The 230686-nt window shown below is 51.4% G+C and carries 219 protein-coding genes, 4 tRNA genes, 1 rRNA gene, 1 other RNA gene, 2 pseudogenes and 1 riboswitch (1 of these 228 cut by a window edge); of the genes and pseudogenes, 106 read left to right on the forward strand and 121 right to left on the reverse strand.

Annotation, left to right across the window (positions count from 1 at the left end):
- Positions 1-57: 57 nt before the first annotated feature.
- Positions 58-133: transfer RNA gene (locus D9741_RS00005), tRNA-Thr, on the forward strand.
- Positions 134-172: 39 nt separating this feature from the next.
- Positions 173-288, forward strand: a 5S ribosomal RNA gene (rrf, locus tag D9741_RS00010).
- 64 nt (positions 289-352) lie between these two features.
- Here rrf and D9741_RS00015 read toward each other — a convergent pair.
- From D9741_RS00015 to acrE, 7 genes are all read right to left on the reverse strand, one after another.
- A complete protein-coding gene (locus tag D9741_RS00015; RefSeq protein ID WP_130219134.1) occupies positions 353-1111 on the reverse strand; it encodes an amino acid ABC transporter ATP-binding protein in 759 nt (252 codons plus the stop codon).
- 7 nt (positions 1112-1118) lie between these two features.
- The gene (locus D9741_RS00020; protein ID WP_130219251.1) at positions 1119-2222 is read right to left on the reverse strand and encodes an amino acid ABC transporter permease; all 1104 of its coding nucleotides are present in this window, start codon (positions 2220-2222) and stop codon (positions 1119-1121) included.
- A gap of 9 nt (positions 2223-2231) precedes the next feature.
- On the reverse strand, positions 2232-3413 hold the full coding sequence (locus D9741_RS00025; RefSeq protein WP_130219136.1) for an amino acid ABC transporter permease: 1182 nt from the start codon (positions 3411-3413) through the stop codon (positions 2232-2234).
- Between the two features lie 67 nt (positions 3414-3480).
- On the reverse strand, positions 3481-4506 hold the full coding sequence (locus D9741_RS00030; protein WP_130219138.1) for an amino acid ABC transporter substrate-binding protein: 1026 nt from the start codon (positions 4504-4506) through the stop codon (positions 3481-3483).
- A 417-nt stretch (positions 4507-4923) separates the two neighbouring features.
- Positions 4924-5145, reverse strand: coding sequence for a membrane protein (locus D9741_RS00035; RefSeq protein ID WP_000825639.1), 222 nt, complete (start codon positions 5143-5145; stop codon positions 4924-4926).
- A 251-nt stretch (positions 5146-5396) separates the two neighbouring features.
- Positions 5397-8501, reverse strand: coding sequence for a multidrug efflux RND transporter permease subunit AcrF (gene acrF / locus D9741_RS00040; RefSeq protein WP_130204496.1), 3105 nt, complete (start codon positions 8499-8501; stop codon positions 5397-5399).
- An 11-nt stretch (positions 8502-8512) separates the two neighbouring features.
- Positions 8513-9670: a multidrug efflux RND transporter periplasmic adaptor subunit AcrE gene (acrE, locus tag D9741_RS00045; protein ID WP_130219140.1), complete on the reverse strand. Its 1158-nt coding sequence runs from the start codon at positions 9668-9670 to the stop codon at positions 8513-8515.
- Between the two features lie 395 nt (positions 9671-10065).
- On the opposite strand from acrE, the gene envR reads away from it, so the two are divergent.
- Positions 10066-10728, forward strand: coding sequence for an acrEF/envCD operon transcriptional regulator (gene envR / locus D9741_RS00050; RefSeq protein ID WP_130219142.1), 663 nt, complete (start codon positions 10066-10068; stop codon positions 10726-10728).
- Between the two features lie 2 nt (positions 10729-10730).
- Here the strand turns inward: envR and D9741_RS00055 are convergent, their stop codons facing one another.
- The 13 genes from D9741_RS00055 to D9741_RS00115 all read right to left on the reverse strand — a co-directional run bounded on the left by D9741_RS00055 (position 10731) and on the right by D9741_RS00115 (position 21978).
- The gene (locus D9741_RS00055; RefSeq protein ID WP_010345321.1) at positions 10731-10910 is read right to left on the reverse strand and encodes a DUF2556 family protein; all 180 of its coding nucleotides are present in this window, start codon (positions 10908-10910) and stop codon (positions 10731-10733) included.
- Positions 10911-10993: 83 nt separating this feature from the next.
- Entirely contained in the window at positions 10994-11878 is an 885-nt protein-coding gene (yhdJ, locus tag D9741_RS00060; protein WP_130219144.1) for an adenine-specific DNA-methyltransferase, read from the reverse strand.
- Between the two features lie 84 nt (positions 11879-11962).
- Positions 11963-12259: a DNA-binding transcriptional regulator Fis gene (gene fis, locus D9741_RS00065; RefSeq protein ID WP_000462905.1), complete on the reverse strand. Its 297-nt coding sequence runs from the start codon at positions 12257-12259 to the stop codon at positions 11963-11965.
- A 25-nt stretch (positions 12260-12284) separates the two neighbouring features.
- Positions 12285-13250, reverse strand: a complete 966-nt coding sequence (dusB, locus tag D9741_RS00070; RefSeq protein ID WP_001219652.1) for a tRNA dihydrouridine synthase DusB — start codon at positions 13248-13250, stop codon at positions 12285-12287.
- A 328-nt stretch (positions 13251-13578) separates the two neighbouring features.
- The gene (gene prmA, locus D9741_RS00075; protein WP_130219146.1) at positions 13579-14460 is read right to left on the reverse strand and encodes a 50S ribosomal protein L11 methyltransferase; all 882 of its coding nucleotides are present in this window, start codon (positions 14458-14460) and stop codon (positions 13579-13581) included.
- A gap of 11 nt (positions 14461-14471) precedes the next feature.
- Positions 14472-15923 (reverse strand): sodium/pantothenate symporter, encoded by a 1452-nt coding sequence (gene panF, locus D9741_RS00080; protein WP_130219148.1) that lies wholly within the window; start codon positions 15921-15923, stop codon positions 14472-14474.
- Entirely contained in the window at positions 15913-16155 is a 243-nt protein-coding gene (locus D9741_RS00085) for a YhdT family protein (protein ID WP_000381171.1), read from the reverse strand. The genes panF and D9741_RS00085 overlap by 11 nt, the downstream gene beginning before the upstream one ends.
- A 108-nt stretch (positions 16156-16263) precedes the next feature.
- Positions 16264-17613, reverse strand: a complete 1350-nt coding sequence (accC, locus tag D9741_RS00090) for an acetyl-CoA carboxylase biotin carboxylase subunit (RefSeq protein WP_000884639.1) — start codon at positions 17611-17613, stop codon at positions 16264-16266.
- Between the two features lie 10 nt (positions 17614-17623).
- Complete coding sequence (accB, locus tag D9741_RS00095) at positions 17624-18094, reverse strand: acetyl-CoA carboxylase biotin carboxyl carrier protein (RefSeq protein WP_000354618.1); 471 nt, start codon at positions 18092-18094, stop codon at positions 17624-17626.
- A 395-nt stretch (positions 18095-18489) separates the two neighbouring features.
- On the reverse strand, positions 18490-19089 hold the full coding sequence (gene msrQ / locus D9741_RS00100) for a protein-methionine-sulfoxide reductase heme-binding subunit MsrQ (RefSeq protein ID WP_130219150.1): 600 nt from the start codon (positions 19087-19089) through the stop codon (positions 18490-18492).
- On the reverse strand, positions 19090-20091 hold the full coding sequence (gene msrP / locus D9741_RS00105) for a protein-methionine-sulfoxide reductase catalytic subunit MsrP (protein WP_130219152.1): 1002 nt from the start codon (positions 20089-20091) through the stop codon (positions 19090-19092).
- Between the two features lie 44 nt (positions 20092-20135).
- Complete coding sequence (locus tag D9741_RS00110) at positions 20136-20966, reverse strand: hypothetical protein (protein WP_130219154.1); 831 nt, start codon at positions 20964-20966, stop codon at positions 20136-20138.
- Positions 20967-21000: 34 nt separating this feature from the next.
- Positions 21001-21978 (reverse strand): oxidoreductase, encoded by a 978-nt coding sequence (locus D9741_RS00115; RefSeq protein ID WP_130219156.1) that lies wholly within the window; start codon positions 21976-21978, stop codon positions 21001-21003.
- A gap of 151 nt (positions 21979-22129) precedes the next feature.
- On the opposite strand from D9741_RS00115, the gene csrD reads away from it, so the two are divergent.
- The 8 genes from csrD (at position 22130) to tldD (ending at position 34667) form a co-directional block, all read left to right on the forward strand.
- The gene (csrD, locus tag D9741_RS00120) at positions 22130-24070 is read left to right on the forward strand and encodes an RNase E specificity factor CsrD (RefSeq protein WP_130219158.1); all 1941 of its coding nucleotides are present in this window, start codon (positions 22130-22132) and stop codon (positions 24068-24070) included.
- Positions 24071-24375: 305 nt separating this feature from the next.
- Positions 24376-25419 carry a rod shape-determining protein MreB gene (gene mreB / locus D9741_RS00125; RefSeq protein WP_000913396.1) on the forward strand — a complete coding sequence of 348 codons (1044 nt, stop codon included), beginning with the start codon at positions 24376-24378 and terminating at the stop codon, positions 25417-25419.
- Between the two features lie 65 nt (positions 25420-25484).
- Positions 25485-26555 (forward strand): rod shape-determining protein MreC, encoded by a 1071-nt coding sequence (mreC, locus tag D9741_RS00130; protein ID WP_130219160.1) that lies wholly within the window; start codon positions 25485-25487, stop codon positions 26553-26555.
- Positions 26555-27043 (forward strand): rod shape-determining protein MreD, encoded by a 489-nt coding sequence (mreD, locus tag D9741_RS00135; RefSeq protein ID WP_130204518.1) that lies wholly within the window; start codon positions 26555-26557, stop codon positions 27041-27043. The genes mreC and mreD overlap by 1 nt, the downstream gene beginning before the upstream one ends.
- Before the next feature lie 11 nt (positions 27044-27054).
- Positions 27055-27648 carry a nucleoside triphosphate pyrophosphatase YhdE gene (yhdE, locus tag D9741_RS00140; protein ID WP_130219162.1) on the forward strand — a complete coding sequence of 198 codons (594 nt, stop codon included), beginning with the start codon at positions 27055-27057 and terminating at the stop codon, positions 27646-27648.
- On the forward strand, positions 27638-29107 hold the full coding sequence (gene rng, locus D9741_RS00145; RefSeq protein WP_064529486.1) for a ribonuclease G: 1470 nt from the start codon (positions 27638-27640) through the stop codon (positions 29105-29107). The genes yhdE and rng overlap by 11 nt, the downstream gene beginning before the upstream one ends.
- A gap of 66 nt (positions 29108-29173) precedes the next feature.
- Positions 29174-32974, forward strand: coding sequence for an AsmA2 domain-containing protein YhdP (yhdP, locus tag D9741_RS00150; protein ID WP_130219164.1), 3801 nt, complete (start codon positions 29174-29176; stop codon positions 32972-32974).
- A 247-nt stretch (positions 32975-33221) separates the two neighbouring features.
- A complete protein-coding gene (gene tldD, locus D9741_RS00155) occupies positions 33222-34667 on the forward strand; it encodes a metalloprotease TldD (RefSeq protein ID WP_130204524.1) in 1446 nt (481 codons plus the stop codon).
- A 79-nt stretch (positions 34668-34746) separates the two neighbouring features.
- Here the strand turns inward: tldD and aaeR are convergent, their stop codons facing one another.
- Positions 34747-35676, reverse strand: coding sequence for an HTH-type transcriptional activator AaeR (gene aaeR / locus D9741_RS00160; RefSeq protein ID WP_130204526.1), 930 nt, complete (start codon positions 35674-35676; stop codon positions 34747-34749).
- Between the two features lie 182 nt (positions 35677-35858).
- Between aaeR and aaeX the strand changes: the two genes are divergently transcribed.
- The 4 genes from aaeX to D9741_RS00180 all read left to right on the forward strand — a co-directional run bounded on the left by aaeX (position 35859) and on the right by D9741_RS00180 (position 39500).
- Positions 35859-36062 carry a p-hydroxybenzoic acid efflux pump operon protein AaeX gene (gene aaeX, locus D9741_RS00165; protein ID WP_000051841.1) on the forward strand — a complete coding sequence of 68 codons (204 nt, stop codon included), beginning with the start codon at positions 35859-35861 and terminating at the stop codon, positions 36060-36062.
- A gap of 7 nt (positions 36063-36069) precedes the next feature.
- Positions 36070-37002, forward strand: a complete 933-nt coding sequence (gene aaeA / locus D9741_RS00170) for a p-hydroxybenzoic acid efflux pump subunit AaeA (RefSeq protein ID WP_130219166.1) — start codon at positions 36070-36072, stop codon at positions 37000-37002.
- A gap of 5 nt (positions 37003-37007) precedes the next feature.
- Entirely contained in the window at positions 37008-38975 is a 1968-nt protein-coding gene (gene aaeB / locus D9741_RS00175) for a p-hydroxybenzoic acid efflux pump subunit AaeB (RefSeq protein ID WP_130204530.1), read from the forward strand.
- A 252-nt stretch (positions 38976-39227) separates the two neighbouring features.
- Complete coding sequence (locus D9741_RS00180; protein ID WP_001028998.1) at positions 39228-39500, forward strand: barstar family protein; 273 nt, start codon at positions 39228-39230, stop codon at positions 39498-39500.
- A gap of 55 nt (positions 39501-39555) precedes the next feature.
- Here D9741_RS00180 and yhcN read toward each other — a convergent pair whose 3' ends face one another.
- Positions 39556-39819, reverse strand: a complete 264-nt coding sequence (yhcN, locus tag D9741_RS00185; protein ID WP_000695690.1) for a peroxide/acid stress response protein YhcN — start codon at positions 39817-39819, stop codon at positions 39556-39558.
- 365 nt (positions 39820-40184) lie between these two features.
- Complete coding sequence (gene argR, locus D9741_RS00190) at positions 40185-40655, reverse strand: transcriptional regulator ArgR (RefSeq protein WP_064529494.1); 471 nt, start codon at positions 40653-40655, stop codon at positions 40185-40187.
- A gap of 434 nt (positions 40656-41089) precedes the next feature.
- On the opposite strand from argR, the gene mdh reads away from it, so the two are divergent.
- Complete coding sequence (mdh, locus tag D9741_RS00195) at positions 41090-42028, forward strand: malate dehydrogenase (protein ID WP_064529495.1); 939 nt, start codon at positions 41090-41092, stop codon at positions 42026-42028.
- Between the two features lie 62 nt (positions 42029-42090).
- Here mdh and degS read toward each other — a convergent pair whose 3' ends face one another.
- From degS to zapG, 3 genes are all read right to left on the reverse strand, one after another.
- Entirely contained in the window at positions 42091-43158 is a 1068-nt protein-coding gene (gene degS, locus D9741_RS00200) for an outer membrane-stress sensor serine endopeptidase DegS (RefSeq protein ID WP_064529496.1), read from the reverse strand.
- A gap of 89 nt (positions 43159-43247) precedes the next feature.
- A complete protein-coding gene (gene degQ, locus D9741_RS00205) occupies positions 43248-44615 on the reverse strand; it encodes a serine endoprotease DegQ (RefSeq protein WP_130219168.1) in 1368 nt (455 codons plus the stop codon).
- Between the two features lie 154 nt (positions 44616-44769).
- On the reverse strand, positions 44770-45168 hold the full coding sequence (gene zapG / locus D9741_RS00215) for a Z-ring associated protein ZapG (RefSeq protein WP_010345273.1): 399 nt from the start codon (positions 45166-45168) through the stop codon (positions 44770-44772).
- A 193-nt stretch (positions 45169-45361) separates the two neighbouring features.
- Here zapG and zapE point away from each other — a divergent pair, with 193 nt between their 5' ends.
- The 6 genes from zapE (at position 45362) to sspB (ending at position 49906) form a co-directional block, all read left to right on the forward strand.
- Positions 45362-46489 (forward strand): cell division protein ZapE, encoded by a 1128-nt coding sequence (zapE, locus tag D9741_RS00220; protein WP_130219170.1) that lies wholly within the window; start codon positions 45362-45364, stop codon positions 46487-46489.
- Between the two features lie 219 nt (positions 46490-46708).
- A complete protein-coding gene (rplM, locus tag D9741_RS00225; protein ID WP_000847559.1) occupies positions 46709-47137 on the forward strand; it encodes a 50S ribosomal protein L13 in 429 nt (142 codons plus the stop codon).
- A gap of 15 nt (positions 47138-47152) precedes the next feature.
- Entirely contained in the window at positions 47153-47545 is a 393-nt protein-coding gene (gene rpsI, locus D9741_RS00230) for a 30S ribosomal protein S9 (RefSeq protein ID WP_000829818.1), read from the forward strand.
- Positions 47546-47701: 156 nt separating this feature from the next.
- Positions 47702-48496 carry a DUF695 domain-containing protein gene (locus D9741_RS00235; protein WP_130219172.1) on the forward strand — a complete coding sequence of 265 codons (795 nt, stop codon included), beginning with the start codon at positions 47702-47704 and terminating at the stop codon, positions 48494-48496.
- A gap of 268 nt (positions 48497-48764) precedes the next feature.
- On the forward strand, positions 48765-49403 hold the full coding sequence (gene sspA, locus D9741_RS00240; protein ID WP_000257293.1) for a stringent starvation protein SspA: 639 nt from the start codon (positions 48765-48767) through the stop codon (positions 49401-49403).
- 5 nt (positions 49404-49408) lie between these two features.
- Positions 49409-49906: a ClpXP protease specificity-enhancing factor gene (sspB, locus tag D9741_RS00245; protein WP_064529500.1), complete on the forward strand. Its 498-nt coding sequence runs from the start codon at positions 49409-49411 to the stop codon at positions 49904-49906.
- 43 nt (positions 49907-49949) lie between these two features.
- On the opposite strand, the gene dcuC is transcribed toward sspB, so the two are convergent.
- Positions 49950-51317: an anaerobic C4-dicarboxylate transporter DcuC gene (gene dcuC / locus D9741_RS00250; RefSeq protein WP_130204538.1), complete on the reverse strand. Its 1368-nt coding sequence runs from the start codon at positions 51315-51317 to the stop codon at positions 49950-49952.
- Positions 51318-51698: 381 nt separating this feature from the next.
- Between dcuC and nanR the strand changes: the two genes are divergently transcribed.
- From nanR to nanQ, 6 genes are all read left to right on the forward strand, one after another.
- Complete coding sequence (gene nanR / locus D9741_RS00255) at positions 51699-52490, forward strand: transcriptional regulator NanR (protein WP_130219174.1); 792 nt, start codon at positions 51699-51701, stop codon at positions 52488-52490.
- 122 nt (positions 52491-52612) lie between these two features.
- Entirely contained in the window at positions 52613-53506 is an 894-nt protein-coding gene (nanA, locus tag D9741_RS00260; protein ID WP_130219177.1) for an N-acetylneuraminate lyase, read from the forward strand.
- Positions 53507-53614: 108 nt separating this feature from the next.
- On the forward strand, positions 53615-55105 hold the full coding sequence (gene nanT / locus D9741_RS00265) for a sialic acid transporter NanT (RefSeq protein ID WP_130219179.1): 1491 nt from the start codon (positions 53615-53617) through the stop codon (positions 55103-55105).
- A 46-nt stretch (positions 55106-55151) separates the two neighbouring features.
- Complete coding sequence (locus D9741_RS00270; RefSeq protein WP_130219181.1) at positions 55152-55841, forward strand: N-acetylmannosamine-6-phosphate 2-epimerase; 690 nt, start codon at positions 55152-55154, stop codon at positions 55839-55841.
- Positions 55838-56713 carry an N-acetylmannosamine kinase gene (gene nanK / locus D9741_RS00275; protein WP_130219183.1) on the forward strand — a complete coding sequence of 292 codons (876 nt, stop codon included), beginning with the start codon at positions 55838-55840 and terminating at the stop codon, positions 56711-56713. The genes D9741_RS00270 and nanK overlap by 4 nt, the downstream gene beginning before the upstream one ends.
- Positions 56710-57174, forward strand: coding sequence for an N-acetylneuraminate anomerase (gene nanQ, locus D9741_RS00280; RefSeq protein WP_130219185.1), 465 nt, complete (start codon positions 56710-56712; stop codon positions 57172-57174). The genes nanK and nanQ overlap by 4 nt, the downstream gene beginning before the upstream one ends.
- 67 nt (positions 57175-57241) lie before the next feature.
- Here nanQ and gltD read toward each other — a convergent pair whose 3' ends face one another.
- Both gltD and gltB read right to left on the reverse strand, forming a co-directional pair.
- Entirely contained in the window at positions 57242-58660 is a 1419-nt protein-coding gene (gene gltD, locus D9741_RS00285; protein WP_000081679.1) for a glutamate synthase subunit GltD, read from the reverse strand.
- A 12-nt stretch (positions 58661-58672) separates the two neighbouring features.
- Positions 58673-63133 carry a glutamate synthase large subunit gene (gene gltB, locus D9741_RS00290; protein ID WP_130219187.1) on the reverse strand — a complete coding sequence of 1487 codons (4461 nt, stop codon included), beginning with the start codon at positions 63131-63133 and terminating at the stop codon, positions 58673-58675.
- Between the two features lie 674 nt (positions 63134-63807).
- Here gltB and D9741_RS00295 point away from each other — a divergent pair.
- The 4 genes from D9741_RS00295 to mtgA all read left to right on the forward strand — a co-directional run bounded on the left by D9741_RS00295 (position 63808) and on the right by mtgA (position 68777).
- Positions 63808-64737, forward strand: coding sequence for a TIGR01212 family radical SAM protein (locus D9741_RS00295; protein WP_064529852.1), 930 nt, complete (start codon positions 63808-63810; stop codon positions 64735-64737).
- 95 nt (positions 64738-64832) lie between these two features.
- On the forward strand, positions 64833-67169 hold the full coding sequence (gene arcB, locus D9741_RS00300; RefSeq protein ID WP_130219189.1) for an aerobic respiration two-component sensor histidine kinase ArcB: 2337 nt from the start codon (positions 64833-64835) through the stop codon (positions 67167-67169).
- 229 nt (positions 67170-67398) lie between these two features.
- The gene (gene elbB / locus D9741_RS00305) at positions 67399-68052 is read left to right on the forward strand and encodes an isoprenoid biosynthesis glyoxalase ElbB (RefSeq protein WP_130219191.1); all 654 of its coding nucleotides are present in this window, start codon (positions 67399-67401) and stop codon (positions 68050-68052) included.
- The gene (mtgA, locus tag D9741_RS00310) at positions 68049-68777 is read left to right on the forward strand and encodes a monofunctional biosynthetic peptidoglycan transglycosylase (RefSeq protein ID WP_130219193.1); all 729 of its coding nucleotides are present in this window, start codon (positions 68049-68051) and stop codon (positions 68775-68777) included. The genes elbB and mtgA overlap by 4 nt, the downstream gene beginning before the upstream one ends.
- Here the strand turns inward: mtgA and yrbL are convergent.
- The 12 genes from yrbL to D9741_RS00370 all read right to left on the reverse strand — a co-directional run bounded on the left by yrbL (position 68774) and on the right by D9741_RS00370 (position 77592).
- Positions 68774-69406 carry a PhoP regulatory network protein YrbL gene (gene yrbL / locus D9741_RS00315; protein ID WP_130219195.1) on the reverse strand — a complete coding sequence of 211 codons (633 nt, stop codon included), beginning with the start codon at positions 69404-69406 and terminating at the stop codon, positions 68774-68776. The two genes, mtgA and yrbL, sit on opposite strands and share 4 nt — an antisense overlap.
- A 222-nt stretch (positions 69407-69628) precedes the next feature.
- Positions 69629-69901, reverse strand: a complete 273-nt coding sequence (gene npr / locus D9741_RS00320; RefSeq protein WP_000216792.1) for a PTS phosphocarrier protein NPr — start codon at positions 69899-69901, stop codon at positions 69629-69631.
- Entirely contained in the window at positions 69898-70752 is an 855-nt protein-coding gene (gene rapZ / locus D9741_RS00325; RefSeq protein ID WP_000243741.1) for an RNase adapter RapZ, read from the reverse strand. Before rapZ ends, npr begins: the two co-directional genes overlap by 4 nt.
- Before the next feature lie 45 nt (positions 70753-70797).
- On the reverse strand, positions 70798-71289 hold the full coding sequence (gene ptsN / locus D9741_RS00330; RefSeq protein ID WP_000183677.1) for a PTS IIA-like nitrogen regulatory protein PtsN: 492 nt from the start codon (positions 71287-71289) through the stop codon (positions 70798-70800).
- A gap of 117 nt (positions 71290-71406) precedes the next feature.
- Positions 71407-71694: a ribosome hibernation promoting factor gene (gene hpf / locus D9741_RS00335; protein ID WP_001176602.1), complete on the reverse strand. Its 288-nt coding sequence runs from the start codon at positions 71692-71694 to the stop codon at positions 71407-71409.
- A 22-nt stretch (positions 71695-71716) separates the two neighbouring features.
- Positions 71717-73150, reverse strand: a complete 1434-nt coding sequence (gene rpoN / locus D9741_RS00340; RefSeq protein ID WP_105281056.1) for an RNA polymerase factor sigma-54 — start codon at positions 73148-73150, stop codon at positions 71717-71719.
- Between the two features lie 47 nt (positions 73151-73197).
- Positions 73198-73923, reverse strand: a complete 726-nt coding sequence (gene lptB / locus D9741_RS00345; protein ID WP_000224099.1) for an LPS export ABC transporter ATP-binding protein — start codon at positions 73921-73923, stop codon at positions 73198-73200.
- Positions 73924-73929: 6 nt separating this feature from the next.
- Positions 73930-74487 carry a lipopolysaccharide ABC transporter substrate-binding protein LptA gene (gene lptA, locus D9741_RS00350; RefSeq protein ID WP_130219197.1) on the reverse strand — a complete coding sequence of 186 codons (558 nt, stop codon included), beginning with the start codon at positions 74485-74487 and terminating at the stop codon, positions 73930-73932.
- A complete protein-coding gene (gene lptC / locus D9741_RS00355) occupies positions 74456-75031 on the reverse strand; it encodes an LPS export ABC transporter periplasmic protein LptC (RefSeq protein WP_064529518.1) in 576 nt (191 codons plus the stop codon). Before lptC ends, lptA begins: the two co-directional genes overlap by 32 nt.
- A complete protein-coding gene (gene kdsC / locus D9741_RS00360) occupies positions 75028-75594 on the reverse strand; it encodes a 3-deoxy-manno-octulosonate-8-phosphatase KdsC (RefSeq protein WP_064529519.1) in 567 nt (188 codons plus the stop codon). Before kdsC ends, lptC begins: the two co-directional genes overlap by 4 nt.
- Positions 75595-75614: 20 nt before the next feature.
- The gene (gene kdsD, locus D9741_RS00365) at positions 75615-76601 is read right to left on the reverse strand and encodes an arabinose-5-phosphate isomerase KdsD (protein WP_130204572.1); all 987 of its coding nucleotides are present in this window, start codon (positions 76599-76601) and stop codon (positions 75615-75617) included.
- Between the two features lie 13 nt (positions 76602-76614).
- The gene (locus D9741_RS00370) at positions 76615-77592 is read right to left on the reverse strand and encodes a calcium/sodium antiporter (RefSeq protein WP_130219199.1); all 978 of its coding nucleotides are present in this window, start codon (positions 77590-77592) and stop codon (positions 76615-76617) included.
- Between the two features lie 209 nt (positions 77593-77801).
- Here D9741_RS00370 and mlaF point away from each other — a divergent pair, with 209 nt between their 5' ends.
- From mlaF to murA, 7 genes are all read left to right on the forward strand, one after another.
- Positions 77802-78611 (forward strand): phospholipid ABC transporter ATP-binding protein MlaF, encoded by an 810-nt coding sequence (mlaF, locus tag D9741_RS00375; protein ID WP_000438245.1) that lies wholly within the window; start codon positions 77802-77804, stop codon positions 78609-78611.
- 7 nt (positions 78612-78618) lie between these two features.
- Positions 78619-79401: a lipid asymmetry maintenance ABC transporter permease subunit MlaE gene (mlaE, locus tag D9741_RS00380; RefSeq protein ID WP_000925792.1), complete on the forward strand. Its 783-nt coding sequence runs from the start codon at positions 78619-78621 to the stop codon at positions 79399-79401.
- Between the two features lie 4 nt (positions 79402-79405).
- Complete coding sequence (gene mlaD, locus D9741_RS00385; protein WP_032185236.1) at positions 79406-79957, forward strand: outer membrane lipid asymmetry maintenance protein MlaD; 552 nt, start codon at positions 79406-79408, stop codon at positions 79955-79957.
- An 18-nt stretch (positions 79958-79975) separates the two neighbouring features.
- Positions 79976-80611, forward strand: a complete 636-nt coding sequence (gene mlaC, locus D9741_RS00390; protein ID WP_130204580.1) for a phospholipid-binding protein MlaC — start codon at positions 79976-79978, stop codon at positions 80609-80611.
- Entirely contained in the window at positions 80611-80904 is a 294-nt protein-coding gene (mlaB, locus tag D9741_RS00395; RefSeq protein WP_130204582.1) for a lipid asymmetry maintenance protein MlaB, read from the forward strand. The genes mlaC and mlaB overlap by 1 nt, the downstream gene beginning before the upstream one ends.
- Before the next feature lie 159 nt (positions 80905-81063).
- Positions 81064-81318 carry a BolA family iron metabolism protein IbaG gene (gene ibaG, locus D9741_RS00400; protein WP_010379217.1) on the forward strand — a complete coding sequence of 85 codons (255 nt, stop codon included), beginning with the start codon at positions 81064-81066 and terminating at the stop codon, positions 81316-81318.
- A 54-nt stretch (positions 81319-81372) separates the two neighbouring features.
- Positions 81373-82632, forward strand: coding sequence for a UDP-N-acetylglucosamine 1-carboxyvinyltransferase (gene murA, locus D9741_RS00405; protein WP_130219201.1), 1260 nt, complete (start codon positions 81373-81375; stop codon positions 82630-82632).
- 47 nt (positions 82633-82679) lie between these two features.
- On the opposite strand, the gene sfsB is transcribed toward murA, so the two are convergent.
- Positions 82680-82958: a DNA-binding transcriptional regulator SfsB gene (sfsB, locus tag D9741_RS00410; protein WP_064529526.1), complete on the reverse strand. Its 279-nt coding sequence runs from the start codon at positions 82956-82958 to the stop codon at positions 82680-82682.
- Positions 82959-83184: 226 nt separating this feature from the next.
- Positions 83185-84156, reverse strand: a complete 972-nt coding sequence (gene ispB / locus D9741_RS00415; RefSeq protein WP_130204586.1) for an octaprenyl diphosphate synthase — start codon at positions 84154-84156, stop codon at positions 83185-83187.
- Between the two features lie 258 nt (positions 84157-84414).
- On the opposite strand from ispB, the gene rplU reads away from it, so the two are divergent.
- The 4 genes from rplU to cgtA all read left to right on the forward strand — a co-directional run bounded on the left by rplU (position 84415) and on the right by cgtA (position 87284).
- Positions 84415-84726: a 50S ribosomal protein L21 gene (gene rplU, locus D9741_RS00420; protein ID WP_000271401.1), complete on the forward strand. Its 312-nt coding sequence runs from the start codon at positions 84415-84417 to the stop codon at positions 84724-84726.
- A gap of 20 nt (positions 84727-84746) precedes the next feature.
- Positions 84747-85004, forward strand: coding sequence for a 50S ribosomal protein L27 (gene rpmA / locus D9741_RS00425; RefSeq protein ID WP_000940595.1), 258 nt, complete (start codon positions 84747-84749; stop codon positions 85002-85004).
- A 126-nt stretch (positions 85005-85130) separates the two neighbouring features.
- Entirely contained in the window at positions 85131-86096 is a 966-nt protein-coding gene (locus D9741_RS00430) for a DMT family transporter (RefSeq protein WP_130219203.1), read from the forward strand.
- A gap of 15 nt (positions 86097-86111) precedes the next feature.
- Positions 86112-87284, forward strand: coding sequence for an Obg family GTPase CgtA (gene cgtA, locus D9741_RS00435; protein WP_000673561.1), 1173 nt, complete (start codon positions 86112-86114; stop codon positions 87282-87284).
- Positions 87285-87474: 190 nt separating this feature from the next.
- Here cgtA and dacB read toward each other — a convergent pair whose 3' ends face one another.
- Positions 87475-88908, reverse strand: a complete 1434-nt coding sequence (gene dacB / locus D9741_RS00440) for a serine-type D-Ala-D-Ala carboxypeptidase (protein WP_130219205.1) — start codon at positions 88906-88908, stop codon at positions 87475-87477.
- 247 nt (positions 88909-89155) lie between these two features.
- Here dacB and greA point away from each other — a divergent pair, with 247 nt between their 5' ends.
- Positions 89156-89632 carry a transcription elongation factor GreA gene (greA, locus tag D9741_RS00445; protein ID WP_064529530.1) on the forward strand — a complete coding sequence of 159 codons (477 nt, stop codon included), beginning with the start codon at positions 89156-89158 and terminating at the stop codon, positions 89630-89632.
- 155 nt (positions 89633-89787) lie between these two features.
- Here greA and yhbY read toward each other — a convergent pair whose 3' ends face one another.
- Positions 89788-90081: a ribosome assembly RNA-binding protein YhbY gene (gene yhbY / locus D9741_RS00450; RefSeq protein WP_001054420.1), complete on the reverse strand. Its 294-nt coding sequence runs from the start codon at positions 90079-90081 to the stop codon at positions 89788-89790.
- Positions 90082-90207: 126 nt separating this feature from the next.
- Between yhbY and rlmE the strand changes: the two genes are divergently transcribed.
- The 7 genes and pseudogenes from rlmE to D9741_RS00485 all read left to right on the forward strand — a co-directional run bounded on the left by rlmE (position 90208) and on the right by D9741_RS00485 (position 97891).
- Complete coding sequence (gene rlmE / locus D9741_RS00455) at positions 90208-90837, forward strand: 23S rRNA (uridine(2552)-2'-O)-methyltransferase RlmE (protein ID WP_000145975.1); 630 nt, start codon at positions 90208-90210, stop codon at positions 90835-90837.
- Positions 90838-90936: 99 nt separating this feature from the next.
- Positions 90937-92871: an ATP-dependent zinc metalloprotease FtsH gene (gene ftsH / locus D9741_RS00460; RefSeq protein ID WP_064529531.1), complete on the forward strand. Its 1935-nt coding sequence runs from the start codon at positions 90937-90939 to the stop codon at positions 92869-92871.
- Positions 92872-92960: 89 nt separating this feature from the next.
- The gene (gene folP / locus D9741_RS00465) at positions 92961-93809 is read left to right on the forward strand and encodes a dihydropteroate synthase (RefSeq protein ID WP_130219207.1); all 849 of its coding nucleotides are present in this window, start codon (positions 92961-92963) and stop codon (positions 93807-93809) included.
- Positions 93802-95139: a phosphoglucosamine mutase gene (glmM, locus tag D9741_RS00470; RefSeq protein ID WP_130219209.1), complete on the forward strand. Its 1338-nt coding sequence runs from the start codon at positions 93802-93804 to the stop codon at positions 95137-95139. The genes folP and glmM overlap by 8 nt, the downstream gene beginning before the upstream one ends.
- A gap of 227 nt (positions 95140-95366) precedes the next feature.
- Complete coding sequence (gene secG, locus D9741_RS00475) at positions 95367-95699, forward strand: preprotein translocase subunit SecG (protein WP_001295556.1); 333 nt, start codon at positions 95367-95369, stop codon at positions 95697-95699.
- Between the two features lie 14 nt (positions 95700-95713).
- Positions 95714-95800: transfer RNA gene (locus tag D9741_RS00480), tRNA-Leu, on the forward strand.
- 465 nt (positions 95801-96265) lie between these two features.
- A pseudogene (locus D9741_RS00485) lies at positions 96266-97891 on the forward strand (phosphoethanolamine transferase).
- 7 nt (positions 97892-97898) lie between these two features.
- On the opposite strand, the gene argG reads toward D9741_RS00485, so the two are convergent.
- Complete coding sequence (argG, locus tag D9741_RS00490) at positions 97899-99242, reverse strand: argininosuccinate synthase (RefSeq protein WP_130219211.1); 1344 nt, start codon at positions 99240-99242, stop codon at positions 97899-97901.
- Between the two features lie 347 nt (positions 99243-99589).
- Between argG and D9741_RS00495 the strand changes: the two genes are divergently transcribed.
- The 12 genes from D9741_RS00495 to mtr all read left to right on the forward strand — a co-directional run bounded on the left by D9741_RS00495 (position 99590) and on the right by mtr (position 113317).
- Positions 99590-99666: transfer RNA gene (locus D9741_RS00495), tRNA-Met, on the forward strand.
- 206 nt (positions 99667-99872) lie between these two features.
- The gene (rimP, locus tag D9741_RS00500) at positions 99873-100325 is read left to right on the forward strand and encodes a ribosome maturation factor RimP (protein ID WP_001300397.1); all 453 of its coding nucleotides are present in this window, start codon (positions 99873-99875) and stop codon (positions 100323-100325) included.
- A gap of 27 nt (positions 100326-100352) precedes the next feature.
- Positions 100353-101840 (forward strand): transcription termination factor NusA, encoded by a 1488-nt coding sequence (gene nusA, locus D9741_RS00505; protein WP_130204598.1) that lies wholly within the window; start codon positions 100353-100355, stop codon positions 101838-101840.
- A gap of 24 nt (positions 101841-101864) precedes the next feature.
- Positions 101865-104537 (forward strand): translation initiation factor IF-2, encoded by a 2673-nt coding sequence (infB, locus tag D9741_RS00510; RefSeq protein WP_130204600.1) that lies wholly within the window; start codon positions 101865-101867, stop codon positions 104535-104537.
- 164 nt (positions 104538-104701) lie between these two features.
- The gene (gene rbfA, locus D9741_RS00515) at positions 104702-105103 is read left to right on the forward strand and encodes a 30S ribosome-binding factor RbfA (protein WP_001040205.1); all 402 of its coding nucleotides are present in this window, start codon (positions 104702-104704) and stop codon (positions 105101-105103) included.
- Positions 105103-106047 (forward strand): tRNA pseudouridine(55) synthase TruB, encoded by a 945-nt coding sequence (gene truB / locus D9741_RS00520; protein WP_000089698.1) that lies wholly within the window; start codon positions 105103-105105, stop codon positions 106045-106047. The genes rbfA and truB overlap by 1 nt, the downstream gene beginning before the upstream one ends.
- Positions 106048-106195: 148 nt before the next feature.
- Positions 106196-106465: a 30S ribosomal protein S15 gene (gene rpsO / locus D9741_RS00525; RefSeq protein ID WP_000059470.1), complete on the forward strand. Its 270-nt coding sequence runs from the start codon at positions 106196-106198 to the stop codon at positions 106463-106465.
- Positions 106466-106709: 244 nt separating this feature from the next.
- The gene (gene pnp, locus D9741_RS00535; RefSeq protein ID WP_001298330.1) at positions 106710-108845 is read left to right on the forward strand and encodes a polyribonucleotide nucleotidyltransferase; all 2136 of its coding nucleotides are present in this window, start codon (positions 106710-106712) and stop codon (positions 108843-108845) included.
- A gap of 108 nt (positions 108846-108953) precedes the next feature.
- Positions 108954-109838, forward strand: coding sequence for a lipoprotein NlpI (gene nlpI, locus D9741_RS00540; protein WP_000802080.1), 885 nt, complete (start codon positions 108954-108956; stop codon positions 109836-109838).
- Positions 109839-109944: 106 nt separating this feature from the next.
- Positions 109945-110025, forward strand: a complete 81-nt coding sequence (gene yrbN, locus D9741_RS00545; RefSeq protein WP_010723222.1) for a protein YrbN — start codon at positions 109945-109947, stop codon at positions 110023-110025.
- Complete coding sequence (gene deaD, locus D9741_RS00550) at positions 110018-111919, forward strand: ATP-dependent RNA helicase DeaD (RefSeq protein WP_130204606.1); 1902 nt, start codon at positions 110018-110020, stop codon at positions 111917-111919. Before yrbN ends, deaD begins: the two co-directional genes overlap by 8 nt.
- Before the next feature lie 153 nt (positions 111920-112072).
- On the forward strand, positions 112073-113317 hold the full coding sequence (gene mtr, locus D9741_RS00555; protein WP_130204608.1) for a tryptophan permease: 1245 nt from the start codon (positions 112073-112075) through the stop codon (positions 113315-113317).
- A gap of 116 nt (positions 113318-113433) precedes the next feature.
- On the opposite strand, the gene D9741_RS00560 is transcribed toward mtr, so the two are convergent.
- The 3 genes from D9741_RS00560 to D9741_RS00570 all read right to left on the reverse strand — a co-directional run bounded on the left by D9741_RS00560 (position 113434) and on the right by D9741_RS00570 (position 116404).
- On the reverse strand, positions 113434-114441 hold the full coding sequence (locus D9741_RS00560; RefSeq protein WP_100007171.1) for a luciferase-like monooxygenase: 1008 nt from the start codon (positions 114439-114441) through the stop codon (positions 113434-113436).
- Positions 114442-114521: 80 nt separating this feature from the next.
- Positions 114522-115400 carry a U32 family peptidase gene (locus D9741_RS00565; protein ID WP_130219213.1) on the reverse strand — a complete coding sequence of 293 codons (879 nt, stop codon included), beginning with the start codon at positions 115398-115400 and terminating at the stop codon, positions 114522-114524.
- A gap of 8 nt (positions 115401-115408) precedes the next feature.
- A complete protein-coding gene (locus D9741_RS00570; RefSeq protein ID WP_130219215.1) occupies positions 115409-116404 on the reverse strand; it encodes a peptidase U32 family protein in 996 nt (331 codons plus the stop codon).
- Positions 116405-116612: 208 nt separating this feature from the next.
- Between D9741_RS00570 and D9741_RS00575 the strand changes: the two genes are divergently transcribed.
- Both D9741_RS00575 and D9741_RS00580 read left to right on the forward strand, forming a co-directional pair.
- A complete protein-coding gene (locus tag D9741_RS00575) occupies positions 116613-117137 on the forward strand; it encodes an SCP2 domain-containing protein (RefSeq protein ID WP_046081285.1) in 525 nt (174 codons plus the stop codon).
- Complete coding sequence (locus tag D9741_RS00580) at positions 117131-117634, forward strand: N-acetyltransferase (protein ID WP_000908554.1); 504 nt, start codon at positions 117131-117133, stop codon at positions 117632-117634. Before D9741_RS00575 ends, D9741_RS00580 begins: the two co-directional genes overlap by 7 nt.
- Here D9741_RS00580 and yhbQ read toward each other — a convergent pair.
- The gene (yhbQ, locus tag D9741_RS00585; RefSeq protein ID WP_000189315.1) at positions 117621-117923 is read right to left on the reverse strand and encodes a DNA damage response exodeoxyribonuclease YhbQ; all 303 of its coding nucleotides are present in this window, start codon (positions 117921-117923) and stop codon (positions 117621-117623) included. The genes D9741_RS00580 and yhbQ overlap by 14 nt on opposite strands.
- Before the next feature lie 50 nt (positions 117924-117973).
- On the opposite strand from yhbQ, the gene D9741_RS00590 reads away from it, so the two are divergent.
- On the forward strand, positions 117974-118417 hold the full coding sequence (locus D9741_RS00590; protein ID WP_130219217.1) for a YhbP family protein: 444 nt from the start codon (positions 117974-117976) through the stop codon (positions 118415-118417).
- On the opposite strand, the gene yhbO is transcribed toward D9741_RS00590, so the two are convergent.
- Positions 118397-118915: a protein/nucleic acid deglycase gene (gene yhbO, locus D9741_RS00595; RefSeq protein ID WP_130219219.1), complete on the reverse strand. Its 519-nt coding sequence runs from the start codon at positions 118913-118915 to the stop codon at positions 118397-118399. The genes D9741_RS00590 and yhbO overlap by 21 nt on opposite strands.
- A 127-nt stretch (positions 118916-119042) precedes the next feature.
- On the opposite strand from yhbO, the gene D9741_RS00600 reads away from it, so the two are divergent.
- Both D9741_RS00600 and D9741_RS00605 read left to right on the forward strand, forming a co-directional pair.
- On the forward strand, positions 119043-119678 hold the full coding sequence (locus D9741_RS00600) for an NAD(P)H-binding protein (protein WP_130219221.1): 636 nt from the start codon (positions 119043-119045) through the stop codon (positions 119676-119678).
- Positions 119679-119750: 72 nt separating this feature from the next.
- Complete coding sequence (locus tag D9741_RS00605; protein ID WP_130219223.1) at positions 119751-120791, forward strand: permease; 1041 nt, start codon at positions 119751-119753, stop codon at positions 120789-120791.
- A 386-nt stretch (positions 120792-121177) separates the two neighbouring features.
- Here the strand turns inward: D9741_RS00605 and dolP are convergent, their stop codons facing one another.
- Genes dolP through lpoA form a run of 4 tightly spaced genes read right to left on the reverse strand, consistent with a single transcriptional unit; the run spans position 121178 to position 124762 of the window.
- Positions 121178-121753: a division/outer membrane stress-associated lipid-binding lipoprotein gene (gene dolP / locus D9741_RS00610; RefSeq protein WP_000646037.1), complete on the reverse strand. Its 576-nt coding sequence runs from the start codon at positions 121751-121753 to the stop codon at positions 121178-121180.
- 9 nt (positions 121754-121762) lie between these two features.
- Positions 121763-122353: a DnaA initiator-associating protein DiaA gene (gene diaA / locus D9741_RS00615; protein ID WP_001158034.1), complete on the reverse strand. Its 591-nt coding sequence runs from the start codon at positions 122351-122353 to the stop codon at positions 121763-121765.
- Between the two features lie 19 nt (positions 122354-122372).
- Positions 122373-122768, reverse strand: a complete 396-nt coding sequence (locus tag D9741_RS00620) for a YraN family protein (protein ID WP_130219225.1) — start codon at positions 122766-122768, stop codon at positions 122373-122375.
- A complete protein-coding gene (gene lpoA / locus D9741_RS00625) occupies positions 122726-124762 on the reverse strand; it encodes a penicillin-binding protein activator LpoA (protein WP_130219227.1) in 2037 nt (678 codons plus the stop codon). The genes D9741_RS00620 and lpoA overlap by 43 nt, the downstream gene beginning before the upstream one ends.
- A 64-nt stretch (positions 124763-124826) precedes the next feature.
- Between lpoA and rsmI the strand changes: the two genes are divergently transcribed.
- Positions 124827-125690 (forward strand): 16S rRNA (cytidine(1402)-2'-O)-methyltransferase, encoded by an 864-nt coding sequence (gene rsmI, locus D9741_RS00630; protein ID WP_130219229.1) that lies wholly within the window; start codon positions 124827-124829, stop codon positions 125688-125690.
- 42 nt (positions 125691-125732) lie between these two features.
- Here the strand turns inward: rsmI and D9741_RS00635 are convergent, their stop codons facing one another.
- From D9741_RS00635 to kbaZ, 14 genes and pseudogenes are all read right to left on the reverse strand, one after another.
- Positions 125733-126035: a helix-turn-helix transcriptional regulator gene (locus tag D9741_RS00635; RefSeq protein WP_032281646.1), complete on the reverse strand. Its 303-nt coding sequence runs from the start codon at positions 126033-126035 to the stop codon at positions 125733-125735.
- Between the two features lie 2 nt (positions 126036-126037).
- Positions 126038-126505, reverse strand: coding sequence for a type II toxin-antitoxin system RelE/ParE family toxin (locus D9741_RS00640; protein WP_240725538.1), 468 nt, complete (start codon positions 126503-126505; stop codon positions 126038-126040).
- A 36-nt stretch (positions 126506-126541) separates the two neighbouring features.
- On the reverse strand, positions 126542-127309 hold the full coding sequence (locus tag D9741_RS00645) for a galactosamine-6-phosphate isomerase (RefSeq protein ID WP_130219255.1): 768 nt from the start codon (positions 127307-127309) through the stop codon (positions 126542-126544).
- Between the two features lie 174 nt (positions 127310-127483).
- Positions 127484-128275 (reverse strand): annotated as a pseudogene (gene agaD, locus D9741_RS00650) (PTS galactosamine transporter subunit IID).
- On the reverse strand, positions 128265-129068 hold the full coding sequence (gene agaC / locus D9741_RS00655; protein WP_130204632.1) for a PTS galactosamine transporter subunit IIC: 804 nt from the start codon (positions 129066-129068) through the stop codon (positions 128265-128267). Before agaC ends, agaD begins: the two are co-directional and overlap by 11 nt.
- A 38-nt stretch (positions 129069-129106) precedes the next feature.
- Positions 129107-129583, reverse strand: a complete 477-nt coding sequence (gene agaB, locus D9741_RS00660; RefSeq protein WP_130219231.1) for a PTS galactosamine transporter subunit IIB — start codon at positions 129581-129583, stop codon at positions 129107-129109.
- 166 nt (positions 129584-129749) lie between these two features.
- Entirely contained in the window at positions 129750-130610 is an 861-nt protein-coding gene (gene kbaY, locus D9741_RS00665) for a tagatose-bisphosphate aldolase subunit KbaY (protein ID WP_130219233.1), read from the reverse strand.
- A 12-nt stretch (positions 130611-130622) separates the two neighbouring features.
- Positions 130623-131777: an AgaS family sugar isomerase gene (locus D9741_RS00670; RefSeq protein ID WP_130219235.1), complete on the reverse strand. Its 1155-nt coding sequence runs from the start codon at positions 131775-131777 to the stop codon at positions 130623-130625.
- Positions 131778-132127: 350 nt separating this feature from the next.
- Positions 132128-133261 carry an N-acetylglucosamine-6-phosphate deacetylase gene (gene nagA / locus D9741_RS00675; protein WP_130219237.1) on the reverse strand — a complete coding sequence of 378 codons (1134 nt, stop codon included), beginning with the start codon at positions 133259-133261 and terminating at the stop codon, positions 132128-132130.
- The gene (agaF, locus tag D9741_RS00680) at positions 133258-133692 is read right to left on the reverse strand and encodes a PTS galactosamine/N-acetylgalactosamine transporter subunit IIA (RefSeq protein ID WP_000948824.1); all 435 of its coding nucleotides are present in this window, start codon (positions 133690-133692) and stop codon (positions 133258-133260) included. Before agaF ends, nagA begins: the two co-directional genes overlap by 4 nt.
- A 17-nt stretch (positions 133693-133709) precedes the next feature.
- Positions 133710-134588 carry a PTS N-acetylgalactosamine transporter subunit IID gene (agaE, locus tag D9741_RS00685; protein ID WP_001295548.1) on the reverse strand — a complete coding sequence of 293 codons (879 nt, stop codon included), beginning with the start codon at positions 134586-134588 and terminating at the stop codon, positions 133710-133712.
- Entirely contained in the window at positions 134578-135357 is a 780-nt protein-coding gene (gene agaW, locus D9741_RS00690; RefSeq protein ID WP_000406214.1) for a PTS N-acetylgalactosamine transporter subunit IIC, read from the reverse strand. The genes agaE and agaW overlap by 11 nt, the downstream gene beginning before the upstream one ends.
- 10 nt (positions 135358-135367) lie before the next feature.
- A complete protein-coding gene (gene agaV / locus D9741_RS00695; protein ID WP_001352914.1) occupies positions 135368-135841 on the reverse strand; it encodes a PTS N-acetylgalactosamine transporter subunit IIB in 474 nt (157 codons plus the stop codon).
- Positions 135842-135863: 22 nt separating this feature from the next.
- Positions 135864-137144, reverse strand: a complete 1281-nt coding sequence (kbaZ, locus tag D9741_RS00700; RefSeq protein ID WP_130219239.1) for a tagatose-bisphosphate aldolase subunit KbaZ — start codon at positions 137142-137144, stop codon at positions 135864-135866.
- Positions 137145-137392: 248 nt separating this feature from the next.
- Here kbaZ and agaR point away from each other — a divergent pair, with 248 nt between their 5' ends.
- Positions 137393-138202: an aga operon transcriptional regulator AgaR gene (agaR, locus tag D9741_RS00705; protein WP_130219241.1), complete on the forward strand. Its 810-nt coding sequence runs from the start codon at positions 137393-137395 to the stop codon at positions 138200-138202.
- Positions 138203-138256: 54 nt separating this feature from the next.
- Here the strand turns inward: agaR and yhaV are convergent, their stop codons facing one another.
- The 3 genes from yhaV to garD form a co-directional block, all read right to left on the reverse strand.
- A complete protein-coding gene (yhaV, locus tag D9741_RS00710; protein WP_130219243.1) occupies positions 138257-138721 on the reverse strand; it encodes a type II toxin-antitoxin system ribonuclease toxin YhaV in 465 nt (154 codons plus the stop codon).
- On the reverse strand, positions 138721-139056 hold the full coding sequence (gene prlF / locus D9741_RS00715) for a type II toxin-antitoxin system antitoxin PrlF (protein WP_001296435.1): 336 nt from the start codon (positions 139054-139056) through the stop codon (positions 138721-138723). Before prlF ends, yhaV begins: the two co-directional genes overlap by 1 nt.
- A 148-nt stretch (positions 139057-139204) precedes the next feature.
- Entirely contained in the window at positions 139205-140776 is a 1572-nt protein-coding gene (garD, locus tag D9741_RS00720) for a galactarate dehydratase (protein WP_130219245.1), read from the reverse strand.
- A 374-nt stretch (positions 140777-141150) separates the two neighbouring features.
- Here garD and garP point away from each other — a divergent pair, with 374 nt between their 5' ends.
- The 5 genes from garP (at position 141151) to rnpB (ending at position 145842) form a co-directional block, all read left to right on the forward strand.
- On the forward strand, positions 141151-142485 hold the full coding sequence (gene garP / locus D9741_RS00725; RefSeq protein WP_064529564.1) for a galactarate/glucarate/glycerate transporter GarP: 1335 nt from the start codon (positions 141151-141153) through the stop codon (positions 142483-142485).
- Positions 142486-142500: 15 nt separating this feature from the next.
- Entirely contained in the window at positions 142501-143271 is a 771-nt protein-coding gene (gene garL, locus D9741_RS00730) for a 2-dehydro-3-deoxyglucarate aldolase (protein ID WP_130204646.1), read from the forward strand.
- Between the two features lie 29 nt (positions 143272-143300).
- Complete coding sequence (garR, locus tag D9741_RS00735; RefSeq protein WP_130219247.1) at positions 143301-144191, forward strand: 2-hydroxy-3-oxopropionate reductase; 891 nt, start codon at positions 143301-143303, stop codon at positions 144189-144191.
- A gap of 96 nt (positions 144192-144287) precedes the next feature.
- On the forward strand, positions 144288-145433 hold the full coding sequence (gene garK, locus D9741_RS00740) for a glycerate 2-kinase (RefSeq protein ID WP_130219249.1): 1146 nt from the start codon (positions 144288-144290) through the stop codon (positions 145431-145433).
- A 32-nt stretch (positions 145434-145465) separates the two neighbouring features.
- An RNA gene (gene rnpB / locus D9741_RS00745) (RNase P RNA component class A) lies at positions 145466-145842 on the forward strand.
- A 365-nt stretch (positions 145843-146207) separates the two neighbouring features.
- Here rnpB and tdcR read toward each other — a convergent pair.
- Complete coding sequence (gene tdcR, locus D9741_RS00750) at positions 146208-146426, reverse strand: transcriptional activator TdcR (protein WP_217355970.1); 219 nt, start codon at positions 146424-146426, stop codon at positions 146208-146210.
- A 314-nt stretch (positions 146427-146740) separates the two neighbouring features.
- Here tdcR and tdcA point away from each other — a divergent pair, with 314 nt between their 5' ends.
- The 9 genes from tdcA (at position 146741) to cyuA (ending at position 158463) form a co-directional block, all read left to right on the forward strand.
- A complete protein-coding gene (tdcA, locus tag D9741_RS00755; RefSeq protein ID WP_130210820.1) occupies positions 146741-147679 on the forward strand; it encodes a transcriptional regulator TdcA in 939 nt (312 codons plus the stop codon).
- 95 nt (positions 147680-147774) lie between these two features.
- Positions 147775-148764: a bifunctional threonine ammonia-lyase/L-serine ammonia-lyase TdcB gene (gene tdcB / locus D9741_RS00760; RefSeq protein WP_130218297.1), complete on the forward strand. Its 990-nt coding sequence runs from the start codon at positions 147775-147777 to the stop codon at positions 148762-148764.
- 21 nt (positions 148765-148785) lie between these two features.
- Positions 148786-150117, forward strand: a complete 1332-nt coding sequence (tdcC, locus tag D9741_RS00765; protein WP_130210806.1) for a threonine/serine transporter TdcC — start codon at positions 148786-148788, stop codon at positions 150115-150117.
- Positions 150118-150142: 25 nt separating this feature from the next.
- Complete coding sequence (gene tdcD / locus D9741_RS00770) at positions 150143-151351, forward strand: propionate kinase (RefSeq protein ID WP_130218295.1); 1209 nt, start codon at positions 150143-150145, stop codon at positions 151349-151351.
- Positions 151352-151384: 33 nt separating this feature from the next.
- Positions 151385-153679, forward strand: a complete 2295-nt coding sequence (gene tdcE / locus D9741_RS00775; RefSeq protein WP_130218293.1) for a 2-ketobutyrate formate-lyase/pyruvate formate-lyase — start codon at positions 151385-151387, stop codon at positions 153677-153679.
- A gap of 13 nt (positions 153680-153692) precedes the next feature.
- The gene (locus D9741_RS00780) at positions 153693-154082 is read left to right on the forward strand and encodes an enamine/imine deaminase (RefSeq protein ID WP_064529572.1); all 390 of its coding nucleotides are present in this window, start codon (positions 153693-153695) and stop codon (positions 154080-154082) included.
- Between the two features lie 69 nt (positions 154083-154151).
- Positions 154152-155516, forward strand: coding sequence for an L-serine ammonia-lyase (tdcG, locus tag D9741_RS00785; protein WP_130218291.1), 1365 nt, complete (start codon positions 154152-154154; stop codon positions 155514-155516).
- 277 nt (positions 155517-155793) lie between these two features.
- A complete protein-coding gene (locus D9741_RS00790) occupies positions 155794-157125 on the forward strand; it encodes an amino acid permease (RefSeq protein WP_130218289.1) in 1332 nt (443 codons plus the stop codon).
- Positions 157126-157152: 27 nt separating this feature from the next.
- Positions 157153-158463 carry a cysteine desulfidase gene (gene cyuA, locus D9741_RS00795; RefSeq protein ID WP_130210816.1) on the forward strand — a complete coding sequence of 437 codons (1311 nt, stop codon included), beginning with the start codon at positions 157153-157155 and terminating at the stop codon, positions 158461-158463.
- 130 nt (positions 158464-158593) lie between these two features.
- Here the strand turns inward: cyuA and yhaL are convergent, their stop codons facing one another.
- Together yhaL and D9741_RS00805 are read right to left on the reverse strand one after the other, a co-directional pair.
- A complete protein-coding gene (gene yhaL / locus D9741_RS00800; RefSeq protein WP_130210466.1) occupies positions 158594-158758 on the reverse strand; it encodes a protein YhaL in 165 nt (54 codons plus the stop codon).
- 21 nt (positions 158759-158779) lie between these two features.
- A complete protein-coding gene (locus D9741_RS00805; protein WP_130218287.1) occupies positions 158780-159481 on the reverse strand; it encodes a pirin family protein in 702 nt (233 codons plus the stop codon).
- Between the two features lie 104 nt (positions 159482-159585).
- On the opposite strand from D9741_RS00805, the gene yhaJ reads away from it, so the two are divergent.
- Complete coding sequence (gene yhaJ / locus D9741_RS00810; protein WP_130218285.1) at positions 159586-160482, forward strand: DNA-binding transcriptional regulator YhaJ; 897 nt, start codon at positions 159586-159588, stop codon at positions 160480-160482.
- Between the two features lie 33 nt (positions 160483-160515).
- Here the strand turns inward: yhaJ and D9741_RS00815 are convergent, their stop codons facing one another.
- The 11 genes from D9741_RS00815 to exuT form a co-directional block, all read right to left on the reverse strand.
- The gene (locus D9741_RS00815) at positions 160516-160884 is read right to left on the reverse strand and encodes a DUF805 domain-containing protein (RefSeq protein ID WP_130218283.1); all 369 of its coding nucleotides are present in this window, start codon (positions 160882-160884) and stop codon (positions 160516-160518) included.
- Between the two features lie 282 nt (positions 160885-161166).
- Entirely contained in the window at positions 161167-162153 is a 987-nt protein-coding gene (gene yqjG / locus D9741_RS00820) for a glutathionyl-hydroquinone reductase YqjG (protein ID WP_130210378.1), read from the reverse strand.
- Positions 162154-162399: 246 nt separating this feature from the next.
- A complete protein-coding gene (locus tag D9741_RS00825) occupies positions 162400-162792 on the reverse strand; it encodes a DoxX family protein (RefSeq protein WP_135488730.1) in 393 nt (130 codons plus the stop codon).
- A gap of 186 nt (positions 162793-162978) precedes the next feature.
- Complete coding sequence (locus D9741_RS00830; protein WP_130218279.1) at positions 162979-163278, reverse strand: YqjK-like family protein; 300 nt, start codon at positions 163276-163278, stop codon at positions 162979-162981.
- Positions 163268-163672, reverse strand: a complete 405-nt coding sequence (locus D9741_RS00835; protein WP_130218277.1) for a phage holin family protein — start codon at positions 163670-163672, stop codon at positions 163268-163270. The genes D9741_RS00830 and D9741_RS00835 overlap by 11 nt, the downstream gene beginning before the upstream one ends.
- 2 nt (positions 163673-163674) lie before the next feature.
- Positions 163675-163980 carry a YqjD family protein gene (locus D9741_RS00840; protein ID WP_130210386.1) on the reverse strand — a complete coding sequence of 102 codons (306 nt, stop codon included), beginning with the start codon at positions 163978-163980 and terminating at the stop codon, positions 163675-163677.
- 37 nt (positions 163981-164017) lie between these two features.
- Complete coding sequence (yqjC, locus tag D9741_RS00845) at positions 164018-164386, reverse strand: DUF1090 family protein YqjC (protein ID WP_130218275.1); 369 nt, start codon at positions 164384-164386, stop codon at positions 164018-164020.
- Positions 164387-164532: 146 nt separating this feature from the next.
- Complete coding sequence (gene mzrA / locus D9741_RS00850; protein ID WP_130210390.1) at positions 164533-164916, reverse strand: EnvZ/OmpR regulon moderator MzrA; 384 nt, start codon at positions 164914-164916, stop codon at positions 164533-164535.
- 3 nt (positions 164917-164919) lie between these two features.
- Positions 164920-165582, reverse strand: a complete 663-nt coding sequence (yqjA, locus tag D9741_RS00855; RefSeq protein ID WP_064529586.1) for a DedA family general envelope maintenance protein YqjA — start codon at positions 165580-165582, stop codon at positions 164920-164922.
- Between the two features lie 344 nt (positions 165583-165926).
- Positions 165927-166703 (reverse strand): transcriptional regulator ExuR, encoded by a 777-nt coding sequence (gene exuR / locus D9741_RS00860; protein WP_064529587.1) that lies wholly within the window; start codon positions 166701-166703, stop codon positions 165927-165929.
- A gap of 129 nt (positions 166704-166832) precedes the next feature.
- Positions 166833-168131, reverse strand: coding sequence for a hexuronate transporter ExuT (gene exuT, locus D9741_RS00865; RefSeq protein WP_130218273.1), 1299 nt, complete (start codon positions 168129-168131; stop codon positions 166833-166835).
- Positions 168132-168614: 483 nt separating this feature from the next.
- Here exuT and uxaC point away from each other — a divergent pair, with 483 nt between their 5' ends.
- The 3 genes from uxaC (at position 168615) to D9741_RS00880 (ending at position 172163) form a co-directional block, all read left to right on the forward strand.
- Positions 168615-170027, forward strand: coding sequence for a glucuronate isomerase (uxaC, locus tag D9741_RS00870; RefSeq protein ID WP_053292087.1), 1413 nt, complete (start codon positions 168615-168617; stop codon positions 170025-170027).
- A gap of 14 nt (positions 170028-170041) precedes the next feature.
- Positions 170042-171529, forward strand: a complete 1488-nt coding sequence (uxaA, locus tag D9741_RS00875; RefSeq protein ID WP_130218271.1) for an altronate dehydratase — start codon at positions 170042-170044, stop codon at positions 171527-171529.
- Between the two features lie 82 nt (positions 171530-171611).
- Positions 171612-172163: a YgjV family protein gene (locus D9741_RS00880; protein ID WP_130210398.1), complete on the forward strand. Its 552-nt coding sequence runs from the start codon at positions 171612-171614 to the stop codon at positions 172161-172163.
- 3 nt (positions 172164-172166) lie between these two features.
- Here the strand turns inward: D9741_RS00880 and sstT are convergent, their stop codons facing one another.
- The 5 genes from sstT to D9741_RS00905 all read right to left on the reverse strand — a co-directional run bounded on the left by sstT (position 172167) and on the right by D9741_RS00905 (position 177441).
- Complete coding sequence (gene sstT, locus D9741_RS00885; protein WP_130218269.1) at positions 172167-173411, reverse strand: serine/threonine transporter SstT; 1245 nt, start codon at positions 173409-173411, stop codon at positions 172167-172169.
- A gap of 444 nt (positions 173412-173855) precedes the next feature.
- Complete coding sequence (gene alx, locus D9741_RS00890) at positions 173856-174821, reverse strand: TerC family membrane protein Alx (protein ID WP_130218267.1); 966 nt, start codon at positions 174819-174821, stop codon at positions 173856-173858.
- Positions 174822-175103: 282 nt separating this feature from the next.
- On the reverse strand, positions 175104-176090 hold the full coding sequence (locus D9741_RS00895; protein ID WP_130218265.1) for a Gfo/Idh/MocA family oxidoreductase: 987 nt from the start codon (positions 176088-176090) through the stop codon (positions 175104-175106).
- Between the two features lie 78 nt (positions 176091-176168).
- Entirely contained in the window at positions 176169-176861 is a 693-nt protein-coding gene (locus D9741_RS00900; RefSeq protein WP_130218263.1) for a vancomycin high temperature exclusion protein, read from the reverse strand.
- A 76-nt stretch (positions 176862-176937) separates the two neighbouring features.
- On the reverse strand, positions 176938-177441 hold the full coding sequence (locus D9741_RS00905) for a M48 family metallopeptidase (protein ID WP_130218261.1): 504 nt from the start codon (positions 177439-177441) through the stop codon (positions 176938-176940).
- 84 nt (positions 177442-177525) lie between these two features.
- On the opposite strand from D9741_RS00905, the gene rlmG reads away from it, so the two are divergent.
- From rlmG to higA, 3 genes are all read left to right on the forward strand, one after another.
- On the forward strand, positions 177526-178662 hold the full coding sequence (rlmG, locus tag D9741_RS00910; protein ID WP_130218259.1) for a 23S rRNA (guanine(1835)-N(2))-methyltransferase RlmG: 1137 nt from the start codon (positions 177526-177528) through the stop codon (positions 178660-178662).
- Positions 178663-178945: 283 nt separating this feature from the next.
- Positions 178946-179260, forward strand: coding sequence for a type II toxin-antitoxin system toxin HigB (higB, locus tag D9741_RS00915; RefSeq protein WP_000550189.1), 315 nt, complete (start codon positions 178946-178948; stop codon positions 179258-179260).
- Entirely contained in the window at positions 179257-179673 is a 417-nt protein-coding gene (higA, locus tag D9741_RS00920) for a type II toxin-antitoxin system antitoxin HigA (protein WP_130218257.1), read from the forward strand. The genes higB and higA overlap by 4 nt, the downstream gene beginning before the upstream one ends.
- A gap of 44 nt (positions 179674-179717) precedes the next feature.
- Here higA and fadH read toward each other — a convergent pair whose 3' ends face one another.
- The 7 genes from fadH to ebgR all read right to left on the reverse strand — a co-directional run bounded on the left by fadH (position 179718) and on the right by ebgR (position 192241).
- Complete coding sequence (gene fadH / locus D9741_RS00925; RefSeq protein WP_130218255.1) at positions 179718-181736, reverse strand: NADPH-dependent 2,4-dienoyl-CoA reductase; 2019 nt, start codon at positions 181734-181736, stop codon at positions 179718-179720.
- Positions 181737-182467: 731 nt separating this feature from the next.
- Positions 182468-184819, reverse strand: coding sequence for an alpha-glucosidase (ygjK, locus tag D9741_RS00930; RefSeq protein ID WP_130218253.1), 2352 nt, complete (start codon positions 184817-184819; stop codon positions 182468-182470).
- A 16-nt stretch (positions 184820-184835) separates the two neighbouring features.
- On the reverse strand, positions 184836-185906 hold the full coding sequence (gene ygjJ, locus D9741_RS00935) for a protein YgjJ (protein WP_130218251.1): 1071 nt from the start codon (positions 185904-185906) through the stop codon (positions 184836-184838).
- 133 nt (positions 185907-186039) lie between these two features.
- Positions 186040-187473 carry an amino acid permease gene (locus tag D9741_RS00940; RefSeq protein ID WP_130218249.1) on the reverse strand — a complete coding sequence of 478 codons (1434 nt, stop codon included), beginning with the start codon at positions 187471-187473 and terminating at the stop codon, positions 186040-186042.
- A gap of 62 nt (positions 187474-187535) precedes the next feature.
- Positions 187536-187985, reverse strand: coding sequence for a beta-galactosidase subunit beta (locus tag D9741_RS00945; RefSeq protein ID WP_001219954.1), 450 nt, complete (start codon positions 187983-187985; stop codon positions 187536-187538).
- Entirely contained in the window at positions 187982-191074 is a 3093-nt protein-coding gene (gene ebgA, locus D9741_RS00950; protein ID WP_130218247.1) for a beta-galactosidase subunit alpha, read from the reverse strand. Before ebgA ends, D9741_RS00945 begins: the two co-directional genes overlap by 4 nt.
- A gap of 183 nt (positions 191075-191257) precedes the next feature.
- On the reverse strand, positions 191258-192241 hold the full coding sequence (ebgR, locus tag D9741_RS00955) for a transcriptional regulator EbgR (RefSeq protein ID WP_130218245.1): 984 nt from the start codon (positions 192239-192241) through the stop codon (positions 191258-191260).
- A gap of 218 nt (positions 192242-192459) precedes the next feature.
- Here ebgR and D9741_RS00960 point away from each other — a divergent pair, with 218 nt between their 5' ends.
- Positions 192460-192792 (forward strand): tRNA-binding protein, encoded by a 333-nt coding sequence (locus D9741_RS00960; protein ID WP_000450588.1) that lies wholly within the window; start codon positions 192460-192462, stop codon positions 192790-192792.
- A 41-nt stretch (positions 192793-192833) separates the two neighbouring features.
- Here the strand turns inward: D9741_RS00960 and ygjG are convergent, their stop codons facing one another.
- Positions 192834-194213, reverse strand: a complete 1380-nt coding sequence (ygjG, locus tag D9741_RS00965) for a putrescine aminotransferase (RefSeq protein WP_130218243.1) — start codon at positions 194211-194213, stop codon at positions 192834-192836.
- A 417-nt stretch (positions 194214-194630) separates the two neighbouring features.
- On the opposite strand from ygjG, the gene aer reads away from it, so the two are divergent.
- On the forward strand, positions 194631-196151 hold the full coding sequence (gene aer / locus D9741_RS00970; protein ID WP_130218241.1) for an aerotaxis sensor receptor Aer: 1521 nt from the start codon (positions 194631-194633) through the stop codon (positions 196149-196151).
- A gap of 122 nt (positions 196152-196273) precedes the next feature.
- Here aer and nfeR read toward each other — a convergent pair whose 3' ends face one another.
- The gene (gene nfeR, locus D9741_RS00975) at positions 196274-196897 is read right to left on the reverse strand and encodes a DNA-binding transcriptional regulator NfeR (protein ID WP_130218239.1); all 624 of its coding nucleotides are present in this window, start codon (positions 196895-196897) and stop codon (positions 196274-196276) included.
- A gap of 287 nt (positions 196898-197184) precedes the next feature.
- Here nfeR and nfeF point away from each other — a divergent pair, with 287 nt between their 5' ends.
- Complete coding sequence (gene nfeF / locus D9741_RS00980; protein ID WP_130218237.1) at positions 197185-197949, forward strand: NADPH-dependent ferric chelate reductase NfeF; 765 nt, start codon at positions 197185-197187, stop codon at positions 197947-197949.
- 53 nt (positions 197950-198002) lie between these two features.
- Here nfeF and D9741_RS00985 read toward each other — a convergent pair.
- Positions 198003-198078 (reverse strand) — tRNA-Ile (locus D9741_RS00985).
- A gap of 125 nt (positions 198079-198203) precedes the next feature.
- Between D9741_RS00985 and mug the strand changes: the two genes are divergently transcribed.
- Entirely contained in the window at positions 198204-198710 is a 507-nt protein-coding gene (mug, locus tag D9741_RS00990; protein ID WP_130218235.1) for a G/U mismatch-specific DNA glycosylase, read from the forward strand.
- A 78-nt stretch (positions 198711-198788) separates the two neighbouring features.
- On the opposite strand, the gene rpoD is transcribed toward mug, so the two are convergent.
- From rpoD to rpsU, 3 genes are all read right to left on the reverse strand, one after another.
- Positions 198789-200630: an RNA polymerase sigma factor RpoD gene (rpoD, locus tag D9741_RS00995; protein ID WP_064529606.1), complete on the reverse strand. Its 1842-nt coding sequence runs from the start codon at positions 200628-200630 to the stop codon at positions 198789-198791.
- A gap of 194 nt (positions 200631-200824) precedes the next feature.
- Positions 200825-202570, reverse strand: coding sequence for a DNA primase (gene dnaG / locus D9741_RS01000; RefSeq protein ID WP_000918810.1), 1746 nt, complete (start codon positions 202568-202570; stop codon positions 200825-200827).
- A 110-nt stretch (positions 202571-202680) separates the two neighbouring features.
- Positions 202681-202896 (reverse strand): 30S ribosomal protein S21, encoded by a 216-nt coding sequence (gene rpsU / locus D9741_RS01005; RefSeq protein WP_001144069.1) that lies wholly within the window; start codon positions 202894-202896, stop codon positions 202681-202683.
- A gap of 237 nt (positions 202897-203133) precedes the next feature.
- Here rpsU and tsaD point away from each other — a divergent pair, with 237 nt between their 5' ends.
- Entirely contained in the window at positions 203134-204147 is a 1014-nt protein-coding gene (tsaD, locus tag D9741_RS01010) for a tRNA (adenosine(37)-N6)-threonylcarbamoyltransferase complex transferase subunit TsaD (protein WP_001264352.1), read from the forward strand.
- A gap of 42 nt (positions 204148-204189) precedes the next feature.
- Here tsaD and ttdT read toward each other — a convergent pair whose 3' ends face one another.
- Genes ttdT through ttdA form a run of 3 tightly spaced genes read right to left on the reverse strand, consistent with a single transcriptional unit; the run spans position 204190 to position 207215 of the window.
- Positions 204190-205653 carry an L-tartrate/succinate antiporter gene (gene ttdT / locus D9741_RS01015; protein ID WP_130218233.1) on the reverse strand — a complete coding sequence of 488 codons (1464 nt, stop codon included), beginning with the start codon at positions 205651-205653 and terminating at the stop codon, positions 204190-204192.
- A 48-nt stretch (positions 205654-205701) separates the two neighbouring features.
- Positions 205702-206307: a L(+)-tartrate dehydratase subunit beta gene (gene ttdB / locus D9741_RS01020; RefSeq protein ID WP_064529610.1), complete on the reverse strand. Its 606-nt coding sequence runs from the start codon at positions 206305-206307 to the stop codon at positions 205702-205704.
- On the reverse strand, positions 206304-207215 hold the full coding sequence (ttdA, locus tag D9741_RS01025) for a L(+)-tartrate dehydratase subunit alpha (RefSeq protein ID WP_130218231.1): 912 nt from the start codon (positions 207213-207215) through the stop codon (positions 206304-206306). Before ttdA ends, ttdB begins: the two co-directional genes overlap by 4 nt.
- A 206-nt stretch (positions 207216-207421) precedes the next feature.
- On the opposite strand from ttdA, the gene ttdR reads away from it, so the two are divergent.
- A complete protein-coding gene (gene ttdR / locus D9741_RS01030; RefSeq protein ID WP_130218229.1) occupies positions 207422-208354 on the forward strand; it encodes an L-tartrate utilization transcriptional activator TtdR in 933 nt (310 codons plus the stop codon).
- 12 nt (positions 208355-208366) lie between these two features.
- On the opposite strand, the gene plsY is transcribed toward ttdR, so the two are convergent.
- A complete protein-coding gene (gene plsY / locus D9741_RS01035; protein WP_130210442.1) occupies positions 208367-208984 on the reverse strand; it encodes a glycerol-3-phosphate 1-O-acyltransferase PlsY in 618 nt (205 codons plus the stop codon).
- 104 nt (positions 208985-209088) lie between these two features.
- Between plsY and folB the strand changes: the two genes are divergently transcribed.
- Both folB and bacA read left to right on the forward strand, forming a co-directional pair.
- The gene (folB, locus tag D9741_RS01040) at positions 209089-209457 is read left to right on the forward strand and encodes a bifunctional dihydroneopterin aldolase/7,8-dihydroneopterin epimerase (RefSeq protein WP_010347879.1); all 369 of its coding nucleotides are present in this window, start codon (positions 209089-209091) and stop codon (positions 209455-209457) included.
- A 90-nt stretch (positions 209458-209547) separates the two neighbouring features.
- Positions 209548-210369, forward strand: a complete 822-nt coding sequence (bacA, locus tag D9741_RS01045; protein WP_001305111.1) for an undecaprenyl-diphosphate phosphatase — start codon at positions 209548-209550, stop codon at positions 210367-210369.
- Positions 210370-210550: 181 nt separating this feature from the next.
- Here bacA and cca read toward each other — a convergent pair whose 3' ends face one another.
- The gene (gene cca / locus D9741_RS01050) at positions 210551-211789 is read right to left on the reverse strand and encodes a fused tRNA nucleotidyltransferase/2',3'-cyclic phosphodiesterase/2' nucleotidase/phosphatase Cca (RefSeq protein ID WP_130218226.1); all 1239 of its coding nucleotides are present in this window, start codon (positions 211787-211789) and stop codon (positions 210551-210553) included.
- 63 nt (positions 211790-211852) lie between these two features.
- Entirely contained in the window at positions 211853-212473 is a 621-nt protein-coding gene (locus tag D9741_RS01055; RefSeq protein ID WP_130210468.1) for a TIGR04211 family SH3 domain-containing protein, read from the reverse strand.
- 243 nt (positions 212474-212716) lie between these two features.
- Here D9741_RS01055 and ygiF point away from each other — a divergent pair, with 243 nt between their 5' ends.
- From ygiF to hldE, 3 genes are read left to right on the forward strand one after another with little or no spacing between them, the layout of a single operon-like run.
- Entirely contained in the window at positions 212717-214018 is a 1302-nt protein-coding gene (ygiF, locus tag D9741_RS01060; protein WP_130218224.1) for an inorganic triphosphatase, read from the forward strand.
- Positions 214019-214040: 22 nt separating this feature from the next.
- A complete protein-coding gene (gene glnE / locus D9741_RS01065) occupies positions 214041-216881 on the forward strand; it encodes a bifunctional [glutamate--ammonia ligase]-adenylyl-L-tyrosine phosphorylase/[glutamate--ammonia-ligase] adenylyltransferase (protein WP_130218222.1) in 2841 nt (946 codons plus the stop codon).
- Between the two features lie 47 nt (positions 216882-216928).
- Complete coding sequence (hldE, locus tag D9741_RS01070; RefSeq protein ID WP_130218220.1) at positions 216929-218362, forward strand: bifunctional D-glycero-beta-D-manno-heptose-7-phosphate kinase/D-glycero-beta-D-manno-heptose 1-phosphate adenylyltransferase HldE; 1434 nt, start codon at positions 216929-216931, stop codon at positions 218360-218362.
- A 119-nt stretch (positions 218363-218481) separates the two neighbouring features.
- Here hldE and ibsE read toward each other — a convergent pair whose 3' ends face one another.
- From ibsE to D9741_RS01095, 5 genes are all read right to left on the reverse strand, one after another.
- Positions 218482-218541, reverse strand: coding sequence for a type I toxin-antitoxin system Ibs family toxin (gene ibsE / locus D9741_RS01075; RefSeq protein ID WP_001387082.1), 60 nt, complete (start codon positions 218539-218541; stop codon positions 218482-218484).
- A gap of 315 nt (positions 218542-218856) precedes the next feature.
- Positions 218857-218916 carry a type I toxin-antitoxin system Ibs family toxin gene (locus D9741_RS01080; protein ID WP_100733770.1) on the reverse strand — a complete coding sequence of 20 codons (60 nt, stop codon included), beginning with the start codon at positions 218914-218916 and terminating at the stop codon, positions 218857-218859.
- Positions 218917-219232: 316 nt separating this feature from the next.
- The gene (locus tag D9741_RS01085; protein WP_001387081.1) at positions 219233-219292 is read right to left on the reverse strand and encodes a type I toxin-antitoxin system Ibs family toxin; all 60 of its coding nucleotides are present in this window, start codon (positions 219290-219292) and stop codon (positions 219233-219235) included.
- 238 nt (positions 219293-219530) lie between these two features.
- Positions 219531-221192: a flotillin family protein gene (locus D9741_RS01090; protein ID WP_130218218.1), complete on the reverse strand. Its 1662-nt coding sequence runs from the start codon at positions 221190-221192 to the stop codon at positions 219531-219533.
- A 26-nt stretch (positions 221193-221218) separates the two neighbouring features.
- Positions 221219-221848, reverse strand: coding sequence for an OB-fold-containig protein (locus D9741_RS01095; protein ID WP_130210458.1), 630 nt, complete (start codon positions 221846-221848; stop codon positions 221219-221221).
- Positions 221849-222114: 266 nt separating this feature from the next.
- Here D9741_RS01095 and glgS point away from each other — a divergent pair, with 266 nt between their 5' ends.
- Positions 222115-222315, forward strand: coding sequence for a cell surface composition regulator GlgS (glgS, locus tag D9741_RS01100; protein ID WP_130210460.1), 201 nt, complete (start codon positions 222115-222117; stop codon positions 222313-222315).
- A 34-nt stretch (positions 222316-222349) separates the two neighbouring features.
- Here the strand turns inward: glgS and ubiK are convergent, their stop codons facing one another.
- Positions 222350-222649 (reverse strand): ubiquinone biosynthesis accessory factor UbiK, encoded by a 300-nt coding sequence (gene ubiK / locus D9741_RS01105; protein WP_064529620.1) that lies wholly within the window; start codon positions 222647-222649, stop codon positions 222350-222352.
- Between the two features lie 121 nt (positions 222650-222770).
- A riboswitch (FMN riboswitch) is annotated at positions 222771-222919 on the forward strand.
- Between the two features lie 103 nt (positions 222920-223022).
- Between ubiK and ribB the strand changes: the two genes are divergently transcribed.
- Together ribB and yqiD are read left to right on the forward strand one after the other, a co-directional pair.
- The gene (gene ribB / locus D9741_RS01110; protein ID WP_113305203.1) at positions 223023-223676 is read left to right on the forward strand and encodes a 3,4-dihydroxy-2-butanone-4-phosphate synthase; all 654 of its coding nucleotides are present in this window, start codon (positions 223023-223025) and stop codon (positions 223674-223676) included.
- Between the two features lie 263 nt (positions 223677-223939).
- A complete protein-coding gene (gene yqiD / locus D9741_RS23315) occupies positions 223940-224110 on the forward strand; it encodes a protein YqiD (protein WP_165382779.1) in 171 nt (56 codons plus the stop codon).
- Positions 224111-224165: 55 nt separating this feature from the next.
- Here yqiD and zupT read toward each other — a convergent pair whose 3' ends face one another.
- Positions 224166-224939, reverse strand: a complete 774-nt coding sequence (gene zupT / locus D9741_RS01115) for a zinc transporter ZupT (RefSeq protein ID WP_014639308.1) — start codon at positions 224937-224939, stop codon at positions 224166-224168.
- Between the two features lie 142 nt (positions 224940-225081).
- On the opposite strand from zupT, the gene ygiD reads away from it, so the two are divergent.
- On the forward strand, positions 225082-225870 hold the full coding sequence (gene ygiD, locus D9741_RS01120; protein WP_167850750.1) for a 4,5-DOPA dioxygenase extradiol: 789 nt from the start codon (positions 225082-225084) through the stop codon (positions 225868-225870).
- Between the two features lie 47 nt (positions 225871-225917).
- Here the strand turns inward: ygiD and dsbI are convergent, their stop codons facing one another.
- The 4 genes from dsbI to D9741_RS01140 form a co-directional block, all read right to left on the reverse strand.
- Positions 225918-226589 carry a protein-disulfide oxidoreductase DsbI gene (gene dsbI / locus D9741_RS01125; protein WP_130218214.1) on the reverse strand — a complete coding sequence of 224 codons (672 nt, stop codon included), beginning with the start codon at positions 226587-226589 and terminating at the stop codon, positions 225918-225920.
- A 14-nt stretch (positions 226590-226603) separates the two neighbouring features.
- Complete coding sequence (locus tag D9741_RS01130; protein WP_000040018.1) at positions 226604-227272, reverse strand: thiol:disulfide interchange protein DsbA/DsbL; 669 nt, start codon at positions 227270-227272, stop codon at positions 226604-226606.
- A 17-nt stretch (positions 227273-227289) separates the two neighbouring features.
- Positions 227290-229086, reverse strand: a complete 1797-nt coding sequence (locus D9741_RS01135; RefSeq protein WP_130218212.1) for an aryl-sulfate sulfotransferase — start codon at positions 229084-229086, stop codon at positions 227290-227292.
- A 482-nt stretch (positions 229087-229568) separates the two neighbouring features.
- Positions 229569-230686: the 3' portion of a glutathionylspermidine synthase family protein gene (locus tag D9741_RS01140; RefSeq protein WP_130218210.1), read on the reverse strand. 43 nt of this gene lie beyond the right edge of the window; the window shows 1118 of its 1161 coding nt (coding positions 44-1161); the start codon falls outside the window, past its right edge — the gene reads right to left on this strand; it ends in the stop codon at positions 229569-229571.

The raw sequence follows: 230686 nt of genomic DNA on the forward strand, positions 1-230686 counted from the left end.
GTAGTGTGGGGTTTCCCCATGCGAGAGTAGGGAACTGCCAGGCATCAAATTTAGCGTGCTGATATGGCTCAGTTGGTAGAGCGCACCCTTGGTAAGGGTGAGGTCCCCAGTTCGACTCTGGGTATCAGCACCACTTTTTAGGTTAAAGTTCGGCAGATTAGAAAAGAATTTGTCTGGCGGCAGTAGCGCGGTGGTCCCACCTGACCCCATGCCGAACTCAGAAGTGAAACGCCGTAGCGCCGATGGTAGTGTGGGGTCTCCCCATGCGAGAGTAGGGAACTGCCAGACATCAAATAAAACAAAAGGCTCAGTCGGAAGACTGGGCCTTTTTGCTTTTCGAACTAACATTCAATTAATGGATAACCTGCGATAAAAATGCCCTCGTACGCTCCGATTTAGGATGCGCAAAAAATTCATCCGGTGCAGCTTGCTCCACGATTTCTCCGCGATCCATAAAAATCACTCGATCAGCGACAGTTCGCGCAAATCCCATTTCATGTGTTACACACAACATTGTCATACCCGACTGCGCCAGCCCAATCATCGTATCCAGCACTTCTTTCACCATCTCCGGATCGAGCGCTGACGTAGGTTCATCAAACAGCATGATCTTTGGTTTCATACAAAGTGAACGTGCTATGGCAACGCGTTGCTGCTGACCACCAGAAATCTGTCCGGGAAACTTCTGGGCATGTTCGGCAATTCTCACCCGCTCAAGGTAATGCATCGCCAGAGCTTCAGCCTCTTTCTTTGGCATCTTGCGTACCCAAATCGGTGCCAGGGTACAGTTCTGTAGAACGGTCAGATGAGGGAAGAGATTGAAATGCTGAAAGACCATTCCCACTTCCTGCCTGACGCGCTCAATATTGCGGATATCTTCATTAAGTTCGATGCCATCTACCACGATCCGTCCCTGTTGATGTTCTTCCAGATGATTAATACAACGAATGGTTGTCGATTTACCGGAACCTGAAGGGCCACACAGAACGATCCGTTCACCGGTTTGCACAGTCAGATTTATATCTTTTAAGACATGGAATTGCCCATACCATTTATTGACATTTTCCAGCGTAATCATCGCGTTAGCAGGTTGCAGTAAAATTTGGCTCATAGTGTCCTCAATGCTGTATACGCCCGGTGTTAAAACGTTTTTCCAGATGTTGGCTATAGCGCGACATGCTGAAACAGAAGATCCAGTAGATCAGTGCGGCGAAAACATACCCTTCTGTGGACATACCCAGCCAGGCGGGGTCAACGGTTGCCTGCTGAACGCTACTGAAAAGATCGAACAACCCGATGATGATCACCAGACTTGTGTCTTTGAATAGCGCGATGATGGTATTTACCAGTCCTGGAATCACCAGCTTCAGTGCCTGGGGCAGAATAACCAGCCCTTGAGTTTTCCAGTAACCCAACGCCAGCGACTCTGCCGCTTCGTATTGCCCTTTGGGCAGCGCCTGTAATCCGCCTCGCACGACTTCCGCAACGTATGCTGACTGAAACAGGATCACGCCGACCAACGCACGAATCAGTTTGTCGATGCTGGTGCCTTCCGCCATAAAGAGCGGCAGCATGACCGAAGACATAAACAGTACGGTAATCAGCGGTACGCCGCGCCAGAACTCGATAAAAACGACCGATAAGATACGCACAATCGGCATATGGGAGCGGCGACCTAACGCCAGTAAGATCCCCCACGGTAGCGCCCCCGCAATCCCAACTGATGCAATAATTAAAGTTAGCGTCAGCCCGCCCCATTGCCGGGTTTCAACCCGCTCAAGACCAAAAAAACCGCCATACATCAGCCACCAGACAATCAGTGGGTAGATAACCGCCCAGACCGCAATATAGCGACCGCGATGCGGGAGTATTTTCCAGAACATTGGTGCGATAGACACAAGGCCAATCAGTAATGCCAGGTTAATTCGCCAGCGTTGGTCGTGTGGGTAAAGCCCATACATAAACTGACCAAATCGTTCGTGGATGAAGACCCAACAGGCACCGGCTTTTGTGCAGTCGGCACGCGTTGAGCCAACCCAGTTAGCCTGCAAAAATGCCCAGTTCAGCAACGGTGGGATCAGTTCCCACATCAACCATATGCAGCCAATAGTCAGCAGGCTATTGCTCCAGCTGGAGAACAGATTTTTTCGCACCCACACCATAGCGCGGCTTGAGTTATGGCTCGCCGGGCGCGGGGGATGAGACAGCAATACTTTTGTCATCATGACTCCTTAGCGTTCAACGATCGCGATACGGCGGTTATAGATATTCATCAGCAGCGAGATAGTCAGGCTGATAATCAGATAGACCGACATCGTCATGGCTATCGTCTCGATGGCTTGCCCCGTTTGGTTCAGCACGGTGCCAGCAAACAGCGAAACCATATCGGGATAGCCAATAGCGGCGGCAAGAGAGGAGTTCTTGACGATGTTGAGATACTGGCTGGTTAACGGTGGAATAATCACCCGCAATGCCTGGGGAATAATGACCTGGCGTAGCGTAACCGGGTTGGGTAATCCCAGTGATCGAGCCGCTTCATGTTGACCATAAGGCACTGCCTGGATCCCGGCGCGGATAATCTCGGCGATAAATGCAGAGGTATAAACCGAAAGTGCTAGCGTTAAGGCTGCCAGTTCAGGAATTAAAACCATCCCGCCGCGGAAATTAAAGCCTCGAAGGGCTGGGACATCCCAGTGTAGTGCTGCGCCAAAAAGCCATTGCGCCAGTAAAGGTAAACCAATGATCAACACAACGGCGCAAGGCCAGGTACGGCGCAGTTGTCCGGTCTTTATCTGGTGCGTTTTATTAAAACGGAATAGTCCAACAGAAATGGCTATAGCAATAACAACAGTCAGGATAAACGCAATAAATCCATCTCCCAGCTGCGGCGACGGAATATAGAGCCCACGATTGCTCAAAAAGGCGAGATCAAACGCGCTCACTGCCTGGCGTGGTCCGGGCAAATTGCGCAACACGGCAAAGTACCAGAAGAAGATTTGCAGCAGCGGGGGAATATTACGGAAGATCTCAATATAAATTGTGGAAAGCTTTCGTAGCAGCCAGTTGTCCGAAAGTCTCGCCAGACCGATAAAGAAGCCCAGGACAGATGCGAATACGATACACAATGCTGAAACCAGTAGCGTATTGAGTAAGCCGACAATAAAAACGTGTCCGTAGGTATCGCCCTGCTGGTAATCGATCAAATGCTGGACGATCCCGAAGCCTGCGCCGCGATCCAGAAAGGCAAATCCTGATGTAATGCCGCGATTGTTTAGATTCGTCACGGTGTTGTGAAATAACCAACCAACAATGCCGACGACGGCAACAACGGCGAGGATCTGGAATAACCAGGCGCGAACCGTAGGGTTGGTAAAGGAGAGTGAGCCTTTAACGGTTGAGCGGCGATGGGGCATATAAACCTCGGAAACCATAACGCTGAAGAGAGCGCCGCCGTAGCGACGCCCGTTACCTCACACCGACTTAACGCACGGGCGGCGCGTACTGAATACCGCCGTTATTCCAGAGATTATTTTGCCCACGTTTAATTTTCAGCGGGCTTTCTGAACCTACATTACGCTCAAAAATTTCCGAGTAGTTACCCACCTGTTTGATGATGTTGTAAGCCCATTTATTATCCAGCTTCAGATCCTTGCCGTAATCGCCCTCTTTACCCAGCAGATGCGCCATATCAGGCGTAGCTGGATTAGCCGCTTTTTCATCAACGTTTTGCGAGTTAACGCCCATCTCTTCAGCATTCAGCATGGCGAAAAGCGTCCAGCGCACAATAGAGAACCATTCATCATCGCCACGACGGACTACCGGACCAAGCGGTTCTTTAGAGATAACTTCTGGCAGGACAATCCATTCGGCAGGATTACTTAATTTGATCCGCAGGGCATACAGTTGCGACTGATCCGAGGCCAGCGTATCGCAGCGGCCAGATTCCAGAGCCTTCGCTGATTCGTCTGAGCGATCGAAGGTTACTGGCGTGTACTTCATATTGTTTGCCTTGAAGTAATCGGCGACGTTGAGTTCGGTATCAGTCCCCGCCTGAATACAGACTGTTGCGCCATCCAGTTCTTTCGCGCTTTTTAATCCCGCTTTATCGTGCGTCAGGAAGCCAATGCCGTCGTAATAAGTGACGCCAGTAAATGCCATTCCCATTCCTGCGTCGCGGGATGAAGTCCAGGTCGTATTACGGGAAAGCAAATCCACTTCTCCTGACTGTAAAGCGGTGAAGCGTTCTTTTGCTGTGAGTGGGGTATATTTCACTTTCGTGTCGTCACCAAATACAGCAGCGGCAATACCACGACAAACATCTACATCAATACCTGAAAACTTACCGTCTGCATCGGCATAAGAGAACCCAGGTAATCCGTCACTGATCCCACATTGCACAAACCCTTTATTCTTTACGGCATCAAGTGTCGCGCCAGCATGCGCCTGATTTGCAACGGCAAGCAGCACGCTGGCGGCAGCCAGTGTGGCTATCATCATCTTTTTCATAATGCTTCCTGTGAGGCGAAAATTATCGTTATAGGACGTTTGGGAAACGTCTTTTACCTGTCTGTGGCCATCCTTTTATAAGCAAAAGTAGTGCCAGCTTTTGCGCACGATTCCACGTCGCAATAAGCTGAGTGTAGACAGGAAATAATAAAAACATCGCCTCGCAATGGTGCGAAAATGAAACATACGCCACATTTTAGCGCAAAATATTTATTCGCATTTTACTAAGCAGGATAATGATTGTTAGCGTGAGCATGTGTTTTAAATGAGGGTAAAAACTAATGGATGTGTTATTTCGATAGTTCGAAATAAAATGCTAAATTAAAAGGGAATAAGCTAGCAGAATATAGTTGTATTTTATCTTACGGTGAGATTCTGTACCGTTAAACAGAGCGCGGAACTCCGCGCCCTGTTCAGTTATTTCGACAGAGCGATGATCCCCATCGTCAGGCCAGCAACAGCCGCTGCCCCGCCAGCAATAGCCCCAGCCGTTTCCCAGTTATCCTGAGTCGTACCTTTCATACAGGTATTCGTGTGAACCAGACGGCCCTGATCGTCATAAACCGGAACGCAGGGTGAATCGTGAGCGCAGCCCGCCAGCAATGCGGTGAGCAATGCGACAGGAATTAATCTTTTCATGGTGTTACCTCAGTAATAACGCTACCGCTTAATAAGCTAACTTTCTTATTAACGTGCTGAATTCCATTTTATCACCGGGAGTTATAATTCTTGTGAGATGAATAATGACAAATTATGTGAATTGTAAAAATAATGAAGGGAGAAAGAATGAATGCACTCAATTTAAAAGCTAATGAATCATTAACTCATTAATTTTTATAGTTTTAACCGCAAATTAAAAAGGCGTCCGAAGACGCCTTTGTGTCTTAAATTTACCCTTTAAAGCAACGGCGGATCACCACAAAGAACACGGGGACAAAGAAGATTGCCAGCAATGTTGCGGAAATCATGCCACCCATGACTCCAATCCCTACCGCGTTCTGCGCGCCGCTTCCCGCACCATTACTGATAGCCAGCGGCAATACGCCGAGAATAAAGGCGAGTGATGTCATCAGAATAGGACGAAGACGCATACGTACAGCCATCAGCGTTGCTTCAATGACACCTTTCCCCTCTTTCTCCATAAGGTCTTTGGCGAACTCAACAATCAAAATAGCGTTTTTAGCCGATAAGCCAATTGTCGTTAACAAGCCCACCATAAAATAAACGTCATTTTTCTGATTAAAGAGTGTCGCCGCCAGCAGCACGCCGACAATCCCTAACGGCACGACCAACATAACCGAGACAGGAATTGACCAGCTTTCATAGAGCGCCGCAAGGCACAGGAAAACGACCACGAATGAAATGGCTACCAGAGCAGGGGCCTGGTTACCTGACAAGCGTTCCTGATACGACATCCCCGTCCAGTCATAACCGATTCCGTTAGGTAGTTGTGAGGCGAGGCTTTCCATTAGAGACATCGCATCGCCGGAACTGGTGCCTGGCGCAGCTTCCCCCTGAATCTCCATGGAGGGTAGACCGTTGTAGCGTTCCAGACGCGGAGAACCATATACCCAATGTGAAGTGGTAAAGGTGGAGAATGGCACCATTTCGCCGTTAGCGCTGCGGACATAAAGTTTATCGACATCTTCTGGCAGCATACGGAATTTGGCATCCGCCTGAACATATACTTTTTTCACGCGGCCACGGTCGATGAAGTCGTTGACATACGTCCCGCCTAACGCCGTAGAAATGGTCTGATTAATGTCAGAAAGCGAAACGCCTAATGCCTGTGCTTTTTCCTGGTCAACTTCAAGTTTGAACTGCGCAGTATCTTCCAGTCCATTGGGGCGCACACTGACTAAGCTTTCAGGATGTTGCGCCGCCATGCCAAGCAACTGGTTGCGGGCATGGGTTAAGGCATCGTGACCAAGACCCGCCTGATCGATTAACTCAAAGTCGAAACCTGTTGCCGTACCCAGTTCAACAATGGCTGGCATATTGAATGGAATGACAAAACCGTCGCGGATTTTACTCAGTTCCATTTTGGCACGTTGGATTACCGCTTCCGCGCTATTTTCTTCGCCACTGCGCTCTTCCCACGGTTTAAGGCTGACAAAGGCCATCCCGGCGTTTTGCGCCTGACCGCTGAAGCTAAATCCATTGACTGTAAAGACACTTTCAACGTTCGCCTTCTCGTTCTTCAGATAGTAATCCGTCACTTCATCCAGTACTTTTTGTGTCCGCTCTTGCGTCGCGCCAGCAGGCAATTGGATCATGGTCAGGAAGACACCCTGATCTTCTTCCGGCAAGAAAGAAGAAGGGAGGCGTAAAAACAGCACTACCATTCCGGCGACAATCAGCGCATAGATCAGTAAATATCGCCCTGTGGAACCGAGGATTTTGCCAACGCTATTGGTGTAGTGATTAACACTATGATCGAAAGTGGTGTTAAACCAGCCGAAGAACCCCCCCTTATTTTCGTGATGCTCGGCAGAGACTGGTTTCAGCAATGTTGCACATAACGCGGGGGTGAGAATCAGCGCAACTAGTACTGAAAGCGCCATTGCTGAAACAATAGTGATAGAGAACTGTCGATAAATTGCCCCTGTTGAGCCACCGAAGAATGCCATCGGAATAAATACCGCCGACAGTACCATCGCGATACCTACCAGCGCGCCCTGGATTTGCGACATCGATTTTTCCGTCGCTTCTCTGGGGGGGAGTTTATCCTCCATCATTACGCGCTCGACGTTCTCCACAACGACTATCGCATCATCAACAAGAAGTCCGATGGCAAGTACCATCCCGAACATCGTTAGCGTGTTGATGGAGTAACCAAAAGCGGCGAGTATGGCAAATGTCCCTAACAACACGACAGGTACAGCAATGGTGGGTATCAATGTTGCCCGCATGTTCTGCAAGAACAGATACATCACCAGGAATACCAGGATAATGGCTTCGAACAGCGTTTTCACCACTTCCTGGATAGAAAGCTGGACGAAAGGCGTGGTGTCATAAGGGTAAAGAACCTTCATTCCCTGTGGGAAGAACGGCTGTAATTCTGCCAGTTTGGCCTTGATAGCTTTTGCGGTATCAAGTGCGTTAGCTCCCGTTGCCAGTTTAATGCCGAGGCCAGCCGCGGGTTTGCCGTTGATACGGGCGATAACGTTATAGTTTTCACCACCGAGTTCAATCCGTGCGACATCTTTCAGCCGCACTACCGAACCGTCGCTGTTCACGCGCAGGGTGACTTTGCCGAACTCTTCCGGATCTTTTAACCGTGTCTGGGCAATAATCGACGCGTTTAACTGCTGTCCTGGTAATGCCGGCGTGCCGCCTAACTGACCGGCCGCAATCTGGTCGTTCTGTACTTTCAACTGGTTAATGACATCAACCGATGTGAGTTTATATTTGTTCAGCAGATCGGCATCGAGCCAGATACGCATAGCGTACTGAGCACCGAACAGTTGCACGTCGCCAACGCCGTTCAGACGGCTAATGGTATCTTTGACGTTAGAGGCGATGTAGTCGGAAATATCGTCTTGCGTGGTACTTGGGTTATCAGAAACAAAACCAGCCACCATCAAAAAGCTGCTACTTGATTTCTCGACACTTATCCCCTGTTGCTGGACTTCCTGCGGCAGCAACGGTGTGGCGAGTTGAAGTTTGTTTTGTACCTGCACTTGCGCGATGTCTGGATCGGTCCCGGACTGGAAGGTGAGAGTAATTGTCACGCTACCGGCAGAATCGCTGGTGGAGGACATATACATCAGATTATCGATGCCGTTCATATTCTGTTCGATAACCTGTGTCACCGTATCCTGCACGGTTTGCGCATCAGCGCCCGGATAGTTTGCCGACACAGAAACCGCAGGCGGGGCAATGGTTGGATACTGGGCTACGGGCAATTGTAGGATCGCCAGTACGCCCGCCATCATCAGAATAATGGCCAGCACCCATGCAAATATTGGTCGTCGAATAAAAAAGTTTGCCATATCAGATTGCCTTACTTCGACGCAGTATCTGCGGGGGTATCGGTAGTGGCCTTAACCTGCTCTCCCGGGCGTGCTTTTTGCAGGCCGCTGACAATGACCTGATCACCCGCTTTTAGTCCTTCGCTAATCAGCCATTTATCGCCAATGGCCTGGCTGGCGACAACAGGACGCGCCTCAACCTGGCTTTTATCATTAACAATCAGGACGGTAGCGTCACCACGCGGTGTACGGCTAACTCCCTGTTGCGGGATAAGAATGGCGTCAGGTTGTACACCTTCATCGATCCGTGCGCGCACAAACATACCTGGCAGAAGCGTGTGTTGCGGGTTAGGGAAAACTGCGCGCAGGGTAATGGAACCGGTGCTTTCATCAACGGTCACATCAGAGAATTGCAGCGTGCCTTTCAGGGGATAGGTTTGACCGTTTTCCATGACCAACTCTACGTTGCTGGTGGCGTTTTCCTTATGCAAATTCCCTTGCTCTACGGATTGCTTCAGTCTCATGAAGTCGTTGCTGGATTGGGTCACATCGACATAGATAGGATCGAGTTGCTGGACAGTCGCCAGTTCGGTCGTTTGCCCGTTAGTGACGAGAGCACCTTCGGTTACCGAAGATTTGCCGATACGCCCGCTAATTGGCGCAGTCACTTTGGTATAAGCGAGATTGATGCGGGCGCTTTCGACCGTGGCTTTTGCGGCTATGACGGTAGCATCGGCCTGACGAGCATCAGCAATCGCCTGATCGTACTCCTGCTGGCTGATGTATTTCGTACCCACAAGCGGAACATAACGTTTTACCGTCAAATGCGCGATGGACGCGGCAGCTTCGCTTTTCGCCAGTTCGCCTTTCGCGCTGTCATAACTTGCCTGATAAGTGGCTGGATCGATCTGGTACAGGGACTGGCCAGCTTGCACATCGCTGCCTTCAGTGAAATTACGATTCAGCACTATCCCGCTAACCTGCGGGCGAACCTCGGCAATACGGAAAGCATTAGTACGGCCTGGTAATTCAGTTTTAACTTCTAACGGGGCTGTATTCACAATATGAACGGTAACCTGCGGTTCACCGACGTGAGCTTTCTCTTCTCCCTTATCGTTACAACCCGCAATTAACGCTGCGGAGATCATGATAAAGGAGGGCAGGAGGAAAAACCTGGCATGTTTCGTCATTACTATTCCTCAAAAAACCAAAAGCGCGTTATTAGCCAGAAAAAGGCAACGCGTTAACTCGCAGAAATAAAAATACAGTTCGCTATCCTACAAATTATCGTCCGGCGATGTAAGGAATAGTTATGAATAGTCGCTATTCAAGGCACGTAAACACAAAAAGAGATTAATATTCTAATGTTCTCATTTGATGTGAGTTGAAAAGAATGGAAGCATTTTAACGCAAAGTGAAATATACATTTATTAAGTAAATATATTATCGGTAAACAATAGATTTGACTTATTTGACGATTGGTAGCAGATGGGATTTAGCTTCTCGTATAAATAAACATTAGGTGATACATTACTTCTCGCTGTTTCCCTTATATTGAATATATTTATTCCTTGAATGATTAATCATGGCAAAAAGAACCAAAGCTGAAGCCCTGAAGACCAGGCAAGAACTGATTGAAACCGCCATCGCCCAGTTTGCGCAGTATGGCGTAAGCAAGACGACGCTCAATGACATCGCCGACGCCGCCAACGTCACGCGTGGCGCAATCTACTGGCACTTCGAAAACAAGGCTCAACTGTTAAACGAGATGTGGCTGCAACAGCCTTCATTGCGTGAGTTAATCCAGGAACGTTTAACGGAAGGGTTAGAACATGATCCTTTCCTGCAATTGCGTGAAAAACTGATTGTTGGCTTGCAATATATTGCCGAAATTCCCCGCCAGCAGGCGTTACTGCAAATCTTATATCACAAGTGTGAATTTAGTGATGAAATGCTGGCCGAGGCAGTAATACGTGAAAAGATGGGCTTTAATCCACAGATTCTGCGTGAAGTATTACAAGCATGTCAGCAACAGGGGGATATAGCTAAAAGCCTCGACTTAGACGTCGTAATGATTATTATTGATGGTGCCTTCAGCGGTATTGTTCAAAACTGGTTAATGAATATAGCGGGTTACGATCTTTATAAACAAGCACCCGCATTAGTCGATAATGTATTAAGAATGTTTATGCCAGATGAAAACATAACGAAATTAATTCATAAAACAAATGAATTAGGTATCGTATAAAGTTACATTCTATTGTGAAAATCCAGTTCGTCACAGTTAACCAGTTTTAGCGGATTAACCGAGTTCATATTGCGACATTTGTCTGTTTCTGTTGCCAGTAGTTCGATCCACTGCATCAGTAAGGTATCAAACAGAAAAACGGAGACAGCGAAAACGACGAGCCACCAATACTTGCGAATCATTACCTGAGCCTGTGCATGTTTAACCAAGTCTGGCAGGAAATATACACGAAATGAATAATCTGAAAACCAGGCTTACACTTCCTTTACTTTGCAATGAGATCGGGGTCAACTTCGCTGATCCGGCTTCGTTTTGACAGGTTGCCGGTCTTTCTTTTTTTCACTTTCGCCAGCTCTTCCATGGAGTAATGTGACGCGACATCCAGCCGGCGTAGCCCCATCTTGATGTACTCGCTGTTAATCTCAATACCAATGAATTTTCGCCCGGTCGCGACGGCGACGGCACCGGTGGTGAAGCTACCAGCAAACGGATCGAGAACGACATCGCCAGGGTTAGAAGAGGCGAGAATAATGCGCTTCAGTAAAGCTTCAGGCTTTTGCGTCGGATGGTTTTCATATTCATCCATCAAATAACGTACGCGTGGAAAATCCCAGACGTTACCTGGCACTTTTTGATGATTGTAAGGTTGTGGGGGATTTTTGCGATAGTCGATTAATGCACGCTGTGCTCCGGTTTTGGCTTCTACCAGAATAGCATCGCTGTTAAAGGTGTAGTTCTTTGCGTCTTTCACCATCATCAGGATGGGTTCATACATGGAGCCGTAATATTTTTTGGCCTGAACGCCGGAGCTGTCATACGACCAGACGATGCGACTTTTGATGGTAAAAAGCTGGCGGCACTGGAGGTCAATAAAGGGCATGTTTTCCGTGCTGTTCATGATGTACATGCTGCCCTGTTTTTTCAGAACGCGGTGGCACTCTGTAATCACTTCAAATAGCCAGTTAATAAACAGATCTTCTTTCCACGCTTCGATCAGGCCATCGAAATTTTTACCGATGTTATAAGGCGGGTCAGCAAAGATTAGATCAACACTTTCTGCGGGTATCTTTTTAAGTTCAGCTAATGCATCACCGTGGATAATGGTCTTTGCATTGTCGCCAAACCTGGTGGGTTCACATCCTGTTCTCATGGTCACTCCCTTTGCGACACCTATAAAAAAGGCGCTTCCCCATGCCGAGTAGCGCCTTTTAATCAAGCAATTAGCTAACCTGAATTAGTTCATGCCGTACTTTTTCAATTTTTTACGCAGCGTACCACGGTTGATGCCCATCATCAGCGCAGCACGGGTCTGGTTACCACGGGTGTATTGCATCACCATGTCCAACAGGGGCTGTTCTACTTCAGCCAGTACCAGCTCATAGAGGTCATTAACATCCTGACCATTCAGTTGAGCAAAATAGTTCTTCAGTGCCTGTTTAACCGAGTCACGCAGGGGTTTTTGGGTTACCTGATCCTGAGAGTTAACGGTAGAAACGGTCAGTACGTCAGAATTTACGCGTTGTTCGAACATAGTTCTGTCAGCTCTTTATTTCTGTTTACGCAAAATTTTCGAAGTATGCCTCCAACGCCTCCAGCTGTTCGCTGGCATCCTCAATGGCGTTGAATGTGCGCCGAAACTGGTCATTTGGAGCGTGTTCCTGGAGATACCAGGAAACGTGTTTACGTGCAATTCGGTACCCTTTTGCCGGACCATAAAAGTCATGCAGTTCCCGAACGTGCGCGCAAAGCAAGCGCTTAACCTCTGCCAAAGGCAGCGGGGGCAGCAACTCCCCAGTGTCCAGATAATGCTGGATTTCCCGAAAGATCCAGGGTCTTCCCTGAGCTGCGCGGCCTATCATCAGAGCATCCGCCCCTGTATAGTCGAGCACAGCTCTGGCTTTAAGCGGGTCAGTAATGTCGCCATTCGCGATAACCGGAATGGAAACTTTCTGCTTAACTGCCCGAATACTGTCGTATTCAGCTTCTCCATTGAACAAACAGGCGCGTGTACGGCCATGAATGGTCAGAGCCTGAATGCCACAGTCTTCAGCCAGTTGGGCAATCTCTTCGCAGTTACGGTGTTCCGGCGCCCAGCCTGTGCGAATCTTCAGGGTAACAGGAACGTCCACTGCATTAACGACCTCGGTAAGGATCGATTTAACGACATCCGGGTACTGCAAGAGGGCTGAACCTGCAAGCTTGCGATTCACTTTTTTAGCCGGGCAACCCATATTGATATCAATAATCTGGGCACCGCTTTCCACGTTAATACGTGCTGCATCTGCCATTTCTTTCGGATCGCTACCGGCAATTTGCACGGTGCGAATACCGGGTTCATCAATGTGCACCATCCGTAAACGAGATTTATCGCTTTCCCAAACCTGAGGGTTAGAAGACATCATCTCGGATACTGTCAATCCGGCTCCCATCTCGTAGCACAACGTCCGAAAAGGTCTGTCTGTAATGCCAGCCATGGGCGCTGCGATCAGGCGATTTCTGAGCTGATATTGTCCGATGCGCATGAGTTAAGAAATGACCATACTGTGACTGCAAGGCGGCGTATATTACGCATTTTTTGCACGAGATGAAAGGCCAAACTTTGACCAATCCTCTGAGATGGATCAAAGAATTGCATTTAAAATGAACTCGGCGGAATAATTAATCATAAAAATCATCACATTAGAAATAAGTGATTAAAATTCGCACTCAAAGAAATTTGAGTAAGTTCTCAATTTTTCTTTATGAATGAAAATTTTGGCACGCAAATTTGCCTAAATAATCAGCAAAATTACGTGCCTTTTGTGACGTTGCTCGCACTTCTCTCTACATCACTATGCTGCATTCTGGCGGTTAATTCTTACGACCAGTAATGCGACACCACTCTTCTTTTTCCACGACCGGGTCCAGAACGAAGCTGTCGGCATAAGCTTCACAAACGCTCTCCGCCTGGCTTGCCAGAATACCGGAAAGGCCCAGCAAACCGCCTGAAACCGGCAGGACGCTGATTAACGGTGCCAGTTCACGTAACGGGCCTGCAAGGATGTTAGCGACCACCACGTCGGCTTTCATCGCTTCAGGCTGATCTTTGGGTAAGTAGAGTTCCAGACGGTCAGAAACGCCATTACGTTCGGCGTTGTCGCGGCTGGCCTGAATGGCCTGCGGATCGATATCAATACCAATGGCTTTTGCTGCGCCCAGTTTCAGTGCCGCGATTGCCAGAATGCCGGAGCCACAGCCAAAGTCGATGACTGTTTTACCGGTTAAATCGAGGCTGTCGAGCCATTGCAGGCACAGAGAGGTAGTTGGATGAGTTCCCGTACCAAACGCCAGGCCCGGGTCTAACATCACGTTGACGGCGTTTTCGTCTGGCACATCACGCCAGCTTGGGCAGATCCACAGACGTTCACCAAAGCGCATTGGGTGGAAATTGTCCATCCATTCGCGCTCCCAGTCTTTATCTTCCAGTTGTTCGATTTTATGCGCAAAGCCTGCGCCAAGTAGCGGATGGTTTTCCAGAATCGCCACCACGTCGTTCATATCGGTTTCAGCGTCGAACAGACCTATCACATCGGTGTCGCCCCAAAGGCGCGTTTCGCCCGGCAGCGGCTCAAATACTGGCGTATCGTGGGTATCCTGAAAAGTAATAGATACGGCACCTGCTTCCATCAGCGCATCGCTAAGATCTTCAGCGTTCGCGCCGGTGGTGTTCAGTTTCAGTTGGATCCAAGGCATGGCAAAACTCTTTATTTATCAGTAGTCAAAACGGTAGCTTGCGGGACGGATGTACCGAAACGGTTTCCGACCAGGAAAGCCAGCAAACTTAGTAGTAACGAGGGCACGATAGGGTGGAAGCCCAGGTACTGAATATTCAGCGTCGCGAGTACGGCATACAGCACGCCGCCAACGATCATCGCACTTAGAGCGCCTTTGGCATTGGCGCGTTCCCAATAAAGGCCCAGCACCAGCGGCCATAGGAAAACGGCTTCCAGCCCACCGAAGGCCAGCAAATTCAGCCAGATGATCATTTCTGGCGGCTTCCAGGCGGCAAGCAGCAGCAACGCACCGAGAACTAACGTAATTACCGCCGACATCCGCTTCAGACGCGTCTCGTTTTGCATTTGATCCGGACGGATATTCAGATAGAGATCTTTAATGATCGTAGCGGAACTTTGCAGCAATTGGGCGTTAATTGTCGACATGATCGCAGCCATCGGTGCAGCAAGGAAGATCCCGGCAGCAAACGGTGGCAGCACTTTTACCATCAACGTCGGGATCACCAGATCCGGTACGGTGAGATCGGGGATCACTGCACGACCTAACGCTCCGGCCAGGTGCATACCGAACATCAGGATTGCGACTACAATCGTCCCGATGATAATCCCCCGATGCACTGCTTTGCTGTCTTTATAAGAGATACAGCGCACCGCAGTATGCGGCAGGCCAATAACGCCAAAGCACACCAGTACCCAGAACGATGTCATAAAGGCAGGTGACAGAATATCGTCAGCGCCTTGTGGCGTAACCAGTTGCGGATCGATGGTTTGCAGCGTCTCTACCGCGTTGCTTAAACCACCTGCGGCATGTACCACGCCGACCAGCAGCACAATGGTGCCAACCAGCATCACCAGACCTTGCATGGTGTCGTTCAGCACACTGGCGCGAAAGCCGCCAAAGGCGGTATATAACGCAATACTGATACCGAAAATCAGCAGCCCGGTTTCATAAGGAATACCCGCCGCGGTTTCCAGCAGACGCGCACCGCCGATAAATTGCACGGTCATCGCACCAACGAACGCAACCAGTAAACTCAAACTCGCCAACCACACCAGAAGACGACTCTGGTAGCGGGCAAACAGCATATCGTTCAGCGTCACCGCATTGTAGCGGCGCGCAAGAATCGCGAACTTCTTGCCGAGTATACCGAGCGAAAGCCAGACTGCAGGAAGCTGAATCATCGCCAGCAATACCCAACCCAGGCCGTATTTATAAGCAGCGCCTGGCCCGCCGATAAACGAACTGGCACTGATATAGGTCGCGGTGAGCGTCATCGCCAGCACAATGCCGCCCATGGAGCGGCTGCCGAGGAAATACTCATTGAGGAAGGTGCCCGTGCTCCGTTTACGCATCGCGTAAACCGAAATTCCGAACACCACCACCAGATAGGCGACCAGCGGTAGAATCACTTCAAGCTGCATCGTCATCCTCCAGTGGGATATCGCGATAGATAAATTTCACCATCGCCCAGCACAGTCCAATAAATAGCAGCGGCGTCAGGATGCAGGCCATCTCAAACCAGCGCGGAAAGCCGGTAAAACCGGGGGTAACGCCTGGTAAGTAAGCGGCTACTAACCATACCGCCAGATACAAAAGGGTCAGCCCCAGCGCCCAGCGCGCCTCTTTATGGGCCTGAACAAAACGAGTGTCCATTTTTTGTCCCTGATGGGTGAAGAAAGCGGGGATTGTACCTTATGGGGGTTGTCGATCCCCAGAAATAAAAAAGGCCGGAAATTCCGGCCTTTTGACGCTTTTGCTGTCTTATTTTTCCTGAAGACCGAGTTTTTTCTCCAGATAGTGGATGTTAGTTCCACCATGCTGGAAGTTCTCGTCGTTCATGATACGGATCTGCAGATCAACGTTGGTTTTGATACCGTCGATGATCAGCTCCTGCAACGCATTCTTCATGCGTGCAATTGCCACGTCACGGTTTTCACCGTAGCAAATCAGCTTACCGATCATTGAGTCATAGTACGGCGGCACGGTGTAGCCCGCGTAGATATGAGACTCCCAACGCACGCCAAAACCGCCTGGCGCGTGGAAACGGGTGATTTTGCCCGGGCTTGGCAAGAAGGTATTCGGATCTTCGGCGTTGATACGGCATTCTACCGCATGACCGCGAACGTGAACTTCTTCTTGCTTGATAGACAGCGGCTGACCGGCAGCGATACGCAGCTGTTCTTTGATCAGGTCAACGCCGGTGATCATTTCGGTAACCGGATGTTCTACCTGAATACGGGTGTTCATTTCGATGAAATAGAACTCGCCGTTTTCGAACAGGAACTCGAATGTACCTGCACCGCGATAGCCGATATCAACACACGCTTTAGCGCAACGTTCGCCGATATAGCGACGCAGTTCCGGGGTAATGCCCGGTGCTGGTGCTTCTTCGACCACTTTCTGATGACGACGCTGCATGGAGCAGTCACGTTCCGCCAGATAGATAGCGTTGCCCTGACCGTCAGCCAGCACCTGAATCTCGACGTGGCGAGGATTTTCCAGGTATTTCTCCATGTAAACCATATCGTTGCTGAAAGCAGCTTTCGCTTCCGCACGGGTCATGGAGATGGATTGTGCCAGTTCAGCGTCGCCGCGCACTACACGCATACCGCGACCGCCGCCGCCGCCAGAGGCTTTGATAATTACCGGATAACCAATGCGTTTAGCAATGGCGCGGTTTTTATCCATATCATCGCCCAGCGGGCCGTCAGAACCTGGTACGCAAGGAACGCCCGCTTTTTTCATCGCGGCGATTGCGGATACTTTGTCGCCCATCAGGCGAATGGTTTCTGCTTTCGGGCCGATGAAGATAAAGCCGGAGCGTTCAACCTGCTCGGCAAAATTGGCGTTCTCGGAGAGGAAGCCGTAACCCGGATGGATTGCTACTGCGCCGGTGATTTCAGCGGCGCTGATGATTGCCGGGATGTTCAGATAACTTTTTACTGACGGAGCAGGGCCGATACAGACCGTTTCATCTGCCAGTAATACGTGTTTTAGATCGCGATCCGCGCTGGAGTGCACAGCGACAGTCTTGATGCCCAGTTCTTTACAGGCACGAAGAATACGCAATGCAATCTCGCCGCGGTTGGCAATAACAATTTTATCCAGCATGTTCGCCTCGTTACTCGATGACGACCAGCGGCTCGTCAAATTCTACCGGTTGTCCACTTTCGACCAGAATTGCTTTCACAGTACCGGATTTGTCTGCTTCGATCTGGTTCATCATTTTCATGGCTTCAACGATGCACAGGGTATCGCCCACGTTCACTTTCTGACCCACTTCGATGAACGCTTTCGCGTCCGGGCTTGGGGTGCGGTAGAAAGTACCAACCATCGGGGAACGTACGATGTGACCACTGATTTCCGCTGCTGCTGGCGCTTCCATAGAAGGAACGGTCGCCGGAGCGGCTGCGTTAGATTGAGCTGGCTGCTGCATCATTGGTGCAGCGTAAGCTTGTTGCATCATCGGGAAACTTGCGGCAGGTGCTGCACGGCTGATGCGTACTGACTCTTCGCCTTCAGAAATTTCCAGTTCAGAGATGCCTGATTCTTCAACCAGCTCGATCAGTTTTTTAATCTTACGAATATCCATGAGTGGGTTCCGTACTCTTTGTTTAGTGTGATTGTGACAGGCGTTTCACCGCCGTCTGTAAAGCGTATGCCCCGACAGCTGTATGCATAGCGGTAAATTCCAGCAGGCCGGGACGCCGGTCTATTTTGCCCCAGAGTGTCAATGTGAGACTTGACGGACATTGTGCAGCGATCTGCTGCTATCCTCCGGCAAAAAACAAAATATACCTTCGTTGCGCCATTGTCACCTTTTCAGCAGCTTAAAAGCTGCCTCAGGGAGAACGAGGTCGCACATTATAACGATTTCGTAGCAAATGGCAGCTAAATACTGGTCTTATCAGGGAAGATAATCAACAGCTAACATGTAAATAACTTTCAACGTCGCGTAATTTGCAATAAGCCGCACAGTTCACGAAATTAGCGCCACCATTGACGGAACTTCTTATAACGTAAGGCTAAAAGCAGTAATGCCAGCCCGGCGTAGATGATCGGCTGCGGTGAGATAACCTTCACTGACCACAGATAATGTATGGGGGCCAGGATCGCGACAAGATAGACGAAGTTATGTAACTGTTGCCAGTGTTTGCCTAGTTTTCGCTGCATCGCTCGTGTAGACGTGAATGCTAAAGCAAGCAAAATCAACCAACTGATAATACCCAGAGTTAAATAAGGTCGGGTGATTAATTCCTGACCGAATAACGCCAGGTTGTTCACGCCAAGTTCCAGCAATGCATAACTGGTTAAGTGCAGCGTCGCCCAGGCGAAACACCATAAACCTAACAGGCGGCGGGTGCGTATCAATAATGGCTGCTTAGCGTAGCGCGCCAGCGGGGTAATTAACAACGTCGCCAATAAAAATTTCAGCGCAGTCCGACCGGTAAAATGCTGAATATCTTTCACCGGGTCGGCACTTAGCCCGCCATGATTGATTGCCCAAACCAGCCAGACAAACGGCAAAAATCCGGCAAGATGCAGGCAAAATTTCAGCCAGGTAACCTGTTTTGCAGTCAAACGCACTTAGAAGTTCTCCCGTAGATCCAGTCCGCGATAAAGTGACGCGACTTCATCGGCGTAGCCGTTAAATAGTAGTGTCGGTTGGCGTTGCACATCCAGGATGCCGCCTGAACCGATAAATCGCTCAGTGGCCTGCGACCAGCGAGGGTGATCAACATGCGGATTAACGTTGGCGTAAAAGCCGTATTCGTTGGGGGCCGAAAGATTCCAGGTGGTTGGTGGGCGTTCTCGGGTCAGCTTAATGCTCACTATCGACTTGATGCCTTTAAAGCCATATTTCCATGGCACAATCAGGCGTATCGGCGCGCCATTTTGCGGCGGTAGCGCCTTGCCGTAGACGCCGACTGTCATCAGCGTGAGCGGATGCATTGCTTCGTCGAGACGTAATCCTTCTACATAGGGATATTTCAGACCGCCGCCGATAAACCTGTCCTGCTGGCCGGGCATTTGTTCCGGTGCATAAATTGTTTCGAAAGCGACGTACTTCGCGTTGCTGGTCGGCTCTGCCAGCGCCAGCAGTTTATGCAGCGGAAAACCAATCCACGGCACCACCATCGACCACGCTTCCACGCAGCGCATCCGGTAAATCCGCTCTTCTAACGGGAATCGACGGGTTAGCGCATCGTGGTCGAGGGTTAACGGTTTACTGACTTCACCACTGATTTTCAACGTCCACGGATCGGTTTTCAGGCTGCCAGCATTCGCGGCGGGATCGGCTTTATCCAGCCCAAATTCATAGAAATTGTTGTAGCCGGAAACTTTATCTTCCGGCGTCAGTGGCAGGTTATTTTGCCAGGCAGCAGGCTTGCTGAACTCCAGGGGTTTTCCGGCAGGCGCGGGCGGGCGATCGTTCCCTTTGAACCAGCCAAGCAAATCCGCGTGGGCGGCAATTGGTAAAGAGAGGGCGGCGGCGCTGATGCCTAATGCTTTCAGGATCTGGCGCCGTTGCATAAAAAAAGCCGATTCGGCAGTAATGTCTGCGTCGGTGTATTTGCGGTTTATGATTGCATCCTCCAGCTAGCTTTTTTTAAGCATGGTGGAGGCAGGCATTAATGCAAGGTTTCTTCCCAGCGAAAGAATTGACCGTTCCGACGAGTAAATATCTGCGTTGTCAGAGAATGCTCATCTTCGCGATAGAGTTGTTCAGTTATCTGACGCAATGCAGTGATATTCGACGACTCGTCTGCATGGGTAAAAAATAACTTCCCGCGGGAAGGAATCGTCACCAAAAGTTCGCCACATGCAGGATCGGGGTTTTGTGCCCAAAGATCATCAAGTAACAGCAGGCTGGATTCATAGGTTCCCCCAGCCGAGAGAGCCACAACCTTACCGCCAATAGCTTCCTCATCCAGCATTTCAGCACTAATTTCAGGCAGTATTTGCATGAGATTACTGATAGCTTCGCTGCGGTCAATTGTGACTTCATGACGCATCAGGAAGCGCATGGTTTCGCTACTATCTTCAGCAAAGAGGATAATTAACTCATCATTAAATGCTTCCCAGGCAAAATCCAGAGAGGCGTTGAGGATTTCTGGATCTGACTCATACTGGCTAAGCTGTTGGCGAACGGTATCCAGCCAGGCTTTTTCTTTGATAACCGGGATGACGCATGGTCCTGACGGTAATGTTTCTACAAGCTGTTTGAGCATATCCTCCGCCACCTTTTCGAGAGGATCGGGTGCTGCCAGATAGCGTTTATAGGCCTCGTCAAGCGTGATTTCCAGCGTTTGGTTGCCAGTATCAATACGCATCAATTTATGGTTAGTTGAAATCATGACTTTCCAGTGCGGATAGCGATTCAACACTTCATGACCAAGATGTTCAACGAATGCCGTCCTGCTAACGGCTTTTCCTGTTAACCGGTTGAAAAACGATTTCAAAATGAGTTCCCTCTCAAAGGATCCTGTGTTGATTTTATTTGCTGATTTTTACCAGCGTACGGCCCTGGATCTGATTGTTAATAATGGCCTCGGCAAATTTAGGTGCATCAGACAGTGAAATCTCTTTTGCTGCCTGGGTATAGAATAATTCCGGTAAATCGGCAACCAGACGCTGCCAGGCTTGCGCACGGCGTGCTGGTGGTGTCATCACTGAATCCACCCCTTGCAAACGGACATTACGCAAAATAAATGGCATGACCGTGGTTGGCAGAGTAAAACCACCCGCCAGACCACAGGCCGCCACGCAGCCGCCGTAATTCATTTGCGCCAGCACTTTCGCCAGCACTTTGTCGCCGACAGTGTCAATCGCCCCGGCCCAAAGCTGTTTTTCCAGTGGACGGGATTCAGCAAATTCATCACGTGGCAGAATTCGGCTGGCACCTAAACTTTTCAGATATTCATGGGTACTTTCGCGACCGGAAACAGCAACCACCTGATAACCTAACTTATGCAACAGCGCCACGGCAGCACTACCAACGCCGCCGCTGGCGCCCGTTACCACAATCTCGCCATCTTGTGGACGAATACCGGCATCTTCCAGGGCCAGCACGCACAGCATGGCGGTAAACCCAGCAGTACCAATAATCATCGCTTTACGCGCGTCCAGACCTTGCGGCATGGCAACCAACCAGTCACCTTTCACACGCGCTTGTTCTGCCAGTCCGCCCCAATGATTTTCACCAACTCCCCAGCCCGTGAGTAACACTTCTTGACCAGTATGAAAACGAGGATCTTCACTGGCGCGTACGGTTCCGGCGAAGTCGATACCAGGAATCATCGGAAAATTGCGGATTATTTTTCCTTTACCGGTTATTGCCAGCGCATCTTTATAATTCAGGCTCGACCAGTGGACATCGACCGTCACATCGCCTTCCGGCAGGCGACTTGCGTCCAGAGTCTGTACAGATGCGAGGGTTTTACCGTCCTGCTGTTCTAAAAGTAACGCCTGCATAAGAAGTCCTCATGTGCATGATGGATTGGAAAATAATTTCTGAAGACTATACTCGCTAATTGAAAAGCAAAGTCGATGAAGCGCAATAAATTGCGAGATAAATCTGATTTGCTAGTATGCCCGCTTCCTCACTATCGGAGTTAACACAAGGATGAGATTAACGACGAAATTTTCGGCCTTTGTCACGCTGCTCACCGGGTTAACGATCTTTGTGACTCTGATGGGCTGCTCGTTAAGTTTCTATAACGCGATTCAGTATAAGTTTAGCCATCGCGTTCAGGCGGTGGCGACGGCGATCGATACGCATCTGGTGTCGTCTGATTTCAGCTCGCTGAGGCCACAAATCAGTGAACTGATGATGTCAGCAGATATCGTTCGCGTGGACCTGTTACACAATAACAAACAGGTTTATACCCTTTCCCGCCAGGGGAGTTACCGCCCTGTTGGCACCAGCGATCTGTTTCGCGAACTGACCGTTCCGTTAGTTAAACATCCAGGAATGTCGCTACATCTGGTTTATCAGGACCCGATGGGAAACTATTTTCACTCGCTGATGACCACCGCGCCGCTCACTGGGGCAATTGGTTTTATCATTATTATGCTCTTCCTTGCAGTACGCTGGTTGCAACGGCAACTTGCCGGGCAAGAACTACTGGAAACTCGCTCGGCGCGTATCTTAAACGGGGAGCGTGGGCCGAATGTGCTTGGCTCCATCTATGAATGGCCGCCAGGGACCAGCAGTGCGCTGGATATGCTGCTTTCAGAAATTCAGAATGCGCGTGAACAGCACAGCCGTCTTGATACGCTGATTCGCTCTTACGCCGCGCAGGACATCAAAACCGGCCTCAATAACCGTCTCTTTTTCGACAACCAGTTGGCTACATTACTGGAAGATCAAGAGAAGGTAGGGACTCACGGGATCGTGATGATGATCCGTCTACCTGATTTCAATATGTTGAGCGACACGTGGGGACACAGCCAGGCCGAAGAACAGCTCTTCACTCTGACGAATCTGCTGTCGACATTTATGATGCGCTATCCAGGCGCACTGCTGGCGCGCTATCACCGTAGCGATTTTGCCGCGCTGTTGCCGCATCGGACTTTAAAAGAGGCGGAGAGCATTGCCGGGCAGTTGATCAAAGCGGTTGATACCTTACCGAGCAATAAAATGCTCGATCGTGAAGATATGATCCATATCGGCATCTGCGCCTGGCGTAGCGGCCAGGAAACAGAACAAGTGATGGACCATGCCGAATCCGCCACGCGTAATGCGGGATTACAGGGTGGTAATAGCTGGGCGATTTACGATGACTCATTACCAGAAAAAGGGCGCGGCAACGTTCGCTGGCGTACGCTAATCGAACAAATGTTGAGTCGTGGTGGGCCCAGGCTTTATCAAAAACCTGCGGTCACCCGGGAGGGGCAGGTTCATCATCGCGAAATTATGTGCCGCATCTATGATGGTAATGAAGAGGTAAGCTCGGCGGAATATATGCCGATGGTGTTGCAGTTTGGTTTATCGGAAGAGTATGACCGCCTGCAAATCAGTCGTCTCATCCCGCTGTTACGCTATTGGCCGCAAGAAAATCTGGCGATTCAGGTGACCGTTGAGTCGTTGATCCGCCCGCGTTTCCAGCGTTGGCTGCGCGATACGTTGATGCAGTGTGAAAAATCGCAACGAAAACGCATAATTATTGAACTTGCAGAGGCTGATGTTGGTCAACATATCGGTCGCTTGCAACCTGTCATTCGTTTGGTGAATGCTTTAGGGGTTCGAGTTGCCGTTAACCAGGCTGGATTGACGCTGGTAAGTACCAGTTGGATCAAAGAACTTAATGTCGAATTACTCAAGCTTCATCCGGGGCTGGTAAGAAATATTGAGAAGCGAACGGAAAACCAATTGTTGGTTCAGAGCATGGTAGAAGCCTGTTCCGGGACCAACACCCAGGTTTACGCGACTGGCGTACGTTCGCGAAGCGAGTGGCAGACCCTGATTCAGCGCGGGGTTTTGGGTGGCCAGGGGGATTTTTTCGCGTCCTCACAGCCACTTGATACTAACGTGAAAAAATATTCACAAAGATACTCGGTTTAACCTGCCGTTTGATCCGTTTTCACGTAGAATAACGCGCGCTGCGTTTCGTGGGAGTGTGCTTATCTGCTCGCCAGATTGTTGCAGCACATATGCAGATGAATGACCTTACGCAGTTGCAAACAGGCGAGGAATGCTGTTGACGCATTTAGCCTTATCTGGACTCAGGCAGAGATTTGTAACAAAGGAAACGAACTGCACTAATTTTCACCGTAGCAGATGATTTTTGCGCCTTGTCGCTGCTGCGTGTGGTTGGTAAAGTAAGCGGATTTTCTTTTCCGCCCCAGCTTTCAGGATTATCCCTTAGTATGTTGAAAAAATTTCGTGGCATGTTTTCCAATGACTTGTCCATTGACTTGGGTACTGCGAATACCCTCATTTATGTAAAAGGACAAGGCATCGTATTGAATGAGCCTTCCGTTGTGGCCATTCGTCAGGATCGTGCCGGTTCACCAAAAAGCGTGGCTGCAGTTGGTCATGACGCGAAGCAGATGCTGGGCCGTACGCCGGGCAATATTGCTGCTATTCGCCCAATGAAAGATGGCGTAATCGCTGACTTCTTCGTGACTGAAAAAATGCTCCAGCACTTCATTAAGCAAGTGCACAGCAACAGCTTTATGCGCCCAAGCCCGCGCGTTCTGGTCTGTGTGCCGGTTGGCGCAACCCAGGTTGAACGCCGCGCAATTCGTGAATCCGCGCAGGGCGCTGGCGCCCGTGAAGTGTTCCTGATTGAAGAGCCGATGGCCGCGGCAATTGGCGCCGGTCTGCCGGTTTCTGAAGCGACCGGTTCCATGGTGGTTGATATCGGCGGTGGTACTACTGAAGTTGCCGTAATCTCGCTGAATGGCGTGGTTTACTCCTCTTCTGTACGCATCGGCGGTGACCGCTTCGACGAAGCCATTATCAACTATGTTCGTCGTAACTACGGTTCCTTGATCGGTGAAGCGACAGCAGAGCGTATTAAACACGAAATCGGTTCGGCTTATCCGGGCGATGAAGTGCGTGAAATTGAAGTTCGTGGTCGTAACCTGGCTGAAGGCGTTCCACGCGGCTTTACGCTGAACTCCAACGAAATCCTCGAAGCGCTACAAGAGCCGCTGACCGGCATCGTTAGCGCAGTGATGGTTGCGCTGGAACAGTGTCCGCCGGAACTGGCTTCCGACATCTCTGAGCGCGGAATGGTGCTCACTGGCGGTGGCGCATTGCTGCGTAACCTTGACCGTTTATTAATGGAAGAAACCGGCATTCCAGTCGTTGTTGCTGAAGATCCGCTGACCTGTGTGGCGCGCGGTGGCGGCAAGGCGCTGGAAATGATCGACATGCACGGCGGCGACCTGTTCAGCGAAGAGTAATCGGATGCAGGCAGGGGAAGCGTTTGTTTATCCTGCCTGGTCTGATACGAGAATACGCATAACTTATGAAGCCAATTTTTAGCCGTGGCCCGTCGCTACAGATTCGCCTTATTCTGGCGGTGCTGGTGGCGCTCGGCATTATTATTGCCGACAGCCGCCTGGGGACTTTCAGTCAAATCCGTACCTATATGGATACCGCTGTCAGTCCTTTCTACTTTATTTCCAATGCTCCTCGTGAATTGCTGGATGGCGTATCGCAGACGCTGGCCTCGCGTGACCAACTAGAACTTGAAAACCGGGCGTTACGTCAGGAGTTGCTGCTGAAAAACAGCGATCTGCTGATGTTGGGACAATATAAACAGGAGAACGCGCGCTTGCGTGAGCTTCTGGGTTCTCCGCTGCGTCAGGACGAGCAGAAGATGGTGACCCAGGTTATCTCTACTGTTAACGATCCGTACAGCGATCAGGTTGTTATTGACAAAGGCAGTGTTAACGGAGTTTACGAAGGCCAGCCAGTCATTAGCGATAAAGGTGTGGTCGGCCAGGTGGTGGCGGTCGCGAAACTGACCAGCCGCGTACTGCTGATCTGCGACGCGACCCATGCGCTGCCGATTCAGGTGCTGCGTAATGATATCCGCGTTATCGCGGCGGGTAATGGCTGTACTGATGATTTACAGCTTGAGCACCTGCCAGCGAATACTGATATTCGTGTTGGTGATGTATTGGTGACTTCAGGTCTGGGCGGTCGTTTCCCGGAAGGTTATCCGGTGGCGGTTGTCTCTTCCGTGAAACTCGATACCCAGCGCGCATATACCGTGATTCAGGCGCGTCCGACTGCGGGACTGCAACGTTTACGTTATCTGCTTCTGTTGTGGGGGGCGGATCGTAACGGGGCCAACCCGATGACGCCGGAAGAGGTGCATCGCGTTGCTAATGAACGCCTGATGCAAATGATGCCGCAGGTGTTGCCTTCGCCAGATGCAATGGGGCCAAAACTGCCTGAACCGGCAACGGGAATTACCCAGCCAAGCCCGCAGCAACCTGCAACAGGTACTGCCGCTGACCGCTCTTCACAAAGGGCTACGCCGCCGCAGAGTGGTACTCAACCACCTGCGCGTACGCCAGGAGGGCAATAGTGGCGAGCTATCGTAGCCAGGGACGCTGGGTTATCTGGCTCTCTTTCCTCATTGCGTTATTACTGCAAATTATGCCCTGGCCGGATAATCTTATCGTTTTCCGGCCTAACTGGGTTTTGCTCATCTTATTGTATTGGAGCCTCGCCTTGCCCCATCGCGTAAATGTGGGCACAGGTTTTGTGATGGGTGCCATACTGGATCTGATCAGTGGCTCCACGCTCGGTGTACGGGCGTTGTCGATGAGTATCATTGCTTATCTGGTCGCGCTGAAATTCCAGCTTTTCCGTAATCTGGCATTGTGGCAGCAGGCGCTGGTCGTCATGTTGCTTTCGTTGGTTGTGGATATTATTGTTTTCTGGGCAGAGTTTTTAGTGATCAACGTCTCTTTCAGACCGGAAGTGTTCTGGAGTAGTGTTGTCAATGGCGTGCTCTGGCCGTGGATTTTCATGCTGATGCGCAAAATTCGTCAGCAGTTTGCGGTGCAATAATAAAGGTTTCTATGACTTCTCTGTATTTAGCTTCCGGTTCTCCGCGTCGGCAGGAGTTACTTGCGCAACTTGGCGTTTCCTTCGAACGTATCGTTACGGGCATTGAGGAGCAACGCTTTCCGCAGGAGAGCGCGCAGCAATACGTTGTGCGTCTGGCGCGCGAGAAGGCTCAGGCGGGCGTCGCGCAAACGGCGCAGGATCTCCCTGTGTTGGGTGCGGATACCATTGTGATTCTGAACGGCGAAGTACTGGAGAAACCGCGTGATGCAGATCATGCGGCGCAGATGTTGCGCAAATTATCGGGACAGACTCATCAGGTAATGACGGCAGTGGCGTTGGCCGACAGTCAGCACATTCTCGATTGCCTGGTGGTCACCGATGTGACTTTCAGAACGTTAACAGATGAAGATATCGCGGGCTATGTCGCCAGCGGTGAACCGTTAGATAAAGCAGGTGCATACGGTATTCAGGGGCTTGGTGGTTGTTTTGTCAGGAAGATAAATGGCAGCTATCACGCCGTAGTCGGCTTACCGCTGGTTGAAACGTGTGAATTATTGAGTAATTTTAACGCACTGCGTGAGAAAAGGGATAAACATGACGGCTGAATTGTTGGTAAACGTAACGCCTTCGGAAACACGAGTGGCGTATATTGATGGCGGTATTCTGCAGGAAATTCATATTGAACGTGAGGCGCGACGCGGAATAGTAGGCAATATCTACAAGGGTCGTGTAAGTCGCGTACTTCCGGGTATGCAGGCGGCTTTTGTAGATATTGGGCTGGATAAAGCTGCGTTTCTACACGCTTCTGACATCATGCCGCACACCGAATGTGTGGCGGGTGAAGAACAAAAGCAGTTCACGGTGCGCGACATTTCGGAACTGGTCCGTCAGGGGCAAGATCTGATGGTACAGGTAGTGAAAGATCCTCTGGGTACTAAAGGCGCGCGCCTGACCACAGACATCACGCTGCCTTCCCGTTATCTGGTATTTATGCCAGGGGCGTCCCACGTTGGTGTTTCCCAACGCATCGAAAGTGAATCCGAACGTGATCGCCTGAAAAAAGTGGTCGCCGAGTATTGCGACGAGCAGGGCGGATTTATCATCCGTACCGCGGCAGAAGGCGTAGGCGAAGCTGAATTAGCCTCCGATGCCGCTTATCTGAAGCGTGTCTGGACCAAAGTCATGGAGCGTAAAAAGCGCCCACAGACGCGTTATCAACTGTACGGTGAACTGGCGCTGGCGCAGCGTGTGCTGCGTGATTTTGCCGATGCCGAGCTGGACCGCATTCGCGTTGACTCACGGCTGACTTACGAAGCATTACTTGAGTTCACCTCGGAATACATCCCCGAGATGACCAGCAAGCTGGAGCATTACACGGGGCGCCAGCCGATTTTCGATCTCTTTGACGTCGAAAACGAGATTCAGCGGGCGCTGGAACGCAAAGTTGAGTTGAAGTCTGGCGGTTATCTGATTATCGACCAGACCGAAGCGATGACCACCGTGGACATCAATACCGGGGCGTTTGTCGGTCATCGCAATCTGGACGACACTATCTTCAATACCAATATTGAGGCGACGCAGGCTATTGCTCGCCAGTTACGGTTGCGTAACCTGGGCGGAATTATCATTATTGATTTCATCGACATGAATAATGAAGATCACCGTCGTCGGGTACTGCATTCGCTGGAGCAGGCGTTGAGCAAAGACCGGGTGAAAACCAGCGTTAACGGCTTCTCTGCGCTGGGGCTGGTGGAAATGACGCGTAAACGCACCCGCGAAAGCATTGAACATGTATTGTGTAACGAATGCCCAACTTGCCACGGTCGCGGAACGGTGAAAACCGTGGAAACCGTGTGCTATGAAATCATGCGCGAGATTGTTCGCGTGCACCATGCTTACGACTCCGACCGTTTCCTGGTCTATGCTTCTCCGGCAGTTGCCGAGGCCTTGAAAGGCGAGGAGTCGCACTCGCTGGCGGAAGTGGAAATTTTTGTGGGTAAGCAGGTTAAAGTACAAATCGAACCGCTCTACAACCAGGAGCAGTTTGACGTCGTCATGATGTAAACAAATGCTGGGCCGCCATCCGGCAATGTTTTTTGAGTCACATTTTTAGCAGACAAGGAGTGACGGGTGAGGCGATTGCCGGGGATTTTACTGCTTACTGGAGCCGCGCTCGTTGTGATCGCTGCGCTGCTGGTCAGCGGCCTGCGTATTGCTTTGCCGCATCTTGATGCCTGGCGTCCAGAAATCCTCAATAAAATTGAATCCGCTACCGGCATGCCGGTAGAAGCCAGCCAGCTTTCCGCCAGCTGGCAGAATTTTGGCCCCACGCTTGAAGCGCGCGACATTCGCGCGGAGCTGAAAGATGGCGGTGAGTTTTCTGTCAAACGCGTCACTCTGGCGCTGGATGTCTGGCAGAGCCTGCTGCATATGCGCTGGCAGTTTCGCGATCTGACTTTCTGGCAACTGCGTTTCCGCACCAATACGCCCATCACCAGCGGTGGTGGTAATGATGGTCTGGAAGCCAGCCACATCAGCGACCTGTTTCTTCGTCAGTTTGATCACTTCGATCTCCGCGACAGCGAAGTCAGTTTCCTCACGCCATCCGGTCAGCGCGCCGAACTGGCGATCCCGCAACTCACCTGGCTTAACAATCCGCGTCGACACCGTGCGGAAGGCCAGGTAAGTCTCTCCAGCCTCACCGGGCAGCACGGCGTGATGCAAGTTCGCATGGATTTGCGTGATGACGAAGGGCTGTTAAGCAACGGTCGCGTCTGGCTACAGGCTGATGATATTGACCTGAAGCCGTGGCTGGGTAAATGGATGCAGGACAACATTGCGCTGGAAACGGCGCAGTTCTCCCTTGAAGGCTGGATGACGATCGACAAAGGCGATGTAACCGGCGGTGACGTCTGGCTGAAACAGGGCGGTGCCAGCTGGTTGGGCGAGAAGCAAACGCATTCACTGGCGGTAGATAATCTCACCGCACACATTACGCGTGAACATCCCGGCTGGCAGTTTTCTATTCCTGATACCCGCATCACGATGGATGGCAAACGCTGGCCGAGTGGGGCATTGACGCTGGCCTGGATACCGGAACAGGATGTTGGCGGCAAAGACAATAAACGCAGTGACGAACTGCGGATTCGCGCCAGCAATCTGGAACTGGCGGGGCTGGAAGGTATTCGTCCGCTGGCAGCAAAACTTTCACCTGCGCTGGGCGACATCTGGCGGTCTACGCAACCGAGCGGCAAGATCAACACCCTGGCGCTGGATATCCCGCTTCAGGCAGCAGACAAGACTCGCTTTCAGGCATCGTGGAGCGATCTGGCCTGGAAGCAATGGAAATTACTGCCGGGCGCGGAACATTTCTCCGGGACGCTTTCCGGTAGTGTAGAAAATGGTTTACTGACCGCGTCCATGAAACAGGCGAAAATGCCTTACGAAACAGTTTTCCGCGCACCGCTGGAAATTGCTGACGGTAAGGCGACCCTAAGCTGGCTGAATAACGACAAAGGTTTCCAGCTTGATGGCCGCAACATAGATGTTAAAGCCAAAGCCGTCCATGCACGCGGCGGTTTCCGCTACCTGCAACCGACTAATGATGAACCCTGGCTGGGCATTCTGGCTGGTATCAGTACCGATGATGGTTCACAAGCGTGGCGCTATTTCCCGGAAAACTTGATGGGGAAAGAGCTAGTCGATTACTTAAGTGGCGCAATTCAGGGTGGTGAAGCGGATAACGCGACGCTGGTTTATGGCGGCAATCCGCAACTCTTCCCCTATAAACACAACGAAGGTCAGTTTGAGGTGCTGGTGCCGCTGCGTAACGCGAAGTTTGCCTTCCAGCCGGACTGGCCAGCATTAACTAATCTCGATATTGAACTGGACTTCATAAACGACGGTTTATGGATGAAAACCGATGGCGTCAATCTGGGCGGCGTGCGCGCGAGTAATCTCACCGCAGTGATCCCTGACTACTCGAAAGAAAAATTGCTGATTGATGCTAACATTAAAGGTCCGGGCAAAGCGGTTGGTCCTTACTTTGATGAGACGCCGCTGAAAGACTCTCTGGGAGCAACCCTGCAAGAACTCCAGCTCGACGGCGATGTGAATGCTCGCTTACATCTCGATATCCCATTGAACGGCGAACTGGTTACAGCGAAAGGCGAAGTGACGCTGCGTAATAACAGTCTGTTTATCAAACCACTTGATAGCACACTGAAAAATTTGAGCGGTAAATTCAGCTTTATCAATGGCGATCTGCAAAGCGAACCACTGACAGCAAGCTGGTTTAATCAGCCACTGAACGTGGATTTTTCCACCAAAGAAGGGGCGAAAGCCTACCAGGTCGCGGTGAATCTCAACGGTAACTGGCAGCCAGCGAAAACTGACGTTCTGCCTGAAGCGGTGAATGAAGCGTTAAGCGGCAGCGTGGCGTGGAATGGTAAAGTGGGCATTGAGCTGCCTTATCATGCTGGCGCAACGTATAACGTAGAACTGAACGGTGATCTGAAGAATGTGAGTAGTCACTTACCATCGCCGTTAGCCAAACCTGCTGGCGAACCGCTGCCGGTTAATATTAAGGTCGATGGTAGCCTCAATAGCTTTGAATTAACCGGACAGGCTGGCGCGGATAACCATTTCAACAGCCGCTGGTTGCTCGGTCAAAAGCTGACGCTCGATCGCGCTATTTGGGCGGCAGACAGTAAAACGCTTCCGCCGTTACCGGAACAAAGCGGTGTTGAGTTAAATATGCCACCGATGGATGGTGCCGAGTGGCTGGCGCTTTTCCAGAAAGGCGCGACGGATAAAGTCGGTAGTGCGGTGAGTTTTCCCCAGCACATTACGTTGCGTACGCCAGCGTTGTCGTTGGGAAATCAGCTATGGAATAACCTGAGTATTGTTTCGCAACCGATGGCAAATGGCACTCAGGTCGAGGCGCAAGGACGTGAAATCAACGCTACGCTGGCAATGCGCAATAACGCGCCGTGGCTGGCGACGATTAAATATCTCTATTACAACCCCAGCGTGGCGAAAACCAGTGGTGACTCCACGCCGTCGTCACCTTTCCCAACTACGGCGCGCATTAGCTTCCGTGGTTGGCCGGATGCGCAAATACGTTGCGCAGAATGCTGGTTCTGGGGGCAAAAATTCGGTCGCATCGACAGCGATATCACCATTTCTGGCGATACGTTAACGCTGGCTAATGGACTGATTGATACCGGTTTCTCGCGGCTTACTGCCGAGGGTGAATGGGTTAACAATCCGGGGAATGAACGTACCTCGCTGAAAGGAAAATTACGCGGGCAGAAAATTGATGCCGCTGCTGAATTTTTTGGTGTCACGACGCCAATACGCCAGTCGTCATTTAATGTGGATTACGATTTACACTGGCGGAAAGCGCCGTGGCAGCCGGATGAGGCAACGTTGAATGGCATCATCCATACTCAACTGGGCAAAGGTGAAATTACCGACATCAGCACCGGACATGCCGGGCAATTGCTGCGCTTATTGAGCGTCGATGCTCTGATGCGAAAGCTGCGCTTTGATTTCAGGGATACCTTTGGCGAAGGTTTCTATTTTGACTCCATTCGCAGCACGGCGTGGATTAAAGACGGTGTTATGCACACTGATGACACGCTGGTGGATGGCCTGGAAGCGGATATCGCCATGAAAGGGTCGGTAAATCTGGTACGCCGCGATCTGAATATGGAGGCGGTTGTCGCACCAGAAATTTCCGCGACGGTGGGTGTGGCTGCGGCCTTTGCGGTTAATCCCATTGTCGGTGCGGCGGTGTTTGCTGCCAGTAAAGTGCTGGGGCCGCTGTGGAGCAAAGTCTCCATTTTGCGCTACCACATTTCTGGTCCGCTGGACGCTCCGCAAATCAACGAAGTATTGCGCCAACCGCGTAAAGAAAAAGCGCAATGATTTGACGATGGCGCGTAATTGCCCCAATCTCATTAGATAATCGTTGCCAAAGGCCAACGAGCCGGAACATAACCGTAGGCCGGATAAGGCGTTCACGCCGCATCCGACAGCCGTTGCCTGATGCGACGCTGTGCGTCTTATCAGGCCTACAAACCGGAACATAACCGTAGGTCGGATAAGGCGTTTACGCCGCATCCGGCAGCCGTAAAAAATCCTCTACCGAAGTAACTAACGAGTAACAAAAACGATGAGTCTGAACCTGGTAAGTGAACAATTGCTAGCGGCGAACGGCCTGAAACATCAGGATTTGTTCGCGATTCTCGGTCAACTGGCCGAACGTCGCCTCGATTACGGCGATCTCTATTTTCAGTCGAGCTATCACGAATCCTGGGTTTTAGAAGATCGCATTATCAAAGATGGTTCTTACAACATCGATCAGGGCGTTGGCGTGCGTGCAGTCAGCGGTGAAAAAACCGGTTTTGCTTACGCCGACCAAATCAGCCTGCTGGCCCTGGAACAGAGCGCACAAGCGGCGCGTACCATTGTCCGTGACAGTGGCGATGGCAAAGTACAGACGTTGGGCGCGGTAGAGCATAGCCCGCTGTATACCTCGCTTGATCCGCTGCAAAGTATGAGTCGCGAGGAGAAACTGGATATTTTACGTCGCGTCGATAAAGTTGCCCGTGAGGCCGACAAACGCGTACAGGAAGTGACTGCCAGCCTCAGTGGCGTCTATGAATTAATTCTGGTTGCGGCCACCGACGGCACCCTGGCGGCAGATGTGCGTCCACTGGTGCGCCTCTCAGTAAGCGTTCTGGTCGAAGAAGATGGTAAACGCGAACGCGGTGCCAGCGGCGGCGGCGGTCGTTTTGGTTATGAATTTTTCCTTGCCGATCTCGACGGTGAAGTCCGTGCGGATGCATGGGCGAAAGAAGCAGTGCGTATGGCGCTGGTCAATCTTTCTGCCGTTGCCGCGCCTGCGGGCACCATGCCGGTAGTACTTGGCGCAGGTTGGCCGGGCGTGCTGTTACATGAAGCGGTAGGTCACGGTCTGGAAGGCGACTTCAACCGCCGTGGTACTTCGGTCTTTAGTGGCCAGGTCGGCGAACTGGTAGCATCTGAACTGTGTACGGTAGTGGATGATGGCACGATGGTTGATCGCCGTGGTTCGGTGGCGATTGATGACGAAGGTACGCCGGGTCAGTACAACGTGCTGATTGAAAATGGGATCCTGAAAGGTTACATGCAGGATAAACTCAACGCTCGCTTAATGGGTATGGCACCGACCGGTAATGGTCGTCGTGAATCCTATGCTCACCTGCCCATGCCGCGTATGACCAACACCTACATGCTGCCAGGTAAATCGACGCCGCAGGAAATCATTGAATCCGTCGAGTATGGCATCTATGCGCCGAACTTCGGCGGCGGTCAGGTGGATATCACCTCCGGCAAATTTGTCTTCTCCACCTCAGAAGCGTATCTGATTGAAAACGGCAAAGTGACGAAACCGGTGAAAGGCGCAACGCTGATTGGTTCCGGTATCGAAACCATGCAGCAAATTTCGATGGTGGGCAACGACCTGAAACTGGATAACGGCGTGGGTGTCTGTGGTAAAGAAGGGCAGAGCTTGCCAGTTGGCGTGGGCCAGCCGACGCTTAAAGTCGACAACCTGACCGTTGGCGGTACCGCGTAATCTATCCAGGCCGGTAAGCGTCGCATCAGGCATTGGTTGCCGGATGCGGCGTAAACGCCTTATCCGGCACGCACATGAATTACTTCTCTTTCCCGCGCCCGTGCATCTCCTGAAACAACTTACCGACCTCGACAAAATAATCCGTCAGTGAGTTGATCACGACCTGCACCTTCAGTGGCAGCTTATCTTTTTCGGTATACAGTGCATAAACCGGGCGTGGATCCGACTGATAACGCGGCAGCAGGATCTCCAGCTCCCCACGATTGATCTCATTGATCACCCACATCAGCGGGACATACGCGATCCCAGCGCCTGCCGTTAACCAGCGCACCAGCGTCATTGGATCGTTAGTGACAAACCGTCCTTGTGGGATGAGGCGAGTCGAGATCCCTTCTGGCGCGATCAGTTCAAATTCATTGTCCGGACGCACGCTGTACTCAAGCCATGAATGGCTACTTAGATCGGCGGGTTTTTCCGGTACGCCATACTGTGTGAGATAGCTTTTAGCGGCGCACACCACCATCGGCATCGCCCCCAGACGGCGGGAAAATAGGCTGGAATCCTGCAACGCGCCGACGCGGATCACGACATCCAGACCGTCGGCAATCAGGTCGGGTGCAGGAATTCCGGTAACCAGATTGACGCTTAAACCAGGGTACTCTTTCAACATTTTTGCCGTCAGCCCAGCGAGAACATTTTGAGCCATAGTTGAAGAACAGCCAATGCGCAGCGTCCCGATAGGCGTGTTATTGAAGGCATACAGTTGCTCATGGACATCCTGCACTTCATGGAGCATCCGACGGCAGCCCTGGTAGTAAATTCTACCTGCTTCGGTCAGGCCAATGCTGCGTGTACTGCGGTTTAACAACTTTACCTGCAACTCATCTTCCAGTTTAGACACCGTCTGACTGATGGACGAAACGCTCATCTGTAGCTGTCTGGCGGCGGCGGTAAAAGAGCCAAATTCAACTACTTTGGCAAACACCGACATGCGTTTTAGTCGTTCCATTATTCACTCTGACTTAAAAGTGATTTAGATCACATAATATAGATAACAGCATAACAGTTACGCTAATATATTAAATATCAATCTACAGCAATGTTGCTCTCGCCCGGCTTTCCATGCCCTTCTCTGCGGCGACAGATGCTGAAAATAATAACGCCTGCTCTCTCTATACAACCAAGGTCAACATGAGTCTGTTTCCCGTTATCGTGGTGTTTGGGCTGTCCTTCCCACCGATATTTTTCGAATTGCTTTTATCACTGGCGATTTTCTGGCTGGTGCGCCGGGTACTTGTGCCAACAGGTATCTACGACTTTGTCTGGCATCCGGCGTTGTTCAACACCGCGCTCTATTGCTGCTTGTTTTATTTGATATCGCGACTGTTCGTTTGAGGTTGAAGTGAAAACACTAATAAGAAAATTCTCCCGTACGGCCATCACGGTCGTATTAGTCATTCTGGCCTTCATCGCAATTTTTAATGCCTGGGTCTATTACACCGAATCCCCGTGGACGCGTGACGCACGCTTTAGCGCCGACGTCGTTGCGATCGCGCCGGACGTATCCGGACTCATTACTCAGGTAAATGTTCATGATAACCAGCTGGTGAAAAAAGGACAGGTACTGTTCACCATCGATCAGCCGCGCTATCAAAAGGCGCTCGAGGAAGCGCAAGCCGATGTTGCTTATTATCAGGTGCTGGCACAGGAGAAACGCCAGGAGGCCGGACGTCGTAACCGTCTCGGCATACAGGCGATGTCCCGCGAAGAGATAGACCAGGCCAACAACGTACTACAAACGGTTCTGCATCAGTTAGCGAAAGCGCAGGCGACCCGCGATCTGGCAATACTGGATCTTGAACGCACGGTGATCCGCGCACCGGCGGATGGCTGGGTGACCAACCTCAACGTCTATACCGGTGAGTTTATTACCCGTGGCTCAACGGCGGTTGCGCTGGTGAAACAGAACTCCTTCTATGTGCTGGCCTATATGGAAGAAACCAAGCTGGAAGGGGTGCGCCCTGGGTATCGCGCAGAGATCACGCCGCTTGGCAGTAACAAAGTGCTGAAAGGTACGGTTGATAGCGTCGCTGCCGGGGTCACCAACGCCAGCAGTACGCGTGACGACAAAGGGATGGCGACCATCGATTCCAACCTTGAATGGGTGCGTCTGGCGCAACGTGTCCCGGTACGTATTCGTCTCGACAACCAACAAGATAACATCTGGCCTGCGGGGACTACCGCTACTGTGGTGGTTACGGGTAAACAAGATCGCGATGAAAGCCAGGATTCGTTCTTCCGTAAAATGGCCCATCGCCTGCGTGAGTTTGGTTAATCACGATGGGTATTTTCTCCATTGCTAACCAACATATTCGCTTCGCGGTAAAACTGGCGACCGCCATTGTGCTGGCGCTGTTTGTTGGCTTTCATTTTCAGCTTGAAACACCACGCTGGGCTGTTCTGACCGCGGCGATTGTTGCCGCCGGTCCTGCCTTTGCCGCCGGTGGCGAACCGTACTCTGGCGCCATCCGCTATCGCGGTTTTTTGCGCATCATCGGTACATTTATCGGTTGTATTGCCGGGCTGGTGATCATTATTGCGATGATCCGTGCGCCATTGTTGATGATTCTGGTGTGCTGTATCTGGGCCGGTTTTTGTACCTGGCTCTCCTCGCTGGTACGAGTAGAGAACTCCTATGCGTGGGGGCTTGCCGGTTATACAGCGCTGATCATTGTGATTACCATTCAGCCAGAACCGCTGCTGACGCCGCAGTTTGCCGTTGAACGTTGTAGTGAAATCGTCATTGGTATTGTGTGTGCTATTGTGGCGGATCTGCTCTTTTCTCCACGATCGATCAAACAAGAAGTGGATCGAGAGCTGGAAAGTTTGCTGGTGGCGCAATATCAACTAATGCAATTATGCATCAAACATGGTGATGGCGAGATTGTTGATAAGGCCTGGGGCGACCTGGTTCGCCGCACCACGGCGCTGCAAGGGATGCGTAGCAATCTGAACATGGAATCTTCCCGCTGGGCGCGTGCCAATCGGCGTTTAAAAGCGATCAATACGTTGTCGCTGACGCTGATCACCCAGTCCTGCGAAACTTATCTCATTCAGAACTCGCGCCCGGAGTTGATCACTGATACCTTCCGCGAATTTTTTGACACGCCGGTAGAAACTGCGCAGGACGTCCATAAGCAGCTAAAACGCCTGCGGCGAGTGATTGCCTGGACCGGGGAACGTGAAACACCCATCACTATTTATAGCTGGGTTGCGGCGGCAACGCGTTATCAGTTGCTCAAGCGAGGCGTTATCAGTAACACCAAAATTAACGCTACTGAAGAAGAGATCCTGCAAGGCGAGCCGGAAGTAAAAGTAGAATCCGCCGAGCGTCATCATGCAATGGTCAACTTCTGGCGTACCACGCTGTCCTGCATGCTGGGGACTTTGTTCTGGCTGTGGACCGGATGGACCTCCGGCAGTGGCGCAATGGTGATGATTGCCGTCGTAACGTCGCTGGCAATGCGTTTACCTAATCCACGCATGGTGGCGATCGACTTTATCTACGGCACGGTAGCGGCGCTACCGTTAGGACTGCTCTATTTTTTGGTGATTATCCCCAATACCCAACAGAGTATGTTGCTGCTGTGCCTTAGCCTGGCGGTGCTGGGATTTTTCCTTGGTATTGAAGTGCAGAAACGGCGGTTGGGATCGATGGGCGCGCTGGCCAGTACGATTAATATTATCGTGTTGGATAACCCGATGACCTTTCAGTTCAGTCAGTTTCTCGATAGCGCGCTGGGGCAAATCGTGGGCTGTGTGCTGGCGTTCATCGTCATTCTACTGGTGCGGGATAAATCGCGCGACAGGACAGGACGCGTGCTGCTTAATCAGTTTGTTTCTGCCGCTGTTTCCGCGATGACCACCAATGTCGCCCGGCGTAAAGAGAACCATCTGCCAGCGCTTTATCAGCAGTTGTTTTTGCTGATGAATAAATTTCCCGGCGATTTGCCGAAGTTTCGCCTGGCGTTAACGATGATTATCGCTCACCAGCGATTGCGTGATGCGCCGATACCCGTGAACGATGATTTATCGGCATTTCACCGACAAATGCGCCGCACAGCGGACCACGTGATTTCTGCCCGCAGCGATGACAAACGCCGTCGTTACTTCGGTCAGTTGCTGGAAGAACTGGATATCTACCAGGAAAAACTACGCATCTGGCAAGCGCCGCCGCAGGTCACGGAACCGGTGCATCGGCTTACCGGTATGCTGCATAAATACCAGCACGCGCTAACCGATAATTAAGTCAAAGCCGACGCCAAAAGGTGTCGGTTGAGATTGCTGACATACTCCAAATTGTCTGATGCGCTACGCTTATCAGGCCTATATTGAATTTGCACCCCCTGGTAGGCCGAATAAGGCGTTCACGCCGCATCCGGCATGAACAAAGCGCACTTTGTCAGTAATCAGAAACCGATGCCAAAAGCGTCGGTTTTTTCATGTCTATACTTAGCGATGAACGGCAGAACTCGCCGCGAAACGTGACGGTGGCAACAGATGAATATCTATAGCTTTGATTTTGATGAGATTGAGAGTCAGGAGGACTTTTATCGCGACTTTCGCCAAACCTTTGGTCTGGCGAAAGATAAGGTGCGCGATCTCGACTCACTGTGGGATGTATTAATGAACGATGTTCTGCCGCTACCGCTGGAGATCGAATTTGTTCATCTGGGAGAAAAAACGCGTCGGCGTTTTGGCGCGTTAATATTGCTGTTTGATGAGGCGGAGGAAGAGCTGGAAGGGCATTTGCGTTTTAATGTTCGTCACTAGCGCAAAAAAAAGCCCCCAAACCGGGGGCAATGTCGTCGGACAAGACGATGAGGGTTTATTTGTACAGTTCAGCTGTGGCGTGCCAGGTATCGCCGCTACGCGCTTCGGTAATCTGGTAAGCAGTCGCGCCTTTCTCTTCCGCTTTTTTGTTCAGCATTTCACGCATATCCATTGGAGAAGATGCTACACCGCTGACGGACACGGTGCCGATGGCTTCACGATTTTGAGCTTGTGCAGCATCAATGGAATCGGCAGCGAAAGCACCGAAAGAGAGAACAGAGAGCACACTTAATGCAGCAACAGTGGTTTTGATTTTCATGATTTTTACCTCGACATAATCTTTTAGCTGGGCCTTTGTTTCGTGACCCATATCACAAAATTAAGTATACACTAATTATTGAGCTAATTAATACCACGCTAACTGTTTCTATTGAGGGAGAATTGTTAAAAAGATTAATTTTTATAACAAAAGTGAATTAAAAATACGGGCGTTTAGTAAAAATAACATTTATTTCAATAAGATATGTGTTTTTGCAAAATGTGCGTTTTTTTCTCTGTGTATTCGTTGTGTGAATGTTTTGTCGCTATAAAACGCACTATTCGTTAAATGAATGGCAGGGGAAAGCAGGGCGATGAATGGAGAATGCATTATTTTCCCCGCCGCCAGAAGCGACGGGGCAGAGATTAAAGCTCCTGGTCGAACAGCTCTAAAATCGCTTCGTACAGGTCTTTGACGGTGAAACCTTTAGCAGGGGTGGTAAAGATGGTGTCATCACCTGCGATGGTACCAAGAATACCTTCTGCTTTGCCCAGAGAGTCCAGCAGACGCGCAATCAACTGCGCCGCGCCAGGACTGGTATGTATTACAACAACAGCGTCGTTGTAGTCGATATCCAGCACCAGATTCTTCAACGGACTGGAGGTGGTTGGTACGCCCAGTTCAGCTGGCAGGCAGTAAACCATTTCCATCTTTGCATTGCGGGTACGTACAGCACCAAATTTGGTCAACATCCGCGAGACTTTAGACTGATTAATATTGTCAAAGCCTTGCTCCTGCAATGCGGCGACGATTTCGCCCTGGGAGCTAAATTTCTCTTCTTTAAGTAACGCTTTAAACGCTTTAACTAATTCTTCTTGCTTAGACGAGCTTCGCATAAGTCACCCGATATGGTGGTTGATACAACATTATTGTGCATACAGATGAATTTTTATGCAAACAGTCTGCCCTGGAGAAGGCTGAAATAATGTTATGAAAGAGCGGGATTTTATCAAATTTCGTGATTGAGAAACATGCCTGCGTCACGGCGCGCAAATTCTGCTTAAAAGTAAATTAATTGTTATCAAATTGATGTTGTTTTGGCTGAACGGTAGGGTATATTGTCACCACCTGTTGGAATGTTGCTCTGATGCATAAGCGGCTGTTAATTACGTAAGTTAGGTTCCTGATTACGTCAATTAAATGCATAAACGCCAAATTTGCGTGACTACACATTCTTGAGAAGTGGTCATTGTAAACTGTTAATTTGTGGATTAAGGTCGCGGCAGCGGAGCAACATATCTTAGTTTATCAATATAATAAGGAGTTTAGGATGAAAGTCGCAGTCCTCGGCGCTGCTGGCGGTATTGGCCAGGCGCTTGCATTACTGTTAAAAACCCAACTGCCTTCAGGTTCAGAACTCTCCCTGTATGATATCGCTCCAGTCACTCCCGGTGTGGCCGTCGACCTGAGCCATATCCCTACTGCTGTGAAAATCAAAGGTTTTTCTGGTGAAGATGCGACCCCTGCGCTGGAAGGCGCTGATGTGGTTCTAATCTCCGCAGGTGTAGCGCGTAAACCAGGGATGGATCGTTCCGACCTGTTTAACGTTAACGCCGGTATCGTGAAGAATCTGGTACAGCAAATTGCGACAACCTGCCCGAAAGCGTGCATCGGTATCATTACAAACCCGGTAAACACCACGGTAGCAATCGCTGCGGAAGTGCTGAAGAAAGCGGGTGTGTATGACAAGAACAAACTGTTTGGCGTCACCACGCTGGATATCATCCGTTCTAATACGTTTGTCGCTGAACTGAAAGGCAAACAGCCGGGTGAAGTTGAAGTTCCGGTTATTGGCGGTCACTCTGGCGTTACCATTCTGCCGCTGCTGTCTCAAGTTCCTGGCGTAAGCTTTACCGAGCAGGAAGTTGCTGATCTGACCAAACGTATCCAGAACGCGGGTACGGAAGTGGTTGAAGCGAAAGCCGGTGGCGGGTCTGCAACCCTGTCCATGGGCCAGGCAGCTGCACGCTTCGGCCTGTCTCTGGTTCGTGCGCTGCAAGGCGAAAAAGGTGTCGTTGAATGTGCCTACGTTGAAGGTGACGGCCAGTATGCTCGTTTCTTCTCTCAACCGCTTCTGCTGGGTAAAAATGGCGTAGAAGAGCGTAAATCCATCGGTACTCTGAGCGCATTTGAACAGAACGCGCTGGAAGGAATGCTGGATACGCTGAAGAAAGATATCGCCCTGGGCGAAGAGTTCGTTAATAAGTAATTGATTAACGAATAATAAAAAACCGGAGCAACGTCTCCGGTTTTTTGTTTTGAGCGCACGACTTAATTGGTTGCAGGATATTCCTGAATAGTGACCTGCAATGTCAGTTTTTTATCGTCACGCATCACCACCACCGGAATCACCGAACCTGGTCGAATTTCTGCCACTTGATCCATTGTCTCCAGAGCGGAGATTGCAGGTTTGTTGTCCACCGAGATAATCAGATCGTTGACCTGGATACCGGCATTAGCCGCCGGGCCATCAGGTGACACTTCATTAACCACAATCCCTTGCAGTTGATCGATACCACCACCTTGCGCGTGTAATGGTGCGATTTCGCGGCCGCCAATACCGATATAGCCACGAATAACACGTCCATCGCGGATTAGCTTATCCATAATTTTGGTTGCCAACTGGAAGGGAATGGCAAAACCGATGCCTTCTGGAGTTTCGCCATCGTTACTCTTATCAAACGACAGTGTGTTGATGCCCATCAGTTCGCCCAGCGAGTTCACCAGTGCACCGCCGGAGTTGCCGTGGTTAATGGATGCATCGGTTTGCAGAAAGTTTTGCCGCCCGGTCGGGTTCAGGCCGATGCGACCCGTGGCGCTGATAATCCCCTGGGTAATGGTTTGCCCGAGGTTGTACGGGTTGCCGATCGCCAGCACTACATCGCCAATGTGCGGTATGCGACGAGAATTGATTGGAATGGTGGGTAAACCGCCAGTGGCATTAATTTTGAGCACCGCCAGATCGGTCAGTGAATCAGAGCCAACCAGCAACGCTTCAAAAACACGACCATCCTGTAAGGCGACGATGATCTGATCGGCGTCGTTGATTACATGTTTATTGGTAATGATATAACCACGTTGATCCATGATCACACCTGACCCTAGCGTACGGATCTCAAGCTGGTTGTGTGAGGATGTGTTCAAACCACGGTTATAGACATTTACCACAGCTGGCGCGGCGCGGCGGACCGCCAGATTATAACTGGCAGGCGTCTCGTCGGCACTGTCGAATTGCGGTGTGGAAAGCGGGTTAATGCTGCGCAGCGAAGGCATGGCAACCAGCAAAATCGCACCGACAATTAATCCAATCGCAACGGATCGTAAGAGCTTCACAAACATGATGGAGGTGTCATTAAAAAAGGGAACGGCAGCAGCATATCACGAGTTAACCGGACATCACACGTCAGCCTGATGCCCGGTTTATGACATTAACGCATTAGCAGGTAAATGCTCTCATTACCGCGCATGATTTGCAGGGCAATAATAGCCGGTTTGGTTGCCAGTACTTTGCGCATCTCAGCAATCGAGTTCACCCGATTGCGGTTCACGCCAATAATTACATCATCTTTCTGTAAACCTGCCTGAGCGGCGGGGCTGTCTTTGACAACTTCGTCAATCTTAATGCCTTTTCCGCCATCTTTTAGCTGACTGTCACTCAACGTTGCGCCTTCCAGCGCCGGTGTAATCATCTCTGCACTGGCTGAAGAAGATGTGCTGGTATCAAGCGTCACTTCCACTTCCTGCGGCTTGCCGTTACGTAACAGACCAAGCTTCACTTTAGTACCAGGTTCAGTGGTGGCGATGCGGGAACGCAACTCGGCGAAGCTATTGAGCGGTTTGCCGTTGAGGCTGGTAATAATATCGCCTGCTTTCACGCCCGCTTTCGCCGAGCCAGAACCAGGCAGAACTTCACTGACAAACGCGCCACGTTGCACATCTAAATTAAACGCTTTGGCGATATCGGCACTCATCTCGGTACCTTTAATGCCTAACAGACCGCGTTTAATTTCACCAAAGTCGATAAGTTGCTGCGCCAGGGTACGCGCCATATTGCTGGGGATAGCAAAACCAATCCCGACGCTACCGCCGCCAGGGGCAAGAATTGCGGTGTTAATACCAATCAACTCGCCGTTAAGGTTTAACAGCGCACCGCCGGAGTTACCCCGGTTAATGGAAGCATCGGTCTGGATAAAGTTTTCCAGACCTTCGAGATTTAACCCGCTGCGACCTAATGCGGAAACAATGCCTGAAGTCGCGGTTTGCCCAAGGCCAAATGGGTTACCGACCGCGACGGCAAAATCACCGACGCGCAGTTTGTCGGAGTCGGCAATGGCGATTTGCGTTAATTTGCTCGGATTCTGAATTTGTAGCAGGGCGATATCGCTCTGGTCGTCGCTGCCAATCAACTTCGCATCAAACTCGCGTCCGTCATTGAGCTGAATACTGATTTTCTGCGCCTGATTGATGACGTGATTGTTGGTCAGCACATAACCTTTATTGGCATTGATGATGACACCGGAGCCTAAACCTTCAAAGGGTTGCGCAGGTTGATCCGGTAAATCATCGCCAAAAAATTTTTTGAATTCTTCCGGGATTTTCTGTTCCTGGCTGGCAGTCCCTTCAACTCGCACGCTTACCACCGCGGGAAGCACTTTTTCCAGCATCGGGGCCAGGCTGGGCAATGGCGCCTGACCGGCAACCTGGCCGGGAATCGACGCGACAGCCTGAAACGGCGCCGAGAGAGTTAACCCGACACTTAACGCTAATGCACTCAACAGCTGGGTTTGTTTTTTCATTATTCCTGCTCTCGTACCTGAATGATAAGAAAAAGAGATTCAAAACAGTTTGATGTTATTGAATTTTCAGACGGCTAACAATGAGACACCAGATTAAATGATAGTCGGGGAGGGAGAGAAGAGGAGGGCGCAATGGCTGCGCCCGCAAAATAAATTAGTCGCGCTTTGCGCCAGTGCGCAGCAGGCCAGATGCGCCTTCAGAATAGTCGCGTGGCATCTGCACCGGTGCCTGATCGTTGCTGGCTTCAGACTCAGCCAGACGATTACGGAACGGGTTTGCTTCTGCGGACAGTTCCGGCAGCAGGCTGCTGGAGCTTTTCGCCATGTGTTGATACAACTGGCGATAGTCATGCGCCATGGTATCCAGTAATTCCGCGCTGCGGGCAAAGTGGTTAACCAACTCTTCGCGATACTCGTCCAGTTCAGCTTTATTTTTTTCCAGTTCGTACTGCAACGCCTGTTGCTGGCGTAGTTTACGATTACCAAAACGCATGGCCACAGCACCAATAATGATGCCGACGACTAACCCAATTAGCGCATATTCCCAGGTCATGAACATCTCCCGTTGTCTTTTGTTTCCGTAGGGTGTTGGCTTCAGGCTCCATGCCTGCGGCTGATTATGCCACTATAACCGTTAATTCCACAGAAGTGGAATCCCGACTGCATATCGCGTAGTGTAGAACGGCCTTTTTTTCGTCAACCGTGAACAACGGCACACCGATTATTCAAGGAATAACAAGAACATCATGCAAAGCGTTACCCCGACATCGCAATACCTGAAGGCGCTCAATGAGGGCAGCCATCAACCTGACGACGTACAAAAAGAGGCCGTCAGTCGGCTGGAGATTATCTACCAGGAATTAATCAACAGCACGCCGCCCACTGCGAGGGCGAGTGGGTTAATGGCGCGAGTCGGTAAACTGTGGGGTAAGCGCGAAGAGGCAAGCAGTACGCCGGTGCGTGGCTTATATATGTGGGGCGGTGTAGGACGCGGGAAAACCTGGCTGATGGACCTTTTCTATCAAAGCTTGCCGGGTGAGCGGAAACAGCGCCTGCACTTTCACCGTTTTATGCTGCGCGTGCATGAAGAACTGACTGCATTACAGGGGCAGACTGACCCGCTGGAAATTATTGCCGATCGCTTCAAAGCAGAAACCGATGTCCTCTGTTTTGATGAATTTTTTGTTTCGGATATTACCGATGCCATGTTGCTTGGCGGTTTAATGAAAGCCCTGTTCGCTCGCGGAATAACGCTGGTCGCAACGTCAAATATTCCGCCTGATGAGCTTTATCGTAATGGCCTGCAACGAGCGCGTGTTCTACCGGCTATCGACGCCATTAAACAGTATTGCGATGTAATGAATGTCGATGCAGGCGTCGATTATCGACTACGAACGCTTACCCAGGCGCATTTATGGCTGTCGCCGCTCAACGATGACACCCGGGCGCAAATGGATAAACTTTGGTTGGTGCTGGCGGGGGCGAAACGCGAAAATTCACCGACGTTAGAAATCAACCATCGACCGCTGGCGACAATGGGCGTTGAGAATCAGACGCTTGCCGTCTCTTTTACCACCTTGTGTGTCGATGCCCGCAGCCAGCATGACTATATAGCGCTCTCACGCCTGTTTCACACAGTGATGTTGTTTGATGTGCCTGTCATGACGCGGTTGATGGAGAGCGAAGCACGACGTTTTATTGCGCTGGTGGATGAGTTTTACGAGCGCCATGTCAAATTAGTGGTGAGCGCAGAAGTGCCTTTGTATGAAATTTATCAGGGCGAGCGACTGAAGTTTGAGTTCCAGCGTTGCCTGTCACGTCTACAAGAGATGCAGAGCGAAGAGTATTTGAAGCGCGAGCATTTGGCGGGGTAAAACCTGCCATAAATCACAAAAAGGGGTCGATCTTTGACCCCGACTTCTCTATAATCCTGCGACCCCACGTTACAAGAAAGTTTTTTTTCCCGAAACTTTTTGTGTGCTGGCATAGGCTATTCGAAGGGGTAGGTTTGCCGGACTTTGTCGTGTGAACCTCAACAATTGAAGACGTTTGGGTGTTCACCAACGTGTAACTATTTATTGGGTAAGCTTTTAATGAAAACTTTTACAGCTAAACCAGAAACCGTAAAACGCGACTGGTATGTTGTTGACGCGACCGGTAAAACTCTGGGCCGTCTGGCTACTGAACTGGCTCGTCGCCTGCGCGGTAAGCACAAAGCGGAATACACTCCGCACGTAGATACCGGTGATTACATCATCGTTCTGAACGCTGACAAAGTTGCTGTAACCGGCAACAAGCGTACTGACAAAGTGTACTATCACCACACCGGTCACATCGGTGGTATCAAACAAGCGACCTTTGAAGAGATGATTGCTCGCCGTCCTGAGCGTGTGATTGAAATCGCGGTTAAAGGCATGTTGCCAAAAGGCCCGCTGGGTCGTGCTATGTTCCGTAAACTGAAAGTTTACGCGGGTAACGAGCACAACCACGCGGCACAGCAACCGCAAGTTCTTGACATCTAATCGGGATTATAGGCAATGGCTGAAAATCAATACTACGGCACTGGTCGCCGCAAAAGTTCCGCAGCTCGCGTTTTCATCAAACCGGGCAACGGTAAAATCGTTATCAACCAACGTTCTCTGGAACAGTACTTCGGTCGTGAAACTGCCCGCATGGTAGTTCGTCAGCCGCTGGAACTGGTCGACATGGTTGAGAAACTGGATCTGTACATCACTGTTAAAGGTGGTGGTATCTCTGGTCAGGCTGGTGCGATCCGTCACGGTATCACCCGCGCTCTGATGGAGTACGACGAATCCCTGCGTTCTGAACTGCGTAAAGCTGGCTTCGTTACTCGTGACGCTCGTCAGGTTGAACGTAAGAAAGTCGGTCTGCGTAAAGCACGTCGTCGTCCGCAGTTCTCCAAACGTTAATTGCTTTCTGCTTCGGCAGAATACAATTTGCGAAAAAAACCCGCTTCGGCGGGTTTTTTTATGGCTAAAGTCCGATTCCAGCCTCTTTTCCCTCTCTCTTCAGCATTATTCTCTTTTTAATAGTATTTTCCACGTACTGTAGAAAAGGATATCGCGATGGGATTATTTAATGCATTGTTTAACAAGAAAGAATCTTTAACGTTGTCGAATAAATGGGAGTTCTTTATTACAACAGTGGATGACCATGTCACGGGCATACGTGTTGATATCGGCGCCATTCAGGACGAAAGATTTGATCGACTTAACCACACCTGGTTCTTTCGTGTGCGTTATACCCATTGTTATGAAAACGGTTTACCGCAGCCTGATGAAACACAACGTTTAAATCGTATAGAGGACTGGCTTGAGGAGAGGGGCAAGGCCTTACCGATTTGGTTGGTGGGGGTGGTAACACAAGAAGGCTGGCGCGATTTTGTTTTCCAGTCGGAAAAAGAACTGGACTGGGAAAGAACGCTGGATAAATTGCTCGCGGGTGGCCCGGAAGTCTCTTGCAGCTATAGTATGAGTAAAAACGATAACGGAAATTACTATCGCCAGTTCCTGTACCCGTCGAAATATGACTGGAACTGGATACACGATTCCCGCGTATGCCGTGGGCTGCTGGAACATGGTGACGATTTGACTCTTCCACGCACCATTGATTACTACGCGACATTGCCGACAGAAGCTGCTGCACGCGCCTTTGCGGAGGACGTGACGAAATTGCCATATGGCATTACGCTGGTGAGCATTCGGATGAACGACCAACAACCAGGGTATATGGCGTCATTTACTAACACTGATGCTCCTGAACAATGGCATATGACCGAGATTACATGCCAGCTTTCCGATTTGGCTGAAAAGCATGGCGGTAGTTTTGATGGCTGGGGCGCACCGATAGCAACGGCGTAAAAGAGGTAGACAACATTTCTGGTGGGGATTAAGTCAAGCATTTCAGACTAAGGAACATCTCTTTTTCCCCATTTCCGGCATCGACTCACCACAAAGGTCGCAAAATCTGGTAAACTATCATCCAATTTTCTGCCCAAATGTCGGGTATTGCTCATTTTTTGTTTGTTTTTTGAACAAAGAGAGTCGTTCCTTACTGGGTAACACAACTTCTGACTGGCCACCTGGTGGCTGGTAGCAGTAAAAATTCTGACTATACCTGGAGGTTTTCATGGCTGTCGCTGCCAACAAACGTTCGGTAATGACGCTGTTTTCCGGTCCTACTGACATCTATAGCCATCAGGTCCGCATCGTGCTGGCTGAAAAAGGTGTAAGTTTCGAGATCGAACACGTGGAAAAGGACAATCCGCCTCAGGATCTGATTGACCTCAACCCGAATCAGAGCGTTCCGACCCTGGTGGATCGTGAGCTGACCCTGTGGGAATCTCGCATCATTATGGAATACCTGGATGAGCGTTTCCCGCATCCGCCACTGATGCCTGTTTACCCGGTAGCTCGCGGTGAAAGCCGCCTGTACATGCACCGCATCGAAAAAGACTGGTACACGCTGATGAACACCATCATCAACGGTTCAGCCTCTGAAGCGGATGCCGCACGTAAGCAACTGCGCGAAGAACTGCTGGCGATTGCGCCGGTCTTCGGTCAGAAGCCGTACTTCCTGAGCGATGAGTTCAGCCTGGTCGATTGCTACCTTGCTCCGCTGCTGTGGCGTCTGCCGCAACTGGGCATCGAGTTCAGCGGCCCGGGTGCGAAAGAGCTGAAAGGCTATATGACCCGCGTCTTTGAGCGTGACTCTTTCCTTGCTTCCTTAACCGAAGCTGAACGTGAAATGCGTCTGGGCCGGAGTTAATCTGTATGGATTTGTCACAGCTAACACCACGTCGTCCCTATCTGCTGCGTGCATTCTATGAGTGGTTGCTGGATAACCAGCTCACGCCGCACCTGGTGGTGGATGTGACGCTCCCTGGCGTGCAGGTTCCTATGGAATATGCACGTGACGGGCAAATCGTACTCAACATTGCTCCGCGTGCGGTCGGCAACCTGGAACTGGCGAATGATGAAGTGCGCTTTAACGCGCGCTTTGGCGGTATCCCGCGGCAAGTTTCAGTACCGCTGGCTGCTGTGCTGGCTATCTACGCCCGTGAAAATGGCGCAGGCACAATGTTCGAGCCTGAAGCTGCCTACGACGAAGATGCCAGCATCATGAATGATGAAGATGTATCGGCAGATAATGAAACCGTTATGTCGGTCATTGATGGCGATAAGCCAGATCGCGATGATGATAATCATCCTGATGATGAACCGCCGCAACCGCCACGTGGTGGTCGCCCGGCATTACGTGTTGTGAAGTAAAACAAAAACAGGCCCAGGTGGCCTGTTTTGTCGTTTTAAGGGCTTAATAAAATAGCGTAATTGTGGCGATCATATTCACCACGAATCCGACTGCCATTGGGATCGCAGTCCGCTTCACCACTTCAAAGGGCGAAACGCCTGCTATTCCTGAAGTTACTACCACTACCGCAGTAATCGGCGAAACTGCACGCGCCAGCGTTGTGGCAAAGTGCATCGGCATAATCATCACTACCGCGGGTACGTGCAGTCCAGCTGCGATATTCGGAATAAGGCTGGCAAATGACATAAATGGCGCATTGCCGGAGCCCATCACAATGGCACAAATGGCAATTACCAGCGCCATAATAATCATCACGCCAATGCCACCAAGGCCAGAATGCTCGGCGCCTTTGATAACCGCATCAACGGTGCCAATCGTCGTTAAGCCTTTCGCAAATATTTCACCCGCGACCACCAGCGTTACCACGTTGGCAAACTGCGTACCCATGCCGTCAAAAAACGCCTGCACATCGTCCATTGTTTCGCGCAAGTTATGCTTGCGGAAGAACTCAACAAACATCGTCACCGTCAAACTCAGTAACATCACCACCACCAGATGCAGTTCTGACTGCATCAGCCCGACGTGGGCGAGGAACAGCGAGCCGAGCATCAGGATTAACGGCATCACCGGTAAAATGGCGTAATAGAGCGGTGGGACATTGTTGAGATCCTTTTGCTCCGCCTGTTCGTGATTGATATTTTTATCTTTTTTGTCAAAAGCGCGTTGTACGAAAAAGTGGGAGATTGCCACTGAGAGAATGACACAAGAGGCGACCGGTAGCTGATAGTGGAAGAAGTAAGTGGCGATTTTCATTCCCGCTACCTGGGCGGCAAAAATGGAGTTCGTTTCCAGAATTCCCCATTCAATAGACATGGTGGTCGCTATAACCGCCACCGCAGAGAGGCGACTTACTCCCAGACTCACCAGCGTCGGAAATAACGTGACCATCAGCAACATACCCAGACCGGAGGCGCTGGTAATAAACTGCGCCATGATTTGACCGATGACGTAAGTTGCCGACAGTATGAGATACGGTGAGCGAATGAGCTTTAACGGGCGGCTTAACAAGCTCACCATCGCCCGACTGGCTCCTATGCGCTCCATGTAGCGGGCATAACCGCCCACCGCCATAATCGACAGCCCCAACCCGGCAATGCGGTTGGACAGCATGCGCAGGATTTCATTATAAATATCAACAATCAAATAGCCGCTGCTTTTGGCGGGGTCGAGTACACCCCCAAACCCTAACCAGGCACCACACATCATCAGGAAGATACCCGCTGTGGCCAGCACCACCTGTGGTTTGTAATTTTTAAGGATCAAATAGCCCATCGTTATTAACACGATGACAGAAATAATTATGCCGAACATTGTTCAACTCCGTGTCAAAAGAATATGGTCAATCCCAGTAACGGCAGATTGAAAACAATGATGTTATATTTTTTTACAAGGCTATTTATGGTGTTGGTGTCGAATTTTTTAATCGTAATAAAGAGGATTTTTCATTATAAAATATACATTTATGATTATTTCGCAAGAACACATTCATAATGTTCATAATGTCTATGAATATTCTTGTAAATAATTTGGCTGGGATGTTTTTATCTGCGTTATATTTATTTTTCGCAAAAGTTAATTATTAAATTAATTACGATAATGATGGTGTACGAAGAGTAAAACCCTTCGTTTCACCCTGCTTTCATTCCTGTGATAGGATGTCATTGATGATGTTAATCACACTGACCTTAAAGAATGGGCCTTATGAACGCATTTGATTCGCAAAACGAAGATTCTTCACCTGCAATTGGTCGCAACTTGCGTAGCCGTCCGCTGGCGCGTAAAAAACTCTCCGAAATGGTGGAAGAAGAGCTGGAGCAGATGATCCGCCGCCGCGAGTTTGGCGAAGGGGAGCAGTTGCCGTCTGAGCGCGAACTCATGGCGTTCTTTAACGTCGGGCGTCCTTCGGTGCGTGAAGCGCTGGCGGCGTTAAAGCGTAAAGGTCTGGTGCAAATAAATAACGGTGAGCGCGCTCGCGTCTCGCGTCCTTCTGCGGACACCATCATCGGCGAGCTGTCCGGTATGGCGAAAGATTTCCTTTCTCATCCAAGAGGGATAGCCCATTTCGAACAGTTACGTCTGTTCTTTGAGTCCAGCCTGGTGCGCTATGCGGCTGAACATGCCACCGATGAACAAATCGATTTGCTGGCAAAAGCCCTGGAAATCAACAGTCAGTCGCTGGATAACAATGCCGCGTTCATTCGTTCAGACGTTGATTTCCACCGCGTACTGGCGGAGATCCCGGGTAATCCGATCTTTAAGGCAATCCACGTTGCCTTGCTCGACTGGTTGATCGCCGCGCGCCCAACGGTCGCCGATCAGGCATTGCATGAGCATAACAACGTCAGCTATCAACAACATATTGCGATCGTTGACGCGATCCGCCGCCACGATCCCGACGAAGCCGATCGCGCGTTGCAATCGCATCTCAACAGCGTTTCTGCCACCTGGCACGCCTTCGGCCAAACCACTCACAAAAAGAAATAATGCCACTTTAGTGAAGCAGATCGCATTATAAGCGTTCTGTATGATGTGTTGCTTATTTGATCTGGTATAACAGGTATAAAGGTATATCGTTTCAACAGACAAGCATCACTTCAGAGGTATTTATGGCAACGAATTTACGTGGCGTGATGGCCGCACTCCTGACTCCTTTTGATCAACAACAAGCACTGGATAAAGCGAGTCTGCGCCGCCTGGTTCAGTTCAATATTCAGCAGGGCATCGACGGTTTGTACGTGGGTGGTTCGACAGGCGAAGCCTTTGTGCAGAGCCTTTCCGAGCGTGAACAGGTAATGGAAATCGTCGCCGAAGAGGCGAAAGGTAAGATTAAATTAATCGCTCACGTAGGTTGCGTCAGTACTGCTGAAAGCCAACAGCTTGCGGCTTCAGCCAAACGTTATGGCTTCGATGCCGTCTCCGCCGTTACGCCGTTCTACTATCCTTTCAGCTTTGAAGAACACTGCGATCACTATCGGTCAATCATTGACTCGGCGGATGGTTTGCCGATGGTGGTGTACAACATTCCGGCACTGAGCGGGGTAAAACTGACTCTGGATCAGATCAATACACTGGTTACGTTACCTGGCGTAGGTGCGCTGAAACAGACCTCTGGCGATCTCTATCAGATGGAACAGATCCGTCGCGAACACCCGGATCTGGTGCTCTATAACGGTTACGACGAAATCTTCGCTTCCGGCCTGCTGGCGGGCGCAGACGGCGGTATCGGCAGTACTTACAACATCATGGGTTGGCGTTATCAGGGTATCGTGAAGGCGCTGAAAGAAGGCGATATCCAGACCGCGCAGAAGCTGCAAACTGAGTGCAACAAAGTCATTGATTTGCTCATTAAAACCGGCGTATTCCGCGGCCTGAAAACCGTCCTGCACTATATGGATGTGGTGTCTGTTCCGCTGTGCCGTAAACCGTTTGGTCCGGTAGATGAAAAATATCTGCCAGAACTGAAGGCGCTTGCTCAGCAGTTGATGCAAGAGCGCGGGTGAGTTTTTTCCCCTCGCTCGCCCCTACCGGGTGAGGGGAACTAAGCGCATCTGTACCCTACAATTTTCATACCAAAGCGTGTGGGCATTGCCCACCGCGGGAGACTCACAATGAGTACTACAACCCAGAATATCCCGTGGTATCGCCATCTCAATCGTGCGCAATGGCGCGCATTTTCCGCTGCCTGGTTGGGATATCTGCTTGATGGTTTTGATTTCGTTTTAATTGCCCTGGTACTCACTGAAGTACAAGGTGAATTCGGGCTGACAACGGTACAGGCGGCAAGTCTGATTTCCGCAGCCTTCATCTCTCGTTGGTTCGGCGGCCTGATGCTTGGCGCTATGGGCGACCGCTACGGGCGTCGTCTGGCAATGGTCACCAGTATCGTTCTCTTCTCGGTCGGGACGCTGGCCTGCGGCTTTGCGCCTGGCTACATCACTATGTTTATCGCTCGTCTGGTGATAGGCATGGGGATGGCGGGTGAATACGGTTCCAGCGCCACCTATGTCATTGAAAGCTGGCCAAAACAGCTGCGTAACAAAGCCAGTGGTTTTCTGATTTCAGGCTTCTCTGTGGGGGCCGTCGTTGCCGCTCAGGTCTACAGCCTGGTGGTTCCGGTCTGGGGCTGGCGTGCGCTGTTCTTTATCGGCATTTTGCCGATCATCTTTGCTCTCTGGCTGCGGAAAAACATCCCGGAAGCGGAAGACTGGAAAGAGAAACACGGGGGCAAAGCACCGGTGCGCACGATGGTGGATATTCTCTACCGTGGTGAACATCGCATCGCCAATATCGTGATGACGCTGGCGGCGGCTACTGCGCTGTGGTTCTGCTTCGCCGGTAACCTGCAAAATGCCGCAATCGTCGCTGTTCTCGGGCTGTTATGCGCCGCAATCTTTATCAGCTTTATGGTACAGAGTACGGGCAAACGCTGGCCAACGGGCGTAATGCTGATGGTGGTTGTGTTATTTGCTTTCCTCTACTCGTGGCCGATTCAGGCACTGCTGCCAACGTATCTGAAAACCGATCTGGCTTATAACCCGCATACGGTTGCCAATGTGCTGTTCTTTAGCGGCTTTGGCGCGGCGGTGGGTTGCTGCGTCGGCGGCTTCCTCGGTGACTGGCTGGGAACGCGCAAAGCCTACGTTTGTAGCCTGTTAGCCTCGCAATTGCTGATTATTCCGGTATTTGCGATTGGCGGTGCAAACGTCTGGGTACTTGGTCTGTTGCTGTTCTTCCAGCAAATGCTCGGTCAGGGGATCTCCGGGATCTTACCGAAACTGATTGGTGGTTATTTCGATACCGATCAGCGTGCGGCGGGCCTGGGCTTTACCTACAACGTTGGTGCACTTGGCGGCGCACTGGCGCCGATCATTGGTGCGCTGATTGCTCAACGTCTGGATCTGGGTACGGCACTGGGATCGCTTTCGTTCAGTCTGACGTTCGTGGTGATCCTGCTGATTGGGCTGGATATGCCTTCTCGTGTTCAGCGTTGGCTGCGCCCGGAAGCATTGCGTACTCATGACGCTATCGACGGCAAACCATTTAGCGGTGCCGTGCCGTTTGGCAGCGCCAAAAACGATTTAGTCAAAACCAAAAGTTAATCCTGTTGCCCGGCCATGTGCCGGGCCTTTTGCTAAGGGAAGAAGTATGTCGTTACTTGCACAACTGGATCAAAAAATCGCCGCCAACGGTGGCCTGATTGTCTCCTGCCAGCCGGTGCCTGACAGCCCACTCGATAAACCGGAAATCGTCGCTGCTATGGCATTAGCGGCAGAGCAGGCGGGTGCGGTTGCCATTCGCATCGAAGGTGTGGCAAATCTGCAAGCCACGCGTGCGGTGGTGAGCGTGCCAATTATCGGGATTGTGAAGCGCGATCTGGAGGATTCTCCGGTACGCATCACGGCCTATATTGAAGATGTTGATGCGCTGGCGCAGGCGGGCGCGGACATTATCGCGATTGACGGCACTGACCGACCGCGTCCGGTGCCTGTTGAAGCATTGCTGGCACGTATTCACCATCATGGTTTACTGGCGATGACCGACTCCTCAACGCCGGAAGACGGCCTGGCATGCCAAAAGCTGGGCGCCGAGATTATTGGTACTACGCTTTCTGGCTATACCACGCCTGAAACGCCAGAAGAGCCGGATCTGGCGCTGGTGAAAACGTTGAGTGACGCCGGATGTCGGGTGATTGCCGAAGGGCGTTACAACACGCCTGCTCAGGCGGCGGATGCGATGCGCCACGGCGCGTGGGCGGTGACGGTCGGTTCTGCAATCACACGTCTTGAACACATTTGTCAGTGGTACAACACAGCGATGAAAAAGGCGGTGCTATGACCACACTGGCGATTGATATCGGCGGTACTAAACTTGCCGCCGCGCTGATTGGCGCTGATGGGCAGATCCGCGATCGCCGTGAACTACCTACGCCTGCCAGCCAGACTCCGCAGGCGCTGCGTGATGCCTTATCCGCATTAGTCTCCCCGTTACACGCTCATGCGCAACAAGTTGCCATCGCTTCAACCGGGATAATCCGCGATGGCAGCCTGCTGGCGCTGAATCCGCATAATCTCGGTGGATTGCTACACTTTCCGTTAGTCAAAACACTGGAACAACTTACCGATTTGCCGACCATTGCCATTAATGATGCGCAGGCCGCAGCATGGGCGGAGTATCAGGCGCTGGAAGGCGATATAACCGAGATGGTGTTTATCACCGTTTCCACTGGCGTCGGCGGCGGTGTAGTGAGCGGCGGCAAACTGCTTACCGGCCCTGGTGGTCTGGCGGGGCATATCGGGCATACGCTTGCCGATCCGCATGGTCCAGTCTGTGGCTGTGGACGCACAGGTTGCGTGGAAGCGATTGCTTCTGGTCGCGGCATTGCAGCGGCAGCTCAGGGGGAGTTGGCTGGCGCGGATGCGAAAACCATTTTCACGCGCGCCGGGCAGGGCGACGAGCAGGCGCAGCAACTGATTCATCGCTCCGCACGCGTGCTGGCAAGGCTGATCGCCGATATTAAAGCCACAACTGATTGCCAGTGCGTAGTGGTCGGTGGCAGCGTTGGTCTGGCAGAAGGGTATCTGGCGCTGGTGGAAACGTATCTGGCGCAGGAGCCAGCGGCATTTCATGTTGATTTACTGGCGGCGCACTACCGTCATGATGCAGGTTTACTTGGGGCTGCGCTGTTGGCCCAGGGAGAAAAATTATGATGATGGGTGAAGTACAGTCATTACCGTCTGCCGGATTACATCCAGCGTTACAGGACGCGTTAACGCTGGCATTAGCTGCCAGACCACAAGAAAAAGCACCGGGTCGTTACGAATTACAGGGCGACAATATTTTTATGAATGTCATGACGTTTAACACTCAATCGCCCGTCGAGAAAAAAGCGGAATTGCACGAACAATACATTGATATCCAGCTGTTATTAAACGGTGAGGAACGGATTCTGTTTGGTATGGCAGGCACTGCGCGCCAGTGTGAAGAGTTCCACCATGAAGATGATTACCAGCTTTGCAGTACCATTGAAAACGAGCAAGCCATCATCCTGCAACCGGGAATGTTCGCAGTGTTTATGCCAGGAGAACCGCATAAACCAGGATGCGTTGTTGGCGAGCCTGGAGAGATTAAAAAGGTTGTGGTGAAGGTTAAGGCTGATTTAATGGTTTAAAATTTAGTTGGATAGCTCGTTTTATAAATTCGCCAGACACTGTCTGGCGAATTCATTGTTACCTCGCTTAAACTTCCAGCCAGTTCATAATGCCGTCTGCCGCTTTGCGACCTTCGGCGATGGCGGTAACGACCAGATCGGAACCGCGGACGATATCGCCGCCAGCAAAGATTTTCGGGTTGCTGGTCTGGAAAGCGTTGTCGCTGCCTTCCGGGGCGATGATGCGGCCTTGTGAATCCAGCTCGACGCTGTGTTTTGCCAGCCATTCCATGTTGTGTGGACGGAAACCAAACGCCATGATCACCGCATCTGCCGGAACGATATGTTCGGAACCTGCAACGATCTCCGCGCGGCGACGGCCTTTGGCATCCGGTTCGCCCATTTCGGTACGCACCATTTTCACGCCGCTGACTTTACCGTTGCCATTCACTTCTATACCCAGTGGCTGGACGTTGAATTTGAACTCAACACCTTCTTCCCGCGCGTTTTTCACTTCGCGGCGGGAACCCGGCATGTTCTCTTCATCACGACGATAGGCACAGGTAACGTGCTTCGCCCCCTGGCGCACGGACGTGCGCACGCAGTCCATCGCGGTATCGCCACCGCCAAGGACCACCACGCGTTTACCTTCCATGCTGACGAACGGTTCTTCACGAGTTTCACCAAAGCCCATTAACTGTTTGGTGTTGGCGATAAGGAACGGCAGCGCTGCGTACACGCCATCGGCGTCTTCGTTTTCCAGCCCGCCGCGCATTGACTGATAAGTCCCGACGCCAAGGAACACGGCATCGTAATCACTCAGCAGATCGTCCAGCTGTACGTCGCGGCCCACTTCGGTATTGAGTTTGAATTCAATACCCATGCCGGTGAAGATTTCACGGCGGCGCGTCATTACCTCTTTTTCCAGCTTGAAGGCCGGAATACCGAAGGTCAGCAAGCCGCCAATTTCCGGGTGACGGTCGAAGACGACCGCTTTTACGCCGTTGCGCGTCAGGACATCCGCACACGCCAGACCTGCCGGGCCTGCGCCGATAATCGCCACTTTTTTACCGGTCTGTTTCACGCCGGACATATCCGGACGCCAGCCCATCTCGAACGCTTTATCGTTGATATAGCGCTCAATGTTGCCGATGGTCACTGCGCCAAACTCATCGTTCAGGGTGCAGGAACCTTCGCACAGACGGTCTTGCGGGCAGACTCGTCCGCAAACTTCCGGCAGGGTATTGGTCTGATGCGACAGTTCTGCCGCTTCAAAAATACGCCCCTCGTTGGCGAGCTTCAGCCAGTTCGGGATGTAGTTGTGTACCGGGCATTTCCACTCGCAGTATGGGTTGCCGCACGACAGGCAGCGGTCAGCCTGCGCTTTGGCCTGGCCTTCGGAAAACGGCTCGTAAATTTCAACAAACTCAATTTTGCGGATCTTCAGCGGTTTCTTTGGCGGATCAACGCGCTGCAGGTCGATAAATTGATAAACATTCTGACTCATTGTTGCTACCCCTTACTGCGCCTGCACGCGCAACTCTGCTGCGCTACGACTACGGTGACCCAGCAGTGCTTTTACATCACTGGACTTCGGTTTAACCAGCGCGAATTTAGTGGCGAAGGTTGACCAGTTTGCCAGAATCTCTTCACCACGCTGAGAACCGGTATGCTGCACATGCTCGGTGATAAGACCACGCAGATGCTCTTCATGGATAGCTAAATCGTCAACGCTTAATACTTCCACCAGTTCCGGGTTAACGCGTTTGCGGAAATCGCCGCTTTCATCGAGAACGTAAGCGAAGCCGCCGGTCATGCCTGCGCCGAAGTTAACGCCGGTTTTACCCAGAATACAGACGATACCACCCGTCATATATTCACAGCCGTTGTCGCCAATGCCTTCTACCACGGTAATTGCACCAGAGTTACGCACGCCGAAACGTTCACCCGCGCGGCCTGCGGCATACAGACGACCACCGGTCGCGCCATACAGGCAGGTGTTGCCGATAATGCTTGCTTCGTGGCTGCGGAAGGCTGACCCAACCGGAGGACGAATGGCGATTAAGCCGCCCGCCATGCCTTTACCAACATAGTCGTTGGCATCACCGGTCAGGTACAGCTCTACGCCGCCTGCGTTCCACACGCCGAAGCTCTGGCCTGCGGTGCCGTTGAAGTACGCTTTGATAGGATCGGCAGCCAGCCCCTGATCGCCGTGCGTCTGGGCGATATAGCCTGAGAGCGACGCGCCGACAGAACGGTCGGTGTTGCGGATATCGAACCAGAAGGTTTTGCTCTGGCGTTCATCGACAAACGGTTTCGCCTGTTGCAGCAACTGCGCGTTCAGCAGGCCGTTATCAAACGGCGGATTGTTTTCGGTGCAGTAGAGTGCCTTACCTGGATGCGGCTCGGCAGTCTCCAGCAGCTTCGACAGCGCCAGTTTCTGCTGTTTGGCGGTGAACCCGTCCAGCTCTTTCAGCAGGTCGGTGCGACCAATCAGATCCACCAGACGTGTTACGCCAAGCTGTGCCATCAGCTCGCGGGTTTCACGGGCGATAAACTCAAAGTAATTCGTCACCTTGAACGGCAGGCCGTGATAGTGATTCTTACGCAGTTTGTCATCCTGAGTTGCCACACCCGTTGCGCAGTTGTTCAGGTGGCAAATACGCAGATATTTACAGCCGAGCGCCACCATTGGGCCAGTGCCGAAGCCGAAGCTTTCTGCGCCGAGAATCGCCGCTTTGATTATATCAACGCCGGTTTTCAGGCCGCCATCGACCTGCAAACGGATTTTATGACGCAAGCCGTTGGCAACCAGTGCCTGTTGTGTTTCAACAAGTCCCAGCTCCCACGGACAGCCTGCGTATTTCACCGATGAAAGCGGACTTGCGCCGGTGCCGCCGTCATAGCCTGCGATGGTGATTAAATCGGCATAAGCTTTCGCCACACCGGTGGCGATGGTGCCAACGCCCGGTTCGGAAACCAGCTTCACGGAGATCATCGCTTTCGGGTTAACCTGCTTGAGGTCGAAAATGAGCTGCGCTAAGTCTTCGATAGAGTAGATATCGTGGTGCGGCGGCGGGGAGATCAGCGTCACGCCCGGCACCGAATAGCGCAGTTTGGCAATGTAAGGAGTGACTTTGTCGCCCGGCAACTGACCGCCTTCGCCCGGCTTCGCGCCCTGGGCGACTTTAATCTGAATGACGTCGGCATTGACCAGATACGCCGGAGTAACCCCAAAGCGACCGGAAGCCACCTGCTTGATGCGCGACACTTTGTTGGTGCCGTAGCGCGCCGGATCTTCACCACCTTCACCGGAGTTGGAGTTGCCGCCGATGCTGTTCATCGCTTCCGCCAGCGCCTCGTGGGCCTCCGGGCTTAACGCGCCAATAGACATCGCGGCGGTATCAAAGCGTTTAAACAGTTCGCTTGCCGGTTCAACATCAGCAATGTTGACCGCATTTTCACCCGGCGTAATCGCCAGCAGATCGCGCAGCGTGGTTGCCGGACGCTCATTAACCAGCTTCGCGTATTCCTGATAGTCGCTGTACTCGCCGCTTTGTACCGCCTGTTGCAGCGTGCGCACCACGTCCGGGTTGTAGGCGTGGTATTCGCCACCGTGCACGTATTTCAGCAGGCCGCCCTGGCTGATGGGCTTACGCGCCAGCCAGGCACGTTTCGAGAGATTCAGCAGATCCTGCTGGAAGTCTTCAAAGCTTGCTCCGCCAATGCGGCTGACCGCCCCCTGGAAGCACAGGCCCACTACATCATCGTGCAGACCGACCGCTTCAAACAGTTTCGAGCAGCGATAAGAGGCGATGGTGGAGATGCCCATTTTGGACATGATTTTGTACAAGCCTTTGTTGATGCCGTTACGGTAGTTCAGCATCACGGTACGATAATTTTTGGCAATCGCCTGAGTGTCTACCAGGCGGCCCAGCGTTTCATAGGCAAGGTACGGATAAATAGCCGTCGCGCCGAAGCCCAGCAACACGGCGAAGTGGTGCGGATCGCGGGCGCTGGCGGTTTCGACGATGATGTTGGCATCGCAACGCAGGCTTTGATCGACCAGACGAGTTTGGATCGCGCCAACCGCCATCGGGGCCGGAACCGGCAGGCGATCTTTAGCGATATTCCGGTCGGAGAGCACCAGCAGCACAGTGCCGCTACGTACCATTTTTTCGGCTTTGTCACACAGCTCTTTGACCGTCGCTTCGAGCGTGGTTTTGGTGACGTCAAAGGTGATATCCAGCGTATCTGCGCGGTAGTGCTCCTCTTTCATCGTCGTGAGCTGTTTGAAATCGGAGTAGAGCAGAATCGGCGATTTAAAGCTTAAACGGTGCGCCTGGCCTTCTGCTTCACAGAAGACGTTCATTTCACGACCGATGCTGGTGGCGAGTGACATAACATGCGCTTCGCGCAACGGGTCGATTGGCGGGTTGGTTACCTGGGCAAACTGCTGACGGAAGTAGTTGTAAATAATGCGCGGCTGACTGGAGAGCACGGCGAATGGAGTGTCGTCGCCCATCGAACCGACGGCTTCCTGACCGTTTTCGCCCAGCACACGGATTACAGAGTCCAGCTCTTCCGCGCTGTAGTTAAACTGTTTCTGGTAGCTGGCAAGCGTGTCGTCGTCCAGTTCGCGGCTACCCACTTCTTCATCGGGCAGATCTTCAAACGGTACCAGACGGCGGACGTTTTTCTCCATCCACTCTTTATATGGATGGCGGCTTTTCAGATCGTCATCGGTTTCTGCCGAGTGCAGAATACGCCCACTGCGAGTGTCGATTACCATCAGTTCGCCTGGCCCGACGCGGCCTTTTTCGACCACTTCGTCAGGCTGGTAATCCCAGATACCGACTTCAGAGGCGCAGGTGATGAGTTTGTCTTTGGTGATGACGTAGCGCGCCGGACGCAGACCGTTACGGTCGAGGTTGCAGGCGGCAAAACGACCATCAGACATCACGATGCCCGCCGGGCCATCCCACGGCTCCATATGCATGGAGTTAAAGTCAAAGAAGGCACGCAGTTCCGGGTCCATATCCGGGTTGTTCTGCCAGGCGGGTGGTACTAACAGACGCATAGCACGGATGATATCCATCCCGCCTGCCAGCAGGAGTTCCAGCATGTTATCCATCGAACTGGAGTCAGAGCCGGTTTCGTTGACGAACGGCGCGGCGTCGTGCAGGTCAGGGATCAGTGGCGTCTGGAATTTATAGGTACGCGCACGCGCCCATTGGCGGTTACCGGTGATGGTGTTGATTTCACCGTTATGCGCCAGATAGCGGAACGGCTGCGCCAGCGGCCAGCGCGGTACGGTGTTAGTGGAGAAGCGTTGGTGGAACAGGCAAATGGCCGATTCCAGACGCAGGTCCGCAAGATCCAGGTAGAAGCGCGGCAGATCCGCCGGCATACACAGACCTTTATAGATGTTCACCAGATTCGACAGGCTACAGACGTAGAAGTCTTTGTCGGCTTCGAGACGCTTTTCAATGCGGCGGCGGGCGATAAACAGACGGCGCTCCATATCACGCGGACGCCAGCCAGCCGGAGCGTTAACGAAAATTTGCTCAATGCGTGGCAGAGAAGAGAGGGCGATTTCACCCAGCACGCCTTCGTTAGTGGGGACATCACGCCAGCCCACAATCGACAAGGTTTCGCGTTGCAGTTCTTCTTCAACGATGCGGCGTGCGGCAGCGGCGAGTTCAGGATCTTTATTCAGAAAGAGCATCCCGACGGCGTAGTTTTTTGCTAAACGCCAGCCGCGCTCCTGCGCAACGATGCGAAAAAAGCGATCCGGTTTTTGTAATAGCAGGCCGCAACCGTCACCGGTTTTACCATCGGCGAGAATCGCACCACGGTGCTGCATTCGGGCCAGTGCGTGTATTGCAGTACGCACTACCTTGTGGCTAGGTTCGCCTTCTATGTGGGCGATCAGGCCGAAACCACAGTTATCCTTCTCAAGGGATTTATCGTACAACATATCAGTGAACCTCCCCAGGCTCTGCGGGAACCCCACTTCCGAACCGCTGCGCACGGGCACAGAAAGAGCGTGGCGACGGGGTTTGCGTTTCATACGCTTACCTCGCATTCGCCCCTTTTTTGTCCTTTTCGCATCGGTTAATACGGTGAAGAGGGGATCTCAATTACTGCATAAATATGATGAGCAGGCTGCTCATCCAGAAAGCTTCCAGCGGATTTCCAACTTATCGGGAAAGCTGATACAGGTCAAATGGCAAGCTTATTGGTCTGGAAATGTGCTTTGGCGCAAAATTCTTTGCTAATTAATTGAAATTAAAGAATATGTGTTCTTTGGGCTTAATGCGATGCTCATAAGGGAAACATTCAGTTCCTGACTGCCTTAGAGGCGTGATAGCCCTTATCCTGCCTTGAACAGGCAGAGAAGCCAGTATTTTATACTGCTTTAATCGGCAATGGCGTTTCATGCTACTGTTTTTGCCTAAAATCTATAAGGAGATAAAAAAATCCGATGCCAGATAAGCAAAAGTAATTCATGTTGTTCTGCATGGAATTTCATTAATTGTGATTGATTATGCAGTTGATAAAAGCAGGGCAGGGCGATTGATCCAGGTCATCGCCGAATTGAGCTAAAAATGGCAGGCTTTGGCCTCTTTTCAAGGCGCGGTCTATCAGATTATGCAGTTACAGAAATTAGTCAATATGTTTGGTGGTGATCTTACCCGTCGTTACGGGCAAAAGGTGCATAAACTGACGCTGCACGGCGGTTTTAGCTGCCCTAACCGTGACGGTACCATCGGGCGCGGCGGCTGCACGTTCTGTAATGTTGCCTCGTTTGCCGACGAAGCGCAGCAGCATCGTTCCATTGCCGAGCAACTGGCGCACCAGGCGAATTTAGTTAACCGCGCGAAACGCTATCTGGCCTACTTTCAGGCGTATACCAGCACCTTTGCTGAAGTTCAGGTGCTGCGTTCTATGTATCAACAGGCGGTAAGCCAGGCCAATATCGTTGGTTTGTGTGTTGGTACCCGCCCGGACTGCGTGCCAGATGCGGTGCTTGATTTGCTTTGTGAATATAAAGACCAGGGCTATGAAGTGTGGCTGGAGCTGGGGCTGCAAACCGCACACGACAAAACGCTGCATCGCATCAATCGCGGCCATGATTTTGCCTGTTATCAGCGTACAACCCAGCTGGCACGTCAGCGCGGTCTGAAGGTGTGTTCTCACTTAATTGTCGGGCTGCCTGGCGAAGGGCAGGCTGAATGTTTGCAAACGCTGGAGCGAGTGGTTGAAACCGGCGTGGACGGCATAAAGCTGCATCCGCTGCATATTGTGAAAGGCAGCATTATGGCGAAAGCCTGGGAAGCGGGGCGTTTGAACGGTATTGAACTGGAAGATTACACGCTCACTGCCGGAGAAATGATTCGCCATACGCCGCCGGAAGTTATCTACCACCGCATTTCCGCCAGCGCCCGTCGCCCGACGCTACTTGCACCGCTATGGTGTGAAAATCGCTGGACGGGTATGGTTGAGTTGGATCGCTATCTTACTGAACATGGCGTACAGGGATCGGCGCTGGGACGTCCGTGGCTACCTCCAACGGCGTAGGCCATTGAGGGGAATTCCGCATTTCTCACACAATTTATAACGTAACTGCCAGAATTGGGTATTATTGGGGCAGGTTGTCGTGAAGGAATCCCCTAATGAAGCAAATTCGTCTGCTGGCGCAGTACTATGTTGACCTGATGATGAAGTTAGGTCTGGTGCGCTTCTCAATGTTGCTGGCGCTGGCCCTCGTCGTTCTTGCCATTGTGGTACAAATGGCGGTAACCATGGTGCTGCATGGTCAGGTCGAAAGCATTGATGTTATCCGCTCTATTTTCTTTGGTTTGTTGATTACGCCATGGGCGGTCTACTTTCTTTCGGTAGTCGTTGAGCAACTCGAGGAGTCACGGCAACGCCTGTCACGGCTGGTGCAAAAACTGGAGGAGATGCGCGAGCGCGATCTAAGCCTCAACGTTCAGTTAAAAGATAATATTGCCCAGCTAAATCAGGAAATCGCCGTTCGTGAAAAAGCAGAAGCAGAACTGCAGGAAACCTTCGGTCAGCTGAAAATTGAAATCAAAGAGCGCGAAGAGACGCAAATTCAACTCGAACAACAATCTTCGTTCTTACGTTCCTTCCTTGATGCTTCACCCGATCTGGTTTTTTACCGTAACGAAGATAAAGAGTTTTCCGGCTGTAACCGTGCGATGGAACTGCTGACCGGGAAAAGCGAAAAACAGTTGGTGCATTTGAAACCTGCGGACGTTTACTCGCCGGAAGCCGCAGCGAAAGTCATTGAAACCGACGAGAAGGTGTTCCGTCATAATGTGTCACTGACCTATGAACAGTGGCTGGATTATCCGGATGGACGCAAAGCCTGCTTTGAAATCCGTAAAGTGCCGTACTACGACCGCGTGGGTAAACGCCACGGCTTGATGGGGTTCGGCCGCGACATTACCGAGCGTAAGCGTTATCAGGATGCGCTAGAACGCGCCAGCCGCGACAAAACAACCTTTATCTCCACCATCAGTCATGAGTTGCGTACGCCGCTGAACGGTATCGTCGGCTTAAGCCGAATTCTGCTGGATACAGAGCTCACCGCCGAGCAGGAAAAATATCTCAAAACTATCCATGTTTCCGCCATCACTTTGGGGAATATCTTCAACGATATTATTGATATGGATAAGATGGAGCGACGTAAAGTTCAGCTCGATAACCAGCCGGTTGATTTCACCAGCTTCCTGGCCGATCTGGAAAACCTCTCCGCACTGCAGGCGCAACAAAAAGGCTTGCGCTTTGTTCTTGAACCAACACTGCCGTTGCCGCATCAGGTGATTACCGACGGGACTCGCTTACGCCAGATCCTGTGGAACTTAATCAGTAACGCTGTGAAATTTACCCAGAAGGGCCAGGTGACAGTTCGCGTACGTTATGACGAAGGCGACATGCTGCATTTTGAAGTGGAAGACTCCGGCATCGGTATTCCACAGAATGAACTGGATAAAATTTTCGCCATGTATTACCAGGTGAAAGACAGCCACGGTGGCAAACCTGCAACCGGTACGGGTATTGGCCTGGCGGTTTCTCGTCGACTGGCGAAAAATATGGGTGGTGATATCACAGTCACCAGCGAACAAGGTAAAGGCTCGACCTTTACCCTGACGATCCACGCGCCGTCGGTGGCGGAAGAAGTGGATGACGCGTTTGATGAAGATGATATGCCTTTACCGGCGCTGAATGTGCTGTTGGTAGAAGACATTGAGCTGAACGTCATCGTTGCCCGTTCGGTGCTGGAAAAACTGGGCAACAGCGTTGATGTGGCGATGTCTGGTAAGGCAGCACTGGAGATGTTTAAGCCGGGCGAATACGACCTTGTATTGCTGGATATTCAGTTACCAGATATGACCGGGCTGGATATATCTCGCGAACTGACGAAGCGTTATCCGCGTGAAGATTTACCACCGCTGGTGGCCTTAACCGCTAACGTGCTGAAAGACAAACAAGAGTACCTCAATGCTGGAATGGATGATGTGCTGAGTAAGCCGCTTTCTGTTCCGGCGCTAACCGCGATGATCAAGAAATTCTGGGATACCCAGGATGATGAGGAGAGCACGGTGACGACAGAAGAGAGTGGTAAATCAGAAGCATTGCTCGATATTCCCATGCTGGAACAGTATCTCGAACTTGTAGGACCGAAGCTGATTACCGACGGGTTGGCCGTGTTTGAGAAGATGATGCCGGGCTATGTCAGCGTACTGGAGTCGAACCTGACGGCACAGGACAAAAAAGGCATCGTTGAGGAAGGACATAAAATTAAAGGCGCAGCGGGTTCAGTGGGGTTACGCCATCTACAACAGCTGGGTCAGCAAATTCAGTCTCCCGATCTTCCTGCGTGGGAAGATAATGTTGGTGAATGGATTGAAGAGATGAAAGAAGAGTGGCGTCACGACGTAGAAGTGCTGAAAGCGTGGGTGGCAAAAGCCGCTAAAAAATGACCCCGGCTAAACCGGGGTGCGCGAATACTGCGCCAACACCAGGGAAATCTTGGCTGCGCCGTAATTTTTTATGATAAGTAACAAAGGCACAGCACTGTTTTTCAGGCCGCATGCAGTTAAGATAGCAAATCTTAAATGATTTGTTACATGAATCAGTTAAATGTGTGATGCGTAGCGTTTTTATTAAAAAAATTAATGTGTTTCAGTCAATTGCGAAAGGATGATCACAATGAAGAAAATTGGCGTAGTTCTGAGCGGATGCGGCGTCTATGACGGTTCTGAAATTCATGAAGCGGTATTGACGTTATTAGCGATATCTCGCAGCGGCGCGCAGGCAGTTTGTTTTGCTCCAGATAAGCAGCAGGTTGATGTCATCAACCATTTAACCGGTGAAGCAATGGCGGAAACGCGCAATGTGTTGATTGAAGCGGCGCGTATTACGCGTGGTGAGATCCGTCCTCTGGCACAGGCTGATGTCGCCGAACTTGATGCGTTAATTGTGCCGGGTGGATTTGGCGCGGCAAAGAATTTAAGCAACTTTGCTAGTCTTGGCAGTGAATGCAGCGTAGACCGTGAGTTAAAGGCGCTGGCGCTGGCAATGCATCAGGCCGGAAAACCGCTTGGTTTTATGTGTATTGCACCGGCAATGTTGCCGAAAATCTTCAATTTCCCGCTGCGTTTGACTATCGGTACAGATATCGATACCGCAGAAGTGCTGGAAGAGATGGGCGCGGAGCATGTGCCATGTCCGGTAGATGATATTGTCGTTGATGAAGACAATAAGATTGTTACCACGCCTGCGTATATGTTGGCACAGAACATTGCGGAAGCAGCAAGTGGCATTGATAAGCTGGTTTCCCGCGTACTGGTTCTGGCGGAATGAGCAAACGCCGCATAACGGCGTTCGGTTTCGTTCGCCGTTTCATTCTGCGGTTACTGATTGTCCTCGTTGTGCTCTGGGGCGGGGGTATAGCGCTGTTTAGTATAGCGCCAGTCCCGTTCTCTGCGGTGATGGCCGAGCGTCAGCTAAGTGCCTGGCTGCACGGTAACTTTCGTTACATGGCGCATTCTGACTGGGTCAGTATGGATCAAATCTCGCCGTGGATGGGGCTGGCGGTGATTGCCGCAGAAGATCAGAAATTTCCCGAGCACTGGGGTTTTGATGTCGCTTCCATTGAGAAAGCCCTGGCGCACAACGAGCGCAATGAAAACCGCATTCGCGGCGCATCAACAATTTCGCAGCAGACAGCCAAAAATCTCTTTTTGTGGGATGGGCGAAGCTGGGTAAGAAAAGGGCTGGAAGCCGGATTAACACTGGGGATAGAAACGGTCTGGAGCAAAAAGCGCATCCTGACGGTTTACCTGAATGTCGCCGAATTTGGCGAAGGTGTGTTTGGCGTCGAGGCTGCGGCACAGCGTTATTTCCATAAATCTGCCAGCAAACTTACCCGTTCGGAAGCAGCGTTACTGGCGGCTGTATTACCCAATCCACTTCGTTTCAAAGTTACTGCACCTTCGGGCTACGTGCGTAGCCGTCAGGCGTGGATTTTGCAGCAAATGCATCAGTTAGGCGGTGAGTCGTTTATGCAACAACACCAGCTGTATTAGGCTTCGCGCGAGGAGAGGGCGAGCTTTTTGCTGTCACGCGGTTGCGCCTCTTTTTGCAGAGCAACAGCTAACGCTGGTTGAGTGATAAAACGTCGCCACAACCGCTTTTGCTTACGCAGACAACACCACTTCGACCAGGTCGCCAGTGGAATCAACGTGCTTTCACCAATGTTGTCACAGACGACAGGGATAATTTCTGACTCACTGATGCGGTGGCAGAGGATATTCTGCGGCTTCAGCGACATCGTCACGATGTGGTTATTCTGCAAATAACGCTTTAACTGTTTCAATAACTGACGCAGTTGCGCGATATCTTCTTCGTAATGGCATTGTTTAGCAAATTCGCTCAGTGTAATAGACGGTTTGCCATCAAAATCGGCAATGACATCGTAGACATAACCGGTTCCGCAATCAGTCTCAACCGTACCGTGATAGCGCGGAATACCGCTCCAGTCTTTCAAACGACGACCAAGATGCGCATAGTACTTTAACTCACGGCGGATCTCTTTATCACCACCGTCGCCACGGTGGTAGACAATTTTAATACAGCGTTGGGCATCTTCCGGATGCGCATAACATTTTCGATGTCTTCCGGTGCCCAGGGGACTTTGTTCAGATAAGCGAATCATGCCATCTCCTGGAGGTATTTTCTGACTGTCTCCAGTATGAGGGCTTAACTTAAACAAAACCTAAACAAGCTTTTTTAAGGTTTTCTTAAGGTTTTATACTTACAGAAAAGCGCACGAAATGTACAATTTGCGAGAAATGGGGATATTTGGGGGTTGTGCTTTTTTCATACGTTAGGGCGGAAGGGGCGTGTCTGGGGGAATTAAGTGTCGGAATGACGAAGATTAATCTTCGTCAAAACCTGAGTTAAAGAGGGCGATGACGGCGGCCAGCGCCTCAACTTCCTGCGGACCGGTCGCTTCGACTTCAATCTGTCGTCCTTTGGCAGAATCCAGCATCAACAGCGCAATAACGCTGTTGGCTTCAGCCTCGGTGCCTTCGTCATTACGTAAAAGCACTTCGGCGTCAAAACCCTGCATTAATTCAAACAGTTTCATAGCAGGCCGGGCATGCATGCCCAGCTTGTTAGTGATTTCGACAGTTTGTTTGACGGTCATGGTTTACGTTTTTCCAGCGTGCGATGGCGTGACTGGACGTTTTTACCGCGTGAGCGGAAGTAGTCAGCCAACTGTTCTGCAATATACACCGAACGGTGTTTCCCGCCAGTACAACCAATGGCGACCGTCAGGTAGCTACGGTTGTTGGTTTCCAGCATAGGTAACCATAGCTCAAGATAGCTACGCGTCTGGTAGATAAAATTGTGTACTTCTGTGTGCCTATCGAGGAATGCGGCGACAGGTTTATCAAGACCCGTCATCGGACGCAGTTTCGGATCCCAGTGTGGGTTCGGCAGGAAACGTACGTCAAAGACGTAATCCGCGTCGATAGGAATACCGTGCTTGAAGCCGAAGGATTCAAAGACCATTGTCAGTTCACGCTCGCGTTTACCCAGCAGGCGGGTACGCAGCATTTCTGCCAGTTCATGAACGGACATTTCAGATGTATCGACAATCAGATCCGCCCGTGAACGCAGCGGTTCCAGCAGATCGCTTTCTTTGTCGATAGCACTTTCCAGCGACAGGTTTTTGCTGGAAAGCGGATGCAGGCGGCGCGTATCGCTGTAACGACGAATCAGCGTGTTACGATCGGCATCGAGAAACAGGAGTTGCGGTGAGAAAGCATCAGGCAGATTGCTCATCGCCTGTTCGAATATTTCTGGCGACTCTGGCATATTGCGGACATCAATGCTGACGGCGGCAGAAATCTCGCGATCGGCCAGAGTCCGAGCCAGATCGGGTAACAGCACTACGGGAAGGTTATCCACGCAGTAAAAACCCATATCTTCCAGCGCCCGCAGGGCGACAGATTTGCCTGACCCTGAACGTCCGCTGACGATCATCAGTACCATGTACTGTTTCTCCTCACAACGTCTAAAAGAGACATTACAGAATAACTACGTTTCATCCGGAGTACCTTCGGTATCCGTAATGATTTGATACAGCTCTTCATCGCTCTGGGCTGCACGTAAACGGCGGCAGATAGTTTTGTCCGCCAGACGTTTCGCGACCAGCGAAAGAGTGTGCAGGTGCGTTTTGGTTTGGTCTGCGGGTACCAACAGGGCAAAAAGTAAGTCTACCGGCTGGTTATCGATGGCATCAAAAGCAATGGGTGTTTCTAGCTGAACGAAAACGCCAACCGCGCGTAGGGTATCTTCTTCCAGTTTGCCGTGCGGAATGGCAATGCCATTACCAATACCGGTACTGCCCATTTTTTCCCGCGTCAGAATAGCTTCAAAAACCACCTGCGGCGGCAGGCTAAGTTGTTTTGCCGCCAGTTCGCTGATGATTTCCAGGGCGCGTTTTTTGCTCTGACAGTGGACGCGGCTTCGCGTACATTCCCTGTTAAGAACACTGCTAAGCTGTAGAGTTGTATCATTATTTGTCATAATTTCACCTAAGAATCTGCCCACTCAAACAGTGGGGCAGATTCGGAGCATTAACCGTACAAATGGCCTGTTGTGCCATACAACAGGCCGCCATGCACTTGCTAATTGCCCGGACAATTAGTGTTGTTTCAATTTATCTTTATGCTTGGTTAGCTGACGTGCCAACTTATCAATTAAGCCATCAATGGCGGCGTACATGTCCTGACCTTCCGCGCTGGCATGAATTTCGCCACCGTTAACATGCAGTGTTGCATCTGAGGTGTGGGTGACTTTCTCCACTTTCAGAACAACATAAACCTGGTTGATTCGGTCAAAATATTGCTCAAGTTTGGCAAACTTTGAGGTGACAAATTCGCGCAGGGCCTCGGTGATCTCGACGTTATTTCCGGTAATGTTGAGCTGCATAGTGTCTTCCTTATCGGTTGGGTCAAACGAGCTGTTTACGCTGGTTTGACGGCGGAATGGATAAAGACTCTCGGTACTTCGCAACAGTGCGGCGTGCCACCATGATACCTTGTTCTGACAACAAAGAGGTTAACTTGCTGTCGCTCAACGGTTTCGCTGGGTTTTCCGCCGCGATTAATTTCTTCACCAGTGCACGAATCGCCGTGGAAGAGGCTTCGCCACCCCCTTCGGTATTGACGTGACTGGAAAAGAAATACTTCAGTTCAAAAATGCCTCGTGGACTATGCAGGTACTTTTGCGTGGTCACGCGAGATATCGTCGATTCATGCATCTCGACGGCCTGGGCGATATCAGCCAGCACCATCGGTTTCATATATTCTTCGCCTTGCTCAAAGAAGGCTTGCTGTTGTTCAACAATACAGCGACTGACGCGCAGCAGCGTATCGTTACGGCTTTCCAGGCTCTTAATCAACCATTTAGCATCCTGCAGATTGCTGCGGATAAACTGACTGTCGCCATCGTTACGTGCGTTATTGCACATTGAGGCGTAATGCTGGTTGATTTGCAGACGTGGAATACTGTCGCTGTTCAGTTCAACCGTCCACTGGCCGTTATGCTTACGCACCAGCACATCAGGGATGACATATTCCGGTTCACCGGTCTGGATCGACTGGCCAGGACGTGGATCGAGTGACTGGATCAGATTGACGGCTTCTTTCAGCACATCTTCTTTCAGACGCGTGACGCGCATTAATGAGCGAAAGTCGTGATTGGCCAGCAGATCGAGATGATCGCTAATGATCAGTCGAGCTTCTTCCAGCCACGGCGTGGTTTTATCGAATTGGGAAAGTTGGATCAGCAGACAGTCACGCAGATCTTTCGCCGCCACACCGACCGGATCAAAACGCTGGATGCGTTTCAGAACTGCTTCAACTTCATCGATGTCGATCTCTTCATCGCCCATACTTTCGAGAATATCTTCCAGCGGGACGGTCAGATAACCGGTGTCATCAACGGCATCGACGATGGAGGTGGCGATAGCGCGGTCAGTGTCGGAAAACGGTGTCAGCTCGACCTGCCACATCAGATAATCCTGCAAGGTCTGCGTCGTTTCGCCCTGATAGACCGGCAGCTCGTCGTCGATGTAGTCACCGCTGGTGCCTGATGGCGTACCGGCGGTGTAGATGGTATCCCAACTGGCATCGAGCGGCAGCTCTTCCGGCATCTCTTTTTGTTCGAGCGCGTCAGCGGTATCCAGCGTTTCGCTGTCTGGCGTTTCGTGAGTGTCGATTTCATCATGAGTGTCGATTTGCTCAAGCAATGGATTACTTTCCAGCGCCTGCTGTAGCTCCTGCTGAAGCTCCAGCGTGGACAACTGCAACAGACGAATCGCCTGTTGTAGCTGAGGCGTCATTGCCAGTTGTTGGCTAAGCCTGAGTTGCAAACCTTGCTTCATGTTCAGAATCGTACTCTCCTGCTAAAACGTCGCAAACTTCTACCCTATCAGAGTCTGAAGTCTTCCCCAAGGTATACACGCTTAACATGTTCATCTTGTAAGATTTCTGTCGGCGTGCCATGAGCGATTAAATGCCCCTGACTGACGATATAAGCGCGTTCACAAACAGCCAGCGTTTCACGCACGTTATGGTCGGTGATAAGCACGCCCAGCCCGCTGTCGCGCAGGTGTTCAATGATACGTTTGATGTCGATAACCGAGATCGGGTCAACCCCGGCAAATGGTTCATCGAGGAGGATAAATTTCGGATTCGCAGCCAGTGCGCGCGCAATTTCTACACGACGGCGTTCACCACCGGAGAGCGATTGCCCCATGCTGTCGCGTAAATGCTCAATGTGGAACTCTTCCATCAGCTCGTTCGCGCGATCTTCACGCTGTTCAGCGGATAAGTCGTCACGAATTTGCAGTACCGCCATCAGGTTATCGTAAACGCTGAGTCGACGGAAAATAGAGGCTTCCTGCGGCAAATAGCCGATACCGCGACGCGCACGCGCATGCAGCGGCAGCAGGCTGATATCGTCGTCATCAATAATAATGTTGCCCGCATCGCGCGGCACAATGCCAACGACCATATAGAAAGTGGTCGTCTTACCGGCACCGTTTGGCCCCAGCAGACCGACAATCTCCCCGGAGTTGACGGTCAGGCTGACGTCTTCCACCACGCGGCGGCCTTTATAGGCTTTTGCAAGGTTCTTTGCAGTTAAAGTTGCCATAACGAATTAATTACCCTTCTTCTGCGCCGGGGTCTGGCCTTTGTTGTTTTTGTCCTGCAATTGTGACGGCACCAGAACGGTGGTCACACGCTTACCTTTGTCACTGAAAGCCTGCATTTTCTGCTCTTTCACCAGGTAAGTGATCTTATCGCCCTTAATGTTGCTATCGACCTGCTGCAGATAAGCATTACCCGTCAGAACGACAAAATCTTTTGCCAGTTCGTAATGCATCTGGGAAGCGTGACCTTCAACGGGTTTACCGTTGTCCTGCATCTGGTAGAACGTTGCCGGTTTACCGTAGCCGTCAATCACCTCTTTACCTTGTTCGCCGCCCGGACGGGTAACGACCACTTTATCGGCATTAATTTTAATGGTGCCTTGAGTCACGACGACATTACCGGTAAAGGTAACCACGTTGCCTTGCATATCAAGAGATTGCTGGTCCGACTCAATGTGGATCGGTTGGTCAGTATCTCCGGTAACGGCAAATGCCGGAATGCTGGCGGCCAGAAGTGAGCTGGCAAGCACAAGATTAAGGCTGAGTTTGTTTGTTTTGAATTTCATAGGATGTTCTAACCTTTTCAATCAGCTCGGCATTCTTGCTGCGTAAGTTGCCGCGCATTTTCAGACCGCTGGAGTTAAATGTTGTTCCGTATAACGTGACGAGGTCTTCAGAGGTAACATCCTGCGTCACCAGATTGATCTGCGCGTTATCCGTCGTGATTCTGCGAAGTTGAGAGTCCGGCACGAGTGCGTTGACTTCAACGTGTCCATATAAATAGAGCATCCGGTCATTGGTTAGCTTGGCTTTATCTGCTTTAACCGACCATGTCGGGATTTTATCCTTATCAAACGTGGTAAGTACGGGTTGCGTAAACCACGAAACGGCCTGATCGGAATAATATTCAACGTGTTGAGCAATCAATCGATAGCTTAGGGCTCCTTCTGGGTTATAGACGAGCGTGTCCGTATGCTCGCTTTTATAGGTGGGATCATTGTTGTTGACGACCACCTGGGCGGTATCGTCTTTCTCGGTCATGTTAACGCCGATCATCACCAGAACCGCCAGTGATAGCACAATGATAACCCAACGTCTGGCTTTACTCATATCGATTGCCCTTTGGCTTCATCCAGTTTGCCCTGCGCCAGAAGTAATAAGTCGCAAACTTCACGAACCGCGCCACGACCGCCAGCAATGCGCGTCACGTAATCAGCGCGCGGAATCAATAGCGGATGCGCATCGGCTACGGCCACGCTTAAGCCCACTTTTTCCATCACTGGCCAGTCGATAAGATCATCACCAACGTAAGCCACGTTTTCTGGCGCAATCGCCAGTTTTTCCAGCAGATCGCCAAAGGCGATAAGCTTGTTTGATTGCCCCTGATACAGATGGGTGATCCCTAACGTTGCACACCGATCTTCTACCAGTTTAGCCTTTCGTCCAGTAATGATGGCGACTTCAATATCAGAGGTGAGCGCACAGCGGATACCGTAACCGTCACGAACATTGAACGCTTTCAGCTCTTCGCCATTGTTACCCATATAAATCAGACCATCTGACAATACGCCATCAACGTCGAGGATCAGCAGACGAATGTTCTCTGCTTTTGCCATCACATCGGCGCTAACAGGGCCGTAACAGGTCGCAAGCGACGCACCTGCTTTACTCATTGTTGTTTATCCTTGAATCTTTACACTACGCCAGCACGCAATAAATCGTGCATATGTAACACACCGAGTAAATGGTCGCCATCGGCAACCATTACGGAAGTGATATGGCGGGACTGCATTAAGTTCAGCGCCTCAACGGCCAGAATGCCAGGACGTACACGAATTCCCCCCGGCGTCATCACATCGGCAATACCTAACTGACGGACATCCACGCCCATATCGAAGACACGGCGTAAATCACCGTCGGTAAAGATGCCTTCAATCATCATATTGTCATCGCAAATGACGGTCATACCAAGATTTTTGCGGGTGACTTCCAGCAGCGCATCGCGCAGGCTGGCCGTTTTCTTGACATGCGGGATCTCGTCGCCCGTATGCATAATATCGCTGACGCGAAGCAGAAGTTTACGACCAAGTGCGCCGCCTGGATGCGAAAGTGCAAAATCTTCGGCGGTAAAGCCGCGCGCTTTCAACAAGGCGACGGCGAGCGCATCTCCCATGACCAGCGTCGCGGTAGTACTGCTGGTTGGCGCCAGCCCTAACGGACAAGCTTCTTTTGCTACTTTAACACACAGATGCACGTCTGCTGCGCGTGCCATGCTGCTCTCCGGACGACCGGTGATGCAAATTAACGGTACATGCAGGCGTTTGAGTACCGGGATTAAGGCCGTGATTTCGCTGGATTCACCTGAGTTAGAAATCGCAATGACCACGTCCTGCGGGGTGACCATGCCTAAATCGCCATGTGCGGCCTCACCGGGATGGACGAAAAATGACGGAGTACCGGTGCTGGCAAAGGTTGCTGCCATTTTGCGCCCAATGTGTCCCGATTTACCCATTCCCATGACCACGACTTTACCTTTACACCAGAACATCTTTTCACAGGCGAGCGTGAAATTCTGATTGATGTATTGATCAAGCTCTGCCAGGCATTCACGTTCAATCGCCAGGACTTCTTTACCTGCTTGCTGAAAGTCAAAACCCGGTTGCAACTCTACGTGCGACATAATGCGTTTCCAGTTATTCAACGAGTATTGGCGATAACCAGTACAACATCGCCAGCCATACGACAAATCCGCCTGTTAATAATACCCCAATGCCACGGCCAGATTGCCGGGAGCGTCGCCAGCATAGCAACGCAAAAATAATACTGACCAACAGCATCACGCTGCAGTCACGGCTGTACGCCAGTGGGTTAACCTCCCCGGGCGTTATCAGCGCGGGTAAACCCAGCACGATGACAATATTAAAAATGTTTGCGCCAATGATATTACCGACAGCAATGTCGTTTTCACCTTTGCGAAAACCTGCTATCGCGGTTGCCAGTTCCGGCAGACTAGTGCCGATAGCGATTGCCGTCAGACCAATAGTCAACTCGCTGATGGCAAAGTAATTCGCCAGTACGGTGGCGTTGTCAATCACCATCCGCGTTGCTACCGGCATGATAATCAATGCAATGCCGAGCCATAAAAACGCGACAGGTAAACCGCCTTCGCGCGGTAGCTCTGCAAGCTGTTCTCTGGTCAGGCTGTCAGTCCCCTGACGTTCTGCCTGACGTGCAAGTTTAACAATGAACAGCAGCCATAGCACAGCCAGAAAGAGGAGAAAGATACCATCGCTGCGACCAAGTTGTCCGTCATAGAGTACGGAACCGGCCACCACACTGACTAATAACATTAATGGTAATTCACGGCGCAGAACATCGGAATGTACGGTAAAAGGGCGCACCAGCGCAGCCAGACCGAGGATCAGTAAAATATTGATTATGTTTGAGCCGAGTGCTGTGCCGACGGCTAAATCTCGTTGTTCATGCAGCGACGCGGCAAGCGAAACGATTATTTCTGGAAGTGACGTACCAATACTGACCACCGTCATGCCGATGATCAGCGGTGGGATGCCAAAAGTGCGGCAAAGAATAGAGGCGGCAAATACCAGACGGTCGGCACTGTAAACGACCAAAAGTAAACCAACAATTAACAGTGCCGTAGCTAAAAGCATCTAACGTCCTTTCTTCAGGTATACTCGCCGGTCCGCTGAAGATTTTCAGAAAGCCGTAATGAATTCTTAATTTTGACTTTATGCGGCTAAAAAGTAAAACAAATGCCAGCTTTCGCTAACCGCGGCGGGTAATATTCTGTAAATATGTTGGGTTCAAGGTTAAATTGAGCGCCATGCTTAGAAAATCAACGCAAGACAAAGGGTGAATTATGGAGCAGTCTGTGGCGAATTTAGTCGATATGCGCGATGTCAGTTTTACGCGTGGCAATCGCTGCATCTTCGATAATATTTCCCTGACCGTGCCGCGAGGGAAGATCACGGCGATTATGGGGCCATCAGGCATCGGTAAAACGACGCTACTCCGTCTGATTGGTGGGCAAATCGCGCCAGATCACGGCGAGATCCTTTTTGATGGCGAAAATATTCCGGCGATGTCTCGTTCGCGCCTGTATACCGTGCGTAAACGGATGAGCATGTTGTTTCAGTCCGGCGCGCTGTTCACCGATATGAACGTTTTTGACAACGTCGCCTATCCACTGCGTGAACATACCCAACTTCCCGCACCGTTGCTGCATAGCACGGTGATGATGAAGCTGGAAGCCGTGGGGCTGCGCGGAGCGGCTAAACTTATGCCATCGGAGCTTTCAGGCGGGATGGCGCGTCGTGCGGCGCTGGCGCGTGCAATTGCGCTGGAGCCGGATCTCATCATGTTTGATGAGCCGTTTGTTGGGCAAGATCCCATCACTATGGGCGTCCTGGTGAAGCTGATTTCCGAGCTGAACAGCGCGCTGGGCGTAACCTGTGTGGTGGTTTCTCACGATGTGCCGGAAGTCTTAAGTATTGCTGATCACGCCTGGATCCTGGCAGACAAAAAGATTGTCGCTCACGGTAGCGCCCAGGCGTTGCAGGCGAATCCTGATCCTCGCGTACGTCAGTTTCTGGACGGGATTGCTGACGGACCAGTTCCGTTCCGCTATCCTGCCGGCGATTATCACGCTGATCTTTTACCAGGGAGTTAAGCCACTCATGCTGTTAAATGCGCTGGCGTCGCTCGGACATAAAGGGATTAAAACCCTGAGAACGTTCGGGCGGGCCGGGTTAATGTTATTCAATGCGCTGGTCGGCAAACCGGAATTTCGCAAACATGCGCCGCTGTTGGTGCGTCAGCTCTATAATGTCGGCGTCCTGTCGATGCTGATTATTGTGGTTTCTGGCGTGTTCATCGGAATGGTGCTGGGTCTGCAAGGTTATCTGGTACTGACCACTTATAGTGCGGAAACCAGTCTGGGGATGCTGGTAGCCTTATCGCTGCTGCGCGAACTGGGGCCGGTGGTCGCAGCACTGCTGTTTGCCGGACGTGCCGGTTCGGCGTTAACTGCGGAAATCGGTTTGATGCGCGCCACAGAGCAGCTCTCCAGCATGGAGATGATGGCCGTGGACCCACTGCGCCGCGTCATTTCCCCACGTTTCTGGGCTGGGGTAATTTCACTACCGCTGCTGACGATAATTTTCGTCGCCGTGGGGATCTGGGGCGGATCGCTGGTTGGCGTCAGTTGGAAAGGCATTGATAGTGGGTTCTTCTGGTCGGCAATGCAAAACGCCGTCGACTGGCGTATGGATCTGGTCAACTGTCTGATTAAGAGCGTGGTGTTCGCTATTACGGTGACGTGGATTTCGCTGTTTAACGGTTATGACGCCATCCCGACCTCTGCCGGGATTAGCCGGGCAACCACTCGTACCGTTGTCCACTCGTCTCTGGCCGTTCTGGGGCTGGATTTTGTGCTGACCGCATTGATGTTTGGGAATTGAGTTCATGCAAACGAAAAAAAATGAAATTTGGGTGGGTATCTTTTTATTAGCAGCACTGCTGGCGGCGCTGTTTGTTTGCCTGAAGGCGGCAAACGTGACGTCAATGCGAACTGAACCGACCTACACGCTTTATGCGACGTTCGATAATATCGGCGGCCTGAAAGCGCGCTCTCCAGTCAGTATTGGTGGTGTTGTCGTAGGCCGGGTGGCGGATATTACGCTGGACCCGAAAACCTATCTGCCACGCGTAACGCTGGAAATTGAACAACGTTATAACCACATTCCTGATACCAGTTCGTTGAGCATTCGTACTTCCGGTTTGCTTGGGGAACAATATCTGGCATTAAACGTCGGTTTTGAAGACCCGGAACTGGGGACTGCTATCCTGAAGGATGGCGATACAATTCAGGACACCAAGTCTGCGATGGTGCTGGAAGATCTCATTGGTCAGTTCCTTTACGGTAGTAAAGGCGATGACAATAAGAATAGTGGCGATGCGCCAGCTGCTGCGCCAGGTAATAATGAAACCACTGAACCTGTGGGTACAACGAAATAATTTCAGGAGAACCGACGCATGTTTAAACGTTTAATGATGGTCGCTTTGCTAATGATTGCACCGTTGAGTGCGGCAACCGCGGCAGATCAGACCAATCCGTATAAGCTGATGGACGAGGCGGCACAGAAAACGTTCGATCGCCTGAAGAATGAACAATCGCAAATTCGGGCTAATCCTGATTACCTGCGTACCATCGTCGATCAGGAACTGCTACCCTACGTACAGATAAAATACGCCGGTGCGCTGGTACTGGGTCAGTACTACAAAAGCGCGACCCCAGCCCAGCGTGAAGCCTACTTTGCCGCTTTCCATGAGTATCTGAAGCAGGCTTACGGTCAGGCGCTGGCGATGTATCACGGTCAGACCTATCAGATTGCGCCAGAACAGCCGTTGGGTGATAAAACCATTGTGCCTATCCGTGTCACCATTATTGACCCGAATGGCCGTCCACCGGTACGTCTCGATTTCCAGTGGCGTAAAAACTCTCAGACTGGCAAGTGGCAGGCTTATGACATGATTGCCGAAGGCGTCAGCATGATCACCACGAAACAAAATGAGTGGGGGACTTTACTGCGCACGAAAGGCATCGATGGTCTGACCGCACAACTGAAGTCTATTTCTCAACAGAAAATCACCCTGGAAGAGAAAAAATAATGAGCGAGTCACTGAGCTGGATGCAGACGGGTGACACCCTGGTATTGACCGGAGAGCTGGATCAGGACGTTCTGCTACCGCTGTGGGAAATGCGTGACGAAGCGGTGAGGGGGATTACCCGCATCGATCTTAGTCGAGTGTCCCGCGTTGATACGGGTGGACTGGCGTTGCTGCTCCATCTTATCGATCTGGCGAAAAAGCAAGGCAACAGCGTGACGCTTCAGGGGGTAAACGACAAGGTGTATACCCTGGCAAAATTGTATAATTTGCCGTCTGATGTCCTGCCTCGTTAATTTTTTTCAGGCTGAATAAGGCGTTACCCGCCAGTCCGGCAAACCTACCAGTAAGTCGAGCCTTGTCTGATTAATCAGCAAGGCTTTTTGCTTATTTATGACAGCGCAACTTTGCTCTAAGATGTTTCGCTGGTTTATTAACTGATGAATGAAGATCCCATGGAAAATAATGAAATTCAGAGCGTGCTGATGAACGCTCTTTCCCTCCAGGAAGTCCACGTTTCCGGCGATGGCAGCCACTTTCAGGTTATTGCCGTGGGTGAGATGTTTGATGGCATGAGCCGGGTTAAAAAACAGCAGACGGTTTACGGTCCGCTGATGGAATATATTGCGGATAACCGCATTCATGCTGTGTCGATCAAAGCGTATACCCCAGCGGAGTGGGCGCGTGATCGCAAACTGAACGGCTTTTGAGCTATGGGCGATACGCCGGTAGCGGATATGAATTGTTAACTGAGAACATACTAAATGGATAAATTTCGTGTTCAGGGGCCAACGAAGCTCCAGGGCGAAGTCACAATTTCCGGCGCTAAAAATGCTGCTCTGCCTATCCTTTTCGCTGCACTGCTGGCGGAAGACCCGGTGGAGATCCAGAACGTCCCGAAACTGAAAGACGTCGATACATCAATGAAGCTGCTTAGCCAGCTTGGCGCCAAAGTAGAACGTAATGGTTCTGTGCATATCGATGCCCGTGACGTTAATGTCTTCTGCGCGCCTTACGATCTGGTTAAAACCATGCGTGCCTCTATCTGGGCGCTTGGGCCGCTGGTGGCTCGTTTTGGTCAGGGGCAGGTTTCTTTGCCTGGTGGTTGTACGATTGGTGCTCGTCCGGTTGATTTACATATTTCCGGCCTTGAGCAATTAGGCGCGACCATCAAACTGGAAGAAGGTTACGTTAAAGCTTCCGTCGATGGCCGTCTGAAAGGCGCGCACATCGTAATGGATAAAGTCAGTGTTGGTGCAACCGTGACCATTATGTGTGCTGCAACCCTGGCGGAAGGCACCACAATTATTGAAAACGCGGCGCGTGAACCGGAAATCGTCGATACCGCGAACTTCCTGGTTACGCTGGGCGCGAAAATTAGCGGCCAGGGTACCGATCGTATTGTCATCGAAGGGGTAGAACGTTTAGGTGGCGGCGTTTACCGCGTCCTGCCGGATCGAATTGAAACCGGTACTTTCCTGGTTGCTGCGGCGATCTCTCGCGGCAAAATCGTCTGCCATAACGCCCAGCCAGATACCCTTGACGCTGTGCTGGCGAAACTGCGTGACGCCGGGGCGGACATTGAAGTGGGTGAAGACTGGATTAGCCTGGATATGCACGGCAAACGTCCGAAGGCCGTTAACGTACGTACTGCGCCGCATCCGGCGTTCCCGACCGATATGCAGGCCCAGTTCACGCTGCTGAACCTGGTGGCAGAAGGAACCGGATTTATCACCGAAACGGTCTTTGAAAACCGCTTTATGCACGTACCTGAGCTAAGCCGTATGGGCGCGCATGCCGAAATTGAAAGCAATACCGTTATTTGTCACGGTGTTGAAAAACTTTCCGGTGCACAGGTAATGGCAACCGATCTGCGTGCTTCAGCAAGTCTGGTGCTGGCTGGCTGCATTGCAGAAGGTACTACGGTTGTTGATCGTATTTATCACATCGATCGTGGCTACGAGCGCATTGAAGACAAACTTCGCGCGCTTGGTGCTAACATTGAGCGTGTGAAAGGCGAGTAATCGTCTGATAGCTGGCAGCCCCGTTCGCGGGGCTACCGCCAGGCTACTCATTTTTGCGGTTTGGTGTAGCTGCGCATCAACTGCGATCTGTCGATAAACTCATGGGTCAGCGGGTCATGATAGCGTGATGGCCAGATAACCCAGGGATCAGTTCCTAATGCTTTCGCAATAATCATCTCTCCTTTCGGCCAGGGACGCGATAATGCATTCGCCAGTGTCGAGGAACTCAAACCATTTCTGCGAGATTCCGCGGCCATTGACGTTCCTCTTTTCCGCAAACCCGCAATGATATCGGCGGGATGCCAGTCAATGAAATTATTCTCCATCTTTCCTCACTCCTTAAGTTGGTCGCTTTCATTCAGAACATGCGTTCTGCCAGGAATCACTATACTCCTGATGGCGCATTGTTCTAAAAAGTTCCTGTAAGGAGTGTGAATATTCAGAATATATTAAGATAAGTCATCTGTATTTCAGACAATTTTGCGATTGATTGAGGATTTTTTGGAGTTTATTAGAATTATCCCGCGCAGTACGCGGGATAACAGGAAGGGATTAACGATCGCGTTGAACAGCGATGTGTGCGAGGCCGATTAACGCCTCTCGCCATGGGGTATCCGGTAACACTTGCAATGCAGCAATGGCTTTGTCTGCTTCTTCTTCCGCACGCTGACGTGTCCATTCCAGAGAGCCGCAAGCGTTCATTGCTTCCAGAACCGGTTCCAGAAGATGTCGACCGTTCCCTTGTTCGATGGCGGAACGGATCATCTGTGCCTGTTCTGGTGTGCCATGATGCATCGCATGCAGCAGCGGCAGCGTCGGTTTACCTTCGTTCAGATCATCACCAACATTTTTGCCCAACTGTTCGCCATCGGCATTGTAATCGAGCAAATCGTCGATCAGCTGGAAAGCCGTGCCGAGGTAACGACCATAATCTTGCAGGCCTTTTTCCTCTTCCGGCGTACAGCCTGCCAGAATACCGGAACACTGAGCCGCAGCCTCGAACAGACGTGCGGTTTTGCTGTAAATAACGCGCATGTAGTTCTCTTCGGTGATGTCCGGATCATTAACGTTCATCAGTTGCAAAACTTCACCTTCCGCGATGACGTTTACAGCCTCTGACATCACTTCCAGCACTTTGAGCGAGCCGAGGCTGGTCATCATCTGGAACGCACGGGTATAAATAAAATCGCCTACCAGCACGCTGGCAGCGTTACCAAAAGCGGCGTTGGCGGTAGCTTTGCCTCGGCGCATATCTGATTCATCCACAACGTCGTCGTGTAGCAGGGTCGCCGTGTGGATAAACTCAATTAGGGCAGCAATGGTGACATGTGCATTCCCCTCATAGCCAACAGCTCGTGCAGCCAGTACAGCAATCATCGGACGAATACGTTTACCGCCGCCGCTGACGATGTAATAGCCTAACTGATTGATCAGTTGGACGTCGGAATTAAGCTGCTCGAGAATTGCTGCATTAACACCCGCCATATCTTGCGCGGTTAACTCATTGATTTTTTCTAAATTCATCGCAAAAGCCGGGCTTTTCGCCCCGATTACCTTACTGTGAACAGAGGCAACTTAGGGTTTATGGTTAGGAATATAGAGTGATTGTACTGAAAAAATGGCACAGATAAACGTTACCGTACAAGTTGTGTTTTTTTTCTTCGTGTATTGACTGTAGCACTTGTCAAAGGCGTGCGTTTTGCGTAATATTCGCGCCCTATTGTGAATATTTATAGCGCACTCTGAATCATTGAAAAGGTGTGCGCGGAAGCGGAGTTTTATATGTACGCGGTTTTCCAAAGTGGTGGTAAACAACACCGAGTAAGCGAAGGTCAGACCGTTCGCCTGGAAAAGCTGGACATCGCAACTGGCGAAACTGTTGAGTTCGCTGAAGTGCTGATGATCGCAAACGGTGAAGAAGTCAAAATCGGCGTTCCTTTCGTTGATGGCGGCGTAATCAAAGCTGAAGTTGTTGCTCACGGTCGTGGCGAGAAAGTTAAAATCGTTAAGTTTCGCCGTCGTAAACACTATCGTAAGCAGCAGGGCCATCGTCAGTGGTTCACTGATGTGAAAATTACTGGCATCAGCGCCTAAGACCTGAGGAGAGATTTCAAATGGCACATAAAAAGGCTGGCGGCTCCACACGTAACGGTCGCGATTCAGAAGCTAAACGCCTGGGCGTTAAGCGTTTCGGTGGCGAATCCGTTCTGGCGGGTAGCATCATCGTTCGTCAACGTGGTACCAAATTCCACGCTGGCGCTAACGTAGGTTGCGGTCGTGACCACACTCTGTTTGCTAAAGCAGACGGTAAAGTGAAATTCGAAGTTAAAGGCCCGAAAAACCGTAAATTTATCAGCATCGAAGCTGAATAAGTTTTTCGCGTCCCGGTAACGGATGAAAGCCCCGCAACACGTTGCGGGGCTTTTTACATTCGATAACCGGTAAAAATGCGCATGGTGCGACGTTAATCCGCAAATGCGCTTTGCAGGGAATACGGTATGAAGCAGCAGGCAGGCATTGGCATTCTTTTGGCGCTCACCACAGCAATTTGCTGGGGGGCGTTGCCAATTGCAATGAAGCAGGTGCTGGAGGTGATGGAACCTCCGACAATCGTGTTTTACCGTTTCTTGATGGCGAGTATTGGCCTTGGTGCCATTCTTGCGGTGAAGAAGAGGTTGCCGCCATTACGCGTGTTTCGTAAGCCACGCTGGTTGATTTTGTTGGCAGTGGCGACCGCCGGGCTGTTTGGGAACTTCATCCTGTTCAGCTCATCCTTGCAATACCTGAGTCCGACCGCTTCGCAGGTGATTGGGCAACTCTCGCCAGTTGGCATGATGGTTGCCAGCGTATTTATCCTGAAAGAGAAAATGCGCAGCACTCAGGTTGTAGGGGCATTGATGCTCCTGAGCGGCCTGGTGATGTTTTTTAATACCAGTCTGGTCGAGATATTTACAAAGCTCACCGATTATACCTGGGGAGTTATCTTTGGGGTCGGTGCGGCGACGGTCTGGGTGAGTTATGGCGTGGCGCAAAAGGTTTTATTGCGTCGGCTGGCCTCACCGCAGATCCTGTTTTTACTGTACACTTTATGTACAATTGCGCTCTTCCCTCTGGCAAATCCAGAGGTGATAGCGCAGCTTAGCCACTGGCAGCTCGCATGTTTAATTTTTTGCGGACTGAATACCTTGGTAGGATATGGCGCCCTGGCGGAAGCGATGGCTCGCTGGCAGGCAGCGCAGGTGAGTGCGATCATCACGCTCACCCCACTGTTTACGCTGTTTTTTTCAGATCTTTTATCACTGGCCTGGCCCGATTTCTTCGCCAGACCGATGTTAAACCTTTTAGGTTATCTCGGTGCGTTTGTCGTGGTTGCGGGCGCGATGTATTCCGCCATTGGTCATCGTATTTGGGGCGGATTACGTAAGCATACAACGGTGGTATCGCAACCCCGCGCAGGCGAATGATTTACGGAGAATAAAATGAAGTTTGTTGATGAAGCATCGATTCTGGTCGTTGCAGGTGATGGCGGTAATGGTTGCGTGAGCTTCCGCCGCGAAAAGTATATTCCGAAAGGCGGCCCGGATGGCGGCGACGGCGGTGACGGTGGTGACGTATGGATGGAAGCCGACGAGAACCTGAACACGCTTATCGATTATCGTTTTGAAAAATCTTTCCGTGCAGAGCGCGGTCAAAACGGCGCAAGCCGCGACTGTACCGGTAAGCGCGGTAAAGACGTGACGATTAAAGTGCCGGTAGGTACGCGTGTAATCGACCAGGGTACCGGTGAAACCATGGGCGATATGACCAAACACGGTCAGCGTCTGCTGGTTGCCAAGGGCGGCTGGCACGGTCTGGGCAATACCCGTTTCAAATCGTCCGTTAACCGTACACCACGGCAGAAAACCAACGGTACGCCGGGCGATAAGCGCGAGCTGCTGCTGGAGCTGATGCTGCTGGCTGATGTCGGTATGCTGGGGATGCCAAATGCCGGTAAATCGACATTTATCCGCGCTGTCTCGGCGGCTAAACCGAAAGTAGCGGACTATCCGTTTACTACGCTCGTACCAAGCCTTGGCGTGGTACGTATGGACAACGAGAAGAGCTTCGTTGTTGCTGATATCCCGGGGTTGATTGAAGGCGCTGCGGAAGGCGCAGGTCTGGGCATTCGCTTCCTGAAACACCTGGAACGTTGCCGCGTCCTGTTGCACCTCATCGATATCGATCCGATTGACGGCACCGATCCGGTTGAAAATGCGCGTATTATTATCAGCGAGCTGGAAAAATACAGCCAGGATCTGGCGGCGAAACCACGCTGGTTAGTCTTCAACAAGATTGACTTGCTGGATAAAGCAGAAGCTGAAGAGAAAGCGAAAGCGATCGCTGAGGCGCTGGGCTGGGAAGATAAATATTATCTGATCTCTGCGGCGAGCGGACTGGGCGTGAAAGATCTCTGCTGGGATGTGATGACCTTTATCATTGAAAACCCGGTCGTGCAGGCTGAAGAAGCGAAACAGCCAGAGAAAGTCGAATTCATGTGGGATGATTATCACCGTCAGCAGCTTGAAGAGATTGCTGAAGAGGATGATGAAGACTGGGATGACGACTGGGACGAAGACGACGAAGAAGGCGTTGAGTTCATTTACAAGCGTTAATCACTGATGACAAACGCCAAATAAGCCTGATGCGCTACACTTATCAGGTCAGGCCTACAAGATGATTGCAATATATTGAATTTGCACGATTTTGTAGGCCGGATAAGGCATTCACGCCGCATCCGGCATAAACAAAGCGCGCTTTGTCAATAATCTGAAACCCCGGCCATGTGCCGGGGTTTCTTTTTGACTAATTGTTCTGGTAAATATCTTTATACAAACGGCTTTCAAAACGTACCAACGGAATACGGCGATTACGCTGATCCGCGGGTTCTACTGCGTAACCAGAAAGATATTGTACGAACGCCATTCGTTGCCCACTTGCTGTGGTGATGAATCCTGCCAGGTTATACACGCCCTGCAACGAACCTGTTTTCGCTGAAACTTTACCATCTACTCCCGCTTGATGCAGACCTGCACGGTACTGCAACGAACCATCGTAGCCTGCCAAAGGTAGCATTGAGATAAAGTTAAGCTCATTGTCGTGTTGGGCAATGTATTGCAGCACCTGCATCATGGTGGCTGGTGCAATCAGGTTATGCCGTGAAAGCCCTGAACCATCTGCAATAATCGTGTTGCCAATATCCACACCCGCCTGCTTACGCAGGATCTGACGCACGGCGTCCGACCCGGCCCGCCATGTCCCAGGGACATTAAAGCGCGCATGACCAATCATGCGAAAGACGGTATCGGCGATCATGTTGTCGGACTTTTTCAGCATAATCTTAAGCAGATCGTGCAAAGGGGCCGACTGTTTACTGGCAACCACCGTTCCTGGGTCGTTAACCTGCGTTTGTCGCAGTAGCGTGCCGGAATAAGTAATGCCTGCCTGTTTTAACTCATCTTTCAGAATCGCTCCGGCGTAGCTGGCGCCATCCTGTACGGCAAAAGCCAACGGGAGCGGCTCAGAACGTTGTGGTAGGCATCCGGTTAACGTAAAGCGGTTAAGGTCGCCTGGCACCACATCCAGCTCGCAATATTGCGCTTCGGCTGAACCACGGGGGAGAGTGCGTACCTGGCTGAACATCGTTACAGGGTAATAAGAGGCCACGCGAACAAAGGCCATATCACCGGGTTTTTGGGCACTGTAGAGCGAGACGGAAAAGCAATTGCGGTCAACAATGGCGGCGGCAGGCGGGGCGCTAAAGCATTGTGTCATATCGTTCCAGGGCCAGCCGGGGGCTTTATCGTGACTGGCAAAAATGGACGTGTCTATGAACACATTGCCCTCGATTTGGGAGACGCCTGATTTTTTCAGGGTCGCCACCATATTACGAATATCCTGACGTTTTAGCGTCGGATCGGCACCAAATCGCGCCACTAAGTCACCCTTGAGTACGCCGTTTTCCACATTGCCTTTGGTTTCAAGCGTCGTGGTAAAACGAAAATCGGGGCCAAGTTGAATCAACGCCGCCAGCGCAGTGATCACCTTCTGCGTACTGGCGGGCAGCGCCATTTGCTGACTATGGTAATCAATAGCGGGGGCAGACGCGCCGACTTTTTGCACCATCAGGGCAAGGTTGGCGCCAGCGGGGAGTTGAGTAATGTACTCATCTACATTCGCGGCCTGAACACTGAACGCTATACAGCTGGTCAATCCGATGATAAATCTGGAAAATCGCATAATCTCGCGCTAACAACCTGGAATCGAGCCGTCATACTACGGCGCAACGCCCTATAAAGTAAACGATGACCCTTCGGGAACTTCAGGGTAAAATGACTATCAAAATGTGAATTATTGCTGGCCCGGGACCTGTTCCCGGGTCGGTATTTTTTTGCTTCTGGCCCCGACGAGGAGTTGTGCCGGGCATGCCGAACAGCCGGGGCGAGTGGAGACTCTCCCCATCAGGAATATTCAAGAGGTATAACAAATGCAAGCTATTCCGATGACCTTACGCGGCGCTGAAAAATTACGCGAAGAGCTGGATTTTCTGAAATCGGTGCGCCGTCCTGAAATCATTGCTGCTATCGCGGAAGCGCGTGAGCATGGCGACCTGAAAGAAAACGCCGAATACCACGCAGCGCGTGAACAGCAGGGCTTCTGCGAAGGCCGTATCAAAGATATCGAAGCTAAGCTGTCGAACGCGCAAGTGATTGATGTCACCAAAATGCCAAACAATGGTCGCGTGATTTTTGGCGCTACCGTGACGGTGCTGAATCTGGATTCTGATGAAGAACAGACCTATCGCATCGTAGGCGATGACGAAGCTGACTTTAAACAGAACCTGATTTCTGTTAACTCGCCTATCGCTCGTGGACTGATTGGCAAAGAAGAAGATGATGTCGTGGTCATCAAAACGCCGGGCGGCGATGTAGAATTTGAAGTAATTAAGGTGGAATACCTGTAAGAATTACCCAATACTCAAAATGTTGATGTATTGTAAAGAAAGGAAAAAGGCCGCTATGCGGCCTTTTATCAACGAACAGAGCGTGGCATTTTGCTCTCCTGCTTGCGGAAAATCCCTCGTTTTACACAGCAAATGTGTGTAACTTTAGGATAATCTTAGCGTGGCAGCGAGATTTTACGTTCTTTAGTTGGACGATAAAGCACCAGCGTTTTACCGATGACCTGTACATTACAGGCGCCGGTTTCGCGCACGATAGCTTCCACGATCAAGGTTTTAGTTTCGCGATCTTCAGTGGCGATTTTCACCTTGATGAGTTCATGGTGCTCTAACGCTTGTTCAATCTCGGCCAGCACCCCTTCGGTCAAACCATTACTGCCAAGCAGAACAACTGGCTTGAGCGGATGTGCCAGACCTTTCAGGTGCTGTTTTTGTTTAGTACTCAGATTCATCGTATTTTTTTGCTTACGTTGGGATTGAAAACGGGTCATTCTACCGCCATCTCCCATATATCGCCAAATAGGCGCGTAAAAATTTACGCAATTGGTTACGATGAGTTATCCCAATGGGAAAGTTAAATGACAGGTAAGAAGCGTTCTGCCAGCTCCAGTCGCTGGCTTCAGGAACACTTTAGCGATAAATATGTTCAACAGGCACAGAAAAAGGGGTTACGTTCCCGTGCCTGGTTTAAACTTGATGAAATACAGCAAAGTGACAAACTCTTTAAACCGGGAATGACGGTTGTCGACCTTGGTGCTGCGCCAGGTGGTTGGTCACAATATGTGGTCACCCAAATTGGCGGCAAAGGCCGTATCATCGCTTGCGATCTTTTACCTATGGATCCTATCGTTGGTGTGGACTTTCTTCAGGGCGATTTTCGTGATGAACTGGTGATGAAAGCACTGCTGGAGCGCGTAGGCGACAGCAAAGTCCAGGTTGTCATGTCCGATATGGCACCAAACATGAGCGGAACACCGGCGGTGGATATCCCCCGTGCCATGTATCTGGTGGAACTGGCGCTAGAAATGTGTCGTGATGTATTAGCGCCAGGTGGCAGTTTTGTAGTGAAGGTGTTCCAGGGCGAAGGTTTCGATGAGTATCTAAGGGAAATTCGCTCCCTGTTTACGAAGGTCAAAGTTCGTAAGCCGGACTCTTCTCGTGCACGTTCGCGGGAAGTGTATATTGTAGCGACCGGGCGTAAACCCTAACCGGGAGATTTCAGACGAAAGTTTGAAAGATGCTGGATATAGAGTATCCTGACGCTGTTTTTAACACAGTTGTAATAAGAGGTTAATCCCTTGAGTGACATGGCGAAAAACCTAATACTCTGGCTGGTCATTGCCGTTGTGCTGATGTCAGTATTCCAGAGCTTTGGGCCCAGCGAGTCTAATGGACGTAAGGTGGATTACTCTACCTTCCTACAAGAGGTCAATAACGACCAGGTTCGTGAAGCGCGTATCAACGGACGTGAAATCAACGTTACCAAGAAAGATAGTAACCGTTATACCACTTACATTCCGGTTCAGGATCCGAAGTTACTGGATAACCTGCTGACCAAGAACGTCAAGGTTGTCGGTGAACCGCCTGAAGAGCCAAGCCTGCTGGCTTCTATCTTCATCTCCTGGTTCCCGATGCTGTTGCTGATTGGTGTCTGGATCTTCTTCATGCGTCAAATGCAGGGCGGCGGTGGCAAAGGTGCCATGTCGTTCGGTAAGAGCAAAGCGCGCATGCTGACGGAAGATCAGATCAAAACGACCTTTGCTGACGTTGCGGGCTGCGACGAAGCAAAAGAAGAAGTTGCTGAACTGGTTGAGTATCTGCGCGAGCCAAGCCGCTTCCAGAAACTCGGCGGTAAGATCCCGAAAGGCGTCCTGATGGTCGGTCCTCCGGGTACCGGTAAAACGCTGCTGGCGAAAGCGATTGCAGGCGAAGCGAAAGTTCCGTTCTTTACTATCTCCGGTTCTGACTTCGTAGAAATGTTCGTCGGTGTGGGTGCATCCCGTGTTCGTGACATGTTCGAACAGGCGAAGAAAGCGGCACCGTGTATCATCTTTATCGATGAAATCGACGCCGTTGGCCGCCAACGTGGCGCAGGTCTTGGCGGTGGTCACGATGAACGTGAACAGACACTGAACCAGATGCTGGTTGAGATGGATGGCTTCGAAGGTAACGAAGGTATCATCGTTATCGCCGCGACTAACCGTCCGGACGTTCTGGACCCGGCACTGCTGCGTCCTGGCCGTTTCGACCGTCAGGTTGTGGTTGGTCTGCCAGATGTTCGCGGTCGTGAGCAGATCCTGAAAGTTCACATGCGTCGCGTACCATTGGCACCCGATATCGACGCGGCAATCATTGCCCGTGGTACTCCTGGTTTCTCCGGTGCTGACCTGGCGAACCTGGTGAACGAAGCGGCACTGTTCGCTGCTCGTGGCAACAAACGCGTTGTGTCGATGGTTGAGTTCGAGAAAGCGAAAGACAAAATCATGATGGGTGCGGAACGTCGCTCCATGGTGATGACGGAAGCGCAGAAAGAATCGACGGCATACCACGAAGCAGGCCATGCGATTATCGGTCGCCTGGTTCCAGAACACGATCCGGTGCACAAAGTGACGATTATCCCGCGCGGACGTGCGTTGGGTGTGACCTTCTTCCTGCCTGAAGGCGACGCAATCAGTGCCAGCCGTCAGAAACTGGAAAGCCAGATTTCTACGCTGTACGGTGGTCGTCTGGCAGAAGAGATCATCTACGGGCCGGAACATGTTTCTACCGGGGCGTCCAACGATATTAAAGTTGCGACCAACCTGGCGCGTAACATGGTGACCCAGTGGGGCTTCTCCGAAAAACTTGGTCCGCTGCTGTACGCGGAAGAAGAAGGTGAAGTGTTCCTCGGTCGTAGCGTGGCGAAAGCGAAACATATGTCCGATGAAACTGCGCGTATCATCGACCAGGAAGTGAAGTTACTGATTGAGCGTAACTACAATCGTGCGCGTCAGTTGTTGAACGACAACCTGGATATTCTGCATGCGATGAAAGATGCGCTCATGAAATATGAAACCATCGATGCACCGCAGATTGACGACCTGATGGCACGTCGCGATGTACGTCCGCCAGCGGGCTGGGAAGAACCAGGCGCTTCTAACAATTCTGGCGACAATGGTAGTCCAAAGGCTCCGCGTCCGGTTGATGAACCGCGTACGCCGAACCCGGGTAACACCATGTCAGAGCAGTTAGGCGACAAGTAAGTTCCCGCATCAGATGACTGTATTTGTACCGAAAACCCCGGGGCGTGCTCCGGGGTTTTTTCTTATCAATTCATACCAGGGATAACACCATGAAACTCTTTGCCCAGGGCACTTCACTGGACCTTAGCCATCCTCACGTAATGGGGATCCTCAACGTCACGCCTGATTCTTTCTCCGATGGCGGCACGCATAATTCGCTGATTGATGCGGTGAAACATGCGAATCTGATGATCAATGCTGGCGCAACGATCATTGACGTTGGCGGCGAGTCCACACGTCCAGGGGCTGCGGAAGTGAGCGTTGAAGAAGAGTTGCAACGTGTTATTCCTGTGGTTGAGGCAATTGCTCAACGCTTTGAAGTCTGGATCTCAGTGGATACATCCAAACCAGAAGTGATCCGTGAGTCAGCGAAAGCAGGCGCTCACATCATTAATGATATCCGCTCCCTTTCCGAACCCGGCGCCCTGGAAGCTGCCGCTGAAACTGGTTTGCCAGTTTGCCTGATGCATATGCAGGGAAACCCAAAGACCATGCAGGAAGCACCAAAGTATGACGATGTCTTTGCCGAGGTAAATCGCTACTTTATTGAGCAAATAGCACGTTGTGAACGGGCGGGTATCGCAAAAGAGAAATTGTTGCTCGACCCCGGATTCGGTTTCGGTAAAAATCTCTCCCATAACTATTCATTACTGGCGCGCCTGGCTGAATTTCACCATTTCAACCTGCCGCTATTGGTGGGCATGTCTCGAAAATCGATGATTGGGCAGCTGCTGAACGTTGGGCCATCTGAGCGTCTGAGCGGTAGTCTGGCCTGTGCGGTCATTGCCGCAATGCAAGGCGCGCACATTATTCGTGTTCATGACGTCAAAGAAACCGTAGAAGCGATGCGAGTGGTGGAAGCCACTCTGTCTGCAAAGGAAAACAAACGCTATGAGTAATCGTAAATATTTCGGTACCGATGGGATTCGTGGTCGTGTTGGGGATGCGCCGATCACGCCTGATTTTGTGCTTAAGCTGGGGTGGGCTGCGGGTAAAGTGCTGGCGCGCCACGGCTCCCGTAAGATCATTATTGGTAAAGACACGCGTATTTCTGGCTATATGCTGGAGTCGGCGCTGGAGGCGGGTCTGGCGGCTGCCGGTCTTTCCGCACTCTTCACTGGCCCGATGCCGACACCGGCCGTGGCTTATCTGACGCGGACTTTCCGCGCAGAGGCCGGAATTGTGATATCTGCATCGCATAACCCGTTCTACGATAATGGCATTAAATTCTTCTCTATCGACGGCACCAAACTACCGGATGCAGTTGAAGAAGCCATCGAAGCTGAAATGGAAAAAGAGATTAGCTGCGTTGATTCGGCAGAACTGGGTAAAGCCAGCCGTATCGTTGACGCAGCGGGGCGCTATATCGAATTTTGTAAAGCCACGTTCCCGAATGAACTTAGTTTGAGCGAACTGAAAATTGTGGTGGATTGCGCCAACGGCGCGACTTATCACATTGCACCGAACGTGCTGCGCGAGCTGGGCGCGAATGTTATCGCTATCGGTTGTGAGCCGAACGGCGTAAACATCAATGCCGAAGTGGGCGCAACTGATGTTCGTGCGTTACAGGCGCGCGTACTGGCTGAAAAAGCAGATCTCGGTATTGCCTTCGACGGCGACGGCGATCGTGTGATTATGGTTGACCATGAGGGCAATAAAGTCGATGGCGATCAGATCATGTATATCATCGCGCGTGAAGGTCTTCGTCAGGGCCAGCTGCGTGGTGGGGCTGTGGGTACATTGATGAGTAACATGGGGCTGGAACTGGCGCTGAAACAGTTAGGTATTCCATTTGCTCGTGCGAAAGTGGGCGACCGCTACGTACTGGAAAAAATGCAGGAGAAAGGCTGGCGCATCGGTGCCGAGAACTCCGGTCATGTGATCCTGCTGGATAAAACCACTACCGGTGACGGCATCGTTGCTGGTTTGCAGGTGCTGGCGGCGATGGCGCGTAACCATATGAGCCTGCACGACCTTTGCAGCGGCATGAAAATGTTCCCGCAGATTCTGGTTAATGTGCGTTACACCGCAGGTAGCGGCGATCCGCTTGAGCATGAGTCAGTTAAATCCGTGACCGCAGAGGTTGAAGCTGCGCTGGGCAACCGTGGACGCGTGTTGCTGCGTAAATCTGGCACCGAGCCGTTAATTCGCGTGATGGTAGAAGGTGAAGACGAAGCGCAGGTAACCGAATTTGCGCATCGCATCGCTGACGCGGTAAAAGCAGTTTGATTCGATAGCTAACTGGCTAAAAAGGCGGCGCTTGTCGCCTTTGTTCTTCTTAAGCACATCGGTTTTGCTGTTTTTTTCCGCAGTTGATACAATGCGATAAAATTGCCCTTGCGAAGGTCATTCGCTTTGGTTAGTATTCACACCCGCTTCAGTGGGAAAGATTAAAAACTCCCGCTTTATTGGTTGAAGCATTGGTACGCGGCAACTCCGCAAGGAACAGGTTGATTATGTACGAAGCTCTTTTAGTAGTTTTCCTTATTGTAGCAATTGGCCTTGTAGGTCTGATCATGCTGCAGCAAGGTAAAGGCGCTGATATGGGAGCCTCCTTCGGAGCAGGCGCTTCCGCTACGCTGTTTGGTTCAAGTGGTTCTGGTAACTTCATGACCCGCATGACGGCGCTGCTGGCAACGTTATTCTTCATCATCAGTCTGGTGCTGGGTAACATCAATAGCAACAAAACCAATAAAGGTAGCGAATGGGAAAACCTGAGTGCGCCGGCGAAAACCGAACAAACTCAGCCAGCTGCTCCGGCTAAGCCGACCAGCGATATCCCGAACTAAAAAGTAGTATCTGTGCTGAGGTGGTGGAATTGGTAGACACGCTACCTTGAGGTGGTAGTGCCCTAACGGGCTTGTGGGTTCGAGTCCCATCCTCAGTACCAATATTCCGAAAGAAAGACGCTGAAAAGCGTCTTTTTTCGTTTTGGTTCTGGCCTGAGGAATGGCTGCCAGATATCTGTATCTCGCCTGGTTGTTTTGATTTACTCGTAGCTTGCACCTTGAAACAGTGGTGCCGGTACGCGTTAGTTACCAATTTTTCCCCTTCTGCTGACATATTTGGCACTTTGTTGTGTCAACTCCATTCCCGGTACGGATACGGATATGTTTACTCCTCGATAAACTATCCCTCTCCTGTCAGTATAATTACTGATGACTACGTTCTGAGTATTGTTTAGAGACGCATTGATAATTTTATTTAATTGCTGAGAACGCAATGATCGCATCATTTATAACGAAAAAACTAACATTGTTTCGGTCTGATATGGTCCAGAGTTGAAGAACATGTCTGATATAAAATTGAACATTGTTGATGATTGTTTATATTGGTTGTGAACTTGGATTTCTGGATGACAGCATTCAACAAATTAGTTAGAAACTTGAAAGCTCATTGGCTGTTGTATCTTTGTGTTATCATTTTTGGTATTACGAACTTAGTCGCTTCTTCCGGGGCGCATATGGTTCAGCGGTTGCTGTCCTTTTTTCTGACCATCCTTATTGTTAAATGTATATCGTCTATTCCACTTCGCCTGATTTGTGCTGTACCATTTGTGTTGCTGACAGCGGCGGACATGAGTATTAGCCTCTACTCATGGTGTACCTTTGGTACAACTTTCAATGATGGATTTGCGATTAGCGTGCTGCAGAGTGATCCAGATGAAGTTGTCAAAATGCTGGGGATGTATATCCCTTATCTGTGTGCTTTTGTCTTTTTATCTCTTCTTTTTTTTACAGTAATAATAAAATATGATGTTTCCTTGCCGACAAAAAAAGTGACAGGAATATTATTGCTGATTGTCATTTCGGGCAGTTTATTTTCCGCTTGTCAATTTGCTTATAAAGATGCAAAAAATAAAAAAGCGTTCAGTCCATATATACTAGCATCGCGATTTGCTACCTATACGCCGTTTTTCAACCTCAATTATTTTGCTTTAGCGGCAAAAGAGCATCAAAGATTACTCTCAATTGAAAACACGGTGCCGCATTTTCAATTATCAGTCAGGGATACAGGTATTGATACCTACGTGTTGATTGTGGGGGAGTCTGTACGTGTCGACAATATGTCTTTGTATGGATATACACGCTCTACGACACCGCAAGTCGAAGCACAAAGAAAACAGATCAAACTGTTTAATCAAGCAATAAGCGGTGCACCTTACACTGCGCTGTCGGTTCCCCTTTCTTTAACTGCTGATTTCGTTTTGAATCATGACATTCATAATTACCCCGACAACATTATTAATATGGCGAATCAGGCAGGATTTCAGACTTTCTGGCTAAGCTCGCAATCCGCTTTTCGGCAGAATGGTACAGCAGTCACCAGTATCGCCATGCGCGCCATGGAAACAGTCTATGTCAGAGGATTTGATGAATTGTTGTTGCCGCATTTATCGCAAGCGTTACAGCAAAATACGCAGCAAAAGAAACTGATTGTTCTTCATTTAAATTGAAGCCATGAACCGGCTTGTAGCGCCTATCCGCAATCCAGCGCCGTGTTTCAACCGCAGGACGATCAGGATGCCTGCTATGACAACTCCATTTATTACACAGATAGTTTGCTAGGTCAGGTTTTTGAATGATTAAAAGATCGCCGCGCCTCGGTCATGTATTTTGCCGACCATGGCCTGGAACGTGACCCTACGAAGAAGAACGTCTATTTTCATGGAGGCAGGGAGGCTAGCCAGCAGGCATATCATGTCCCGATGTTTATCTGGTATAGCTCCATTCTTGGGGATGGCGTGGATCGCACAACGGAAAACGATATCTTTTCCACTGCTTACAATAATTTCCTTATTAATGCGTGGATGGGGGTAACAAAGCCGGAGCAACCGAAAACGCTGGAGGAAGTGATTGCACACTATAAAGGAGACTCACGGGTTGTGGATGCAAACCATGATGTTTTCGATTATGTGATGCTGAGAAAGGAGTTTACAGAGGATAAGCAGGGTAACCCCACCCCCGAAGGGCAGGGTTGATGTTGAATTACTGGCCTTTATTTTCCAGATTCTCCACCTGCGGCACGCCCGAAGAGGCAGAGGAGGAGAGTAGTCCAGTTTTGGCATAACCGAACAGCTTCTCGCGGGTATCGGTAATATCCAGGTTACGCATGGTCAGTTGACCAATACGATCTTCAGCCGTAAACATAGAGTCGCCTTTCTCCATGGTCAAACGCTCTGCTTTATAGGTCAGGTTGTCAGAGACGGTATTGAGGATCGAGTAGTCGTTCCCGCGACGCAGTTCCAGCGTCACTTCACCAGTGATCTGGCTGGCAACCCAGCGTTGCAGGGAGTCACGCAGCATCAGCGCCTGGGAATCAAACCAACGTCCCTGGTACAGCAGACGCCCCAACTGACGACCATGCGCGTGATACTGCTCAATGGTGTCTTCGTTGTGAATACCGGTCAGCAGACGTTCATACGCAATGTGCAGCAGTGCCATCCCCGGAGCTTCGTAAATACCCCGGCTTTTCGCTTCGATGATACGGTTTTCAATCTGGTCGCTCATGCCCAGACCGTGACGACCGCCGATGCGGTTAGCTTCCAGCATCATTTCTACGTCGTCGCTAAAGGTTTTACCGTTCAGCGCCACTGGATGACCTTGCTCAAAGCGTACTGTGACTTCTTCTGCCGGGATCTTCACGCTCTCATCCCAGAACTTCACGCCCATAATCGGGTTGACGATTTTGACGCTGGAGTTGAGGTATTCCAGATCCTTCGCTTCGTGCGTTGCACCAAGCATGTTGGAGTCTGTGGAGTAGGCTTTTTCGACAGACATTTTGTAGTCGAAACCGCAGGCAATCATAAATTCAGACATCTCATGACGGCCGCCCAGTTCATCAATAAAGTCAGTATCAAGCCACGGTTTGTAAATCTGCAGTTCAGCATTGGTCAGCAGACCGTAACGATAGAAACGTTCGATATCGTTTCCTTTATAGGTGCTGCCGTCACCCCAGATATTCACGCCATCTTCTTTCATGGCAGCAACCAGCATGGTGCCGGTCACGGCGCGGCCCAGCGGCGTCGTGTTGAAATAGGTCAGGCCGCCGGTGGTGTTATGAAATGCGCCACATTGAATAGCGGCAATACCTTCAGCCACCAGTTGTTTGCGGCAGTCGATCAGACGAGCGTTCTCCGCGCCGTATTCCATGGCACGACGAGGGATCGCATCGTAATCCTCTTCGTCTGGCTGGCCCAGGTTTGCAGTATATGCATAAGGAACCGCTCCCTTTTTTCGCATCCACAGCAGTGCGGCACTGGTGTCCAGACCGCCAGAAAAAGCGATACCAATACGTTGACCTACCGGGAGATGCTTGAGAATCGTCGTCATAAAATAACACCCTGCTTAATTAACTGATGATGAGCCTGGATTTCCGCTCTAACTGAATTTTTATGCAAAATAAATGAGTTTTCATTTAATCATCTTTTATCGGAGACAGGAAGAGTTTAGTGTGTTTTTTATAAAATAATGCGCTTAAGGGAGAGCAGGAGAAGACAAAAGTATTCAACAAATGAAAGTGAACTGGATATTCATTCACGTGATTAGCAATAAATGTTGACAAAATGTGGCGTGGATCACTATAATGCCTGCAGATTTTACGTCCCGTCTCGGTACACCAAATCCCAGCAGTATTTGCATTTTTTACCCAAAACGAGTAGAATTTGCCACGTTTCAGGCGCGGGGTGGAGCAGCCTGGTAGCTCGTCGGGCTCATAACCCGAAGGTCGTCGGTTCAAATCCGGCCCCCGCAACCACTTTCCCTTAGAGTTCTTTTTCAAATATACTGTGAAGACTTCGGCCTTCGTAGTGGGATTTGAAAAAATCCTTCTGGAAAGTGCTCCAGACCGCAGTTGCGGTTATAGGGTTCAGTTATATAAAGCCCCGATTTATCGGGGTTTTTTGTTATCTGACTACAGAATAACTGGGCTTTAGGCCCTTTTTTTATGTCTTGGGGGTGGGCTTGTCCACATTAGAGCAAAAATTAACAGAGATGATTACTGCGCCAGTTGAGGCCCTGGGTTTTGAGCTGGTTGGCATCGAGTTTATTCGCGGTCGCACATCCACACTGCGCATCTATATTGATAGTGAAGATGGCATCAATGTTGATGATTGTGCTGATGTGAGCCACCAGGTAAGTGCTGTGCTGGATGTTGAAGATCCCATCACCGTTGCTTATAACCTGGAAGTCTCCTCTCCGGGTCTCGATCGCCCACTGTTCACGGCTGAACACTACGCCCGTTTTGTCGGAGAAGAGGTGACTCTGGTTCTCCGTATGGCGGTACAAAACCGTCGTAAATGGCAGGGCGTTATCAAAGCGGTAGACGGTGAAATGATCACAGTTACCGTCGAAGGTAAAGATGAAGTGTTCGCGCTGAGTAATATCCAGAAGGCGAACCTGGTTCCCCACTTTTAATAGTCTGGATGAGGTGAAAAGCCCGCGATGAACAAAGAAATTTTGGCTGTAGTTGAAGCCGTATCCAATGAAAAGGCGCTACCTCGCGAGAAGATTTTCGAAGCATTGGAAAGCGCGCTGGCGACAGCAACAAAGAAAAAATATGAACAAGAGATCGACGTCCGCGTACAGATCGATCGCAAAAGCGGTGATTTTGACACCTTCCGTCGCTGGTTAGTTGTTGATGAAGTCACCCAGCCGACCAAGGAAATCACCCTTGAAGCCGCACGTTATGAAGATGAAAGCCTGAACCTGGGCGATTACGTTGAAGATCAGATTGAGTCTGTTACCTTTGACCGTATCACCACCCAGACGGCAAAACAGGTTATCGTGCAGAAAGTGCGTGAAGCCGAACGTGCGATGGTGGTTGATCAGTTCCGTGAACACGAAGGTGAAATCATCACCGGCGTGGTGAAAAAAGTAAACCGCGACAACATCTCTCTGGATCTGGGCAACAACGCTGAAGCCGTGATCCTGCGCGAAGATATGCTGCCGCGTGAAAACTTCCGCCCTGGCGACCGCGTTCGTGGCGTGCTTTATTCCGTTCGCCCGGAAGCGCGTGGCGCGCAGCTGTTCGTTACCCGTTCCAAGCCGGAAATGCTGATCGAACTGTTCCGCATTGAAGTGCCAGAAATCGGCGAAGAAGTGATTGAAATTAAAGCAGCGGCTCGCGACCCGGGTTCTCGTGCGAAAATCGCGGTGAAAACCAACGATAAACGTATCGATCCGGTAGGTGCTTGCGTAGGTATGCGTGGCGCGCGTGTTCAGGCGGTTTCTACTGAACTGGGCGGCGAGCGTATCGATATCGTCCTGTGGGATGATAACCCGGCGCAGTTCGTGATTAATGCGATGGCACCGGCAGACGTTGCTTCTATCGTGGTGGATGAAGATAAACACACCATGGATATCGCCGTTGAAGCCGGTAACCTGGCGCAGGCGATTGGCCGTAACGGTCAGAACGTGCGTCTGGCTTCGCAGCTCAGCGGTTGGGAACTCAACGTAATGACCGTTGACGACCTGCAGGCTAAGCATCAGGCGGAAGCGCATGCAGCGATTGACACCTTCACCCGTTATCTCGACATTGACGAAGACTTCGCGACTGTCCTGGTAGAAGAAGGTTTCTCGACGCTGGAAGAACTGGCCTATGTGCCGATGAAAGAGCTGTTGGAAATCGAAGGCCTTGATGAGCCGACCGTTGAAGCACTGCGTGAGCGTGCTAAAAATGCACTGGCCACCATTGCACAGGCCCAGGAAGAAAGCCTCGGTGATAACAAACCGGCTGACGATCTGCTGAACCTTGAAGGGATAGATCGTGATTTGGCATTCAAACTGGCCGCCCGTGGCGTTTGTACGCTGGAAGATCTCGCCGAACAGGGCATTGATGATCTGGCTGATATCGAAGGGTTGACCGACGAAAAAGCCGGAGCACTGATTATGGCTGCCCGTAATATTTGCTGGTTCGGTGACGAAGCGTAATAAACTGTAGCAGGAAGGAACAGCATGACAGATGTAACGATTAAAACGCTGGCCGCAGAGCGACAGACCTCCGTGGAACGCCTGGTACAGCAGTTTGCTGATGCAGGTATCCGGAAGTCTGCTGACGACTCTGTGTCCGCACAAGAGAAACAGGCTTTAATTGACCACCTGAATCAGAAAAATTCAGGTCCGGACAAATTAACGCTGCAGCGTAAAACACGCAGCACCCTTAACATTCCTGGTACCGGTGGAAAAAGCAAATCGGTACAAATCGAAGTCCGCAAGAAACGCACCTTTGTGAAACGTGACCCGCAAGAGGCCGAGCGCCTTGCGGCGGAAGAGCAAGCGCAGCGTGAAGCGGAAGAGCAAGCCCGTCGTGAGGCAGAAGAATCGGCCAAACGCGAGGCGCAACAAAAAGCTGAACGTGAGGCCGCAGAACAAGCTAAACGTGAAGCCGCTGAACAAGCGAAACGTGAAGCTGCGGAAAAAGACAAAGTGAGCAATCAACAAGACGATATGACTAAAACCGCCCAGGCTGAAAAAGCCCGCCGTGAGCAGGAAGCTGCAGAGCTCAAGCGTAAAGCTGAAGAAGAAGCGCGTCGTAAACTCGAAGAAGAAGCACGTCGCGTTGCTGAAGAAGCACGTCGTATGGCGGAAGAAAATAAATGGACTGATAACGCGGAACCAACTGAAGATTCCAGCGATTATCACGTTACTACCTCTCAACATGCCCGTCAGGCAGAAGACGAAAGCGATCGTGAAGTCGAAGGCGGCCGTGGCCGTGGTCGTAACGCGAAAGCAGCGCGTCCGAAGAAAGGCAACAAACACGCTGAATCAAAAGCTGATCGCGAAGAAGCGCGTGCAGCGGTACGTGGCGGTAAAGGCGGAAAACGTAAAGGTTCTTCGCTGCAGCAGGGCTTCCAGAAGCCAGCTCAGGCCGTTAACCGTGACGTTGTGATCGGCGAAACCATCACCGTTGGCGAACTGGCTAACAAGATGGCGGTTAAAGGCTCTCAGGTCATCAAAGCGATGATGAAACTGGGCGCAATGGCAACCATCAACCAGGTTATCGACCAGGAAACCGCACAGCTGGTAGCTGAAGAGATGGGCCACAAAGTTATCCTGCGTCGTGAAAACGAGCTGGAAGAAGCGGTAATGAGCGACCGTGACACGGGCGCTGCGGCTGAACCGCGCGCACCGGTTGTGACCATCATGGGTCACGTTGACCACGGTAAAACCTCTCTGCTGGACTACATTCGTTCAACGAAAGTGGCCTCTGGCGAAGCGGGCGGCATTACCCAGCACATTGGTGCATACCACGTTGAAACTGAAAACGGCATGATCACCTTCCTGGACACCCCGGGGCACGCCGCGTTTACTTCAATGCGTGCACGTGGTGCGCAGGCAACGGACATCGTAGTCCTGGTTGTTGCTGCAGACGACGGCGTAATGCCGCAGACCATCGAAGCTATCCAGCACGCGAAAGCGGCGGGTGTTCCGGTGGTGGTTGCTGTGAACAAAATCGATAAACCAGAAGCCGATCCGGATCGCGTTAAGAACGAACTCTCTCAGTACGGCATCCTGCCAGAAGAGTGGGGCGGCGAAAGCCAGTTCGTACACGTATCTGCAAAAGCGGGTACCGGTATTGATGAACTGCTGGATGCTATCCTGCTGCAGGCTGAAGTCCTTGAACTGAAAGCCGTGCGTAACGGGATGGCGAGCGGTGCGGTTATCGAATCCTTCCTCGATAAAGGTCGTGGTCCGGTTGCTACTGTACTGGTCCGCGAAGGTACTCTGCATAAGGGCGATATCGTTCTGTGTGGCTTCGAATACGGTCGTGTTCGTGCGATGCGTAACGAACTGGGTCAGGAAGTGCTGGAAGCGGGTCCGTCCATTCCGGTGGAAATCCTCGGCTTGTCCGGTGTTCCGGCTGCGGGTGATGAAGTTACCGTTGTACGTGACGAGAAGAAAGCACGTGAAGTTGCACTGTACCGTCAGGGCAAATTCCGCGAAGTTAAACTGGCTCGTCAGCAGAAATCTAAACTCGAGAACATGTTCGCCAACATGACCGAAGGCGAAGTTCACGAAGTGAATATCGTCCTGAAGGCAGACGTACAGGGTTCTGTGGAAGCGATCTCCGACTCCTTGCTGAAACTGTCTACTGACGAAGTTAAAGTGAAGATCATCGGTTCTGGTGTAGGTGGTATCACCGAAACCGACGCCACCCTGGCGGCAGCGTCCAACGCCATCCTGGTTGGCTTCAACGTACGTGCTGATGCCTCTGCACGTAAAGTGATTGAAGCGGAAAGCTTGGATCTGCGTTACTACTCCGTCATCTATAACCTGATCGACGAAGTGAAAGCGGCGATGAGCGGTATGCTGTCTCCGGAACTGAAACAGCAGATTATCGGTCTGGCGGAAGTTCGTGACGTGTTCAAATCGCCGAAATTTGGTGCCATCGCAGGCTGTATGGTTACTGAAGGTGTGGTTAAACGTCACAACCCGATCCGCGTCCTGCGCGACAACGTGGTTATCTACGAAGGTGAGCTGGAGTCCCTGCGCCGCTTCAAAGATGACGTTAACGAAGTCCGTAACGGTATGGAATGTGGTATCGGCGTTAAGAACTACAACGACGTCCGCACTGGCGATGTGATCGAAGTATTCGAAATCATCGAGATCCAACGTACCATCGCTTAAGGTTTTTAGGGTTCCATGCCGGATAAGGCGTTTATGCCGCATCCGGCATGGATTGCCTGATAAGACGCTGGCGCGTCTTATCAGGCCAACGTGAACAGCCCTTCCACCTGAAATTAATTTTTAAAAAGGGGCTAACAGCCCCTTTTTTGTCAGGAGAATTTATTATGGCGAAAGAATTTGGTCGCCCGCAGCGCGTAGCGCAGGAAATGCAAAAAGAGATCGCTCTCATCCTGCAGCGTGAAATTAAAGATCCTCGTCTGGGCATGATGACCACCGTTTCCGGTGTCGAAATGTCTCGTGACCTGGCGTATGCCAAAGTATATGTGACGTTCCTTAACGACAAAGATGAAGACGCGGTTAAAGCGGGCATCAAAGCGTTGCAGGAAGCTTCTGGTTTCATCCGCAGCCTGCTGGGTAAAGCGATGCGCCTGCGTATCGTGCCGGAACTGACCTTCTTCTACGACAACTCGCTGGTTGAAGGGATGCGCATGTCAAACCTGGTGACCAGCGTGGTCAAACATGACGAAGAACGTCGTGTTAATCCGGACGACAGCAAGGAGGACTAATGAGTCGTCCTCGTCGTCGCGGTCGCGACATTAACGGCGTTTTGTTGCTGGATAAACCGCAGGGTATGTCCAGCAACGATGCGCTGCAAAAAGTGAAACGTATATATAACGCCAACCGTGCCGGACACACCGGCGCGCTGGACCCGCTGGCGACCGGCATGTTGCCGATTTGCCTCGGGGAAGCGACGAAGTTTTCCCAGTATCTGCTGGACTCCGACAAACGCTATCGGGTGATTGCGCGTCTTGGACAGCGTACCGATACTTCCGATGCCGATGGACAAATCGTTGAAGAACGTCCGGTAACCTTTAGTGCAGAGCAACTGGCGGCGGCGCTGGATACCTTCCGTGGCGATATCGAACAGATCCCTTCAATGTATTCAGCACTGAAATATCAGGGCAAAAAACTGTACGAATACGCGCGTCAGGGCATTGAAGTTCCGCGTGAAGCGCGTCCGATTACCGTTTATGAATTGCTGTTTATTCGCCATGAAGGCAATGAGCTGGAGCTGGAAATTCACTGCTCAAAAGGCACTTATATCCGCACCATCATTGATGACCTGGGTGAAAAACTCGGCTGTGGCGCGCATGTTATTTACCTGCGCCGTCTGGCGGTAAGTAAATATCCGGTTGAACGGATGGTGACCCTGGAGCACCTGCGTGAACTTGTTGAGCAAGCTGAACAGCAGGATATTCCGGCTGCGGAGTTACTTGATCCATTACTGATGCCAATGGACAGTCCAGCTTCGGACTATCCGGTGGTGAATCTTCCGTTAACGTCTTCTGTTTACTTCAAAAATGGTAACCCAGTTCGTACATCTGGTGCGCCGCTGGAAGGACTGGTTCGTGTTACAGAAGGTGAGAATGGCAAGTTTATCGGTATGGGTGAAATTGACGATGAAGGCCGCGTTGCGCCTCGTCGCCTGGTGGTTGAATATCCGGCGTAATGTTAACCGTCTTGCGATAACAGGTCGCTACGAGTAGAATACTGCCGCTTAACGTCGCGTAAATTGTTTAACACTTTGCGTAACGTACACTGGGATCGCTGAATTAGAGATCGGCGTCCTTTCATTCTATATACTTTGGAGTTTTAAAATGTCTCTAAGTACTGAAGCAACAGCTAAAATCGTTTCTGAGTTTGGTCGTGGTGAAAACGACACCGGTTCTACCGAAGTTCAGGTAGCACTGCTGACTGCACAGATCAACCACCTGCAGGGTCACTTTGCAGAGCACAAAAAAGATCACCACAGCCGTCGTGGTCTGCTGCGCATGGTTTCTCAGCGTCGTAAACTGCTCGACTACCTGAAACGTAAAGACGTAGCACGTTACACCCAGCTCATCGAGCGCCTGGGTCTGCGTCGCTAATTCTTGCGAGTTTCAGAAAAGGGGCCTGAGTGGCCCCTTTTTTCAAACTGACGGCAGCAATTCACTGGAAACTAATGTATTGTTGCTATGAATGATCTTCCGTTGCAGAGGTTCGCGCGGCTAATGAGAGGCTTTACCCACATTTGGCTGGGTTAGGGTTGTCATTAGTCGCGAGGATGCGCAGAAGATCGGGTATTAACACCAGTACCGTAAGGTGCTGTCTAAGAAAGAAAAGGGTATTACATTGCTTAATCCGATCGTTCGTAAATTCCAGTACGGCCAACACACCGTGACTCTGGAAACCGGCATGATGGCGCGTCAAGCCACTGCCGCTGTTATGGTTAGCATGGATGACACCGCGGTATTTGTTACCGTTGTCGGCCAGAAAAAAGCCAAACCAGGTCAGGACTTCTTCCCTCTGACCGTTAACTATCAGGAGCGTACCTACGCAGCTGGTCGTATCCCGGGTAGCTTCTTCCGTCGTGAAGGCCGCCCAAGCGAAGGCGAAACCCTGATCGCGCGTCTGATTGACCGCCCGATTCGCCCGCTGTTCCCGGAAGGCTTCGTCAACGAAGTTCAGGTTATCGCCACCGTGGTTTCTGTTAACCCGCAGGTTAACCCGGATATCGTCGCGATGATTGGTGCTTCCGCAGCACTGTCTCTGTCTGGTATTCCGTTCAATGGCCCGATTGGTGCTGCCCGCGTAGGTTACATCAATGACCAGTACGTACTGAACCCGACTCAGGACGAGCTGAAAGAGAGCAAACTGGATCTGGTTGTTGCGGGTACTGAAGCCGCTGTACTGATGGTTGAATCTGAAGCTGAACTGCTGAGCGAAGACCAGATGCTGGGCGCAGTAGTGTTCGGTCATGAACAACAGCAGGTTGTTATTCAGAACATCAATGAACTGGTGAAAGAAGCCGGTAAACCGCGTTGGGACTGGCAGCCGGAGCCGGTAAACGAAGCGCTGAACGCGCGCGTTGCTGCACTGGCTGAAGCTCGTCTGAGCGATGCTTACCGCATCACCGACAAACAAGAGCGTTATGCGCAGGTTGATGTCATCAAATCTGAAACCATCGCGACGCTGCTTGCTGAAGACGAAACCCTGGACGAAAACGAACTGGGTGAAATTCTGCACGCTATCGAGAAAAACGTTGTTCGTAGCCGCGTACTGGCAGGCGAACCGCGTATCGACGGTCGTGAAAAAGATATGATCCGTGGTCTGGATGTGCGTACTGGCGTGCTGCCGCGTACTCACGGTTCTGCGCTGTTCACCCGTGGTGAAACGCAGGCACTGGTTACCGCAACGCTGGGTACTGCACGTGACGCGCAAGTTCTTGATGAACTGATGGGCGAACGTACTGACACCTTCCTGTTCCACTACAACTTCCCTCCGTACTCCGTAGGCGAAACCGGCATGGTCGGTTCTCCGAAGCGTCGTGAAATTGGCCACGGTCGTCTGGCGAAGCGCGGCGTGCTGGCAGTAATGCCGGATATGGACAAATTCCCGTACACCGTACGTGTTGTGTCTGAAATCACCGAATCCAACGGTTCCTCTTCTATGGCTTCCGTGTGCGGCGCGTCTCTGGCGCTGATGGACGCAGGTGTGCCGATCAAAGCCGCTGTTGCGGGTATCGCAATGGGTCTGGTGAAAGAAGGCGACAACTACGTTGTACTGTCTGACATTTTGGGTGACGAAGATCACCTGGGTGATATGGACTTCAAAGTTGCGGGTTCCCGCGACGGTATCTCTGCATTGCAGATGGATATCAAAATTGAAGGTATCACCAAAGAGATCATGCAGGTTGCGCTGAACCAGGCTAAAGGTGCGCGTCTGCACATCCTGGGTGTAATGGAACAAGCGATCAACGCGCCGCGTGGCGATATCTCTGAGTTCGCACCGCGTATCCATACCATCAAGATCAACCCGGACAAGATCAAAGATGTTATCGGTAAAGGCGGTTCTGTAATCCGTGCTCTGACCGAAGAAACCGGCACCACCATCGAAATTGAAGATGACGGTACTGTGAAGATCGCAGCGACCGACGGCGAGAAAGCGAAACACGCAATTCGTCGTATCGAAGAGATCACTGCAGAAATCGAAGTGGGCCGCGTCTACAATGGTAAAGTGACCCGTATCGTTGACTTTGGCGCATTTGTTGCCATCGGCGGCGGTAAAGAAGGTCTGGTACACATCTCTCAAATCGCTGACAAACGCGTTGAGAAAGTGACCGATTACCTGCAGATGGGTCAGGAAGTACCGGTGAAAGTTCTGGAAGTTGATCGCCAGGGCCGTATCCGTCTGAGCATTAAAGAAGCGACTGAGCAGTCTCAACCTGCTGCAGCACCGGAAGCTCCGGCTGCTGAACAGGGCGAGTAAGGTTGCCATTTGCCCTCCGCTGCGGCGGGGGGCTTTTAACCGGGCAGGACGCCTTGTTAGCAACCGGGAACAGGACGTTCATTCAACCGTGGTCTTCGGGAGTGGGAAATGAAGCCTTTTTTGCGCTGGTGTTTCGTTGCGACAGCACTTACGCTTGCAGGATGCAGTAATACTTCCTGGCGTAAAAGTGAAGTCCTCGCGGTACCATTGCAACCGACTTTACAGCAGGAAGTGATTCTGGCACGTATGGAACAAATCCTTGCCAGTCGGGCTTTAACCGATGACGAACGCGCACAGCTTTTATATGAGCGCGGAGTGTTGTATGATAGTCTCGGTCTGAGGGCATTAGCGCGTAACGATTTTTCGCAAGCGCTGGCAATCCGACCGGATATGCCTGAAGTATTCAATTACTTAGGCATATATTTAACGCAGGCAGGCAATTTTGATGCTGCCTATGAAGCGTTTGATTCTGTACTTGAGCTTGATCCAACTTACAACTACGCGCACTTGAATCGCGGGATCGCATTATATTACGGCGGTCGTGACAAGTTAGCGCAAGATGATCTGCTGGCGTTTTATCAAGACGATCCCAATGATCCTTTCCGTAGTCTGTGGCTTTATCTCGCCGAGCAGAAGCTCGATGAGAAGCAGGCTAAAGAAGTGTTGAAACAGCACTTCGAAAAATCGGATAAGGAACAGTGGGGATGGAACATTGTCGAGTTCTACCTGGGCAACATTAGCGAACAAACGTTAATGGAAAGGCTCAAGGCGGACGCAACGGATAACACCTCGCTCGCTGAGCATCTCAGTGAAACCAACTTCTATTTAGGTAAGTACTACCTAAGTCTGGGGGATTTGGACAGCGCCACGGCACTGTTCAAACTGGCGGTTGCCAACAACGTTCATAACTTTGTTGAGCACCGATACGCATTGTTGGAATTATCGCTCCTGGGCCAGGACCAAGATGACCTGGCAGAATCGGACCAGCAATAGCTGACGTACACATCAGCCCGTAATCTTTTTTGATTGCCATCACCTTAACGGGTGAGGGCGTTGTTGTTCGTTAATACACCTACTTTGAGCCGGTTCACACTTTTCAATGAAAATTGCTGATCAATTTCATGATGAGTTATGTAGACTGGCCGCCATTAATTTTGAGGCACACGTACTACATGGCTGAATTCGAAACCACTTTTGCAGATCTGGGCCTGAAGGCTCCTATCCTTGAAGCCCTTAACGATCTGGGTTACGAAAAACCATCTCCAATTCAGGCAGAGTGTATTCCACATCTGCTGAATGGCCGCGACGTTCTGGGTATGGCCCAGACGGGGAGCGGAAAAACTGCAGCATTCTCTTTACCTCTGCTGCAGAATCTTGATCCTGAGCTGAAAGCACCACAGATTCTGGTGCTGGCACCGACCCGCGAACTGGCGGTACAGGTTGCTGAAGCAATGACGGATTTCTCTAAACACATGCGCGGCGTAAACGTGGTTGCCCTGTACGGCGGCCAGCGTTATGACGTGCAATTACGCGCCCTGCGTCAGGGGCCGCAGATCGTTGTCGGTACTCCGGGCCGTCTGCTGGACCACCTGAAACGTGGCACTCTGGACCTCTCTAAACTGAGCGGTCTGGTTCTGGATGAAGCTGACGAAATGCTGCGCATGGGCTTCATCGAAGACGTTGAAACTATTATGGCGCAGATCCCGGAAGGTCATCAGACCGCTCTGTTCTCTGCAACCATGCCGGAAGCGATTCGCCGCATTACCCGCCGCTTTATGAAAGAGCCGCAGGAAGTGCGCATTCAGTCCAGCGTGACTACCCGTCCTGACATCAGCCAGAGCTACTGGACTGTCTGGGGTATGCGTAAAAACGAAGCACTGGTACGTTTCCTGGAAGCGGAAGATTTTGATGCGGCGATTATCTTCGTTCGTACCAAAAACGCGACTCTGGAAGTGGCTGAAGCTCTTGAGCGTAACGGCTACAACAGCGCCGCGCTGAATGGTGACATGAACCAGGCGCTGCGTGAGCAGACACTGGAACGTCTGAAAGATGGCCGTCTGGACATCCTGATTGCGACCGACGTTGCGGCCCGTGGCCTGGACGTTGAGCGTATCAGCCTGGTCGTTAACTACGATATCCCGATGGATTCTGAGTCTTACGTTCACCGTATCGGTCGTACCGGTCGTGCGGGTCGTGCTGGCCGCGCGCTGCTGTTCGTTGAGAACCGCGAGCGTCGTCTGCTGCGCAACATTGAACGTACTATGAAGCTGACTATTCCGGAAGTAGAACTGCCGAACGCAGAACTGCTGGGCAAACGCCGTCTGGAAAAATTTGCCGCTAAAGTACAGCAGCAGCTGGAAAGCAGCGATCTGGATCAATACCGCGCACTGCTGAGCAAAATTCAGCCGACTGCAGAAGGTGAAGAACTGGATCTCGAAACTCTGGCCGCCGCACTGCTGAAAATGGCACAGGGTGAACGTACTCTGATTGTTCCGCCAGATGCGCCGATGCGTCCGAAACGTGAATTCCGTGACCGTGATGACCGTGGTCCGCGCGATCGTAACGATCGTGGCCCGCGTGGCGACCGTGAAGATCGTCCGCGTCGTGAACGTCGTGACGTTGGCGATATGCAGCTGTACCGCATTGAAGTGGGCCGTGATGATGGTGTTGAAGTTCGTCATATCGTTGGCGCGATTGCTAACGAAGGCGACATCAGCAGCCGTTACATCGGTAACATCAAGCTGTTTGCTTCTCACTCCACCATCGAACTGCCGAAAGGTATGCCGGGTGAAGTGCTGCAACACTTTACGCGCACTCGCATTCTCAACAAGCCGATGAACATGCAGTTACTGGGCGATGCACAGCCGCATACTGGTGGTGAGCGTCGTGGCGGTGGTCGTGGTTTCAGTGGCGAGCGTCGTGAAGGTGGTCGTGAAGGCGGTCGTAACTTCAGCGGTGAACGCCGTGAAGGTGGTCGTGGTGATGGTCGTCGTTTTAGCGGCGAACGTCGTGAAGGCCGCGCACCGCGTCGTGATGACTCTACCGGTCGCCGTCGTTTCGGTGGTGATGCGTAATTCACGCTGACCTGCAGAACTCTGCCGTAAAGTAAAATATACAGCCCCGATTTTAACAATCGGGGCTTTTTTTCTGTCTTTTGTACTCGTGTACTGGTACAGTGCAATACATAACAACGCAGTCGCACTATTTTTCACTGGAGAGAAGCCCTCATGGCAACACTAACCACCACCCAAACGTCACCGTCGCTGCTTGGCGGCGTGGTGATTATCGGCGGCACCATTATTGGCGCAGGGATGTTTTCTCTGCCAGTGGTCATGTCCGGTGCGTGGTTCTTCTGGTCAATGGCGGCGCTGATCTTCACCTGGTTCTGCATGCTGCATTCCGGATTGATGATTCTGGAAGCTAACCTGAATTACCGGATCGGTTCGAGTTTTGACACCATCACCAAAGATTTGCTGGGCAAAGGCTGGAACGTGGTCAACGGCATTTCCATTGCCTTTGTGCTCTATATCCTGACCTATGCCTATATTTCTGCCAGTGGTTCGATTCTGCATCACACCTTCGCGGAGATGTCGCTGAACGTCCCGGCACGCGCGGCGGGTTTTGGTTTTGCACTGTTGGTGGCGTTTGTGGTGTGGTTGAGCACCAAAGCGGTCAGCCGGATGACGGCGATTGTGCTGGGGGCGAAAGTCATTACCTTCTTCCTCACCTTCGGTAGCCTGCTGGGGCATGTACAGCCTGCGACATTGTTCAACGTCGCCGAAAGCAATGCATCTTATGCGCCGTATTTGCTGATGACCCTGCCGTTCTGCCTGGCGTCGTTTGGTTATCACGGTAACGTGCCAAGCCTGATGAAGTATTACGGCAAAGATCCGAAAACCATCGTGAAATGCCTGGTGTACGGTACGCTGATGGCGCTGGCGCTGTATACCATCTGGTTGTTGGCGACAATGGGCAACATCCCTCGTCCGGAGTTTATCGGCATCGCCGAGAAGGGCGGCAATATTGATGTGCTGGTACAGGCGTTAAGCGGCGTGCTGAACAGCCGTAGTCTGGACCTTCTGCTGGTCGTGTTCTCAAACTTTGCGGTAGCGAGTTCGTTCCTTGGCGTAACGTTGGGTTTGTTTGACTATCTGGCAGATCTGTTTGGTTTCGACGACTCGGCTATGGGCCGTTTGAAAACAGCGTTGCTGACCTTTGCCCCGCCTGTTGTGGGTGGCCTGCTGTTCCCGAACGGATTCCTGTACGCCATTGGTTATGCTGGTTTAGCGGCTACCATCTGGGCGGCAATAGTTCCGGCGCTGTTGGCCCGCGCATCGCGTAAACGCTTTGGCAGCCCGAAATTCCGCGTCTGGGGCGGCAAACCGATGATCGTGCTGATTCTGGTGTTTGGCGTTGGTAACGCACTGATCCATATTTTATCGAGCTTTAATTTACTGCCGGTGTATCAGTAATCAGCGGTGCCTTATCCGACATGTCTCCTGCCTACGTAGGCCTGATGCGCTTCGCTTATCAGGCCTACGTAGGACAGCGTTGCCAGCTCGGATAAGGCTTCCCGCGTTAAAACACACTATCCCAACAACTCTTCCTTAACATCCATCGCCAGCTCAAACGAATGCAGCCGCGCCTGGTGATCGAAAATCTGCCCGTTAACCATAATCTCATCGGCGTCGGTTTCGCGCAGGATCGACTGCAAACCATGACGCACTTTCGTTTTATCGCCCACCAGCGACATACTCAGCGCCTGCTGCACGCCATACTGCTCGGATGGCGACCAGAACTGATCCATATTTTGAATCGGTGGCGGCAGTTGCCCGGTTTCGCCGCGGCGCAGCTTCACAAAGGCTTGCTGCATCGAGGTAAACAGAAATTCAGCGTCGCGGTTGCTGTCGGCAGCGATAATATTGATGCACACCATCGCGTACGGTTTTTCCAGCCGTGCCGATGGTTTGAAGTTGCTGCGATAAAGATGCAGCGCCTGGAACAGCATATCCGGCGCGAAGTGTGAGGCAAACGCGAACGGCAGACCAAGCTGCGCTGCCAGTTGCGCACTGTAAAGGCTGGAGCCTAGCAACCACACCGGGATTTTCTCACCATAGCCCGGTACCGGGCGCACATGCGGATTGGGATCGCGGGCGTCAAACCAGTCCACCAGTTCTGCGACATCGCGGGGGAAATTATCAATATCGCCGCTCATATGACGACGTAGCGCCATCATGGTTCGCTGGTCACTACCCGGCGCACGACCCAGCCCCAAATCGATTCGCCCCGGATAGAGCGTATTGAGCGTGCCGAACTGTTCGGCAATCACCAACGGTGAGTGGTTAGGCAACATCACGCCGCCGGAACCCAGATGCAGCGTGGTGGTATTCGCCGCCAGATAGCCAATCAACACCGACGTGGCAGCACTGGCAATGCCGGTCATATTGTGGTGTTCCGCCAGCCAGTAGCGATGATAGCCGCGCTTTTCAGCCAGACGGGCGAGATCGAGAGAGTGGGAGAACGCTTCTCGCGCTGAAGAACCTTCGGGAATGGGGGCCAAATCGAGTAGCGAAAACGCAATGGTTTTATCAGTCATAACAGCTCACTTTGTTACCGATTAATCTTTAATACTGCATTAAAGAGTAGTTAAAGTTGTTAACAAAGTGAGCTATTTACTTAGGCTTGCAGCTCCAGTCCTGCCAGCCGCCGCCAGTAGCCGTTACAGTCGCTGTTTGCCGTCAACGGCAGTGGCGCAGCGCCATTTTCATTGGCGCGGAAGGCGTCGAGCATAGCGAAAGTGTCAGTCCCCTGCGGTGACAGGCGGACCACATCGACCAGCCCCTGCATGGATGCCAGCTCGTTACCGAGGTTGTAAACGTAGCCGCTCATGGTCTGAATGCCATTGAGTACAAACACTTGTTGGTTTTCCTGCGACAGAACGTTGCGCCCGTTCGGATACTTAATGCAGCAGGTTTCACACTCATCTTTCGGGCGGTCTTCCGAACGCGCGGTAAAGCAGCGGGCGGAGTAGGCCAGCGGCAGATAACCGTAGCTCAAGACTTCCACTTCAAACTGGTTGCGAATGCCCAGCTCATCGCATTGATTAAGCAGATTCACCAGCCAGTCGCGGGAAAGTTCCACCGGCATACACCAGCGCATCATGCCCTGTTTGAGCAATATTTTCAGCGTCACCGCGTTGTAGCAGTTCAGCGCGTGCCCGGCGACGAACGGCAGTTTGCGCTCAGCGCACATATTCACCACGCCGAGATCGCTGGCTTCAATCAGAAACTCACCATTCTCAACATAGCGTTTCAGTTCGCCCAGTTCGGAGGATGCCTGCACCAGCGCCAGCGTGGAGAGCACAATCTGCTTGCCACTTCCGGCAAGCGATTTAGCCATCTCCAGCCAGTCGCCAACTTTAGTTGCCCGGCGCTTGCTGCATACCGCTTCACCAAGATAAATCACGTCGGCGCTGCTGGCGGCGGCCTGCTGATAAAATTCTTCCAGCGTCTCTTTTGGCCAGTACCACAGCACTGGCCCTAAGGAATATTTCATTGCTTTTCTCACTGCCATTTACGGTGATACGCGCCAAGGGTGGTCTGCGTGCCTTCGGACATCGACCCGAGCGTCTCCATCCACGCGCTTTGCGGTATGAAGTTTTGCGGATCGGCCTTACAACGGTCAATAGCCTGACGCCAGACTTTCGCCACCTGGCTGACATACGCCGGGCTACGCTGGCGGCCTTCAATTTTCACCGAAGCAATATTCGCCGCCATTAACTCCGGCAGCAGTTCCAGGGTATTGAGACTGGTTGGTTCTTCCAGCGCGTGATAACGCTCGCCGTCCACCAGATAACGCCCTTTACACAACGTCGGATAACCTGCGTTTTCGCCGTCCTGATAACGGTCGATCAGCACTTCGTTCAGGCGGGATTCCAGCCCCTGCGGCGTTTGTTGCCAGCGCACGAAGCGGGCCGGAGAACACGCGCCCACGGTGTTGGGCGATTCCCCCGTCAGATACGACGACAGATAGCAACGCCCTTCCGACATAATGCACAGGCTGCCGAAAGCGAACACTTCCAGCGGTACAGGGGTAACACGCGCCAGTTGTTTTACCTGATGAATCGACAACACGCGCGGCAGCACCACGCGGGCAACGTCAAAATGGCGATGATAAAAGTGAATCGCCTCTTCATTGGTCGCCGAAGCCTGCACCGATACGTGACGCTCAATATGCGGGTATCGCTCGGCGGCGTACTCCAGCATGGCGAGGTCGGCGAGGATCAGCGCGTCGGCACCCAGCTGCGCCGCCATATCCACGGCGCGCTGCCAACGGGCGTAACCGTCCGGATGCGCAAAAGTGTTAATTGCGATGTGAAGTTTGCGGTGATGTTGATGAACAAAACTCACCGCTTCCTGCAATTTTTTCTCGGTAAAGTTAAGGCCGGCGAAGTGGCGGGCATTAGTATCATCTTTTAGCCCGATATAAACAGCATCTGCGCCGTTTTCGATGGCCGCCTTAAGCGCCGGGAGATTTCCGGCAGGGCAGAGCAGCTCCATAATTTTTCCTGAAGGTTGCGCAGTCAAAGCGCAAAAATGTTAACGAACTGGGATTTTAGTTAACCCTGCTGCGACAATTTTTGATTTAAGGCAGTTAAAGTTGTATTGGTGGTAGCTGCAATTTCATATGGAATTGTTGATTTATACCGCTATGTTATTTTTCCAATATGGCAAAATAGGATGATTGTTGAAGCAGGGAGTAAAACTCGTGTTGGATAAACTGCGTTCCCGCATTGTGCATTTGGGGCCATCTCTGTTGAGTGTACCGGTAAAACTGACGCCATTTGCGCTTAAACGCCAGGTTCTTGAGCAGGTCTTAAGCTGGCAATTCCGTCAGGCGCTGGACGACGGCGAGCTGGAGTTCCTTGAAGGCCGCTGGTTAAGTATTCATGTGCGTGATATTGACCTGCAATGGTTTACCTCGGTGGTGAATGGCAAACTGGTGGTCAGCCAGAACGCGCAAGCTGATGTGAGTTTTAGTGCCGACGCCAGCGATCTGCTGATGATTGCGGCGCGTAAACAAGATCCAGACACGCTCTTCTTCCAGCGTCGGCTGATGATTGAAGGCGATACGGAGCTGGGGCTGTATGTGAAAAACCTGATGGACGCCATTGAACTGGAGCAGATGCCGAAAGCCTTACGTATGATGCTGCTGCAACTGGCGGATTTTGTTGAGGCGGGAATGAAAACCGCGCCTGAAACCAAACAGACATCGGTAGGTGAACCATGCTAATTCGAGTAGAAATTCCCATTGATGCGCCGGGTATTGATGCCCTGCTGCGTCGTTCATTCGAAAGCGATGCGGAAGCGAAGCTGGTTCACGATCTGCGTGAAGATGGCTTTCTGACGCTGGGGCTGGTGGCGACAGATGACGAAGGTCAGGTCATTGGCTATGTGGCATTTAGTCCGGTTGATGTGCAGGGCGAAGACCTGCAATGGGTCGGCATGGCTCCGTTGGCGGTTGATGAAAAATACCGTGGACAGGGGCTGGCACGCCAACTGGTCTATGAAGGACTCGATTCGCTTAATGAGTTTGGCTATGCCGCAGTGGTGACGCTGGGCGATCCGGCGCTGTACAGCCGTTTTGGCTTTGAACTGGCGGCGCATCACGATCTGCGTTGCCGCTGGCCGGGCACTGAAAGCGCCTTCCAGGTACATCGTTTAGCGGATGACGCGCTGAATGGCGTAACCGGTCTGGTTGAGTATCACGAGCATTTCAATCGCTTTTAATCTTTGGGGTTTGCAGGCTGCTCAACAGTTCTGCAAACCCTGCGCCTTCCGCTACCAGACGCTCTTTTTGCCGTTTTGTCAGTTGCTTAACGCGATATTCTGCCCGTAGCGCCAGCGAACGATCGCCCACTGGCGCGGAAAACGCCAGCGTTAGTTCACCTTTCCCGCGCAGTGCTTTCGCCCCTTTGCCGCTTTGGTGCTGCTGATAGCGGCGTTCGACATCCGTGGTGATCCCGGTATAAAGCTTATTGTCGGCGGTACGGATCAAGTAAAGAAACCAGGGTGTCATCGTCTGCGTCACATGTTAAGGTCTGGCCCACAGTATAAAAGAGAACAGCAATGGAAACACTCACCGCCATCAGCCGTTGGCTGGCAAAACAACATGTTGTCACCTGGTGTGTGCAGCAGGAAGGGGAACTGTGGTGCGCCAATGCCTTTTATCTTTTTGATGCGCAGAAAGTCGCCTTCTACATTTTGACGGAAGAAAAAACGCGTCATGTGCAGATGAGCGGGCCGCAGGCGGCGGTGGCCGGAACGGTAAACGGTCAGCCGAAAACGGTAGCGTTAATTCGCGGTGTGCAGTTTAAAGGCGAGATCCGCAGGCTGGAAGGTGAGGAAAGCGACCTTGCGCGCAAGGCGTACAATCGTCGCTTTCCGGTTGCCAGAATGCTGCCGGCCCCGGTGTGGGAAATCCGGCTCGATGAAATCAAATTCACCGACAACACGCTGGGCTTTGGTAAAAAACTGGTCTGGCTACGCGGCTCAGGCACCGAGCAGGCGTAACGCCTCGCGGTTAAACGCTGGCAGATCGTCCGGCGTCCGGCTGGTAACCAGCTGATCTTTATCGACCACTACTTCCTGATCGTAAAATTCCGCGCCCGCGTTTTTAACATCAATAATGATCGGTTTAACGGCGGTCAGTTTGCGTCCCCGAATCACATCGGCGCTGATCAGCTGCTGTGGGCCGTGACAGATGGCGAAAACCGGTTTGCCGCTATTCACAAAATCACGGGTGAAGGTGACAAAACGGTTGTCGCCACGCAGATAATCCGGTGAATGACCGCCTGGTAGCAGCAGGGCATCAAACTCTGCGGGTGTCACTTCATCGATGGATTTATCGATGGTCACGCTGGCTTCTCCTTTTTTGCCTTTCACCGTTTTACCCGCTTGTTTTTCAATGGTAATCACTTCGTGTCCGGCTTTACGGAACTCGTCTGCGGGTGAAGTGAATTCTGAATCCTCAAATTCATCAGTGATTAAAACGGCAATCTTCTTACTCATGTTTCCTCCGCGTTGTTGCATTGGATGAGGCGAATTTCTCACGATCGGGGATAATTACCTCGTAGACTATTAAGCCTGGTGCATGTACCAGGGAGCGCAAGGCGGACAATTCTGTAAAGGAGCGAAGATGAGTAAGGTACTGATTACAGGCGCAACGGGGCTGGTGGGCGGTCACCTGCTGCGGATGTTGATTAACGAACCGAAAGTTAACGCCATAGCCGCGCCGACGCGACGTCCGTTGGGAGATATGCCAGGAGTGTTCAATCCCCATGATCCGCAACTGACCGACGCGCTGGCGCAGGTCACCGATCCCATCGACATTGTGTTTTGTTGTCTCGGCACCACGCGGCGAGAAGCGGGGAGCAAAGAGGCGTTTATTCATGCCGATTACACGCTGGTAGTGGATACCGCATTAACCGGGCGGCGGCTGGGCGCGCAGCATATGCTGGTGGTCAGTGCTATGGGTGCCAATGCCCACTCGCCGTTTTTCTATAACCGCGTCAAAGGGGAGATGGAAGAAGCATTAATTGCCCAGAACTGGCCGAAATTGACCATTGCTCGCCCGTCGATGTTACTGGGCGATCGTAGCAAACAGCGGATGAACGAAACGCTTTTTGCGCCGCTGTTCCGTTTGTTACCAGGTAACTGGAAATCCATTGATGCGAGAGACGTGGCGCGGGTCATGCTGGCAGAGGCGATGCGGCCTGAGCATGAAGGCGTGACTATTTTAAGCTCTTCAGAATTACGCAAAAGAGCTGAATAATTATTCCCAAGAATTGATAGTGAGCGTAATATTCACGCACTCAATTATCATAACTTATTCCTGGGGAATGCTATGACTGGTCAGTCTTCATCTCAGGCGGCAACGCCCATTCAGTGGTGGAAACCCGCGCTTTTCTTTCTCGTTGTCATTGCCGGTCTCTGGTATGTGAAATGGCAACCTTACTACGGCAAAGCCTTTACTGCCGCTGAAACCCACAGTATCGGTAAATCTATCCTTGCGCAGGCGGATGCTAATCCGTGGCAGGCGGCGTGGGATTACGCGATGATCTATTTCCTCGCGGTATGGAAAGCGGCGGTGCTGGGGGTGATCCTCGGTTCGTTGATACAGGTGCTGATTCCGCGTGACTGGCTGCTGCGCACGCTTGGGCAATCACGCTTTCGCGGCACGCTGCTGGGAACGCTGTTTTCGCTGCCGGGTATGATGTGTACCTGCTGTGCGGCTCCGGTCGCGGCGGGAATGCGTCGTCAGCAGGTGTCGATGGGTGGTGCACTGGCATTCTGGATGGGGAATCCGTTGTTAAACCCGGCGACGCTGGTGTTTATGGGGTTTGTCCTTGGCTGGGGCTTTGCCGCGATTCGTCTGGTGGCGGGGCTGGTGATGGTGTTGCTGATTGCGACGCTGGTGCAAAAATGGGTGCGTGAAACACCGCAAACGCAGACACCGGTCGAAATTGACATACCGGAAGTGCAGGGCGGGTTTTTTAGCCGCTGGGGCAGGGCGCTATGGACGCTTTTCTGGAGTACGATCCCGGTTTATATCCTTGCTGTACTGGTGTTGGGTGCCGCTCGCGTCTGGTTATTCCCCCATGCCGATGGTGCTGTCGATAACAGCCTGATGTGGGTGGTGGCGATGGCGGTGGCAGGATGTTTGTTTGTCATTCCCACGGCAGCAGAAATTCCGATTGTACAAACGATGATGCTGGCAGGTATGGGAACCGCTCCGGCGCTGGCATTGTTGATGACGCTTCCAGCGGTAAGTTTGCCGTCGTTGATAATGCTGCGCAAAGCGTTCCCGGCGAAAGCCTTATGGCTGACGGGGGCGATGGTGGCAGTGTCTGGTGTGATTGTCGGCGGGCTGGCGCTGTTATTCTGATTGGAGGGAAAACATGTCGGATGCGGCGTAAACGCCTTATCCGACCTACGGTTTGCATCGTTGTAGGCCTGATAAGACGCGGCAAGCGTCGCATCAGGCAACAGCAGTCGGATGCGGCGTAAACGCCTTATCCGACCTACGGTTTGTATCGTTGTAGGCCTGATAAGACGCGGCAAGCGTCGCATCAGGCAACGGCAGTTGGATGCGGCGTAAACGCCTTATCTGACCTACGTTTTGTGTCGTTGTAGGCCTGATAAGACGCGGCAAGCGTCGCATCAGGCAACGGCAGTCGGATGCGGCGTAAACGCCTTATTCGACCTACGGTTTGCATCGTTGTAGGCCTGATAAGACGCGGCAAGCGTCGCATCAGGCATTACAAGGGGCTGCTATTTAATAAACGTAAACGCCGTGGTCACACGCTTCACGCCGCTCACCCGGCTGGCAATATCTGCCGCTGCTTTCGCTTCACGTTCAGTCACCAGCCCCATCAGGAACACTTCACCGTTTTCGGTAGTCACTTTCACGTTGGACGATTTCACCAGATCGCTGGTTAAGAGCTGCGAACGCACTTTGGTGGTGATCCACGTATCGTTAGACGCTTCGCCCAGACCAATCGGCTGGCCCTGACGAATCTCGTTATACACTTCATTTGCGCCATCTACGCCCATAGCAATCTGTTTGGCGCGAGCCGAAAGCTCAGAGTTTGGTGACTGCCCAACCAGCAGCACTTTGCCCTGATAGGCCGTTACATTAATGCGCGCTTCTTTCTTAATCTGTTCGTCTTTCGACAATGCGCTGTTCACGCGCACTTCCAGGGTACCATCGTCCACCTGGGTGCCGACACTGCGTGGGTCAGTTGCGGCTTTGGTACCCACAGCAGCGGTACCCACTACGGCAGCGGCAACACAACCTTGCAACAGCAGCGCGGAAATAAGGACTGCGATTGGCGATAATGCCTTCATGTATTCTCCTTAATCATCCTGGTGAGGGAAAAGCGTGTTATCGATCAGATCGCACAGGCAATTTACCGTCAGCATATGCATTTCCTGAATGCGAGCACTACGATGTGAAGGAATGCGGATCTCTACATCCTGTGGCCCTAACAAACCAGCAAGTTCACCGCCGTCATAGCCGGTTAATGCCACAATGGTCATATCACGCGTAACGGCGGCTTCAACCGCTTTTACGATATCGCGGCTGTTGCCACGGGTGGAAATGGCTAACAATACATCTCCCGCATGACCCAGCGCCCGCACCTGTTTTGCATACACTTCATCATGTAAGCGATCGTTGGCAATCGCCGTTAAGACAACATTATCAGTATTTAGTGCAATGGCAGGTAGGCTGGGCCGCTCCGTTTCGAAACGGTTGATCATGCTGGCAGCAAAATGCTGTGCGTTGGCAGCGGAGGTTCCATTACCACAACAGAGGATTTTGTTGCCATTGAGCAGAGACTGAACCAGCGTCATGGCTGCACGGGAGATGGCATCCGGAAGCGCCTCTGCCGCCGCAATTTGAGTTTGAATGCTTTCAGTGAAGCAAGCTTTAATTCTTTCTTGCACGCTAATCCTTAAACCTTAATTATGAGTGGTCATTAAAGGCATCCTTAATCCACTCAACCTCATTCCCGGTGAAGGCTACCACATCGAACCGGCAATCCACAGTATCAAAACTCCCATTATGACGCGCGAGCCACAAGCGGGCAGTCTGTAATAATTTGTGTTGTTTGCTGCGGGTCACACTGGCTACCGCGCCGCCGTAAAGGGCAGAGCGGCGGTAGCGCACTTCGACAAAAACGGTGGTCTGGCCTTCACGCATTATCAGATCGATCTCGCCGCCACGCTCGTTCACGTTAGCGGCGATAAACCGCAGTCCTTTGCCTTCCAGCCAGCGACGCGCTTGCGCTTCCCACGCATCGCCGGTCTGTTTAGTGGTTAACTGGCGGGGACTACCTGACCTTGTTGGTACTGTAGCCATGATAACTTCCTGTTAATCACGCAATCCGGGTTAGCCGTCAGACCTCCGGTATTACCGTTGATTTCAAAACCCTGAACCTGGCGCATTTGTGAGAAATGATTTGCCAGCGACCATGCATCAACACCCATTGCATACATGCGAGCCAGCGAATAATCGTTATTCACTGCGCTTAGTGCCTGCTGCATTAACGGTAGATTACCGCCTGCCAGCATCGGGATCTCGCTGTACTGTAATCCTTCCATCTCAAGTCGGAAATCAGGGCCAGCAGAGCCTTGTGCGCTGCGGGAACTGGCGTACAGCGTTGCGCCGCTATGGCTGCCGTTACGCATGGCGATCATCGGTTTGACGAAAGCGATTTCGCCCGGCGTTGCCACAATATAGACCGCGTCGACACGACCACCGTTATTAGTGAACTGGTCATCGGTTGGTGTGGTTTGCAGCGTCGGATTGTTTGTGGTCATGCCGGAATCAGTTGTCGCTCTGGGGGTAATCGGGCTACCCGTTAAAGCGATGCCGGAGCCGCCATTCACGCCCGCGCGTAATTCGCTGATGGAACCAAATTTTTGTTGCAGAACGGTACCGCCACCCAATTTCTGCCACTCTTGCGCGAAGGCGTTTGCTACGCGGTCGCCAAGCGAACTGCGCGGGATCAGCACCAGCGGCGCCTGTTTCCCCTGGTCACGAATATGACGTGCCGCATCGCGTGCTTCATCTTCCGGCGATAGCGCGAAGTAACAGATATTAGCGCGGTTTTCGATATTTTCCGGCTGATTCAGCGCCAGAACGTTCAGTGGAGTGTTGCTCTTCAGCAACTCCTCAACATTATTTTTCAGCAGCGGACCGACCACAATGCTCGCGCCGTCTTGCTGAACCTGGCTTAAGATCTGGCTAAGCGGTTGTGAAGAGGTATCGTAGATTTTCAGTTCTGCGGCTGGATTCGCTGGCGTGCTTACCGCCGCAGTACTTGCCGCAGGGGCGCTTACAGGCACCGGCTGCGCTGCGGTTTCTTCACCCGTTAGATCGCTAACCGAGGCTTGTGCCGGGCTGGCAACGCCATCCACGGTTTGTGGCTGGGGTTGTTCTGCCACGTCAGCGGCAGGCGCGGTAGCTACCTGGGCGGTCACTGGCTGAGTGCCAATGTTTTTCGCCGCTTCAAAGCCTTGTTGAATTGTGCGACCAAATACCGCAGCCTGACCATTCAACGGCAGCAGCAGGGCGATTTTATTGGTTGACGCTGGTTTGAAAGCTTTTACGTTTACCAACTGCGTTGGCAGCATTTTCGCGCCAGGGTTGTTCGGATAACGTTTTTGCCAGTCGGCGATCCCGGCTTTCATCATGTTGGGATCGTTACGGTTATCAAACCAGACGCGTTGCAGATCCAGCCAGCCTTGCAGGATATTTTCGTCGGCGCTAATCACCAGCGTATTCGCCTGCTGTTGGGTCATGGACGATAGCGCCTGCCAGGTAGCGTCAATATTCTGTTGCTTTTCCTTCGCGCCGAGCAGAGGTTCCTGGGCGACTAACGCACGCAGTAATTCAATGGAAGGACGTCCCTGGCTGGCATCGATTTTCGCCTGCCAGTAGCGCGCTTGCTGGTTTTGTTCTAAATCGGTCGGCGTGATTTTTGCCAACAAGGTCTGTGCACCAGTAAAATCTTTTTGCGCCAGCTTGATTTCTACCGCCAGCAGCGTTTTCTCGCGACGCTGGGTATCGTTTAGTTCTTGCGGTAGCTGATTAAACAATTCCACCGCTTGCCCGGTTTTGCCTTCTTTCACCAGTGCACGAATGGCGAGTAATTGCCAGTTGATCCTGGTATCATCAGAGCTTTGCTGCATCTGCTGTAGATAAAAGGCAGAATCGGCCTGCGCCGTCCCCTGCATGTAGGCAGTGGACTGATCGGGGGTATGGGTGCCACAACCGGCGAAAATCAGGGCTGCCAGAACAACAGGCAGACAACGCGCGGCTTTCAAACGAGAAAATGTTGAGGGTACCATAATGTATCCAGTGATATTTTTTTTACGCAATGCTCAATATTAAATCGGCAATACGGACGACACAATGAAACAACACCAATCGGCGGATAATTCTCAAGGCCAGCTCTATATTGTACCTACGCCAATCGGTAATCTGGCGGACATTACCCAGCGTGCGCTTGAGGTATTGCAGGCCGTTGATCTGATTGCTGCCGAGGATACCCGTCATACCGGTTTACTGCTGCAACATTTTGGCATAAACGCCCGGTTGTTCGCGCTTCATGACCATAATGAACAACAAAAAGCCGAAACGCTGCTGGCGAAGCTGCAAGAGGGGCAAAACATTGCGCTGGTTTCCGATGCTGGAACGCCGCTGATAAACGACCCGGGCTACCATCTGGTGCGAACCTGCCGTGAAGCGGGGATTCGCGTAGTGCCACTACCGGGGCCATGTGCTGCCATCACTGCGTTAAGCGCTGCGGGTTTACCATCCGATCGTTTTTGTTATGAAGGCTTCCTGCCTGCCAAATCAAAAGGTCGTCGCGATGCGTTGAAAGCCATTGAAGCGGAACCACGTACGCTGATTTTTTATGAATCGACCCACCGTCTGCTAGATAGCCTTGAAGATATCGTTGCGGTATTGGGCGAATCGCGCTACGTGGTGCTGGCACGTGAGCTCACCAAAACCTGGGAAACCATTCACGGCGCGCCCGTTGGCGAGCTGCTGGCGTGGGTAAAGGAAGATGAAAACCGCCGCAAAGGCGAAATGGTGCTGATTATCGAAGGCCATAAGGCGCAGGAAGACGACTTACCCGCCGATGCACTGCGCACGCTGGCGCTGTTACAGGCCGAGCTTCCGCTGAAGATAGCGGCGGCGCTGGCGGCAGAAATTCACGGCGTGAAGAAAAATGCGCTGTATAAGTATGCGCTGGAGCAACAGGGGGAGTGATATCTCTCCGTGGCCCCGTTTGAAGAACCTGGGGGCCACTTGCTAAACAATCAGTCTTTTTAGTGAGCCGAACAGATCGATGCCGATAGCATTTGCATAGCTAAAAACAACATCTAATGTTGGTGAACTTTCTCCTTTTTCAAATTTACTCACCGCTTGTCGGGTAACACCAAGTTGCTTCGCCACTGCGGTTTGGCTCAGATTGAGGGCTTTGCGTTTTTCCACGAGTTGGGAAAGAACCGCTTTGCGTTGTACAACAACATCAAGAGCATTAGCGGTTGCTTCGTCCTTAAGTAATTCTGTTTTCACGTCTTCCCAGTGATGTAACTCGTTATTTTTCTTCATTTCTATTTCTCCTGGAGGCTTGCTTTGTTTGTCGAAAGTAAGGCCTTATAACGTGCTAAACCTAACTCGATGTTGGCTTTAGGCGTTTTGTTCGTTTTTTTAGCAAAGATATGTGTGATGACCCATAGCCCTTGATGAAAGTGAAAATAAAAACCCCTTAACCAATGGCTCTGACTATGTGTTTTAATTTCATACATATCCCCTTGAACTTTTTCGGTATTCACTAGGGAAGAGCAGGGACCTAACTCTTCGAAATCGTCAATAGCAGCAATTAATTCCGCTCGATCGATCGCACTAAGATCAAACAATTCCTTTCTGGCCACACTTAACAGCATGACTGGAAAATTTTTATCACGTTTTTTGTTAGTCTGATTTTTCACCATCTTTTTGTCAACCTTTAGGTTTACATTGTGATGGCATAATAACGGAGGACGTTCATACTGAACCGGAACGAAGTGCTCAAAACTCATGAGCACTTTTCTTATTTTGCCGGGCAAAGGGGGATGTTAACGACGACACATCTCATCAATCACGCATGTGAAATGGTTATGCAGCCATAAAAACGAAGCTGGGATAGCGGTGGAGACTTTAGCCGTGAGAAAACGCGCTGTTGCATCCTGCTTTCCTTCGCCAGTCACCAGTAGCAAAACTTCGCGGGCATTGAGAATATCCTTCAGTCCTAAGGTGATCCCCCGGGTTACGGGGCGACCCGCGGTTATTAACATTTCATGTTGCTGCGTTCTGGCATCAAGTTGGCTGATATGGCAGGCCGGTTGCAGGCTTTCTCCCGGCTCGTTCAGCCCCAGATGACCGTTTTTCCCCAGCCCAAGCACGCACAAATCGATACCACCTTTAAGCGCAATCAGGTTTGTCACCCGCTCACACTCCGTCTCGTTAATATCTTCAGAGCGAAAGCTGATGAGCTGGTCTTCACGTAGCCCCAGCGGCTGCACGATATGTTGCTGAAGGAAAGTTTCGCAGGTGCCGGGCAGGGTTAATGGCAGATCCACCCATTCGTCGAGCTTGACGAAGGTCAGCTGGCTGACATCAACATGCTGCTGGTGGATTTTCTCCACCAGATAATAATACGTCAGTAATGGCGTGGCTCCGGTCGCCAGGCAGATCACGGCGTTCGGTTTACTACGAATTACACCCAATAAATATTCGCTGGCGCGTTCACTTAACGCCGTATAGTTTTCAACTTGCTGAAGGATTTGCACAGGATGAAATTCCTTAAGTAAAGAGGCTCCGTCAGGTGCGATGCTCAGACCGATGGCAAACGCAAAATTGCCTGATGCGCTACGCTTATCAGGCCTACATCGTTTCTGCAATATATTGAATTTGCATGATTTTGTAGGCCGGATAAGGCGGTAACGCCGCATCCGGCATGAACAAAGCGATTTTTGTTAACAATCTGAGGCACCGCCAGACGCAGTGCCTCGTTTTATTTATAAAATGCCGAAGGCGGAACAAACGATGGAAAGCACAAAAGTCACGCCGATTAACAGCACCGGATGCGCTTTTTTCACCCGCAGGAAGTAATACATCAGCAGGGTATAAGCCATCGGCAAAATATTCGGGAAGACTTTATCGAAGAAATCCTGCTGCAGCGCGACGCTGTGGGTACTGTCGATGGCAAACGATGTCACCACGTTAATATGCACATATGAAGCGATCAGCCCGCCAATTACCGTGATCCCGAGGATGGTTGCCGAACGGGCGATCATCTGCGAGTTCTCTCGCACTTTATCGATAGCCTTTACGCCGACCGAATAACCAACGTGGGTCCAGCCGACGCGGAGGAAAAAGATAAGCAGGTAAACGGCGAAGAACAGAATCGGCCCCAGCAGGTTTCCCTGGCTGGCAAATGATGAGCAAATTCCCGCCATAATCGGCAACAAAGTGAACCAGAAAATCGCATCGCCAATCCCGGCGATTGGGCCGAACAGCGCCACTTTGAGGCCTTTAATGGTGTCGCGGTTTTCCCCTTTCTCTTCCATCGAAATTAACAATCCCATCAGGAATCCGACCAGATTCGGGTGGGTATTAATAAATTCGAGGTTATCTTTCATCGCCGCGCTTAGGCCCGGTTTGTCGTCCTTATAAATTTTTTTCAGGAGCGGCAACATCGCCTAGGTAAAACCGCCCGCCTGCATCCTTTCGTAGTTAAAGCTCGCTTGCAGGAGTGACGAACGAAACCCCAGACGGGTGATATCTTTTTTACTGATTTCAGATCCCATTGCTGTAGTCCTCTTCTTCATTTTTACTGGCAACGGGCTGCGGTTGCGCTTGCTGCCGGGATTTCGCATTGAAAAACTCATACACCGCAAAGCCTGCGCCCAGCACGGCAACCGGCAACAGGTTGCTGACCTGGATGTAGCAAACAAACAGGAAACCAGCGATCAGGTAAGGGATATATTGCGCTTTGAACATCACGCGCAGCAGCAGACCAAAACCAACGGCAGGTAGAATGCCGCCAGCCACTTCAAAGCCGTGGGTCAGCCAGGCGGGCATCGCCTTCACCAGCGCCTGCATCGCGCCCTGCGCCAGGTAAGTACAGAGGAAAGCAATCACCGCATACGCTAAAGCGACAATCAGCATCGTTGTCCAGTTAAGTCGGGAAAACGCTGCTGTATCCGCCTCTTTCGCGCATTTATCGGCTTTGGTCATAAATAATGAGAAAGCGGAATAGAAGAACAGAATGACGTACTGCATTAACAAACTAAACGGCAGGCCAAGACCAATTGCCGTTTTGGCATCAACGCCCGTAGACCATGCAATGACAGTGGTCATCAGACCCGCCATAATCGGGTTGGGCGGCTGAACACCACCAGCAGGGGTTAATCCGGCGAAAGCCAGCTCTGTCAGACCACCGGTAATTAAGCCAGTCTGAATATCACCGAGAATAGCGCCAGTGAGGGTACAAACGATTATCGGGCGGAATAAAAATAAGGCTTCCAGCCAAAAATCAATCCCCAGAACGAAAACTAACGCCGCCAGGGATAGCCCCTGAATTAGGGTTATTTCATGCATTTTTATTACCTCAAACCAATATTAAGGCGATTTTAAATTTAGTCAGGAATTTGTTCTTTTTGATCGCCGGGGACGTCCTGGATAAAAACATTCACGCCGCGTTGTTTAATAAAATGTAAGTCTGTGAGATCTTGAGAATCGACATACACTTTACTGCTGATTTGCTTTTTCCCTTCCGAGAAATGCATATTACCGACGTTGACATCTTTCAGATCAATGCCACCTTCGACCAATTTACGTACCGTCTGCGGCGTCCGGCAAATCAGGAAGATTTTCTGATGCGGCGCAGCTTTGCCGATGACGTTAATGGTTTTTTCGATAGTAAAGAAACGAATGCCAAAGCCGTAGGTTTCCGCGGTAATCCCCATCAATTTCTGTTGAATATCATCGTTCGCGACGACATCATCCACGACCACCAGCAGATTCGCACCGATAGTGGATGTCCAGGTCACGCCAACCTGGCCATGAACCAGACGGTTATCAATACGGGTTAAGAGAATATTTGGACTGCTCATTGTGTCATCCTCACCATAAAAGTTGAATAATATAATTTTTTAAATATATTATTATTGAGACATTGTACTGATGTATTTATTAATGTTTGGTTATCTCCTTTGCCATTAAGGCACTACCCGATATTAATCGGGCAGTGCATTCTTAAAAATCGTATAAAATTAATGATTACGCGGAAATTCGATTCGCTGAACCACAGACATTAATTTTATTTCTGACAACTTCTTTCATCGCATCCATACCGACGCGCATATAATAACGAGGATCATTACCCTGCGGATTTTCTGCAAACCAGGTTTTTACTGCGCCTGCGAAGGCAATTTTTAATTCCGTGGCGACATTAACTTTCGTCACACCCAGTTTAATCGTCCAGCGAACAAATTCATCAGGGACATCGCTGGCGCCATGCAGTACCAGAGGGATGTCTACCATTTCACGAATTTCCGCCAGCCGTTGGAAATCAATTTTTGGTATTTTCCTGTACAAGCCATGCGCCGTACCGATCGCTACCGCCAGGCTGTCGACGCCAGTCAGTTCGACAAAGCGTTTAGCTTCTTGTGGATCGGTCAGGAATGCACTTTCGGCGTCAACGCTCATGTCATCTTCAACACCGCCCAGGCGGCCCAGTTCTGCTTCCACACTGCAATCCTGGGAGTGGCAGAAGTCGACAACCGATTTCACCAGCTTTACGTTCTCGGCAAACGGGAAGTGGCTGCCGTCGATCATCGCACTGCGTACGCCTGCGTGGACTTTTCGGCGAATATCATCGAGTGATTCGTGGTGGTCGAGATGCAGCGCCAGCGGCATGTTGTAGGTTGTGGAATAGGCGCTACACAGAGCGTAAATCTCTTCTAGCGCGATATGTTTAAAGGTCCCCGGCGTTCCGGCGAGGATCACTGGCGATCGCATTTCGCTACATACTTCGAGGATCGCCTGGATCGTCTCGGCGTTATGAATGTTAAAGGCTGGCACCGCGTAGCCATTGGCCTGGGCGTCCTGTAACAGATATTTGGTGGAGATAATGCTCATAATGCGATCCTCTTATGCCTGCCACGGATGAATGATTACGCCTTGCACCACGCGGTTAACGGTGCCACTGGCTGATGGAGTATCCGGCGTATTGCCCATGTGCAACGACTGCATCAGTGCAAACGTCTGGGCGTACATCAGGAAGCAAAATGCCTGTTCAACGTCGATAAAGTGACGGGATGGCGGCAGGATGATATGCGGGCCAGCGGCGATAACGTCGGTGCTTTCCGCGGCGATGGCGATTACGCGCATTGCCTGGTTGTCACGGCGGAGTTCTGCCAGCAGATCAAGATCATACTGACGGGTGTAAGGGTGGCTGGAGATAAACACCACCACCAACGTTTCGTTATCGACCAGCGATTTCGGGCCATGACGGAATCCGGTCGGGGAATCATAAAAGGCCGCCAGCTTACCCGCCGTCAGTTCCAGCACTTTCAGCGCCGACTCGCGTGCTGCGCCCTGTAAGCCACCGCTGCCGAGATAAACGATCCGTTTCCACGGTGCGTAACCAAACACACCTTCGCTGAAATCGCCCAGTGAGGTCAGGATCGCCTGGCAACGATCCGCCACATCGCGGAAGGTTTGGCTGTTGATCGTCTCAGGTGCGAAAACCGCGAGGCAGCTGGCCATCATGGTGGTAATGCTGCTGGTCATCGCAAAGCCGCGATCGTGTGTTTCTGCGGGCATCAGCAGGGCGAACGCGTTGTCGCTGTTGATCGCGTTTTGGTAAAGAGCGCCCGCTTCGTTGCAGGTGATCGGCAGGTGATAGCATTCCGGTACAAACTGATTCGCCAGCTCCACGGCGGCGACGCTTTCCGGGCTGTTGCCGGAACGCCCGAAGGAGATCAACAGCAGCGGATGGGCTGGATTCAGGTAGTCCATCGGATTGGTGACCAGATCGGTGGTTGGTACGGCGCTGAAGTTTTTACCGGTATGGCTGGCGAGCCACGGCGCGATGATGTCACCGATAAATGCCGAGGTTCCGGCTCCGGTCAGGATGATCCGCAGATTCTCTTTGCGCAGTAACGGTTCAAGGAAGTTATTGAGCGCGGAACGTAGCGCGTCGATGTTGGTGAGTGAATGGATCCATGCGCGAGGCTGATGGCGGATCTCTTCTTCAGTCCATGTACCGGTGGTCGCGGCAGCAGGGGTGTAATTTTCTGGCATAACTCAATCCTTAGTCTGATGAACTTGACGTCGGGCGTTGTCGCTTTCGCTTGCCTTTCGTTTCATTTCACTTGGTGATTTCTTTCGTTGGTTAAAATCTATATAAAAGAAACTGAAAGTTCAATGGAGAAAAAGGAAATAAAACGAAATCTGTGATCGTTGAAAGAAAAGATAAGGGAAGTAAAAGGGATTGCTGGATGCGGCGTAAACGCTTTATCCGGCCTTACGGTCACCAACTGTAGGTCGGATAAGACGCGTCAGCGTCGCATCCGACACCGCTGCTCAGCCTAAAAAGAAAGAAAAAGAAAGGCCTTACGGGGGAAGTGAAGGCCCAACAACGGAGCAAACAATTAAAACGAAGCTAATTGACCCTGAACCCAAATTTGTTGCACATGCAGCCCGCTATCCAGCGCAACGACGCTGGCGCGTTTGCCCGGTTTAAGCGATCCCAGAACACCATCAACACCCAGCATTCGCGCCGGATGCAGCGACGCCATATGGATCGCTTCTGCAGGCGTTACGCCCGTCAGCTCGACCATGTTGCGCACTGCCGCATCGACAGACAGCGTACTGCCCGCCAGCCCACCGGACGCGGTACGGACAACGCCACCGCGCATCTGCACATCTTCACCACATAACGTATAACGACCATCCGGCATCCCGGCTGCCTGCATCGCGTCGGTGATCAGTACGATTCTCTCTTTCGCACAGCAACAACACAGCGACATCGCCGCCGGATGCACATGATGCCCATCGGCTATCAGTTCCAGCCAGGCGCGCTTGTCCGTTAATCCCGCGCCAACCATTCCCGGTTCGCGGTGATGTAAACCTGTCATCCCGTTATAGCAATGCACCAGGCCGTCGGCACCAGCATCAAACGCAGCGCAGGTTTGTTGCCAGGTTGCTGCGCTATGCCCCAGCATCACCCGTACGTTTTGCTGTTTAAGATGACGAATGGCTTGTAACGCGCCCGCTTTTTCCGGTGCCAGCGCCACCACGCGTAAGGTGTGCTGAGAAACGGCAATCAATTGATCCAGCTCGGCAATTTCAAGCTCGCGGAACAGCTCCGGCGGATGCGCGCCTTTATTCTGCGGCGTGAAGTACGGTCCTTCGAGATAACTCCCCAGCACTTGCGCACCAGGTCCGCCGCGTTGGCAACGTTGAGCAATACGTTTCAGCGCCGCATGAATGGTATTAAGCGGCGCGGTTACGGTGGTCGGTAACCAACTGCCGACACCTTCGCGTGCCTTGTGCATTGCCAGCTTGTCGAGTACATCCGGCGCGTCATCCATCACATCAACGCCCGCACCACCATGTACATGGGTGTCGATGTAAGCGGGGCAGAGCAGTTCCGCATCGCGTTCAGTCACGCCCACTGGAATCGGTTCGATTGCTGCGATTACACCGTCAGCAATACGCAACTGATGGTCATCGAGCCATCCCTCTTCAGTCAGCAGCCTTCTGGCGCGCAGAACGTGTGTCATATCCCTTCCTCGACCGGACATTCCTCATGGCAGCGGCCTAACTCGTCCACCAGACTGGTCAGCCCACGATGTCCACACTCCAGCGCCTGCACACGGAACTCTTCACCGCTTAACCCTTCGCGCTCCAGCACCATCTCCAGTAGCAGTTGCAAATTGGTGCCGGTGATCACTTCACAGCCCGGTTTTTGCATCGCCAGCGTTGACGCTACGCGAAACGGCGTGCCGCCCAGCAAATCCGTCAGAAAAACAATGCCGTCTTCACAATCCAGTTGGGCAATGGCCTCTTCAAGCTGCGATGTAAGCAGCGCGGTGCTTGAGGTTTCGGGAAAATCGATGGCAATAAACTGTGATTGCTCGCCGAGGATTTGCTTCATTGCTTTTTCCATGCCGCTGGCAAATCCGCCATGCCCTGTCAAAATAATACTTAACATCTAATACCTCATTGTATTTAAAGGAAATGACAGAATTTACCGACGATGCCGAGAACCACGGTCACCGCAATCAGGCGCAGCGGACTCCAGCCGCGGCGTACCAGCCAGAACATGGTCAGGGTGTAGACCAGCGGTAAGAAGGCAGGCATCAATTTGTCGATAACATCAGCCTGTAACTTAACCACTGCGTCGCCCGCCGTGATTTCCAGCGTGGTACTTAAGCGAACATAGGTTGCCACCAGCGCACCGATTACCGTCATCCCAACGATAGACGCTGCATGGCCGACTTTTTTGGTATTCGCTTTAATGAGTGGAATCGCCGCCACGCCCATGCGGTAAGCATAATGCGCCAGACCAAAACGCAGCCCCAGGTGTACCACGTTGAACAGCACAATAAAGACGACTGCGCCAAGAATGGAGCCTTGCAATGCCAGACTGGCTCCAATCCCGCCACAAATTGGCAGTAGCGTTAGCCAGAACATCGCATCGCCAATCCCGCCGAGCGGCGCACCGACGGCAATTTTGGTGCTCTGAATACTGTTTACATCCTGCTTAGAACGCTCCATCGCAAGGATAATGCCGATAACAAACGTCACCAGAAACGGATGGGTATTGAAGAAACCCATATGCCCCTTCATGGCGCGCGCCAGGTCACGTTTATTAGTGTGGATCTTTTTCAGTGCTGGCAGCAGACCGTACAGCCAACCGGAAGCCTGCATACGTTCGTAGTTAAAAGAAGCCTGCAACAGCATGGAACGCCAGGCGACGCGGTTGATATCTTTTTTCGTCAGCTCCGCGCCAATGCTCTGATCTTCATACACGTTTTCATTGACGCCAGTCAGCAATGTTTCTTCGTTTTCACTGACGTTCGGCAGGGTGGTTTGATTAGATGCCATCTTCAAATTCCTCTTTCTGTGCCGCAGGTTGAGTCGGTTCAGGAGATTTACGCAGCAGGTCGATCAGCGCCATCGCCAGCGCGGCGGCAGCAATAGCCAGCACCGGCAGTTTGAGCCAGGCTGCGGCAACAAAGCCCAGGATGAAGTAGGGGATGTAGACGTTTTTCATCATGATTTTCAGCAGCACGGCAAAACCGATTGCTGGCATGATGCCGCCCGCGACGCCGAGGCCGTCGATTAATCGTTGCGGCAGGACATCAATGATGGTTTTTGCATGTTCCGCGCCGAAGTAGATAGGCAGGAAAGCGCAGAGAAAATAGAAAGTGCCGAGTGCCAGCAGTGCCAGATAGTTCACGCGTTCAATACCGCGTGTATCGGCGTTCTCTGCCATCCGGTCACAGCGGGACATTACGCCAGACATCACCGAGAACAGGAAGGTAATCCCCATCTGTACTGCGACAGCGAAAGGTACGGCGACACCGACCGCGACATCGGGTTTCACGCCAGTAGTAATGGCAAACGCCGTGCCGACGATAGTACCGATAATCACGTTAGGCGGCTGTGCGCCCGCCAGAGGGGCCAGCCCCATCCACACCAGTTCCAGCGTACCGCCGGTTAAAATACCGGTATGCAGATCGCCAAGTACCAGCCCGACCAACGGGCCGAGGACCACCGGGCGGTGCATATGGGTTAGGCCGTTAAACATATCCAGGCCAGCGATAAAGGCGATAATGCCCAACGCAAATGCCTGCAACAGACTGATTTCCATGATGAATCCCTCAAAGTAATTTAAAGAGGTCCACAGCAGGCTCTGTCGGGACGCCCTGAACGAAGCATTCCACCCCAGCGGCTTTCAGGTCGTTAAATGCTGCGATATCGCCCGCATCCACTGAAACCGTTTTGGCGATTTGCTGCTTGCCATTGGCGTAGTGCATATTGCCAACGTTAATGCGGCTAACCGGGACGCCACCTTTCACCAGCGTCAGGAAATCGGCGGGTGTTTTACAAACCAGCAGGATTTTCTGCCGATCGGCGGCGCGATGAATGTTGTCGATAACTTTTTGCAGCGTCCAGAAACGTACGGCGATCCCTTCTGCCAGCACCATTTCCATCAGGTTTTGTTGTACCGGATCTTCGGCAACCTCATCATTGGCTACCAGCACCAGATTTGCCCCCGCAAATCCGACCCACTGAACGCCGACCTGACCGTGAATCAAGCGTTCATCAATCCGGCTTAAAACAATATTTGGCATAGCGTCTTCCTCTTTGTTTTGCTTATTGGCCTTCACAGGCTGTGTGGTACTGCGCCAGGATGTCCTGAATGTGGTTGATAATGAGTTCCCGTGGCGTCGGTTGCAGCTCGCCGGAGCGAACTTTCACATACTGCAGCGGCAGATACTGGCTGATGAGCGGCAGCGGAATAGGCGCATCCGCTAGATTACGAACCAGATGGGCGAAAGCGTCATCAATCTGGCTGTCCGGCCAGTAGTAGCGCACGCGATCCGAGTAGCTATAACCACGCGCCAGACGACGCGCGTTGCCGTCACCGTGGTAGTGGCTTTGCCAGTATTCCGGGCGGTCGAGCATCACGTTTTCCAGTACCTGACGCAGACCGGAACAGGCTTTCGCTGGCACCAGTTCTTCTTCAATCGCTGCCAGAGAGAACAGGGCTTCACGCAGGGCGAAGGTCAGCGCCGGGCCGACTTTCAGAATGGCAAAGTGGTCAATAACCAACTGACGTAACGATTGCGACGTTTGATAATCCGTAGAGTGAGCTTCGAAAATCAGCGTTTCGTAGTTTTCGACCATCTGGCTTAAGGCGGTCGCTTTGGCGGGCTGATAATCAATAACGTTGGTGTGATCGAATTCGACGCCAGGCTGAACTACCAGCGCAATGATGCGCGGCCAGATGGCATTCAGACCTTGCTTTTCAAAAGCGTGACGATGGGCTTCCAGCGTGGCGCGGGCGGTATCCGGCGTGGTGACTGCCAGTTCGCTTAAGGTTTCATGTGCGCCGCCAGGCACCGGAACTTCGGTGCCAATGACATACACCAGATCGGCCTCGCCAAAATGTTCACGGCAGGTTTCTTCCGCCACTTTCGCCAGACGAGCGGCGCGTTCGGCAACGATGCCATCAGTTAAGGGAACCGGATCGTCCTGACAGGACATGCTGCAATCAAGGTGAATTTTTTTGAATCCTGCCGCGACGTAGCTTTTAATCAAATCATCGGCATTGGCCATCGCCTGAGCGGCAGGCAGGTTTTGCCAGCGGTTTGGCCCCAGATGGTCGCCACCCAGAATCAACGCGTCCTGTGGGAAATTCAGCGAGTCAGCAAGCTGGCAAACAAAGCCGCGAAAATCGGCGGGCGTCATTCCGGTATAACCGCCGAACTGGTCCACCTGATTGGAGGTTGCTTCAATCAGTAACGGCGTTTGGTTTGTACTGGCGTAGCGGATTGCAGCTTCCAGCACCAGCGGATGTGCGGAACAAACGGCATAAATCCCATTTGTTTTGCCCGCTTTGTGCTGTCTCACCATTTCTGTCAGATGTTTCACTTTCCTCTCCAGTTTAGATTGCTGCGATATTAATCTTTCGTTTTGTTTCAGTTGATACTGCTCCATGGTGAGATAAAAATAAAACGAAAGATAATGGTTTTCTGATCTGATTCACAAAAGAAACATAATGAAAGCAATTGAAACGAGAGAAGCTTGCGCCAATGGGCAAGGTGGGCTTGCATTTGCTTAATAGAAAGGCGTTAATAGGCAAAACGAAATGAAACGAAAGTTTTACGAAAGGACTTACTATGAGTAATACCGACGCTTCAGGTGAGAAGCGAGTGACAGGCACCAGCGAGCGACGAGAACAGATCATTCAGCGTCTACGCCAGCAAGGAAGTGTGCAAGTAAATGATCTATCGGCATTGTATGGCGTATCTACTGTGACGATTCGCAACGATCTGGCGTTTCTGGAAAAGCAGGGGATCGCTGTGCGTGCCTATGGTGGCGCGTTGATCTGCGATAGCACGACGCCGTCAGTCGAGCCATCAGTGGAAGATAAAAGCGCGCTCAACACGGCGATGAAACGCAGCGTTGCGAAAGCTGCCGTTGAGTTGATTCAGCCAGGTCATCGGGTGATCCTCGACTCCGGGACCACCACTTTTGAGATTGCTCGTCTGATGCGCAAGCACACTGACGTAATTGCGATGACCAACGGTATGAACGTGGCCAATGCTTTGCTGGAAGCGGAAGGCGTTGAGCTGCTGATGACCGGCGGGCATTTGCGCCGTCAATCGCAATCTTTTTACGGCGATCAGGCTGAACAATCGCTGCAAAATTACCACTTCGATATGCTGTTTCTTGGCGTAGATGCTATTGATCTGGAGCGCGGCGTCAGCACGCATAATGAAGATGAAGCCCGTTTAAACCGTCGGATGTGCGAAGTTGCGGAACGGATCATCGTAGTTACCGATTCCAGTAAGTTCAACCGCTCCAGCTTACATAAGATCATCGATACCCAGCGGATCGACATGATCATTGTCGATAAAGGCATTCCTGCAGATAGCCTGGAAGGGCTGCGAAAGGCAGGGGTTGAAGTGATTCTGGTCGAGGAGTGATAAATGGCGCCCGCTGGTCAACACGAATGCGTTCGGCGGGCATTGTGAATATTATCAATGGGTTTCTTCTGTCTCTCGGGTGAGGGTTTCCCAGTCGGCAGGAGGATGTCCTCTTTTTAACATTTTGCTGAATACGGTATAGGCATCTGTTTTTTTACCGTAGGTGCGCAGCGTGTTTTCATCGTTCATCCATCCCAGAATGATGACTTTCTCTTTTTCGCTGTAACGAAAGAAGAGACGATAACGACCAGCACCAAATTTTACCCGTGACCAGTCTTTATTTTTCCCAGAGCCTAACGACTTGCCATGACGGAATGCCGGTGATGATGGATTGACCGTGATATGCTCCTCAATCACTTTATGGACTACCGCCAATAACTTTGTGGCGGCTTTTCTCTGATAATTTTCAGGCTCTTTCCCCTTTAATGTCTCGACTTCGGCAACTAAAGCGTCGTAGGTTTCCTGAAAGCAGGGATGAGCATATAGCGCCCAACCATTAACCCTTTGTGGAAAATCCATTATTCGTCGTCGCCAATCTCATCATCAATGTTGACGTCCATGCCAGCGACAAGTTTCTTTCCTTGTTGAATGTCGAATGGACGAGTTTTTTGCGGGTTGTTCTGGATATCTGCATCCAGAAAACGCAAAAATGCATTCATAGTATGATCCTCCTGTTCATCTCCCAGTCGGCACATAAATACTTGCCCACCAGGCAGAATTTCGTAATGAATGCTGTCCAGGCCGGGCTTCAGTTTTAAGGCCTCACGCACTGGCGCGGGGATAGTTGTTTGTCCGCGTATCGTGACCTTTGATTCAGTGGTCAGTACAGCGTTAGAGCGAGCATTAGCGGGCATTGTTCACTGTCCTTTTACAGCCTGTTTTCTGCTCAAATTATAAGCTTGAACTAAGGTAATGCAAATGCATTATTAATGGACGTGGGGACTTTAAACAATAAAAACATGGCACTAAGGCCATGTTTTGCGAGGGACGTTCCAAAAGAAATCAGGTCACCGGTGCTGGGTTAAACACCGCCAGCTGGTTATGCAGTCCCCATTGATCCGAGAAGGTTTTCTTCTTCCCGCTGGCGACGTCGAGAATAAAGTGGAACAGCTTCCAGCCCACCTCTTCAATGGTCTCTTCGCCGGTGGCGATGGTGCCTGCGTTGATATCCATTAAGTCAAACCAACGGTTTGCCAGCTCGGTGCGGGTCGCCATTTTAATGACGGGTACCGCCATCAGGCCGTACGGTGTACCACGGCCGGTCGTAAACACTTGCACGGTGATACCCGAAGCCACCTGTTGCGTGCCACAGACAAAATCACTGGCTGGCGTCGCGGCGTAAATTAATCCGCGTTTAGTCGGGCGTTGACCAGGCGACAGCACTTCAACAATTGCGCTTTTACCCGATTTCGCAATGGAGCCGAGTGCCTTCTCTACCACGTTTGCCAGACCGCCTTTCTTGTTGCCCGGCGAAGGGTTGGCGCTGCGGTCGGTTTTTCCCATATTGAGATAGTTATCGTACCACTCCATCTCTTCCAGCAGCCGTTTGCCGACCTCTTCGTTAATGGCGCGCGGTGTCAGCAGATGGATCGCGTCACGCACTTCCGTTACTTCTGAAAACATCACCGTTGCGCCGCAGCGCACCAGTAGATCAGACGCATACCCAACCGCCGGGTTTGCCGTTACGCCAGAAAAGGCATCGCTGCCACCGCACTGCATGCCGACAACCAGTTCCGAAGCCGGGCAGGTTTCTCGCTGCCGTTGATTCAGTTTTTGTAGATGGCGTTCGGCGACCTGCAAAATATCCTCGACCATTGATTGAAAGCCGACATGCTTTTCATCCTGCAAGCTGACAATGCTGGCGCTTTCTACTGGAATAGCTTGCACATCATCCGTTCCAATCAATAAACGTTCAGGCTGTAACTTTTCACAGCCCAGGCCAATCACCATCACCTCGCCGCCAAAATTTGGATTGAGCGAAATATTGTGAATGGTACGTATTGGCACTACAGCCGCCGGAGCATTAATCGCCACGCCACAACCGTACAGGTGATTCAGCCCCACCACGCCATCGACGTTCGGGTATTTTGGCAGCAGATCGCGCTCAATGATTTTTACTACGTAATCCACCACGCCTGCCACACAGTGGACGCTGGTGGTAATGCCGAGCAGGTTTTTGGTACCCACGCTACCATCAGCATTGCGATAGCCCTCAAAGGTATAACCTTCCAGCGGCGGTAAGGGTTCCGGGACTTTGGTTGCCAGTGGTAGCGTATGTAACGGTGGCGCTTCCGGTAGTACTACCATTGATTCGTCGATCCAGCTTCCGCGTGGGATGGCGCGCACGGCGTAACCAATCACTTCGCCATAACGAATAATTTCTCCATTAACCGGAATGTCCACCAATGCGACTTTATGCCCCTGAGGAATATGTTCAATTAATTCCAGTCCGTCCGGAAAACGCGTTCCTGCTTTCAGGCCATTATCATTAACAATAATTGCCACATTATCTGTGTCGTGAACTTTTATATAAAACGCAGTTGGCGTTTCTTGTCTGATTTCGATGTTGGCCATTGTGCAATATTCTCCAGCCAGGGACTATTAAAATGAGGACCTGGTCTCATTTAAAAATAAATGACTTCATTGGGTGAAATAAGAATGTCAGGAGTTTAAACGCAGAAATGTGATCAATGTCAATCATTTCAGGGATTGCAGTACCGCCCGGCAAGGCAATGCGTAAATCTGTGCTTTAGCGCGCAACCTTATGTGCATATGCTCAAAATAATATTTAAATCGTATTAATTAAATTAGCATTTGCACAATGATTATTATTCTCGCGCTGCTTATACTGATTCCCGAGTTCATTGTCATTACGGCATAAATGAAACTCATAAATAACATCTTCCCCATAATAATAAAAATCAGCATAAGTACCCGAGGTAAATAAAATGATTCTGGACACCGTTGACGAAAAAAAGAAAGGCGTGCATACCCGCTATTTAATATTACTGATTATTTTTATTGTTACCGCCGTTAACTACGCCGATCGTGCAACGCTGTCTATTGCTGGTACCGAAGTGGCAAAAGAGTTGCAGTTAAGTGCGGTTTCGATGGGTTACATCTTCTCTGCTTTTGGCTGGGCCTACCTGCTGATGCAAATCCCCGGCGGCTGGTTGCTTGATAAGTTTGGCTCGAAGAAAGTTTATACTTACAGCCTCTTTTTCTGGTCGTTGTTCACCTTCCTGCAAGGCTTTGTCGATATGTTCCCGCTGGCCTGGGCAGGGATCTCCATGTTCTTTATGCGCTTTATGCTGGGGTTTTCGGAAGCGCCGTCATTCCCGGCGAACGCCCGTATTGTCGCGGCCTGGTTCCCGACGAAAGAACGTGGTACTGCCTCCGCCATCTTTAACTCGGCACAATATTTCTCGCTGGCGCTCTTCTCACCGCTGCTTGGCTGGCTGACTTTTGCCTGGGGCTGGGAGCACGTCTTTACCGTTATGGGAGTGATTGGCTTTGTGCTGACGGCGCTGTGGATCAAGTTGATTCATAACCCGACAGATCATCCACGCATGTCCGCGGAAGAGTTGAAGTTTATCTCTGAAAATGGCGCGGTGGTTGATATGGACCACAAAAAGCCGGGCAGTGCGGTGGCAAGCGGTCCCAAACTGCATTACATCAAGCAATTGCTCTCCAGTCGCATGATGCTGGGTGTATTTTTCGGACAATATTTTATCAACACCATCACCTGGTTCTTCCTTACCTGGTTCCCGATTTATCTGGTGCAGGAAAAAGGTATGTCGATTCTGAAGGTAGGCCTGGTCGCCTCGATTCCGGCACTGTGTGGTTTTGCTGGAGGCGTGCTCGGTGGTGTCTTCTCGGATTATCTGATCAAACGCGGTTTGTCACTGACCCTGGCTCGTAAGCTACCGATTGTACTGGGAATGTTGCTGGCTTCCACCATCATCTTATGTAACTACACCAACAACACCACGCTGGTGGTCATGCTGATGGCGCTGGCCTTCTTTGGCAAAGGATTTGGTGCGCTGGGCTGGCCAGTGATTTCTGACACCGCGCCGAAAGAGATTGTTGGTCTCTGCGGCGGCGTCTTTAACGTCTTTGGCAATGTTGCCTCCATTGTCACTCCACTGGTGATTGGCTACCTGGTAAGTGAACTGCACTCCTTCAATGCAGCACTGGTTTTCGTGGGATGTTCGGCGCTGATGGCGATGGTCTGCTACCTCTTCGTGGTTGGCGACATTAAACGTATGGAATTGCAGAAATAAGCAAAGGTATAAGCGATGAATAACGATATTTTTCCCAATAAATTCAAAGCCGCACTAGCTGCGAAACAGGTACAAATTGGTTGCTGGTCAGCTCTCTCTAACCCGATTAGCACTGAAGTTCTTGGTTTGGCTGGCTTTGACTGGCTGGTGTTGGATGGCGAACATGCGCCAAACGATATCTCCACATTTATTCCCCAACTGATGGCCCTGAAAGGTAGCCCCAGCGCGCCAGTGGTGCGGGTGCCGACCAACGAACCGGTAATTATTAAGCGTCTTCTGGATATCGGTTTCTATAACTTCCTGATTCCATTTGTCGAAACAGAAGAGGAAGCGGTACAAGCAGTGGCATCTACTCGTTATCCACCAGAAGGTATTCGCGGCGTTTCCGTTTCTCACCGCGCCAATATGTTTGGCACCGTGGCGGATTATTTCGCACAGTCGAACAAGAACATCACCATTCTGGTCCAGATTGAAAGTCAGCAAGGCGTAGATAACGTCGATGCCATCGCCGCTACCGAAGGTGTAGACGGCATCTTCGTCGGTCCCAGCGATCTGGCTGCGGCATTAGGCCATCTCGGCAATGCATCACACCCGGATGTACAAAAAGCGATTCAACATATTTTTAACCGTGCCAGAGCGCACGGCAAACCCAGCGGTATCCTCGCACCGGTCGAAGCCGATGCGCGTCGTTATCTGGAATGGGGCGCGACGTTTGTGGCTGTTGGTAGCGATCTCGGCGTGTTCCGCTCTGCCACCCAGAAACTGGCAGATACCTTTAAAAAATAACCACCACCGCAACAAGAGAGATGATTGATATGACTATGAAAGTTGGTTTTATTGGCTTGGGTATTATGGGTAAACCAATGAGTAAAAACCTTCTGAAAGCAGGTTACTCGCTGGTGGTTGCTGACCGTAACCCAGAAGCTATTGCTGACGTGATTGCTGCAGGTGCAGAAACAGCCGCTACGGCTAAAGCGATCGCTGAACAGTGCGACGTCATCATTACCATGCTGCCAAACTCTCCTCATGTGAAAGAAGTGGCGCTGGGTGAAAATGGCATTATTGAAGGCGCGAAACCCGGCACGGTATTGATCGACATGAGTTCTATCGCACCGTTGGCAAGCCGTGAAATCAGCGAAGCGCTGAAAGCGAAAGGCATTGATATGCTGGATGCTCCGGTTAGCGGTGGTGAGCCGAAAGCGATTGATGGCACTCTGTCAGTGATGGTGGGTGGCGATAAGGCTATTTTCGACAAATACTATGACTTAATGAAAGCGATGGCGGGGTCTGTGGTACATACCGGGGAAATCGGCGCAGGCAACGTCACCAAACTGGCCAACCAGGTCATTGTGGCGCTGAATATTGCCGCGATGTCAGAAGCGTTGACGCTGGCAACCAAAGCAGGCGTTAACCCGGATCTGGTTTATCAGGCAATTCGTGGCGGACTGGCGGGCAGTACCGTGCTGGATGCGAAAGCGCCAATGGTGATGGACCGTAACTTCAAGCCAGGTTTCCGTATTGATCTGCATATTAAGGATCTGGCGAATGCGCTGGATACCTCCCACGGCGTTGGCGCGCAACTGCCGCTGACGGCTGCGGTTATGGAGATGATGCAAGCGCTGCGTGCCGATGGTCTGGGAATAGCAGACCATAGCGCCCTTGCGTGCTACTACGAAAAACTGGCGAAAGTCGAAGTTACTCGCTAATGACGTCGTGCCCGGATGGCTTATTGCTATCCGGGCCTGGAATCCAGGCCGAATAAGAGAAACGCCCCCCGGCGTCATGTGGTAACAGGCAAAGGTATGAAAATCGTAATCGCCCCAGACTCTTATAAAGAAAGTTTATCAGCCAGCGAGGTTGCGCAGGCGATAGAAAAAGGATTTCGGGAAATTTTTCCTGATGCACAGTACGTTTCTGTTCCTGTTGCCGACGGTGGCGAAGGAACGGTGGAAGCGATGATTGCTGCCACCCAGGGGGCTGAACGTCACGCCTGGGTTACAGGGCCGCTGGGCGAGAAAGTGAATGCCAGTTGGGGGATCTCCGGCGACGGTAAAACCGCGTTTATCGAAATGGCGGCGGCCAGTGGGCTGGCGCTGGTGCCATCGGAAAAGCGTGATCCGCTGGTAACCACTTCACGCGGCACAGGGGAGTTAATCCTGCAGGCGCTGGAGAGCGGTGCAACAAGTATCATTATCGGCATTGGCGGCAGCGCCACCAACGATGGCGGTGCAGGGATGATGCAGGCGCTGGGAGCGAAGTTAAGCGATGCCAATGGCAATGAAATCGGCTTTGGCGGCGGCAGTCTTAATACTCTGAATACCATTGATATCACTGGCCTCGATCCACGTTTAAAGAATTGTACGATTCGCGTCGCCTGTGATGTCACCAATCCGCTGGTGGGCGACAGTGGCGCTTCGCGGATCTTTGGCCCGCAAAAAGGGGCGAATGAAGCCACGATTGTCGAGCTGGACAAGAATCTCTCTCACTATGCTGATGTCATCAAAAAATCGCTGCATGTTGATGTGAAAGACGTCCCCGGTGCAGGTGCGGCGGGCGGAATGGGCGCGGCGTTGATGGCTTTTCTTGGCGCAGAGCTAAAGAGCGGCATTGAGATTGTGACTACGGCGCTTAATCTGGAAGAACATATTCATGATTGCACGCTGGTTATCACCGGAGAAGGGCGCATTGATAGCCAGAGCATCCATGGCAAAGTACCGATTGGGGTGGCTAATGTGGCGAAGAAATACAATAAACCGGTAATTGGCATTGCGGGTAGTCTTACGAAGGATGTTGGCGTTGTGCACCAGCATGGTATCGATGCTGTATTCAGCGTGTTAAACAGTATTGTTACGCTGGATGAAGCTTTCAGTGGGGCTTATGACAATATTTACCGAGCTTCGCGCAATATTGCTGCAACACTGGCGATTGGAATGCGCAACGCGGGGTGACAAGGGCGTGTAAACCCTCTATACTGCGCGCCGAAGCTGACCAGACAGTCGCCGCTTCGTCGTCGTCCTCTTCGGGGGAGACGGGCGGAGGGGAGGAAAGTCCGGGCTCCATAGGGCAGGGTGCCAGGTAACGCCTGGGGGGGAAACCCACGACCAGTGCAACAGAGAGCAAACCGCCGATGGCCCACGCGAGTGGGATCAGGTAAGGGTGAAAGGGTGCGGTAAGAGCGCACCGCGCGGCTGGTAACAGTCCGTGGCACGGTAAACTCCACCCGGAGCAAGGCCAAATAGGGGTTCATAAGGTACGGCCCGTACTGAACCCGGGTAGGCTGCTTGAGCCAGTGAGCGATTGCTGGCCTAGATGAATGACTGTCCACGACAGAACCCGGCTTATCGGTCAGTTTCACCTCTTCAACGAAAACCCGCTAGTGCAAACTGGCGGGTTTTTGCTTTTAGCGGGGCGGTAAGATGAATGACTGTCCACGACGCTATACCTAAAAGAAAGCGGCTTATCGGTCAGTTTCACCTCTTCAACGAAAACCCGCCAGTGCAAACTGGCGGGTTTTTGCTTTTGCGCGGCGGTAAGATGAATGACTGTCCACGACACTATACCTAAAAGAAAGCGGCTTATCGGTCAGTTTCTTTTTTTCAGTATAAATACTCTTTTTTCGTCACCCTTGTTGTCTCCCAAGATTACTTACCTTCAAATATGAATTATTAGTTTTGTGATCATCAACACAAAATGCTATCCGTGCATTATGGGGGCAGCAGAAATCATGGAAAACGATTGCATTCACAAAATGATGTCCTGCTATGATGGTAAAAGTTGACGTTAATCAATTGTTCGAGATGATCAATATCTGTATTCGATTTTTTAAAATATTGATAAAATAGATGTTTTGTGACCAACAAATTCCGCGAAAAAATGTGACGCGGCGCATTATTTACCTGTAAATATGATTTGTTTATAATAAAATTTGATAACTTGCTCATTAAATTTAACTTAAAATTTGCCTGAGAAATACACGATATTTGCTTGAAATATCGTCGCAGGACATTTTTTAATAAGCCATATAAAGCGTGTTGTTATCGCCATAAAATATGGTTATCCCCCCCTATGTTTTTTGATAAAAGTCAGGCTTTACGCTGATTTTATTATGTCAACTCATTGATATTAAAGATTTATATTGATTTAAGTAGATGCCTGGAAAGCAATTGGAAGTTAATTTGTGAGTGGTCGCACATATCCTATTCATTCCATTTTGATACACTTCATGTCGTCAATGAGGTAATTAATGCAGGTCGATATGAGCACTATTCTTCTTCCTAAAACGCAGCACCTGGTAGTCTTTCAGGAAGTCATCAGAAGTGGCTCTATTGGCTCGGCTGCAAAAGAATTAGGTTTAACTCAACCTGCTGTAAGTAAAATCATTAATGATATTGAAGATTATTTTGGCGTGGAATTAGTGGTACGGAAAAATACCGGTGTAACGCTGACGCCAGCTGGTCAATTGTTGCTCTCACGTTCCGAATCCATTACCCGCGAAATGAAAAATATGGTTAATGAGATAAGCGGTATGTCCTCTGAAGCCGTGGTGGAAGTCTCATTTGGTTTTCCTTCGCTAATTGGCTTTACCTTTATGTCCGGGATGATCAACAAATTCAAAGAGGTGTTCCCGAGAGCGCAAGTCTCAATGTATGAAGCACAGTTGTCCTCGTTCTTACCTGCTATCCGCGACGGACGCCTCGATTTTGCGATTGGTACATTAAGTGCAGAGATGAAGCTTCAGGATTTGCATGTTGAGCCGCTGTTCGAGTCCGAGTTTGTGCTGGTGGCCAGCAAGTCCCGAACATGCACCGGCACTACCACGCTGGAGTCGTTGAAAAACGAACAGTGGGTGTTGCCGCAAACTAATATGGGATACTACAGCGAACTTCTCACCACGTTACAAAGAAATGGCATCAGTATTGAAAACATCGTTAAAACCGACTCAGTCGTGACAATTTATAATCTTGTTCTCAATGCTGATTTCTTAACCGTGATTCCTTGTGATATGACTTCACCTTTTGGTTCTAATCAATTTATTACTATTCCGGTTGAAGAAACGTTGCCCGTGGCGCGATATGCCGCGGTATGGTCAAAAAATTATCGTATTAAAAAAGCAGCATCGGTTTTGGTTGAACTAGCCAAAGAGTATTCATCTTATAATGGGTGTAGACGAAGACAATTAATAGAAGCTGATTAGTTATTTGTTTTTCTCAAACATAAATAATCCACCTGTCTTTTTTCGGGTGTCGGTTACGGTTACCTACATATTTAATTCAGGTTAAGAGGTTTATCATGCATATTACATACGATCTCCCGGTTGCTATTGATGACATTATCGAAGCAAAACAACGACTGGCTGGGCGAATTTATAAAACAGGCATGCCTCGATCCAATTATTTTAGTGAACGTTGCAAAGGTGAAATATTCCTTAAGTTTGAAAATATGCAGCGTACTGGTTCATTTAAAATTCGTGGCGCATTTAATAAATTAAGCTCTTTAACCGATGCTGAAAAACGCAAAGGTGTGGTGGCCTGTTCTGCGGGTAACCATGCGCAAGGGGTTTCGCTCTCCTGCGCAATGCTGGGCATCGACGGGAAAGTGGTAATGCCGAAAGGTGCGCCAAAATCCAAGGTCGCGGCGACATGTGACTACTCCGCTGAAGTTGTTCTGCACGGCGACAACTTTAACGACACCATCGCCAAAGTTAGCGAAATTGTCGAAACAGAAGGCCGTATTTTTATCCCACCTTATGATGATCCGAAAGTGATTGCCGGTCAGGGAACGATTGGCCTGGAAATTATGGAAGATCTCTATGATGTCGATAATGTGATTGTGCCAATTGGCGGTGGCGGTTTAATTGCTGGTATTGCGGTAGCGATTAAATCTATTAACCCGACAATTCGTGTTATTGGTGTGCAATCAGAAAACGTTCACGGCATGGCGGCTTCTTTCCACTCGGGAGAAATAACCACGCACCGAACTACCGGCACCCTGGCGGATGGTTGTGATGTCGCCCGCCCGGGTAATTTAACTTACCAAATCGTTCGTGAATTAGTCGATGACATCGTGCTGGTCAGCGAAGACGAAATCAGAAACAGTATGATTGCCTTAATTCAGCGCAATAAAGTCGTCACCGAAGGCGCAGGCGCTCTGGCATGTGCTGCGTTATTAAGCGGTAAATTAGACCAATATATTCAAAACAGAAAAACCGTCAGCATTATTTCCGGCGGTAATATCGATCTTTCTCGCGTCTCTCAAATCACCGGTTTCGTTGACGCTTAATTAATTCGTTGAGGATAGGATATGAGTACTTCAGATAGCATTGTATCCAGCCAGACAAAACAATCGTCCTGGCGTAAATCAGATACCACATGGACGTTGGGTTTGTTCGGCACAGCTATTGGTGCCGGCGTGCTGTTCTTCCCTATCCGCGCAGGTTTTGGCGGACTGATCCCGATTCTTCTGATGTTGGTATTGGCATACCCCATCGCGTTTTATTGCCACCGGGCGCTGGCGCGTCTGTGTCTTTCTGGCTCTAACCCTTCCGGCAACATTACGGAAACGGTGGAAGAGCACTTTGGTAAAACGGGTGGCGTGGTCATCACGTTCCTGTACTTCTTCGCAATTTGCCCACTGTTGTGGATTTATGGCGTAACCATTACCAACACCTTTATGACGTTCTGGGAAAACCAGCTTGGCTTTGCGGCGTTGAACCGCGGCTTCGTGGCGCTGTTCCTGCTGCTGCTGATGGCGTTCGTCATTTGGTTTGGTAAGGATCTGATGGTTAAAGTGATGAGTTACCTGGTATGGCCATTTATCGCCAGCCTGGTACTGATTTCTCTGTCACTGATCCCTTACTGGAACTCTGCTGTTATTGATCAAGTTGACCTCAGTGCGCTGACGTTAACCGGTCATGACGGTATCTTGATTACCGTCTGGCTGGGGATTTCCATCATGGTCTTCTCCTTTAACTTCTCGCCAATCGTCTCTTCCTTCGTGGTTTCTAAGCGTGAAGAGTATGAGAAAGACTTCGGTCGCGACTTCACCGAGCAGAAATGCTCACAGATCATCTCCCGTGCCAGCATGCTGATGGTTGCCGTGGTCATGTTCTTTGCCTTCAGCTGCCTGTTTACGCTGTCTCCGGCAAACATGGCGGAAGCAAAAGCACAGAACATTCCGGTGCTTTCTTATCTGGCTAACCACTTTGCTTCCATGTCCGGCGAGAAATCGACGTTCGCCACCGTACTGGAATATGCCGCTTCTATTATCGCACTGGTTGCTATCTTCAAATCTTTCTTCGGTCACTATCTGGGAACGCTGGAAGGTCTGAACGGTCTGGTACTGAAGTTCGGCTACAAAGGCGATAAGACGAAAGTGTCTTCCGGCAAACTGAACACCATCAGCATGATCTTCATCATGGGTTCCACCTGGGTAGTTGCTTACGCCAACCCGAACATTCTGGACCTGATTGAAGCCATGGGCGCGCCGATTATCGCTTCACTGCTGTGCCTGTTGCCGATGTATGCCATCCGTAAAGCGCCGTCGCTGGCGAAATACCGTGGTCGTCTGGATAACGTGTTTGTTACCGTGATTGGTCTGCTGACCATCCTGAACATCGTGTACAAACTGTTTTAATCCGTAACTCAGGATGAGAAAAGAGATGAATGAATTTCCGGTTGTTTTGGTTATTAACTGTGGTTCGTCTTCAATTAAGTTTTCCGTGTTGGATGCCTCGAACTGTGAAGTATTAATGTCAGGTATTGCCGACGGTATTAATTCGGAAAATGCATTCTTATCCGTAAATGGAGGAGAGCCAGCACCGCTGGCTCACCACAGCTACGAAGGTGCATTGAAGGCAATTGCGTTTGAACTGGAAAAACGGAATTTAAATGACAGCGTGGCCTTAATTGGCCACCGCATCGCCCACGGCGGCAGTATTTTTACCGAGTCCGCCATTATTACCGATGAAGTCATTGATAATATCCGTCGCGTTTCTCCACTGGCGCCGCTGCATAATTACGCCAATTTAAGTGGCATTGAATCGGCCCAGCAATTATTTCCTGGCGTAACTCAGGTAGCAGTATTTGATACCAGCTTCCACCAGACAATGGCCCCGGAAGCGTTTTTATACGGCTTGCCGTGGAAATATTACGAAGAGCTGGGGGTGCGCCGCTACGGCTTCCACGGCACGTCTCACCGCTATGTGTCCCAGCGTGCGCATTCTCTGCTGGATCTGGCGGAAGATGACTCCGGCTTGGTGGTGGCGCATCTTGGCAATGGCGCGTCTATTTGCGCGGTTCGTAACGGGCAGAGCGTGGACACCTCAATGGGGATGACGCCGCTGGAAGGGCTGATGATGGGGACGCGCAGTGGCGATGTCGACTTCGGCGCGATGTCCTGGGTGGCCAGTCAAACCAACCAGAGTCTTAGCGACCTGGAACGCGTGGTGAATAAAGAATCGGGACTATTGGGGATTTCCGGTCTTTCTTCCGACTTGCGTGTACTGGAAAAAGCCTGGCATGAAGGTCATGAACGTGCACAACTGGCAATTAAAACGTTTGTTCACCGAATTGCCCGTCATATTGCCGGACACGCTGCCTCATTACATCGCCTGGATGGAATTATATTCACCGGCGGAATAGGTGAGAATTCAAGTTTAATTCGTCGTCTGGTCATGGAACATTTGACTGTATTAGGCGTAGAGATTGATGCAGAAATGAATAATCGCTCTAACGCTTACGGTGAAAGAATTGTGTCCAGTGAAAATGCGCGCGTAATTTGCGCCGTTATTCCGACTAATGAAGAAAAAATGATTGCGCTAGATGCAATTCATTTAGGCAAAGTTAAAGCACCCGCAGAATTTGCATAATTTAGTTGAAGTATTGTAGAGAGATTATTTTTCATGAAGGTAGATATTGATACCAGCGATAAGCTGTACGCCGACGCATGGCTTGGCTTTAAAGGTACGGACTGGAAAAACGAAATTAATGTCCGCGATTTTATTCAACATAACTATACACCGTATGAAGGGGATGAATCTTTCCTCGCCGAAGCGACGCCAGCCACTACGGCATTGTGGGAAAAGGTGATGGAAGGTATTCGTATCGAAAACGCGACCCATGCGCCGGTTGATTTCGATACCAATATTGCCACCACCATTACTGCCCATGATGCAGGTTATATCAACCAGCCGTTGGAAAAAATCGTTGGCCTGCAAACAGATGCGCCACTGAAACGTGCGCTGCATCCGTTCGGCGGCATCAACATGATTAAAAGTTCATTCCACGCCTATGGCCGTGAAATGGACAGCGAATTTGAATACGTGTTTACCGATCTGCGTAAAACCCATAACCAGGGCGTATTTGATGCTTACTCACCGGATATGCTGCGCTGCCGTAAATCTGGCGTATTGACTGGTCTGCCGGACGGTTATGGCCGTGGACGTATTATCGGTGACTATCGCCGCGTGGCGTTGTACGGCATCAGTTATCTGGTCCGTGAACGCGAACTGCAATTTGCCGATCTCCAGTCTCGTCTGGAAAAAGGGCAAGATCTGGAAGCCACCATCCGTCTGCGTGAAGAGTTGGCAGAACATCGTCATGCGCTGCTGCAGATTCAGGAAATGGCGGCGAAATATGGCTTCGACATCTCTCGTCCAGCGCAGAATGCGCAGGAAGCGGTGCAGTGGCTCTACTTCGCTTACCTGGCGGCGGTGAAATCGCAAAACGGCGGCGCGATGTCGCTGGGCCGTACAGCATCGTTCCTCGATATCTACATTGAACGCGACTTTAAAGCCGGTGTGCTCAACGAGCAGCAGGCGCAAGAATTGATCGACCACTTCATCATGAAGATCCGCATGGTGCGCTTCCTGCGTACGCCGGAATTTGATTCGCTGTTCTCCGGCGACCCTATCTGGGCAACGGAAGTCATCGGCGGGATGGGGCTGGACGGTCGTACCCTGGTGACCAAAAACTCCTTCCGTTATCTGCATACACTGCACACCATGGGGCCAGCACCGGAACCTAACCTGACCATTCTGTGGTCGGAAGCATTGCCGATTGCCTTCAAAAAATATGCGGCACAAGTCTCCATCGTCACTTCTTCTTTGCAGTATGAAAACGACGATCTGATGCGTACTGACTTCAACAGCGACGATTACGCGATTGCCTGCTGCGTCAGCCCGATGGTGATTGGTAAGCAGATGCAGTTCTTCGGCGCACGCGCTAACCTGGCGAAAACGCTGCTGTACGCAATCAACGGCGGGGTGGATGAGAAGCTGAAGATTCAGGTCGGCCCGAAAACAGCACCATTGATGGACGACGTTCTGGACTACGACAAAGTCATGAGCAGCCTCGACCATTTCATGGACTGGTTGGCAGTGCAGTACATCAGCGCGCTGAACATCATCCATTACATGCATGACAAGTACAGCTACGAAGCCTCACTGATGGCGCTGCACGATCGTGATGTTTATCGCACGATGGCATGTGGTATTGCGGGCCTGTCGGTGGCGACGGATTCACTTTCCGCAATCAAATATGCCCGCGTGAAACCGATTCGTGACGAAAACGGCCTGGCGGTCGACTTTGAAATCGACGGCGAATATCCGCAGTACGGCAACAACGACGAGCGCGTAGACAGCATTGCTTGCGACCTGGTTGAACGCTTTATGAAGAAAATTAAAGCCCTGCCAACCTATCGTAACGCTGTACCAACTCAGTCGATTCTGACCATCACCTCTAACGTGGTGTACGGCCAGAAAACCGGTAACACACCGGATGGTCGTCGCGCCGGTACACCGTTCGCACCAGGTGCTAACCCGATGCACGGTCGTGACCGCAAAGGGGCCGTGGCTTCGCTGACCTCCGTTGCCAAGCTGCCGTTCACCTACGCCAAAGACGGTATTTCGTACACCTTCTCAATTGTCCCTGCGGCGCTGGGTAAAGAAGATCCGGTACGCAAAACCAACCTTGTCGGCCTGCTGGATGGTTATTTCCACCACGAAGCGGATGTGGAAGGTGGTCAGCACCTCAACGTCAACGTTATGAATCGGGAAATGTTGCTGGATGCCATTGAGCACCCGGAAAAATACCCGAACCTGACAATCCGTGTCTCTGGCTATGCCGTGCGCTTCAACGCACTGACCCGTGAACAGCAGCAGGATGTGATTTCACGTACCTTTACCCAGGCGCTTTGATGCCGGAGGATGTATGAAAAAGATTATCGAAACGCAACGTGCGCCAGGCGCAATTGGCCCGTATGTTCAGGGCGTTGATTTAGGCAGCATGGTCTTCACCTCCGGACAAATTCCGGTTTGCCCGCAGACCGGGGAGATCCCTGCGGACGTGAAAGATCAGGCGCGTTTAAGTCTGGAAAACGTCAAAGCGATCGTGGTTGCTGCCGGGCTGACCGTTGGCGATATCGTGAAGATGACGGTGTTCATTACCGACCTTAATGACTTTGGCACCATCAATGAAGTTTACAAGCAGTTTTTTGACGAGCATCAGGCGACCTACCCGACACGCAGCTGCGTGCAGGTAGCGCGTTTGCCGAAAGATGTGAAGCTGGAAATTGAAGCTATCGCGGTACGCAACGCATAAAGCTCCTGAGCGGGGCGATCGCAGGGTCGCTCCGCTCCTCTTCACGAACGGCAATCCGAGGGTGTGGATATGATTAGTGCATTCGATATTTTCAAAATTGGGATTGGTCCCTCCAGTTCTCATACCGTGGGGCCAATGAATGCCGGAAAAAGTTTTATTGATCGACTGGAGAAGAGCGGCTTATTAACCGCGACGAGCCACATTGTGGTCGATCTTTATGGATCGTTGTCACTGACGGGCAAAGGTCACGCCACGGATATCGCTATCATCATGGGACTGGCAGGAAATAGTCCGCAGGACGTTGTTATTGATGAGATACCTGCATTTATGGAATTAGTGACGCGCAACGGAAGGTTGCCGGTGGCAGCGGGCGCACATGTCGTTGATTTCCCAGTGGCAAAGAACATTATTTTCCATGCGGAAACGCTGCCCCGTCATGAGAATGGGATGCGTATTACCGCGTGGAAAGAGCAGGAAGAACTGTTAAGCAAAACCTATTATTCAGTCGGTGGCGGATTTATTGTCGAAGAAGAACAATTCGGCCTGTCACTGGATGTTGAAACGCTCGTCCCTTACGATTTCCATTCAGCAGGTGAGCTGCTGAAAATGTGTGATTACAACGGGTTATCTATTTCTGGTTTGATGCTGCAAAACGAGTTGGTGCTACGTAGCAAAGCCGAAATTGATGCTGGTTTTTCGCGTATCTGGCAGGTGATGCATGACGGTATTGAACGCGGTATGAATACCGAAGGTGTGCTGCCAGGCCCGCTCAATGTGCCACGTCGGGCGGTGGCGCTGCGACGTTTGCTGGTTTCCAGCGACAATATCTCTAACGATCCGATGAACGTGATTGACTGGATCAATATGTTTGCTCTGGCAGTCAGCGAAGAAAATGCCGCTGGCGGGCGTGTTGTGACAGCGCCAACTAACGGCGCTTGCGGCATTATTCCTGCGGTGCTGGCCTATTACGATAAATTCCGCCGCCCGCTCAATGAGCGCTCCATTGCTCGTTTTCTGCTGGCGGCTGGCGCTATCGGTGCGCTGTATAAAATGAATGCCTCCATTTCCGGTGCGGAAGTGGGCTGTCAGGGCGAAATTGGCGTGGCCTGTTCAATGGCGGCGGCAGGGTTAACCGAACTGCTGGGCGGCAGTCCGGCGCAGGTGTGCAATGCGGCGGAAATCGCTATGGAACACAACCTGGGACTGACCTGCGATCCGGTTGCCGGGCAAGTGCAAATTCCGTGTATTGAACGCAATGCTATTAATGCTGTTAAAGCCGTGAACGCTGCGCGGATGGCGATGGGACGCACTTCTGCACCGCGTGTTTCTCTCGATAAAGTTATCGAGACGATGTACGAAACCGGCAAAGATATGAACGATAAATACCGCGAAACTTCACGCGGAGGACTGGCCATTAAAGTGGTCTGCGGCTGATATCTCATCCGCGTTTATACTGGGGTGCACAAAATGTGCACCCTTTTTTATTGTGATCTGCCGCAAATAGAGAATAACTATTTCTCTAAGATTGATTTGATAGAAAATTATTATCCATAACTGCTATTTCAAAGTCTTGATTGTGAAGATTTTCTCTGACCTCACGCGTATCATTTCTTCATTCTAATAACTCGCCTGCAAAAAAACGTAGACCGCGTATCGCCTTGATGCGGCTCGAAAAAAATAATAAGCCCTACAAAATATTGAGCGAGAACTTATGGAAATTGCAACGAATAAAGGCGTCATTGCAGACGCTTCGACCCCGGCGGGTCGTGCTGGAATGAGTGAAAGTGAATGGCGTGAAGCTATCAAATTCGACAGTACCGACACCGGTTGGGTGATTATGAGTATTGGGATGGCGATTGGCGCGGGGATAGTTTTTCTCCCGGTGCAGGTCGGATTGATGGGATTGTGGGTATTTTTGCTCTCATCAGTGATTGGCTACCCGGCAATGTATCTGTTTCAGCGATTGTTTATTAATACGCTGGCGGAATCTCCAGAGTGTAAAGATTACCCGAGTGTCATTAGTGGTTATTTGGGTAAAAACTGGGGCATTTTGTTAGGTGCACTTTACTTTGTGATGCTGGTTATTTGGATGTTTGTTTACTCCACCGCCATCACTAACGATAGCGCCTCCTATCTGCACACTTTCGGCGTGACGGAAGGATTGCTGTCTGACAGTCCGTTTTATGGCCTGGTACTGATTTGTATTCTGGTAGCGATCTCTTCACGCGGCGAGAAACTGTTATTCAAAATTTCGACCGGCATGGTGCTGACCAAACTGCTGGTGGTGGCAGCGCTGGGCGTGTCGATGGTCGGGATGTGGCATCTGTATAACGTGGGTTCGCTGCCGCCGCTGGGGCTGCTGGTGAAAAACGCCATTATCACACTGCCGTTTACCTTAACCTCGATTCTGTTTATTCAGACGTTAAGCCCGATGGTGATTTCCTATCGCTCGCGAGAAAAATCGATCGAAGTAGCGCGACATAAAGCGTTGCGGGCGATGAACATTGCGTTTGGGATCCTGTTTGTCACCGTCTTTTTCTACGCAGTGTCGTTCACTCTGGCGATGGGACATGACGAAGCAGTAAAAGCCTATGAGCAGAATATTTCCGCGCTGGCGATTGCAGCTCAATTTATTAGCGGCGACGGTGCAGCATGGGTGAAAGTGGTCAGCGTCATCCTCAATATCTTTGCCGTAATGACAGCGTTCTTTGGCGTCTATTTAGGCTTTCGCGAAGCAACGCAAGGGATCGTAATGAACATCCTGCGCCGCAAGATGCCAGCTGAGAAGATTAACGAAAATCTCGTTCAGCGCGGCATCATGATTTTCGCCATTTTACTGGCCTGGAGCGCCATCGTACTGAATGCGCCAGTGTTGAGCTTTACCTCTATCTGTAGCCCGATTTTCGGCATGGTAGGGTGCCTGATCCCGGCGTGGTTGGTTTACAAAGTACCGGCATTGCACAAATACAAAGGTGCCTCTCTGTACCTGATTATCATCACCGGTTTGTTGCTTTGCGTTTCTCCGTTCCTGGCATTTTCATGATTTACCTGAACTTTTAAGGTTTTTATTATGTTTGATTCGACTTTAAATCCGTTATGGCAGCGTTACATCCTTGCAGTTCAGGAGGAAGTAAAACCGGCGCTGGGATGTACTGAACCGATCTCACTGGCGCTGGCGGCGGCGGTTGCTGCGGCAGAACTGGAAGGTCCGGTTGAACGTGTAGAAGCCTGGGTTTCGCCAAATCTGATGAAGAACGGTCTGGGCGTCACCGTTCCCGGTACGGGAATGGTGGGGCTGCCGATTGCAGCGGCGCTGGGGGCGTTAGGTGGAAATGCCAACGCCGGGCTGGAAGTGCTGAAAGACGCAACGGCGCAGGCAATTGCCGATGCCAAAGCGTTGCTGGCGGCGGGGAAAGTCTCGGTCAAGATCCAGGAACCTTGCGATGAAATCCTCTTCTCACGCGCCAAAGTCTGGAACGGCGAGCAGTGGGCTTGTGTCACCATCGTCGGCGGGCATACCAACATTGTGCATATCGAGACGCACAATGGCGTGGTGTTTACCCAGCAGGCCTGTGTAGCAGAGGGCGAGCAAGAGTCGCCGCTGGCGGTGCTCTCCAGAACGACGCTGGCCGAGATCCTGAAGTTCGTCAATGAAGTGCCGTTTGAGGCTATCCGCTTTATTCTCGATTCTGCGAAATTAAACTGCGCGTTATCGCAGGAAGGTTTGAGTGGGAACTGGGGGCTGCATATTGGCGCGACGCTGGAAAAACAGTGTGCACGCGGTTTGCTGGCGAAAGATCTCTCCTCGTCAATTGTGATTCGTACCAGCGCGGCATCCGATGCGCGTATGGGTGGCGCAACGCTTCCGGCAATGAGTAACTCCGGTTCTGGCAACCAGGGGATCACCGCGACAATGCCCGTGGTGGTTGTCGCGGAACACTTCGGGGCAGATGATGAACGGCTGGCGCGCGCGCTGATGCTTTCGCATTTGAGCGCGATTTATATCCATAACCAGTTACCGCGTTTGTCTGCGCTGTGTGCCGCAACGACCGCCGCAATGGGCGCCGCCGCTGGGATGGCATGGCTGGTGGATGGGCGTTATGAAACCATCTCGATGGCAATCAGCAGCATGATCGGTGATGTTAGCGGTATGATTTGCGATGGCGCGTCGAACAGTTGCGCGATGAAGGTTTCGACCAGTGCGTCGGCGGCGTGGAAAGCGGTGTTAATGGCGCTGGATGATACCGCCGTGACCGGCAATGAAGGGATCGTGGCGCATGATGTTGAGCAGTCAATCGCCAACCTGTGCGCGCTGGCAAGTCATTCAATGCAGCAAACGGATCGGCAGATTATCGAGATTATGGCCAGTAAGGCCAGGTAAGCGCCGGATTTCGGATGTTATACCTGATGCCGGATGCGATGCTGGCGCATCTTATCCGGCCTACGGATTGTGCAATTTGTTGGTTTTGTAGGCCGGATAAGGCGTTTACGCCGCATCCGGCAATCTGTTTTTATGCGGTAGCTTCATCCTCGGCTAACCGTATTTCGGCGTCGGCGACTATCGCCTCCAACTCACTCAACATCTCTTCATAGCCAAAACTTTTGGTAGCGCGGGTGGTTTCTTTCGCTGCAACGGACTTTACTGGCTGACGTTTTTTCGCCGATTTTTTACTCATCATCTTCTCCCTGTAAAAAAACTAGACAGGTAAATCTATCAGCAAAGCGCGCAGCGGGGAATCAGCAACGAGTGTAATGTTAGCCTCGTCACGAATAAATGCGCCATCTCCGCAGGTCAGCGCTGCTTTCTCTTCGTGATGCGTAAGCGCATGAAATTGACCGTGGATCGATTGCAAATAAGCACGCGGACCGTGCAGTTGAAAGTTCGCGCTTTCTCCCTCGGCGAGCACAATATGATGCAGCCACACCTGCTGGCGCAGTTGCAGGCTACCTTTCGCGCCATCTGGCGAGGCGATTAATTGCTGTTTATCCATATTTAGCGCCAGTTTTTGAATCAGCGGATTCTCCCGTTGCGGGCAGGCATCCAGCCAGAGCTGCATTCGCGTTAACGGTTTGTCCTTGCTGATATTATGTTCGCTATAACTCACGCCCGGCTGAGTAGAAAGCAATAAGGCTTCACCGGCGTGGGCCTGAACATGATTACCTTCGCTGTCCCGATACTCTGCTTCTCCGTCGAGAATCACATTCAAAATATCAACTTTTGGGTAGGTACGTGGCTGGAAGGCGGCTCCTGGGGCCAACACTTCCTGGTTAAGCACGCGCAGGGAGGCATAGCCTAACAATTTAGGGTCGAAGTAGTGTCCAAAGGAAAAAGTATACCGGGCCTGCAACCATCCGTAGTCTGCTTGTCCACACTGCCTGGCAGTTCGGGTAGTAATCATAATTCTTGACCTCTCTTTACTTCCTTTTATGGTAAGGGGCTGGACGCTACATTGTTAGCCAGATATTCTGCCCGGTATGTTCAAATTTCCTGAATGAGAACGAAATGGCCAAAGAAAGGGCATTAACGCTGGAAGCACTAAGGGTTATGGATGCGATCGATCGCCGTGGTAGTTTTGCGGCGGCGGCCGATGAGCTGGGACGCGTGCCTTCCGCGCTTAGCTACACCATGCAAAAACTGGAAGAAGAGCTCGATGTGGTGCTGTTTGACCGCTCGGGCCATCGCACCAAATTCACCAATGTCGGGCGGATGTTGCTGGAGCGGGGACGCGTTCTGCTGGAGGCGGCAGATAAATTGACCACCGACGCCGAAGCCCTCGCGCGTGGTTGGGAAACGCATCTCACCATCGTGACTGAAGCGCTGGTACCGACACCTGCCTTTTTCCCGTTAATTGACAAACTGGCGGCAAAAGCCAATACCCAACTGGCAATCATTACCGAAGTGCTGGCGGGGGCGTGGGAGCGGCTGGAACAGGGGCGAGCAGATATTGTTATCGCGCCGGATATGCATTTTCGTTCCTCGTCGGAGATCAACTCTCGTAAGCTTTACACCTTGATGAACGTCTACGTGGCAGCGCCTGAGCACCCGATTCATCAGGAGCCGGAACCGTTATCTGAAGTGACGCGCGTGAAATATCGCGGAATTGCAGTGGCAGATACTGCTCGTGAACGCCCGGTATTGACCGTACAGTTACTGGATAAACAACCGCGCCTGACGGTCAGCACCATTGAAGATAAACGTCAGGCATTGCTGGCAGGGCTTGGCGTCGCAACGATGCCGTACCCGATGGTAGAAAAAGATATTGCTGAAGGGCGTTTGCGTGTAGTTAGTCCGGAATCGACCAGTGAAATCGATATTATTATGGCCTGGCGTCGCGACAGTATGGGGGAAGCAAAATCCTGGTGTCTGCGGGAAATTCCAAAGTTGTTCGCTGGAAAATAATCTATAAAGCACCTTTCACAAGGTGCTTAATTATTATTCCTGTTCCAGTTTTGGATCAGGTCCAAAGCGGTTTTCGCCTGGTGTCCCCGGCTGGCAGTTAAAGATGATGATAATCAGCCAACCGATAAACGGAATTAAGAACAGTAGCACCCACCATGCTGAACGGTCGGTGTCATGCAGGCGACGGAACTGTACTGCCCACCACGGCAAAAACACCAGAATGCCGTAGATAGTCGTCAGGATGCCTTCGCCACCGGCACGTTGCCAGCCCAGCATTTTATCCAGCAGTCCCAGCACGAGCGTAAAGATGATGTTGACCAGAATAAACATCCAGTACTCTTTGCGCCGTGCACGCCCCCGGAAACCGACATAATTTTTTAGTACTTTCAGATACCAGTCCATTTTTGCCTCAATTTTGCTCAATCACTTGTTTTTAAAGCAGCAAATTAAGAATAGACATGAATGAATTTGCAGTAAATATTACCGTTATGAATTAATAAGGCGCTGTGAAGGATAAGGGCAAGCGCAAAATCGCCAGATACGCTACGCTTATCTGGCCTGGGCGGGTTCTGCAATATATTGAATGTACAATGTTTTGTAGGTCAGATAAGGCGTTCACACCGCATCCGACATAACAACACGCACTTAGCCAACAACCAGAGGCACCACGAAGGGTGCCTTTGTTTAACCGAAGCGAACATCCCGCCCGTGCGGTTCATCGAGATCCTGCCACGGGCCAATCGAAATAATTCCCGTTGGGTTGATGGTCTTATGGCTGCGGAAGTAGTGATTACGGATATGGTCGAAATTGACGGTTTCGGCTATTCCCGGCATCTGATAGATATCGCGCAGGAAGCCATACAAATTCAGGTAATCGCTGATACGGTGCTTATCGCACTTGAAGTGGGTGACATACACCGGATCAAAACGAACCAGCGTGGTCCACAGGCGAATATCGGCTTCGGTTAACTGGTTACCCGTCAGGAAGCGATGCTGCCCTAATATCTGTTCCAGTCGCGCCAGCGATTCAAACACTTTCACCACCGCTTCGTCGTACGCTTCCTGGCTGGTGGCAAAACCAGCTTTATAGACGCCATTATTTACGGTGTCGTATATCCAGCCGTTAAGTTCGTCAATTTTAGTTTGCAGAGCAGGGGGGTAATAATCACCCGCTTTTGCGCCCAGTGCGTCAAACGCGGTATTGAACATGCGGATGATTTCTGCTGATTCGTTACTGACAATGGTGTGGTTCTTTTTGTCCCACAGCACGGGGACTGTAACTCGTCCGCTGTAGTGTGGATCAGCGTGGAGATAAAGCTGGTACAGGAATTCATGTTGATAGAGCGTGTCGCCGGTTGCACCCGGGAAACTGTCATCAAAGGTCCAGCCGTTTTCCAGCATCAGCGGATTCACCACGGAAACGGAAATAAACGGTTCCAGTCCTTTGAGTTTACGCATGATCAGCGTGCGGTGCGCCCACGGGCAGGCGAGTGAAACATAGAGATGATAACGATCTTTTTCTGCGGCAAATCCACCTTTGCCAGTGGGGCCTGGTGCGCCATCGGCAGTGAGCCAGTTACGAAATGCGGAAGCTGAACGTTGAAATTTACCGCCAGTGGATTTGGTGTCGTACCAGGTGTCGTGCCAGACACCGTCAATCAGTTGACCCATTTTTCTCTCCTCCAATAGCAAAAACGAGGAGCGCTTCTCCCCGTTTGAGACTGATGGCAAACGCAAAACTGCCTGATGCGCTATGCTTATCAGGCCTACGAGGTTCTTGCAATATATTGAATTTGCATGTTTTTGTAGGCCGGATAAGGCGTTCACGCCGCATGCGGCATGAACAACGCGCACTTTGTCAACAATCTGCAACGAGGAGTTTCCCCCTCGTTTTTTATCGCTAAGTATAGCGCGTGCTTACCACTTTTTATTCAGCAGACGGTCGATGCTATACGCGCCCGGTCCGGTAATCGCCAGCAGCAGGAATCCGCCAGAAATAGTCAGGTTTTTCATGAACATCAGTGAGTTGACGCCTTCGGCAAAGTTGCTGTGAAATAAAAACGCCGTCAACAGTGTAAAGCCAGCGGTAAACAGCGCGGTGGTGCGAGTCAGGAAACCGAACAGGATTGCCAGACCACCACCGAACTCAAGCAGGATCACCAGCGGCAGCATAAAGCCCGGGACGCCCATTGCTTCCATATATTGTTGAGTACCAGCGTAGCCAGTAATTTTTCCCCAGCCTGCGGTAACGAACAGAATCGGCATTAAAATACGCGCTACCAGTACACCAACATCTTCTAATTTTTTCATCATACTCTCCACTGCGCCACTCAGGCTGCTGATTGTTTTTTTGTGCAAGGGCGCGGTATTAGCGTCATTGCTGTCGATGGAGAGAAGCATAAACGTAGTGAATGGTGATTGTTAGCAAGGAAAACTGTCAAAAATTTTCAAAAAATTTGAGGGATAAGGCCGGAATAGTTCCGGCCAGAGAGGAAGTTAACCGCGAAGCTGTTGCTGATTGAGGGTGGTTTTAACCAGACGCCACGCACTCCAGACGCCAAAACCGCGCCTGGCCCAGCGGACCAGCATATTCGGATGGCGAATCGTCCAGATAGCCATCACGCTGCTGCCGACCAGCGCCCAGGAACGCAGGCTCAACAGCATATTCCAGCGGCGATCATAGGCACCCGTTGCCTCCAGCCAGTCACGCCGACTGGCGGAAAGATCCAACCGTTGCTGCTGGATCTGACGAAGCAGTTGTGCCTTACGTTGTTCACGTTCGACTTTACTGCTCACGGGACTCCTCCTCGAGAAGTTGTCGATCGTTTGCCAGTTCGTGACGCGTATGGCGCAGCAAGGTGGATTTGCGCGACTTGCGTAACGTCCAGATACCGCCGATGAGTGCCAGAAGCAGCAACACCACAGTGGTGGCAATCATTGCATTCAGGCGATATTGCGGATCAACTGCCCAGATAATCAGCACCATCAGGCTCATAAGACCAAATGCAGCGAAAAGCATCGTCAGGCCGAGCATCAGTAAAAGCTGAAAGATATTGGCTTTTTCTTCTTCCAGTTCAACCACCGCCAGCCGCAGACGCGTCTCCACCATTTCGACCATGATGGTGACAATTCGCTGCCCGATTCCCAGAACGCTTTTACCGGGCCCTTGCGCGTGATGAGTGTCCGCCATAATTAACGACGCGACAGCAGAACGCCCAGCACCACGCCGATGGCTGCGCCAATACCAACTCCCGCCCACGGATTCTCACGCACATATTCATCGGCACGCGCCGCCGCTTCGCGGGTTTGTTTAGCAATCGCATCACCGGTTTCACCCAGACGATAGCGACTCTGCTTCAGTGCCTGTTCCGCTTTGCTACGAATCTTACTCAGCTCTTCTTTTGACTTTTCGCCAGAGGAGCTAAGCACCTCTTCCAGCGTATCGGACAGGGATTTTAACTCAGCACGCAGGTGTTCCGTAGTGTGTTCTTTCGACATAGTTTTCTCCAGGTGAGTAAGTATTAACTATTGGGGATTAGTAGTCGCGCGCTTTCAGCTTTTTCAGCTCTTCCTGCGCTTCTGCCAGTTTCCGTTCGCGTTTAGCAATCTTATCGGCATCGCCTTTTTGTTTCGCCTCGGCTAAATCATGCTTGCGTTCTGCCACTTCATCTTTCTGCTTCGCGATTTTCTTTTGATGATCGGCACGCAACTGGTTATCTGAACAATTCGCCCGCACTTCACTAAGGGCTTTGTTCAGGCCGTTGATACGATTCTGGTTTTGATGTTTTTCGGCATAGCTGATCTCCTTAAGGATATTTTGCTCCTTTTCCTGACAAAGGGTAGTGGCATAACTACTGACACTAAGAGCAAAAAGAGAAACAGCTAAAGCGATGCGGTATTTCATTCTTGAACCTTCCATTGTGACTCGGACCCATTACAGAGGAACGATTGTCCAGACAACGAGGCGGTGGTATTAACCACCGCCTTATTAATCATAGACAGTAACGGTGAAATCACCAAAGTGAGTGATATGTTTCGGATAACAGGAAGTTATCCGAAGCGATGAGAATTGTCCCGCAGCCGGGTCAGCCATTGCATGGCCTGATTATTATCGTCCTGCTGCGCAATGATGTAGCCATGAGGCAATGTTCTGTCGAGGACCGCTTTGGCGGCGGCGCTTTGATCGCTGGAATCAAACGTAATCAACAGAGTGTCATTCTTAGGGGTGATGCTTTTGAAAGGAATTCCATGAGCATCAAGGTGATGCCAGATGGAAAAACCGTCCGGCATCGTCGTCCCTTGATGAATGGCGCGGATCGCCAGCGTGGATTCTTGTTGACGAACCGCAGACCAGGCCAGCAGCAGCGTGCCAGCCAGCAATATAGCAGCGCCGAACCAGGCTAGCTGGCGAAGCGACATGCGAGGTATTTGCATCCTTTACCCCCGATTTCCATATTTCTTTTTCCATAACACAACCAGAGAACCTGCCAGGCCGAACACCAGCAGCACCACCGGGAGCAGCATCAGGCATGACATCAGCTGGTCCTCATACTTCAAAAATACCGGCGTCTTGCCGAGCATGTAACCTAAGGTTGTCAGAATCAACACCCACAGCAGGCCACTCATCCAGTTGAAGAACTGGAAGCGGGCGTTATTCAGCCCTGACAGTCCGGCAATGGTCGGCAGTAATGTTCTGACAAATGCGATAAAGCGACCAATTAACAGCGCAGATAAACCGTGTTTATGAAAAAGATGGTGTGCGCGTTGGTGGTAGTGCGCAGGTAAATGGGATAGCCAGTTTTGTACGGTGCGGGTGTTTCCCAGCCATCGCCCCTGTATGTAGCTGACCCAGCAACCGAGGCTGGCCGCAACAGTGAGCAGCATAATAGTCTGCGGGTAACCCATTGCGCCTTTGGCAATCAATACACCGACCAACACCAGCAAGCTGTCGCCTGGTAAAAAGGCCGCTGGAAGCAAGCCGTTTTCGAGGAACAAAATCACAAACAAGACAAAATACAACATGCCAATCATCGACGGATTGGCCAGGGTTTCAAAATCCTGCGCCCACAGGGCTTGCAGCAATTGGGTCAAAAGTTCCATTCATTATTCCTGGTGAATCGGTTAACGCCACGCCGGTTTTAAATGATGCACACCCGTCAGGTTATTGCTGTTGTTGTATATATTGCGGGTCGAGACACCAATACGGCCTGAACTATTCCCTGTTAAAACGTGAGATAAGAAAACATTTAATAGCATAAATTCAAATTGAATCTAATTGTAACAAAGGTCAACGTTGTTCGTTATCAAAATTACATGTCCGTGGAGTCTGATTTTGCTGATTGCAGAGGAGGGTGGCGAGAGGATTTACACAGGCTGACACTTTATACTTTTCGCTTACTGATAAAGCGAACAGGCGCGTTGCTGCGCCTGTCAGAAATGGGAGTTTATTTGCTGCTGTTGGCCACAGTATCCAGATGAACGACAGGATTCTCGGCGAACAAATAGCGGTCGGCATTGAATTCGAAATCGTCACTGGTTTCGTTAAACAACATAATTTTGGTATTTTCCAGATGCTGCCACATTGCAAGTTTGGCGGCATGAGGATCTTTGCGTATCAACGCTTTGAGGATCTGATCGTGGTCATCACACCAGTTATCGACGGTACGGGAATCAATGTGCTCGTGCAATTTTTTCCAGTACGGGTTATGACTACGCTGGGTCCACATTTTCTCAACGATGGCAGCCAGTGCAGAGTTCTGCGTCGCTAATGCGACCTGAATATGAAACTGCAAATCCCACTCGGAATCACGGAAGCATTGTTCGCCGCGCGCCTGTTCCTGGATGGCCATCAGTTTCATGATGTCCTGTTTCGTTACCTGGGTTGCAGCAAACTCGGCAATATTGCTTTCGATAAGTTGACGTGCCTGGAGCAGTTCAAACGGACCGTAATTGGCAAATTCCATATTCGCGTCCGCCGCCTGCTGATGGCGAGGCTGGTTGGAAACCACATGAATTCCCGAGCCTTTGCGTACTTCTACATAGCCCTCGACTTCAAGCATGATGATGGCTTCACGAACCACGGTGCGGCTGACGTTTTTTTCATCAGAAATAAAACGTTCGGCGGGCAGTTTATCACCCACCAGATAGACGCCCTGCTCGATGCGCTCTTTCAGGTCAGCGGCGAGCTGTTGGTACAAACGGCGTGGTTCAGTGATTTCCATATGCGCTCCAGGCATGATACGGCAGACTATATTTGTTATACCACTTTTGCGAGCTTAGCTCTACTCGCAGTGGTGAAAAAGCCGCCTGAGAAGGCGGCTTTGAAGGGAAACTAAAACTTACATTTAGCGTTAATGTTGCGGTGCGGGATCGTTATGTGTTTCCTGCGCCACCTCAATCGCCGGTTTGTTCTGCAACACGGTCCAGATAACCAGCGCACCTAACAGGTCGAACACTGCCAGTACTGCGAACAGTGGGCTGAAGCCGATGGTGTCAGCCAGTGCACCTACAACCAGCGCAAACAGCGTACTTGCCAGCCATGCGGACATCCCGGTCAGACCGTTTGCCGTTGCCACTTCGTTACGACCAAACACGTCAGAAGAGAGGGTAATCAGCGCGCCAGACAGTGCCTGGTGAGCAAAACCACCGATACACAGCAGCATAATCGCGACATACGGGTTGGTGAACAGACCGATCATACCTGGGCCAATCATCAGTACCGCACCCAGTGTTACCACCATCTTACGGGAAACAATCAGGTTCACACCAAACCAACGCTGGAACAGTGGCGGCAGGTAACCACCGAGGATACAACCCAGGTCAGCAAACAGCATTGGCATCCAGGCAAACATCGCGATCTCTTTCAGGTTAAAGCCGTATACTTTAAACATGAACAGCGGGATCCACGCGTTGAAAGTACCCCAGGCCGGTTCAGCCAGGAAGCGCGGTAATGCGATACCCCAGAACTGACGGTTACGCAGGATCTGACCAACGGACATTTTCTTCGCCGCGCCAACCTGGTGCTGGGCTTCCTGACCATTAATAATGTAGTCACGTTCTTCATCGGTCAGATGTTTCTGGTCGCGTGGATGTTTATAGAAAATCAGCCATGCCATCGCCCAGATAAAGCTCAACGCACCGGAGATAATAAATGCCATCTGCCAGCTGTGCATGACGATCGCCCATACCACCAGCGGCGGTGCAATCATCGCACCAATTGAGGAACCAACGTTAAAGTAACCTACTGCGATGGAGCGTTCTTTCGCCGGGAACCATTCGGAACTGGCTTTCAGACCTGCAGGGATCATCGCTGCTTCTGCCGCACCTACCGCACCACGGGCAATCGCCAGACCGCCCCAGCTACCAGCCAGTGCAGTTGCGCCACAGAATACCGCCCACAACACGGCAAACATTGCGTAACCGATTTTTGTCCCCAGAACATCCAGAACATAACCCGCTACAGGTTGCATGACCGTATATGCAGCAGAATAGGCTGCGATGATGTAGGAATACTGTTGGGTGGAGATGTTTAACTCTTCCATCAGAGTTGGTGCAGCTGCCGCCACAGTGTTACGCGTCAGGTAACCGAGCACGGTGCCGAGCGTCACCAATGCGATCATGTACCAACGTAACCCTTTAATTTTACGCATGTAAAACCTCATCGTTTTGTTATATCCGCAATAAGCGCGGTCATCATCCTGCCTGGGGCAGAGGATGTTAGTTACGACCGGATGACCGAAAAAAAAACCGGTACACCCCGAACGCTGCCATGAAAGTTTCGTGCTAATTCGGCTTCCGTACCGGTCAACCCAATCCATCTAACAAATGAATGAATCGGCAATTTGCATTCCGTCGACTTATGATTCGCGACGGCAGAAAGATAACTTGTCATACAACTTTAAAAGGTGAGAGCCATCACAAATGTGGGAATATTTGTAGGGGCATTACTGGATGAGAGTGAAGCCAGAACTGGCGCGGCTTGCAGAGGGATTTACCACTTTGGGAGTAATTTTTTTAACTACGTTTATTGATCTAACTCACGAAAATATCTTCGGGCTCTGGAAATTGGTGTGATAACTTTGTCAGCATCGCACCCTAAGCAAGCTAGCTCACTCGTTGAGAGGAAGACGATAATGACTCCGTTTATGACTGAAGATTTCCTGTTAGATACTGAATTTGCCCGCCGTCTGTATCACGACTACGCAAAAGACCAGCCGATTTTCGACTACCACTGCCATTTACCGCCGCAGCAAATCGCAGAAGACTATCGCTTTAAGAATCTGTATGACATCTGGCTGAAAGGCGACCACTACAAATGGCGTGCAATGCGTACCAATGGTGTTGCTGAGCGCCTGTGTACTGGTGATGCATCTGACCGTGAGAAGTTTGATGCCTGGGCGGCGACCGTTCCGCACACGATCGGTAACCCGTTATACCACTGGACGCACCTCGAACTGCGTCGTCCGTTTGGCATCACTGGCAAACTGCTGTCTCCGTCTACTGCAGATGAAATCTGGAACGAATGTAACGAACTGCTGGCGCAGGACAAATTCTCCGCGCGCGGCATCATGCAGCAGATGAACGTGAAAATGGTCGGCACCACCGACGACCCGATCGACTCTCTGGAGCATCACGCAGAGATCGCCAAAGACGGCTCTTTCACTATTAAAGTGCTGCCGAGCTGGCGTCCGGATAAAGCCTTCAACATTGAACAGGCGACCTTTAACGACTACATGGCGAAGCTGGGTGAAGTTTCCGATACCGATATTCGTCGCTTTGCTGATCTGCAAACTGCTCTGACCAAACGTCTGGATCACTTTGCCGCTCACGGCTGTAAAGTGTCTGACCACGCGCTGGATGTGGTGATGTTTGCCGAAGCGAACGAAGCGGAACTGGATAGCATCCTGGCACGTCGTCTGGCAGGCGAAACCCTGAGTGAGCATGAAGTCGCACAGTTCAAAACTGCGGTGCTGGTATTCCTGGGCGCCGAATACGCACGTCGCGGCTGGGTACAGCAGTACCACATTGGCGCGCTGCGTAATAACAACCTGCGTCAGTTCAAACTGCTGGGGCCGGATGTCGGCTTTGACTCCATCAACGACCGTCCGATGGCGGAAGAACTGTCTAAGCTGCTGAGCAAACAGAATGAAGAAAACCTGCTGCCGAAAACCATTCTCTACTGCCTGAACCCGCGCGATAACGAAGTGCTGGGCACCATGATCGGTAACTTCCAGGGCGAAGGTATGCCGGGCAAAATGCAGTTTGGTTCCGGCTGGTGGTTTAACGATCAGAAAGACGGTATGGAACGTCAGATGACCCAACTGGCGCAGCTCGGTCTGCTGAGCCGCTTTGTCGGTATGCTGACTGACAGCCGTAGCTTCCTGTCATATACCCGTCACGAATACTTCCGCCGCATTCTGTGCCAGATGATTGGCCGCTGGGTGGAAGCGGGCGAAGCACCGGCGGACATCAACCTGCTGGGCGAGATGGTGAAAAATATTTGCTTTAACAATGCGCGTGACTACTTCGCCATTGAACTGAACTAAGGTCTGGGGTTGATATGCAATACATCAAGATCCATGCGCTGGATAACGTCGCGGTCGCTTTAGCGGATTTGGCTGAAGGCACAGAAATCAGTGTCGATAACCAGACCGTAACGCTGCGCCAGGATGTTGCTCGTGGACATAAATTTGCGTTAACGGATATCGCAAAAGGGGCCAACGTCATCAAATATGGCCTGCCGATTGGTTATGCATTGGCGGATATTGCGGCGGGGGAACACGTTCACGCCCACAATACGCGCACGAATCTGAGCGATCTGGATCAGTATCGCTATCAACCTGATTTTCAGGATCTGCCTGCGCAAGCGGCAGATCGTGAAGTGCAGATCTATCGTCGCGCTAACGGTGATGTCGGGGTGCGTAACGAGTTGTGGATCCTGCCGACCGTGGGCTGCGTTAACGGCATCGCGCGACAGATCCAGAACCGTTTTTTGAAAGAGACGAACAACGCTGAAGGTACCGACGGCGTGTTCCTCTTCAGCCACACCTACGGCTGCTCGCAGCTGGGCGACGATCACATTAATACCCGCACCATGCTGCAAAACATGGTGCGTCATCCGAACGCAGGCGCCGTGTTGGTCATTGGTCTGGGCTGTGAAAACAACCAGGTTGATGCTTTCCGTGAAACGCTGGGCGATATCGATCCTGAACGCGTTCATTTCATGATCTGCCAACAGCAGGATGATGAGATTGAAGCCGGGATCGAGCATTTGCATCAGTTGTATAATGTCATGCGCAATGACAAGCGCGAGCCGGGCAAACTTAGCGAACTGAAGTTTGGTCTGGAGTGTGGCGGTTCTGACGGTCTTTCCGGTATTACTGCTAACCCAATGCTGGGGCGTTTCTCTGATTACGTCATCGCTAACGGCGGCACTACCGTGCTGACCGAAGTACCGGAGATGTTTGGTGCAGAGCAGTTACTGATGGACCATTGTCGCGATGAAGCGACGTTTGAAAAACTGGTCACCATGGTCAACGACTTCAAACAGTACTTTATTGCCCATGACCAGCCGATCTACGAAAACCCATCGCCGGGGAACAAAGCGGGTGGTATCACCACGCTGGAAGATAAATCTCTCGGCTGTACGCAGAAAGCGGGCTCCAGCCAGGTGGTAGACGTGCTGCGCTACGGCGAACGTTTGAAAACACCAGGGCTGAACCTGTTAAGTGCACCGGGTAACGATGCCGTAGCGACCAGCGCCCTGGCGGGTGCGGGCTGCCACATGGTGCTGTTTAGTACCGGTCGCGGCACGCCGTACGGCGGATTTGTACCGACGGTGAAAATCGCCACCAACAGCGAACTGGCAGCGAAGAAAAAACACTGGATCGACTTTGACGCGGGTCAGCTGATCCACGGTAAAGCGATGCCGCAGTTGCTGGAAGAATTTATCGATACCATTGTTGAGTTTGCCAACGGTAAGCAAACCTGTAACGAGCGTAACGACTTCCGCGAACTGGCGATCTTCAAAAGCGGCGTAACGCTATAAAGTCGAAATGAGTTGTTAATAAAAAACGGCGTTTCATAATGTGAAGCGCCGTTTGCTTTTCCATACCTGCTAAGGATTTATCATGACCGCGTATTGGCTGGCCCAGGGCGTGGGTGTCATCGCCTTTCTGATTGGTATTACAACATTCTTCAACCGCGATGAACGTCGCTTCAAAATTCAGCTTTCCATCTATAGCGTATTTATCGGCATACATTTTTTCCTGATGGGCGTCTTCCCGGCGGGGGCCAGCTCAATCCTCAATGCTATCCGTACGTTAATTACTCTGCGTACCCGTAGTTTATGGATAATGGCGATCTTCATCGTGCTGACGGGAGGAGTTGGTCTGGCGAAGTTCCATCATCCGATGGAGCTGCTGCCGGTCATTGGCACGATTGTCAGTACCTGGGCGCTATTTCGCTTTAAAGGACTGACCATGCGCTGCGTGATGTGGTTTTCTACTTGTTGCTGGTTAACTCACAACATTTGGGCCGGGTCGATAGGCGGCACAATGATTGAAGGCAGTTTTCTGCTGATGAATGGCCTGAATATCATTCGTTTCTGGCGTATGCAGAGAAGGGGAATTGATCCGTTTAAAGTGGAGAAAACCCCTTCCGCCGTAGACGAAAGGGGCTAAGTATTAGTTACGCAGGGCGCTATTTGCCAGACGATCGTCTTCCGCCTGGCACGCCGCTGCGGTGAACAGCACGTCAGTTGAAGAGTTCAGCGCGGTTTCGCAGGAGTCCTGCAATACGCCGATGATAAAGCCGACGGCAACCACCTGCATGGCGATATCGTTCGGAATACCGAACATATTACAGGCCAGCGGGATCAGCAGCAGAGAACCACCTGCCACGCCGGAAGCACCACAGGCGCACAGAGAAGCAACTACGCTCAACAGCAGCGCTGTGGGCAGATCCACCGGAATACCCAGCGTATTAACCGCAGCCAGCGTCAACACGGTAATGGTGATTGCTGCGCCCGCCATATTGATGGTGGCACCGAGCGGAATAGAAACGGAATAGGTATCGCGATCCAGATTCAGCTTTTCACACAATGCCATGTTTACCGGAATATTCGCCGCCGAGCTACGGGTGAAAAAGGCGTATACACCGCTTTCGCGCAGGCACAGCAGTACCAGCGGGAACGGGTTACGACGAATTTTCCACCACACCAGCAATGGGTTGACCACCAGCGCCACCAGCAACATACAGCCAACCAGCACGACCAGCAGTTGCGCGTAGCCCCACAGTGTGGAGAAACCAGTGGTTGCCAGCGTAGAAGAAACCAGACCAAAAATACCGATTGGTGCGAAACGAATCACCAGTTTCACCATAAAGGTAACGGCATTCGACATATCGTTGACCAGGTTTTTGGTGGTTTCGTTACCGTGACGCAGAGCGAAACCAAGGCCAATGGCCCACACCAGAATCCCGATGTAGTTACCTTTCAGCAGGGCGTCGATGGGGTTGGAAACCATGCTCAACACCAGCCCACGCATCACTTCCACGATGCCTGACGGCGGCGAAATATCGCCCGCGCTACTGGACAAATGCAGGGTAGAAGGGAAGGCGAAGCTGAAGACAACCGCAGCCAGCGCGGCAGAGAAAGTACCCAGCAGATAGAGGAACAAAATAGGGCGGATATTGGTTTTCTGCCCGTGCTGGTGGTTAGCGATGGAAGCCATTACCAGCATCAGCACCAGAATTGGCGCTACAGCTTTCAATGCACCAACGAACAAAGTGCCTAACAGACCGACAGCTTCAGCCGCCGGTTTTGAGATCCATGCCAGGAGAATCCCCAGAACAAGGCCGACCAGGATTTGTTTTACCAGGCTGCCATGAGCCAGACGCCGGAATAGCCCCGGTGAACGTTGCGTAGTCATTTTTCGATCCTTTCATTGTGTTGTCGCACATCCCTGGTGCGTTCTGTCGACGCATCTTTCAGGATGTAACAAAGTGTTTGCAAGGTCGAGTATAAGGAAAGTTACAGCTTCGGGAAGCGAAAAATGCTGGATTTTAAAGAGAGGTCATATTTTGCAACTTAATGGTTACATTTATTTGACATAAACAGAAGGAAGGACTGGCTACTAAGGCTGATTAGATAACATATGGGCAAAACTATTTGGAATATGAGAACGGTTGCGCTCCTTTAATGTGCTATGCCATATAAAGTCACTGGCGCGGGGAGCGCGCAGGGGGCGGCCAATCGCTACCGCCCCCTGCACCCGTGCGGTCTTTTTGTAAAGAGCTATAAGTCGGTTACATACTTAATAGCTCATCTATGTCTGGAATGAGTTATCACCCTTAGTGGCTTAACATACAGCGAATTATTCCACCCGCTGCTTATCATGCCGATAATTCACCCACGCGTTGATAATAAATGTCATCACCAGAATGCCAAACACCACGCCCAGCGAAACGGCGATCGGAATATGGTAGAAGTCGACAATCAGCATCTTGATACCGATAAACACCAGAATCACCGCCAGACCATATTTGAGCATCGAGAAACGCTCCGCTACGCCCGCCAGCAGGAAATACATTGCACGCAGGCCGAGGATCGCAAACAGGTTTGAGGTCAGCACAATAAACGGATCGGTAGTCACGGCGAAGATAGCTGGAATGCTATCCACGGCGAAAATCACGTCGCTCAACTCCACCAGAATCAGCACCAGCATCAGCGGCGTGGCATACAACAAGCCATTCTTACGCACAAAGAAATGCTCGTTGTCGATGGTGTCGGTCATACGCAAATGACCGCGCAGCCAGCGCACCAACGGCTTGTCGCCAATCCCTGATTCATCTTCATGGGCGAGCGCCATCTTCACGCCAGTAAACAGCAGGAAGGCACCGAAGATATACAGGATCCAGTCGAACTGCGAAATCAGCCAACTACCGGTGAAGATCATGATGGTACGCAGAACAATCGCCCCGAGCACGCCATACACCAGCACGCGCCGTTGTAACGCCGCCGGAACAGAGAAATAGCTGAACAACATCAGCCAGACAAAGACGTTATCGACCGCCAGCGATTTCTCAATCAGATAACCGGTGAGGAAGGCCAGTGCCTGCGGGTCCGCGACTTCGCGCCCTTGCGTCTGGACTAAATACCACCAGAAAGCGGCGTTAAACAGTAACGAAAGGGTCACCCACACCAGCGACCAGGCCGCAGCCTGTTTCATGGTCATGGCATGCGCGCCACGACGCCCCTGCAACAACAGGTCGATAGCCAGCATAATGGCGACAACAACAGCGAATCCGCCCCATAGCAACGGCGTGCCGACAGTATTCATAGAAGTTCCTTACACATAAAAAAACGGCCAACGTCGGAAGACGTCAGCCGCTGCTTTTTATGCATAGACCTCGCCTTCCGGCAAGGTCTCACTTACAACAAAAAAGGAATACGTCTGCGTATTCCTTTCGGGTTGCCCGGTGACCGGATGTGTTTTTTCACACATCGTAATGACGATCGACCGGCAATGAAGTTACTCCCCTTTGCAGGTAACAAAGTATGACAGACCATTCATCCAGTCAATGGTCTGTTACATGCCTTTTACACTGCTTTACGGTAACCATTATTGCTTTACGCTATCTGCCGGAAAAATCACCCCAGTCTGGCGGCGGATCTCGGTCAGCAGTTTGGCAGTGATGCGACTGACCGCCAGCCCCGGATGATTAATCAGATGCTCATCCACCAGTTCAGCAAACAGTTCTGCTTCGTAGAGCATGGTATTAATATGCTGTGGCTGAGTGAGATCCTGCATCTGGCTGCCGCGCGGTACAAAGCAGACTTTCTGGCATTCAGAGAGTTTTTCAATCACCAGCGATCCTGCTTCGCCCTGAATCTCGCTCGCCAGGACAGAATCACTGACTTTTGAGTGCTGCAACGTAACGCTGAAATCACCGTAATCCATCACCACCACGCCGTGGGCATCTACGCCACTTGCCAGCAAACTGGCGGTTGCCTGCACGCTTTTCGGTTCGCCGAATAATGCCACCGCCGACGCCAGGCAGTAAAAGCCGATATCCATAATCGAACCGTTAGAGAACGCCGGATTGAAGGTGTTGGGATTCTCACCATCCAGATAACGTTGATAACGCGAGGAATACTGGCAGTAGTTGAAAAAGACTTTCCGCAGTTTGCCGACTTTTGGCAGCGCCTGGCGTAACAGATGAAAGTTAGGCAGGCAGGCCGTTTTAAATGCTTCAAACAGCACCACCTGATTTTCCCGCGCACAGGCAATGGCCGCATCCACTTCCGCCAAATTCGACGCCAGTGGTTTCTCGCAAATCACATGGATTTTGTGGCTCAGAAAAAGCTGCGTCTGGGAAAAGTGCAGGGCATTCGGGCTGGCAATATACACCGCGTCAATGGCATCGCTTTCCGCCATCGCTTCCAGCGACGTAAACAGATGCTCGACAGAAAACTCATTGGCGAAGTGCTGGGCCTGTTCAAGGCTGCGGGAATAGACGGCGGTTAACTTATATTTACCGCTCTCATGTGCGGCCTCCACGAACTGGTGAGTGATCCAGTTCGTACCAATCACAGCGAAACGTATCATAACGCGTGGATACTCCATAAAGGGATTCTGCCGTCAATGTAGCACGCCTTTTTCATCTTCGACGTGCGCGGATACGCATTATTTCTGCGCCGGACAACCATGCTCACTAAACGGACCAATCATGACCGACGGCCCGAGATATTTTGGCTGGCGATGGAGGATTTTTGCGTCTATCACCGCTCTAACCCTGGCGAGTTTCTCCCGCAGCTGAGTATACAAACCGTGCTTCATATTCAGGTCTGGCGCGTTAAACCCGATAGCATCGATGCCGTACTGTTTTGCCAGCCAGATGGCGCGTTGGTTATGAAATTCCTGCGAGATAATGGTGATATGGCTTTCCCCAAACACTTTATTGGCACGTACCACTGAATCAAGCGTTGAGAATCCGGCATAGTCACAGAAGATCACTTTTGCCGGTACGCCCTTAGCGATCAAAGCCTGCTGCATGCCTGATGCTTCATCGTAATTTTTACGTCCGTTATCGCCACTGACCAGCAACCATTTCACTTTTCCTGCGTGGTACAACTCTGCGGCGGTATCAATACGTCGGGTAAAGTAGCGATTACCTGGCCTTGCTCCCAACAATAAACCCACGTTACGTGCCGGAATAGCGTTGATGTCACTCCAGGTGAGTTGTTGGCTGGCGTTGACCATTGCCCGATCGGCGATAAAAATCGTCGCGCCTGCCACAATCAACAGAAAACAGGCAATTTTTGGAGTCCGGCGAGAAAAACAAATGCGGCGAAGAAGGCGGGCAAATGCGCGCAGCATGGTCGTTATCCTTAACGATAGAGGGGAGGTCGATTTTAGGCGCTAAAGGAGGAAAAGATAGCGCCTGCGATCATTTTCAGATTTTGTCCTGTCCCAACGACAACTGCGTTAACCACAGGCGAGTGTCGAACTCAAGCTGGTGGTATTGCGGTTCCATATGGCAGCACAACTGGTAGAACGCTTTGTTATGTTCTTTCTCTTTCAGATGCGCCAGCTCGTGCACCACAATCATGCGCAAAAACGGTTCTGGCGCGTTGCGAAACACGGTGGCGACGCGGATCTCCGCCTTCGCTTTCAGCTTGCCACCCTGCACACGTGAAACAGCGGTATGTAATCCGAGCGCATTTTTCAGCACGTGGATCTTATTGTCATACATCACTTTATTGATCGGTGGGGCATTGCGCAGAAACTGATTTTTTAGATCCTGGGTATATTGCCAGAGGGCTTTATCGGTGGCGTAGTTGTGCGTTCCCGGATAGCGTTTTGCCAGCACATCGCCCAGACGCTGTTCATTAATCAGCGTGCGCACCTGGGAAAGCAGCTGCTCGGGATAACCCTGAAGATAAGTAAGATTGCTCATAACCGCCCACGAAAAAGAGAAAAAGGGTATACTCACGCACCCTTTTCAGGGGCAACGTCGAAATTTTATCATTCAGGAGGGCCGATGAGCCACTTAGACAACGGTTTCCGTTCACTGACACTACAACGTTTTCCGGCGACGGATGACGTTAACCCGCTACAGGCGTGGGAAGCGGCGGATGAATATTTGCTGCAACAGTTGGACGATACAGAAATCCGCGGCCCGGTGTTAATCCTGAATGATGCCTTTGGTGCGTTAAGTTGTGCGCTGGCGGAACATAAGCCGTACAGCATTGGCGATTCGTACATCAGCGAACTGGCCACGCGCGAGAATTTACGCCTCAACGGCATTGATGAGTCGAGCGTGAAGTTCCTCGACAGCACCGCCGACTACCCGCAACAGCCGGGCGTAGTGCTGATCAAAGTACCGAAAACACTGGCATTGCTGGAACAGCAACTGCGCGCACTGCGCAAAGTGGTCACGCCGGAAACACGCATTATTGCCGGTGCCAAAGCCCGTGACATTCACACCTCCACGCTGGAACTGTTCGAAAAAGTGCTCGGCCCGACCACCACCACGCTGGCATGGAAAAAAGCGCGCCTGATTAATTGCACTTTCAATGAACCGCCGCTGGCCGATGCGCCGCAGACCGTTAGCTGGAAGCTGGAAGGTACTGACTGGACTATCCACAACCATGCGAATGTCTTTTCCCGCACCGGGCTTGATATTGGCGCGCGCTTCTTTATGCAGCATCTGCCGGAGAATCTCGAAGGTGAGATTGTCGATCTCGGCTGTGGTAACGGCGTTATTGGCCTGACACTGCTTGATAAAAACCCGCAGGCGAAAGTGGTGTTTGTCGATGAATCACCGATGGCGGTTGCTTCCAGCCGTTTGAACGTTGAAACCAACATGCCAGAGGCGTTGGATCGCTGCGAATTTATGATCAACAACGCGCTCTCCGGCGTGGAGCCTTTCCGTTTTAGTGCTGTGCTCTGCAACCCGCCGTTTCACCAACAACATGCGCTGACCGATAACGTCGCCTGGGAGATGTTCCACCACGCCCGCCGCTGCCTGAAAATCAACGGCGAGCTGTATATCGTTGCCAACCGTCACCTGGATTACTTCCACAAACTGAAGAAAATTTTCGGCAACTGCACCACTATTGCGACGAATAATAAATTTGTGGTGCTGAAAGCGGTGAAGCTGGGGCGCCGTCGATAAGATTGGCAGCTACCTGCCAGATAAGGCGTAAACGCCTTATCTGGCCTACGTTCAGCACGTTACCCCCAGGTCGGATAAGACGCGGCAAGCGTCGCATCCGGCAATGTCTGCCCAGTTCTGGAATCACGCTTCCATAAAACAAAAATCCCAGTCGCCATCCTCTGTATTCTCTTGTTTAGCGTTGTTCTACGTTTATTCTTCCGTCACGCAGATAAATTCATCCGTTGCCAATCTGTCAACGGATGTTATCATATTGCCAATTTGTCAACGGACGTGATGAAGAATGCACCTGATAACTCAAAAAGCATTGAAAGATGCTGCGGAAAAATACCCGCAACATAAAACGGAGTTGGTGGCTCTGGGGAACACGATTGCTAAGGGATATTTCAAAAAACCTGAGTCATTAAAAGCTGTATTCCCATCTCTGGATAACTTCAAATATCTGGATAAGCATTATGTTTTCAATGTCGGGGGCAATGAATTACGTGTTGTAGCAATGGTCTTTTTTGAATCGCAAAAGTGCTACATACGTGAAGTTATGACGCATAAAGAATACGATTTCTTTACCGCCGTTCATCGTACTAAGGGGAAAAAATGATTGCGATTGCCGACATCTTGCAAGCAGGAGAAAAACTAACTGCTGTGGCACCTTTTCTGGCGGGTATCCAGAACGAAGAACAATACGCCCAGGCGCTGGAACTGGTCGATCATCTGCTGCTCAACGATCCTGAAAACCCCTTGCTGGATCTGGTGTGTGCCAAAATAACCGCGTGGGAAGAATCAGCGCCCGAATTTGCTGAATTTAATGCGATGGCTCAAGCCATGCCTGGCGGTGTTGCTGTGATTCGTACACTGATGGATCAATACGGTTTAACCCTTTCTGATCTGCCGGAAATTGGCAGTAAATCGATGGTGTCACGTGTTTTGAACGGGAAGAGAAAATTAACGCTGGAACACGCTAAAAAACTGGCAGCGCGATTCGACATTTCCCCTGCATTGTTTATTGATTAACGCGACGTGCCGGATGCGTCGCATCCGGTACTTCAATGCACGATTTAAATCTCCAGCGCCAGCCGTGTTCCCTGGGCAATTGCACGTCGTGCGTCCAGCTCCATAGCCACATCGCAGCCGCCAATTAAATGCACAGTTTTCCCGCTATCAATCAGCGGTTGCGCCAACGCGCGGTTTGGCTCTTGCCCTGCGCAGATCACCACATTGTCCACGGCTAATATCTGCGTTTCGCCGTTGATCACCACATGCAGCCCGTCATCGTCGATCTTCTGATAACTTACGCCTGGGATCATTTTCACGCCGCGCGAGAGTAGGGTGGTGCGATGGATCCAGCCCGTAGTTTTGCCCAACCCTTGTCCTGGTTTGCTGGCTTTGCGCTGGAGCATCACAATCTGCCGTGGGCTACGAGGGATCTGCATTCCCTGCGGGCTTAAGCCACCAGACTGTTGTAGGCTACTGTCGATCCCCCATTCATTACAGAACCCGGCGATATTCTGGCTGGTGGATTCGCCCGGCTGACTCAAATACATCGCCGTATCAAAACCAATCCCACCACAACCGACGATGGCAACTTTGTTGCCCACCGGCGCTTTGTCGCGCAGGACATCGAGATAACTCAATACCTTCGGATGATCGATCCCGTCGATAGGCGGAACGCGTGGCACGATCCCACTGGCGAGGATTGTTTCATCGAACGCCTGTAACTGATCCGCCGTCACGCTGTGATTGAGTTTTAGCGTCACGCCCGTCACTTCGATCATCCGGCGGTAATAGCGCAGCGTTTCGTAAAACTCCTCTTTGCCTGGGATCTGTTTGGCGATATTAAACTGCCCGCCGATCTCGCTGTGCGCATCAAACAATGTTACCTGATGCCCACGCGCCGCCGCGTTAATGGCAAACGCCAGCCCAGCTGGTCCCGCACCGACCACCGCCAGATTTTTTTTCTGCATGGCGGGAAGGATCGGCATTTTGGTTTCATGGCAGGCACGAGGATTCACCAGGCACGAGGTGACTTTGCCAACGAAGATCTGATCGAGGCAGGCCTGGTTGCAGCCAATGCAGGTGTTGATCTCATCGGCTCGCCCCGATTGCGCTTTTGACAGTAGCTCCGCATCAGCAAGAAACGGTCGTGCCATCGACACCATATCGGCATCGCCGCGCGAGAGAATGTCGTCGGCAACCTGCGGATCGTTAATTCGGTTGGTGGTCACCAGCGGCAGCGAAACGTGGCCTTTCAGTTTGCGCGTGACCCAGCTAAATGCGCCGCGCGGCACGGGCGTGGCGATGGTCGGAATCCGCGCTTCATGCCAGCCAATGCCAGTGTTGATAATGGTCGCGCCCGCCGCTTCAATGGCCTGCGCCAGCTCTACCGTTTCTGCAAAAGTCCCGCCGCCTTCTACCAGGTCGAGCATCGACAGCCGGTAGATAATAATGAAGTCGTTGCCAACGCGTTCGCGCACCGCACGCACTACTTCTACGGCAAATCGCATCCGGTTGCGGTAATCGCCGCCCCACTGGTCGCTACGCTGATTGGTGCGCAGTGTCAGAAATTCGTTGATCAAATAGCCTTCGGAACCCATCACTTCTACGCCATCGTATCCGGCCTCCCGCGCCAGTTGCGCGCAGCGGGCGAAATCGTCGATCAGTTGCAGGATCTCTTCATGGGTGAGTTCATGAGGAACGAAACGGTTGATGGGGGCCTGCAACGCGGAGGGCGCTACCAGATGCGGCTGGTAGCTGTAGCGTCCGGTATGCAAAATTTGTAGGGCGATTTTGCCGCCTTCCTGATGTACGGCTTCGGTAATGGTGCGATGGTGTGGGATCTGGCTGGCGTCGTTGAGCATTGCGCCACCTTCCATGCCAACGCCTGTTAAATCTGGTGCGATACCGCCGCTGACAATCAACGCCACGCCGTGACGGGCGCGTTCAGCATAAAACGCCGCCAGCCGCTCGGCACCATCCGGGTATTCCTCCAGCCCGGTGTGCATTGAGCCCATCAGCACGCGGTTTTTTAACGTGGTAAAACTTAAATCAAGCGGGGCGAACAGCGACGGGTAGCTCATAAAATTGTCCAGTATGTAAAATAATTGTTATGTGGTCGGATGAGTTCTAATTTAGCCGTCGTCGGGGAAAAGGGAAAAGGGGAATGCGGGGTTTGTGATGGGATTCAAAAAGAATACGCCCGGTGGTAACGCCGGATGCGACGCTTGCCGCGTCTTATCCGGCCTGGGGGATTGCACATGTAGGGCGGATAAGGCGTTCACGCCGCATCCGCCAGTAGCGCGGTGCAATTGCCGGATGCGACGCTTGACGCGTCTTATCCGGCCTACGGGAGCGTACATGTAGGGTGGATAAGGCGTTCACGCCGCATCCGCCAGTGGCGCGGTGCAATTGCCAGATGCGACGCTTCCGCGTCTTATCCGGCCTACGGGAACGTACATGTAGGGTTGATAAGGCGTTCACGCCGCATCCGCCAGTGGCGCGGTGCAATTGCCGGATGCGACGCTTCCGCGTCTTATCCGGCCTACGGGAGCGTACATGTAGGGTGGATAAGGCGTTTACGCCGCATCCGCCAGTGGCGCGGTGCAGATGCCGGATGCGACGCTTGTCGCGCCTTATCCGGCCTGGGGGAGCGTACATGTAGGGCGGATAAGGCGTTTACGCCGCATCCACCAGTGGCGCGGTGCAATTGCCGGATGCGACGCTTGTCGCGTCTTATCCGGCCTACGGGAGCTACGGAACACACATGTAGGGCGGATAAGGCGTTCACGCCGCATCCGCCAGCCGTTGCAAATTACTGCTTACGGGAAAAATCGTTATACAACATATACAAATGCGCGGCACTCCAGGAGAAATTTGGTGCGCCTTGCTGTGCGCCGGTCAGCGGATTGTAATTCTCCTGAATTGGGCCATCGGCGGTTAATCCTTTGGCGTGCTGGAAGAACGTATCCGCCAGCTTCAGGGCATCATCGCGATAACCGTAACGCTCCATCCCTTTCAGACCAAACCAGAACTGATCCACCCATACGCGCCCGCGCCAGTAGATATCCGCGCCAAAGGCCGGGTTGGTTAACGCCGCCGTTCCCAGCGGGACAAAGGTGTTGAACTCTTTAGGATCGAGCATCACCTTCACCACTGCGTCGGCGTTAGCCTGCGTTGCCGCACCGTTAAACAGCGGCGACCAGCCTTCCGGCCCTTTACCGCGTTCGACAATCGGTTTGCCCGCGCAGCCGTTCGCCAGCGGTTTATCTTCAATACGCACGTCATAGTAAAACTGCGTAGCCGGGTCGAACATACAGGTGTTGATGTAGTCCGCGAGCTGCTGTGCCAACTGGCGATAGCGTTTGGCCTCTTCCGGCTTACCGAGAATCGTCGCCATCTCTGCCAGATAATGGTTATCGCTGTACATATAGCTGGCCTGATCCACCGACTCCTGCAATAGCGAGTAGCCCAGCAACGTTCCGTCCTGACTGCGGTTTTCGGCGAATTTCACCGTCCAGTCGCTACGTTTGCCGCCGCTTGCAACATATTTATCCAGCTGTTCTTTGTCGATAAACCCAAAGACGGCGGCATCATCACGACCTGATTCCCACGATGCAGCAACCTGTGCCGGAATTTCCAGACTGTCGTACTGGCCTTTCTCCACCACGCGGGCGTAGTTGTTCAGCCCAGACTGCGTCTCTTCTTTGTCACCTTTTTTCACCGTAAACAGCATCTCGCCGTTCTCAGTGTTGTGGGCTTTGTCGCGGGTCGCGCCATATTCCGGCACGCCGTTGCCGTTATGATCGCGGTTACGTAACCACCAGTCGTGATAGGCCACCAGTTTCGGGTACATCTCTGCCAGCCAGGTTTTATCCTGGGTGACGTTATACACTTCCATCACCGACCAGGCGGCAAGGCTGGGTTTGGTATTGCGTTCGTTCCAGTTGCCGCCATCGCCACCACGCTCGGGGCTAAGGTTCCACGCTATCAGGTCGGGGACATAGCCTACATCCTGCGGACGCACGCGGTCGCCTGGCTGGATCTGCCAGGAGAAGACCGCGCGGATATTCTCTTTGGCGATGTCCGGATTGAAATGCGCCATCGCAAACGCCTGCTTCCAGGTATCCCACGGCCAGGTCTGATTGCCGGAGAACCAGCGTCCGGTCACCGACGGCGTGACGGTGTTATATTTCACCGCGCCGCCCGGTGAGCGCCAGTTACCGTTGAGCGTTTCGATTGCTTTTACCGCGACGCGCGTCTGTTCCGGCGTCGCATCCGGATTGGTTAACCCTTTCTTCAGGTACTCTTCCCAGCGTTGCTGCGAGGCGGTGAGATAAAACGCCGGACGTGCCAGAATATCGCGGATTTGCATCTGCTCTTTGCTAACTTCCTGAGCGGTCAGCAGGTGGGAGTAGGTTGTATAGAGCGTCGTCGAACCGTTGATATGTGCCTTACTGGTAAAGCGATTGCCGTTGATTTCAGTCTGCACCGACAGGGATTTATGCACCTGATATTCTGATTCACCGGAGGTCAGCAGATCCCAAGTGGCGCGCACTTTGCCAAAGGTGACTTTCAGGCCATCACGGGTGGCGCTGATTTTGCGCTGGTAGTCAGGGTATTCGCCAGCAATGGTTTTATCGGAAAGCGGTTTCCCTTCTTTCGCTTCCAGTTTTTCCAGCAGTTCGCCATCCCACACCAGATCCAGCGGTTTATTGCTGATGATTTTAGTTTCCAGTAGTGACGTGCGCGGCGTGGCGAAGCGCAGAGTCATTTCGACCTGCACATCTTTTGCTGTCAGTTTTTGCACCAGCGCGCCGGGAATACTGTATGCCTCCAGCGTGAAGTTGACTTTCTTGCCGTCCTGCCAGACGGTCAGGCGGTCGAAATTGCTGGCCATAAAGTTGATGTATTCTTCCGTCAGCAGCGCAACGCCCGGAAAGCCGCCCATGGTGTTCGGGCCGTCTGGCAACAGATGACCATGCCAGGCTCCGAGATCGAAAAACGGATTAAAACGCTGGTGATCGTCGTAATCGTAATCCTTCATGTACTGCGGCGCACCAGTACGGTTAATCACGTTTTTATAATTGTCGGCGTTAGCGGCATGGGCGGAAAAACTTATCAGCAGAGCGCAGGTTACTGGCGTTAAAATAGTTTTGATTTTCATGAAATTACAGTCCTTATTACCAGTAGAAATATTGCATCAGGAAGATTTGGTCGCTGGGATCGTTAGAGGCATTTTTCATGTAGAAGCGGCTATCAAAAGCCGTTGCGAAACGTCCGCCGCCATATTCGTACCAGATACCAAACTGCATGAAAGAGGTGGTTTCATCGTCAGCGTGGTCAGGGCGATGTTTGGCGTAGGTGTAAGCGGTGGAGAGATAAACGCCCTTTAACGCTTCATACATGGCGCTCACCATCATCCCGCTTTCACTTCCCGGTACGTCCAGCCCGTCGGCACGTCCGGTATGGTGCCAGGCGCGAGCGGCAAAGTTAGGGGTAAGCAGGCCCGTGAGATAGAGTTGTCCTGTGCCGTCGGTAATTTCCAGACCATTCATCCAGGTGATGCCTTCGGCAAGGTCATACTGGATGTAACCGTTCATCATTGCCGGATAGGTGTATTTGTCGTCGTAGCGATCGTACTTGCCAAAATGTAGCCATGCTTTGCTTTCGTCATGATGTCCGGCAGGTGTGGCGGTGACGCTATAACGAAAGTTGCCGCTTAAGTTCTGCACCTTCAGCGCGGTCATAATGTCGCGGGTATTGGGAATGACGTAGCCCAGATCGGGGGTGAAGTCGCCCCACCATTGCAGGTCATCCAGCGAGGAATCCTGACGCAGACTGAGCATGATTTCGGTGCCATCATTGGTACGATAACCGCCATAGAAACGGTTAATCCCACCTTCGAAACCGCCCCAGCTATGGTCAGGCACCCAGGCATTACCGTCGTGGTCGGCCTGCACTGTCCAGCCTTCGCCGTAAATCAGGCCGAACCAGGAGTCGTACTTCATCTCCAGACCACCTTCAATATAGGTGCCGTCGCTGTATTTATGTTTATTCTCACCCTCTAAATCCATATATCCACCAACCCCTAATTCGCCGTAAAAACGAAATGAAGGAGAAGATGTCGAGGTAATTGCGGGTGTTTTTGTGTCGTCATGTTCTGCCGGACGTACTTCTTCGCCCATCGCAGAAAAGGCATAGCAAAACGGCAGAGCAAGTAATGCTCTGCATGGTGCAGTGATTAATTTCATTGTGTTAATCCATGAGCTAAAGAAAAAGTACAGCCTTTTATCGTTGTAATTATAAAAATAGAAAGGCAGAAACTATTTTCCCTCTCCCCATTCAGGAAGAGGGAAAATGCCTGCTCATTTTTTATTAGTCTGCTTAATCAACATTACTGGCTGGCGTCGCTTCAATATGGCGCTCTTCAGCCGTTAATCCCTTTATATATTTACTGTATTTCCACCACGCAAAGCCGAGGAAGATAACAATACCGCCGACGTTATAAAAAATGATGGTCAGAATATTCGCGCCAGTCGGGAATGTCGAAGCGACAAACCCTACGGCAAATATCGCAATCAGCATTGAAACAATGATAATACCGGTGCGGCGGGAGCCCATACGGAAATCGCGTGGCAGGTGATCTAATTTGGCGCGTAAATTCAGGTAAGCCAGCATGATGAATAACGGCGGAAGCATGGACGCTGCGGCAGTCATATTAATAATGGTATTCATCAGATCCTGCACGGTATTGGAACCGAGCATCGGGATAATCATCAGCGGGATGACGATCAGGAACTGGCTCCACGCCGCGCGCGCCGGAACGCCGTTTTCGTTCAGTTCGACGGTTTTCTTACCAAAGATGCCTTCCGGGATTTCGGAGAAGAAAATTTTCACCGGTGTTGCGGTCCACATCAGCAGGGAGCCGAACATCGCGGTAAAGGACACCAGACCGACAAAGCGATTCATCAGCGCTTCCGGCAGACCAAAATACGCCGCCATGCCGTGGAATACCTGCACCGATCCACCGGTAAATTTCAACTCTTTGCTGCTGACGAAGACGTTAATCAGCACTGAGGAGACGGAATACAGTACGCCGATAAAAATCCCGGCGAGGATGATCACTTTTACGAACGATTTCGAACCGCCTTTGACGTCGTTAACGTACACCGCGACGGACTCCGCGCCACCTGCGGCCATAAAGATCCAGGTGGTAACGCCGAGGAACGCCCAGTTGAAGTTCGGGATCATCGCGTCAACGGTGATCGGATCGGCAGGCTGTACGCCGCCAACCAGCGCCGTACCTGCCAGTAAAATGTAGGAGAGCGTTAACAGCAGCATCAGTGTTGAGGTGACGGAGGTGATTGGCCCCAGCATTTTCGCCCCGTTGGTAGAAACCCAGGTGGAGAAGGCGAACAGCACCATACTGATAATAGTGGTGGCAATCGGCGTCATAATATATTCGTAGCCGAGGAAGGCATACGAAGCATAAGCAATAACGCGCGGCAACAGCGAGGTGAAAAAGAACAGGTTTACGAACCAGTAGGTATAGGCAGTAATAAATGCCCAACGTCCGCCCAGCGAACTTTTTACCCACGCGTAGACACCAGCTTCTGAGTTTTTATTTAACGAAACAAATTCTGCGATGATCAGACAGAAGGGAATAAAATAAAAAATCGTCGCGAGGAAAAACATCGGTGCCGAGGCCAGTCCAAGCTCAATATTATTATTGATAACGTTGTTAAAGCTGTAAACGGCGGCAAAAGTCAGCGAGAGCAAGCCGAATTTGCCGATTGTATTACGTTTGGTATCAGACATAACACATCTCCGAAAATGAGTAGGGTAGCGGTGGCGGCAAACTCCTTTTGCCGCCGTAGTTGTTATTTGTTATGGAAATAACCATCTTCGATGGTGACTTTGAGAACCACTTTTTTGACCGCGTTATTGCAGATAAACCGATACGCTTCATGGATATCGCAAATAACGATTTGCCCTTCGTGGACCTCTACGGTTTCTCCGCAGCCTTTTAAATATTCACGGTCAGTTTCATCACGATAATATTCCACGACCTGTAATGTCTCTTTCGGCGCATATTCAATTTTTTGCTGCCCTTGCAGGTAGTAATGCACTTCAAAATAGCGTCGATGCCCGGTAAATAGCGCATCGGTCGCGGAGTCCGTCTCCACGCGGTAAGTCAATGAGTCACCGATGGAGTGGGCGACGCCAGGCTGAATGTTGTCGATATTTTCAATCGCTTCAACGCAGCGTTGCCACTTCTTACCAGAGGCGTAAATCTGGCGGAACTGTTCTAAGTTATCGATGATCCTCATTGCTTATTCTCGCTGTGCAAATTCGTGGAAAAGAACCCTGCGCCGAACTCATACGACGCCAGGCTTTGCGCGGTAGCTTCTCCGCCAGAAACCGGCAGCAACGTAAAGCCGTAGCTGAAGTCACGGAACCAGACGCGCCAGGAGTCCAGCACCTCGCTGCCCCAGGAGTTGGAGCCGAGGCCAAGCAGCTGGTGGTCGAGATTCAGAGTGATGTCATCACTGCGTTGCAGCTCGTTACAGTGCTGGGCAGCGTGGATGTTTTCCTGGGTATAGTGCCAGGCGCTGAAGTTAATTGGGCGCTGCGGAACCACCAGCAGACCGTTGCCGTGGCGGTTAGCCAGTGCCGTCCAGCGGACATGCTGACGGTTGCCGTTGTTCTGCGGGAAGGGATAGTTCTCGAACATGGCATCGACGGTGCTGCGCCAGATATCGATGATGTTAGCCTGCTGGCTGTCGGCGTAGTTTTCGCCCGGTCCACGACCGTAATACGCCACCTGGTCGTATTCGCCGTTAATTCCCATAGTGAAACCGATGCACGGAATGATGTGCGGATAGTCGCCGTAACGCTCGCCGGAAAGCGCCACGTTAACCTGGCCATCGGCAGCGATGCGCCAGATGTAGGTGCAGCGCATCCCGAAGTCAAACACCGGTGGGGCAATAACCGTGCGGCTGATGATCAACACCTCACCATCGCTCTGTTCCACGGCAAAGTCGCGCAGATGTTCCTGCATGATCTGCAAATGATTCGGTTGCCACAGCCCTTCGTACTCCTGCTTGTGGTTGTCGATCATCGGCTTGAAGAAGTTGATCTTTGGCTCGCGGGTCAGCAGCGATTCGCCATTCACCTGCCAGGATGTCGGTTTGCCACTCATTTTTGAGAAGGTGATCGCGAAGTTGTAGCCGCGAACGGTGCAGCTCAAACGATCGTCTTCCAGCGTCAGCGGACGCGCATTATTTGGTGCGAAAGGCACTGGCTGCGCGGTGTTTTCCTTCAGCGGGAACTGATAAGTGGCGATAGGGTGCCCGGCTTCGCTGTAGCGGGTGCGGGAATCTTTGGTCACCGTAATGTTGAGGAACGCTTCGCGGGCGTCCAGCTGCGGCAGCGTAATGCGCAATGGCGCTTCGCTGTTCGGCGCAACGTCGCGCAGTTTAATCTGCTGCGTCGCGAGCGTTTCACCTTCGGCGCGCACCTCTGCGTGCAGGGTGTAGTCATCCAGCGTGGTAAACCACAGTTTATTTTCGACTTTCAACTCGCCGCGAGTCAGATCCAGCGCGTGGATTTTTACCGGCGCAATAACCTGTTTGTACTCTTTCAGGCCTGGTCCCGGCGTCTGATCGGAATAGATCAAACCATCAAGACAGAAGTTATAGTTGTTGGGATAGTCTCCGTAGTCGCCGCCGAATTTATACCAGACATTGCCGTTGTCATCCTGCGCCTGGATCCCGTGGTCGCACCATTCCCAGACATAATGTCCCTGAATGCAATCGTGCTTATAGAAGACGTTCTGGTACTCCGTCAGCCCGCCCGGTCCGTTCCCCATTGCATGAGCATATTCACAGATGATGCGCGGCTTCGGATGCGGGTATTCACCAAACTCATTCATCAGCGGCACGCGGGTGTACATGGTGGAAATAATATCGACCACTTCAGCATCGCGATCTTCTTCGTAATGCACCAGTCGCGTGTCATCCAGCGCCTTCGCCGCATGGTACATCGCGCGGATGTTACAGCCATAGCCGGATTCATTGCCCAGCGACCAGATGATGATCGACGGATGGTTTTTCTGCGCGTGAATATGGCGAACAATGCGCTCGACGTAGACTTTTTCCCACTGCGGATCGTCGGTAATACGGCTGATATCGCCGACATTAGCAAAGCCGTGCGATTCGACGTCGGTTTCCGCCATCACAAACAGGCCATAGATATCACACAGTTCGTAAAAACGCGGATCGTTCGGGTAGTGAGCGGTACGCACGGAGTTGATGTTGTGCTGCTTCATCAACTGGAGATCTTTCTCGACGCGATCCATCCCAACGGCGCGGCCTTTGCGATGATCATTGTCGTGGCGGTTGACGCCGTGCAGCATCACATAACGGTTATTGATCCAGAACAGACCGTCGCGCACTTTGATATCACGGAAGCCAACGCGTTGTGGCACCACTTCCAGAACGTTGCCGTCGGCGTCTTTCAGCGTCATGACCAGATGGTAAAGATAAGGGGATTCTGCCGACCATTGCTGCGGCTGTTCGACAGTAAAAGCAAAGCTGGCGCTGGTCAGCTTTTCAATTGCCAGATGCTCAATGGCGCTGCTGTGCACCACGCGTTCCCCATCAAACAGGGTATATTCCAGCGTCGTTACGACAGGGGAGGCGGCGAGATTTTCCAGCACCACTTCGCAGGAAAGCGTGGCATCGCAATAGGCTTCGTCAAAGTCGGTACGAACGGTGAAATCGTTAATATGCGTTAGGTGTTTTCCGATCAGATAAACATCGCGGAAGATCCCCGCTGACCACCACATATCCTGGTCTTCCACGTAGGTAGAGTCCGCCCATTGCATCACGCGCACACACAACAGGTTGTCGCCGGTTTTAACCATCGCGCTGATGTCAAACTCTGCGGTCAGGCGACTGCCCTTGCTGAACCCCACATACTGACCGTTAACATAGACTTCAAAATAGGTTTCGACGCCGTCAAATTTAATCAGCGTCTGTTTACCCTGCCAGCCGTCGCTGAGGGTGAAAATACGTTGATAGGCACCGGTTGGGTTATCGCTGGGGACAAACGGCACATCGATGGGGAATGGAAAACCTTCGTCGGTATATTGCAGTTTGCCGTGGCCTTCCATTTGCCACATGGCGGGGACGGTAATATGCCCCCAGTCAGCCATTAACTCAGAGGTGAAGGCCTCTGGCACTTGCAGCGGGTGGTCAAAAAAGTGGAAATTCCACTGACCGCTTAAGGGCAGAAACAGGCTGCTGGTTTCGCGGGCAAAGGTACGCGCTTGCGCAACAGAATCATATGAAAAAAAGTACGCACGCGGCGCAAGTCGGTTTTCGTGGGTGAGCTGAATGTTTTCCCAGCGATTCATAGGGCCTCCCGGTAGAGAGAAATCGGAACCATTCATGGTGATGGTAGTTTGTGTAATTGCTGGGGAGTTTAGTAAAATTTTTACTAAAATGTAGCGGGTAAATGCATTTACTTTAACTGGATCACGAAAATAAACGGCAGCACTGTCCGGCAAAAACGATTGCCGGACAGTGTGTAAGGGGATTTAACGGGTCGTGCCGCGAAGTTTTAATTTGCTGGGAACGAAGACTAACAGCGGCAGCGCGCGACCATCGCGGGCTTTTTCATACACCAGGTTAACGCCCTGACTTCCCATCATCTCGGAATGGATGCGCACGGTGGAGAGCGGCGGAAAGGTAAATCGCGCGGTGGGGATGTCGTTCACACTGATAAGCGAAATATCCTGTGGGATGTTCAGGCCACGTTCATGAATTGCCCGCAGTACGCCGATAGCAATGGAATCGGAAGCAACAAACAGTGCCTTCGGATAGTCTTCCCGCGCCAGCATCTGTTTTGCCAGTTCATAGCCCGACGAACTGGAAAAACCGCCGCGCCAGATGTCTTCTTCGCGTACCACTTGTTTCAGTCGGCCATATTCCGCAAAGGCGACCTCACGAATATCCGCCTTGCCAGGCATGTCTTCACCGCCAATAAAACCAATGCGATTAACGCCCTGATCGATATAGAAGTCGATGATTTCTTTACTGATGCGTGCCAGATCGATATCTACCGCATCGTAATTACTGCCGGGTTCGTGAAAGTCGATAAAACAGATATTGTCGGTCAACGCGCCGGCGGCGGCGCGCAGGGCTGGCGTGGGTTTGCCGACAATTAAAATACCGGTGACGTTTTTAATGTCTGGTAATCCGTTGTGTTCATAACAGTTGGTGAGCTCGATGCCCAGCTTTTCGCACTGGGTTTCAATGCCGTGGCGGATCGCCAGATAGTAAGGATCGTTGATCTCCAGCTCCTGTTGGTAGCTGTAGATAGCCAGAATATGGTGTTGGTTGACTGCACCTGTCTGGAGTTTACGGGCGCTACTGGTCTTGTACTCCAGCTTTTCGGCGATCTCGAGAATGCGATGTTTCGTCTCTTCTTTCACATTCAATGTCGGATCGTCATTTAAGACCCTGGATACTGTCGCCAGGGATACGCCAGCTTCGATTGCGATGTCTTTTAGTGTTGCCATGTTTACCTTTTTTACTTTCCCTGATGTGCGCTTCCATTGTAGAGGAAGTGCTTATCGGGTCACCTGTTTTCAGTAAATAAAGCGCGTTTCTTTGACGCTGTAACGGTAACACAGCGGCTCACGAATGTGATCACGCCTGCATTCTCCATTTTTAGCCTACAGGATTGAGAAAAACTTTTGCTATAGTTTAGTAAAATTTTACTCGAGGGGAGGAAGCAATGGAAACCGTGGCTTACGCTGATTTTGCACGTCTGGAAATGCGCGTCGGAAAGATTGTGGAAGTGAAACGCCATGAAAACGCCGACAAGCTGTACATCGTACAGGTTGATGTGGGGGAAAAAACGCTGCAAACCGTGACCAGCCTGGTGCCGTACTACAGCGAAGAAGAGCTGATGGGGAAAACGGTGGTGGTCTTATGCAATCTGCAAAAAGCGAAAATGCGCGGTGAAACGTCGGAATGCATGCTGTTGTGTGCGGAGACCGATGACGGCAGTGAAAGCGTGCTGTTAACGCCGGAGCGGATGATGCCTGCGGGCGTACGCATCGTATAAAAAGATCGGATGGCGACGTCGTATCGCCATCCGATTTGATATTACGCTTCTTCGACACTGACTCGCATGGCCGCCAGCGCCTTACGCGCCGCTTTGATCACCTGTTCACACTGTTCAATGGTCAGTGTCAGTGGCGGTTCAATGCGGATCGTTTTGGCGTTATTGAGCGTTCCGGCTACCAGTACGCGCTGGCGGAACATCTCGCTGGCAAAGTTATAGCCGATTTCGTTATCAACAAACTCAATCGCCATCAACATCCCTTTACCACGCGCTTCCTGTACCAGATCGGGATATTCCCGCGCCAGTTGACGGAAACCGTCCAGCAACATATCGCCTTTTTGTTCAGCCTGAGCCGGTAAGTTCTGCTCCAGCAACACATTGATGGTCGCCAGTGCCGCCGCACAGGCCAGCGGGTTGCCGCCAAAGGTGGTGGTATGCAGGAACGGGTTGTCGAACAGGACAGAGAACACCTCTTCAGTGGCGATGGTTGCGCCAATCGGCATCACGCCGCCGCCGAGGGCTTTTGCCAGACACAGGATGTCCGGCTGTACGTTCTCATGCTCGCAGGCGAACATCTTGCCCGTGCGCCCCATGCCCGTTTGCACTTCATCGAGGATCATCAGTGCGCCGAACTCATCGCACAGCTTACGCACGGCGGTGAGATAGCCCGGCGGCGGCAGAATTACGCCACCTTCGCCCTGAATCGGTTCGAGGATCACCGCAGCCACATCATCACCGGTTTTTTTGCACTCGCTAAGGGCTGTGCGCATGGCCTCGATATTGCCAAACGGTATATGACGGAACCCCGGCAGCAGCGGCATAAACGGTTTGCGGAAGGTCGATTTCGCCGTGGCCGACAGCGCGCCAAGTGATTTACCGTGGAACGCGCCGCTGGTGGCAATAAAAGTAAACTTGCCGCGCGGTGACTGGTAAGCCTTCGCCAGCTTCAGCGCTGCTTCCACGGACTCGGTGCCGCTATTACAGAAGAAGCTGTATTTCAGTTTACCGGGCGTTAGCGCAGCAAGGGTTTTCGCCAGCATCGCCCGTAACGGATCGAGCAGCTCCTGGCTGTGCAGCGGTTGTTTCGCAAGTTGATTCTGTACGGCGGAAACCACAACTGGATTACGGTGCCCCACGTTGAAAATTCCAAAACCTCCAAGGCAGTCGATAAACTCCTGTCCCTGGGTGTCGACAAGCGTATTTAAACCTCCCGCTTGCCACTCTACGGCTCCGTAATCCCCGCCGGCGGTAACAGATTTGCGATACTCTAAAAACCCCGGATTGACATGCTCTTTGAAGTATTCAATCACTTCTCGGTTAAGTGCTTTCATCTCCTCATGATCCAGCGTTCGCTTTTCAATGAGATTCAGGGCGTGGGCGCTGCACGCTAAAGCCGATGCGCTCGAAGGTAACCTGTTCAAAATATGCTCCGGAGGCTCGCGTATCACATGATACCGATTTAAGTATTGCAGGGATTGCGCCACTCCGGCTGCGATCGCGAAAATCGGGATAAACACAAATTACATTATCATTTGCGTAACATTTAATTCCAAATGTTAACCGTTGCTGTTATTTTGCCCGATTTTATCGGGGAGGAATTTTGCGATCGCTGTGCAAATGCATTCTTTCAGGGCAATAAATGCCGGATTTTTGGGCAAGATAATTAACGTTCTCGGATAATAACAGAATGAAAGTATTTTAAATCAAGGGATTAGGTTTTGTGCTTTAGTTGCAAATTGCGATCTAAATCAAATTAAAGTGCTAAAGATAACCGCGCCGGGGCCGACATAACTTCCGACAAGAAGTTAACAACCATATAACCTGCACAGGACGCGATTATGTCTTCTCATCCGTATGTCACCCAGCAAAATACCCCGCTGGCTGACGATACTACCCTGATGTCCACTACCGATCTGCAAAGCTATATCACCCACGCCAATGATTCTTTCGTGCAAGTGAGCGGCTATACCTTGCAGGAGTTACAGGGTCAGCCGCACAACATGGTGCGTCACCCGGATATGCCAAAAGCGGCGTTTGCGGATATGTGGTACACCCTGAAAAAAGGGGAACCCTGGAGCGGCATCGTGAAAAATCGCCGCAAAAATGGCGACCATTATTGGATACGGGCGAATGCGGTGCCGATGGTGCGCGAGGGCAAAATCAGTGGCTATATGTCGATTCGTACCCGGGCGACGGATGAAGAGATCGCGGCGGTCGAGCCGCTGTATAAGGCGCTGAACGCTGGACGTACCAATAAACGTATGCATAAAGGGCTGGTGGTACGTAACGGTTGGTTGGGAAAACTGCCGTCATTACCGCTTCGCTGGCGAGTGCGTGGAGTGATGACACTGATGTTTATCGTGCTGGCGGCCATGCTCTGGTTTGTCGCTGCCCCGGTGGTGACGTATTTCCTCTGTGCGTTAGTGATGTTGTTGGGAAATGCCTGTTTTGAATGGCAAATTGTACGTCCGATAGAAAATGTCGCCAGCCAGGCACTGAAGGTGGCGACCGGAGAACGTAATAGTGTTGAGCATTTGAATCGCAGCGATGAGCTGGGGCTGACATTACGCGCGGTAGGGCAGCTTGGCCTGATGTGTCGCTGGTTGATTAATGATGTCTCCAGCCAGGTTTCCAGCGTCAGAAACGGGAGTGAGGCGCTGGCAAAAGGCACCGATGAACTGAACGAGCATACTCAGCAGACGGTAGATAATGTCCAGCAAACTGTAGCGACCATGAACCAGATGGCGGCGTCGGTGAAACAGAACTCAGCCACAGCGTCGGCTGCCGATAAACTTTCTATCACCGCCAGTAATGCGGCTGTGCAAGGCGGGGAGGCGATGACCACGGTGATCAAGACGATGGACGATATCGCCGACAGTACCCAGCGCATTGGCACCATTACTTCGCTGATTAACGATATTGCGTTTCAGACCAATATTCTGGCCCTGAATGCGGCGGTAGAAGCGGCGCGAGCCGGCGAACAGGGCAAAGGTTTTGCAGTGGTGGCAGGGGAAGTGCGTCATTTAGCCAGCCGCAGCGCCAATGCTGCCAACGATATCCGCAAGCTGATTGATGCCAGTGCTGATAAGGTGCAATCCGGTTCGCAGCAGGTGCACGCTGCCGGACGGACGATGGACGATATTGTGGCGCAGGTGAAAAATGTCACCCAGTTGATCGCCCAGATTAGCCACTCAACGCTGGAACAGGCCGATGGGCTTTCCAGCCTGACCCGTGCTGTGGATGAGCTTAACCTGATCACGCAGAAAAACGCCGAGTTGGTGGAAGAAAGTGCGCAGGTGTCGGCGATGGTGAAACACCGCGCCAGCCGACTGGAAGACGCGGTGACGGTGCTGCATTAATCGGTATGCCGCATCCGGCGGTTGGAGCACGATGCCTGATGCGATGCTGGCGCATCTTATCAGGCCTACGGGGCGGCGCGTAGGCTGGATAAGGCGTTCACGCCGCATCCGGCAATCGGTGATTAATCCAGTTGCGTAATATCAAACGCGGCGCGGTCGATCACCGCAATGATCTTTTTTATCTGCGCGTCGCTGATGTCGCTCTGATTGACGCGTAAATCCAGCACCGCTTTAAAATTATCCAGCGCTCGCTTCATTTGCGGGTTCTGGCGCAGCGCCGCACCAACGCAACGCGCTTTGATGCGTTCTTCAATCATCTCCACCTGTTCGCGGTTTTCTTCCAGCCACTGTGCGCCCTGTTCGGTCAGCGCAATCTGCTTTTTGCCGCCTTCCTCTTCGCGGATGGTAATTAGCGACTGCTCCTGCAGAAAATCCAGCGTCGGGTAGATGACGCCCGGGCTTGGGGTGTAATTCCCCTGGGTTAGATTCTCAATCGCTTTAATCAACTCGTAGCCGTGGCTGTCATCGCGCGAGAGAATATCCAGAATCACCAGACGCAATTCACCGTGACCAAAGAAACGTTGCCGACGACCGCCGCCGCGACCGTGGCGCCCCCCGCAGCATTGACCGTGTTCATGCTGGTGACCGTGTCCGCAGTGCTCGTGATCTGACTTCTCACCTTTGCAGCAGCCTTCATGGCGTGGCTGGCCTTCATGTTTACAACACCCTTCGTGATGATGGCTCATATCAGCCTCCTTTTGCTTAATTAGATATATCTAATTTATATCTGATGTGAGAGTTCTTGCAAGTGTAAAAATGATTTTTAAACGCAGATGTACTCAACATCCAAGCCGGATAAGGCGTTCACGCCGCATCCGGCATTGAGCAATGATGCCTGAGAAGAGGCGGTTCGTCTTATCAGACAATAGATATATCAGTTCTACAAATCGCTTGCATTTATCATGATTAGCAATCATTATCATTTGCGAAATTTAATTAGATATATCTGATTACCATCACGAAGGCGATAACAATGAATAACTCCCCCCGCTACCCGCAGCGCGTTCGCAATGATCTGCGCTTCCGTGAACTGACTGTGTTACGTGTTGAGCGCATTAGCGCCGGTTTTCAGCGCATTGTCCTCGGCGGCGAGGCGCTGGACGGCTTTACGTCGCGCGGCTTTGACGATCACAGCAAACTCTTCTTTCCTCAACCTGACGCTCACTTTGTGCCGCCAACGGTAACGGAAGAGGGCATCGTCTGGCCGGAAGGACCACGCCCACCGTCGCGTGACTATACGCCGTTGTATGACGAACAACGCCATGAACTGGCGATCGATTTCTTTATTCACGAAGGCGGCGTCGCCAGCGGCTGGGCGATGCAGGCGCAACCGGGCGATAAACTCACGGTGGCAGGTCCGCGCGGTTCGCTGGTGGTGCCGGAAGATTACGCGTATCAGCTGTATGTTTGCGATGAGTCCGGGATGCCCGCACTACGCCGCCGCCTGGAAACGTTGAGCAAACTTGCTGCTAAACCGCAAGTTACCGCGCTGGTCAGCGTGCGGGATAACGCCTGTCAGGATTATCTCGCGCACCTTGATGGTTTTAATATCGAATGGTTGGCGCATGATGAGCAGGCGGTAGATGCGCGTCTGGCGCAGATGCAAATCCCTGCCGATGATTACTTCATCTGGATAACCGGTGAAGGGAAGGTGGTGAAGAATTTAAGCCGCCGCTTTGAAGCGGAACAGTATGACCCTCAACGGGTACGCGCAGCGGCTTACTGGCACGCGAAGTAACTGATATATGAAAAGAAAAAGGCTGACGATTTCTCGTTAGCCTTTACTGTATCTGGTGGCCCCTGCTGGACTTGAACCAGCGACCAAGCGATTATGAGTCGCCTGCTCTAACCACTGAGCTAAGGGGCCATGGTAGCGGATTATAAAGTAACTCTGTGTCGCAATCCAGCCATTACCGCGCGCCTGCTGTTTTTATAAACAATGTGTTTTCAATTCGTTATACTTTCTCCAGGTTGTGTTGTTCAGGGGTTAATATGGTTGAAGATATTATTGCACCAGGGTTGCGCGTGGTGTTTTGCGGCATCAATCCGGGGCTTTCATCTGCGGATACTGGCTTTCCTTTTGCTCATCCGGCGAACCGTTTCTGGAAGGTGATTTATCAGGCCGGGTTTACTGACAGACAGTTGAAGCCGCAGGAGGCGCAGCATCTGCTGGATTATCGTTGTGGCGTCACCAAACTGGTTGACCGTCCAACGGTGGAAGCCAATGAAGTTTCAAAGCAGGAGATGCACGCAGGCGGGCGTAAGTTGATTGAAAAAATTGTAGATTATCAGCCTCAGGCGTTGGCGATTTTGGGCAAACAGGCCTATGAGCAGGGATTCAGCCAGCGCGGCGCACAGTGGGGGAAACAAACGCTCACTATTGGTTCGACGCAGATCTGGGTACTGCCAAATCCCAGCGGTTTAAGTCGAGTTTCTCTGGAAAAGCTGGTGGAGGCGTATCGGGAACTGGATCAGGCACTGGTGGTGCGTGGGCGATAAAAAACGCCACCGAAAAGGTGGCGTTTGTGCAAAGGGACAAGTGCCGGATGCGACGTAAAGGCCTTATCCGGATACCGATTAATCGTCCAGGAAGCTACGCAGTACTTCAGAACGGCTCGGGTGACGCAGTTTACGCAGCGCCTTCGCTTCGATCTGACGGATACGCTCGCGGGTAACGTCGAACTGTTTACCCACTTCTTCCAGCGTGTGGTCGGTGTTCATATCGATACCGAAACGCATACGCAGAACTTTCGCTTCACGCGCGGTCAGGCCAGCCAGCACGTCGTGTGTTGCCGCACGCAGGCTTTCGGTGGTCGCAGAATCCAGCGGCAGCTCGAGGGTAGTATCCTCGATGAAATCCCCCAGATGCGAATCTTCATCATCACCGATCGGCGTTTCCATGGAGATTGGCTCTTTGGCGATCTTCAGCACTTTGCGGATCTTGTCTTCCGGCATCAGCATACGTTCAGCCAGTTCTTCCGGCGTCGGTTCACGGCCCATCTCTTGCAGCATCTGGCGAGAAATACGGTTGAGTTTGTTAATAGTCTCAATCATATGCACCGGAATACGGATGGTGCGCGCCTGATCCGCGATAGAACGGGTGATCGCCTGACGGATCCACCAGGTTGCATAGGTGGAGAACTTGTAACCACGGCGGTATTCGAACTTATCAACCGCTTTCATCAGACCGATGTTGCCTTCCTGAATCAGGTCAAGGAACTGCAAGCCACGGTTGGTGTATTTCTTGGCGATAGAAATAACCAGACGTAAGTTCGCTTCAACCATCTCTTTCTTCGCACGGCGGGCTTTCGCTTCACCGATGGACATGCGACGGTTGATATCTTTAACCTGCTCGATAGTCAGGCCGGTTTCTTCTTCAATCTGTTGCAGTTTTTGCAGGGCGCGATGCACTTCTTCAGAGACATCGTGCAGTTTTTCCGACCACGGCTTGTTCATCGCAATTGCCGCATTGAACCAGGTATCGCTGGTTTCGTTGCCGGTAAACAGGGTAATGAAGTTTTTCTTCGGCATTTTGCACTGCTCAACGCAGAGCTTCATGATCAGACGTTCTTGCGTACGAACGCGGTCCATCATGACGCGCATGCTGTTGACCAGATAGTCAAACTGCTTCGGCACCAGGCGGAACTGTTTGAATACTTCAGACAGTTTCAGGATCTCTTCCTGAGCGGCAGCGTGACTGCGACCTTTCGCTTTGATGGTGTCACGCGTTACAACGTACTGAGCGCGCAGTTCCGCAAATTTTTCACGAGCCAGTTCCGGGTCGATGCTGTTGTCATCGTCGGCGGTATCGTCGTCACCATCTTCTTCGTCTTCATCTTCGTCATCGTCCAGATCTTCCTGGGAAAGCTCAGAGCCGACGTGAGTGGCGGTTGGTGCCAGATCTTCCTCTGCGTTCGGGTCAACAAAGCCGGTGATCAGATCGGACAGACGCGCTTCTTCTGCTTCCACGCGATCGTACTGTTCCAGCAGATAGGTGATCGCTTCCGGGTATTCAGCAACGGAGCATTGAACCTGGTTGATCCCGTCTTCAATACGTTTAGCGATGTCAATTTCGCCTTCGCGGGTCAACAGTTCAACGGTGCCCATTTCACGCATGTACATGCGTACCGGGTCAGTCGTGCGCCCGATTTCAGATTCCACGCTGGAAAGCACCTGCGCGGCGGCTTCGGCAGCATCTTCGTCCGCGGTGTTTTCAGCCAGCATCAGATCATCGGCATCCGGTGCTTCTTCCATCACCTGAATGCCCATGTCGTTGATCATTTGGATGATGTCTTCGATCTGATCTGAATCGACGATATCTTCCGGCAGATGGTCATTGACCTCGGCATAGGTCAGATAGCCTTGCTCCTTACCACGGGTGACAAGAAGTTTCAGCTGTGACTGCGGGTTTTGCTCCATAAGACGGTATCCACACTTATTTCATGAGGTTGGTGTTGGGCGATTGACCCGATGTCCTTCAGGTGTTAACGCTGAAATCCAACGGCTGTTTACCGCCAACGATAATTACGAGGGCGTACTTATATATTTGCCGCTGCCTCTCAGTGCGGCTGTCGGGGGCTCCCCGATCGCTATTCGGCACTTAAGCCGTTAAATCACTTTTTCGCCAGTTCCTGGTTCAATGTCCAGAGTTCCAGGCGTTCTTCGTTGCTTAAACCATGCGTGCGCTCACGAGCGATTAACTCTTCCTGACGCAGTTCAAGCAGCGAATCAAACATATGGTTGAGTGAGTCGGTGAAGGTTTGCTCAGCAATATTCTTATCTGCTATATCGTCCCACATCGACAGTTTTTCAAGGGTGGCAGCATTATTTGTACCACGATAGTGCTCTAAAAGTTGCCCGGTGGTCAGACCTGGCTGAGAGAGACAAGTGTTGACCAGTTCTCTGAATAAGCCAAGTCCAGGGAGCTTATTTTCATCCAGATTCTCAAGCGGCGGGACCAACGTCGCTAATTCTGGATTTTGCACCAGCAACCCTATAAGTATACGCATGGTCGTGCGTTTTAGCTGCGGAACAGGGCGAGAAACGCCGCTCTCTGCCGCTTTTGGCATTAATCGTTCAAGCTGGCTGTCATCAAGTATGCCTAACTTGTTGCCTAATTCCTGACGAAGATATATTCGCAGTGTTTCGCCAGGCACCTGCGATATCAATGGCAGCGCCAGAGTACTTAAGCGCGCGCGTCCGTCAGGGGTACTCAGATCAACCTGCGGCATCAGGCTGTTAAACAGAAATGCGGAGAGCGGCATCGCCTGCTCCATCCGCGCTTCAAACGCCTCTTTACCTTCTTTTCGTACCAGCGTGTCAGGGTCTTCGCCATCAGGCAAAAACATAAAACGTAGCTGACGACCGTCTGTCATGTAAGGCAGCGCCGTTTCCAGCGCTCGCCAGGCGGCATCGCGACCTGCGCGGTCACCGTCATAACAGCAAATGACATTGTTGGTCGCGCGGAACAACAGTTGTATGTGATCGGCGGTGGTTGACGTACCTAACGACGCAACGGCGTAATTAATACCGTATTGCGCCAGCGCCACCACGTCCATATAGCCTTCGACCACAAGCAGACGATTGGGTTCAGCGTTATCCTGCTGCGCTTCATAAAGACCGTAAAGCTGGCGGCCTTTATGGAAAATGTCCGTTTCCGGCGAGTTCAGGTATTTAGGGGTATCGTTGCCCAGCACGCGCCCGCCAAAACCAATCACCCGACCGCGTTTATCGCGAATAGGGAACATCACCCGCTCGCGGAAACGATCGTAACTGCGACCTTGATCGTTAGTGACCAACATGCCCGCATCAATCAATGACTGACGATTTTCTGGATTGCCGCCAAACCGTTTCAGGACGTTGTCCCAGCCGGGGGGCGCAAAACCAATCGCAAAGCGGGCGATAACCTCGTGGCTTAATCCGCGTTTTTCCAGATACTGGCGCGCAGACATAGCAACAGGTTGCTGTAAAGATTGTTGGTAAAACGTATTCAGACCGTCCATCAACTGATAAAGCGTTTGCCGTTGATGGCGCTCGATCTGGCTGGGGCCGCTGCCTGCTTCAAATGGCACTTCAAGATTGTGCATTGCAGCCAGCTCTTCGACCGTTTCGACGAACTCGAGCTTGTCGTAGTTCATCAGGAAGTCGATCGCGTTGCCGTGCGCGCCACATCCAAAGCAGTGGTAAAACTGTTTCTCACCGTTAACGGTGAATGACGGGGTTTTCTCGTTGTGGAATGGACAACACGCGTGGAAATTCTTGCCCTGCTTTTTCAGCTTCACACGGGCATCGATCAGATCGACGATGTCGGTGCGTGCCAGCAGATCATTAATGAATACGCGTGGGATTCGTCCAGCCATAGGCCCCGATTTTTAGCAATTCATAAACGAAAATAAGCCGCGCATTCCTTTCGGAAGCACGGCCTTACAACTACAACTCGGTCTGATCGGAGAGCAACGCTCTCGGGGAATTAGTACAGACGAGTGCGGCGTGCGTTTTCGCGAGCCAGTTTCTTCGCGTGACGTTTCACTGCAGAAGCTTTAGCGCGCTTACGTTCGGTAGTCGGTTTTTCATAGAACTCACGACGACGAACTTCCGCCAGAACACCTGCTTTTTCGCAGGAACGCTTGAAGCGACGCAGAGCTACGTCGAACGGCTCGTTTTCACGTACTTTAATTACCGGCATGTGCCTCTCACCTTTGATTAATTCGGTTTGCCGCTGGCATCAACGCCAGCTTATTTCAAAATGGTGCGGAATTTTACTGCAATTGCTGCTGCTTTGTAAAGCACCGCGGCCTCTTTTGAAAGGGACTTTTATAAGGGTGGGGAGTATACACGAGGCTTTATCCAGGGGCGAACAAAGTTTTACATCAACCCGCATTGGTCCTACACTGCGCGGTAATAAAGCGAGGTAAAACAAGTCATGCGTGTACTGGGTATTGAAACTTCCTGCGATGAAACTGGCATCGCCATTTACGACGATGAAAAAGGTTTGTTAGCCAACCAATTGTATAGTCAGGTGAAATTGCACGCTGACTACGGCGGCGTCGTGCCTGAACTGGCTTCCCGCGATCACGTGCGTAAAACCGTACCGTTGATCCAGGCAGCGCTGAAGGAGTCTGGTTTAACGGCAAAAGACATTGACGCTGTGGCCTATACCGCAGGTCCTGGATTAGTCGGCGCGCTGCTGGTTGGCGCGACCGTGGGGCGTTCTCTGGCGTTTGCCTGGGACGTTCCGGCGATCCCGGTACACCATATGGAAGGGCATCTGTTAGCACCGATGCTGGAAGATAACCCGCCAGAATTTCCGTTTGTCGCGCTGCTGGTTTCCGGCGGTCATACGCAGTTAATCAGCGTGACTGGCATTGGGCAATACGAGCTGCTCGGCGAGTCTATTGATGATGCCGCCGGGGAAGCGTTTGATAAAACTGCAAAGCTGCTGGGGCTGGATTATCCTGGCGGACCGTTACTGTCGAAAATGGCGGCTCAGGGTACAGCCGGACGCTTTGTATTCCCGCGCCCGATGACCGACCGTCCGGGGCTGGATTTCAGCTTCTCTGGTCTGAAAACCTTCGCGGCAAATACCATTCGTGACAATGGCACCGACGACCAGACGCGTGCTGATATCGCCCGCGCCTTTGAAGATGCGGTGGTCGATACGCTGATGATTAAGTGTAAGCGTGCGCTGGATCAGACGGGCTTTAAGCGACTGGTCATGGCCGGCGGCGTGAGTGCTAACCGCACGCTGCGGGCGAAACTGGCGGAAATGATGAAAAAGCGTCGTGGCGAAGTGTTCTACGCGCGTCCGGAATTTTGTACTGATAACGGCGCGATGATCGCCTATGCCGGAATGGTGCGGTTTAAAGCAGGCGCGACGGCGGATCTCGGCGTTAGCGTGCGTCCGCGCTGGCCGCTGGCGGAGTTACCGGCTGCGTAAAACTATTGGGTGCCGGAGAGCAATTTCCGGCACCGTCCTCACTTAAAGCAACACCACGGGCATCCACAGTAAGCCGGTAATCACCAGCAACACGAGGAATATCAGCCCAAAAATCGCCCCCAGTCGCCAGTAATCCACCGTTGGCAGATAACCACTACCGTAGTAAATCGGACTGGGTCCGGTGGCGTATGGTGTAAGAATGCTCCCCAGACCAATTGCCGCGCCAACCATCAGGCAGAACACCGGCAGCGGGATTTCCGGCATCGCCAGCGCGGCGGCAATCATCATCGGTGCGAGGGCGGAGGTATACGCCGTGGCGCTGGCAAAAAAGTAGCGCAGCAGATAAAAGACCACAATCAACGCCACCATCACCATCGTCGGCGAATAACCACTTAAGCTGCCTGCTAACAGTTTGCCAAACCAGCTAATAAAACCGGTGTTGTTGAGTCCGGTTGCAAGGGTGATAAGCGAGGCCAGCCAGAAGAAAACGTTCCACGCCGCTTTATTACTGACAATATCGTCCCAGCAAATAATGCGCAGAAGCAGCATCAGTGCCACTACGCTGTAACCGACCATCGCGGCATCGATATAATCACCGCCGAAAATCCACAGCACCAGCGCGCCTACCATCAGCCCCAGCATCCGTTTTTCACGCGAACAGAGCGGGCCCATTGCCTGCAGTTCCGTCTCTGCCCAGTGCGGCACCTGATCGCCAGACTTCAGCACAGGCGGGTACAGCACGTAAGCCAGCCAGGGAACCAGCAGGACCAGTAAAATACTGAGCGGCAACATCCCGAGGAACCAGTCGCCCCAACTCAGCGTGGCGTGAGATGCGCTTTTCATCAGTCCAATTAACAGCAAGTTAGGAGCCATCGCCGTCAGGAAAATGGCGCTGGTCACGCAGTCGGCAACAATCCCCATCCACATGATGTACGAGCCAATACTGCGCGAACTGCTGTCGTTTGGTTGTGATTGATAGAGCGGCGGCAGGTTACGGATGATGGGATAGATAATCCCCGCACCACGCGCCGAGTTGGACGGTGTTACAGGTGCCAGGATCAGCTCGGAGAACATCACCGCATAGCCGAGAAACAGTGTGCGATGCCCCATCTTTTTCACCAGAATCAGCGCGATACGTCGCCCCAGCCCGGTTTTTTCATAGCCCGTACCAAACATAAAGGCGGCGAAAATCAGCCAGATAACCGAATTAGAAAAACCGGAAACCGCCCACGAGAGGGATTTTGCAGTGAATTTAAAGCCTGGCTGGGCGAGCTGCTCCGGGCTAAACAGCAGCCACGGCGAAAGAATGGCGATGATGGATATACCCACCATCGCCACCACGGCACCCGGCACGGGTTCGAGGATCAGCCCAACGATCACGCCAGTAAAAACGGCGAAGTAGAGCCAGGTATGACTCTCCAGCCCTGCGGGAACCGGAAGTAGAGCAATAATGGCGATGACCGCCAGCGGCGCAAGGTATCGCCACCATTCAGTGGAAGGTTTCATCGTGTTATGCCTGCGAAAAAGGAGAGGGGGCGAGCCTCTCCGTGAGGGTTATTTGATGTAGTGGACGTGTTCGCAGATCTCTTCCACGATGGGGCCGCGGCGTTCGGCGAACAGCTTTTTGTTTTCGGCTATCAGGTTGTTTCCGTGAGTATCAATAGAGACAATCAGCGGGCCGAACTCTTTGACCCGGCAGACCCACAGCGACTCCGGCATCCCGAGCTCTGTCCAGTGCACTTCTTCAATCTCTTCCACCTGGGTTGCCGCCAGTACCGCGCAGCCAGCAGGGAAAATCACATGTAACGCCTTGAATTTCTGGCAGCCTTCTTCGGTCAGCGGCCCCATTCCGCCTTTGCCAACCACCAGTTTCACGCCGGTCTGCTCGATAAATTCACGTTCAAAACTTTCCATACGCATACTGGTTGTCGGGCCGACGGAAACCATCTCCCATTTGTCGCCGTTTTTGCGCACGATGGGGCCAGCGTGGAAAATCGCTTTGCCGTTGAGATCGTAAGGGATCGGACGTTTGAGTTCGATCAAGCGGCGGTGACAAACGTCACGGCAGGTCACCAGCGTACCGGTCAGGTAGATCACATCGCCGACGCGAATATCTTGCAGATCTTCAGCTTTGATCGGGGTTGTCAGGATCTTTTTCATAACGCGCTCCGGGTGTGAGACAGATTTTCAAAGGAGAGATCGGCATGAACCAGCAGCGTGCCGCGGCGATGTGCCCAGCAGCCGGTAGAGACAGCAACGCCGATGGTTGACGGATGGCGGGCGGCAGATTCGATATGTACGCCCATCACTGAACTGTTGCCAGTCAGCCCCTGAGGACCAATCCCCAGACGGTTGAGTCCTTCTTCCAGGCGTAGCTCCAGCTCTGCCGCTTTTGGATTGGGATGGCGGCTGCCAATCGGGCGCAAAATGGCTTTACGCGAGAGTACGGCGGCGGTTTCTACTGAGGTAGCGATGCCCACGCCTACCAGTACTGGCGGACAGGCGTTTACAGCGAGAGTGGAGATATTTTCGAAAACGAATTTCACCACGCCTTCGTAGCCTTCCGACGGCATTAACACTTTCGAGCGGCCAGGTAGCGTGCAGCCGCCGCCTGCCATGTAAACTTCGATTTCCGCATCGTCACCGTCGGGAATGATGTCCCAGGTAACCCACGGTACGCCGCTGCCGGTATTTTTGCCGGTGTTCACTTCGTCAAAAATTTCCACCGCGTTGTGGCGCAGTGGCGCTTTGACGGTTGCTTCTTCCACAGCTTGCTTAAGAATGCTTCGCAGCTCGCCAAGCAGCGGGAAACGGGAACCGACTTTAACGAAGAACATAATCTCCCCGGTGTCCTGACAGGCAGGACGATTCAGGTCGATCGCTTTTTGCATGTTGTCGAACATCGTGTGGTAGATGATTTTTCCCATCGACGATGTTTCGGCATCCTTTAGCTGTTTTAGTTTATCCACCACGTCATCAGGCATCCGGGTAGATATCATAGCGGTAAAGTTAGCGACAATATCCGTCAGCTTATTCACTGCCTGTTGCTTATTACTTTCGCTCATCATGGCAACTCCAGTTTCTGTATTTGTCTGGAAAAATTCACCGTCACAAACTACCACTAAAAATGTGGTTTTATATTTTTTGCCGCCGTGAATATGTAATTAACAGTTCGTTAATCAACACGAAAATAAGAACGAATATTGCGCCAGAGCAGGGAATGGCAATGTTTTGCGAAATACACTGCGTTTATCAAAACTGCGGATATTTAACAATGCTAAATAGCTGGCCTTTAGCCAAAGACTTGCAGGTACTGGTGGAAATCGTCCATAGCGGGAGTTTTAGCGCCGCTGCGGCAACGCTTGGGCAAACGCCTGCATTTGTCACCAAGCGGATCCAAATCCTTGAAAATACGCTGGCAACCACACTGCTGAACCGCTCTGCTCGCGGCGTGGCGCTGACTGAAAGTGGTCAACGTTGTTACGAACATGCGCTGGAAATCCTCACCCAATATCAGCGACTGGTCGATGACGTCACGCAAATCAAAACGCGCCCGGAGGGGATGATTCGTATTGGTTGCAGCTTTGGCTTTGGGCGCAGTTATATTGCGCCAGCCATTACCGAACTGATGCGCAATTACCCTGAATTACAGGTGCATTTTGAATTGTTCGATCGGCAAATTGATTTAGTGCAGGATAATATTGATCTGGATATTCGTATTAATGACGAAATTCCTGATTATTATATCGCGCATCTGTTAACGAAAAATAAAAGAATATTATGCGCCGCACCTGAGTATCTGCAAAAATATCCGCAGCCACAATCCTTACAGGAATTAAGTCGTCATGACTGTCTGGTGACCAAAGAGCGCGATATGACCCATGGAATATGGGAGTTGGGGAACGGTCAGGAGAAAAAATCGGTGAAGGTTAGTGGGCATCTTTCCTCCAACAGCGGCGAGATTGTGCTGCAATGGGCGCTGGAGGGCAAAGGGATTATGCTGCGTTCCGAGTGGGATGTGTTGCCGTTTCTGGAGAGTGGTAAACTGGTGCGAGTATTGCCGGAGTATGCGCAAAGCGCCAATATCTGGGCTGTTTACCGGGAGCCGCTCTATCGCAGCATGAAATTACGTGTCTGCGTGGAATTTCTGGCGGCATGGTGCCAGCAACGACTGGGTAAGCCGGACGAGGGCTATCAGGTTATGTAGGCTCGCCATAAATCACTCGGGATCTTTTTCACGCTTTCTTTTGAATTTCGTCCAGATTTTTGTCTCCTGATGACGCCACAGACGCTGGATGTTGTCATGATGACGCAGCAGGATCAGGCAAGAGAGCATCGAAACCGGGAAGGTGAATTGTGGCTTGAACCACCAGACATAAAACGGAGCAATCAGCGCGCTGACAATCGCCCCCAGCGACGAATATCCACTCAATAGCACGGTAAGCAGCCAGGTCCCCGCCATCACGCCCGTTAAATCCCAGCCGATCGGAGCAATAGCGCCAAAAGCGGTGGCAACGCCTTTTCCCCCTTTAAAACCGAAGAAAACGGGCCAGATGTGTCCAAGACAGGCGGCAATCGCAATTAATCCCAGCCAAAATGGGCTGACGCCTAATTCATATGCTCCCCAGACAGGCAACATACCTTTTAGAACGTCAAAGATCAGCACTGCTACGGCTGCCCCTTTGCCACCCATGCGTAAAACGTTGGTCGCGCCAGGATTACCGGAGCCGCTGGTTCGCGGGTCGGGCAAGCCACAAAGGCGGCAAACCAGAATGGCACTGGAAATGGAGCCGCAGAGGTACGCGATGAGGATCATTCCAGGCGCGATTGCACTCATAAGCTGTTCCGTTTTGAAAATTCGTGTTCAACGATGAATCTGTGGATAATACGCACATTTCGCCGGAAGTGGTATCCGGTTAGCCAAAAAGCAGGCAGGACGTGATGGATATTGTATTTATAGAGCAACTTTCGGTAATCACCACTATTGGTGTTTACGACTGGGAACAGACCATCGAACAGAAGCTGGTGTTCGATATCGAAATGGCGTGGGATAACCGTAAAGCGGCGAAAAGTGATGATGTGGCGGATTGCCTCAGTTACGCTGACATTGCAGAAACGGTAGTCAGCCACGTCGAAGGGGCGCGTTTTGCACTGGTGGAACGCGTGGCGGAAGAGGTGGCGGAACTGCTGTTAACTCGCTTTAATTCGCCGTGGGTTCGCATCAAACTTAGCAAGCCAGGCGCAGTGGCGCGGGCGGCGAATGTTGGCGTAATCATTGAGCGTGGCAATAATCTGAAAGAAAATAATTAATTTTACAGCTGTTAAACCAAACGGTTATAACCTGGTCATACTGCAGTAGTTCGGACAAGCGGTACATTTTAATAATTTAGGGGTTTATTGATGAGCGATATGCACTCGCTGCTGATAGCGGCAATATTGGGTGTGGTCGAAGGATTGACAGAATTTCTGCCGGTATCCAGCACGGGCCATATGATTATTGTCGGTCACTTGTTGGGGTTTGAGGGCGACACGGCGAAAACCTTTGAAGTCGTGATCCAGCTTGGATCAATTCTGGCAGTGGTTGTCATGTTCTGGCGGCGTCTGTTTGGTCTGATTGGCATTCACTTTGGCCGCCCGTTGCAGCACGAAGGAGAAAGCAAAGGTCGTTTAACGCTGATCCACATTTTGCTGGGGATGATCCCAGCGGTGGTACTGGGGCTGTTGTTCCACGACACGATTAAATCATTGTTTAACCCGATAAATGTCATGTATGCGCTGGTTGTCGGCGGTTTGTTGCTGATTGCCGCCGAATGCCTGAAGCCGAAAGAGCCGCGTGCGCCGGGGCTGGATGATATGACCTATCGCCAGGCGTTTATGATTGGCTGCTTCCAGTGTCTGGCGCTGTGGCCAGGATTCTCTCGCTCCGGGGCGACCATTTCAGGTGGGATGCTGATGGGGGTGAGCCGTTACGCGGCTTCTGAGTTCTCGTTCCTGCTGGCGGTGCCGATGATGATGGGCGCAACGGCGCTTGATCTCTACAAAAGCTGGGGCTTCCTGACAACCGGCGATATCCCGATGTTTGCCGTTGGGTTTATCACTGCCTTCGTAGTGGCGCTGATAGCGATTAAAACCTTCCTGCAATTAATTAAGCGGATTTCGTTTATCCCATTCGCCATTTATCGCTTTATTGTGGCGGCTGCGGTGTACGTCGTATTCTTTTGATGTGAAGAATAGTGTCGGATGCCTGGAATTGTCCACGATTGCGTAGGCCGGATAAGGCGTTCACGCCACATCCGGCAATCAACGCCTGATGCGACGCTCGCGCGTCTTATCAGGCCTACAACCGTCGTTGACATGTAGCCGGATAAGGCGTTCACGTCGCATCCGGCAAAATGCCCAACACTCACTCAGGCTTTGGGCAACGTTGTTCCTTCCAGCTGGCTACCGCCGCAATCCGCCGTCGGGTTAGCTCTTCACGAATCTCTACACCTTTAAATCCCGCTTCAACGACGGCTTTTGTCGGCACTGACTGTGCCACTTCCCAGGCTTCGCGCAACCAGCGGCCTTGCGGGTAGTCCGCCGATTCAAAACCGGTTCTGCCGCGCACGTCAGCTTCGCTGGTCAGCGCCAGTTGCTCAACACGCTGCGGTTTACGCCAGGCATCAATGGAATCAAATAATTTAACGATGGTTTTCGGGTTCAGCATCGGGAAGGTGTGAATGAGATCGTGAAACTCCGCCACCAGTTTGGCTAAATCGCGAATTTCATTTGGCACGCGCAGACGCTGGCATAGTTGTTCCACCAACTTAACACCTGCCGGGCCATGTCCATGATGACGTGGCCAAAGCTCTGGCGGCGTCAGTCCTTTACCGAGATCGTGGCATAACGTCGCGAAACGGACATCGGCCTGCGGACTTAGCATCGCCGCCATGGAGAGCGTCATTAAGGTATGAATCCCGGTGTCGATTTCCGGATGCCACTTGGCGGGGGCCGGAACGCCGAACAGGGCGTCAATTTCCGGGAATAAAACGCGCAGTGCGCCGCAATCGCGCAGCACCTGGAAGAACACTTGTGGATTGCGGGTGGTGAGGGCGCTTTCCGTCTCTTTCCACACTCGTTCAGGCGTCAGGTGTTCCAGTTCGCCCGCGTGAGTCATCTCGCGCATCAGCGCCAGGGTTTCATCAGCAATACGAAAACCGAGGTGGGCATAACGCGCAGCAAAACGCGCCACGCGCAGCACGCGTAGCGGATCCTCGCCAAAAGCGGGGGAAACATGGCGTAACAGACGATTTTGCAGATCGCCCAGACCGTTGTACGGGTCGATAATCTCGCCGTCATCGTCCTGGGCCAGCGCATTAATGGTCAGATCGCGACGCTTAAGATCATCTTCCAGCGTGACATCCGGTGCGGCATAGCAGGTAAAACCGGTGTAACCGGAACCGGATTTCCGTTCGGTACGTGCCAGCGCATACTCTTCATGCGTTTGCGGATGCAGAAAAACAGGAAAATCGCGGCCTACCTGCTGGTAGCCCGCGTCGAGCATCTCCTGTGGCGTGCTGCCGACAACCACCCAATCTCTGTCTTTGACCGGTAGCCCTAACAATGCATCCCGTACCGCACCACCGACCAGATAAATCTTCACGCCATCTTCCCTTCGTCAAATACACAATTCCTAATAATAAGACAGTGCAACGAAGAAGGCGATTTAGTTCATCCAGCGATCTTTGCGTTTGCGCGTTGGGATCAGGTGCGGTAATACCAGTCCGAGCAGCAATCCAAGACCCAGCACGCCGCCGCCATACATAAACCATTGCATGATGATGGTGCGCTGTTTGTCATCTAACTGCACGCTGGCGGCATCGACCTTTTTCTGGGCGACAATCAGCTCGTTTTTCAGCTTCTGATTTTCTTCTTTTAACCCGTTGATCACGCTGTCACTTTGCGCCACTTTTTGCTGCATTTCAGCAGTGCGCTGATTCCAGGTGTTATCAATATTGGTGAGCTTATCGGTCAGCGTTTTGACCTGATTTTCCAGCACCGGTACACGAGTGCGCAGGCTTGGCTCGGTATTAAGTTCTTTTAACGGGATCCAGGCGGTACGGCCGGAGCTGTCTTTCACCTGGGCATAATTGGTGTTGGCGTCAGTTTGTAATAAGGTTACTTCCTCGCCCGCGTTAACTGTGCCCACGAGGCGATAATTATCCCCCGGACCGCTGCGGACCCAGGTGTTCAGTTCGTCAGAAACATAGCGCTTTTCTTCGGCGTGCGAGACGGCAGTGGCGCTAAGTGCAAGTATAGTTAATCCGATCAGGCGTAATTTTGGCATCAGGCTGTCGTTATTGTCTGGGAAAAGTGGAACGATAGTAGTGGCATCAGTGTCGCTACGCAAAGCATTCGCTATCAATCGGAATCCTCTGTGTCAGGTCTTGCCACAGCTTCAATCTTTTACGCCCGTCAAATTGCCCGTTGCATGGCAATTTGGCGCAAAATACTATCTACTGACAAAAAAGATCGCATTAAGTTCGCCGTTCATCGTCACTAATGTGACATAACCGGATAAGTAAAGGCCATGGCTCAGGAAATCGAATTAAAGTTTATTGTTAATCACAGTGCCGTTGAGGCGTTGCGTGACCATCTCAATACGCTGGGCGGCGAGCACCATGACCCCGTGCAGTTGCTGAATATTTACTACGAAACGTCGGATAACTGGCTGCGTGGGCACGATATGGGCTTGCGTATTCGTGGCGAAAATGGTCGCTATGAAATGACGATGAAAGTCGCCGGGCGAGTGACTGGCGGTTTACACCAGCGCCCGGAATATAACGTTGCGTTGAGCGAACCGACGCTCGACCTGGCGCAGTTGCCGACGGAAGTCTGGCCGAACAACGAGTTACCTGCCGATCTCGCTTCCCGCGTACAACCGCTGTTCAGCACCGATTTTTATCGCGAAAAATGGCTGGTGGAGATCGATGGCAGTCAGATTGAAATCGCCCTCGATCAGGGCGAGGTGAAAGCCGGAGAATTTGCTGAACCTATCTGCGAGCTGGAACTGGAACTACTTCGCGGCGAAACGCGCGCGGTGCTGAAACTGGCAAACCAACTGGTATCGCAAACTGGTTTACGCCAGGGCAGCCTGAGCAAGGCGGCGCGTGGCTATCATCTGGCGCAGGGAAATCCCGCGCGTGAAATCAAACCCACCACCATTTTGCATGTTGCGGCAAAAGCCGATGTGGAACAGGGGCTGGAAGCGGCGCTCGAGCTGGCGTTAGCGCAATGGCAGTACCATGAAGAGTTGTGGATACGCGGCAACGAGGCGGCGAAAGAGCAGGTGCTGGCAGCAATCGGCCTGGTTCGCCATACTCTGATGCTGTTCGGCGGTATCGTGCCGCGTAAAGCGAGCACTCACTTACGTGATCTGCTGACTCAATGCGAGGCGACCATTGCTTCTGCGGTTTCTGCCGTGACGGCGGTCTATTCTACCGAAACGGCAATGGCGAAACTGGCGTTGACCGAATGGCTGGTTAGCAAAGCCTGGCAGCCGTTTTTAGATGCCAAAGCGCAGGGCAAAATCAGCGATTCCTTCAAACGCTTTGCCGATATCCATCTTTCCCGCCATGCCGCTGAACTGAAAAGCGTTTTTTGCCAGCCGCTGGGCGATCGCTACCGTGACCAGTTGCCACGCCTGACACGTGACATTGACTCAATACTGTTGCTGGCGGGTTACTACGATCCTGTCGTCGCGCAAGCCTGGCTGGAGAACTGGCAGGGGCTGCATCACGCTATTGCGACCGGGCAACGCATTGAAATTGAACATTTCCGTAATGAGGCAAACAATCAGGAACCGTTCTGGTTGCACAGCGGAAAACGTTAATCAGGCAAGGATAAAATCGCTTATGAAGCCGCTCTCTTCACCGTTACAGCAGTACTGGCAGACCGTTGTTGAGCGGCTGCCAGCGCCTTTAGCCGAGGAATTACTTAGCGCACAGGCGAAGTCAGTACTTACTTTTAGTGATTTTGTGCAGGATAGCGTAATTGCGCATCCAGAGTGGCTGACGGAGTTGGAAAGCGAGCCGCCACAAGCCGATGAATGGCAGTATTACGGCGAGTGGTTACAGGAGGCGCTCAGTAACGTGAGTGACGAGGCTGGGTTAATGCGTGAACTGCGGCTGTTCCGGCGGCGCATTATGGTACGTATCGCCTGGGCGCAAACGCTGGCACTGGTTACTGAAGAGAGCATATTGCAGCAGCTCAGCCATCTGGCGGAGACGCTGATTGTTGCGGCGCGTGACTGGTTGTATGACGCATGCTGCCGCGAGTGGGGAACGCCGTGCAATGCGCAGGGCGAAGCGCAACCGCTGCTGATTTTAGGCATGGGTAAGCTGGGTGGAGGGGAACTGAATTTCTCCTCAGATATCGATCTGATTTTTGCCTGGCCTGAACATGGTTGTACGCAGGGCGGACGCCGGGAACTGGACAACGCTCAGTTCTTTACCCGCATGGGGCAGCGGTTGATTAAAGTGCTGGATCAACCAACGCAAGATGGCTTTGTCTATCGCGTAGATATGCGGCTGCGTCCGTTTGGCGAAAGTGGCCCGCTGGTGCTGAGCTTTGCAGCGCTGGAAGATTATTACCAGGAGCAGGGGCGTGACTGGGAGCGTTACGCGATGGTCAAGGCGCGGATTATGGGCGATAGCGACGGCGTTTATGCTAACGAATTGCGTTCGATGCTGCGCCCGTTTGTTTTTCGTCGTTACATCGATTTCAGTGTGATTCAGTCTCTGCGCAACATGAAAGGGATGATTGCCCGTGAAGTGCGTCGCCGTGGCCTCACTGACAACATCAAACTGGGCGCGGGCGGTATTCGCGAAATTGAATTTATCGTCCAGGTGTTCCAGCTTATTCGCGGCGGGCGCGAACCGTCGCTGCAATCGCGCTCTTTACTGCCAACGCTCAGCGCCATTGCGGCATTGCATCTGCTCTCTGAGAATGATGCCGAACAATTGCGAGTGGCATATCTGTTCCTGCGGCGCCTGGAAAACCTGCTGCAAAGCATTAATGACGAACAAACCCAGACGCTTCCTTCTGATGAGCTTAACCGTGCGCGGCTGGCGTGGGCGATGGACTTTGCTGACTGGCAGCAACTGACCGGAGCGCTGGGCGGACATATGGCTAATGTGCGTCGGGTATTTAACGATTTGATTGGTGACGACGAAAGCGAAACCCTGGAAGAGACTCTATCGGAGCAGTGGCGTGAGCTGTGGCAGGATGCATTGCAGGAAGATGACACCACGCCAGTGCTGGCGCATCTTAGAGAAGATGATCGCAAACAGGTGCTGACGCTGATTGCCGATTTCCGCAAAGAGCTGGATAAGCGCACTATTGGGCCGCGCGGACGTCAGGTGCTCGACCATCTCATGCCGCATTTGTTAAGTGACGTATGCGCGCGTGAAGACGCTGCTGTCACGCTGTCGCGCATTACCGCCTTGCTGGTGGGGATTGTTACCCGCACCACCTATTTAGAATTGCTCAGTGAATTCCCCGCGGCGCTTAAGCATTTGATTTCTCTGTGTGCTGCATCGCCGATGATTGCCAGTCAACTGGCGCGTTATCCATTATTGCTGGATGAACTGCTCGATCCGAACACCCTCTACCAGCCGACAGCGACGGATGCCTATCGTGACGAATTGCGCCAGTATTTACTGCGCGTGCCAGAAGATGACGAAGAACAACAACTTGAGGCGCTGCGTCAGTTTAAACAGGCGCAACTGTTACGCATCGCCGCAGCGGATATTGCCGGTACGCTGCCAGTAATGAAAGTGAGCGATCACTTAACCTGGTTGGCGGAAGCCATGATAGATGCCGTCGTTCAGCAGGCGTGGGTTCAAATGGTCGCCCGTTACGGAAAACCGACCCACCTGAACGAACGCGAAGGTCGCGGCTTTGCGGTGGTTGGCTACGGTAAGCTGGGCGGTTGGGAGCTGGGATATAGTTCTGATCTTGACCTGATCTTCCTCCATGATTGCCCGATGGATGTAATGACGGACGGCGAGCGGGAAATCGACGGGCGGCAGTTTTACCTGCGTCTGGCTCAACGCATTATGCACTTGTTCAGCACGCGCACGTCTTCCGGTATTTTGTACGAAGTGGATGCACGGCTACGCCCGTCCGGGGCGGCGGGAATGCTGGTTACTTCCGCAGAAGCGTTTGCCGATTATCAGAGAAACGAGGCCTGGACGTGGGAACATCAGGCGCTGGTACGTGCTCGCGTGGTATATGGCGATCCACAATTGACCGCTCAATTTGACGCAGTACGCCGGGAGATTATGACACTGCCGCGTGAAGGTAAAACTCTGCAAACGGAAGTGCGGGAAATGCGCGAGAAAATGCGCGCCCATCTCGGCAATAAACATCGCGATCGCTTTGATATCAAAGCCGATGAAGGCGGGATTACCGATATCGAATTTATTACCCAATATCTGGTGTTGCGCTACGCCCATGAAAAACCGAAGTTAACGCGCTGGTCAGACAACGTGCGCATTCTGGAACTGTTGGCGCAAAACGACATTATGGAAGAGCAGGAAGCGATGGCGCTGAGCCGTGCTTACACTACGCTGCGCGATGAACTTCATCATCTGGCATTACAAGAGTTGCCGGGCCATGTGCCGGAGGATTACTTCACCGCAGAGCGTGAACTGGTGCGGGCAAGCTGGCAGAAGTGGCTGGTGGAGGAATGAAATATGGTATTATCGCGCGCAAATTTTGAATCTCTCAGGAGACAGGAATGAAAGTAACGCTGCCAGAGTTTGAACGTGCAGGAGTGATGGTGGTTGGTGATGTAATGCTGGATCGTTACTGGTACGGTCCCACCAGCCGTATCTCGCCGGAAGCGCCAGTACCCGTGGTTAAAGTGAATACCATCGAAGAACGTCCGGGCGGCGCGGCCAACGTGGCGATGAACATCGCTTCTCTCGGTGCAAACGCACGCCTGGTGGGGCTGACAGGTATTGATGATGCGGCGCGCGCGCTCAGTAAATCGCTGGCCGACGTGAACGTAAAATGCGACTTCGTTTCTGTGCCGACGCATCCGACCATCACCAAACTGCGGGTGCTTTCTCGTAACCAACAGTTGATCCGCCTGGATTTCGAAGAAGGTTTCGAAGGTGTTGATCCGCAGCCGCTGCATGAGCGGATTAATCAGGCTCTCGGTACGATTGGTGCGCTGGTGCTTTCTGACTATGCGAAAGGTGCGTTGGCAAGCGTACAGCAGATGATCCAACTGGCGCGTAAAGCGGGCGTTCCGGTGTTGATTGATCCAAAAGGCACCGATTTTGAACGCTACCGCGGCGCTACGCTGTTAACGCCTAATCTCTCGGAATTTGAAGCTGTTGTTGGTAAATGTAAAACCGAAGAAGAGATTGTTGAACGCGGCATGAAACTGATTGCCGACTACGAACTCTCTGCGCTGCTGGTAACCCGTTCCGAGCAAGGGATGACGCTGCTGCAACCGGGTAAAGAGCCGCTGCATATGCCAACTCAGGCGCAAGAAGTCTATGACGTTACCGGTGCAGGCGACACGGTGATTGGCGTGCTTGCGGCAACGCTGGCAGCGGGTAATTCGCTGGAAGAAGCCTGCTTCTTTGCCAATGCGGCGGCTGGTGTGGTGGTCGGCAAACTGGGGACATCCACGGTTTCGCCGATCGAGCTGGAAAACGCAGTACGTGGACGTGCAGATACCGGTTTTGGCGTGATGACCGAAGATGAGCTGAAGCTGGCTGTAGCGGCGGCGCGTAAACGTGGCGAAAAAGTAGTGATGACCAACGGTGTCTTCGACATTCTCCACGCCGGGCATGTCTCTTATCTGGCAAATGCCCGCAAGCTGGGTGACCGCTTGATTGTCGCCGTGAACAGCGATGCCTCCACCAAACGGTTGAAAGGGGATTCCCGCCCCGTTAACCCGCTCGAACAGCGTATGATTGTGCTGGGCGCACTGGAAGCGGTCGACTGGGTGGTGTCGTTTGAAGAGGACACGCCGCAGCGCCTGATCGCCGGGATCCTGCCAGATCTGCTGGTAAAAGGAGGCGACTATAAACCAGAAGAAATTGCCGGGAGTAAAGAAGTCTGGGCCAACGGCGGCGAAGTGCTGGTGCTCAACTTTGAAGACGGTTGCTCGACCACTAACATCATCAAGAAGATCCAACAGGATAAAAAAGGCTAACCGGAAAGCGGTTCACAGATCTCGCTTCGTGCCAGGTAGACCTATTGACGCTGTTGTTTTTTCAACCTAGAGTAAAGGAACAAGGGTAAGGGAGGATTTCTCCCCCCTCTGATCAGTTGTTAGTAAGTTGGGAAGCTTAGCAGTAACAACACAACCAGTATGATGACGAACTTCATCATAACCCTTTCCTTCTATAAGGCCCCTTCCTCGGGAGGGGCTTTCCCGTTTCAGCCCCTTGCTGGCTTCCCGATTGTTGATTAGCGCCTGACCCCGCGCAACGCTTTCCCTGATGCAGTTTTCTCTTCCCCGAGTCGACTCGCAAAACGCTGCAACAGCCTGATCATTTGCACTTTTTAGCGGAATGCAGATATAAAAAATCCCCGGCTTTTGGGCCAGGGATATGCGTTAATGAAACCTTCTTGACGCTGATTTTTTTTCAACCTAAAGTAAAGGAACAAGGGTGAGGGAGGATTTCTCCCCCCTCTGATTGGCTGTTAGTAAGCGTGGAAACTTATCAGTAACAACACAATCAGTATGATGACGAACTTCATCATAACCCTTTCCTTCTGTAAGGCCCCTTCTTCGGGAGGGGCTTTCCCGTTTCAGCCCCTTGCTGGCTCCCCGATTGTTGATGAGCGCCTGACCCCGCGCAACGCTTTCCCTGATACAGATTTCTCTTCCCCGAGCGGTCACGTAAAACGCTGTAACAAACTGATCATTTGCACTTTTTAGTGGAACGCAGATATAAAAAATCCCCAGCTTTTTGGGCCAGGGATATGCGTTAATGAAACCTTCTTGACGCTGTTGTTTTTTCAACCTAGAGTAAAGGAATAAGGGTGAGGGAGGATTTCTCCCCCCTCTGATTGGCTGTTAATAAGCTGCGAAACTTACGAGTAACAACACAATCAGTATGATGACAAGCTTCATCATAACCCTTTCCTTCTGTAAGGCCCCTTCCTCGGGAGGGGCTTTCCCGTTTCAGCCCCTTGCTGGCTCCCCGATTGTTGATTAGCGCCTGACCCCGCGCAACGCTTTCCCTGATGCAGTTTTCTCTTCCCCGAGTCGACTCGCAAAACGCTGTAACAACCTGATCATTTGCACTTTTTACCGGAATGCAGATATAAAAAATCCCCGGCTTTTTGGGCCAGGGATATTCATAGATGAATATTTATTCTACGTTTTCTGCGACGGGAGTTGTTGAGGTTAAGGGTGAAGTCAATGCCGCCAGCGAGCCGCCTGAAACGCCAATTTCATTGAGCAAGGAGTCAATCAGCGGTGCCTGTGTGCGGTAAGAAAGGGCGGCAGACAATGCCTGTTCCGCCAGATTTCCGCCACCAACGCTGCCTGATGCCGCATCCCCCGCAGCGCCACCACGGTTCAATCCATCGACCTGAATAATCTTGATGCCGTCGATAGACTTCATCGGTTCAACGGATTTCTCTATTACCGCAGGTAACGACTGTAGTAGCGCCAGTTTGAATTTAAGGCTGGTTTGTTCATCAGAAAGTACGTTGATAGCGTCGTTCAGCGCACGTTGCGCTTCTGCTTCCGCCAGGCCTTTTTTACGCGTAGCTTCGGCTAACTCAACGATCGCTGCCGCCTGCATCTCTGCGGCTTCTTTCTCTGCTTTCGCCCGCACGGTCAGTTCGACCGCTTTGGTTTCTGCGTCTTGCGCTGCGGCAATCAGCGCCACCTGCTTGGCACGATCGGCTTCGGCTGTCTGGCGAGTGGTTTCTACGTTTTGTTGCGCACTTACCGCTTCTGCAAGTGCGAGGTTGGCACGCGCTTCTGCTTGGGATTGTTGCTCTGATTTTGCCGCAATGGCGATTGATTTCGTCTGGTTGGCGATTTCGGTGACCTGCTGCTGTTCGATCTCTTTAATGCGAACTTCACGTTCAGCCTCAACCTTTCTTGAGCGGACGGCCTGTTCGCGGTCGATTTCCGTCTCCTGAATCTGTCGTTCAGCCAGAATTCGCGTCTGCTCTGCTTCACGACGACGTTCAGCTTCAAAAGCCGCAATTTTCGCATTTTGTTCAGCGGTACGGGTTTTAACCTGCTGCTCCTGCTCAAGCGTCATAAACGCTTCTTGCTGTTCAATCTCCAGCTTCCGCGAAAGAGCGTCTCGATTTTTCTCACGCACCGCAACTTCTACATCCTGTTCAACTTCGTTACGCTCGCGACGACGGCGTTCCGTCTCCTGGGTTAGTTTGGTCAAACCTTCGGCGTCAAAAGCGTTGTTCGGGTTAAAATGCTCTTTCGAAGTCTGGTTAAAGTTTGTGAGTGAAACACTTTCCAGTTCCAGCCCGTTTTTCGACAAGTCTTCTGCCACGGTATTTTGTACACCCTGCACGAAGTTCTCGCGGGTATCCTGTAACTCATGCATGGTCATTTGCGCAGCGGTGGCGCGTAGGGCATCGACGAATTTATCCTCGACCAGCATACGTAAATCTTCTGGTGATAGCGTGCGTTGCCCCAACGTCTGGGCCGCAGTGGCGATGCCTTCTACTGACGGTTTTACCCGTACAAAGAAAGCCACTACAACATCAACACGCATACGATCTTTCGTAATCAGGCTATCAATAGTAGAACGGCTGACTTCCAGCTTGAGCGTATTCATATTGATAGGAATGATTTCGTGGAAGATCGGCATTACGATTGCGCCGCCGCTCATTACCACTTTTTGCCCGCCTAACCCGGTACGAACAAATGCCTGCTCGGCAGATGCCCGACGATAAAGTCGCGCGAAAATAATACCGATAATAAACAGAACACATACGGCAACAATCGCCATAAACATCCATGACGGTACTAAGTTAACAATATCATCCATTATTAAATTTCCTTTTGATTAAATATTTACAATATATTTGGCCAGGGATTTTTTTCTGCTAAATATCGTGTTGCAGAAAGTCGGCAAATAATCAATACCTTGTCACCTTTGGTGAAGTTTTTTCCTTCTTCAGGTTCCAGTAATAAATAGTGTATTTGACCAAATTGATCGGTAAGTTTTCCTTCACAGGGTCTGCCAGATATTGCCTGATGACCGGTAATTAATGCCATGCAGCCAATATATTCTTCTTCTGTAATAGCAGAACTATGATCGCGAGGAATCCAGGGGGCGATCGCCTTGCCGATATAATGCACTGTAATAACAGTGAGCAGTAAACAAACAGGAACCACCAACAGGTTTGAGAGCGGAGCTTTCCAGACCGTCACGCAGGCATGCTGTAGAACGATGCCGATAAGGCCAAAAAAACCAGCTAACAGGCAGAGGATGACGAGGGCTGGTAGCCTTCCAATATTAAGATAATGAAGTGCCTGACTAATATTACCTGTGGTTATGGAATCGTAATGATCAAGATGTGCATCAAGAGCACCGGAGAGCATGTGACCGCAGACAATAGCAATAATTTCTAACAGGCCGATCAAAAGTACAAAGGAAATAGCGAAAAGATAAGGTGTGTTATAGTCGGCAAATAAAATCATCAGTCACTCCATCGTCCATTCAGTGACGCATTGTTTACTATGGTATGATTTCCTTTCTTACATTTATCTTTGCTAATAATAACATGCGTTAGTGAAATTTTAAAAGGGAAAGTCTTTTAACGTTGTAATTATTTTCAATAAAAAGTGTGATCCAAAACAATATATTTACGCACGTTATGTTTAAAGGCACTACACTGATTAAGGAATACTGAAATCAGAAAAAGCATATGGCCTTAAAAGGTATGCGATAACCGGAGGATGTGCTTATGGATCATGGTCTTAATTCTTTAAATAATTTCGATTTCCTGGCGCGTAGTTTTGCCAGAATGAATGCTGAAGGTCGACCGGTCGATATTCTGGCCGTCACTGGTAATATGGATGAAGAACACAGAACCTGGTTTTGCGCTCGTTATGCCTGGTATTGCCAGCAAATGACACAGTCAAGAGAACTGGAACTAGAACATTGATTTTACGGGCCGTCAGGCCCGTTTTTGTGGTGCTTTATTCTGCTTTATCAACTGGCGGGATGGCGGGAGGAGATTGAACTTCTGCTGCCGGATTACTACGAGCTTCCAGTTCACTGATGCGCTGCTCCAGTAACGCCAGTTTCTCACGAGTCCGTAACAGGACCTGCGTCTGCACATCGAATTCTTCGCGGCTTACCAAATCGAGGCGAGTCAGCTGTGCTTGTAGGGTTTGGCGGATTTTTTTCTCCACATCTTCCCCGAACTCCCTGATTCCTTTAGGCATTGATTCGTGAACCTGGCGAGCAATTTGCTCAATTTTTTTCGGGTCAATCATTGTAGTTTCCCTGTACTGATAGGTGTTTGGTGCCATTGTAGTGCGATAAGGGTAAGTCATAAACCAGAATTATGTGAACCTATGCGTTGCTGCCGCTAATCATTAGCGTTATAGTGAATCCGCTTATTCTCAGGGCGGGGCGAAATTCCCCACCGGCGGTAAATCAACTCAGTTGAAAGCCCGCGAGCGCTTTGGGTGCGAACTCAAAGGACAGCAGATCCGGTGTAATTCCGGGGCCGACGGTTAGAGTCCGGATGGGAGAGAGTAACGATTCTGTCGGGCATGGACCCGCTCACGTTATTTTGGCTATATGCCGCCACTCCTAAGACTGCCCTGATTCTGGTAACCATAATTTTAGTGAGGTTTTTTTACCATGAATCAGACGCTACTTTCCTCTTTTGGTACGCCTTTCGAACGTGTTGAAAATGCACTGGCTGCGCTGCGTGAAGGACGCGGTGTGATGGTGCTTGATGATGAAGACCGTGAAAACGAAGGCGATATGATCTTCCCGGCAGAAACCATGACCGTTGAGCAGATGGCTCTGACCATTCGCCACGGTAGCGGTATTGTTTGCTTGTGCATAACCGAAGAACGCCGTAAACAACTCGATCTGCCAATGATGGTCGAAAATAACACCAGCGCCTATGGCACTGGTTTTACCGTGACCATTGAAGCTGCTGAAGGTGTGACTACCGGTGTTTCTGCCGCTGACCGTATCACGACTGTTCGCGCTGCGATTGCTGATGGTGCTAAACCTTCAGACTTGAATCGCCCTGGCCACGTTTTCCCATTGCGCGCACAGGCGGGTGGTGTACTGACTCGTGGCGGTCATACCGAAGCGACTATTGATCTGATGACGCTGGCAGGCTTTAAACCTGCAGGTGTGCTGTGTGAACTGACTAATGACGATGGCACCATGGCCCGCGCGCCAGAGTGCATCGAGTTTGCCAACAAACACAATATGGCGCTGGTCACTATTGAGGATCTGGTTGCATACCGTCAGGCGCATGAGCGCAAAGCTAGCTGAAAATAACTGCTAAAACTGGTGCGATAATCAAAGAAACCGAAGCTGTAGAAGGCTTCGGTTTTATTTTGCCCTTACCCTGCTGAATGTAAATTTCACCGCTTTATCTATGAGTAAATTTCACTAATATCAGACAACCTTTTTCATTATGATCAAAATCATATAAATGTTCCGATATTATGCGACCATATAAATATATCCGAAAATGGATATGTGAAATTTATGCGCTAAATGTTTGGTATTGTTAAATATTAAGGGTAAAAAGGATGTTTATCTCCTGGTACTGGATTGTATTGATTGCGCTGGTTGTGGTGGGGTATTTCCTGCATTTGAAACGTTATTGTCGGGCGTTTCGCCAGGACAGAGACGCACTGCTTGAAGCGAGAAACAAATACTTAAACAGTGCGAGAGAAGAGACAGCAGAAAAGCTGGAGTAGTGCTTCTGCGATGCCTGCAGATGTTGTCCATGCTGGACAACATCTGAAGTTGTTTTCAACCAATTCCCGCCGTTTGTAACAGCACTAAACTAAATCCCATTACTGACATCCCACACAGCACGCCATAGCTGGGATTATTATTGGGATCAATCTCTTTGGCTAACGGCATTAATTCGTCCACGGAGAGCGCCACCATGATTCCTGCAACCGCCGCCATGATTGCCGCCATGACTACCGGGGAAATCATGCTACCAAGGATTAACCACGCCAGAACGCCGCCGAGAATTTCCGCCAGCCCAGAAATCCCCGCCCACAGAATTGCGGTGCGTTTCGACCCCGTTGCCGCGTAAACCGGCCCCGCAACCGCCAGACCTTCAGGAATATTGTGCAACGCCACGGCCAGTGAGATGCCAAAGCCCAGCTCCAGGTTACTGCTTGCCGTAACAAAAGTGGCAATCCCTTCCGGGAAGTTATGCAGACTGATTCCAAGAGTGAGCAGAATAGCAGTGCGCTTGATCGATTTGGGCAACGGTTGCACCGATTTTTGCATTAAATCCTGCGGATGCGCATGCGGCAACATGCGGTCCAGACCAAAATAGCCCAGCAGACCAAAGATAAACATCCCGTAGCCCAGAACGGGGGACATTCCTTCGGCGGCTAATGCGGCAGGGAGCATCTCCATCAATGAGATCAGCAACATGATCCCCGCCGCAAACCCTAGCGAAAACGCCAGCAGTCGGTTCGAGGGTTTTTGCCCGAGAACGCCGAGAAACGCGCCAATAAACGTGGCTGCCCCCGCCAGTATGGTCAGAATGAGAGGTACTGACATCGACAACTCCTTATAAATCTTCACCTTCAGGCAGATCGTCAAAATAACTGATGATGATCATCATCGTTATCCGGGTTCTTACTCCGCCGAACAAGCGTATTGTGAGGATATCAAAATGACACCTTTAGTTAAGGATATCATCATGTCTTCAACACGTATGCCAGCATTGTTTTTAGGTCACGGTAGTCCGATGAACGTGCTGGAAGATAATTTGTATACCCGCAGCTGGCAGAAGTTGGGGATGACATTGCCACGTCCGAAAGCGATTGTCGTGGTTTCGGCTCACTGGTTTACCCGTGGTACAGGAGTGACTGCGATGGAGACGCCGCCAACGATTCATGACTTTGGCGGCTTTCCGCAGGCGCTGTACGACACCCATTATCCGGCTCCTGGCTCACCGGCTTTGGCTCAGCGATTGGTTGAGCTGTTAGCGCCAGTGCCTGTCACACTGGATAAAGAAGCCTGGGGCTTTGACCACGGCTCGTGGGGCGTACTGATTAAGATGTATCCGCAAGCGGATATCCCGATGGTGCAGTTAAGTATTGATAGCACCAAACCCGCCGCCTGGCACTTTGAGATGGGGCGTAAACTGGCAGCGCTGCGAGATGAAGGAATAATGTTGGTCGCCAGCGGTAACGTGGTGCATAACCTGCGTACGGTGAAGTGGCACGGTGATAGTTCCCCCTATCCGTGGGCGACGTCGTTTAATGAGTATGTGAAAGCGAATCTGACGTGGCAAGGACCGGTGGAGCAGCATCCTCTGGTGAATTATCTCGACCATGAAGGTGGCGCATTATCGAATCCAACACCGGAGCATTACCTGCCGCTATTGTATATTTTAGGTGCATGGGATGGGCAGGAGCCAATTACCATTCCGGTCGATGGTATAGAAATGGGCAGTTTAAGTATGTTGTCGGTGCAGGTAGGTTAATAGATGAAGAAAACCGAAGCCAATTTCTGGCTTCGGTTTGCATTACCTTACTTTCTCAGCAGCTTGAGTCCCCATGCGCCGCTCATCACTAATAGCAGCAATAAGCAAAGACCAAAAGCCAACATACAGGCCTGAGCCATGTTCATAAAGTGCCACGGCGGTAGCAGATACCAGCCTTCAGATTGCTGATACATCGCCACAAACCACTGCTGCATACTGCTCAGTGTGACGCCATCGGGAACGATTGGCGCATCATAGCCGCAATCCCCGGTAGGTTTGAACCAGTTTGGTGCCCACTGTGCCAGCGGCAGGTTAAAGGGGAAAGTTGGATCGGTAGAGCAACCCTGAACGCCAAACAGTGAATCGGGATCCGGGTTATGCACCGCATGGTGGATATCGTTCAGTTTGAATGAAAACTTCAGCCCCATGATGCTGCCGTAAAATGCCATCACGCAGCCAATCAGCTTAAGGATGATGTTCTTCGGGTTGATCGCCGCAACCAATCCTCCAATAACCATCACAAACATGGCATAGCGAATGTATACACATTGCTCACAGGGGGCCATGTAGAGATAGATCTGGAAGAAAGAGTGCGCCAGGATAATTAACGCGCCCATCGCAACGGCCATTAACAACCACAAAAAGCGTTGCTCCTGCCATCTGACCAGTGTGTCGACTGGTGATGTGCGAAGGTCTTTCCACATTCCCTTAATACCCATAGCCTGTTTCCCTGTTATTTGCTTGCTAACTCACGGATAAGGTCTGCCATCGCGTCGATGGATTTGATGCTCTTGGTGTAGATCAAGTACTTACCATTAACGACATAAGCTGGAACACCCTGGATTTTGGCGACTTCATAAGAGGCTTTCCATTTTTCCAGTGTTTCTTGTACCGCTGGCTCTTTCAGTGCAGCTTCAAAATCCGCCTGGCTCATACCAGCAGCATCCAGACCCGTTTTGATAAAGGCCGCGGGATCTTTACCGTCAGACCAGCGTTCTTTTTTGTCGTGATAAGCCGCGTAGTAGGCAAACTTGGCTTTCTTAAACTGAGAGTTAGCATCAAATAAGGAAATACCTGCTGCTTTATCTTTATTGATCAAGACAGCAAAGACTTCGCTCGCCTGTTTACCGTATTCGCCTTTGGTTTCCAGATGGAACGGCGTGAAAGCAACGACATCTTTCACTTTTTCCGATACCGGACCGGTAACCGCTTTGTCGTACTTGTAACAGAACGGGCAGGCGTAGCTGAATACCTTAATCAGCGTTTTGTCGGCATTCGGAATCGGTTTTTCCAGGACCATATAATCCGTGCCTTCGGTAAATGCAGAAGCAGTAAATGAAACCGCCAGAGCCGCAGTAAGTAGTACGCTTTTAAACAGTGATGAGATCCCTAATTTCGACATTTTTATTCCCTTCTTAATTATTTAAACATCTGTTTTGGACGGACTAACAGCGCACGGTAGTGAGTCTGGTTGGGTTTATCAGACATCACGTCGATTTCCACTTTCACTTCTTTGGTTTTGTAGTCGATCTCGTTCAACTTACCGACGGTCGGCTGACCGACGTCAAACAGATGAATGGAGCCACCGAAGCCGAACATGGTGTCACGGTCAGCCTGGTATTCGATAATGGAGGTGATTGGGCTATAGAAATCGTAACCGCGTTCTTTACCGTATTCCCAAACTTGCTGAACGGTACCTTTCTTCTCATCAATCTTATATTCCACAAAACGGGAATATTTCATGGTTGGTAAGGCAGGTTGTTCCAGATGGCGACCGTCGCCGTTATCAAAGATAGTGAGTGTACCTTTGCTGGAGATCCATGCGGTATGCTGGGTATAGGTGAAGTCGAAGTCTGAGTTTTCACACAGGCCATTTTCGTTACAGGTGATCGGCTTACCGTTAGCGTCAACGGGTTTCAGCAATTTGCTGGCCAATGGTTTTTCCCAGCCTTTCGAGGGGGCAAGGATCCATTTCACTTGTTTATCACGACCAATTTTCACAACGCCCTGGTGACGAGAAGAGAGGATAATTGAGTCATCTTTCGCGTCATAGGCGATGGAGTTGACGTGCGCCCAGTTACGACCTGGTCCTACACCCAGCGCGTCGCCAAACGGCGTATCTGGTTCCAGTTTTGCCTGCTGTCCGGCGTGAGCAAGATCAACGTTAACGCAAACTGCGCCAGCATCCAGTGCACCGAGCAGAGCATCACGTTTCGGATCGAGGATCTTCGTCAGATCCCATACATCGACAACGCGACCAGATTTATCGACTTCGAGGATATGATCACGAATGGTGGTGACGTGTACGCCGTCATCGCGACGGTAGTTACTCTTACCTACGCGCAACAGTACCGTACCATTAGGCGTCTCAATGGATTCATGAGTGGCATCAGCGAATCCGCGCGGCAGTTTATGATCTTCCAGCACCTGACCCATCATGTCGAACTCGTACCAGTGCTGGCCTTGTACTGCGGTAAAGGTGCCGCGTGGTGTTTCGCGGATACCCATCAGATAACCACGTTTGTTGATATTACGGTCACGGCCATCGTAGAATGTGTCTTGATCCAGCCACCAGCGGTATTCACCTTCGGTATCGACAATGAAAGTAAAGGGTGCGATATCAAAAGGCAGTGCGCCGGTTGCCGGACCTGCATCGAGGATCCCGGCATTTTTATCTTTCTCACCGTGCCAGTGGAGATCGGAACCTTGTGCCGTAAAGGTGTGGGTATTAACCAGATAGAGGCGATCTTCAAAACCAGGTGCGACTTTAACGACTTTGGTCTGCTGTAGATCAGAGATGGAACGGTTATCCATGTAATTGTTGACGATGGCTGAAGTTTGCACCACGTAATCATCTTTCATGGCCTTGCCGTTTTCTTTCCACTCAACGGTCACTTTGTTGGCAAATTTCTGATAAAGACCAAAAATCGGTACACCATCGTAAGTTTTTAGTGACTCCTGGCCTACGGGATAGCTGATTTCAACGCCTTTTTCGCCCTTCCCGTGGACGGTAACTTTGACGTCAGAAATGACGTGGCTATCTAAGTTAACCAAAGCAGTCAGTGGGGCATTGCCGTAGGGATCGACAATGACTGCACCGAGTTGCCCGGCAGGTGGTGCAGGTTTAAAACCCGCCGCCATTACGCCAGTTGCAGACAATCCCAGAGCTAATGCCACCGTTCCAGCTACCAGTGTTTTTCTATATTTATCAAACATGGATATATCTCCTTATATAACGCAAATATATAATAATGATGAATATCGACTGTTGAGATGGTACTAATAAATTTGTTTTGTGAATGAAAAATGTGACTCTAATAAAATATGAGAATGTTTTGCTGCTTTTGAATATGTTGTTATTTGTTGAAACAACTATTTATTTTTAATGGATAGTAGGGTGGCGATATATTAATAACAATGTTCAATATTGCGTAGTGTGATCTCTGTGACATTGTTTTTTAATTATTAAATTAAAATGCGAAGAGATAAAAACAAAATATTTAATATATATCAATGTGTTATGCGGTGATTTATTTACTTACTTTAATTACAATATCACTTACATATGACGATTTAACATTAAATTGAGTATTAATGTTAAATAAAGGTTGGATATGTATGTGTTTATATATTGATGAGAATTATGGATGGTGGATTATAAGAGATTGCCCCGCTTATCGGGGCAATATTAAGCTGTATTATTCAACAAAGATATGAGGGTAGAAGCGTGACATATCCTGGGTGATTAACGCACGGTCTTCACGAATCCCTATTCCGGCAGGTTGATCGTTCACCAGCCAGCTACCAATCAACATATAGCTGTCGCCAAATTTCGGCAGCGGATGGAATTGTTGAACAATCATGCCTTCTTCGCCATACGGACCTTCTGCTGCTTCAATGGTTTTGCCATTCTCGATAATCGACACGTTTGCGCCTTCACGCGAGAAGATTGGCTTAACCACATATTTTTCCATTTCTGGATGATCATCTTCCGCAAAATAAGCGGGCAACAGGTTCGGATGATTCGGGAACATCTCCCACAGTAGCGGCAGAAGCGCTTTGTTGGAGATAATGCTCTTCCACGCCGGTTCCAGCCAGCGTACGCCAGCATCTTCCAGCTTGGTGGAGAACATCTCGCGCAGCATAAATTCCCACGGATACAGTTTGAACAGGTTAGCGATGACCTGATCCTGTAAATCCGTGAACTGACCTTTTTCACCTAAACCGATATCGTCGATGTAGAGGAACTCGGTAGCAATTTCAGCTTCCGTCGCGCAGTCCTGCAAATACTGGATGGTGCCACGATCTTCCACCGTGTCACGACAGCAGGTGAGATGCAGCAACTGGAAGCCATACTGTTCACGCAGCTCGACAAAGCGATCGATCAGCTTTTCTTGCAGACTGTTAAACTGGTCGCTGCCTTCCGGCAGGTTGCCCGCGTTAAGCTGATCTTCCAGCCAGATCCACTGAAAGAATGCTGCTTCATACAGTGATGTGGGCGTATCAGCGTTATTTTCCAGAAGTTTAGGTTCGCCAGTGCCATCCCACGCCAGATCAAGACGCGAATAAAGCGATGGCTGGTGAGTCAGCCAGGACTGACGCACAAAACTCCAGGTATGTTTCGGTATGCGGAATTTGGTCATCAGCTCATCGCTGGCGATCACTTTTTCCACCACTTTCAGGCACATCTGGTGCAGTTCGGCGGTGACTTCTTCCAGCTTTTCAACCTGGGCGAGGGTTAACTTGTAGTAAGCATCTTCACACCAGTACGGCTCGCCGTACATGGTGTGAAAATTGAAACCGTATTCGTGGGCTT

It is taken from the genome of Escherichia sp. E14V7 (assembly GCF_004212225.1).
Lineage (GTDB): Bacteria > Pseudomonadota > Gammaproteobacteria > Enterobacterales > Enterobacteriaceae > Escherichia.

Bases quoted from the DNA above. Each gene is read 5' to 3' on its own strand.
- D9741_RS00015 (WP_130219134.1), bottom strand. From the start codon at position 1,111: ATGAGCCAAATTTTACTGCAACCTGCTAACGCGATGATTACGCTGGAA.
- D9741_RS00020 (WP_130219251.1), bottom strand. From the start codon at position 2,222: ATGACAAAAGTATTGCTGTCTCATCCCCCGCGCCCGGCGAGCCATAAC.
- D9741_RS00025 (WP_130219136.1), bottom strand. From the start codon at position 3,413: ATGCCCCATCGCCGCTCAACCGTTAAAGGCTCACTCTCCTTTACCAAC.
- D9741_RS00030 (WP_130219138.1), bottom strand. From the start codon at position 4,506: ATGAAAAAGATGATGATAGCCACACTGGCTGCCGCCAGCGTGCTGCTT.
- D9741_RS00035 (WP_000825639.1), bottom strand. From the start codon at position 5,145: ATGAAAAGATTAATTCCTGTCGCATTGCTCACCGCATTGCTGGCGGGC.
- acrF (WP_130204496.1), bottom strand. From the start codon at position 8,501: ATGGCAAACTTTTTTATTCGACGACCAATATTTGCATGGGTGCTGGCC.
- acrE (WP_130219140.1), bottom strand. From the start codon at position 9,670: ATGACGAAACATGCCAGGTTTTTCCTCCTGCCCTCCTTTATCATGATC.
- envR (WP_130219142.1), top strand. From the start codon at position 10,066: ATGGCAAAAAGAACCAAAGCTGAAGCCCTGAAGACCAGGCAAGAACTG.
- D9741_RS00055 (WP_010345321.1), bottom strand. From the start codon at position 10,910: ATGATTCGCAAGTATTGGTGGCTCGTCGTTTTCGCTGTCTCCGTTTTT.
- yhdJ (WP_130219144.1), bottom strand. From the start codon at position 11,878: ATGAGAACAGGATGTGAACCCACCAGGTTTGGCGACAATGCAAAGACC.
- fis (WP_000462905.1), bottom strand. From the start codon at position 12,259: ATGTTCGAACAACGCGTAAATTCTGACGTACTGACCGTTTCTACCGTT.
- dusB (WP_001219652.1), bottom strand. From the start codon at position 13,250: ATGCGCATCGGACAATATCAGCTCAGAAATCGCCTGATCGCAGCGCCC.
- prmA (WP_130219146.1), bottom strand. From the start codon at position 14,460: ATGCCTTGGATCCAACTGAAACTGAACACCACCGGCGCGAACGCTGAA.
- panF (WP_130219148.1), bottom strand. From the start codon at position 15,923: ATGCAGCTTGAAGTGATTCTACCGCTGGTCGCCTATCTGGTGGTGGTG.
- D9741_RS00085 (WP_000381171.1), bottom strand. From the start codon at position 16,155: ATGGACACTCGTTTTGTTCAGGCCCATAAAGAGGCGCGCTGGGCGCTG.
- accC (WP_000884639.1), bottom strand. From the start codon at position 17,613: ATGCTGGATAAAATTGTTATTGCCAACCGCGGCGAGATTGCATTGCGT.
- accB (WP_000354618.1), bottom strand. From the start codon at position 18,094: ATGGATATTCGTAAGATTAAAAAACTGATCGAGCTGGTTGAAGAATCA.
- D9741_RS00115 (WP_130219156.1), bottom strand. From the start codon at position 21,978: ATGCAGGCGTTACTTTTAGAACAGCAGGACGGTAAAACCCTCGCATCT.
- csrD (WP_130219158.1), top strand. From the start codon at position 22,130: ATGAGATTAACGACGAAATTTTCGGCCTTTGTCACGCTGCTCACCGGG.
- mreB (WP_000913396.1), top strand. From the start codon at position 24,376: ATGTTGAAAAAATTTCGTGGCATGTTTTCCAATGACTTGTCCATTGAC.
- mreC (WP_130219160.1), top strand. From the start codon at position 25,485: ATGAAGCCAATTTTTAGCCGTGGCCCGTCGCTACAGATTCGCCTTATT.
- yhdE (WP_130219162.1), top strand. From the start codon at position 27,055: ATGACTTCTCTGTATTTAGCTTCCGGTTCTCCGCGTCGGCAGGAGTTA.
- rng (WP_064529486.1), top strand. From the start codon at position 27,638: ATGACGGCTGAATTGTTGGTAAACGTAACGCCTTCGGAAACACGAGTG.
- tldD (WP_130204524.1), top strand. From the start codon at position 33,222: ATGAGTCTGAACCTGGTAAGTGAACAATTGCTAGCGGCGAACGGCCTG.
- aaeR (WP_130204526.1), bottom strand. From the start codon at position 35,676: ATGGAACGACTAAAACGCATGTCGGTGTTTGCCAAAGTAGTTGAATTT.
- aaeX (WP_000051841.1), top strand. From the start codon at position 35,859: ATGAGTCTGTTTCCCGTTATCGTGGTGTTTGGGCTGTCCTTCCCACCG.
- aaeB (WP_130204530.1), top strand. From the start codon at position 37,008: ATGGGTATTTTCTCCATTGCTAACCAACATATTCGCTTCGCGGTAAAA.
- D9741_RS00180 (WP_001028998.1), top strand. From the start codon at position 39,228: ATGAATATCTATAGCTTTGATTTTGATGAGATTGAGAGTCAGGAGGAC.
- yhcN (WP_000695690.1), bottom strand. From the start codon at position 39,819: ATGAAAATCAAAACCACTGTTGCTGCATTAAGTGTGCTCTCTGTTCTC.
- argR (WP_064529494.1), bottom strand. From the start codon at position 40,655: ATGCGAAGCTCGTCTAAGCAAGAAGAATTAGTTAAAGCGTTTAAAGCG.
- mdh (WP_064529495.1), top strand. From the start codon at position 41,090: ATGAAAGTCGCAGTCCTCGGCGCTGCTGGCGGTATTGGCCAGGCGCTT.
- degS (WP_064529496.1), bottom strand. From the start codon at position 43,158: ATGTTTGTGAAGCTCTTACGATCCGTTGCGATTGGATTAATTGTCGGT.
- degQ (WP_130219168.1), bottom strand. From the start codon at position 44,615: ATGAAAAAACAAACCCAGCTGTTGAGTGCATTAGCGTTAAGTGTCGGG.
- zapG (WP_010345273.1), bottom strand. From the start codon at position 45,168: ATGACCTGGGAATATGCGCTAATTGGGTTAGTCGTCGGCATCATTATT.
- zapE (WP_130219170.1), top strand. From the start codon at position 45,362: ATGCAAAGCGTTACCCCGACATCGCAATACCTGAAGGCGCTCAATGAG.
- rplM (WP_000847559.1), top strand. From the start codon at position 46,709: ATGAAAACTTTTACAGCTAAACCAGAAACCGTAAAACGCGACTGGTAT.
- rpsI (WP_000829818.1), top strand. From the start codon at position 47,153: ATGGCTGAAAATCAATACTACGGCACTGGTCGCCGCAAAAGTTCCGCA.
- D9741_RS00235 (WP_130219172.1), top strand. From the start codon at position 47,702: ATGGGATTATTTAATGCATTGTTTAACAAGAAAGAATCTTTAACGTTG.
- sspA (WP_000257293.1), top strand. From the start codon at position 48,765: ATGGCTGTCGCTGCCAACAAACGTTCGGTAATGACGCTGTTTTCCGGT.
- sspB (WP_064529500.1), top strand. From the start codon at position 49,409: ATGGATTTGTCACAGCTAACACCACGTCGTCCCTATCTGCTGCGTGCA.
- dcuC (WP_130204538.1), bottom strand. From the start codon at position 51,317: ATGTTCGGCATAATTATTTCTGTCATCGTGTTAATAACGATGGGCTAT.
- nanR (WP_130219174.1), top strand. From the start codon at position 51,699: ATGGGCCTTATGAACGCATTTGATTCGCAAAACGAAGATTCTTCACCT.
- nanA (WP_130219177.1), top strand. From the start codon at position 52,613: ATGGCAACGAATTTACGTGGCGTGATGGCCGCACTCCTGACTCCTTTT.
- nanT (WP_130219179.1), top strand. From the start codon at position 53,615: ATGAGTACTACAACCCAGAATATCCCGTGGTATCGCCATCTCAATCGT.
- D9741_RS00270 (WP_130219181.1), top strand. From the start codon at position 55,152: ATGTCGTTACTTGCACAACTGGATCAAAAAATCGCCGCCAACGGTGGC.
- nanK (WP_130219183.1), top strand. From the start codon at position 55,838: ATGACCACACTGGCGATTGATATCGGCGGTACTAAACTTGCCGCCGCG.
- nanQ (WP_130219185.1), top strand. From the start codon at position 56,710: ATGATGATGGGTGAAGTACAGTCATTACCGTCTGCCGGATTACATCCA.
- gltD (WP_000081679.1), bottom strand. From the start codon at position 58,660: ATGAGTCAGAATGTTTATCAATTTATCGACCTGCAGCGCGTTGATCCG.
- gltB (WP_130219187.1), bottom strand. From the start codon at position 63,133: ATGTTGTACGATAAATCCCTTGAGAAGGATAACTGTGGTTTCGGCCTG.
- D9741_RS00295 (WP_064529852.1), top strand. From the start codon at position 63,808: ATGCAGTTACAGAAATTAGTCAATATGTTTGGTGGTGATCTTACCCGT.
- arcB (WP_130219189.1), top strand. From the start codon at position 64,833: ATGAAGCAAATTCGTCTGCTGGCGCAGTACTATGTTGACCTGATGATG.
- elbB (WP_130219191.1), top strand. From the start codon at position 67,399: ATGAAGAAAATTGGCGTAGTTCTGAGCGGATGCGGCGTCTATGACGGT.
- mtgA (WP_130219193.1), top strand. From the start codon at position 68,049: ATGAGCAAACGCCGCATAACGGCGTTCGGTTTCGTTCGCCGTTTCATT.
- yrbL (WP_130219195.1), bottom strand. From the start codon at position 69,406: ATGATTCGCTTATCTGAACAAAGTCCCCTGGGCACCGGAAGACATCGA.
- npr (WP_000216792.1), bottom strand. From the start codon at position 69,901: ATGACCGTCAAACAAACTGTCGAAATCACTAACAAGCTGGGCATGCAT.
- rapZ (WP_000243741.1), bottom strand. From the start codon at position 70,752: ATGGTACTGATGATCGTCAGCGGACGTTCAGGGTCAGGCAAATCTGTC.
- ptsN (WP_000183677.1), bottom strand. From the start codon at position 71,289: ATGACAAATAATGATACAACTCTACAGCTTAGCAGTGTTCTTAACAGG.
- hpf (WP_001176602.1), bottom strand. From the start codon at position 71,694: ATGCAGCTCAACATTACCGGAAATAACGTCGAGATCACCGAGGCCCTG.
- rpoN (WP_105281056.1), bottom strand. From the start codon at position 73,150: ATGAAGCAAGGTTTGCAACTCAGGCTTAGCCAACAACTGGCAATGACG.
- lptB (WP_000224099.1), bottom strand. From the start codon at position 73,923: ATGGCAACTTTAACTGCAAAGAACCTTGCAAAAGCCTATAAAGGCCGC.
- lptA (WP_130219197.1), bottom strand. From the start codon at position 74,487: ATGAAATTCAAAACAAACAAACTCAGCCTTAATCTTGTGCTTGCCAGC.
- lptC (WP_064529518.1), bottom strand. From the start codon at position 75,031: ATGAGTAAAGCCAGACGTTGGGTTATCATTGTGCTATCACTGGCGGTT.
- kdsC (WP_064529519.1), bottom strand. From the start codon at position 75,594: ATGAGTAAAGCAGGTGCGTCGCTTGCGACCTGTTACGGCCCTGTTAGC.
- kdsD (WP_130204572.1), bottom strand. From the start codon at position 76,601: ATGTCGCACGTAGAGTTGCAACCGGGTTTTGACTTTCAGCAAGCAGGT.
- D9741_RS00370 (WP_130219199.1), bottom strand. From the start codon at position 77,592: ATGCTTTTAGCTACGGCACTGTTAATTGTTGGTTTACTTTTGGTCGTT.
- mlaF (WP_000438245.1), top strand. From the start codon at position 77,802: ATGGAGCAGTCTGTGGCGAATTTAGTCGATATGCGCGATGTCAGTTTT.
- mlaE (WP_000925792.1), top strand. From the start codon at position 78,619: ATGCTGTTAAATGCGCTGGCGTCGCTCGGACATAAAGGGATTAAAACC.
- mlaD (WP_032185236.1), top strand. From the start codon at position 79,406: ATGCAAACGAAAAAAAATGAAATTTGGGTGGGTATCTTTTTATTAGCA.
- mlaC (WP_130204580.1), top strand. From the start codon at position 79,976: ATGTTTAAACGTTTAATGATGGTCGCTTTGCTAATGATTGCACCGTTG.
- mlaB (WP_130204582.1), top strand. From the start codon at position 80,611: ATGAGCGAGTCACTGAGCTGGATGCAGACGGGTGACACCCTGGTATTG.
- ibaG (WP_010379217.1), top strand. From the start codon at position 81,064: ATGGAAAATAATGAAATTCAGAGCGTGCTGATGAACGCTCTTTCCCTC.
- murA (WP_130219201.1), top strand. From the start codon at position 81,373: ATGGATAAATTTCGTGTTCAGGGGCCAACGAAGCTCCAGGGCGAAGTC.
- sfsB (WP_064529526.1), bottom strand. From the start codon at position 82,958: ATGGAGAATAATTTCATTGACTGGCATCCCGCCGATATCATTGCGGGT.
- ispB (WP_130204586.1), bottom strand. From the start codon at position 84,156: ATGAATTTAGAAAAAATCAATGAGTTAACCGCGCAAGATATGGCGGGT.
- rplU (WP_000271401.1), top strand. From the start codon at position 84,415: ATGTACGCGGTTTTCCAAAGTGGTGGTAAACAACACCGAGTAAGCGAA.
- rpmA (WP_000940595.1), top strand. From the start codon at position 84,747: ATGGCACATAAAAAGGCTGGCGGCTCCACACGTAACGGTCGCGATTCA.
- D9741_RS00430 (WP_130219203.1), top strand. From the start codon at position 85,131: ATGAAGCAGCAGGCAGGCATTGGCATTCTTTTGGCGCTCACCACAGCA.
- cgtA (WP_000673561.1), top strand. From the start codon at position 86,112: ATGAAGTTTGTTGATGAAGCATCGATTCTGGTCGTTGCAGGTGATGGC.
- dacB (WP_130219205.1), bottom strand. From the start codon at position 88,908: ATGCGATTTTCCAGATTTATCATCGGATTGACCAGCTGTATAGCGTTC.
- greA (WP_064529530.1), top strand. From the start codon at position 89,156: ATGCAAGCTATTCCGATGACCTTACGCGGCGCTGAAAAATTACGCGAA.
- yhbY (WP_001054420.1), bottom strand. From the start codon at position 90,081: ATGAATCTGAGTACTAAACAAAAACAGCACCTGAAAGGTCTGGCACAT.
- rlmE (WP_000145975.1), top strand. From the start codon at position 90,208: ATGACAGGTAAGAAGCGTTCTGCCAGCTCCAGTCGCTGGCTTCAGGAA.
- ftsH (WP_064529531.1), top strand. From the start codon at position 90,937: ATGGCGAAAAACCTAATACTCTGGCTGGTCATTGCCGTTGTGCTGATG.
- folP (WP_130219207.1), top strand. From the start codon at position 92,961: ATGAAACTCTTTGCCCAGGGCACTTCACTGGACCTTAGCCATCCTCAC.
- glmM (WP_130219209.1), top strand. From the start codon at position 93,802: ATGAGTAATCGTAAATATTTCGGTACCGATGGGATTCGTGGTCGTGTT.
- secG (WP_001295556.1), top strand. From the start codon at position 95,367: ATGTACGAAGCTCTTTTAGTAGTTTTCCTTATTGTAGCAATTGGCCTT.
- argG (WP_130219211.1), bottom strand. From the start codon at position 99,242: ATGACGACGATTCTCAAGCATCTCCCGGTAGGTCAACGTATTGGTATC.
- nusA (WP_130204598.1), top strand. From the start codon at position 100,353: ATGAACAAAGAAATTTTGGCTGTAGTTGAAGCCGTATCCAATGAAAAG.
- infB (WP_130204600.1), top strand. From the start codon at position 101,865: ATGACAGATGTAACGATTAAAACGCTGGCCGCAGAGCGACAGACCTCC.
- rbfA (WP_001040205.1), top strand. From the start codon at position 104,702: ATGGCGAAAGAATTTGGTCGCCCGCAGCGCGTAGCGCAGGAAATGCAA.
- truB (WP_000089698.1), top strand. From the start codon at position 105,103: ATGAGTCGTCCTCGTCGTCGCGGTCGCGACATTAACGGCGTTTTGTTG.
- rpsO (WP_000059470.1), top strand. From the start codon at position 106,196: ATGTCTCTAAGTACTGAAGCAACAGCTAAAATCGTTTCTGAGTTTGGT.
- nlpI (WP_000802080.1), top strand. From the start codon at position 108,954: ATGAAGCCTTTTTTGCGCTGGTGTTTCGTTGCGACAGCACTTACGCTT.
- yrbN (WP_010723222.1), top strand. From the start codon at position 109,945: ATGAAAATTGCTGATCAATTTCATGATGAGTTATGTAGACTGGCCGCC.
- deaD (WP_130204606.1), top strand. From the start codon at position 110,018: ATGGCTGAATTCGAAACCACTTTTGCAGATCTGGGCCTGAAGGCTCCT.
- mtr (WP_130204608.1), top strand. From the start codon at position 112,073: ATGGCAACACTAACCACCACCCAAACGTCACCGTCGCTGCTTGGCGGC.
- D9741_RS00560 (WP_100007171.1), bottom strand. From the start codon at position 114,441: ATGACTGATAAAACCATTGCGTTTTCGCTACTCGATTTGGCCCCCATT.
- D9741_RS00565 (WP_130219213.1), bottom strand. From the start codon at position 115,400: ATGAAATATTCCTTAGGGCCAGTGCTGTGGTACTGGCCAAAAGAGACG.
- D9741_RS00570 (WP_130219215.1), bottom strand. From the start codon at position 116,404: ATGGAGCTGCTCTGCCCTGCCGGAAATCTCCCGGCGCTTAAGGCGGCC.
- D9741_RS00580 (WP_000908554.1), top strand. From the start codon at position 117,131: ATGCTAATTCGAGTAGAAATTCCCATTGATGCGCCGGGTATTGATGCC.
- yhbQ (WP_000189315.1), bottom strand. From the start codon at position 117,923: ATGACACCCTGGTTTCTTTACTTGATCCGTACCGCCGACAATAAGCTT.
- D9741_RS00590 (WP_130219217.1), top strand. From the start codon at position 117,974: ATGGAAACACTCACCGCCATCAGCCGTTGGCTGGCAAAACAACATGTT.
- yhbO (WP_130219219.1), bottom strand. From the start codon at position 118,915: ATGAGTAAGAAGATTGCCGTTTTAATCACTGATGAATTTGAGGATTCA.
- D9741_RS00600 (WP_130219221.1), top strand. From the start codon at position 119,043: ATGAGTAAGGTACTGATTACAGGCGCAACGGGGCTGGTGGGCGGTCAC.
- D9741_RS00605 (WP_130219223.1), top strand. From the start codon at position 119,751: ATGACTGGTCAGTCTTCATCTCAGGCGGCAACGCCCATTCAGTGGTGG.
- dolP (WP_000646037.1), bottom strand. From the start codon at position 121,753: ATGAAGGCATTATCGCCAATCGCAGTCCTTATTTCCGCGCTGCTGTTG.
- D9741_RS00620 (WP_130219225.1), bottom strand. From the start codon at position 122,768: ATGGCTACAGTACCAACAAGGTCAGGTAGTCCCCGCCAGTTAACCACT.
- lpoA (WP_130219227.1), bottom strand. From the start codon at position 124,762: ATGGTACCCTCAACATTTTCTCGTTTGAAAGCCGCGCGTTGTCTGCCT.
- rsmI (WP_130219229.1), top strand. From the start codon at position 124,827: ATGAAACAACACCAATCGGCGGATAATTCTCAAGGCCAGCTCTATATT.
- D9741_RS00635 (WP_032281646.1), bottom strand. From the start codon at position 126,035: ATGAAGAAAAATAACGAGTTACATCACTGGGAAGACGTGAAAACAGAA.
- D9741_RS00640 (WP_240725538.1), bottom strand. From the start codon at position 126,505: ATGAGTTTTGAGCACTTCGTTCCGGTTCAGTATGAACGTCCTCCGTTA.
- agaC (WP_130204632.1), bottom strand. From the start codon at position 129,068: ATGCATGAAATAACCCTAATTCAGGGGCTATCCCTGGCGGCGTTAGTT.
- agaB (WP_130219231.1), bottom strand. From the start codon at position 129,583: ATGAGCAGTCCAAATATTCTCTTAACCCGTATTGATAACCGTCTGGTT.
- kbaY (WP_130219233.1), bottom strand. From the start codon at position 130,610: ATGAGCATTATCTCCACCAAATATCTGTTACAGGACGCCCAGGCCAAT.
- D9741_RS00670 (WP_130219235.1), bottom strand. From the start codon at position 131,777: ATGCCAGAAAATTACACCCCTGCTGCCGCGACCACCGGTACATGGACT.
- nagA (WP_130219237.1), bottom strand. From the start codon at position 133,261: ATGACACACGTTCTGCGCGCCAGAAGGCTGCTGACTGAAGAGGGATGG.
- agaF (WP_000948824.1), bottom strand. From the start codon at position 133,692: ATGTTAAGTATTATTTTGACAGGGCATGGCGGATTTGCCAGCGGCATG.
- agaE (WP_001295548.1), bottom strand. From the start codon at position 134,588: ATGGCATCTAATCAAACCACCCTGCCGAACGTCAGTGAAAACGAAGAA.
- agaW (WP_000406214.1), bottom strand. From the start codon at position 135,357: ATGGAAATCAGTCTGTTGCAGGCATTTGCGTTGGGCATTATCGCCTTT.
- agaV (WP_001352914.1), bottom strand. From the start codon at position 135,841: ATGCCAAATATTGTTTTAAGCCGGATTGATGAACGCTTGATTCACGGT.
- agaR (WP_130219241.1), top strand. From the start codon at position 137,393: ATGAGTAATACCGACGCTTCAGGTGAGAAGCGAGTGACAGGCACCAGC.
- yhaV (WP_130219243.1), bottom strand. From the start codon at position 138,721: ATGGATTTTCCACAAAGGGTTAATGGTTGGGCGCTATATGCTCATCCC.
- prlF (WP_001296435.1), bottom strand. From the start codon at position 139,056: ATGCCCGCTAATGCTCGCTCTAACGCTGTACTGACCACTGAATCAAAG.
- garD (WP_130219245.1), bottom strand. From the start codon at position 140,776: ATGGCCAACATCGAAATCAGACAAGAAACGCCAACTGCGTTTTATATA.
- garP (WP_064529564.1), top strand. From the start codon at position 141,151: ATGATTCTGGACACCGTTGACGAAAAAAAGAAAGGCGTGCATACCCGC.
- garL (WP_130204646.1), top strand. From the start codon at position 142,501: ATGAATAACGATATTTTTCCCAATAAATTCAAAGCCGCACTAGCTGCG.
- garR (WP_130219247.1), top strand. From the start codon at position 143,301: ATGACTATGAAAGTTGGTTTTATTGGCTTGGGTATTATGGGTAAACCA.
- garK (WP_130219249.1), top strand. From the start codon at position 144,288: ATGAAAATCGTAATCGCCCCAGACTCTTATAAAGAAAGTTTATCAGCC.
- tdcR (WP_217355970.1), bottom strand. From the start codon at position 146,426: ATGAGCAAGTTATCAAATTTTATTATAAACAAATCATATTTACAGGTA.
- tdcA (WP_130210820.1), top strand. From the start codon at position 146,741: ATGAGCACTATTCTTCTTCCTAAAACGCAGCACCTGGTAGTCTTTCAG.
- tdcB (WP_130218297.1), top strand. From the start codon at position 147,775: ATGCATATTACATACGATCTCCCGGTTGCTATTGATGACATTATCGAA.
- tdcC (WP_130210806.1), top strand. From the start codon at position 148,786: ATGAGTACTTCAGATAGCATTGTATCCAGCCAGACAAAACAATCGTCC.
- tdcD (WP_130218295.1), top strand. From the start codon at position 150,143: ATGAATGAATTTCCGGTTGTTTTGGTTATTAACTGTGGTTCGTCTTCA.
- tdcE (WP_130218293.1), top strand. From the start codon at position 151,385: ATGAAGGTAGATATTGATACCAGCGATAAGCTGTACGCCGACGCATGG.
- D9741_RS00780 (WP_064529572.1), top strand. From the start codon at position 153,693: ATGAAAAAGATTATCGAAACGCAACGTGCGCCAGGCGCAATTGGCCCG.
- tdcG (WP_130218291.1), top strand. From the start codon at position 154,152: ATGATTAGTGCATTCGATATTTTCAAAATTGGGATTGGTCCCTCCAGT.
- D9741_RS00790 (WP_130218289.1), top strand. From the start codon at position 155,794: ATGGAAATTGCAACGAATAAAGGCGTCATTGCAGACGCTTCGACCCCG.
- cyuA (WP_130210816.1), top strand. From the start codon at position 157,153: ATGTTTGATTCGACTTTAAATCCGTTATGGCAGCGTTACATCCTTGCA.
- yhaL (WP_130210466.1), bottom strand. From the start codon at position 158,758: ATGAGTAAAAAATCGGCGAAAAAACGTCAGCCAGTAAAGTCCGTTGCA.
- D9741_RS00805 (WP_130218287.1), bottom strand. From the start codon at position 159,481: ATGATTACTACCCGAACTGCCAGGCAGTGTGGACAAGCAGACTACGGA.
- yhaJ (WP_130218285.1), top strand. From the start codon at position 159,586: ATGGCCAAAGAAAGGGCATTAACGCTGGAAGCACTAAGGGTTATGGAT.
- D9741_RS00815 (WP_130218283.1), bottom strand. From the start codon at position 160,884: ATGGACTGGTATCTGAAAGTACTAAAAAATTATGTCGGTTTCCGGGGG.
- yqjG (WP_130210378.1), bottom strand. From the start codon at position 162,153: ATGGGTCAACTGATTGACGGTGTCTGGCACGACACCTGGTACGACACC.
- D9741_RS00825 (WP_135488730.1), bottom strand. From the start codon at position 162,792: ATGAAAAAATTAGAAGATGTTGGTGTACTGGTAGCGCGTATTTTAATG.
- D9741_RS00835 (WP_130218277.1), bottom strand. From the start codon at position 163,672: ATGGCGGACACTCATCACGCGCAAGGGCCCGGTAAAAGCGTTCTGGGA.
- D9741_RS00840 (WP_130210386.1), bottom strand. From the start codon at position 163,980: ATGTCGAAAGAACACACTACGGAACACCTGCGTGCTGAGTTAAAATCC.
- yqjC (WP_130218275.1), bottom strand. From the start codon at position 164,386: ATGAAATACCGCATCGCTTTAGCTGTTTCTCTTTTTGCTCTTAGTGTC.
- mzrA (WP_130210390.1), bottom strand. From the start codon at position 164,916: ATGCAAATACCTCGCATGTCGCTTCGCCAGCTAGCCTGGTTCGGCGCT.
- yqjA (WP_064529586.1), bottom strand. From the start codon at position 165,582: ATGGAACTTTTGACCCAATTGCTGCAAGCCCTGTGGGCGCAGGATTTT.
- exuR (WP_064529587.1), bottom strand. From the start codon at position 166,703: ATGGAAATCACTGAACCACGCCGTTTGTACCAACAGCTCGCCGCTGAC.
- exuT (WP_130218273.1), bottom strand. From the start codon at position 168,131: ATGCGTAAAATTAAAGGGTTACGTTGGTACATGATCGCATTGGTGACG.
- uxaC (WP_053292087.1), top strand. From the start codon at position 168,615: ATGACTCCGTTTATGACTGAAGATTTCCTGTTAGATACTGAATTTGCC.
- uxaA (WP_130218271.1), top strand. From the start codon at position 170,042: ATGCAATACATCAAGATCCATGCGCTGGATAACGTCGCGGTCGCTTTA.
- D9741_RS00880 (WP_130210398.1), top strand. From the start codon at position 171,612: ATGACCGCGTATTGGCTGGCCCAGGGCGTGGGTGTCATCGCCTTTCTG.
- sstT (WP_130218269.1), bottom strand. From the start codon at position 173,411: ATGACTACGCAACGTTCACCGGGGCTATTCCGGCGTCTGGCTCATGGC.
- alx (WP_130218267.1), bottom strand. From the start codon at position 174,821: ATGAATACTGTCGGCACGCCGTTGCTATGGGGCGGATTCGCTGTTGTT.
- D9741_RS00895 (WP_130218265.1), bottom strand. From the start codon at position 176,090: ATGATACGTTTCGCTGTGATTGGTACGAACTGGATCACTCACCAGTTC.
- D9741_RS00900 (WP_130218263.1), bottom strand. From the start codon at position 176,861: ATGCTGCGCGCATTTGCCCGCCTTCTTCGCCGCATTTGTTTTTCTCGC.
- D9741_RS00905 (WP_130218261.1), bottom strand. From the start codon at position 177,441: ATGAGCAATCTTACTTATCTTCAGGGTTATCCCGAGCAGCTGCTTTCC.
- rlmG (WP_130218259.1), top strand. From the start codon at position 177,526: ATGAGCCACTTAGACAACGGTTTCCGTTCACTGACACTACAACGTTTT.
- higB (WP_000550189.1), top strand. From the start codon at position 178,946: ATGCACCTGATAACTCAAAAAGCATTGAAAGATGCTGCGGAAAAATAC.
- higA (WP_130218257.1), top strand. From the start codon at position 179,257: ATGATTGCGATTGCCGACATCTTGCAAGCAGGAGAAAAACTAACTGCT.
- fadH (WP_130218255.1), bottom strand. From the start codon at position 181,736: ATGAGCTACCCGTCGCTGTTCGCCCCGCTTGATTTAAGTTTTACCACG.
- ygjK (WP_130218253.1), bottom strand. From the start codon at position 184,819: ATGAAAATCAAAACTATTTTAACGCCAGTAACCTGCGCTCTGCTGATA.
- ygjJ (WP_130218251.1), bottom strand. From the start codon at position 185,906: ATGAAATTAATCACTGCACCATGCAGAGCATTACTTGCTCTGCCGTTT.
- D9741_RS00940 (WP_130218249.1), bottom strand. From the start codon at position 187,473: ATGTCTGATACCAAACGTAATACAATCGGCAAATTCGGCTTGCTCTCG.
- D9741_RS00945 (WP_001219954.1), bottom strand. From the start codon at position 187,985: ATGAGGATCATCGATAACTTAGAACAGTTCCGCCAGATTTACGCCTCT.
- ebgA (WP_130218247.1), bottom strand. From the start codon at position 191,074: ATGAATCGCTGGGAAAACATTCAGCTCACCCACGAAAACCGACTTGCG.
- ebgR (WP_130218245.1), bottom strand. From the start codon at position 192,241: ATGGCAACACTAAAAGACATCGCAATCGAAGCTGGCGTATCCCTGGCG.
- D9741_RS00960 (WP_000450588.1), top strand. From the start codon at position 192,460: ATGGAAACCGTGGCTTACGCTGATTTTGCACGTCTGGAAATGCGCGTC.
- aer (WP_130218241.1), top strand. From the start codon at position 194,631: ATGTCTTCTCATCCGTATGTCACCCAGCAAAATACCCCGCTGGCTGAC.
- nfeR (WP_130218239.1), bottom strand. From the start codon at position 196,897: ATGAGCCATCATCACGAAGGGTGTTGTAAACATGAAGGCCAGCCACGC.
- nfeF (WP_130218237.1), top strand. From the start codon at position 197,185: ATGAATAACTCCCCCCGCTACCCGCAGCGCGTTCGCAATGATCTGCGC.
- mug (WP_130218235.1), top strand. From the start codon at position 198,204: ATGGTTGAAGATATTATTGCACCAGGGTTGCGCGTGGTGTTTTGCGGC.
- rpoD (WP_064529606.1), bottom strand. From the start codon at position 200,630: ATGGAGCAAAACCCGCAGTCACAGCTGAAACTTCTTGTCACCCGTGGT.
- dnaG (WP_000918810.1), bottom strand. From the start codon at position 202,570: ATGGCTGGACGAATCCCACGCGTATTCATTAATGATCTGCTGGCACGC.
- rpsU (WP_001144069.1), bottom strand. From the start codon at position 202,896: ATGCCGGTAATTAAAGTACGTGAAAACGAGCCGTTCGACGTAGCTCTG.
- tsaD (WP_001264352.1), top strand. From the start codon at position 203,134: ATGCGTGTACTGGGTATTGAAACTTCCTGCGATGAAACTGGCATCGCC.
- ttdT (WP_130218233.1), bottom strand. From the start codon at position 205,653: ATGAAACCTTCCACTGAATGGTGGCGATACCTTGCGCCGCTGGCGGTC.
- ttdB (WP_064529610.1), bottom strand. From the start codon at position 206,307: ATGAAAAAGATCCTGACAACCCCGATCAAAGCTGAAGATCTGCAAGAT.
- ttdA (WP_130218231.1), bottom strand. From the start codon at position 207,215: ATGATGAGCGAAAGTAATAAGCAACAGGCAGTGAATAAGCTGACGGAT.
- ttdR (WP_130218229.1), top strand. From the start codon at position 207,422: ATGCTAAATAGCTGGCCTTTAGCCAAAGACTTGCAGGTACTGGTGGAA.
- plsY (WP_130210442.1), bottom strand. From the start codon at position 208,984: ATGAGTGCAATCGCGCCTGGAATGATCCTCATCGCGTACCTCTGCGGC.
- folB (WP_010347879.1), top strand. From the start codon at position 209,089: ATGGATATTGTATTTATAGAGCAACTTTCGGTAATCACCACTATTGGT.
- bacA (WP_001305111.1), top strand. From the start codon at position 209,548: ATGAGCGATATGCACTCGCTGCTGATAGCGGCAATATTGGGTGTGGTC.
- D9741_RS01055 (WP_130210468.1), bottom strand. From the start codon at position 212,473: ATGCCAAAATTACGCCTGATCGGATTAACTATACTTGCACTTAGCGCC.
- ygiF (WP_130218224.1), top strand. From the start codon at position 212,717: ATGGCTCAGGAAATCGAATTAAAGTTTATTGTTAATCACAGTGCCGTT.
- glnE (WP_130218222.1), top strand. From the start codon at position 214,041: ATGAAGCCGCTCTCTTCACCGTTACAGCAGTACTGGCAGACCGTTGTT.
- hldE (WP_130218220.1), top strand. From the start codon at position 216,929: ATGAAAGTAACGCTGCCAGAGTTTGAACGTGCAGGAGTGATGGTGGTT.
- D9741_RS01090 (WP_130218218.1), bottom strand. From the start codon at position 221,192: ATGGATGATATTGTTAACTTAGTACCGTCATGGATGTTTATGGCGATT.
- D9741_RS01095 (WP_130210458.1), bottom strand. From the start codon at position 221,848: ATGATTTTATTTGCCGACTATAACACACCTTATCTTTTCGCTATTTCC.
- glgS (WP_130210460.1), top strand. From the start codon at position 222,115: ATGGATCATGGTCTTAATTCTTTAAATAATTTCGATTTCCTGGCGCGT.
- ubiK (WP_064529620.1), bottom strand. From the start codon at position 222,649: ATGATTGACCCGAAAAAAATTGAGCAAATTGCTCGCCAGGTTCACGAA.
- ribB (WP_113305203.1), top strand. From the start codon at position 223,023: ATGAATCAGACGCTACTTTCCTCTTTTGGTACGCCTTTCGAACGTGTT.
- yqiD (WP_165382779.1), top strand. From the start codon at position 223,940: ATGTTTATCTCCTGGTACTGGATTGTATTGATTGCGCTGGTTGTGGTG.
- zupT (WP_014639308.1), bottom strand. From the start codon at position 224,939: ATGTCAGTACCTCTCATTCTGACCATACTGGCGGGGGCAGCCACGTTT.
- ygiD (WP_167850750.1), top strand. From the start codon at position 225,082: ATGTCTTCAACACGTATGCCAGCATTGTTTTTAGGTCACGGTAGTCCG.
- dsbI (WP_130218214.1), bottom strand. From the start codon at position 226,589: ATGGGTATTAAGGGAATGTGGAAAGACCTTCGCACATCACCAGTCGAC.
- D9741_RS01130 (WP_000040018.1), bottom strand. From the start codon at position 227,272: ATGTCGAAATTAGGGATCTCATCACTGTTTAAAAGCGTACTACTTACT.
- D9741_RS01135 (WP_130218212.1), bottom strand. From the start codon at position 229,086: ATGTTTGATAAATATAGAAAAACACTGGTAGCTGGAACGGTGGCATTA.